At 66.0% G+C, this 230686-nt stretch carries 198 protein-coding genes, 2 tRNA genes and 1 pseudogene (2 of these 201 running past the window's edge); 114 read left to right on the plus strand and 87 right to left on the minus strand.

The window, feature by feature from the left end:
- On the plus strand, positions 1–57 hold the end of the coding sequence (locus tag IAG41_RS08260) for a sensor histidine kinase (protein WP_187728144.1). The gene continues 1260 nt to the left of window position 1, outside the view; 57 of the gene's 1317 nt are visible here — the last part of the coding sequence; its start codon lies beyond the left edge, outside the window; it ends in the stop codon at positions 55–57.
- Here IAG41_RS08260 and IAG41_RS08265 read toward each other — a convergent pair.
- Positions 51–575 (minus strand): hypothetical protein, encoded by a 525-nt coding sequence (locus tag IAG41_RS08265; protein WP_187728145.1) that lies wholly within the window; start codon positions 573–575, stop codon positions 51–53. The genes IAG41_RS08260 and IAG41_RS08265 overlap by 7 nt on opposite strands.
- Positions 576–696: 121 nt before the next feature.
- Here IAG41_RS08265 and IAG41_RS08270 point away from each other — a divergent pair, with 121 nt between their 5' ends.
- From IAG41_RS08270 to aat, 4 genes are all read left to right on the plus strand, one after another.
- Complete coding sequence (locus IAG41_RS08270; protein ID WP_262408545.1) at positions 697–2010, plus strand: Y-family DNA polymerase; 1314 nt, start codon at positions 697–699, stop codon at positions 2008–2010.
- Between the two features lie 122 nt (positions 2011–2132).
- Positions 2133–2516, plus strand: coding sequence for a hypothetical protein (locus IAG41_RS08275; protein WP_187728147.1), 384 nt, complete (start codon positions 2133–2135; stop codon positions 2514–2516).
- A gap of 87 nt (positions 2517–2603) precedes the next feature.
- Positions 2604–3326: a ParA family protein gene (locus IAG41_RS08280; RefSeq protein ID WP_316251117.1), complete on the plus strand. Its 723-nt coding sequence runs from the start codon at positions 2604–2606 to the stop codon at positions 3324–3326.
- A gap of 69 nt (positions 3327–3395) precedes the next feature.
- Positions 3396–4079, plus strand: coding sequence for a leucyl/phenylalanyl-tRNA--protein transferase (gene aat / locus IAG41_RS08285; protein ID WP_222950633.1), 684 nt, complete (start codon positions 3396–3398; stop codon positions 4077–4079).
- A gap of 35 nt (positions 4080–4114) precedes the next feature.
- Here aat and IAG41_RS23455 read toward each other — a convergent pair.
- The 5 genes and pseudogenes from IAG41_RS23455 to IAG41_RS08310 all read right to left on the minus strand — a co-directional run.
- Positions 4115–4549, minus strand: a pseudogene (locus IAG41_RS23455) (DUF2155 domain-containing protein); the annotation flags it as partial.
- Positions 4546–4938, minus strand: coding sequence for an NADH:ubiquinone oxidoreductase subunit NDUFA12 (locus IAG41_RS08295; RefSeq protein WP_187728150.1), 393 nt, complete (start codon positions 4936–4938; stop codon positions 4546–4548). The gene IAG41_RS08295 and the pseudogene IAG41_RS23455, both read right to left, overlap by 4 nt.
- Positions 4939–4999: 61 nt before the next feature.
- A complete protein-coding gene (locus IAG41_RS08300) occupies positions 5000–5494 on the minus strand; it encodes a DUF192 domain-containing protein (RefSeq protein WP_410468076.1) in 495 nt (164 codons plus the stop codon).
- A 10-nt stretch (positions 5495–5504) separates the two neighbouring features.
- Complete coding sequence (locus IAG41_RS08305; protein ID WP_187728152.1) at positions 5505–6089, minus strand: cold-shock protein; 585 nt, start codon at positions 6087–6089, stop codon at positions 5505–5507.
- A 65-nt stretch (positions 6090–6154) separates the two neighbouring features.
- Positions 6155–6697, minus strand: coding sequence for a regulatory protein RecX (locus tag IAG41_RS08310; protein WP_187728153.1), 543 nt, complete (start codon positions 6695–6697; stop codon positions 6155–6157).
- Between the two features lie 121 nt (positions 6698–6818).
- Between IAG41_RS08310 and IAG41_RS08315 the strand changes: the two genes are divergently transcribed.
- Positions 6819–8588: a fatty acyl-AMP ligase gene (locus IAG41_RS08315; protein WP_187728154.1), complete on the plus strand. Its 1770-nt coding sequence runs from the start codon at positions 6819–6821 to the stop codon at positions 8586–8588.
- A gap of 236 nt (positions 8589–8824) precedes the next feature.
- Here the strand turns inward: IAG41_RS08315 and IAG41_RS08320 are convergent, their stop codons facing one another.
- Positions 8825–9376, minus strand: a complete 552-nt coding sequence (locus IAG41_RS08320; RefSeq protein ID WP_222950593.1) for a TetR/AcrR family transcriptional regulator — start codon at positions 9374–9376, stop codon at positions 8825–8827.
- Between the two features lie 154 nt (positions 9377–9530).
- On the opposite strand from IAG41_RS08320, the gene IAG41_RS08325 reads away from it, so the two are divergent.
- The 7 genes from IAG41_RS08325 (at position 9531) to IAG41_RS08355 (ending at position 19821) form a co-directional block, all read left to right on the plus strand.
- Entirely contained in the window at positions 9531–10529 is a 999-nt protein-coding gene (locus tag IAG41_RS08325; RefSeq protein WP_222950594.1) for an NAD-dependent epimerase/dehydratase family protein, read from the plus strand.
- A gap of 80 nt (positions 10530–10609) precedes the next feature.
- Complete coding sequence (locus IAG41_RS08330; RefSeq protein WP_187728157.1) at positions 10610–12967, plus strand: putative bifunctional diguanylate cyclase/phosphodiesterase; 2358 nt, start codon at positions 10610–10612, stop codon at positions 12965–12967.
- A 283-nt stretch (positions 12968–13250) separates the two neighbouring features.
- A complete protein-coding gene (locus IAG41_RS08335) occupies positions 13251–13799 on the plus strand; it encodes an FxDxF family PEP-CTERM protein (RefSeq protein WP_187728158.1) in 549 nt (182 codons plus the stop codon).
- A 122-nt stretch (positions 13800–13921) separates the two neighbouring features.
- Positions 13922–13998, plus strand: a tRNA-Trp gene (locus IAG41_RS08340).
- A 337-nt stretch (positions 13999–14335) separates the two neighbouring features.
- Positions 14336–15718: a glycoside hydrolase family 28 protein gene (locus IAG41_RS08345; protein WP_222950595.1), complete on the plus strand. Its 1383-nt coding sequence runs from the start codon at positions 14336–14338 to the stop codon at positions 15716–15718.
- A complete protein-coding gene (locus IAG41_RS08350) occupies positions 15715–18381 on the plus strand; it encodes a glycosyl hydrolase (RefSeq protein WP_187728159.1) in 2667 nt (888 codons plus the stop codon). The genes IAG41_RS08345 and IAG41_RS08350 overlap by 4 nt, the downstream gene beginning before the upstream one ends.
- A 66-nt stretch (positions 18382–18447) precedes the next feature.
- Positions 18448–19821, plus strand: a complete 1374-nt coding sequence (locus IAG41_RS08355; RefSeq protein WP_222950596.1) for a glycoside hydrolase family 105 protein — start codon at positions 18448–18450, stop codon at positions 19819–19821.
- A gap of 53 nt (positions 19822–19874) precedes the next feature.
- Here IAG41_RS08355 and IAG41_RS08360 read toward each other — a convergent pair whose 3' ends face one another.
- The 4 genes from IAG41_RS08360 to IAG41_RS08375 form a co-directional block, all read right to left on the minus strand.
- Positions 19875–20603 carry an IclR family transcriptional regulator gene (locus tag IAG41_RS08360; RefSeq protein WP_187728160.1) on the minus strand — a complete coding sequence of 243 codons (729 nt, stop codon included), beginning with the start codon at positions 20601–20603 and terminating at the stop codon, positions 19875–19877.
- Positions 20604–20778: 175 nt separating this feature from the next.
- Complete coding sequence (locus IAG41_RS08365; protein ID WP_187728161.1) at positions 20779–23535, minus strand: glycosyl hydrolase 115 family protein; 2757 nt, start codon at positions 23533–23535, stop codon at positions 20779–20781.
- Between the two features lies 1 nt (position 23536).
- Positions 23537–26596 carry a glycoside hydrolase family 2 protein gene (locus tag IAG41_RS08370; RefSeq protein ID WP_187728162.1) on the minus strand — a complete coding sequence of 1020 codons (3060 nt, stop codon included), beginning with the start codon at positions 26594–26596 and terminating at the stop codon, positions 23537–23539.
- Positions 26597–26872: 276 nt separating this feature from the next.
- On the minus strand, positions 26873–27070 hold the full coding sequence (locus tag IAG41_RS08375; RefSeq protein WP_187728640.1) for a hypothetical protein: 198 nt from the start codon (positions 27068–27070) through the stop codon (positions 26873–26875).
- Here IAG41_RS08375 and IAG41_RS08380 point away from each other — a divergent pair.
- The 6 genes from IAG41_RS08380 to IAG41_RS08405 all read left to right on the plus strand — a co-directional run bounded on the left by IAG41_RS08380 (position 26988) and on the right by IAG41_RS08405 (position 38807).
- Positions 26988–29987, plus strand: a complete 3000-nt coding sequence (locus tag IAG41_RS08380) for a TonB-dependent receptor (protein WP_187728163.1) — start codon at positions 26988–26990, stop codon at positions 29985–29987. The two genes, IAG41_RS08375 and IAG41_RS08380, sit on opposite strands and share 83 nt — an antisense overlap.
- 70 nt (positions 29988–30057) lie before the next feature.
- Positions 30058–31602, plus strand: a complete 1545-nt coding sequence (locus tag IAG41_RS08385; protein WP_187728164.1) for an alpha-N-arabinofuranosidase — start codon at positions 30058–30060, stop codon at positions 31600–31602.
- A gap of 169 nt (positions 31603–31771) precedes the next feature.
- Positions 31772–33655, plus strand: coding sequence for a rhamnogalacturonan lyase (locus tag IAG41_RS08390; protein ID WP_187728165.1), 1884 nt, complete (start codon positions 31772–31774; stop codon positions 33653–33655).
- Positions 33656–33659: 4 nt separating this feature from the next.
- Positions 33660–34859: a rhamnogalacturonan acetylesterase gene (locus tag IAG41_RS08395; protein ID WP_316251118.1), complete on the plus strand. Its 1200-nt coding sequence runs from the start codon at positions 33660–33662 to the stop codon at positions 34857–34859.
- A gap of 1 nt (position 34860) precedes the next feature.
- Entirely contained in the window at positions 34861–37866 is a 3006-nt protein-coding gene (locus tag IAG41_RS08400) for a glycoside hydrolase family 35 protein (protein ID WP_187728166.1), read from the plus strand.
- Positions 37863–38807: an alpha/beta hydrolase gene (locus tag IAG41_RS08405; RefSeq protein WP_187728167.1), complete on the plus strand. Its 945-nt coding sequence runs from the start codon at positions 37863–37865 to the stop codon at positions 38805–38807. Before IAG41_RS08400 ends, IAG41_RS08405 begins: the two co-directional genes overlap by 4 nt.
- A gap of 20 nt (positions 38808–38827) precedes the next feature.
- Here IAG41_RS08405 and IAG41_RS08410 read toward each other — a convergent pair whose 3' ends face one another.
- Together IAG41_RS08410 and IAG41_RS08415 are read right to left on the minus strand one after the other, a co-directional pair.
- On the minus strand, positions 38828–41083 hold the full coding sequence (locus tag IAG41_RS08410) for a glycoside hydrolase family 88 protein (RefSeq protein ID WP_222950597.1): 2256 nt from the start codon (positions 41081–41083) through the stop codon (positions 38828–38830).
- The gene (locus IAG41_RS08415) at positions 41080–43482 is read right to left on the minus strand and encodes a glycoside hydrolase family 2 TIM barrel-domain containing protein (protein ID WP_262408549.1); all 2403 of its coding nucleotides are present in this window, start codon (positions 43480–43482) and stop codon (positions 41080–41082) included. Before IAG41_RS08415 ends, IAG41_RS08410 begins: the two co-directional genes overlap by 4 nt.
- Before the next feature lie 365 nt (positions 43483–43847).
- Between IAG41_RS08415 and IAG41_RS08420 the strand changes: the two genes are divergently transcribed.
- The 12 genes from IAG41_RS08420 (at position 43848) to IAG41_RS08475 (ending at position 55707) form a co-directional block, all read left to right on the plus strand.
- Positions 43848–47570, plus strand: a complete 3723-nt coding sequence (locus IAG41_RS08420; RefSeq protein WP_262408550.1) for a TonB-dependent receptor — start codon at positions 43848–43850, stop codon at positions 47568–47570.
- A gap of 135 nt (positions 47571–47705) precedes the next feature.
- The gene (locus tag IAG41_RS08425; RefSeq protein ID WP_187728168.1) at positions 47706–48092 is read left to right on the plus strand and encodes a DUF6491 family protein; all 387 of its coding nucleotides are present in this window, start codon (positions 47706–47708) and stop codon (positions 48090–48092) included.
- Between the two features lie 5 nt (positions 48093–48097).
- Entirely contained in the window at positions 48098–48865 is a 768-nt protein-coding gene (locus IAG41_RS08430; RefSeq protein WP_187728169.1) for a hypothetical protein, read from the plus strand.
- Complete coding sequence (locus tag IAG41_RS08435; RefSeq protein WP_187728170.1) at positions 48865–49803, plus strand: aldo/keto reductase; 939 nt, start codon at positions 48865–48867, stop codon at positions 49801–49803. Before IAG41_RS08430 ends, IAG41_RS08435 begins: the two co-directional genes overlap by 1 nt.
- A 332-nt stretch (positions 49804–50135) precedes the next feature.
- The gene (locus IAG41_RS08440; RefSeq protein WP_187728171.1) at positions 50136–50714 is read left to right on the plus strand and encodes a YqaA family protein; all 579 of its coding nucleotides are present in this window, start codon (positions 50136–50138) and stop codon (positions 50712–50714) included.
- Positions 50715–50862: 148 nt separating this feature from the next.
- Entirely contained in the window at positions 50863–51060 is a 198-nt protein-coding gene (gene secE, locus IAG41_RS08445; RefSeq protein WP_187728172.1) for a preprotein translocase subunit SecE, read from the plus strand.
- An 11-nt stretch (positions 51061–51071) separates the two neighbouring features.
- Positions 51072–51608 carry a transcription termination/antitermination protein NusG gene (gene nusG, locus IAG41_RS08450; protein WP_187728173.1) on the plus strand — a complete coding sequence of 179 codons (537 nt, stop codon included), beginning with the start codon at positions 51072–51074 and terminating at the stop codon, positions 51606–51608.
- Between the two features lie 201 nt (positions 51609–51809).
- Positions 51810–52529, plus strand: coding sequence for a PEPxxWA-CTERM sorting domain-containing protein (locus IAG41_RS08455; RefSeq protein ID WP_187728174.1), 720 nt, complete (start codon positions 51810–51812; stop codon positions 52527–52529).
- A 145-nt stretch (positions 52530–52674) separates the two neighbouring features.
- Positions 52675–53010, plus strand: coding sequence for a hypothetical protein (locus tag IAG41_RS08460; protein WP_187728175.1), 336 nt, complete (start codon positions 52675–52677; stop codon positions 53008–53010).
- Positions 53011–53306: 296 nt separating this feature from the next.
- Complete coding sequence (locus IAG41_RS08465; RefSeq protein WP_187728176.1) at positions 53307–53531, plus strand: hypothetical protein; 225 nt, start codon at positions 53307–53309, stop codon at positions 53529–53531.
- Positions 53532–53625: 94 nt separating this feature from the next.
- Entirely contained in the window at positions 53626–54687 is a 1062-nt protein-coding gene (locus IAG41_RS08470) for a DUF47 family protein (RefSeq protein ID WP_316251119.1), read from the plus strand.
- Between the two features lie 6 nt (positions 54688–54693).
- Positions 54694–55707 (plus strand): inorganic phosphate transporter, encoded by a 1014-nt coding sequence (locus IAG41_RS08475; RefSeq protein ID WP_187728177.1) that lies wholly within the window; start codon positions 54694–54696, stop codon positions 55705–55707.
- Positions 55708–55765: 58 nt separating this feature from the next.
- Here the strand turns inward: IAG41_RS08475 and IAG41_RS08480 are convergent, their stop codons facing one another.
- A complete protein-coding gene (locus IAG41_RS08480) occupies positions 55766–56677 on the minus strand; it encodes a helix-turn-helix domain-containing protein (protein WP_187728178.1) in 912 nt (303 codons plus the stop codon).
- A 188-nt stretch (positions 56678–56865) separates the two neighbouring features.
- Here IAG41_RS08480 and rplK point away from each other — a divergent pair, with 188 nt between their 5' ends.
- From rplK to IAG41_RS08495, 3 genes are all read left to right on the plus strand, one after another.
- A complete protein-coding gene (rplK, locus tag IAG41_RS08485) occupies positions 56866–57297 on the plus strand; it encodes a 50S ribosomal protein L11 (RefSeq protein ID WP_187728179.1) in 432 nt (143 codons plus the stop codon).
- A 4-nt stretch (positions 57298–57301) separates the two neighbouring features.
- Positions 57302–57994 (plus strand): 50S ribosomal protein L1, encoded by a 693-nt coding sequence (gene rplA, locus IAG41_RS08490; RefSeq protein WP_187728180.1) that lies wholly within the window; start codon positions 57302–57304, stop codon positions 57992–57994.
- Positions 57995–58130: 136 nt separating this feature from the next.
- Positions 58131–58370, plus strand: a complete 240-nt coding sequence (locus IAG41_RS08495; protein ID WP_187728181.1) for a hypothetical protein — start codon at positions 58131–58133, stop codon at positions 58368–58370.
- Here IAG41_RS08495 and IAG41_RS23460 read toward each other — a convergent pair.
- A complete protein-coding gene (locus IAG41_RS23460; RefSeq protein WP_187728182.1) occupies positions 58367–59221 on the minus strand; it encodes a LytTR family DNA-binding domain-containing protein in 855 nt (284 codons plus the stop codon). The two genes, IAG41_RS08495 and IAG41_RS23460, sit on opposite strands and share 4 nt — an antisense overlap.
- Positions 59222–59354: 133 nt before the next feature.
- Here IAG41_RS23460 and IAG41_RS08505 point away from each other — a divergent pair, with 133 nt between their 5' ends.
- From IAG41_RS08505 to IAG41_RS08525, 5 genes are all read left to right on the plus strand, one after another.
- The gene (locus tag IAG41_RS08505; protein ID WP_187728183.1) at positions 59355–61286 is read left to right on the plus strand and encodes a TonB-dependent siderophore receptor; all 1932 of its coding nucleotides are present in this window, start codon (positions 59355–59357) and stop codon (positions 61284–61286) included.
- A gap of 127 nt (positions 61287–61413) precedes the next feature.
- On the plus strand, positions 61414–63207 hold the full coding sequence (locus IAG41_RS08510) for a tetratricopeptide repeat protein (protein ID WP_187728184.1): 1794 nt from the start codon (positions 61414–61416) through the stop codon (positions 63205–63207).
- A 504-nt stretch (positions 63208–63711) separates the two neighbouring features.
- Positions 63712–64227, plus strand: a complete 516-nt coding sequence (gene rplJ, locus IAG41_RS08515; RefSeq protein WP_187728185.1) for a 50S ribosomal protein L10 — start codon at positions 63712–63714, stop codon at positions 64225–64227.
- 51 nt (positions 64228–64278) lie between these two features.
- A complete protein-coding gene (rplL, locus tag IAG41_RS08520; protein WP_187728186.1) occupies positions 64279–64656 on the plus strand; it encodes a 50S ribosomal protein L7/L12 in 378 nt (125 codons plus the stop codon).
- 148 nt (positions 64657–64804) lie between these two features.
- On the plus strand, positions 64805–65035 hold the full coding sequence (locus IAG41_RS08525; RefSeq protein ID WP_187728187.1) for a hypothetical protein: 231 nt from the start codon (positions 64805–64807) through the stop codon (positions 65033–65035).
- Positions 65036–65059: 24 nt separating this feature from the next.
- Here the strand turns inward: IAG41_RS08525 and IAG41_RS08530 are convergent, their stop codons facing one another.
- Both IAG41_RS08530 and IAG41_RS08535 read right to left on the minus strand, forming a co-directional pair.
- The gene (locus IAG41_RS08530) at positions 65060–65227 is read right to left on the minus strand and encodes a hypothetical protein (protein WP_187728188.1); all 168 of its coding nucleotides are present in this window, start codon (positions 65225–65227) and stop codon (positions 65060–65062) included.
- 87 nt (positions 65228–65314) lie between these two features.
- Positions 65315–66442 carry a hypothetical protein gene (locus IAG41_RS08535; RefSeq protein WP_187728189.1) on the minus strand — a complete coding sequence of 376 codons (1128 nt, stop codon included), beginning with the start codon at positions 66440–66442 and terminating at the stop codon, positions 65315–65317.
- A 123-nt stretch (positions 66443–66565) separates the two neighbouring features.
- Here IAG41_RS08535 and IAG41_RS08540 point away from each other — a divergent pair, with 123 nt between their 5' ends.
- On the plus strand, positions 66566–68635 hold the full coding sequence (locus tag IAG41_RS08540; protein ID WP_187728190.1) for an acyltransferase family protein: 2070 nt from the start codon (positions 66566–66568) through the stop codon (positions 68633–68635).
- Here IAG41_RS08540 and IAG41_RS08545 read toward each other — a convergent pair.
- Together IAG41_RS08545 and IAG41_RS08550 are read right to left on the minus strand one after the other, a co-directional pair.
- Positions 68580–69986: a M16 family metallopeptidase gene (locus IAG41_RS08545; RefSeq protein WP_187728191.1), complete on the minus strand. Its 1407-nt coding sequence runs from the start codon at positions 69984–69986 to the stop codon at positions 68580–68582. The genes IAG41_RS08540 and IAG41_RS08545 overlap by 56 nt on opposite strands.
- Positions 69986–71404 (minus strand): M16 family metallopeptidase, encoded by a 1419-nt coding sequence (locus IAG41_RS08550; protein WP_187728192.1) that lies wholly within the window; start codon positions 71402–71404, stop codon positions 69986–69988. Before IAG41_RS08550 ends, IAG41_RS08545 begins: the two co-directional genes overlap by 1 nt.
- A gap of 150 nt (positions 71405–71554) precedes the next feature.
- Between IAG41_RS08550 and IAG41_RS08555 the strand changes: the two genes are divergently transcribed.
- Positions 71555–73318: an ATP-binding protein gene (locus IAG41_RS08555; RefSeq protein ID WP_187728193.1), complete on the plus strand. Its 1764-nt coding sequence runs from the start codon at positions 71555–71557 to the stop codon at positions 73316–73318.
- On the opposite strand, the gene IAG41_RS08560 is transcribed toward IAG41_RS08555, so the two are convergent.
- The gene (locus tag IAG41_RS08560) at positions 73301–73939 is read right to left on the minus strand and encodes a response regulator transcription factor (protein WP_187728194.1); all 639 of its coding nucleotides are present in this window, start codon (positions 73937–73939) and stop codon (positions 73301–73303) included. The genes IAG41_RS08555 and IAG41_RS08560 overlap by 18 nt on opposite strands.
- Before the next feature lie 290 nt (positions 73940–74229).
- On the opposite strand from IAG41_RS08560, the gene IAG41_RS08565 reads away from it, so the two are divergent.
- Positions 74230–74928, plus strand: a complete 699-nt coding sequence (locus IAG41_RS08565) for a PEPxxWA-CTERM sorting domain-containing protein (RefSeq protein ID WP_187728195.1) — start codon at positions 74230–74232, stop codon at positions 74926–74928.
- Between the two features lie 101 nt (positions 74929–75029).
- Here the strand turns inward: IAG41_RS08565 and IAG41_RS08570 are convergent, their stop codons facing one another.
- The 3 genes from IAG41_RS08570 to IAG41_RS08580 all read right to left on the minus strand — a co-directional run bounded on the left by IAG41_RS08570 (position 75030) and on the right by IAG41_RS08580 (position 79515).
- Positions 75030–75875, minus strand: coding sequence for a TonB family protein (locus tag IAG41_RS08570; protein WP_187728196.1), 846 nt, complete (start codon positions 75873–75875; stop codon positions 75030–75032).
- Positions 75876–76046: 171 nt separating this feature from the next.
- Entirely contained in the window at positions 76047–77972 is a 1926-nt protein-coding gene (locus IAG41_RS08575) for a CocE/NonD family hydrolase (protein WP_187728197.1), read from the minus strand.
- 115 nt (positions 77973–78087) lie between these two features.
- Positions 78088–79515, minus strand: coding sequence for a hypothetical protein (locus tag IAG41_RS08580; protein ID WP_187728198.1), 1428 nt, complete (start codon positions 79513–79515; stop codon positions 78088–78090).
- Between the two features lie 367 nt (positions 79516–79882).
- On the opposite strand from IAG41_RS08580, the gene rpoB reads away from it, so the two are divergent.
- The 3 genes from rpoB to IAG41_RS08595 all read left to right on the plus strand — a co-directional run bounded on the left by rpoB (position 79883) and on the right by IAG41_RS08595 (position 89331).
- Positions 79883–84046, plus strand: a complete 4164-nt coding sequence (gene rpoB, locus IAG41_RS08585) for a DNA-directed RNA polymerase subunit beta (RefSeq protein WP_187728199.1) — start codon at positions 79883–79885, stop codon at positions 84044–84046.
- Between the two features lie 75 nt (positions 84047–84121).
- A complete protein-coding gene (rpoC, locus tag IAG41_RS08590; protein ID WP_187728200.1) occupies positions 84122–88405 on the plus strand; it encodes a DNA-directed RNA polymerase subunit beta' in 4284 nt (1427 codons plus the stop codon).
- A gap of 107 nt (positions 88406–88512) precedes the next feature.
- Positions 88513–89331, plus strand: a complete 819-nt coding sequence (locus tag IAG41_RS08595; protein WP_187728201.1) for a MipA/OmpV family protein — start codon at positions 88513–88515, stop codon at positions 89329–89331.
- A gap of 17 nt (positions 89332–89348) precedes the next feature.
- Here IAG41_RS08595 and IAG41_RS08600 read toward each other — a convergent pair whose 3' ends face one another.
- Complete coding sequence (locus IAG41_RS08600) at positions 89349–90416, minus strand: phytase (protein ID WP_316251120.1); 1068 nt, start codon at positions 90414–90416, stop codon at positions 89349–89351.
- 57 nt (positions 90417–90473) lie between these two features.
- On the opposite strand from IAG41_RS08600, the gene IAG41_RS08605 reads away from it, so the two are divergent.
- On the plus strand, positions 90474–92804 hold the full coding sequence (locus IAG41_RS08605; RefSeq protein WP_187728203.1) for a TonB-dependent receptor plug domain-containing protein: 2331 nt from the start codon (positions 90474–90476) through the stop codon (positions 92802–92804).
- Between the two features lie 46 nt (positions 92805–92850).
- Here the strand turns inward: IAG41_RS08605 and IAG41_RS08610 are convergent, their stop codons facing one another.
- On the minus strand, positions 92851–93771 hold the full coding sequence (locus tag IAG41_RS08610) for a sulfotransferase domain-containing protein (RefSeq protein WP_187728204.1): 921 nt from the start codon (positions 93769–93771) through the stop codon (positions 92851–92853).
- A gap of 191 nt (positions 93772–93962) precedes the next feature.
- Positions 93963–95522: a tetratricopeptide repeat protein gene (locus tag IAG41_RS08615; protein ID WP_187728205.1), complete on the minus strand. Its 1560-nt coding sequence runs from the start codon at positions 95520–95522 to the stop codon at positions 93963–93965.
- A gap of 123 nt (positions 95523–95645) precedes the next feature.
- On the opposite strand from IAG41_RS08615, the gene IAG41_RS08620 reads away from it, so the two are divergent.
- Both IAG41_RS08620 and IAG41_RS08625 read left to right on the plus strand, forming a co-directional pair.
- Positions 95646–96155 carry a DUF1993 family protein gene (locus IAG41_RS08620; RefSeq protein ID WP_187728206.1) on the plus strand — a complete coding sequence of 170 codons (510 nt, stop codon included), beginning with the start codon at positions 95646–95648 and terminating at the stop codon, positions 96153–96155.
- Positions 96152–97024: a 2-dehydropantoate 2-reductase gene (locus IAG41_RS08625; RefSeq protein WP_187728207.1), complete on the plus strand. Its 873-nt coding sequence runs from the start codon at positions 96152–96154 to the stop codon at positions 97022–97024. The genes IAG41_RS08620 and IAG41_RS08625 overlap by 4 nt, the downstream gene beginning before the upstream one ends.
- A gap of 136 nt (positions 97025–97160) precedes the next feature.
- Here IAG41_RS08625 and IAG41_RS08630 read toward each other — a convergent pair whose 3' ends face one another.
- The 9 genes from IAG41_RS08630 to lepA all read right to left on the minus strand — a co-directional run bounded on the left by IAG41_RS08630 (position 97161) and on the right by lepA (position 107116).
- A complete protein-coding gene (locus tag IAG41_RS08630) occupies positions 97161–97535 on the minus strand; it encodes an ammonium transporter (RefSeq protein WP_187728208.1) in 375 nt (124 codons plus the stop codon).
- A complete protein-coding gene (locus tag IAG41_RS08635; protein WP_187728209.1) occupies positions 97532–97828 on the minus strand; it encodes an autorepressor SdpR family transcription factor in 297 nt (98 codons plus the stop codon). The genes IAG41_RS08630 and IAG41_RS08635 overlap by 4 nt, the downstream gene beginning before the upstream one ends.
- A 112-nt stretch (positions 97829–97940) precedes the next feature.
- Complete coding sequence (locus IAG41_RS08640) at positions 97941–98552, minus strand: ATP-binding cassette domain-containing protein (RefSeq protein ID WP_187728210.1); 612 nt, start codon at positions 98550–98552, stop codon at positions 97941–97943.
- A complete protein-coding gene (gene modB / locus IAG41_RS08645; RefSeq protein WP_187728211.1) occupies positions 98542–99231 on the minus strand; it encodes a molybdate ABC transporter permease subunit in 690 nt (229 codons plus the stop codon). Before modB ends, IAG41_RS08640 begins: the two co-directional genes overlap by 11 nt.
- A gap of 1 nt (position 99232) precedes the next feature.
- Positions 99233–99997, minus strand: coding sequence for a molybdate ABC transporter substrate-binding protein (modA, locus tag IAG41_RS08650; RefSeq protein WP_187728212.1), 765 nt, complete (start codon positions 99995–99997; stop codon positions 99233–99235).
- A gap of 60 nt (positions 99998–100057) precedes the next feature.
- The gene (locus IAG41_RS08655; protein WP_187728213.1) at positions 100058–101116 is read right to left on the minus strand and encodes a glycosyltransferase family 2 protein; all 1059 of its coding nucleotides are present in this window, start codon (positions 101114–101116) and stop codon (positions 100058–100060) included.
- Positions 101113–103623, minus strand: a complete 2511-nt coding sequence (locus IAG41_RS08660; protein WP_187728214.1) for a DegT/DnrJ/EryC1/StrS family aminotransferase — start codon at positions 103621–103623, stop codon at positions 101113–101115. The genes IAG41_RS08655 and IAG41_RS08660 overlap by 4 nt, the downstream gene beginning before the upstream one ends.
- A 192-nt stretch (positions 103624–103815) precedes the next feature.
- Positions 103816–105075, minus strand: coding sequence for an NF038122 family metalloprotease (locus IAG41_RS08665; RefSeq protein ID WP_187728215.1), 1260 nt, complete (start codon positions 105073–105075; stop codon positions 103816–103818).
- A gap of 229 nt (positions 105076–105304) precedes the next feature.
- Positions 105305–107116 (minus strand): translation elongation factor 4, encoded by a 1812-nt coding sequence (lepA, locus tag IAG41_RS08670; RefSeq protein ID WP_187728216.1) that lies wholly within the window; start codon positions 107114–107116, stop codon positions 105305–105307.
- Between the two features lie 175 nt (positions 107117–107291).
- On the opposite strand from lepA, the gene IAG41_RS08675 reads away from it, so the two are divergent.
- Both IAG41_RS08675 and IAG41_RS08680 read left to right on the plus strand, forming a co-directional pair.
- Positions 107292–108044: a CsgG/HfaB family protein gene (locus tag IAG41_RS08675; protein WP_187728217.1), complete on the plus strand. Its 753-nt coding sequence runs from the start codon at positions 107292–107294 to the stop codon at positions 108042–108044.
- Between the two features lie 54 nt (positions 108045–108098).
- Positions 108099–108809, plus strand: a complete 711-nt coding sequence (locus IAG41_RS08680) for a DUF72 domain-containing protein (RefSeq protein WP_187728218.1) — start codon at positions 108099–108101, stop codon at positions 108807–108809.
- 59 nt (positions 108810–108868) lie between these two features.
- Here IAG41_RS08680 and IAG41_RS08685 read toward each other — a convergent pair whose 3' ends face one another.
- The 3 genes from IAG41_RS08685 to pnuC all read right to left on the minus strand — a co-directional run bounded on the left by IAG41_RS08685 (position 108869) and on the right by pnuC (position 112446).
- Positions 108869–111172: a TonB-dependent receptor gene (locus IAG41_RS08685; protein ID WP_187728219.1), complete on the minus strand. Its 2304-nt coding sequence runs from the start codon at positions 111170–111172 to the stop codon at positions 108869–108871.
- Positions 111173–111361: 189 nt separating this feature from the next.
- A complete protein-coding gene (locus IAG41_RS08690) occupies positions 111362–111895 on the minus strand; it encodes an AAA family ATPase (RefSeq protein WP_187728220.1) in 534 nt (177 codons plus the stop codon).
- Complete coding sequence (gene pnuC, locus IAG41_RS08695; RefSeq protein WP_187728221.1) at positions 111892–112446, minus strand: nicotinamide riboside transporter PnuC; 555 nt, start codon at positions 112444–112446, stop codon at positions 111892–111894. The genes IAG41_RS08690 and pnuC overlap by 4 nt, the downstream gene beginning before the upstream one ends.
- 99 nt (positions 112447–112545) lie before the next feature.
- Between pnuC and IAG41_RS08700 the strand changes: the two genes are divergently transcribed.
- From IAG41_RS08700 to IAG41_RS08725, 6 genes are all read left to right on the plus strand, one after another.
- Positions 112546–113844 (plus strand): FAD-dependent oxidoreductase, encoded by a 1299-nt coding sequence (locus IAG41_RS08700; protein ID WP_187728222.1) that lies wholly within the window; start codon positions 112546–112548, stop codon positions 113842–113844.
- Positions 113845–113948: 104 nt separating this feature from the next.
- A tRNA-Pro gene (locus tag IAG41_RS08705) sits at positions 113949–114025 on the plus strand.
- A 929-nt stretch (positions 114026–114954) separates the two neighbouring features.
- Positions 114955–117855, plus strand: a complete 2901-nt coding sequence (locus tag IAG41_RS08710) for a TonB-dependent receptor plug domain-containing protein (protein ID WP_187728223.1) — start codon at positions 114955–114957, stop codon at positions 117853–117855.
- Positions 117856–118058: 203 nt separating this feature from the next.
- A complete protein-coding gene (locus IAG41_RS08715) occupies positions 118059–118511 on the plus strand; it encodes a helix-turn-helix domain-containing protein (protein ID WP_187728224.1) in 453 nt (150 codons plus the stop codon).
- A gap of 106 nt (positions 118512–118617) precedes the next feature.
- Complete coding sequence (locus IAG41_RS08720; protein WP_187728225.1) at positions 118618–119703, plus strand: sensor histidine kinase; 1086 nt, start codon at positions 118618–118620, stop codon at positions 119701–119703.
- Complete coding sequence (locus IAG41_RS08725; RefSeq protein WP_187728226.1) at positions 119700–120497, plus strand: LytR/AlgR family response regulator transcription factor; 798 nt, start codon at positions 119700–119702, stop codon at positions 120495–120497. The genes IAG41_RS08720 and IAG41_RS08725 overlap by 4 nt, the downstream gene beginning before the upstream one ends.
- A 496-nt stretch (positions 120498–120993) precedes the next feature.
- Here the strand turns inward: IAG41_RS08725 and IAG41_RS08730 are convergent, their stop codons facing one another.
- The 4 genes from IAG41_RS08730 to IAG41_RS08745 all read right to left on the minus strand — a co-directional run bounded on the left by IAG41_RS08730 (position 120994) and on the right by IAG41_RS08745 (position 125903).
- Entirely contained in the window at positions 120994–121599 is a 606-nt protein-coding gene (locus tag IAG41_RS08730) for an outer membrane protein (protein WP_187728227.1), read from the minus strand.
- 136 nt (positions 121600–121735) lie between these two features.
- Complete coding sequence (locus tag IAG41_RS08735; RefSeq protein ID WP_187728228.1) at positions 121736–123280, minus strand: DHA2 family efflux MFS transporter permease subunit; 1545 nt, start codon at positions 123278–123280, stop codon at positions 121736–121738.
- Positions 123281–123308: 28 nt separating this feature from the next.
- Positions 123309–124463, minus strand: a complete 1155-nt coding sequence (locus tag IAG41_RS08740; RefSeq protein ID WP_187728229.1) for an HlyD family efflux transporter periplasmic adaptor subunit — start codon at positions 124461–124463, stop codon at positions 123309–123311.
- Positions 124464–124478: 15 nt separating this feature from the next.
- Positions 124479–125903 carry an efflux transporter outer membrane subunit gene (locus IAG41_RS08745; RefSeq protein WP_187728230.1) on the minus strand — a complete coding sequence of 475 codons (1425 nt, stop codon included), beginning with the start codon at positions 125901–125903 and terminating at the stop codon, positions 124479–124481.
- Positions 125904–126057: 154 nt separating this feature from the next.
- Between IAG41_RS08745 and IAG41_RS08750 the strand changes: the two genes are divergently transcribed.
- The 5 genes from IAG41_RS08750 (at position 126058) to IAG41_RS08770 (ending at position 130137) form a co-directional block, all read left to right on the plus strand.
- Positions 126058–126654: a TetR/AcrR family transcriptional regulator gene (locus tag IAG41_RS08750; protein WP_187728231.1), complete on the plus strand. Its 597-nt coding sequence runs from the start codon at positions 126058–126060 to the stop codon at positions 126652–126654.
- Between the two features lie 284 nt (positions 126655–126938).
- Positions 126939–127283, plus strand: coding sequence for a hypothetical protein (locus tag IAG41_RS08755; RefSeq protein ID WP_187728232.1), 345 nt, complete (start codon positions 126939–126941; stop codon positions 127281–127283).
- 126 nt (positions 127284–127409) lie between these two features.
- A complete protein-coding gene (locus tag IAG41_RS08760) occupies positions 127410–127745 on the plus strand; it encodes a hypothetical protein (RefSeq protein WP_187728233.1) in 336 nt (111 codons plus the stop codon).
- A gap of 35 nt (positions 127746–127780) precedes the next feature.
- On the plus strand, positions 127781–128389 hold the full coding sequence (locus IAG41_RS08765) for a TetR/AcrR family transcriptional regulator (RefSeq protein WP_187728234.1): 609 nt from the start codon (positions 127781–127783) through the stop codon (positions 128387–128389).
- Between the two features lie 269 nt (positions 128390–128658).
- Positions 128659–130137 carry a B12-binding domain-containing radical SAM protein gene (locus IAG41_RS08770; protein ID WP_187728235.1) on the plus strand — a complete coding sequence of 493 codons (1479 nt, stop codon included), beginning with the start codon at positions 128659–128661 and terminating at the stop codon, positions 130135–130137.
- A gap of 44 nt (positions 130138–130181) precedes the next feature.
- Here the strand turns inward: IAG41_RS08770 and IAG41_RS08775 are convergent, their stop codons facing one another.
- The 13 genes from IAG41_RS08775 to IAG41_RS08835 form a co-directional block, all read right to left on the minus strand.
- Positions 130182–131579, minus strand: coding sequence for an efflux transporter outer membrane subunit (locus IAG41_RS08775; RefSeq protein WP_262408553.1), 1398 nt, complete (start codon positions 131577–131579; stop codon positions 130182–130184).
- Between the two features lie 4 nt (positions 131580–131583).
- Positions 131584–132696 (minus strand): ABC transporter permease, encoded by a 1113-nt coding sequence (locus IAG41_RS08780; protein ID WP_262408554.1) that lies wholly within the window; start codon positions 132694–132696, stop codon positions 131584–131586.
- Between the two features lie 27 nt (positions 132697–132723).
- Positions 132724–133857, minus strand: coding sequence for an ABC transporter permease (locus tag IAG41_RS08785; RefSeq protein ID WP_187728238.1), 1134 nt, complete (start codon positions 133855–133857; stop codon positions 132724–132726).
- Entirely contained in the window at positions 133854–135578 is a 1725-nt protein-coding gene (locus IAG41_RS08790) for an ATP-binding cassette domain-containing protein (RefSeq protein WP_187728239.1), read from the minus strand. Before IAG41_RS08790 ends, IAG41_RS08785 begins: the two co-directional genes overlap by 4 nt.
- A 5-nt stretch (positions 135579–135583) precedes the next feature.
- Positions 135584–136591: a secretion protein HlyD gene (gene hlyD / locus IAG41_RS08795; protein WP_222950599.1), complete on the minus strand. Its 1008-nt coding sequence runs from the start codon at positions 136589–136591 to the stop codon at positions 135584–135586.
- The gene (locus tag IAG41_RS08800; RefSeq protein WP_187728240.1) at positions 136588–137208 is read right to left on the minus strand and encodes a CerR family C-terminal domain-containing protein; all 621 of its coding nucleotides are present in this window, start codon (positions 137206–137208) and stop codon (positions 136588–136590) included. The genes hlyD and IAG41_RS08800 overlap by 4 nt, the downstream gene beginning before the upstream one ends.
- A gap of 135 nt (positions 137209–137343) precedes the next feature.
- Positions 137344–139854, minus strand: a complete 2511-nt coding sequence (locus IAG41_RS08805) for an ABC transporter permease (protein WP_187728241.1) — start codon at positions 139852–139854, stop codon at positions 137344–137346.
- Between the two features lie 10 nt (positions 139855–139864).
- Positions 139865–142357: an ABC transporter permease gene (locus IAG41_RS08810; protein ID WP_262408555.1), complete on the minus strand. Its 2493-nt coding sequence runs from the start codon at positions 142355–142357 to the stop codon at positions 139865–139867.
- Positions 142358–142384: 27 nt separating this feature from the next.
- Positions 142385–144886: an ABC transporter permease gene (locus IAG41_RS08815; RefSeq protein WP_187728243.1), complete on the minus strand. Its 2502-nt coding sequence runs from the start codon at positions 144884–144886 to the stop codon at positions 142385–142387.
- 9 nt (positions 144887–144895) lie between these two features.
- Positions 144896–147358, minus strand: coding sequence for an FtsX-like permease family protein (locus tag IAG41_RS08820; RefSeq protein ID WP_187728244.1), 2463 nt, complete (start codon positions 147356–147358; stop codon positions 144896–144898).
- Between the two features lie 23 nt (positions 147359–147381).
- The gene (locus tag IAG41_RS08825) at positions 147382–148062 is read right to left on the minus strand and encodes an ABC transporter ATP-binding protein (RefSeq protein ID WP_187728245.1); all 681 of its coding nucleotides are present in this window, start codon (positions 148060–148062) and stop codon (positions 147382–147384) included.
- Between the two features lie 20 nt (positions 148063–148082).
- Positions 148083–149378, minus strand: coding sequence for an efflux RND transporter periplasmic adaptor subunit (locus tag IAG41_RS08830; protein WP_262408556.1), 1296 nt, complete (start codon positions 149376–149378; stop codon positions 148083–148085).
- 73 nt (positions 149379–149451) lie between these two features.
- Positions 149452–149679 carry a hypothetical protein gene (locus IAG41_RS08835; RefSeq protein WP_187728246.1) on the minus strand — a complete coding sequence of 76 codons (228 nt, stop codon included), beginning with the start codon at positions 149677–149679 and terminating at the stop codon, positions 149452–149454.
- Positions 149680–149836: 157 nt separating this feature from the next.
- On the opposite strand from IAG41_RS08835, the gene IAG41_RS08840 reads away from it, so the two are divergent.
- Together IAG41_RS08840 and IAG41_RS08845 are read left to right on the plus strand one after the other, a co-directional pair.
- Complete coding sequence (locus IAG41_RS08840) at positions 149837–151228, plus strand: sigma-54-dependent transcriptional regulator (protein ID WP_187728247.1); 1392 nt, start codon at positions 149837–149839, stop codon at positions 151226–151228.
- Positions 151218–152537 carry a sensor histidine kinase gene (locus IAG41_RS08845; protein WP_187728248.1) on the plus strand — a complete coding sequence of 440 codons (1320 nt, stop codon included), beginning with the start codon at positions 151218–151220 and terminating at the stop codon, positions 152535–152537. Before IAG41_RS08840 ends, IAG41_RS08845 begins: the two co-directional genes overlap by 11 nt.
- On the opposite strand, the gene IAG41_RS08850 is transcribed toward IAG41_RS08845, so the two are convergent.
- The 3 genes from IAG41_RS08850 to IAG41_RS08860 are packed head-to-tail and all read right to left on the minus strand — an operon-like array spanning position 152534 to position 154991.
- A complete protein-coding gene (locus IAG41_RS08850; RefSeq protein ID WP_187728249.1) occupies positions 152534–153409 on the minus strand; it encodes a general secretion pathway protein GspK in 876 nt (291 codons plus the stop codon). The genes IAG41_RS08845 and IAG41_RS08850 overlap by 4 nt on opposite strands.
- Positions 153406–153954 carry a type II secretion system protein GspJ gene (locus tag IAG41_RS08855; protein WP_187728250.1) on the minus strand — a complete coding sequence of 183 codons (549 nt, stop codon included), beginning with the start codon at positions 153952–153954 and terminating at the stop codon, positions 153406–153408. The genes IAG41_RS08850 and IAG41_RS08855 overlap by 4 nt, the downstream gene beginning before the upstream one ends.
- Complete coding sequence (locus IAG41_RS08860) at positions 153951–154991, minus strand: penicillin-binding protein activator (RefSeq protein WP_187728251.1); 1041 nt, start codon at positions 154989–154991, stop codon at positions 153951–153953. Before IAG41_RS08860 ends, IAG41_RS08855 begins: the two co-directional genes overlap by 4 nt.
- Positions 154992–155014: 23 nt before the next feature.
- Between IAG41_RS08860 and IAG41_RS08865 the strand changes: the two genes are divergently transcribed.
- The 4 genes from IAG41_RS08865 to IAG41_RS08880 all read left to right on the plus strand — a co-directional run bounded on the left by IAG41_RS08865 (position 155015) and on the right by IAG41_RS08880 (position 158361).
- Positions 155015–155707 (plus strand): type II secretion system protein N, encoded by a 693-nt coding sequence (locus IAG41_RS08865; RefSeq protein WP_316251121.1) that lies wholly within the window; start codon positions 155015–155017, stop codon positions 155705–155707.
- Complete coding sequence (locus IAG41_RS08870; RefSeq protein ID WP_187728252.1) at positions 155707–156132, plus strand: DUF5990 family protein; 426 nt, start codon at positions 155707–155709, stop codon at positions 156130–156132. Before IAG41_RS08865 ends, IAG41_RS08870 begins: the two co-directional genes overlap by 1 nt.
- 119 nt (positions 156133–156251) lie before the next feature.
- Complete coding sequence (locus IAG41_RS08875) at positions 156252–156962, plus strand: hypothetical protein (RefSeq protein WP_187728253.1); 711 nt, start codon at positions 156252–156254, stop codon at positions 156960–156962.
- Positions 156949–158361, plus strand: coding sequence for a hypothetical protein (locus IAG41_RS08880; RefSeq protein WP_187728254.1), 1413 nt, complete (start codon positions 156949–156951; stop codon positions 158359–158361). The genes IAG41_RS08875 and IAG41_RS08880 overlap by 14 nt, the downstream gene beginning before the upstream one ends.
- 21 nt (positions 158362–158382) lie before the next feature.
- Here IAG41_RS08880 and IAG41_RS08885 read toward each other — a convergent pair whose 3' ends face one another.
- The 4 genes from IAG41_RS08885 to gspL are packed head-to-tail and all read right to left on the minus strand — an operon-like array spanning position 158383 to position 162711.
- Entirely contained in the window at positions 158383–159609 is a 1227-nt protein-coding gene (locus tag IAG41_RS08885; RefSeq protein WP_187728255.1) for a type II secretion system F family protein, read from the minus strand.
- Positions 159609–161090 (minus strand): type II secretion system ATPase GspE, encoded by a 1482-nt coding sequence (gene gspE, locus IAG41_RS08890; protein ID WP_187728256.1) that lies wholly within the window; start codon positions 161088–161090, stop codon positions 159609–159611. Before gspE ends, IAG41_RS08885 begins: the two co-directional genes overlap by 1 nt.
- Positions 161087–161584 carry a type II secretion system protein M gene (locus tag IAG41_RS08895; protein ID WP_187728257.1) on the minus strand — a complete coding sequence of 166 codons (498 nt, stop codon included), beginning with the start codon at positions 161582–161584 and terminating at the stop codon, positions 161087–161089. Before IAG41_RS08895 ends, gspE begins: the two co-directional genes overlap by 4 nt.
- Positions 161581–162711 (minus strand): type II secretion system protein GspL, encoded by a 1131-nt coding sequence (gspL, locus tag IAG41_RS08900; protein ID WP_316251122.1) that lies wholly within the window; start codon positions 162709–162711, stop codon positions 161581–161583. Before gspL ends, IAG41_RS08895 begins: the two co-directional genes overlap by 4 nt.
- A 45-nt stretch (positions 162712–162756) precedes the next feature.
- On the opposite strand from gspL, the gene gspG reads away from it, so the two are divergent.
- From gspG to gspD, 5 genes are read left to right on the plus strand one after another with little or no spacing between them, the layout of a single operon-like run.
- The gene (gene gspG, locus IAG41_RS08905) at positions 162757–163227 is read left to right on the plus strand and encodes a type II secretion system major pseudopilin GspG (RefSeq protein WP_262408557.1); all 471 of its coding nucleotides are present in this window, start codon (positions 162757–162759) and stop codon (positions 163225–163227) included.
- A gap of 5 nt (positions 163228–163232) precedes the next feature.
- On the plus strand, positions 163233–163712 hold the full coding sequence (locus IAG41_RS08910; RefSeq protein WP_187728260.1) for a GspH/FimT family pseudopilin: 480 nt from the start codon (positions 163233–163235) through the stop codon (positions 163710–163712).
- A 2-nt stretch (positions 163713–163714) separates the two neighbouring features.
- Positions 163715–164173 (plus strand): type II secretion system minor pseudopilin GspI, encoded by a 459-nt coding sequence (gene gspI / locus IAG41_RS08915; protein WP_316251123.1) that lies wholly within the window; start codon positions 163715–163717, stop codon positions 164171–164173.
- On the plus strand, positions 164170–164967 hold the full coding sequence (locus tag IAG41_RS08920) for a type II secretion system protein N (protein ID WP_187728261.1): 798 nt from the start codon (positions 164170–164172) through the stop codon (positions 164965–164967). Before gspI ends, IAG41_RS08920 begins: the two co-directional genes overlap by 4 nt.
- 11 nt (positions 164968–164978) lie before the next feature.
- Positions 164979–167048, plus strand: a complete 2070-nt coding sequence (gene gspD, locus IAG41_RS08925) for a type II secretion system secretin GspD (protein WP_187728262.1) — start codon at positions 164979–164981, stop codon at positions 167046–167048.
- 10 nt (positions 167049–167058) lie between these two features.
- On the opposite strand, the gene IAG41_RS08930 is transcribed toward gspD, so the two are convergent.
- Genes IAG41_RS08930 through IAG41_RS08940 form a run of 3 tightly spaced genes read right to left on the minus strand, consistent with a single transcriptional unit; the run spans position 167059 to position 168490 of the window.
- Positions 167059–167478, minus strand: a complete 420-nt coding sequence (locus IAG41_RS08930) for a hypothetical protein (protein WP_187728263.1) — start codon at positions 167476–167478, stop codon at positions 167059–167061.
- The gene (locus tag IAG41_RS08935) at positions 167469–167930 is read right to left on the minus strand and encodes a hypothetical protein (protein ID WP_187728264.1); all 462 of its coding nucleotides are present in this window, start codon (positions 167928–167930) and stop codon (positions 167469–167471) included. Before IAG41_RS08935 ends, IAG41_RS08930 begins: the two co-directional genes overlap by 10 nt.
- Positions 167927–168490: a hypothetical protein gene (locus IAG41_RS08940; RefSeq protein WP_187728265.1), complete on the minus strand. Its 564-nt coding sequence runs from the start codon at positions 168488–168490 to the stop codon at positions 167927–167929. Before IAG41_RS08940 ends, IAG41_RS08935 begins: the two co-directional genes overlap by 4 nt.
- Positions 168491–168650: 160 nt before the next feature.
- Between IAG41_RS08940 and IAG41_RS08945 the strand changes: the two genes are divergently transcribed.
- Positions 168651–171104: a PhoX family protein gene (locus tag IAG41_RS08945; RefSeq protein ID WP_187728266.1), complete on the plus strand. Its 2454-nt coding sequence runs from the start codon at positions 168651–168653 to the stop codon at positions 171102–171104.
- Positions 171105–171191: 87 nt separating this feature from the next.
- Here the strand turns inward: IAG41_RS08945 and IAG41_RS08950 are convergent, their stop codons facing one another.
- The 3 genes from IAG41_RS08950 to IAG41_RS08960 form a co-directional block, all read right to left on the minus strand.
- Positions 171192–171578, minus strand: coding sequence for a hypothetical protein (locus IAG41_RS08950; RefSeq protein WP_187728267.1), 387 nt, complete (start codon positions 171576–171578; stop codon positions 171192–171194).
- Positions 171579–171659: 81 nt separating this feature from the next.
- Positions 171660–172967, minus strand: coding sequence for an amidohydrolase family protein (locus IAG41_RS08955; protein ID WP_187728268.1), 1308 nt, complete (start codon positions 172965–172967; stop codon positions 171660–171662).
- Positions 172967–174373, minus strand: a complete 1407-nt coding sequence (locus tag IAG41_RS08960) for an amidohydrolase (protein WP_187728609.1) — start codon at positions 174371–174373, stop codon at positions 172967–172969. Before IAG41_RS08960 ends, IAG41_RS08955 begins: the two co-directional genes overlap by 1 nt.
- Before the next feature lie 233 nt (positions 174374–174606).
- Here IAG41_RS08960 and IAG41_RS08965 point away from each other — a divergent pair, with 233 nt between their 5' ends.
- The gene (locus IAG41_RS08965; RefSeq protein WP_187728269.1) at positions 174607–177318 is read left to right on the plus strand and encodes a PAS domain S-box protein; all 2712 of its coding nucleotides are present in this window, start codon (positions 174607–174609) and stop codon (positions 177316–177318) included.
- Positions 177315–177929, plus strand: a complete 615-nt coding sequence (locus IAG41_RS08970; RefSeq protein ID WP_187728270.1) for a response regulator transcription factor — start codon at positions 177315–177317, stop codon at positions 177927–177929. Before IAG41_RS08965 ends, IAG41_RS08970 begins: the two co-directional genes overlap by 4 nt.
- Before the next feature lie 17 nt (positions 177930–177946).
- On the opposite strand, the gene IAG41_RS08975 is transcribed toward IAG41_RS08970, so the two are convergent.
- Positions 177947–179254 (minus strand): alginate export family protein, encoded by a 1308-nt coding sequence (locus IAG41_RS08975; RefSeq protein WP_187728271.1) that lies wholly within the window; start codon positions 179252–179254, stop codon positions 177947–177949.
- A gap of 325 nt (positions 179255–179579) precedes the next feature.
- On the opposite strand from IAG41_RS08975, the gene IAG41_RS08980 reads away from it, so the two are divergent.
- The gene (locus IAG41_RS08980) at positions 179580–181457 is read left to right on the plus strand and encodes a methyl-accepting chemotaxis protein (RefSeq protein WP_187728272.1); all 1878 of its coding nucleotides are present in this window, start codon (positions 179580–179582) and stop codon (positions 181455–181457) included.
- Between the two features lie 206 nt (positions 181458–181663).
- Here the strand turns inward: IAG41_RS08980 and IAG41_RS08985 are convergent, their stop codons facing one another.
- Positions 181664–182833, minus strand: a complete 1170-nt coding sequence (locus IAG41_RS08985; RefSeq protein ID WP_187728273.1) for a carbohydrate porin — start codon at positions 182831–182833, stop codon at positions 181664–181666.
- A gap of 212 nt (positions 182834–183045) precedes the next feature.
- Between IAG41_RS08985 and IAG41_RS08990 the strand changes: the two genes are divergently transcribed.
- Positions 183046–184863: a methyl-accepting chemotaxis protein gene (locus IAG41_RS08990; RefSeq protein ID WP_187728274.1), complete on the plus strand. Its 1818-nt coding sequence runs from the start codon at positions 183046–183048 to the stop codon at positions 184861–184863.
- Positions 184864–185318: 455 nt separating this feature from the next.
- Here IAG41_RS08990 and flaF read toward each other — a convergent pair whose 3' ends face one another.
- On the minus strand, positions 185319–185678 hold the full coding sequence (gene flaF, locus IAG41_RS08995; protein ID WP_187728275.1) for a flagellar biosynthesis regulator FlaF: 360 nt from the start codon (positions 185676–185678) through the stop codon (positions 185319–185321).
- A gap of 112 nt (positions 185679–185790) precedes the next feature.
- Here flaF and IAG41_RS09000 point away from each other — a divergent pair, with 112 nt between their 5' ends.
- From IAG41_RS09000 to IAG41_RS09070, 15 genes are all read left to right on the plus strand, one after another.
- Positions 185791–188205, plus strand: a complete 2415-nt coding sequence (locus IAG41_RS09000; protein WP_187728276.1) for an HAD family hydrolase — start codon at positions 185791–185793, stop codon at positions 188203–188205.
- Positions 188202–189017, plus strand: coding sequence for a class I SAM-dependent methyltransferase (locus IAG41_RS09005; protein ID WP_187728277.1), 816 nt, complete (start codon positions 188202–188204; stop codon positions 189015–189017). Before IAG41_RS09000 ends, IAG41_RS09005 begins: the two co-directional genes overlap by 4 nt.
- Positions 189018–189099: 82 nt before the next feature.
- A complete protein-coding gene (gene motA / locus IAG41_RS09010) occupies positions 189100–189984 on the plus strand; it encodes a flagellar motor stator protein MotA (protein ID WP_187728278.1) in 885 nt (294 codons plus the stop codon).
- The gene (locus IAG41_RS09015; RefSeq protein WP_187728279.1) at positions 189959–190288 is read left to right on the plus strand and encodes an STAS domain-containing protein; all 330 of its coding nucleotides are present in this window, start codon (positions 189959–189961) and stop codon (positions 190286–190288) included. Before motA ends, IAG41_RS09015 begins: the two co-directional genes overlap by 26 nt.
- Positions 190285–190650: a response regulator gene (locus tag IAG41_RS09020; RefSeq protein ID WP_187728280.1), complete on the plus strand. Its 366-nt coding sequence runs from the start codon at positions 190285–190287 to the stop codon at positions 190648–190650. Before IAG41_RS09015 ends, IAG41_RS09020 begins: the two co-directional genes overlap by 4 nt.
- Positions 190647–192833: a chemotaxis protein CheA gene (locus IAG41_RS09025; RefSeq protein WP_187728281.1), complete on the plus strand. Its 2187-nt coding sequence runs from the start codon at positions 190647–190649 to the stop codon at positions 192831–192833. Before IAG41_RS09020 ends, IAG41_RS09025 begins: the two co-directional genes overlap by 4 nt.
- A complete protein-coding gene (locus IAG41_RS09030; RefSeq protein ID WP_187728282.1) occupies positions 192830–193327 on the plus strand; it encodes a chemotaxis protein CheW in 498 nt (165 codons plus the stop codon). Before IAG41_RS09025 ends, IAG41_RS09030 begins: the two co-directional genes overlap by 4 nt.
- Positions 193324–194202 (plus strand): CheR family methyltransferase, encoded by an 879-nt coding sequence (locus IAG41_RS09035; RefSeq protein ID WP_410468077.1) that lies wholly within the window; start codon positions 193324–193326, stop codon positions 194200–194202. Before IAG41_RS09030 ends, IAG41_RS09035 begins: the two co-directional genes overlap by 4 nt.
- Complete coding sequence (locus tag IAG41_RS09040) at positions 194202–195242, plus strand: chemotaxis response regulator protein-glutamate methylesterase (RefSeq protein WP_187728283.1); 1041 nt, start codon at positions 194202–194204, stop codon at positions 195240–195242. Before IAG41_RS09035 ends, IAG41_RS09040 begins: the two co-directional genes overlap by 1 nt.
- Positions 195242–195631: a response regulator gene (locus IAG41_RS09045; protein WP_187728284.1), complete on the plus strand. Its 390-nt coding sequence runs from the start codon at positions 195242–195244 to the stop codon at positions 195629–195631. The genes IAG41_RS09040 and IAG41_RS09045 overlap by 1 nt, the downstream gene beginning before the upstream one ends.
- Positions 195631–196155 (plus strand): chemotaxis protein CheD, encoded by a 525-nt coding sequence (locus tag IAG41_RS09050; RefSeq protein ID WP_187728285.1) that lies wholly within the window; start codon positions 195631–195633, stop codon positions 196153–196155. The genes IAG41_RS09045 and IAG41_RS09050 overlap by 1 nt, the downstream gene beginning before the upstream one ends.
- The gene (locus tag IAG41_RS09055) at positions 196155–196490 is read left to right on the plus strand and encodes a hypothetical protein (RefSeq protein WP_187728286.1); all 336 of its coding nucleotides are present in this window, start codon (positions 196155–196157) and stop codon (positions 196488–196490) included. The genes IAG41_RS09050 and IAG41_RS09055 overlap by 1 nt, the downstream gene beginning before the upstream one ends.
- Before the next feature lies 1 nt (position 196491).
- A complete protein-coding gene (locus IAG41_RS09060) occupies positions 196492–197331 on the plus strand; it encodes a flagellar motor protein MotB (protein WP_187728287.1) in 840 nt (279 codons plus the stop codon).
- A gap of 12 nt (positions 197332–197343) precedes the next feature.
- Complete coding sequence (locus tag IAG41_RS09065) at positions 197344–197787, plus strand: hypothetical protein (protein ID WP_187728288.1); 444 nt, start codon at positions 197344–197346, stop codon at positions 197785–197787.
- A 70-nt stretch (positions 197788–197857) separates the two neighbouring features.
- The gene (locus tag IAG41_RS09070; RefSeq protein WP_187728289.1) at positions 197858–198481 is read left to right on the plus strand and encodes a PilZ domain-containing protein; all 624 of its coding nucleotides are present in this window, start codon (positions 197858–197860) and stop codon (positions 198479–198481) included.
- Between the two features lie 314 nt (positions 198482–198795).
- Here the strand turns inward: IAG41_RS09070 and fliP are convergent, their stop codons facing one another.
- Genes fliP through IAG41_RS09085 form a run of 3 tightly spaced genes read right to left on the minus strand, consistent with a single transcriptional unit; the run spans position 198796 to position 200304 of the window.
- Positions 198796–199530, minus strand: a complete 735-nt coding sequence (gene fliP / locus IAG41_RS09075; RefSeq protein ID WP_187728290.1) for a flagellar type III secretion system pore protein FliP — start codon at positions 199528–199530, stop codon at positions 198796–198798.
- Complete coding sequence (locus IAG41_RS09080) at positions 199523–200053, minus strand: flagellar biosynthetic protein FliO (RefSeq protein ID WP_262408558.1); 531 nt, start codon at positions 200051–200053, stop codon at positions 199523–199525. Before IAG41_RS09080 ends, fliP begins: the two co-directional genes overlap by 8 nt.
- 14 nt (positions 200054–200067) lie before the next feature.
- The gene (locus tag IAG41_RS09085) at positions 200068–200304 is read right to left on the minus strand and encodes a FliM/FliN family flagellar motor switch protein (protein WP_187728292.1); all 237 of its coding nucleotides are present in this window, start codon (positions 200302–200304) and stop codon (positions 200068–200070) included.
- A 119-nt stretch (positions 200305–200423) separates the two neighbouring features.
- On the opposite strand from IAG41_RS09085, the gene flgC reads away from it, so the two are divergent.
- Genes flgC through flhB form a run of 5 tightly spaced genes read left to right on the plus strand, consistent with a single transcriptional unit; the run spans position 200424 to position 203256 of the window.
- A complete protein-coding gene (flgC, locus tag IAG41_RS09090) occupies positions 200424–200831 on the plus strand; it encodes a flagellar basal body rod protein FlgC (RefSeq protein WP_187728293.1) in 408 nt (135 codons plus the stop codon).
- A gap of 12 nt (positions 200832–200843) precedes the next feature.
- Positions 200844–201152: a flagellar hook-basal body complex protein FliE gene (locus IAG41_RS09095; RefSeq protein ID WP_187728294.1), complete on the plus strand. Its 309-nt coding sequence runs from the start codon at positions 200844–200846 to the stop codon at positions 201150–201152.
- A gap of 15 nt (positions 201153–201167) precedes the next feature.
- A complete protein-coding gene (locus tag IAG41_RS09100; protein ID WP_187728295.1) occupies positions 201168–201431 on the plus strand; it encodes a flagellar biosynthetic protein FliQ in 264 nt (87 codons plus the stop codon).
- Positions 201428–202186: a flagellar biosynthetic protein FliR gene (gene fliR / locus IAG41_RS09105; protein ID WP_187728296.1), complete on the plus strand. Its 759-nt coding sequence runs from the start codon at positions 201428–201430 to the stop codon at positions 202184–202186. Before IAG41_RS09100 ends, fliR begins: the two co-directional genes overlap by 4 nt.
- Positions 202186–203256 carry a flagellar biosynthesis protein FlhB gene (gene flhB / locus IAG41_RS09110; RefSeq protein WP_187728297.1) on the plus strand — a complete coding sequence of 357 codons (1071 nt, stop codon included), beginning with the start codon at positions 202186–202188 and terminating at the stop codon, positions 203254–203256. The genes fliR and flhB overlap by 1 nt, the downstream gene beginning before the upstream one ends.
- Before the next feature lie 3 nt (positions 203257–203259).
- On the opposite strand, the gene IAG41_RS09115 is transcribed toward flhB, so the two are convergent.
- Both IAG41_RS09115 and IAG41_RS09120 read right to left on the minus strand, forming a co-directional pair.
- The gene (locus IAG41_RS09115; protein WP_187728298.1) at positions 203260–203436 is read right to left on the minus strand and encodes a hypothetical protein; all 177 of its coding nucleotides are present in this window, start codon (positions 203434–203436) and stop codon (positions 203260–203262) included.
- Between the two features lie 124 nt (positions 203437–203560).
- On the minus strand, positions 203561–203977 hold the full coding sequence (locus IAG41_RS09120; RefSeq protein WP_316251124.1) for a flagellar assembly protein FliX: 417 nt from the start codon (positions 203975–203977) through the stop codon (positions 203561–203563).
- Positions 203978–204060: 83 nt separating this feature from the next.
- Between IAG41_RS09120 and IAG41_RS09125 the strand changes: the two genes are divergently transcribed.
- The 3 genes from IAG41_RS09125 to IAG41_RS09135 are packed head-to-tail and all read left to right on the plus strand — an operon-like array spanning position 204061 to position 205888.
- Positions 204061–205164 (plus strand): flagellar basal body P-ring protein FlgI, encoded by a 1104-nt coding sequence (locus IAG41_RS09125; RefSeq protein ID WP_187728299.1) that lies wholly within the window; start codon positions 204061–204063, stop codon positions 205162–205164.
- The gene (locus IAG41_RS09130; RefSeq protein ID WP_187728300.1) at positions 205164–205466 is read left to right on the plus strand and encodes a rod-binding protein; all 303 of its coding nucleotides are present in this window, start codon (positions 205164–205166) and stop codon (positions 205464–205466) included. Before IAG41_RS09125 ends, IAG41_RS09130 begins: the two co-directional genes overlap by 1 nt.
- Positions 205463–205888, plus strand: coding sequence for a flagellar protein FlgN (locus IAG41_RS09135; protein ID WP_187728301.1), 426 nt, complete (start codon positions 205463–205465; stop codon positions 205886–205888). Before IAG41_RS09130 ends, IAG41_RS09135 begins: the two co-directional genes overlap by 4 nt.
- Before the next feature lie 158 nt (positions 205889–206046).
- On the opposite strand, the gene IAG41_RS09140 is transcribed toward IAG41_RS09135, so the two are convergent.
- The 3 genes from IAG41_RS09140 to IAG41_RS09150 all read right to left on the minus strand — a co-directional run bounded on the left by IAG41_RS09140 (position 206047) and on the right by IAG41_RS09150 (position 211516).
- On the minus strand, positions 206047–208101 hold the full coding sequence (locus tag IAG41_RS09140; RefSeq protein WP_187728302.1) for an alkaline phosphatase D family protein: 2055 nt from the start codon (positions 208099–208101) through the stop codon (positions 206047–206049).
- A gap of 256 nt (positions 208102–208357) precedes the next feature.
- A complete protein-coding gene (locus tag IAG41_RS09145) occupies positions 208358–208771 on the minus strand; it encodes a flagellar basal body protein (protein ID WP_187728303.1) in 414 nt (137 codons plus the stop codon).
- Positions 208772–208774: 3 nt separating this feature from the next.
- Entirely contained in the window at positions 208775–211516 is a 2742-nt protein-coding gene (locus tag IAG41_RS09150) for a hypothetical protein (RefSeq protein WP_316251125.1), read from the minus strand.
- Between the two features lie 128 nt (positions 211517–211644).
- Between IAG41_RS09150 and IAG41_RS09155 the strand changes: the two genes are divergently transcribed.
- The 8 genes from IAG41_RS09155 (at position 211645) to IAG41_RS09190 (ending at position 221460) form a co-directional block, all read left to right on the plus strand.
- Complete coding sequence (locus IAG41_RS09155) at positions 211645–212679, plus strand: flagellar motor switch protein FliG (protein ID WP_187728305.1); 1035 nt, start codon at positions 211645–211647, stop codon at positions 212677–212679.
- 13 nt (positions 212680–212692) lie between these two features.
- The gene (locus IAG41_RS09160; protein WP_187728306.1) at positions 212693–213352 is read left to right on the plus strand and encodes a FliH/SctL family protein; all 660 of its coding nucleotides are present in this window, start codon (positions 212693–212695) and stop codon (positions 213350–213352) included.
- Between the two features lie 218 nt (positions 213353–213570).
- Entirely contained in the window at positions 213571–215184 is a 1614-nt protein-coding gene (gene fliF, locus IAG41_RS09165; RefSeq protein ID WP_187728307.1) for a flagellar basal-body MS-ring/collar protein FliF, read from the plus strand.
- Positions 215185–215194: 10 nt separating this feature from the next.
- A complete protein-coding gene (fliN, locus tag IAG41_RS09170; RefSeq protein WP_187728308.1) occupies positions 215195–215545 on the plus strand; it encodes a flagellar motor switch protein FliN in 351 nt (116 codons plus the stop codon).
- Between the two features lie 17 nt (positions 215546–215562).
- On the plus strand, positions 215563–216879 hold the full coding sequence (locus IAG41_RS09175) for a sigma-54 dependent transcriptional regulator (protein WP_316251126.1): 1317 nt from the start codon (positions 215563–215565) through the stop codon (positions 216877–216879).
- 184 nt (positions 216880–217063) lie between these two features.
- Positions 217064–219145 carry a flagellar biosynthesis protein FlhA gene (gene flhA / locus IAG41_RS09180; protein WP_187728310.1) on the plus strand — a complete coding sequence of 694 codons (2082 nt, stop codon included), beginning with the start codon at positions 217064–217066 and terminating at the stop codon, positions 219143–219145.
- 77 nt (positions 219146–219222) lie between these two features.
- On the plus strand, positions 219223–220773 hold the full coding sequence (locus tag IAG41_RS09185; protein ID WP_187728311.1) for a flagellar hook-length control protein FliK: 1551 nt from the start codon (positions 219223–219225) through the stop codon (positions 220771–220773).
- Positions 220774–220785: 12 nt separating this feature from the next.
- Complete coding sequence (locus tag IAG41_RS09190) at positions 220786–221460, plus strand: flagellar hook assembly protein FlgD (protein ID WP_187728312.1); 675 nt, start codon at positions 220786–220788, stop codon at positions 221458–221460.
- Positions 221461–221792: 332 nt separating this feature from the next.
- Here IAG41_RS09190 and IAG41_RS09195 read toward each other — a convergent pair whose 3' ends face one another.
- The 7 genes from IAG41_RS09195 to IAG41_RS09225 all read right to left on the minus strand — a co-directional run bounded on the left by IAG41_RS09195 (position 221793) and on the right by IAG41_RS09225 (position 226594).
- On the minus strand, positions 221793–222083 hold the full coding sequence (locus IAG41_RS09195) for a hypothetical protein (protein ID WP_187728313.1): 291 nt from the start codon (positions 222081–222083) through the stop codon (positions 221793–221795).
- Between the two features lie 157 nt (positions 222084–222240).
- On the minus strand, positions 222241–222642 hold the full coding sequence (locus IAG41_RS09200) for a hypothetical protein (protein ID WP_187728314.1): 402 nt from the start codon (positions 222640–222642) through the stop codon (positions 222241–222243).
- A gap of 133 nt (positions 222643–222775) precedes the next feature.
- On the minus strand, positions 222776–223633 hold the full coding sequence (locus tag IAG41_RS09205; RefSeq protein WP_187728315.1) for a flagellin: 858 nt from the start codon (positions 223631–223633) through the stop codon (positions 222776–222778).
- A gap of 235 nt (positions 223634–223868) precedes the next feature.
- Complete coding sequence (flgH, locus tag IAG41_RS09210; protein ID WP_187728316.1) at positions 223869–224612, minus strand: flagellar basal body L-ring protein FlgH; 744 nt, start codon at positions 224610–224612, stop codon at positions 223869–223871.
- A gap of 11 nt (positions 224613–224623) precedes the next feature.
- Positions 224624–225052: a flagellar basal body P-ring formation chaperone FlgA gene (gene flgA, locus IAG41_RS09215; RefSeq protein ID WP_187728317.1), complete on the minus strand. Its 429-nt coding sequence runs from the start codon at positions 225050–225052 to the stop codon at positions 224624–224626.
- Complete coding sequence (flgG, locus tag IAG41_RS09220) at positions 225052–225834, minus strand: flagellar basal-body rod protein FlgG (protein WP_187728318.1); 783 nt, start codon at positions 225832–225834, stop codon at positions 225052–225054. Before flgG ends, flgA begins: the two co-directional genes overlap by 1 nt.
- 22 nt (positions 225835–225856) lie before the next feature.
- Positions 225857–226594: a flagellar hook-basal body complex protein gene (locus IAG41_RS09225; protein WP_187728319.1), complete on the minus strand. Its 738-nt coding sequence runs from the start codon at positions 226592–226594 to the stop codon at positions 225857–225859.
- 71 nt (positions 226595–226665) lie between these two features.
- On the opposite strand from IAG41_RS09225, the gene IAG41_RS09230 reads away from it, so the two are divergent.
- From IAG41_RS09230 to IAG41_RS09245, 4 genes are read left to right on the plus strand one after another with little or no spacing between them, the layout of a single operon-like run.
- Positions 226666–227244: a flagellar basal body-associated FliL family protein gene (locus IAG41_RS09230; protein WP_316251127.1), complete on the plus strand. Its 579-nt coding sequence runs from the start codon at positions 226666–226668 to the stop codon at positions 227242–227244.
- A complete protein-coding gene (gene fliM / locus IAG41_RS09235; protein ID WP_187728320.1) occupies positions 227241–228266 on the plus strand; it encodes a flagellar motor switch protein FliM in 1026 nt (341 codons plus the stop codon). Before IAG41_RS09230 ends, fliM begins: the two co-directional genes overlap by 4 nt.
- Entirely contained in the window at positions 228263–228643 is a 381-nt protein-coding gene (locus IAG41_RS09240; RefSeq protein WP_222950601.1) for a DUF6468 domain-containing protein, read from the plus strand. The genes fliM and IAG41_RS09240 overlap by 4 nt, the downstream gene beginning before the upstream one ends.
- Positions 228643–229239, plus strand: a complete 597-nt coding sequence (locus IAG41_RS09245; protein ID WP_222950602.1) for a MotE family protein — start codon at positions 228643–228645, stop codon at positions 229237–229239. The genes IAG41_RS09240 and IAG41_RS09245 overlap by 1 nt, the downstream gene beginning before the upstream one ends.
- Before the next feature lie 286 nt (positions 229240–229525).
- On the opposite strand, the gene IAG41_RS09250 is transcribed toward IAG41_RS09245, so the two are convergent.
- A complete protein-coding gene (locus IAG41_RS09250; protein WP_187728321.1) occupies positions 229526–229939 on the minus strand; it encodes a hypothetical protein in 414 nt (137 codons plus the stop codon).
- A gap of 107 nt (positions 229940–230046) precedes the next feature.
- Here IAG41_RS09250 and IAG41_RS09255 point away from each other — a divergent pair, with 107 nt between their 5' ends.
- Positions 230047–230283, plus strand: a complete 237-nt coding sequence (locus tag IAG41_RS09255; RefSeq protein WP_187728322.1) for a hypothetical protein — start codon at positions 230047–230049, stop codon at positions 230281–230283.
- Positions 230283–230686 carry the 5' portion of a hypothetical protein gene (locus IAG41_RS09260; RefSeq protein ID WP_187728323.1) on the plus strand. The gene runs 1381 nt beyond the window's last position, so 404 of the gene's 1785 nt are visible here — the first part of the coding sequence; the start codon lies at positions 230283–230285; its stop codon lies off the right edge, out of view. The genes IAG41_RS09255 and IAG41_RS09260 overlap by 1 nt, the downstream gene beginning before the upstream one ends.

Here is a 230686-nt window from a genome sequence, read left to right on the forward strand (position 1 = left end):
ACGCCCGGCGGCGGCGCCACCTTCTGCTTCACGCTTCCCGCGGTTGCAGCCTACTGAGTGACGTTCCCGGCGCTGGCGGGTGCCGAGTTGTTGCCGATGGGCTCGAGCCCGACCTCGCCAGCCGGCCCGGACCGCGCACACCCCGCCAGCACCCGCGCTCCGATCTTCAGTTCCGCAGTCAGTGGGTCGGTGACCGGGGGCGCCCCCTTTTCGGTGCACTCGGCGCGCGTCAGCGTGATCGTCACCACGTCGCCGTCGGGCGTCTGTGTCGCGAACACGGCACGGTCGGCGTCAACCTTGGGAGAGACCGGATAGAGGTCGGTCACCTTGCCGCCTGCCCCGGCGAAATTGGTGTAGGTGATCCGCCCCGGCGCGATCTCGAGCGCCCAGAAGGGCGACGCGCCGCTGGCGCGCACCGGCTGCGACAGATCGACACTGCCAAGCATCGGCCCCTTGCGCAGCACCGGCGCCGCGATATTCGCGACGTTATCCGCGGATTCATCCGATCCGCACCCGGCGAGCAGCAGCGGCATGGCCAGCAACAGGAAGCGCATCGTCGGTATCTCCAGTGGCATTGCCGATCCCTGCGCATCTCCCGGGTCGCGGTCAAGCCGGCGATTCTTGCTGTCCGGGATCACGATGTTCTGTTAATGTTCCGTCGTCATGCCGGCTGCGACCTGCCCTGCCCCGGGATCCTTGCCCTTAGAGCCTCGCCCGCCGCTGCTCGCCTTCCCGCCCCGGCCGCTGCGCTGGCTGTTCCTCGATCTCAACAGCTATTTCGCCAGCGTCGAGCAGCAGCTCCAGCCCGAATTGCGCGGGCGCCCGGTGATCGTCGCGCCGGTCGATGCCGATACCACGGTCGCGATCGCCGCCAGCGTCGAGGCGAAGCGCTACGGCATTTCCACCGGCACGCCGGTCTGGGAGGCCAAGCGCAAATGCCGCGACATCCTGATCACCCCGGCGCGGCATGAGAAATATGTCGAGTTCCACGACGCGATCGTCGCCGAGATCTGGAAGCACATTCCGGTCACCCAGGTCTGCTCGATCGACGAGGTGGCGTGCCGCCTGCTCGACAATGAGAACAACATGGAGGCGGCGGTGGCGCTCGCGCACCGGATCAAGGCGGGCATCCGCGCCCGGATAGGCGAGTGCCTGACGAGCTCGGTCGGCATCGCGCCCAACCGCCTGCTCGCCAAGCTCGCATCCGACATCCAGAAGCCCGATGGGCTGATCGTCTTCACCGCCGACGAACTGCCGCACCGGCTGTTCGACCTCAAGCTGCGCGACATTGCCGGGATCGGCGCCAAGATGGAGCACCGCCTTGCCCAGGACGGCATCCTCGACATCCGCCAATATTGCGAGCGGCGCCCGCGCGACGCCGGCACCAGCTGGGGCGGCGTCAATGGCGACCGGCTCTGGTACATGCTCCACGGCGTCGACCTGCCCGAAAAGCCGACGCAGAGCCGCACGATCGGCCACAGCCACGTATTGTCGCCCGCCAAGCGCGGGCTCGAGCCGACCCGGCTCACCGCGCGCCGGCTCGCGCTCAAGGCCGCCAGCCGCCTGCGCCGCAAGGGCTATCGCAGCCGGCTATTGGTGCTCCACGGCAAGTTCGAGGACGACAAGTCCAACTGGCGCGCATCGATCAAGCTGCCGAGCACGCAGGACAGCTTCGTCATCCTCGCCGCGCTCGACTCGCTGTTCCCACGGCTGGCTGATGCGGGCCGCGCCCGGACGGGCGGCTTCCGCCTGCGGATGGTGGGCGTCACCCTGGCCGAGATCGAGGCGGTCGAGGGCGAACAGGGTTCGCTGTTCGGCGCGCTCGATCCCGACGACCCGCTCGCACGCGAGACGCGGACATTGGCGCTTTCCCGTGCTATGGACAGGCTGAACGAGAAGTTCGGACGTCATGCCGTCAGCGTCGGGCCAATGGGCGGCGGAAGGATCGATCGAGTCGGTACAAAAATCGCTTTCGGACGCATTCCGGAAATGAGTGAATTTCACGAGTAGGCGCGCGGGGCCGCGATTTGCGCAACATGTGGAACATCTCGCTGCGTCGCACAAATATTATGTGACTTTATATCCAGAATCACTTGACGATTCTTGCGACTCAAGGAAAAGCACCTTTCGCTATGAAGAACCCCTCCCCGATCGCATTTGCCGCAGCTGCGCTTCTGGCGCTGGCTGCTTGTGAAAACAAAGCCGAAGAAGTCGACAGCCGCGCGCCGGACCCGATGGCGGAAGCGCTGAAGAACGCGCCGAAGGTCGAGCTCCCGCCGGCAGTGGCAGCGAGCAAGACGCTGCGCTGCGGCGATAACAGCCTGATTTATGTCGAATTCTTCCAGGGCGACAAGCAGGTCAATGTCCGCACCGAGAAGGACGGCAAGCCGACCATGCTCAAGGCGCCCGCCGCCGGCGAGCCCTATGTCGCCGACGGCGGCTACAAGCTCACGGGCACGCCCAAGAGTGTCGACGTCACACTGCCGGGCAAGGGCTCCAAGACCTGCCACGCCTGACATCGGTCAATCGGACTTAATTCCGGGCCCGGCGGGCATTCCCGCCGGGCCTTTTTCATGCCAGCTTGCCTGGCGGAGGAGAAAAGGGTGCCGACGATCGCGGTCTATAGTCTGAAGGGCGGCGTGGGTAAGACCACGCTGGCGGTCAACTTGGCCTGGATCTCTGCCGTACGTTCGGCGCGTACCACGCTTCTCTGGGATCTCGATCCCCAGGCAGCCGCCACCTTCCTGCTCGGCGGGGACGGCTCTTCCAAGCACAAGGCCCAGGCGATCTTCTCGAAGGATATCGCCGCCGCACGGCTCGTCCAGCCGACCGAAACACCGCGGCTCGATCTGATTGCCGCGGACACCTCGCTGCGCGGCCTCGATCAGCTCTTCCACGATCTCGACAAGAAGAAGCGGCTGGGCAAGCTGCTCGGCGACGTGGCCAAGGCCTATGACCGCATCCTGCTCGATTGCCCGCCGGGCCTGACCGAGACCAGCGAGCAGGTGATGCGCGCCGCCGATCTGATCGTCGTGCCCGTTGTTCCCTCGCCGCTGTCCGAGCGCGCGTTCGAGGAAGTCGCCGCACATCTGAAAGGCAAGGCCGCGCTGATGCCGATCCACTCGATGGTGGATCGCCGGCGCAAGCTCCATGTCGAAGCGATCGAACGCAATCCCGATTGGCCGATCATTCCGTCCGCGAGCGTGATCGAGGCGGTCGCCGCGCGGCGTCAGCCTGTCGGTGCCTTCGCGCCGCGCACCGCGGGCGCCCAGGCCTTCGCCAATTTATGGCAGGCGATCGAACGCCGACTGGCCTCCAAGCGTTAGGATGATGTGACGCACCGACTCTCCCAGCAACACGATCTCGACCCCGATTTGGTCCTGCGTGCCTATGCGATGGGCGTGTTTCCGATGGCCGATCATCGCATCGCATCGAGCGTCTATTGGGTTGAGCCCAAGCTGCGCGGCGTGCTGCCGCTCGAAGAATTCCATCTATCGCGTTCGCTCAGGAAGACGATCCTTTCCAATCGTTTCCGCGTCACTGCCGATACCGCGTTCGAACGGGTCATCCAGCTATGCGCCGAGAGCGCCGGCGATCGGCCCGATACCTGGATCAACGGCCCGATCGAGCGGGTCTTCATCGAGCTCCACCGGCGTGGCTTCGCGCATTCGATCGAATGCTGGGACGGCGACCGCCTGGCCGGCGGCCTCTATGGCCTCGCGCTGGGCCGCGCCTTTTTCGGCGAATCGATGGTCACGCGCGTGCGCGATGCATCAAAGGTCGCCTTCGCCCATCTCGTTGCACGATTGAAGGCGGGCGGATTCACGTTGCTCGATTGCCAGTTCCAGACTGAGCATCTCGCTTCACTGGGGGCGGTCGAGATCCCGCGCGACGATTATGTCGCGTTGCTGGGCGCCGCGCTCGGCGAAACCTCGGCCGGGCTCTCGCTCGGCGCGCCTTCGGTCGATGGCGACTTCTTCGCGCTCGACCGGTTCGATTCGCCCGGCGATCCGGCAGGCACGGTATCGGGTCCACTGTCGCGGAAGGTCATTTCGCAGCTCTTGGGCCAGACATCGTAGACCGGGTGCTGGACGACGTTGAGCGCAGGGCGCTCCTTGTAGAGCCAACCCGAGAAGACCCGGCGATAGCTCTTGTCGGGCTGCTGGACGTCGAGTTGGACGAAGGCGCCGGTGAGCTGGTCCGTCTCCCAGGGCGCGGTGCGCTCGCAGGCGCGCAGACGCACGATCACGTCGTCGACCCGCGCCGCCTGGCCGGGCTTGAGCTTGAACTCGCGCGCGGCGCCGTTGCGCTTGTTGAGGATGCCGAGCGTCGCGACGCGATCCTGCATCGGCGTCGCCGCGGCGTCGATCGTGCTGCCGTCAGGCCCCACCGCCACCACTTCGGGGCCGGAGCGATTGCCCGGTGCATCGCTGGTGACGACGATGTCGCCGCTGCTGCTGTTGTTGCCGGCCTCGGGCTGGCGACCGCCCGAACACGCGCCAAGGCCGAGCAGCAGCACCGCCGCCGCGTGTCCGGCGCGAAGCGTCATGCGTCGGGCGCCCAGGCCTCGTAATCCCCGGTGGCGCGGGCGCGGTGCCCGCCCTGCTCAAGCGCGCCGGGCGGGCGATAGGCAAGCTCACTGCCGGTATGGTTGGGCTCCCAGGGCTTTTCCCAGGCGCGTGGCGCGGGAAGCGCCTGATCGGGTGATTCGTCGATCTGATGGTGCAGCCAGCTGAACCATTCGGGGGCAACTCGGCTCGCATCGTTCGCGCCCTTGTAGATCACCCAGCGGCGCGTGATCCCGTTGGGATCGGTCCCGCCCTGATAATAGATATTGCCGAGCGAATCCTCGCCAACCTTGCTCTTGCCACGCAGGCCCAACCACGTGCCGAAGGTGGCGCCTTCCCACCAGGTGAAGCTTGACTTCAGGATTCCCATGCGCGCCCCTTAGCGTGACCCGGCGGCTGGAGGCAACGCGTGATTGCTTATTACCGCTGCTCTATTGCCCCTGGCCCATCCAGCGCACCTTGTCGCCGGGTGTGATGCCCAGTTCGGCAGCTCTGCCGCCATTGATCTCGAGCACTGCGCTAACCGGCTCGCCCGATTTCACCGGCGTTTCCGAATAGGGCACGACATTCTCGGCGATGCGCGCGATCGTGCCGTCGGGTCGGATGAAGATGATGTCGAGCGCGCTCGGGGTGTTCTTCATCCAGAAGCTCGCCTCGCGCGGGCCACCGCCATCGGCGGGATAGGGCGTGAAGATCATGCCGCCATCGGCCGGGATATTGGTGCGGAACATCAGCCCGCGCTCTTGCTCGGCGGCGGTACGCGCGACCTCCACGTTGAATTGCTTGGGGCCGGCGCTGGTCTGGACCGTCAGCGGAATCTGGGCAGCCGCCTGGGCGCTCATGGCATTGGCGCCTGACTCGCCCTTGCATGCGCCCGACATGAGCAACGCCGTGGCGGCAACCGCCGCAGCGAACCTACGCTTCACTATCATCGACTCAATCGGTCCTTTCGACCGCCACGGCTAGCGGCCCTCGTTCGCCCGCGACGATGCGGGCCCGCAAGGGCTGGCCGGGTTCGACCTCCTCGATCTCGGCGCGCCGCAACGTCTCCATATGGACGAATATATCCGCGGTATCGCTGTCGCGCACCAGGAATCCATAGCCCTTGAGACGATTGAACCATTTGACGCTGACCGGCTCATAGGGACCGGCCTCCTCGATCAGCTTGAGCCGTTCGGCGCGTTCGGCCGGGCGTTTGGGCGGCTCGACGGCCTGGCTGAGATCGATCGACTTGATCTCGCGCGCCTGAAGCCCCCGCTGGCGCTGCACGGCAACGCATTCGACCCTTGCCCCCTCCGGCAGGCTGCGTCTGCCATGTTCCTGGAGCACCGTGAAATGGATAAGAATATCACCGGCTTCGCTGTCGTCAGCGACCAGAAAGCCGAATCCCCGAGTAACGTCGAACCATTTGACGACGCCGCAATAGATTTGCGCATCGCTGCCGTCTTCCGCCTCGAAATGAGGGGCATCCTCCGGAGTCACCGCATAGTCGTTCGACGCAAGCTGTTGGTCAGCACGCATTTGTTATCCCCCAAGTCGGCAACATTAACACAGCATTACCGGAAATGGGAATTGGTTTGTGAAGGTCAGTCCCGGTCCGGGGCAAGCAACGCTTCGACGCTTTCTCCGGGCTCCATCCTGACGATCTGCCGGGCGAGATCGAGGGCGTGGCCCGCCCGAATCATCGCCGCGATCTGCTTCTCGCGGAGCGGCCGATCCGCCACCTCGCGCGAGAACGGGCCGATCCGCCGCCGCCGGGCGAAGGCCACCGCGCTCGCTCCCGCATCGGCCCGGATGACCGGCGCCACCGCTTCGGCATCCTCACTGTCGATGCCGGCATGACGCAGCGCCTGGTTGACGCGGCGGGCGCCCAGCCCGCGCCGGCCCATCGCACCGGCGCGCGCCTCGGCGAAGGCGCGATCGTCGATATAGCCGAGTTCCGCCATGCGTTCGGCCAGCGCCGCGGGATCCGGAGAACTGGCCCCTGCCCAGCCGCGCTCGCGGATCTTGCGCTTCAGATAGTCGGTCAGCTTGCCGCGCGTGGTCGCGTAGCGCTCGACATAGCGCAACGCGAAACGCTCGAGATCGGAAGGCTCTAGCGGGGGTCTGGGGCGCTGGGGGCGGGACATGCGCCATGATTGTGCCACACTGGCAACCGATTTTGAACGACAGTGCGTAGCAGAGCCGATCGTCTATCGATGCGTTGTGGGGGCACAACGGCCTGCTTGCTCACAGGGGCACGAGAAAAGAATGGTTTTGGAAGACACGGGATCGCTTGAGATGAACGCGGAGACGGGAACGCCCGCTCCGACGCCCACCGACGACAAGCTGCCGCGCCGGCTCGCCGATTTCGCGACGCTTGGCGAGGCGCTGGATTATGCCGCCCAAGGCGTCCGTGGACTCAATTTCCACGATGCGCGCGGCAATCTGGTGCGTCCCTACAGCTTTAGGGAGCTGCGCGAGGATGCGCTGGCGCAGGCGCACCGGCTGATCGCCGCGGGCGTCAAGCCCGAGGACCGCATCGCGCTGATCGCCGAGACGGGCACCGAATTCGCGAGCCTGTTCTTCGGCGTGGTCTATGCCGGCGCCTGGCCGGTGCCGCTGCCGCTGCCCACTTCGTTCGGCGGCGCGCAGAGCTATATCGACCAGCTTCGCGTCCAGCTCGACAGCTGCGACCCCAGCATGCTGATCTTCCCGCCAGAGATCGGCGCGATGTGTGCCGAAGCCGCGCGCGTTTCCGGTGTCGAGGGGATCGACTGGTCCGAATTCGGCCAGCGCGAGGCGCCCGAGACGGAATTGCCGCAGGCGAGCACCGACGACATCGCCTATCTGCAATATTCGAGCGGCTCGACCCGTTTCCCGCATGGCGTGGCGATCACGCACAATGCGCTGCTCAACAATCTCGCCGCGCACAGCCATGGCATGAACGTCGGCGACGGCGATCGCTGCGTCTCGTGGCTGCCCTGGTATCACGACATGGGGCTGGTCGGCTGCTTCCTGTCGATCGTCGCCAACCAGGTTTCGACCGACTATCTGAAAACCGAGGATTTCGCGCGGCGGCCGCTCGCCTGGCTCGACCTGATCAGTCGCAATCCCGGTACCACCCTCTCTTATTCGCCGACCTTCGGCTACGACATCTGCGCGCGCCGCATGTCAAGCCAGACCAAGGCTTCGGACCGGTTCGACCTGTCGCGCTGGCGCGTGGCGGGCAATGGCGCCGACATGATCCGTCCCGACGTGATGCAGTCGTTCGTCGACGCGTTCGCCGATGCCGGCTTCAGGGCTTCGGCCTTCCTGCCCAGCTATGGCCTTGCGGAGGCGACGCTGGCCGTCTCGATCATGCCTCCGGGCGAGGGAATCATCGTCGAGCTGGTCGAGGAAACCCAGCTTTCGGGTGGCGTCTCGCGCGCCGACCGGCCCCAGCGCTTTCGCGCCATCGTCAATTGCGGCAAGCCCGCACGAGACATGGTGATCGAGATCCGCGAGGAAGACGGCACGCCGCTCCCCGAAAAGGCGATCGGCAAGGTCTGGTGCAAGGGCCCGTCGGTGATGGTCGGCTATTTCCGCGACGAGGAAGCGACCGATGCCTGCCTGGTCGATGGCTGGCTCGATACCGGCGACATGGGCTATATGTCCGACGGTTATATCTACATCGTCGGCCGCGCCAAGGACATGATCATCATCAACGGCCGCAACCACTGGCCGCAAGATATCGAATGGGCCGTCGAGCAGCTTCCCGGCTTCAAGCAGGGCGATATCGCAGCCTTCGCGATCACCACGCCCGGCGGCGAAGAGACTCCGGCGGTGCTCGTCCAGTGCCGCACCTCCGATGAGAAGGAGCGCCTGCGCTTGCGCGACGAGATCCGCGAGCGCGTCCGTTCGGTCACCGGCATGAACTGCGTCGTCGAGCTCGTGCCGCCGCGCACGCTGCCGCGCACCAGCTCGGGCAAGCTCAGCCGCGCCAAGGCACGCAACCTCTATCTGAACGGTGAGATCAAGCCTTACGCCTTGGCCGCGTAAGGCTTCGGCACGATCAATATTCAGCCGAGGCGGCAGGCCGTCCTCGGCTTGGCCATTTCCCTGTCCGTCACCCCGGCCGAAATGCCGGGGTCCACTCTTCCGCTGCGCGAGCCGCTATAGGCTCCGGTGTCTCGGCTTGCCGCACGGTGGACCCCGGCACTTCGGCCGGGGTGACGGTAAGGCCGGGGTGACGGTAAGGAAGACGGAGCGCTATTCGCACCCGCGATAGATTGGGACTAATCCCCAGGCGCCAGCAACTGCTGAAACAGCGGCGCGAGCAACTCGGCAAGCGTTCCAGGATCGGCCTCCGTCAAAGCGCGGAGGCCGATCATCTGCCGCATCATCTGCACGCCGGCGACCAGCGACAGCATCAAGGCGGCGCGCTGCGGTGCCCGATCCCCGCGCACCGCGGCGCTTGCCGTGGCCTGGTGAATCGCCTCGATCTGCTCGCGTGCGATCCGCGCGGCCACCGGGCTGGACGCCGATCTGAACAGGATTAGGAATCCGTCGAGCGGGTGTTCCTCCGCCCCCGTCAATCCCACCAGCGCCGCCGCGAAATCGCGGCCGATCGTCGGCGATGCAATATTCTCCGGCGAGAGGATCACTGGATCGGCCATGCTGTCGGCCACGACCTCGGCGAACAGATGCTCCTTCGATCCGAAATAGCGATTGACCAGCATCGCTGTCACGCCCGCGCCCTGCGCGATCGAGCGCACCCCTGCCCCGTCATAACCCACCTCCGCAAACGCTCGGCGCGCCGAACGCAGGATTGCGGCACGCGTCGCCACGGCATCGCGCCGACGGGGCTCCCTTGTGCCATCCCCCATCAAATATACACTTGTAGACTTATGCTCATTCCATAAGTATACGGCTGTAGACCCATTCGGGCAACCTAGCCCCGCAACCGTTTCGGAGTTGAATATCGTGACCAGGACAGTGCTGGTGACCGGAGGAACCGGATTCGTCGCCGGCTGGTGTATCGTCGAGCTCCTTCGCCAGGGTTTCACCGTGCGCGCCACGTTGCGCAATGCCACGGCTGAGCCGCGCGTACGGGCCGCCGTTTCGAAGCAAATCGATCCCGACGACCGGTTGACCTTCGCGATAGTCGACCTGACCCGGGATGCGGGCTGGGAAGATGCCATGGCGAGTTGCGACCATGTCCTTCACATCGCCTCTCCGCTCGGCCGCGACGCGCCGAGAACTCGCGATGCGCTCGTCGCTCCGGCGCGTGACGGCAGTCTGCGCGTGTTGCGCGCGGCGATTGCGGCAGGCGTCGATCGCGTGGTGATGACGTCCGCCGCGGCCACCGCCCGACCACCGCGCGAATCCGGACGCATCAGTGACGAATCGATCTGGGCGGACCCCGACGACCCGCTCCTCGATCCCTATCGCCGCTCCAAGATCCTGGCCGAACGCGCTGCGTGGGAGTTCATGGAGACTGCGTCAGGCAGGACGACTCTGACCACGATCCTGCCTGGCGCGGTGTTCGGCCCGATATTGGAGAACGGAGATCCGGCTTCGGTATGGGTCATCGGCAATCTGCTCAAGGGTCGGCCGGCACGCCTGCTCAACATGGGGCTGGCGATCGTCGACGTCCGCGATCTCGCGAAGCTGCATATCGATGCGCTCACCGCGCCTGAGGCTCCCAGAAAGCGCTTCCTCGCGACGGGCGAGTTCCTGTGGATGACCGACATCGCCCGGATACTTCGCGAGGGGCTCGGCGAACGCGCGGCGAAAGTGCCGGACAAGGTGCTTCCCAATTGGGCGGTCCGGGCGCTCGCATTGTTCATGCCGCAGCTCCGCATGTTCGCGGGCGATCTCGGCCAGCGACGGGACGTCGACACCTCCCTGGCGCGGGACTTACTCGGCTTCGCGCCGCGGCCCGCGCGGGAAACGCTGATCGACTGCGCGGAAACTTTGTTAGCCGCGGATGTTGCATGACGACACTGTTACAAATTTTTCCGCTCGTTTTGCATGCAAATCTAACCTCTCGCTAACCAACGCTCGGCTATCTCGGGCGTGTGACCAGCCAGACGACTTCGCAATTTGCCAAGCCGCGCATCGACGCTCGGGCTCTGCTTGGGCTTTACGATCCCGCGGACACCACCGATTGGGGGCCTATTCGCGCGGCTCAGCTGCACGCGGGCAGCCAGCTCGCCATGTTCATGCTTGCCGCCAATGTCGTTGGCGCTGCGCTCATCACGCTGATCCTCGCGCCGCTTGTCCCGCTCTGGCAGCTTGCCAGCTGGGGCGCACTGGTTGCCGCCATCGCGGCATTCGTTGTCTTCCGCCGCCTTTCGAAGCGCCATCGCGGCGCCGTCACCGCGACGCTCCAGGACGTCCGTGCCACGGTGCTCGACGGGATCGCGCTGGGCGCGGTCTGGTCGATTCCGCCGATGGCCTTTGGCCATGCCGCCGATTCGGATGCCGCGCTCGGGCTGTGGATCGTGCTTTCGCTGCTGATGACGGCTTCGGCGGTCGCCATGGCGGCACTGCCACTCGCCACGATCGTTTTCGTCTCGATCGTCGGCGCATCGATCACCGCAACCCTGCTTATCATCGCCTCCCCGACGCTCGCCGCCGCCGCCGCGCTGTTCACCGTACTGCTGGCGATAACAACGTTCGGCCGCGGCAAGGCGCTGGTGGTGATCCGCGCCAACGAGATCGCCCTCGCCGAACGCGACGAGACGGTGAGTCTGCTGCTCCGCGAATTCGAGGACTCGGGCTCGGACTGGCTGTGGGAAATCGATGCGCAGCGCCGCGTTGCGCGCGCCAATCCGCGCTTCGCATTGTCACTCGGCGTGGATCCCAAGGTCATCAACGGGATGCCGTTCCTCCAGGTTCTCGCCGGACCGACCTGGGAAGCGGGCAATTTCGCGACCGGCCTTCGCGACCTCGCCGAGAAGCTCAAGGGCCGCGAGCCGTTCCGTGATCTGCTGCTTCCCGTCTTCGTCGATGGCGAGGAGCATTGGTGGGAGATGTCGGCGAGCCCGCGCTTTGACGAACGCGGCGTGTTCATCGGCTTCCGCGGCGTCGGATCGGACGTCACTGAGCAGCGCCGTTCCACCGACAAGATCAACAAGATGGCGCGGTTCGATACGCTCACCGGCCTGCCCAACCGGCTGCTGATCAACGAGGCGCTGGGCAAGGCGATGGCCGATGCCGAGAAATGGTCGTCGCGCTGCGCGTTCATGATGATCGACCTGGATCGCTTTAAGGCGGTCAACGATACGCTGGGTCATCCGATCGGCGACCGGCTGCTCGGGCGCGTGTCCGAACGCCTCAGGCATCTGATTACCGACAATGAGATGATCGGCCGTCTCGGCGGCGACGAGTTCGCCGTGGTTGTCCGCGACGCCAGCGATACCGCCCGTGTCGAGCAGTTGGCCCAAACGATCATCGACAAGCTCTCCGCCCCATATGAGGTCGATCAGCACACGCTCTACATCGGCGCCTCGGTCGGCCTGGCGGTGGGGCCCCGCGACGGCCGCACCGCCGAGATGCTGATCCGTTCGGCCGACCTTGCGCTCTATCGCTCGAAGGATGCCGGCGGCGGCTCGTTCCATGCCTATGAACCCCAGTTGCACCTCGCCGCCGAAGAACGCCGCGTCCTCGAAATCGCGCTACGAAGCGCGCTCGACAATGGCGAGATGCATCTCAACTATCAGCCGGTGGTCGATGCCCAGACCGGCGGCCTGACCGGCTTCGAGGCGCTGCTGCGCTGGGTCCATCCCGAGCTGGGCAACATCTCGCCCGCCAAGTTCGTGCCGCTGGCCGAGGAAGCGCGGCTGATCGCCCCGATCGGCGAATGGGTGCTGCGCACCGCCTGCGCCGAGGCAGCGAGCTGGGACGTCCCGGTGCGTATCGCGGTGAATGTCAGTCCCGATCAGCTCTACAATCCCGCCTTTGTCGGCATCGTCGCCAATGCACTGGCGCAATCGGGCCTGTCGTCCGACCGGCTCGAGCTCGAAGTCACCGAAAGCGTGTTCATGCGCGAAGGGACCGTGGCGATCCAGGTGCTCGAGAAGATCCTCGATCTCGGCATCCGCCTGAGCCTAGACGATTTCGGCACGGGCTATTCGTCGCTCGGCTATCTCGCGCATACGCGCTTCTCGTCGATCAAGATCGACCGCAGCTTCATCCAGGGCGCATCCAAGGGCCGCAAGGAGCCGATCGCGATCATCCGAGCGGTCGTCGCGCTCGCCGGTAGCCTGGGCATGGCCACGACCGCCGAGGGTGTCGAGACCGAGGAAGAGCATATCATGGTCCAGGAGCTGGGCTGCACCAAGGTCCAGGGTTACTATTTCGGCCGTCCGCTGCCGGTTCAGGAAGCCCGCGCGCTGGCGATGCATCGCCGGGACGGCAGCGTCGCCGCCTGATTCCGCGTCGCAATGTGCGATTGCGAGAAGAATAGCCGCCTTCCCAACCGCTCGACTCGTCGCAAATTTTGCTCACGGTCGGAATTTTGCTGCTTTGGCGCAAATAGTTGAGAACACGCATTTATGCTGTAGCGCAGCATAAACCGACTCGGCAGCGCAACATTTCCTACGCTTTGAGCCGCCTCAAATTCACGACGAATCGAACCTGACGCTACGGAACCTGGGCCTTTGCGAGGCGTCTGGGGAACTGCGCAGAGGGTTAATTTTGTTAAGGGAGGCGTCTATGATCCGGAAGATTATTGCTCTCGCATTGGCGTTCGCCGCCCCGGTGTCGCTGGTACCCGCGACGGCCCAGGCCCAGACCTATTTCACCGCCGCAGAAATGAATATCTCGACCGCTTCCGACGGGTCCATCTCAGCCAGTTTCGGCCAGTCGGGCATCGTCGCCGGCATGTTCGAACACATCTATCAGTTCATCCTGCCGGTCGATGGCCTGGCCAGCGGCTCGATCACCACCAGCGCCGTCTCGCCTGGAAGCGCCGCTGACCTCGATCTCATCTCGGTATTCTTCAACGGCATCCAGCTGATGGGCGTCACCAGTTCACTGAACGAAGTCGTGTTCGCCAATTCGGTGCCGATCACCGCAGGCGTGGTCAACGAGATCGTCATCAAGGGTCTTTCGCGCGGCAATGGCTCCTATGGCGGCCAGGGCGTGTTCGTTTCGCTCGCGGCGGTGCCGGAGCCCGCGGTCTGGGCGATGCTGCTCGGCGGCCTGGGCTTTGCCGGCCTTACCGTTCGCCGCCGTGCCCGCGCGGCGACTGCGCTCGCCTGAACCAACTGACCCCGATCGCGCATTTCGGGAGGCGCCACCCGACGCCTTTTCCCATATTGGGGTCTGTCGTCGCGTACGCTCTTGCTCCCCGTTTCGACGCACGCTACAGCCGCCAACCGCACAGGGGCGTAGCTCAGCTGGTTAGAGCGTCGGTCTCCAAAACCGAAGGCCCTCGGTTCGAATCCGAGCGCCCCTGCCAAAGACTCTTGGAAAGCGGCGCGTGGAAAGCGGCGCGCCATCCCTCAACCTCCGGGTTGGCCTTTCCCATCGTGGCGAGCAAGCTCGGCGAACCGGGAGATCGATGGCGATTACCTCCACGCCGCGACGTTCGGCCATGCCTTTCACCTCCGTTATCACCGCACAAATTGCCGACGTGGGGGTCTGCGTCGGCACCTTCGGATAGGCGAACTCGGCCGCGTTGGCGGCGCGCCGCACACCAAATGATGAACTCACATTCCACATTGTATGTTGCGCATTTCTGAAACGGCATCATGATCGCCGCGGAGCGATCGAAGATTCGCCTGTTCGGAGAGATCATGATCTTGCTGGCTTCTGGAACGCGGGCGCCATTTCTGGATCGACGAACAATCCTTGCCGGAATGGCCGGCCTGCTGGTGGCCCGCCCCGCTTTCTCGGAAGCGCGGTTCGACGCCGCCAGCTTCGGCGCGGTCGGCAACGGGCAGACGCTCTCGACCCGCGCCATCCAGGCCGCGATCGATGCGGCGGCGAAGGCCGGCGGGCGGGTGACGCTGCCGCCCGGCACCTATCTGACCGGCGCGCTGTTCGTGAAAAGCGGCGTGACGCTGCAGGTCGACCGTGGCGTGACGCTTCTCGGCTCGCGCGACCCCGCCGACTATCCGATGCGGGCGACCCGCGTCGCCGGGATCGAGGCGATATGGCCCGCCGCGCTCGTCAACATCTATCGCGAGCACGATGCGCACATCACCGGCGAGGGCGTGATCGACGGCGACGGCAAGGTGTGGTGGGACGCCTATCATGCGCTGCGCGAGAGCTACCAGCCGCGCGGCCTGCGCTGGGCAGCCGATTATGACTGCCGGCGCCCCAGGCTGATCCAGCTCTACGAGGCCAGCAACGCCTCGGTCGGCGGCGGACTGCTGTTGCGCCGCTCCGGCTTCTGGACCGTGCATGTCTGCTATTCGCGCGACATCGTGGTTTCCGACGTCACCATCCGCAACAATGAGGACGGGCGCGGCCCCTCGACCGACGGCATCGATATCGACAGCTCCACGCGGATCCGGGTCGAGCGTGCGGACATCGCCTGTAACGACGACGCATTGTGCCTGAAGGCGGGCCGCGACGCCGACGGGCAGCGCGTCAACCGCACCAGCACCGACGTGCTGATCCGGGACTGCACGATCCGCGACGCGGCGGCCGGCATCACCTTCGGCAGCGAGACGGCGGGCGGGTTCCGCAATATCCGGGTCGAGCGGTTGCGCGTGCTGGCGCCGACCCCATCGGGCATCCTGTTCAAGTCGGCGCATACGCGGGGCGGCGTGATCCGGGACATCGTCATAGACGATATCGACATGCGCGGGATGAAGACGGCGGTCCGCATCGATCTCAACTGGAACCCCAGCTACAGCTATGCCCGCATCCCGCCCGAGATCACCGACCCGCCGGCACTGTGGCGCGTGCTCGCCCAGCCCGTCCCGCCCGAGCGCGGCCTGCCCAAGCTGGAGATTGTCACGATCCGCCGCATCCGCGCGACCGATACGCGCCGCGCGTTCGACGTGGCCGCCTATCCGAAGGCAACTTTGGACCATTTCCGCTTCGACGATATCGCGATCGATGCGGCGGACGGCGGCGCGATCGCCGATGCGCGCGATTGGCGTTTCACGCGAACACGACTGGCGGCGAAGCCGGCCCTGCGCGACTCAAGCGGGATCACCGGCCTGTGAGGCGCGTAGTCATATTCGCCGCGCTGCTCCTGGTGGCGGCACCCGTTACCGGCACCCACGCGCAGGATAGCCGCGACACCGCCGCAAGCCTGTGGCGGGCCTTCCAGACGCCGCCGGACGAGGCCCGGCCGATGATACGCTGGTGGTGGTTCGGCCCTGCGGTGACCGACGCCGAGATCGATCGCGAGATCGCCGCGATGAAGGCCGGCGGCTTCGGCGGCTTCGAGGTGCAGCCCACTTATGCCCTCTCGCTGGACGACGCGCCGGCGGGGCTGCGCAACCTGCCCTATCCGTCGGACGGCTTCCTCGCCCGACTGCGCCACGCCGGCGAGACCGCGCGCAGCGAGAAGATGCGGATCGACGTGACGATCGGCAGCGGCTGGCCGTTCGGCGGCCCGCATATCCCGGTGACGCAGGCGGCGGCCGCGCTGCGCCTGGCGCGCATTCCGGTGCCGGCCCGCGCCGGGAATGTTCCGCTGCCCCGTCTCGGCCCGGGCGAGAGGCCGGTCGCCGTCTTCATCGACGGCGAACGCATTCCGCTCGGGGATGGAGAGCAGATCGCTCTGCCCGCCGCTCCGGGCGCACGCACCGCTTTGCTGTTCGTCGCCGGCCGCACCGGCCAGCAGGTGAAGCGCGCGGCGGTGGGCGCCGAAGGCTTCGTGCTCGATCATATGAGCGAAGCGGCTGTGGAGAATCATCTTCACGCGATCGGCGACCGGCTGCTCTCGGCCTTTGCCGGCGCGCCGCCGCCCTACGCGATGTTCTCGGACAGCCTCGAAGCCTATGGATCGAGCTGGACCGGCGATTTCGCCGAGCAGTTCCGCAGCCGGCGCGGCTATGACCTGGTCGATCGCCTGCCCGCTTTGTTCGCCAACGGGCTGGAGGGCGATGCCATCCGCTACGACTGGGCACGGACGCTCACCGAGCTGGTCGATGCGCGCTATCTCACGCCGATCGACGCCTGGGCCCGCAAGCACGGCACGCGTTTCCGCGCGCAGGTCTATGGCGTGCCGCCGGTCACGCTCTCTAGCAACGCGCTGGTCGCGCTGCCCGAGGGCGAAGGGGCGGACTGGCGCAACTTCACCAGCACGCGCTGGGCGGCATCGGCCGCCCATCTCTACGGCCGTCCGGTGGTGTCGTCCGAGACCTGGACCTGGCTCCACTCGCCCGCCTGGGCGGCAACGCCGCTGGACATGAAGGTCGAGGCGGATCGCCATTTCCTCCAGGGCGTGACCCAGATCATCGGCCATGGCTGGCCCTATTCGCCGCCGGGCGTCCCCGAGCCTGGCTGGGCCTTCTACGCCGCCGGCGCGTTCAACGATCACAATCCCTGGTATCCGGCGATGCCGGCGGTGACCGGCTATCTCCAGCGCGTGAGCGCGGCGCTGCGCATGGGCAGCCCGGACGGGAGCGTCGCCATCTATCTGCCGACCGAGGATGCTTTCGCGGCGATGCGGCCGGACGACAGCTCGGTGAACCACCAGATGACCGGCCTGCTCGGCCCCGAGCTGGTCAAGCAGGCGCTCGATGCCGGCGCCGATTTCGATTTCATCGACGCGCAGGCGATCACGGCACGAGGGCTGCGCCAGAAGGTGCTGATCCTGCCCAGGCTGACGCGGATCGATCCGGCCGCTTATCGTGCCATCGCCGACTGGACCGCGCGGGGCGGCATCCTGATCGCGACCGGGACGCCGCCCTCGCGGGGCGGCGGTCTGCTCGACGGAGCCGCGGCCACGCGCGAAGTAGCCGCGATATCGACACGCCTGTTCGGCAAGACAGGCCGTGCGCGCGTTGTCGAACCCGCGCGGCTCACTGCCGCACTGCGTGCGACCGCCGTGCCGGCGATGATACTGGACCGGCCCGATCCGGCGCTGGGCTTCGTCCACCGGCGGCTGGTGGATGGCGATCTCTATTTCCTCGCCAATACCGGTGCTGCACCGATCGAGACCAGCGCGCGCTTCACGGGGGGCGACCGCCCCGGCCAATGGTGGGACCCGGTCACGGGCGAGCGCAGCGACGCCGGGGCGGGCGCCATCGCGATCCGCCTCGCACCCTATCAGTCGAAACTGCTGGTCTTCACCCGCAGCCTGCCGCGCCCGGCACCCGCGCGTACCGACCAAGCCGAGCGGATCGCCGACCTCACGGGCTGGACGGTGCGCCTGGCCGACGGGCAACCGGCACCAAGCCTGGACGCGGGCCGTTCCTGGACCGACGATCCCGCACTGGTCCATTATTCGGGAGCAGCGACCTATGCGCGCGCGCTGACGCTGGAGCCCGCCGCCTTCACCGACGGCGCAAGGCTGGTACTCGACTTCGGCAAGGGCATGCCGCAACCCGTCCAGACGACCGAGAGCCGCCCGCGCGCCGCGCTGGCGCCGCCGGTTCGTGAGGCTGCGTTGCTGCGCATCAACGGCAAGCCGGCCGGAACGCTCTGGGCCGCGCCGTGGCGGATCGACGTTACCGGCCTGCTGCATCCGGGCGAGAACCGCATCGAGGTGATGGTGATGAACGGGGCGCTCAACCGGCTGGCGGGCCGCCCCCTCCCCGACCGGCGCCTGCTGACGCTGCGCTACGGCGAACGCTTCCAAGACCAGGATCAGGACAAGATCGCTCCGGCGCCCTCCGGCCTGCTCGGCCCGGTCACGCTCGAACGCATCCGATAGAGGGCACCGCCAAGGTTTAACGCATCAACGGAAAGAGCCGGACAGCCGGCGACAATGGAGGGGAAGATGCCGCGTACCGCAATCCGGACCGCCGTCCTGTCTTTGACTTTCGGCCTGCCACTGGCGTTGGCCCCCGCAGCCGAGGCGCAGCTCGCCGCGCCTTCCGGCGGCATGCATCGCGATGCCGTGACCGACGTCGCCGACGCGCCGACGCGGCTCAAGCCTGCCTATGCGGTTCCGTACGGCCGCCCCTCGGAAGCCGCGGTCAAGGCGGTGATGGATCGGATATTGGGCTATATCGATCGCGAGACGCCGACTGCCCTGGTCGACGCCGCGGACAAGGAACAGCGCTTGGATGGCGAGCTGGCACCGGGCAGTCGCTTCCGCTCGGCCTATCGTCTCACCAGCTATGAATGGGGAGTCACCTATTCGGGCGCGCTTCTCGCCGGCGAGGTGACCGGCGACGCGCGCTATACCCGCTACGTCGCGGATCGGCTCGGTACGGTCGTGGACGTGGCGAACCGCTATCGCCGGCAGAAGACGACCGCGGACCAGACGCCGGTCCGCCAGATGCTGGCGCCCGGCAGGCTCGACGATTCGGGTGCGATGGCGGCAGCCTTGATCAAGGCGCAGCGCGCCGGGGTCGTCACGCGAGGCCGCGTGCAGATCGACACCTATCTCGACTGGATCGCCAATCAGCAGTTCCGCCTGTCCGACGGTACGCTCGCCCGGCAGGTGCCGATGCCGAGCACGCTGTGGCTCGACGATCTCTATATGAGCGTGCCGGCGCTGGCGCAGATGGGGGCGCTAACCGGCGAGCGACGCTATTTCGACGATGCCGTCCGCCAGGTGCTGCAATTTTCGAAGCGCATGTTCGTGGCCGAGACGGGCCTCTATCGGCATGGTTGGGTCGACGGCATGGATCCTCATCCGGCCTTTTTCTGGGGACGGGCGAATGGTTGGGCGATCGTGGCGACGATCGAACTGCTGGAAGTGCTGCCGGCGGACCATCCCGGCCGGCCCGCCATCCTCGAGCAATTGCGCGCCCATGCCGCCGGGCTGGCCAGGGTTCAGTCGGGCACGGGCCTCTGGCATCAGCTGCTCGACCGGCCCGACAGCTATCTCGAGACCTCCGCCACCGCGATGTATGCCTATGCGCTCGCCCGGGCGGTCAACCGCGGCTGGCTCGATCGCCGCGTCTACGCCCCGGTCGCCGTGCTCGCCTGGAACGCCGTGACGACCAAGGTCAACGCGGCCGGCGAAGTAGAGGATGTATGTGTCGGCACCGGCATGGCCTTCGACCCTGCCTTTTATTATCATCGCCCGCGCCACGTCAGGGCGGCGCATGGATATGGGCCGGTGTTGCTGGCGGGAGCCGAGATCATCGCGTTGCTGCGCAAGGATACTGCCGGGCCCCGAGACAATCTCCTGTTTCGATAGATGCCTGGGAATTGGGCCGTGGGCGCCGGCGATATCCGAGATCGATCCCGCTGTTACCGGTCCGCTGCCCGATCGTACCCCAGCTCTCTGCTGACGCGCTCTGCGGTATTGGCAACATGATGCGCGACATCAACTATGATCCCCTCGGTCAGATAGTGGGCCGCGCTCGCGATACTTATCGCGACGCAAATATTGCCGTCTGCGTCGCGAACAGGCGCCGCAACCGAGCGCACGCCGTCACCGATTTCGCTCTCATGCAATACTACGCCCCTTGCGATATGCCTTCGCATCGCAGCGAGCCAGCCCTGGACGGCTAGGGGATCGGGGTTCGCCGCTGTGGACTTGGCGTAAAGGCGCGCCAGGCTTTGCTCGTCCTCATCGAACAACAAGGCCTTTCCGATCCCGGTCTCGGCAATTGGCCGCCGGTCTCCCGGTGCCGTCGCAACGCGTAGCCGTTGCCGGCCGGTGGCTCGATCCAGATGGCGCGACGAGTCGCCCTCACGCTTGCCGACAAAGGCGCAGAAACCGGTAGTCTCCGACAACTGCTCGAGAAAAGGACGCACCACGCGGACATAGTCCACCCGCTCCTTCGCGACCGCCCCGAGCTGCAGCAATTTGGGGCCCAAGGCGATCCCCTCAACCGTCACCGTCAGATATCCTCTGGATCGTAGCGCGTGCGCCAGGCGATGCGTGGTCGTCTTGCTCAGGCCAAGCTTGCCCGCGACCGAGGAGAATTTGGCAGGCCCCAGCAGCGTTTCGTCAAGGATGTCGAGCGCGCGCATAAGCGTCTGCGTTCCCTTCGGAATTTGGTCGTCGCCTGGCATTGGGCTCCTTTCGCACCGCCACTCATACACAAGCCGATACGGAAAGAACACGAACCCCAGACGGCGTACTTCGCCTGTGCCGCAGTGTCATCCCGGCCCGTAAGCTCGGGGGAAATGTTCGCCTTGGGAGGCCTCAGCGATCCGGCGGCGCGCCATAATAGTCCGGCGCCCCGTCGAGCCGAACATCGATGCGATCGAGCAGAAAGCCCGGATCGAGCGCGTAGAGTCGTATCTGGTGGGCGCCGCCGGCAAGCCGGGGCAGCGCAATGCTGCGAACCGCATTGTTGGAGAGGACGTTCCGCTTCCACGCTTCGCTGCGCCCGTGCGTCTCGAAATCGAGGATCTGGATCGCGCCATCGTCCACCTGCACGCCCAGCCTGAGCCCGTGCGCGGCAAGCGGATGCGCGGGCAGCGCCACGACACGCAGTTCGGCGTCTGCCTCGTCGCCCGTGCGGAATCGAAGCGAGATCGGCTTTCCGGCATCGCCGGACCAGACCGAAGCCAAACCTAAGCGTGAACGCAGCGCCGCGCCGCGCGAGCCCAGCCCCGGAACGCGTTCCCACGCGGCGCCTTCCCCCAGCGGCGCTTCGGCAGCCGCCAAGGAGATGATCCGGTTCATCTCGACCGGCACGTCGGCGCTCGCAGGCAGGACATTCGCCGTCAGCCGGATCATCCGCCCGCCGCACTCGACCGAACCCGCCCCGACCACGGCATGCCCGTCGAAATCAACGCGCACGCGCTGCTCGAAACCGTTTTCGGCATCGAGCCGGCCCCGGGACGCTTCGAAGGACAAGCCTTTCGCCCCGGCGAGCGACCAGTCCGTGGCCTGGCCGTTGCTGGATATCGTCACGGCATGGCCGGCGGGCCGGCCGGGCGCGAAGACCAGCTCGCTCGAATCCACCGTGCAGCCCGCCTTTGGCTGGAGTGCGGCCCGGGGGTAAACGGGCTCGTCAAACACCGGCAGGCGGCGTGGCGCCATGTCCATGATTCCGCGCCACTTGCCGCCATTCTGGCTGTTGTACGCCGCCGTGTCCGCTACGATCGCCGCGTGCGCCGCACGCGCCTGCTCGGCATAGGCGTTCACATCGGCGCGTCCCTGACGCGCGTAGAGCGCCGCCAGATCGAGCTTCAAGTTGCGCACATTGATATTGGCGGCGCTGCGGACCGGGTAGAGGACGAACTGGAAGAATGCGTCCTTTCGGTCCGCGGGAATCCGCGCGGCAATGGCCTCGGCCCTGCGCTTTAGATCGACATAGCGGTCGATGCGGACCTGCGCCTCCGCGCCGCCGCTGCGGACATAGTCGCCGATGCGGATCGGACGCGTCGGCTCGACTTGGCTAAACCCCATGAATTCGGGCCGCCGCTCGAACGCGAGGTCGTAATAGTCCGCAAGGATACCAGCGATCGCGCCCGCATCGCCGCCGCCGAATTGCTGCGCCACCCAGCCCTCTAGATGCGCGCGCGCATCCTGCTCAGAGGTTCGGCGGTCGAAGGCGATATCGAGGAAATATTGCGTGAGATATTCGCTCGGCTTGATGTCGCCGACATTGACCACCCAGATCTTACGCGCGTGCATCTGCCAGGCGCGATCGAGCTGCTCGCGGATCAGCGCGGGATGCGTCGTCGCCAACCACAGATAGTCGTGCGGCCGCCCCCAATAGGAGATGTGGTAATAGATGCCCGACCCGCCGGCACGGGCCTGTTCGCGCGGGTTAGGGAGCTGGCTGATATAGCCGTAATTGTCGTCAGGCCAGATCAGCGTGACATCTTCCGGCACCTCGAGGCCGGCCGCATAGGTGTCGAGCACTTCCTTATAGAGCGTCAGCACCTGCGGCACTTGCGCAGCGGGGCGCTTCTGCGCGGCGCTCAGCAGGTCGCGCTGCACCGCCATCGCCCGGGTCATCGCGTCGCGCGCCATCGCGGGTGTCGTGGCGCCCTCCATGGCGGAATCGTGCCTGCCGCGCAGCCCGATCGAATAGAGGTTCTCGAATGCCTTCACCTGCTCGGCACGCTCGCGCCAATAGGCGATCATCGAATCGCGATTGGTGAAGAAGTTGAAGGGCCCGCGCGTCTTCTCATCCCATTCGCGGACGTTGTTCCGCATCATCGGCTCGGCATGCGAGGTGCCGACGACGATCGCATAGTCGCGGGCCACCTCGGCATTGCCGGGGATCTGATAGAAGGGCTTGGTCGAATCGTGCATCGCCGGCCAGATCAGATTGGCCTTCAACCGCCACATCAGCTCGAAGACGCGCGCATAGGTCTTGGGCCCGATATCGCCCGTCTCCGGCTCGTAGGTCTTGGCCGCCCAGGGCTGGAGCCCCCAATCCTCGTCGTTGAGGAAGATGCCGCGATACTGGACCGAGGGCGCATCCGAGAGTCGCCGCCCGCCATCGACCGCCAGCCGGCCAACGCGGCGCGGCGCGGCGTCGGCCCACCATTCCCAGGCGGAGACGCCGATCTCGCGGCTCAGGTCGATCGTCCCCCAGATCGCGCCGCGGCGGTCCGATCCGGCGATCAGCAAATAGCGTCTGGACGGATCGCGCTTCGAACGCAGCGCCACGCGGACATAGCGCTCCCACTGGCCTCGCAGGGCGGAAAGCTCGACGCCGGTATCCTGGGCAACCGCGCGCACCAGATCGGAATCGTATCGGCCGACAACAATGCAAAGCTTCGCGCAGTGCGCGAGATCGGGCGATACCACCGGCGCCTGACCGGTCACACGCGTCAGATCGCGCCCGAGAAGCTCCGCCGCCAATGTCGCCGAGCGCTCGCGATCATGGACGATGCCGGCCAGCTGCCGCCCGTCGAACAGGACGATCTGTTGGGCCCGCGCCGGTGCCGCCAGCCCCACGAGGCACAGGAGCAAGGCGGCCAGCCGGGTCAGCATCCTATTTCGCCGGGCCGTTGAAGTCCGCCTCGACGATTCCGAGGCGCCATCCCGGCGGCACCGAGTCCGCGCCGGTATCGCCCGCCTTGCGCGCGGTATCGAGCTCGATCACCTTGCCGAAGGCGTCGCGATCCTCGACCGTGCCGATCTGCTGGATCCGCAACACGCTGCCCCGCGCCGGCGCGAACGCCAGGTTGGCATAGCCCAGCTGCCGCTCGGTCGTCCCCTGCCAGATCGCCTTGCCGTCGAATGTGACGCGGAGCGGGTAGCTTCGCGACCGCCAGCCGACGAGCTTGAGGTCGATCTCGCTCAGCGTCACCGGTTCGTCGAAGCGATATTCGATCCAGGCATTTTCCGGTCTGCCGTCGCTGGTCCAGCGCGAAAGCTCGTTGTCGTCAGTGCTGCGCGCGGCTTCGTCTTGGTTCGAACCCGCCGTGATGGCGACAGGCACCGCCGAGGTACGCGTCGCGCGATAGCTCGGCCCGGCCGGCGTCGGTCCGCGCATGAGCAACCCGGGCTGATGCGCCTCCGGAAAGTCGGTCGAGAGGCCGCCGCGCACGGGCTTGGGCAGCACGGCGGGGATCGTCAGCGTCGCGCCCTTGACCCCCGGGGCGCTCGCCGTCAGCCGCACCGCGCCAGCGCGCGTGCCGGCTCTCAGCAGCACGCGGTTGACGCCGCCTTCCACCGGAAGGTCGCGCGAGAGGACGTAATTGTCCTCGTCGCGCGCGGTGCCGGCAAATTGGGTCGTCTGGTCGGGACCTGCCGGCTTGGTGGGTTCCGCCCCTCCTGCCGGGATTTCCGCGCGCGCTTTGCCCAAGGAATCTCCCTGGGCGATGCCACCGCGCCACTCGGCCGGCCCGTCGAGCGTGAAATGGATCTTGTCATTGGATGTCGGTACGCGCCGCCCCTGTGCATCGACCACTTCGACATCGACCAGAGCGATGTCCGCGCCGTCCATCACGAAGCCACGGGGCGAGAGATGCGGCTTGAGGCGCAAGGCAACCGGCGCGCCGGCCGTTGCGATCGTGAATGCGCTGCGCTTGCCGTCCTTGTGCGTCGCGACGGCCTTCAGCGTGCCGGGCGCCCAATGCACATGCTTCCATCCGAACAGGAAGCCGCTGCTCCGCTCGCCCTTGCCGAGCGACCTGCCGTTGAGGAACAGCTCGACCGCCTCGCCATTGGAGACGACGTTCACGTCCTTCACCGTGCCGGCCGGATAGTTCCAGTGGCCGATGATGTGCGTGGCGGGCGTGACGCTGTCGACCCAGTCGCTCCACATTACTTGGTGCGCGAAATACCCTTCCTTCGGCAGTCGCACGGCGTCCACTTCGCCCGAGCGCCGGTAATTATTGTCGCCCCGATAATGCGTGTTCGAATCGGAGAAGATGATGTTCACGCCGCCCGCGCTCACGCGCCGCCCGGTGCCGGGGCGGACGCGGTAATAGTCCCACCAGCGCTTCACGTCCTCGATCGCGTGGCTGTCCTGGTTGCGGTTATAGTCGGGCGAATCCTTGTGGAAGGGCGGCGTGAGCTCGTCCTGGTAGAGGCGAGCGGCCTCGTCGCGCGAATATTCCATCGCCCATAACGGCTTGCCGGCGCTCTTGTTGATGTAGAGCATCTCGCCGCCATATTCGGCGACCTTGCTGTCGAGCATCTCGCGCGATCCGATCGCGCGGCCGCCATGCGGATCGTAGCGGTCGCGGATCGCCTTGAGCTCGGCCATGTGCGCCTCGCTGATATTCTCGTTCCCGCCCTCGAAGAACAGGATCGAGGGGTTGTTGCGGTTGTAGATGATCGCGTCGCGCATGACTTCCTTGCGCTGCTCCCAGCGGCGGCCGCTGGTGTCGCTCTCGGCGTCGCCCGCCGGCATTGCCTGGATCAGGCCGACCCGGTCCGCCGATTCCACGTCCTGCTTGGAAGGCGCGATGTGCATCCAGCGCACCAGATTGCCGCCGCTCTCCACCATCAGCGCGTTCGAGAAATCGCTGATCCAGGGCGGCACCGAGACGCCGACCGCCGGCCATTCGTTGGAGGTGCGCTGCGCATAGCCGTGCATCTGGATCGCCCGGCCGTTAAGCGTGACCATGCCGTCGGCGAAGCGCGTCTGGCGGAAACCGGTACGGGTATCGACGCTGTCGATCACACGGCCGCCATCGACCAGGCTGGTCGTCACGCGATAGAGATAGCCATAGCCCCAGCTCCAGAAATGGAGCCCGGCCACGCGGTGCTCGGCCGCCAGCGTGCGGGTCTCGCCGGGCGCGATCTCGACGGAGTCGCCGGCGAAGGTCGCGACGAGCTTGTCGGCGCGGTCGCGTATCTCGACGCGGTAGCCGATCCGCCGGGGCGCGGTCCCGCCGTTGCGTATTTCGGTCTCGGCGTGGATCGTGGCGGTGCTGCGGGACCGGTCGAAATCGCCGGCCCAGATATATTGGCCGGTGGTGCCGAGCCCCGAATAGAGCGGAAGCGTCTGGTAGACGGGGCCGGTCAAATGCAGGCGGACATTCTTGGTGATCCCGCCATAGTTCACGTTGAAATTGTCGTTGTTCCACTGGAAGCCGCTGCCGGAGGCGCGCTCCTTGTACTTCCAGTCATTGTCGACGCGCACCGCGACCAGATTCTCCCCCGGCTTCAGCGCGGCGGTGATGTCCGCGCCGAACGCTGTCGAGCCGGTTTCGGAAAGCGCCACCGAACGGCCATTGACCCAGACCTCGGCGGCCTGGCGGGCACCTTCGAACTCCAGGAATGCCCTTCCCCCCGCGACCCGCGCCGGAAGCGTGATCCGCTTGCGATACCAGGTGATGCCGGTCGACAGCTTCTTGATGTCGCGCGAGAAGGCTTCCTTCTCGTTGAACGCGTTCGGCAGCGTGACGGTGCGCCAGGCGTGATCGTCGAAATCGGGCCGTTCCGCTCCCGCCGCCTCGCCGGTTGCGGTGCGCCAGTCCGGATTGAGGTTGAAGGTCGCGCGATCCGATCGCGTCCCGGTGGAGGCATCCTGCGCCAGCGCCGATGGCGGCAGAACCGCAAGCGAGAGGAGCAGCGGCGACAATCGGGCAATGCGCATGAACGGTCCTTTTCCGGAGTGTCATCAGCTGAACAGGATCGAGTCCTCGAGGCGGTTCACGGGGCGTCGAGGCGGCGACCACGCACGCCGTTGATTTTCACCGGGACATCCTCTAACGTTCCATATTATGGTTGCATGGTGCGATACATGGCACATCTGGTCAAGCCAATCTCGCCGCGCGTCTGACAAGCTTGCCTACAAGCCATCAATTGGTCTGGCCAAAAAGCTTTCAGCAGTCCGCGTGAAGCGCGGCCGCGTGCGCCTGATGGACCTTATTCATTTGATAAATATGTAAATTTTGCAGGCGAGGATAATCGCCGCATAGGTACCGATAACAATCAGAATAAGAGCCGGCATCAAGCGGCCAGGGAGATCAACAAGGAGGGGAACAATGCAAGGATTACGCTCGCGCGCCTGCGGCGCACTACGACTCGGAAGCTCCGCCACCGCCCTTGCTGCGGCAATAATCTTCACAGCACCCGCCCAGGCGCAGGACGTGCCAGGCGGTGATACCGCCGCGCCGGAGAGCGCCACCCAGGGAGAAGATATCGTCGTCCAGGGCTTCCGCGCCTCGCTCAACAGCGCACTCGCCCAGAAACGCAATGAAACCGCGGCGGTCGATTCGATCGTGGCCGAGGACATCGGCAAGTTTCCCGACAGCAACCTCGCCGAATCGATGCAGCGCGTGCCCGGCGTCGCACTCTCGCGCGGCGACGGCGGCGAAGGGCGCAACATCTCAGTGCGCGGCCTGGGCTCCGGCTTCACCCGCGTCCGCATCAATGGCATGGAAGGCACGGCGCAGACCGGTTCGTCCGACATCTACGGCGCGGGCAATTCAGGGCGCAGCTTCGACTTCAACGTCTTCCCGAGCGAGATCTTCTCCTCGCTTGCCGTGCGCAAGACCACGTCCGCGGACGTGGAGGAGGGCTCGCTGGGCGCGACCGTCGATTTGAAGGCGCCCAAGCCGCTCGACTATGACAAGGACTTCGTCCTCTCGGCCACAGCGCGCGGCGTCTACAACACGATCAGCAAGCAGGTCGATCCACGCGCCTCGCTGCTCGTCTCGAAGAAGCTCGGCGACAGCTGGGGCATTCTCGCCTCGGTAGCCTATCAGCGTCGCAACATCCGCGAAGTAGGCTATTCGGCGGTCGACATCCTCTCCGCCAACACCAACGGCCTCGACCCGGACGGCACCGGCCCCGCGGTGATCCAGCCCTTCTGCACCCCGATCGGCTATACACCGCTGAGCCCGGCGGTCGGCACCAAGGGGGCGACCGCCACGTTGTGCAGCACCGGCAACCCGCGCACCAGTACCCTGGCGGCCTACAACGCCGTTGCCAATCTGCGCCGCGCCGACCTGCCCAACACACCCGGCAGCGGTGCCTTCCTGCCCCGCCTACCGCGCTATGTGAATTCGGAGCAGGACACGACGCGTATCGGCGGCACGCTGACGATCCAGTTTTCGCCGGACGATGACACCGATATCAGCGTCGACGCGCTCTATTCGCGCTACGATGTCGAGCGTCGCGACAACTACATCGCCGGCATCTCGTTCGGGCGCAGCGCCACCAACAACGGCCAGCCGATGACGTCGGTTCGCGACATCCAGTTCGATGACAAGGGATCGCTTGTCTATGGCGTATTCGACGGCGTCGACGTGCGCTCGGAAGGGCTGGTCGATCACTACATCTCGGACTTCAAGCAGGGCAATCTCAACGTCCGCCACCGCCTGACGGACAGCTTCGAGCTTTCGCTCTTCTTCGGGATCAATCAGTCGGTGTGGTGGGGTCCGAAGCGCTTCCAGACCTTCATGGATGCGATCGACGTCGACAATTTCTCGATCGACTTCCGCGATGGCGGCGCCACCCCGATCATCGGTTTCGGCTTCGACGTCGCCAATCCGGCGAACTACAGCTACGCGCCGGGGCTTGCCGACGGTACCGTGCTCGGCGGCTTCAGCTTCCAGGGCAAGCCCTCCAAGAACCAGACCGACAATCTGACCGCCGAGGTCAACACCGACTGGGATGTCGATCAGGGGATCAAACTCAAGATCGGCGGCCAGTATCGCCGCAGCGACTATAACGCCTATGTTTCGAGCCCCTACACCGCCGACACGATCGTCCGGGCGCTGCCGGCCGGCACCAGCCTTGCCAGCATCACGCGCCAGATCACCGGGCTCGACCAATTGTTCGGCCGCGGCGCGCCCGCGAGCTGGGCGGCGATCGATCCGGACAAATGGGACCAGACCTTCGACTATGACGCCGTGCGCTTCTGCCGCACCGAATGCGGCGCCGGCGCCTCGCGGATCCGCGAGGAGATCAAGAGCGCCTATGTGATGACCACCTTCAACACCGAGGACGCATTGCCGGTGAAGCTGCGCGGCGACGTCGGCGTACGCTATGTCCGCACCGACATGCTGGCGGCAGGCTATATCTCGGTGGCGGCGACGCCGGCGAGCTCGACGCCGACTGGTGTGCGCGGCCAGTATGCCCAGGTGCTGCGCGGCTATGACGACTGGCTGCCCTCGGGCAATGTCGCGATCGAGCCGATCGAGAACCTGATCCTGCGTCTTTCGGCCGCCAAGGTGTTGTCACGCCCCGAGCTGGGCCAGCTCGCACCGACCAGCGGCATCACCGCGACGACGCGTACCGGCAACATCAACAATCCGTTCCTCGATCCCATCCGCGCCAACACCTTCGATGTGGCACTCGAATGGTATTTCAGGCCGGGATCGCTGTTGTCGGTTGCCTATTTCAAGAAGGACATCAAGACCTACATCCAGCGCGTCACCAGCCAGATACCGTTCAACCAGCTGGGTCTTCCCGAGGCACTGCTCGCCAACACCAACACTGCACCGACCGAGATCTTCACGATCGGCCAGCCGGTGAACACGCCGGGTGGACCGCTCGAGGGCGTCGAGGTCAACGCGCAGGTCCAATTCGACTTCCTGCCCGGCTTCCTCAGCCACTTTGGCCTGCTCGCGAACTACACGCACGTCACATCGACCATCCAATATGTGCTGGCGAGCGTGAACGGCGTGCCGACGGTGACCACCACCGCGGACCTGATCGGGCTTTCGAAGAACACCGCAAGCGGCACGTTCTACTACGAGGACAGGAAGTTCAGCATTCGCGGGACGGCCAGCTATCGCGACCGCTATATCCGCGGCATCCCGGCGTCTCCGGGCAGCGACCTGCAGGGCAATTCGCCCAACCTGTTCGTCGATGCCTCGGCCTCGTACGCGTTCACCGACAATATCAAGCTCATCCTGGAGGCCCAGAACCTCACCGACGAGCGCAACAACCTCTACATCGACAGCCAGCGCAAGGACACGCTGTTCCAGACCCGGATCGGACGCACCTTCACGTTCGGCGTCAACTTCCAGTTCTGAGTTGCCTCCTTGGGCGGGCCTTTCCAGGGGCCCGCCCTTTTTTTCACGACCTCAGAGGGTTTATCTCAAGATGCGCACGTTCCTGTCGGCCGCCGCTTTCGTCCTTGCCGCATCTGGTGCTGCCGCCCAGCAGGCACCCATCCCTGTCGCGACGCTCACCATCCGCGGGGATCAGCCCGGCCCAAAGATAGACCGGAATATCTTCGGCCAGTTCGCCGAGCATCTGGGTACCGGAATCTATGGCGGCATCTGGGTCGGGCCCGATTCGAAGATCCCCAATACGCGCGGCTATCGCAACGACGTGATCGCGGCGCTGAAGGCACTGCACGTGCCGGTAGTGCGCTGGCCCGGTGGCTGCTTCGCCGACGAATATCACTGGCGCGAGGGCATCGGCCCGCGCAAGCAGCGTCCGGTCAAGGTCAACACCCACTGGGGCGGCGTCACCGAACCGAACAGCTTCGGCACGCATGAATTTATGGATTTCGCCGAGCTGATCGGTGCCGAGGCCTATGTCTCCGGCAATGTCGGCAACGGCACGCCCCAGGAAATGGCCGAGTGGGTCGAGTATATGACCGCACCCGCGGGCAGCCTGGCCGATCTTCGCGCAAAGAACGGCCGCAAGCAGCCGTGGAAGCTCCCCTATTTCGGTCTCGGCAACGAGCTGTGGGGCTGCGGCGGCAACATGCGCCCCGAATATGCTGCCGACCTCACTCGGCGCTACGGCACCTTCGTCAAGGTCCCCTACGAGACCAAGACGCTCAAGATCGCGAGCGGCGCCAATTCGATCGACTATAACTGGACCGAAGTGATGATGCGCGAGGCGAGCAAGGCCTTCGACGGCATCGGCGTCCATTACTACACGGTGCCCGGCAGCTGGGGAAAAAAGGGCTCGGCGACCGATTTCGACGAGGCCGGCTATGCGCTCACGCTGTCCAAGACGCTCCAGATGGAGGAACTGATCACCAAGCATTCGGCGATCATGGACAAATATGATCCGAAGAAGCGGGTGAACCTTGCGGTCGACGAATGGGGCACCTGGTACGATGTTGAGCCGGGCACCAATCCCGGCTTCCTCTACCAGCAGAACACGATGCGTGACGCAGTGGTCGCCGCGCTCAACATCAACATCTTCACCCGCCACGCCGATCGCGTCCGCATGGCGAACATCGCGCAGATGATCAACGTGCTCCAGGCGATGATCCTGACCGATGGATCGAAGATGGTGCTGACGCCTACCTATCACGTCTTCGAGATGTACGTGCCCTTCCAGGATGCCACCTACCTGCCGGTCGAGCTCAAAACGCCCTGGTACGCCAAAGACCAGTGGAACCTGCCGGCGGTGAGCGTCACCGCAGCGCGCGATACCGCGGGCGTGGTCCATGTCGCGTTGGTCAATGTCGATCCCAACCGCCCCGCGACCGTCACCGCTGCACTGGCCGGATTGTCCGCCACTGGCGTGGAAGGACGCGTGCTCACCGGCGCCATCCAGGCACACAACAGCTTCGACGCACCCGACACGGTGCGGCCGATGCCCTTCACGGGCGCCAGCCTCTCGGGTGGGACCCTCACCGCGACTCTGCCGGCCGCGTCGGTGGTGGTGCTGACGCTAAAATAGCCGCGTTCCGGGCTCGAGCAGGCGGGACTTGGCTGCAAAGCCGGCCCCGCCTCCTCCACATGATCAAGGACATAATTCCGCAATATAAAACATAGTGCCACTAAATGGACCTCTGTTGACTCTCACTTGAAGCGGGGGCAGCCTCGCGAAAACTATAGGGGAGAGAAGGATGCTGGCGGTACTTATCATCGCGGCAAGCAGCCCGGCGATCGCGCAAGCGGCACCGGTGGTTGCGGGCCGGCAGGTCGAGAGGCTCGATCGCGGGCTGGTGGCGGTGCCCGCGGCGGATGGCGGCAACCACGTCTCGTGGCGACTGCTCGCCAGCGACCCCAAGGGCATCCGTTTCACCCTCTATCGCGATGGCAAGCCGATTGCGCGCGTGAACGGGACCGACGCGACCAGCGTTCATGACAAGGACGGCACTTCCGCTTCGCGCTACGAGATCGCGGCGGGCAAGGGCCCGCGCGAGGCGGCGGAGACCTGGGCCTCGGGCTATCTTTCGATCCCGCTCGACAAGCCCGCCGACCGCACCGCGCCCGACGGCGTGACGTATAGCTACTCCGCCAACGACGCCTCGGTCGGCGATCTCGACGGCGACGGCCGCTACGAGCTCATCGTGAAATGGTATCCCAGCATCGCCAAGGACAATGCGTTTTCGGGCTATACCGGCGAGACGCTGATTGACGCCTATACGATGGACGGCAAGCGCCTGTGGCGGATCGATCTGGGCCGCAACATCCGCTCGGGCGCGCACTACACGCAGTTCATGGTCTATGACCTGGACGGCGACGGCCGCGCCGAAATCGCGATGAAGACTGCCGACGGCACCGTGGACGGAGCGGGCAAGGTGATCGGCGATGCCAATGCCGATTGGCGCAGCGATGGGGGCGAGGTCGCGTCGAAGGACCGCACCGGATCCACGACCACGCCCGACGGCCGCCAGGTCTCGCGCCTTCAGGGACGCATTCTCAAGGGCCCCGAATATCTGACCGTGTTCGACGGCCTGACCGGCAAGGCGCTGGCGACCGCGCCCTATGCGCCGCCCCGCGATCCACGCACCGATTCCCCCACCCAGGAGCAGATGACCGAGGTCTGGGGCGATGGCTATGGCAACCGTTCGGAGCGCTATCTGGCGGGCGTCGCCTATCTCGACGGACACCGCCCGAGCCTGGTCTTCGGGCGCGGCTATTATGCGCGCTCGACGATCGCGGCCTGGGACTATCGCGGCGGCAAGCTCAGCATGCGCTGGCTGTTCGACAGCGCGACGCCGGGCAATGAGAAATATGGCGGCAACGGCAACCACCAGCTCTCGGTCGCCGATGTCGATGGCGACGGCCGCGACGAGGTCTTCTACGGATCGATGGTGGTCGACGACAACGGCCGGGGCCTGTGGTCGTCCGGGCTCGGCCATGGCGACACGATGCATCTCGGCGATCTCGATCCGAACCATCCCGGCCTCGAGAAGTTCGGCGCGCACGAAGTGATGCGGATGAGCGGCAATCGCGGCGCGGCGATGCTTGATGCGAAGACCGGGGCGATCCTCTGGTCAACGCCTGCCGACAAGGACACCGGCCGCGGCGTCAGCATGGACATCGACCCCCGCCATCCGGGCGAGGAAGCGTGGGCATCGAACTCGCGCGAGCTCTACGACGTCAAGGGGAACGTCATTCCCGGCGGGCATCCGCGCGCGGCCAATTTCGGCATCTGGTGGGACGGCGACCGTCTTCGCGAGCCGCTCGACGGCAAGAAGATCACCAAATGGGACTGGACGACTTCGAGCGAGAAGGTTTTGCTCGATCCCGAAGGCATGGTCTGGAACAACGGCACCAAGGCGAACCCTTCGCTCTCGGCCGACATCCTCGGCGACTGGCGCGAGGAGCTAATGCTGCCGAGCGCCGACAGCCGCGAGCTGCGCATCTACGAGACGCCTTTCTCGACCACCGAGCGCATCGTCACGCTGATGCATGATCCGGTGTATCGCCTCGGCGTGGCGTGGCAGAACACGGCCTATAACCAGCCGCCGCACACTTCCTATTATCTCGGAGCGAAATGACGCCGTGCTGCTGAGTGCGATGCTGATGGCCGCGAGCGGGCCGGTGCTGCGTTTCGACCTGGAGGCGGGCGCGCGTGGCGACGGTCGCGTCGCGGTGGCGGCGGACAAGCCCTATGAGAAAGGTGGCTTCGGCTATGAGCCGGAGCGGCGCGGCAAGGAGTTCCTGTTCTCGGCGGCGGTGCCCGAAGGCAATTACCGCGTCACGGTGCGGATCGGCGGGCATGTGACGGTCAAGGCCGAATCCCGCCGGCTGATGCTGCGCGACCTCTCCACCAGACCCGGCCAATATGTCACCGCGAGCTTCATCGTGAACGTGCGCACGGCGCAGCTCGCCCCGCCCCCCGCCAATGCCCCGGGGGGAAGCGCAGTGCGGCTCAAGGACCGTGAAAAAGGCAGCTATAGCTGGGACGAGAAGTTGACGCTGGAGTTCCTAGGCGATCCGCATGTCGCCTCGATCGACATCGAGCCGGTGGACGTGCCGACAGTCTATCTGGCTGGCGATTCGACCGTGACCGACCAGCGTTCCGAGCCGGCCGCGAGCTGGGGCCAGATGCTGCCGGCGCTGTTCGGTCCGGGGGTCGCCATCGCCAATCACGCCGAATCGGGCGAGACCCTCAAATCCTTCGTGACCGAGCTCAGGCTCGACAAGGTCCTGTCGCTGATCAAACCGGGCGACTGGCTGTTCATCCAGTTCGGCCATAACGACCAGAAAGCCAATTGGCCGCAGACCTATGCCGATGCCGAGGTCGCCTACCCCGCCTGGCTCCGAACCTATCTCGCCGAGGCACGGCGGCGCGGCGCGCACCCCGTGCTGGTGACCTCGCCCGAGCGCCGTAACTATGACGGCGCGCGCGTCCGCCGGACCTTGGCAACCTATGGGGAGGCGGCCCGGAGAGTGGCGCGGGAGGAGCATGTCCCGCTGATCGATCTCCAGGAACGGACCGTCACGCTCTATGAAGCGCTGGGCGAAGCGCGCGCGGCCACGCTGTTCAACGAAGGCGGCAAGGATCGCACGCACCACAACAATCCCGGCGCTTGGTTCCTCGCCCGTGCGGTGGCGGCCGAGGTCGCGACGCAAATCCCCGAACTGGCCGCCCATCTGAAACCCGAAGCACGCGTCTTCGACCCGGCCCGTCCCCGGCTCGAGGAAGGCCAGATCCTGCCGAGCATCGCCGAAAGCGCGGTCCGCCCCGCAGGGAGCTGATATGAAGACGATCCACGCCATGCTTCTGGGCGCCGCAGCGGCCCTGGCCTCCCCCGCCGCCGCACAGGAGGCGAAACCGACCGCCAATTTCGCCGCACCGGCCAAGACCTTCGGCCGCGTCTCCTATGATGCGCGGTCGCTGATGATCGACGGCAAGCGCATGATCATTTGGTCGAGCGAGATGCACGCGTTCCGCCTGCCCTCGCCCGATCTCTGGCGCGACATACTCCAGAAGATGAAGGCGAGCGGCTTCAACACCGTCGCCTTCTATTTCGACTGGGGCTTCCACAGCCCGAAAAAGGGCGTCTACGATTTTTCGGGGATCCGCGACATCGACCGGCTGCTGACCATGGCGGAGGAGGAAGGCCTCTACGTCATCACGCGTGCCGGCCCCTATGTGAATGCCGAACTGACTCGCGGCGGCTTCCCCGGCTGGCTGGTCAACCAGCGCGCCCGCGCCCGCACCGACGATCCCGAATATCTCGCGGCAGCGGACGAGTGGCTGACCAAGGTCAACGCGATCATCGCGCGCCACCAGATCAACGGCGACGGCAAGGGCCACAAGGGCACCGTCATCCTCCACCAGATCGAGAACGAGCTGGCGCTGACCACGCCGGTCCAGCGCCGCTACATGGACCATCTCTACGCCAAGGCGCGGGCGGACGGCATCAACGTGCCGATCTTCCACAACGATCAGGGCCGCAATGGCTATTGGGTACCCGGGGATTCGAAGGTCGATAAGACCATCCCGGGTCCCAACGACCTCTATGCCTTTGACGGCTATCCTGGTGGCACCTGCACCGTCGAGGGCAAGCCGACGCGCGGATCGGCGGCGCCCGACTGGGGCTATTACGGTCCCGGCGGCGCGAAGGGCGGTGCCTCGGCTTCGCCCAACACGCCGGGCTTCCTCGCCGAATTCGGCGGCGGCTGGTTCGACTATTGGGGGTCGAACGGCGGCTATGAATGCAACGCGATCCAACGCGGCAAACGCTTCCAGCGCGTCTTCTACGGCACGAATCTGGTAAACGGCATCTTCATCCAGAGCTTCTACATGGGCTTCGGCGGCACCAGCTGGGGCTGGCTGCCCGCGCCCGTGGTGTTCACCAGCTATGATTACGGCGCGGCGATTTCGGAGACGCGCGAGATACGCTCCAAGGCCGAGGAGCTGAAGCAGCTCGCCGGGCTGATCGCGAGCGTGCCGCACCTTGCCGGCATGGTGCCCGCCGGTCCGGTGCGGGTCTCGTCCGACAAGGTCCAGGTCTATCACAACAAGAGCCCGGAAACGGACGCACGCTTCCTGCTGGTGACGCACAAGCCTTCGAACGCCCGGACCGACGATCGATTCACGGTCACCGCCGACCTGCCCGACGGCCGCTACACCCTGCCGCTTCAGCTCGACGGCTACGATGCGAAATGGCTGGTCGCGGGCGTGAATCTCGGTGGCCAGCGCCTGGTCTATTCGACTTCCGAGCTTCAGGCCGCGCTCCGCCAGGACGGCCGCGACGTGGTGCTGGTCTATGGCCGCACGGGCGAGGCCGGCGAGACCGTGCTGCGCTATGCGAACGGGCCCAGGGTCACCGTGCTCGAAGGCCGCGCGACTTCCAGCTTCGATGCCGCCAGGGGTGATTTGAAGCTCAGCTACGGGCATCGTGGCCTCAGCCGCATCCGCATCAGCGGCGGCGGGCGACCCGACCTGCTCCTGCTGATCGGCGACGAAGCCGAGGGGACGAAGTTCTGGCGGCAAGGCGAAGCGCTCGTCCGCGGCCCGGCGCTGGTCCGCGGCGCCACCGCCAAGGACGCCACGCTCGCTTTGACCGGCGACACCCGGGAGGCCAGCCCGCTCGAAGTCTGGGCGCCGGCAAACCTGCATACGCTCAGCTGGAACGGCGTGAAGGTCGCGGCAACACGGTCGGCCTCGGGAAGCCTGGTCGCGAATATCGCCCTGCCCGGCCCCGCTGAATTCGCGCTGCCGTCCCTCACCGGCTGGCGCATGGCCGCCGGCACGCCCGAGGCAGAACCGAAGTTCGACGATTCCAATTGGCAGAAGATCGACAACCGCGCCTATGCCAGCATCACCACGCGGCCCGACGGTCAGCCCAATTTGCTGATGGACGCTTATGGCTTCCATGAGGGCGATGTCTGGTATCGCGGCCGCTTCACCGGCGGCGCGCGGGCCGAGCGCCTCCGCATCCACTACGGCGCGGGCGGATCGGGAATAGCGCAAGTGTTCCTCGACGGCGTGCTGATCGGTCAGAACGAGCTGCCGGACGGCCTTCCCCGCCCGATCACGGCCGGCGCCTTCAGCATCGAACTTCCTGAGGAAGCCCGTGCGCCGGGGGAGCACGTCCTGTCGGCGATGGTCCGCAACAACGGACATAACTGGGACCTTGACGCCGACGACTTCCACAAGGAAGCGCGCGGTCTGGTCTCGGCGTCGATCGAGCCGGTCGCCGGCCCCAGCTTCGCGGTCCCGATCGCATGGCGCATCCAGGGTCGCGCGGGTGGCGAGGATCTCGCCGATCCGGTGCGCGGCGTCGCTAACAATGGCGGCCAATATGGCGAGCGCATGGGCTGGCATCTCCCCGGCTTCGACGACCGAAGCTGGAAACCCGCCGATGTGCCCGCGATCGAGACCCGGGCAGGAACGACCTGGTATCGTACCAGTTTCGATCTCGCGGTCCCGAAAGGACAGGACGCCACCATCGGTATCGCGTTGGGCGACACGAGCAAGCCGCGCTCGGCGAGTGCCGCCTATCGCGTGCTGATCTTCGTCAATGGCTGGAACATGGGCCAGTTCATCGCGCATGTCGGCCCGCAGCGTATCTTCCCGGTGCCCGAGGGCATCCTCAACCATCGCGGCCGCAACACGATCGCGCTCGCCGTCACTTCGGACGGCGTGGCGGGCGATGCGCTGGAGGAGGTGAAGCTGGTGACGCTGCGGGATGTGAAGGGCGGCTTGCCGGTGCGCATGGTGCCTGCGCCCGCCACGCCGGGAGAGCTCAAATGAAGGTAGACCGCCGCACCCTGCTCGCCGGTGCCGTCGCCGTCTCGGTCCCGCTGCCGGCATTGGCCGCGCCCCTGGTGACCGAGCGCTTCCCGATCTGGCCGGGTCCGCCTCCGGGCGGCGAGGGGCTGAATGTGCGCGACGAGGTGGTGAAGCGCTCGCCCAACGGTGCGCCGGACGACATCGCCTGGCCGCACGTCGGCACGCCGATGCTCAACGTGATCCCGGCCGCCGCGTCCAACGGTGCCGCGGTGCTGGTCGTCCCCGGTGGCGGCTACGCCCGCGTCGCGCTCGGACGCGAAGGCTCGAGCATCTCGCGCATGTTCACGGCGCGCGGCATCACCGCATTCGAGCTTCTCTATCGCCTGCCGCATGACGGGTGGGCGGCGGGGCCGGACGTGTCGCTCCAGGACGCGCAGCGCGCGATCCGGCTGATCCGCGCGGGGGCGGCCCGCTGGAAGATCGATCCCGCGCGGATCGCGGTGACGGGCTTCTCGGCGGGCGGCCATGTCGCTGCGCGAACAGCGAGCCGCTTCGCGCTGCAGACCTATGCTCCGGTCGACGAAGCCGACAAGCAATCGGCCCGGCCGACCGTCGCCGGCCTGTTCTTCCCCGTCATCACGATGCGGCAGCCCGAGGCGCACGGCCAATCGCGGCGCGAGCTGCTGGGCAAGGAAGCGAGCCCCGAGCGCACACGGCTTTATTCGGCCGAGAACGACCTGCCTGCCGACATGCCGCCGACCTTCGTCGCGCACGCGGCCGACGATCCGGTGGTGCCACCCGCCAACAGCCTCGTCATGTTCGCCGCGCTCCATTCGGCAAAGATCGCGTCCGAGCTGCATATCTTCGAGAAAGGCGGCCACGGCCTCCCGATGGTCGAGGACGGCAAGGAACATCCCTGGCCGGGCTTGTTCGAACGCTTCGCGCGCCGCCACGGCCTCTAGCGCCGGACGACACAGGCCAGTCAACGCGGCGGCATGAAGTCCGCCTTCTCGTTCAGCACATAGGCCTCCCACGCGGCCCGATCGTGGAAATCGAGCCCTTTGCTCCACGCGGCGCCCATATAGTAGACGAAGGGCTTGCCGGGGGTGACGCGCAGCATCACCAGATAATTGTCGGCGTCCTGGCGCACCTCGGCGATCATCGCGGGGTCGACCATCAGGCCGATCCCCATCGCCCCCTTGTCGGAATCCTCGGGCGTCCAGAAGCTGAAACGGCCCTTGGCGCGATCCGCCAGGAAGATGCCCGGCTCCTGCGACGTCGCGCGCTTCGAAATACCGATGGCGACAAGCAGCGGCTCGTGCCGGTCCGAGCCGATCGTTGAGACCATGCGCGTGAAATTGGTGCCGAGCGGAAGCGTGAAGCGCCGTGTCTCCCACACCTTGCGATCGACCGCGACCGGCCAGGCCGCGTAGTCGACCTCGAAATCCGCGACCTCCGGTCCGTCCTTGAGGATCCGGTATTTCGCCCAGTTGCGCGACACCCACAGCTTGTTGTCCGCCCAGATGCCGAGCCCGCCCGCCCCGCGGAACGTATTGACGTTGTAGAAGTCGATCCCCTCGCCATGATAGTCGTGCTGCTTCCCGGTGCGCAGCTGCCGCTCCATGAACGGCCACACGACATTCTTGCCCCAGGCGTCGATCCCCGAGGTCGAGGGCGGCTCCTCGCGCTCAAGCGCCGGGCCGTAGATTCGGTGCGCAGTGCGGTCATTCTCCCAGAGGATGTCGTCGAAGCGATAGGGCGCGAACTTGACGCTCGCGCGCGGCCGTTGCTCTGCCCGAGGCGGCGGGTCGAGCGGCAACGAGATCTTGGGCATCGTCACACCATCTGCACGCGGCGATGATGCGGCGGCGGGCGCGGCCTGGGCGGCGGGATCATAGCCGAGATCGAGCATTGCCTGGCGCTCGGCCATCGAGCGCTGCCACCCGGCAATCTGTTCCGGCGTGCCGTTCTCCGGCCGCGGCCGGAGCGCGATCGCCACGCGCACGGGCCCCAGCGGATCGGCCTTCGGCTCGGCGAGCGGCACCGCGGTGACGGGCTTGCGGAGGTTCATCACCTCGGTCCCTGCGAGGAGCAGGGCGCCCGTCCCGTACAGGGCATGGTCCTCCGGGCGCGACGGCGCGGGCTGGTCGCCGGCGCGCTGCGCATAGCCGAGCAGGCCATCGGGCTGGATCAGCGCGGAGAGCCCGGCCCATGCCCTGGTCACGCGGGGAAGATAGGCCTTGCGGTCGAGCAGGCCGTGGTTGATCCCCCAGGCCATGGCATAGGTGTAGAAGGCCGAGCCGCTGGACTCCGGACCCGGCGGATCGGTCGGGTCGAGCAGGTTGGTCGTCCACAGCCCGTCCTCGCGCTGCAGCCTGGCGATGCTCGCCATCATCGTCTGGAAGACGCCGACATAGCGCTGCCGGGTCGGATAATTGTCGGGCATCGTGTCGAGCAGCCGCGCCAACCCTGCGACGACCCAGCCATTGCCGCGGCCCCAAAAGACGGGCTTGCCGGTCTTCGTCCTGGCCGTGCGGAAGCGCTCGTCGCGGAAGAACAGGCCATGCTCCTTCGACCAGAGCCGGTCGTAGGTGCGCCACCATTGCACGTCCATCGCCTGGAGATAGCTGTGATCGTGGGTCAGCGCGGCCATGCGGGCCAACACCGGCGGCGCCATGAACAACGCGTCGCACCACCACCAGACGAGCTTTTCCGGCGCAGGCTCAACCTGCAGATGGGGCAGGCTGTAATCTAGCCGTGCCCTGAGCGGCGCGATCTCGCCGGGCTCGGCGCTATGCGCGTAGAGCTCCTGATAGACCTCGCCGATCGCGATATTGTCCGCATCGAGCATGTTGCGCGGCGACCAGGCGCCGAGCAGCCCGAAATTATAATGTTCGGCGACGCTGCGCAGATAGACCCGTGCGCCGGTCTCGTCCGACACGCGCGCCAGCCGGCCGAGCCCGATCAGGAATGTCGCCGCGATCCAGTTCGCCGAAAGGCCGCGGAAGCTGCGCTGCGGAATATATAGGGGTGCGTCCTTCAATTGCGTCATCTGCGCCGCAGCGCTGCGGTTGAGCAGTTCGAGGACGCGCGCCGGATCAGGCACGGTGTTCGGATCGAAGCGGAAGGCCGACGCCGAGGGTGTCGCCACTGTCTGGGCGATCGCCGGAACCGGCATCGCCATGCCGGTCGTGACCAGCAGCGCGAGTGCCGCGCGGAGATATCTGGAACGGTTCATGGGTGCACCGCGATCGTTACGTTGGCCGGTTTAAGCCCCGCCGCGGATGCGCGGACGCGGACGCTGCCCGTCCCCGTGCCGCGCAGCATCGCCAGCGCCCGCCCGGCTTGGACCGGGCGCTCGGCTTCGGAGAACAGGGTGTGGTCGGTGGGGCTGCCATTGTCATAGGCAGCGAGCGTGGCCGCGCCCTCGATCGAGATGCGAACGCGATTGGTGGCGCTGGGCACGACGACACCCTTCGCATCGACCACTTCGACACGGACGAAGCCAATCGAATCGAAGTCGCTCCCGATCGTCGGCGTCTCGGCGACCAACCGGATCGCCGCCGGCGCGCCGGCAGTACGCAACGCGTCGGTTGCGACCGTGCGGCCCGCGGCGTCGCGTGCCACCGCGCGGACCGTCCCGGGCTCGAAGTCCACCTCCCAGCGTCGCGCGCTGTCGTCGGCATTGCGTGGCTTGCTGCCCAGCGAACGGCCGTTGAGAAAGAGCTCAACCGTCGCCGCATTGCTGTAGACCTCTACAGTCTCGGGATGTGCGTCGCGGCGCTCGGGACTCCAGTCCATGAGCGCCCCGGGACCCCTGGGCTGCGGCATCGCCACACCGATCATCGTCGGCAGCGCGCTGATGTCGACGCTTTCGGTGATGCGGCGCGCGATCTTGACGACGGGCGTCTCGGCCCACCAGCTCGCCCGTTCCCAGCCGACCGGCTTCACGAAATCGGTGCGGTCGACCAGGCCCGAAGGATTGCTGATGCTCGGCCATCCGGCACGGTCCGCCTCGCCGAGATAATCGACGCCGGTCCACAGGAACATGCCCGCATATGCAGCATTGTCGCGCACCGGCAGCCAGCTGTCGCGGTTCTTGCTGTTCTCGGTACCGATGATCTTGCGGCTGGGCTTGTCGGCATGCGCCTGGGCCAGCTCGCGCTCGCGATAATTTTGGCCGACCACGTCGAGCATGTCGGCAAGGCCGTTCTGATAGTCGCCCGTGGTGTTGGGGCGGAACAGCGCCATCGTCACCGGCCGCGTCGGATCCTCCTCGTGGAAGATCTTCATCAACCGCTCGATGATCGACTTGGCGACGAGGGGATAGGGCGTGTCGTGGATCTCGTTGCCGATCGACCAGATCATCACGCTCGGATGGTTGCGGTCGCGCCGCGCGAAGTCGCGCGCGTCGAGCGAGGACCAGTCGGTGAAGAACAAGTGATAGTCCTGCGGGTTCTTGGCGACCGTCCACATGTCGAACGCCTCGTCCATCACCACCAGCCCCAGCCGGTCGCACAGGTCGAGGAATTCGGGCGAGAAGGGATGGTGCGCGGTGCGGATCGCATTGACGCCGAGCGCCTTGAGCCCGCGCAGCCGCCGCTCGTAAAAGGCGAGCGGCACCGCCATGCCGAACGCGCCGCCGTCGGCGTGAATCGCGACGCCCTTGAGCTTGACGTTGCGGCCGTTGAGCCAGAAGCCGGTTTCGGCCTCGAACCGTGCGTCCCGCAGACCGAAGCGCTCGACCTGCCGGTCGACCACCTCTCCACCATCGGAGAGCAACGTGACCTCGGCGCGGTAGAGGGCAGGATTGTCGAGGTTCCATAGTTGGGGATCGGTCACCCGCATGCGCGCCTGGAGCGGCGTGACGCGGCCGGCGTCGAGCGCCACCGTCGCACTCTCCCCGCGTGCGACGGTCTTTCCGTCCGGCGCGACGATCGCGACTGCGATCCTGCCCGCCTTCGCCTTGTCGGTGAGATTGCGGACCGAGGCGTCAATGCTGATGTCGGCGCCCTCGCGGCTCACCTGCGACGCTCTGACCGCGATGCCCCATTGGTCGAAATGCGTGTCGCCGCTCATCACGAGGCGGACATGGCGATAGATGCCGCCGCCCGCATACCAGCGCGACGCGGGCTGGGCCGAGGTGTCGGCGCGCACCGCGAGAACATTGTCCCCTTCGGCGTCGAGGAACGGCGTCAGCTCATAGCGGAAGCTGGCATAGCCATTGGGCCGGTGGCCGACATGCCGGCCGTTGATCCACACGCCCGAGCGTTCCATCACGCCGTCGAACTCGACGAAGACGCGCTTGCCCTTTGCGTTCTCGGGCAGACGGAAATGCTTGCGATACCAGGCGACGCCGGTCGGCAGCCAGCCGCCCGAGCCGGTGCTCAGCGCCTTCTGGTCGAACGGACCGGCGATCGCCCAGTCGTTCGGCACATCGACCAGCTTCCAGGCGCGGTCGTTGAACCCCGGCGTCGCTGCGTCGGCGCTGTCGCCGATCATCAGCCGCCAGTCCTTGTCGAGCGGCATTCGCTCGGTCGGCTGGGCGGTTGCGGTTCCGGCGCAGAACAGGGAGAATGCCGCAAACGCCATACGACACGCGCCGCACAGCCGGCCAATCCCGCGATTCAGCCGCATCGCACCCTCCCTTTGCCCGGCTTGATGCCGTTCCACATGTCATGATAGCAGTTCATGATATGGAGTAAAGCGGGACCGAAATGCGCAATTTTCTGCTGCCGGCCGCTGCCCGCACACAAGCCAATCTTAAATTTCGACGTAATTTCAAGATCATGATGCCCCGAAACATTGGCTAGGCCGATTTGTCATACCACGGGGTTGCAACCTCTCTTTGTTATGCTACTTTTTACAAAGTGGACTCACATTCCACATAATGAATTGACCGATAGACGTCGGCAATTCGACAGGGACGCCTAGAGGCGGGGGACAGCACAACCATAGGTCCCGCCTCGAATCTGTCCGGGCATATCGAGGAGAGGGGAAAAATGGCTGATCGACTGAAACTGCGCCCGCGTATGCGCGCTACTGCCTCTTGGGCGGTTCTTGGACTCGCGCTGACTTTCGGCGGACAGGCGATGGCGCAGGTCTCGCCCGCGACGACCGAGCCGACAGCGGTTCCCGATGACGGGCAGGAAGCGGTGCAGGACGAGGCGATCGTCGTCGTCGGCGCGCGCGCGAGCCAGCAATCGGCCAATAACCGCAAGAAGAACGCCAAGACGGCGACCGACTCGATCGTCGCCGACGACATCGGCTCCTTCCCCGACCGCAACGTCAACGAAGCGATCTCGCGCATCCCGGGCGTGGCGCTGTCGCGCAACGAATATGGCGAGGGCGAGGGCGTCGCCGTGCGCGGCAACGGCGCCGACCTGACCCGCATCGAGCTGGACGGCATCGGCGTGCAGAGCACGGCCGGTCTCGCCGTAGCGTCCAACCAGGGACGCAACGCCGACCTGCGCGAGCTTCCCGCCGAACTCGTCAAGAGCGTCGATGTGGTCAAGGGCTCGACGGCCGACATGACCGAGGGTTCGCTGGGCGGTACGGTCCAGATCAAGACCCGTACCGGCCTCGACTTCAAGAAACCCTATATCTCGCTTCGTGCAGGTGCCGGGCAGAATTCGCTCGGCAAGGACTGGACGCCGGATTTCAACGGCGTCGCCGCGAGCAAGTTCTTCAATGACCGGCTGGGCGTGATCGTCAGCGGCACATATGCGAAGCTCCAGAACAACGGCCACGGCTTCGAGAACACGACGAGCAACAACCGCGGCTATTCGCGCCTGTACGACTTCGACAATTCGCCCGAGAAGACCTTCTCGTTCAATCCCGCGACGGTCGGCACCGATGCCGCGGACGTCGCCTTCGCCAACAGCCTCGCACCCGACGGCACGCCGCTCACCCCGCGCGAGCTGGTGACGATGGCCGCGGGGGCGAAGAGCAAGGCGGATTGCATGGCGCTCTTCCCGAACAATCCGAACGGCAATGGCGGGACCCCGTCCCAGGCGACGAAAAACTCGCAGATCACCCAGCGCGTTCTCGAGCAGCAGACCTGTCTCAATCAGTGGAACGACTATACGCCGTCGCTGATCCGCAACTTCATGAACGAGCAGACCGAAAAGCGCTACTCGATCGACGCGCGCGTCGACTATCGCCTCACCGACAATCTGACGATCTTCGCCAAGGGCACGATCGCCAATCGCAAGGTGCACGACCAGAACCGCAGCCGCACGCCGGTCACGATGTTCAACCAGAACCTCGCCGGCACCTTCGTCAATTCGGCAACAGGCTATCCGCTTACGCGCTCGGTGTCGCCCAATGCGCCGGCGGGCTATTATCTCTTCGACCCCCAATATGGCTTCAATACCGTCACGACGGGCAGCGGCAGCACTGCGGTCGTCAGCCCCGTGCTCGGCAATGTACTCAACGTTGTGCCGGGCAGCGTGAAGGTCGACGGTGCCCACAACGTCACGCAGATGACGACGACCAACAATTCAGTCGGCATCGATCAGATCGAGAACACGATCGATACCAAGACCAAATATGCCCAGGTCGGCGCCGAATATCGCGGCGACCGGCTCGAGATCGACCTGTGGGGCGGCTATACCAAGGCGAGCACGAGCCGCGCCGACATGCGCACCTCGCGGAACTATAGCTATGGCGACGCGACGCTGACGGTGCAGCCCAACGGCCTGTGGGACGTCGAACTGCCGTCGAACTATGACGAGACCAATCCCGCCAATTTCGTCCAGCTCACCACGCCGCCCTGCGTGTCGGGCGGAACCAACCCCGCCACCTGCACCGGTCAGGCGGCCGTGGCGGCAGGGCCCAACGGGCCGGCGACTCCCGCCTATCTCGTCGCGCAGATGCCGCAGACGACGCCGAACTTCTCGATCCAGTACACACCCTCGCTCGGCGTGGCGTCGGAGAAGACCGCCAAGTTCGACCTGGCCTACAAGACCGAGGGTCTGATCCCGTTCATCAGCCGCGTGAAGGTCGGCGCGATGTACCGGAACAACCAGATCAGCAAATGGGGCAATGGCGGCTACACCGCGGCGACCGCGATCGGCACCTTCGGCCAGCCTGGCTATGTTCCCGCGGTCATCGTCCCTACCGCGATCGTGCGCGGATCGTATCGCGCCTGCCAGCCGACGGCCGGCTCGTCCGCGCCCGGCGGCCTGTCGTGCAACTATGGCTTCGTGCCCAGCACCAATCCGGCCAATGTCCGCTCCGGGGTAGACACGCTGACCCCGCAAGAGCTGCGCGACCTGTTCGAGAAGACGCTGGAACCCGCTACCTCCGCTTATTTCGGCGACCTGCCGAACCGTGGGAACCTGCCGCTGGCATGGCAGGGGATCCGGACGGACAAGCTGTTCAGCGCGCTCGGGGCCGCGCAGTACATGAACCTCGACTGCCTCAAGACCTGCATGGGCAGCGACGGGAAAATGTATGACCAGCCGGTCACCCGCGCGGACGAGACGATCAAGAACATCTACGGTATGATCGATTTCGAGCAGCGCCTGCCCCTGGGTCTGTTGTTCAACGGCAATGCCGGCGTCCGCGGCGTCTTCACCAATACCAAGGCCTCGGGCCTGCAGACGATCGCGGCGATCCGTGTCACGCCGACCTATAATCCGGCGGATCCGAACAATGCCTCGGGCTTTATTACCCAGTCGTTCAGCCGGCCGGTGACCTTCGCGCGCAGCACCACCGACTGGCTGCCGAGCGTCAACCTCAATCTCTGGGGGTTCAACGAGTCGGTCGTCTTCCGCCTCTACGGCGCCAAGACAGTCGCGCGCCCGGGCATCGACAACATCGTGCCCGGCGGCACCTGCACGGTCGACGAGCGCGATATTCTCGATACCGGTTCCGACGACAGTTTCGATTGCTCGGGCCGCGTCGGCAATCCCGGGCTGAAGCCCTTCACCGCCTGGAGCTACAACGCCTCGCTCGAATGGTATCCGAACCCCGACACGATCTTCTCGGTGGCGTATGGCAAGCTCGACGTGCAGATCGGCAAGCCTATCCAGGTGACCGTGCTGGAAAAGCCGTTCGAAGGCAGCACCGAGACCGATCCGATCACGGGCGGGCCCCTGGCGGACGTTGCTTTCCTGGTTCCTACCTATGCCAACGGGCCCGGCTACAAGCGCGACATCTGGGAATTCTCGGTTAAGACGGCCTATACTTTCCTGCCCTGGTTCCTGAAATATACCGGTGTCGACGCCAATCTTTCGGTGCTCAGCTCGGCTGTCACCAGCGGGCAGCAGGATCCGCTGACCGGCGACGTGATGATGCCGCCAGACGAGTCCAAATATTACGCCAACGCCTCGCTCTGGTACGACGACGGCAAGCTCAACATGCGGGTATCCTATCAGTATCGCACGTCGCGCTTCACGTGCATCACGCCCTGCGGCGGCAACACCACCGACATCAACTATCCCGGCGAGCAGTGGACCAATGTCCGCTTGGTTGCTCCCGGCTACAACCCGGGCGTCCCGCGGTTCAATGACTCGAGCACGTTCATCGACGCGAAGATCTCGTACAACATCACCCGCAACTTCCAGGTCTATCTCGAAGGCCGCAACATGACGCGCGAGGCGCAGACGGTCTCGACCGGCGGCTATACGGACTTCGCCGACGGCACGCCGAAGATCATGCGCCTGATCTATGGCGGCCGGCGCGTTATGGGCGGCGTGCGCGTCCAGTTCGGCAATTGAGGCCCAGGCAGGGCGCCGGCTTGACCCGGCGCCCTCCGCAGGTCGAGAAAGGCCGGAGCGCGCACGGAGAGGTCAACGCCCCAAGCCATGCCGCTTTGGCTTTCGCGTATCCGCGCCTGATCGGGAGAGAATCGGATGCTTCGGGTCTGCCTGCTGGTTCCGGCGGTTCTCGCGATCACCTCCTTCGCGTCGCCCGCCAGGCCGGCCCAGACCCAACGGGCCTGCTTCTGGGCGTCCGAGATCACCGGCTTTGACGACGCAGGCGCCGATCGCGTGCTGGTCCATATCGGCACGCGCGCGACCTGGGAGCTCACGCTCTCCCCCGGCTGTCCGGATGCGAACTGGGCAATGCGCATCGGCATCCGATCGCGCGGCGGCGAACGGATCTGTCCAGGCCGCCCCGTCGAGCTGATCGTCCCGGACGCCAGCGGCAGCGGTAGCCGAAGCTGCCTCGTGCGCACTATCCGGAAGCTACCGGCCGACAAGGCAGCGCCGGCGCATGCGCGGGCACTCGAGCGCTGAGCGCGATGGCGCAACTGGCGAGCATTGCACCGGCAATGGCGCCCGAAGCGGCACGCGACATGCTCGACCGTTCGGCGATCGGCGCGCTCGAAATGGCCCGGCCGCCGCTCGACGATCTCGCCTATCGCGACTTTATCCGGGCGCTGCTGCGCGCGCCGGGCTTTAAGCTCGACCTCAACCGGCTAGAGCCGGATGCGGCGCTGGCCATGGTGTCGGACAGGATCCTCGGACCCGGCGTTTTCGCCTGTGAACGGGCAGAGCTCGCCGCGGACATCGCCGCACTCGCCGAATTTGCCGGAGCCCTGGCCGAGACACGGGCATCGGTGGCGATCCGCACCTATTTCGCGCCGGGCGACCTGGTCTGGCACGTCGATCGCGTCCATGAGCGGGCCGCCTTCCGCCTTTTGTGGCCGTTGGGAAGACCCGCCGGCATGCGCGTGACGCCGGCCGACAATATCAACGCGCGCCTCCACCGCGCCTATATGCGCCGCGAGCATCCGCTGCTCTGCCGGCTCGACGCGCAAGTGCTGCGCAGCGGTGCGCCGGTGGAGACGCTATGGGCACATCGCCCGATCCAGCTCGCGGCGATGATGTCAGGGCACTTTCCCTTCCTGGTCGATCCCGAGAGGGAGATCGAGGTCACGCCGGGCGCGGTCAGCATCCACCGGATCGAAACCCCCGCGCAGGTCGGCGCCTATCACCGCTCGTCCTGGGCGAACCGGCGATCCCCGGGCCTGCAGGTAGTCATCACGGCGGTTTCGGATCCGCCCTGATGCGCTATCGGCGCCTTGGGCGGACGGGACTTCAGGTCTCCGAATGCACGATCGGCACGTCGCAATTGGCGGCACCCGGCTCCGATCGCGCCGAAGCGCGCGCAATGGTCGCGATGGCGCTCGACCAGGGAATCAACGCCTTCGAGATCGCCGCGGACGATCGGGAGGTGATCGATCTTCTCGGTGAACTCCTCAGACAGGAAAACGCGACCCATCGCGTCCATGTTTTCGCCCGGGTCGCGTCGCGCGCGCCCTTCGAGCTCCCCTCCCCCCATGTCCCGGTGCAGCAGGCCTATCCCGGCGCCCATATCCGCGCCCAGACCGATTCGCTGCTTGCCGGGCTAGGCGTCGAACGCCTTGCGCTCCAGCAGCTTCATGCCTGGTGTCCCGAATGGCTGGGCGAGGGCGATTGGTTCGAGACGATGACCCGCCTGCGCCGGGAGGGGAAAATCGCCGGCTGCGGCGTATCGCTCTTCGATCATGACGTCGATGCCGCGCTCGAAGTCGTCGCCAGCTGCGCAGTGGATTCGGTCCAGGTAATGTACAACGTCTTCGATCAGGGCGCGGCTTCGGCGCTGCTTCCCCGGTGCATCGAACACGATGTCGGAGTGATCGCCCGCGCTCCGCTCTACTACGGTGCGCTTGCCCGCATGAGGCAACCCTATCCGCGAGGCGATTGGCGCGCCGAATATTTCTACGACGAGCATTGGCGAGAAACATCGCAGCGCGTCGAAATGCTCGCCAGCACGGCCGCATCGTTCAACAGATCGGTTCCGGACCTGGCTTTACGTTTTTGCCTGTCTCACCCTGCGATCGCGACGGCCGCCACGGGAATGCGCACACGAGAGCAACTCAAAGCGAACCTGCAGGCGCTGGGCGATGGGCCACTGAACGCAGAGGCGACCCTGTCGCTCGGCGCACACAAATGGCTATGCTGACCTGGCGCCGGCTGGCGACCGTTCCGCTGGCATTGCGCATCGCTGCGTCCGTTAAGCCACCAAATCTCGACATTCCCCAGATCCGCGCGAGGTGGAGCTGGCCGAAGCGCTTGACGAAAGCTCCCCGGCTAGCGGCGCGGCCACCCTCTACGAAAGGCCGAGGTCACGACTGAAATACGAGCTCGATTCCATGAAGGAGGCAGCGCGCTAGTTAGCCGCAAACTGCGCACACGGGCGGCGATGTCCTCAGACTCTATCCCATAGACAATTTCGGATATCGTACATAAAGGCCTGCCACTTGCCGTTCGAGGCGACCCCGGGGAAATAGCAGCATGTTCCGCGCCTTGTACGACTGGGTCCTGCGCATGGCGCACCATCGCCACGCGCTGCGCGCTTTGGCCGCGGTTTCGTTCGCCGAGAGCAGCTTCTTCCCGATTCCGCCCGATGCGATGGTCGTGCCCATGGTCATCGCGCGACGCGACCAGGCGTACCTCATCGCCACGGTCTGCACGGTCGCCTCGGTCCTCGGCGCGATGCTGGGCTATGCGATCGGCTATTTCCTGCTCGAGAGCGTCGGCCAGTGGCTGATCCAGCTCTACCACATGCAGGACAAGATCGGGCAGTTCCAGACGATGTACGGCGAGTACGGCGCCGCAATCATCCTGCTGAAGGGGCTGACCCCGATCCCGTTCAAGCTGGTCACGATCGCCAGCGGCGTCGCGCACTTCAACTTCCCGCTCTTCGTCATCCTGTGCACGATCACCCGCGGCGCGCGCTTCTTCATCATCGCCGCGCTGCTCAAGCGCTTCGGCGAGCCCGTCCAGGCCTTTATCGAGAAGCGCCTCAACCTGTTCGCCTGGCTGTTCCTGGCGCTGATCGTCGGCGGTTTCCTTGCGGTGGCGTATCTCTGATCGGCGGCTTGCCTTTCGCCTGGCACGACGCTAGATACGGTGCCCAATCCGACAGCGTGGTAGGGAAGCGCCGGTTCCTCTGAGAGGACCGGGCAGCGGACCCATGCCCCGAAGTCGCTATTTGTTTATTGAGCGAAGGATGGCCCAGGTGGCACGAACCAGTCCGATCGAATTCATGCGTCAGGTGCGCCAGGAGACGTCGAAGATCGTGTGGCCCTCGCGCCGCGAGACGATCATGACCGGCGTCATGGTGATGATCATGACGACCCTGCTCGGCATCTTCTTCGTCGCGATCGACACGGGCTTCGACTTCATCGTCAACACCCTCCTCCGTCTCGCCGCGTAAAAGGGACCATTATGTCGCGCTGGTACATCATCCACGCCTATTCGGGCTTCGAGGGCAAGGTTCGCGATCAGATCATGTCCGATGCCACGCGCATGGGCCTGGATCGCTTCGTCGAGTCGGTCGAAGTCCCCACCGAGACCGTGACGGAAGTCCGCCGCGGCAAGAAGATCCAGTCCGAGCGGAAGTTCTTCCCGGGCTATGTCCTCGCCAAGCTCGACATGAACGACGACGTCTATCATCTGGTGAAGAACACGCCGAAGGTGACCGGCTTCCTGGGATCGATGGGCAAGCCCCAGGCGATCACCGAGGCCGAGGCCGCGCGCATCCTCAACACCAAGGAGGAAGCCGCCGCCGCGCCGAAGACCAAGGTCAGCGTCGATTACGACATCGGCGACACGGTCAAGGTCACCTCGGGCAATTTCGCAACCTTCTCGGGCATCGTCGAGGAGCTCGATTTCGACAAGAGCCGCGTCAAGGTCTCAATCTCGATCTTCGGCCGCGCCACGCCGCTGGAGCTGGGCTTCGAGGACGTCGAACGCGTGAAGTGATCTTCGCCGCATTGCGGAATAAAAAAGGCCGGGGCGATGCTCCGGCCTTTTTCGTTTTGGGTGAATTGCAGCCTAATCAACGACAAACGCCCCAAAGATGACATGGGCATTTGATTTCCGTGACTATAGATAGTCCCGAGAAAATCCTGTATAAATACTTTACAAGTACGAGGCCGATCTCCCTGCGAAAGGAATATTCGCATGATAAGACCCGTCCTGGCGTTGATCCTGTCATGCTTCGCAGCAAGCGCGTCCGCCCAGGATGCCCGCGCAATCCATCCGCCCGTGCAGTTCGGCAGCGGCGATTCCCGGATCGTCAACTTCAACGCGATGACGACGGGCGCGAAGGTCGACAATTATTACGCCGGCGGGGCGAACAGCCTGGGCGAGATCGGCCCGGACTATCAATATGTGTTCCTCGACGACGATTGGGTGACCTTCCAGTCGCCAAGCCAGCCGCAACAGGGCAACATGGCCTATTCGCTCAGCGGCATGGGTAGCGTGAACTTCCTGGCGGGGCTGACCACCGGGCTGAACTTCGACTATGCCAGCGACGCCAACACGACCGTGTCGATCTATGCGGACTTCGACGGCACCGGAACCCTGCTCGCCTCCTACCTGCTCATGGCCAACAACCCGTCCGCGGCAAGCAGCCGGTTCGCAGCGGCCGGCCAGTTCGCGACGAGCGACCAGTTCGGTTTCGTCGCGCTCGCCTTTGCCGGCACCGCCCGCTCGCTGGTGATTGCGAGCGCGCCGGGCGCTTTCACCTGGGACAATGTCACCTTCGGCAGCCTGCAACCGGGCGGCGTGCCCGAGCCGGAAGGCTGGGCGCTGCTGATCCTCGGCTTCGGCGCCGCGGGCGCCGTGATGCGGTGCCGCGCGGTCAGCGCTCCTGGCGCGCTGACCGCGCGGCACCGCTGAGGGCCATACGAACGGGCCGGGGCGCAAGCTCCGGCCCTTTTCGTTACGCACCCGGCTTGCGCAGCGCACCGCCCTGCCCCATCCCATGCATTCCGGCGCGTGCGCGGGAAGGCCCGCGCGGCGCCATGCAGGGGCGGAGGACAATATGGGCCAGAAGCTTTGGTATCGGCTGGGCGGGCTGCTCACGATTGCGGGGGGACTTGCGTTCGGATGGTGGGGCATCTGGCTGCCGCTCGAGGCCGCCCGCGCCCATGCGCCCGAGGTGCGCTACCAGATCCCGATCTTCGTCCTGGTGCCGGCGATGCTCGTCTTCGGGCTCTATTTCCTCATCGGCGGCGGCGCCTGGCCCTATCGCAATGTCGAGAAGCAGACGCCGACGGCGATGGGCTGGGCGCTGATGATCGTGGTCGCGATCTGCAGCGGGGCTTCGTTCTGGTGGCTGACGACGACGTTCGATGCGCTGGGGTATCGGAACGGGTGAGGTGGATAGGAAGGCTCTCAAACGACCGGACTGCATTCATTTGCCGCCATCAGAATGAAGCCACTTACCAAAACGCCGTTATTCGACCGCATCCCAATGCGGTGCAGCGAGGCCCAGGTTGGCGGGTCCCTGTTCAAATCAGTTGCACATTGTCATAAAACTGTCATGTCCAGCGATAGACCCGCCGTCATTCGCTATCTCAAGACGCTGAAGGCCGCGACGATATGGATCCAAGCGCTCCGGCCACGCTGTATCGGTCTCGCGCCCTGTGCCCGGACGAACGCGCGTCCAGGGAAATGGAGGAAATCGCTGCCGGTTCGCTCGCAGTCATGGTCCGGCTGGCGCTTGCGGACCCGGACGCCGAATTCTGGCCGTATCGCATTGATGTCGGCGGACACATTGTCGACGGCGATGCGATTGTCGCGCTCGATCAGCAACTTCGCCGCCCGACCGGCACTCCGCGCCGGGATAACCTACTACCCGCACGCAGGCGGGTTGGCGACGCTGACATAAAATCGTAACAGGCGGCTCCGCCTACCTCCGTCCTGGACCAGACAGATTCGCCAGATCGCCGCTTTACCGTACCGGACCGACGGAAGTGCGATCGAGGCCCCGGTGCGAGTCCTGCTGGTCACCTCGCGGGAGAATAAGCGCTGGGTGATCCCTAAGGGCAATCCGACGCCCGGAGTGATGCCGCATGCCGCCGCCGCGATGGAGGCGGAGGAGGAAGCGGGGGTGCGCGGGCTCGTCTGCCCGATGCCTCTCGGCTCGTTTCGGTATCGCAAGAAGCGTCGCAACGGCGCCTCGCTGATGATCGACGTGGACGTGTTCCCGCTGGCGGTGAGCCACGAGCTCCCTGCCTGGAAGGAACAGGCGCAGCGCGAGCGGCGGTGGTTCAACCTCGCCGACGCCGCAACGGCGGTCGACGAGCCCGATCTCAGCGATCTCATCCGTTCGTTCGGACCCTCCGAATTCAAGGCAGCAACGCAGCGTTCCGGCATTCTCAATGCCGTGGCGCAAAAGTCGAAGGTCAGTCATATGTTCGCGTGGTTTCAACGGCTGCTGCCGAAAACCGGCAATTTCTTCGGAATGTTCGAGGCGCATGCCGTCACGGTGGTCGCCGCGGCCGACGCGATGTCGCGGCTGCTGCAAGATGGCAACGCGGACCATATCCGTGAAGTGATCGAGCGCGAGCACGATGCTGACGAGATCATTCGCGAAGTGCTGCGCACGGTGCGGGAAACCTTCCTCACACCGTTCGATCGCGGCGCCATCACCAGCCTGATCGGCTCGATGGACGACGCGATCGACGAGATGCAGGCGGCCGTCCAGGCGATCGACCTGTACGAAGTCACGACGTTCGAGCCGGAAATGAAGGACATGGCCGCCATCATCGTCGATGCCGCGCGGCTCACCGCGGAGGCGATGCCGCTCCTCCGCAACGTCGCACAAAACGGAGCCCGCCTGCACGAACTGACCGAAAGGCTGGTGCGCATGGAGAGCCATGCCGACGACATCCATACCGCGGGTGTGAAGCGCGCATTCAAGGAACACGGCGCCAGCGACACGCTGGACTTCATCGTCGCGCGGGAGATCTACAAGCATCTCGAACGCATCGTCGACGCGTTCGAGGATGTCGCGAACGAGATCGACGGCATCGTCATCGATCACGCCTGAGCCGTGGTGCACGAACTCGCTCTTCCCCTGCTCATAGGCCTGATCGCCGTCGCACTGGCGTTCGACTTCCTGAACGGCCTGCATGACGCGGCAAACTCCATCGCCACCGTGGTCGCAACGCGACTGCTGAAGCCGGTGCACGCAGTCGCCTTTGCTGCGTTGTGCAACTTCGCCGCCTATTTCCTGACGATCGCCTTTCCCAGCCTGCACAAGGTGGCGGAGACGATCGGCCAGGGGCTGATCGAGAAGGATCTGATCACGCCCGCCGTCGTGTTCGGCGCGCTGGTCGGCGCGATGTTCTGGAATGTCGTGACCTGGCTCAAGGGCATTCCCTCGTCGAGCAGCCATGCACTGGTGGGTGGGCTGATCGGTTCGGGCGTCGCGCATGCCGGGCTCACGGGCGTGCAATGGACGGGGCTCAACAAGACGCTGATGGCCATCGTCCTTTCGCCAACGCTCGGCATGATCCTGGCGATGCTGATCATGCTGGCGTCGAGCTGGATGTTCCGCCGCGCCACTGCGAGCGGCGCCGAGAAGACTTTCCGCGCTCTGCACCTCGTTTCGTCGGGCGCCTATTCGCTCAGCCACGGTCTCAACGACGCGCAGAAGACGATGGGGATCATCACCGTGCTGCTCTATTCGACCGGCTATCTCCATGGGAAGTTCGAGGTCCCGCACTGGGTGGCGATCAGCTGCTATATCGCGATCGCGCTAGGCACGCTTACCGGCGGCTGGAAGATCATCGAGACGATGGGCTCTCGGATCACCAAGCTCTCGCAGCACCAGGGCTTCAGCGCGTCGCTCGGTGGATCGATCATCCTCTTCACGGCATCCTGGCTCGGCATTCCCGTCTCGACCACGCACACGATCACCGGCGCGGTGGTCGGTGCGGGCACGGCACGGCGCGCATCGGCGGTGCGCTGGGGCGTGGCCGGCAATGTCGTGACCGCCTGGATCATCACCATCCCCGCTTCGGCGGCGGTCGGCGCGCTCTTCTATGCAGTGACAACGTTATTCTGACTGAAGGCAAAGTAACCGTCCGCTCGACATTCCGCTAGCGGCTAACCAACCAACGCCCTCACCCCTCCCAATCCTTCAACCGCCATCCCCCAAACAGCGCCCGCCCATCCCCCAACGGCGCCTTCCCCGCCTCGGCGTCGCTCCAGCCGGTGACCTGGTCGAGCGCCGGTAGCTCGGGCGCGGGCGGTTCGTGGGGGCTTCGTCTCGGCCCTTCACGCAGGGCGGCGCGGCGCACCTCATAGCCTTCGCGATCCCAGGCCTTTTCCGCCTTCCATTTGCGCGCGGCGCGCGCCGACCAGGCGTCGCTGCTCTCGCCGCGCTTCTTCCTGCGGTCCGGGCGCTCGCCCCATAGGACCGCCTCCTTCTGGTGGAGGTAGAGCAATTGGAGCGCCTGGGCCGGGCTCATCGCGGGGATCGGCGGGGGATCGTTGTGGCGCCAGGCATCGTCGCGGTGGCTGTCGGGCGCGAAGCTCTCGAGCAGCGCCATCTCCAGCCGCTCATAGCCCATCTGGAGCGCGAGGCGCATCTCGCGGGCGAAAGCGGGGCTCGCCTCACGCCGTTGATAGAAGACCGAATGCGAGAAGCCGGCCGCGGCGGCCGAAAGGCGGATGTTGGCAGTGGCGCTGAGCGCGGCGAGGAACGCCTGCTCTCCCGCGCGGGTCAGGCGGCGCGGTGTGGCGTGGCGGAGCTGGAGGCGGCCATTGCCGAGGCGGGTGATCAGGGGCTCGTCTTCCCTGTGCGGCGCAATGCGGGAAGGGTCTTTCAGGCTCGCCTGCAGGTTCGCATGGGCCAAGGCGAGCGCCGCATCCCATTCGGCAGCGAAAGCGGGGTGCCTGGCGCGGCGCCTGAAGAGGGTGGTGCGGTGCATGCCCAGTTCGCGCGCGGCGAGATGGGTATTGCCGGTGCGGCGGAGCGCCTTCAGAAAGGCCTGGTTCTCCAGCGCCTGGCGACGATTGAACGGGCGCGGCATGGGCCACGGGTCTCAAGCCAAATCCTACATTGCAAGGGGTTTGCCTTTGGCGGCGTTTTGGGCTAGTGGCGCGCGCTTCCAACGTCACAGCGATGGAAATTGCGGGAGGCCGTGTTCGCACGGCCGCTTGGACCGCTAAACTTGAACGGGGCACGGCGCCAGCCGCGCTCCACTACAGAGTGAGACAAATGGCAAAGAAGATTACCGGCTATATCAAGCTGCAGGTGCCCGCGGGCGCCGCAAACCCCTCGCCGCCGATCGGCCCTGCGCTGGGTCAGCGCGGCGTGAACATCATGGAATTCTGCAAGGCGTTCAACGCCTCGACCGGCGACCAGGAGAAGGGCACGCCCCTCCCCACCGTGATCACCGTCTATGCGGACCGCTCGTTCTCGTTCGAGACCAAGACGCCGCCGGCGACCTACCTCATCAAGAAGGCGATCAACCTGAAGTCGGGCTCGAAGGAGCCGGGCAAGGTTTCGGCCGGAACCATCAAGCGCTCGCAGCTCTCGCAGATTGCCGAAGCGAAGATGAAGGACCTGAACGCGAACGACATCGAGGCGGCCACAAAGATCATCGAGGGCTCCGCCCGCGCGATGGGCCTCCAGGTTGTGGAGGGCTAAAGACATGGCAAAGCTGACCAAGAAGCAGAAGACCTGGACGATCGACGCTGAGAAGCTGCACGGCGTCGACGAGGCAATCGCGCTGGTGCGCGCCAACGCCACCTCGAAGTTCGACGAGACCGTCGAGGTCGCGCTGAACCTGGGCGTCGATCCGCGTCACGCAGACCAGATGGTCCGCGGCGTGGTGACCTTGCCCAAGGGCACCGGCAAGACCGTCCGCGTCGGCGTGTTCGCCCGCGGCGCCAAGGCCGACGAAGCCACCGCGGCGGGTGCCGACGTGGTGGGTGCCGAGGATTTGATGGAAGCCATCCAGGGCGGCAAGATCGATTTCGACCGCTGCATCGCCACGCCCGACATGATGGGCCTGGTGGGTCGCCTCGGCAAGATCCTGGGTCCCAAGGGCATGATGCCGAACCCGAAGCTGGGCACCGTGACGATGAACGTCGCCGAAGCGGTCAAGGCCGCCAAGGGCGGTCAGGTCGAGTATCGCGTCGAGAAGGCCGGCATCATCCATTCGGGCATCGGCAAGGTGTCGTTCCCGGCGGAAGACCTGCGCGCGAACTTCGACGCGCTGGTCGACGCGGTGGTCAAGGCCAAGCCGGCCGGCGCCAAGGGCAAGTATCTGAAGAAGGTCGCGCTCTCGTCGTCGATGGGCCCGGGCGTGAAGGTCGATACCGCGGAAGTCGCCGCGATCTGATCCTTCAGGATCCAAGCAAGACACGGAAGGGCCGGGGCGAAAGCTCCGGCCTTTTTGTTGCACCTTTACGCAATTCTCACGCGCGCCGCTCCATTCCCTCTCGAACCTTAACGTGGGCACGCGCCATATTGGCGGCATGCCCATCCTCCTCCTGTTCCTGATCGGCGGATCGATCGGCGCGCTGGCCGGCGTCGCGGCGCGGATGCGGACGCATCGGGCGCGGTTCAACAGCGTGTTCGCGGGCATTCTCGGCGCGCTGCTGGGCGGGTTGGTGTTGCCGAGGATAAGCGAAGGCCATCCGCTCCTGCTTGGGGTGATGACGGCGGCGGTGCTGGTCGTTGCCCTGATCGGGGTTCGGCGCAGGCTCGCGGGCTAGCGCGTCAGGGCGTCGATCGCGGCGAGGTAGCGACGGCCGACCGGGACGGTCTGGCCGCAATCGAGATGGATCAGCGCACGGCCCGCGGTGTCGCGGCAGATCTGGCGAACGTTGCGCGCGTTGATGATCGTCTGACGGTGGACGCGGACGAAGCCGAGTGCGGCGAGCCGGTCCGCGAGCGTACCCAATGGCGCGCGGACGAGATGGGCGCGGCCGAGCGCGACGATCTCGCTGTAATTGCCGGCCGAGCGGATCAGCACCACGTCATCGGCGCGGATGCGGAGCAAGGGCGCCTCGGGTAAATCGAGCCAATCGCCCGAGGGAGCCCGCTGCTCGCGAAAGTGCGGCAGCGGAGCGGGTTGGAGCCGGGGCGCCTGGCCGAGCAAATGGCGCTCCCAGGCGAGGAGGACGAGCAGCATCGTGCCGCCCAAGATCGCCGAGCGCGGCAGGAAGCCGGCGAAGGGTGAAGCAGCAGCGATCTGATCGGGGCACATTGGGTGGGCGACCGCTGTGGCGGCGGCAAGCTGCGTCGCCAGCGCATCGGCGACCATCACGGGGACGAAGGCCAATGCGACGAGCAGCAGGCGCTGGCGCTGCGGGCCGAGCATCGCGGCACGCAGCTGGTCGCGGAACGCCCAGCCGAGCGTGATCAGCACGCCCCAGACGAACGCGAACGGGATCCCCGCCTCGTCGCCGGGGATCGGTCGGGTGGCGGAAGGGTCGTCCCCACCCCGCACGCCATAGCCGAGCAGGAAGGCGAGCAACGCCAGCACGCCGGCGCCGGTGCCGGAGATGCGGAGGCCTGAAATCGACTCGAACGGCCGTGATGCCATGTGCGGACGATAGCGCACGCGCGGGCGCGCGCGAACGCCCGTTCGTCACGCGGGCGGGACGTTCGTCCCAATCCCCTCACCGCCCCATGCGCTGCGGCCGCATTCGAGGTCCCGCGGGGCAATGCAGGGGGATGCAAAGGGACCGTGGACGATGCGTAGATCAATCTGTTTCATGTCACTGCTCGCCGCCCCGGCCGCACATGCCCAGCAGGCGCCGGCGCCGCAGGGCAGCGGCGACGTGGTGCGCGCGGCGGACGATGCCTTTGGCCGGCGGATCGGGATCGAGGAGGTCGGTCTCTACAGCGAGGGCGAGGTGCGTGGCTTCGACCTGCAGAGCGCGGGCAACTACCGTATCGAGGACCATTATTTCGTCCGCGCCACCGGGCTTCCGCTGACCCTGCAGGAAGGGACGGCAATCCGCGTGGGCGCCAACGCGCTGCGCACCGATTTCGCGGCGCCATCGGGCGTGGTGCAGTTCGACCTGGCCAAGCCCGATCCGGGCGCGCGGGCGACGGTCGAGACGGGCTGGTGGGGCGGCCAGGGCTGGGTGGTGTTGAGCCGCTTCTCGGCGGGAACGCGGGACGGCAGCCTGGGCGTGGCGGGCGGGCTGCAGTACAATCCTTCGCAGGATTATACCGACGGGACCGGCGGGGACTATATCGCCGCCTCAGTGGTGCCGCGCTGGTCACCGATGCCGGGGCTGAAGCTGACCGGCATGCTCAGCCGCACCTGGTTCACGCGCGGCGGCGACACGGTGTTCGCGACTGCCGACGGGCTGCCGCCGCCCCGGGTGCTGCGCGATATCGAGCGGTCGCAGAAATGGATGCAGCAGCGTACCCTGGCGACGCAGAGCGGGCTGATCGCCGAGATGGATGCGGGGCACGGCTGGCGCTTCGGGGCGTCGGCCTTCATCTCAGACGTCGACGACCAGCGGACCTATTTCAACCTGATCCGCTTCCCCGGCGGCGGCGCGCCCGCGGAGGAAATCTCACAGGCTTTCCGCGGCGAGCGCTTCCGCTCCTTTTCCGCCGAGCTGACTGCGGCGAAGGGCTTCACCACGGGCACGCTCACCCACCGTGTACTGGTGATGGCGCGGCGGCGGGACAGCCTGTCGCGGACCGATCCGGGCGCGGCGCTGCCGGTGGTGCTGTTCCCCGATGTCGACAAGCCGGTACAGATCGCGCAGCCCGCCTTCACCGTCGATCCGCGTCGCAAGCGCGACGATGTCGGGCAATGGGCCGGGGGCGTGGGCTACCGGCTGTCGATCGGCGACAAGGCCGAGCTGCGCGCGGACGTGCAGCGGGCGGAATATACCAAGCAGGTGACCGCGTTGGACGGCAAGGTGACGCGCGAGACGACACGGCCCTGGCTCTACAGTGGATCGCTGACCGGGGCGGTGACGCCGCAGCTCACCGCGTTCGCCAGCTATGCGCGCGGGCTGGAGGAGGCCGGCGTGGCGCCGGGCAACGCGGTCAATCGCGGCGCGGTGCTGTCCGCGACGGTCTCGCGCCAGGCCGAGCTCGGGGTGAAATATGCTATCCCCGGCGGGCCCTCGCTGATCGCCGGGCTTTTCGACATCCGCAAGCCGCTACCCGGGCTCAACGCGGCCGGCGTGTACGAGTTCGTGGGCGAGGTTCGCCACCGCGGCGTCGAGCTGTCGCTGGCAGGGCCGGTCACCGAGCGGCTGAGCGCGGTGCTGGGCGCATCCTATCTCGATGCGAAGATCAGCGGCGAGCTGGTGGATGCGGGCGTGATCGGATCGCACCCGATCGGCCGGCCGGAAGTGATCGCGCTCGCCAACCTCACCTGGCGCGTGCCCGAGATCGACGGCCTCGCGATCGACGGCGGCGTCAACTTCCGCGGCGAGCGCTATGCGAACCGTGCGAACAGCACGACGCTGCCCGGCTATGCGATATTCCAGGCCGGGCTTCGCCAGCGCTTCGAGGTCGAGGGCAAGCCGGTGACGGTGCGTGCGCGGGTGACCAATCTGTTCGACACGTTCGTGTGGAACGCGAACAATGCCGGGATCTACCAGACCAACGGCCCCCGCGCTTTCACGCTGTCCCTGACTGGGGAAATCTGAGCGCGGTCCCGTCCGATCAGGACCCGGCGCGCTCCGCGCGGAGCGCGCCGGCGAGCGGCGCCTTTTCTTGCGGCCAATCCCGCCGCATACTCGCGCCAGGCCCCAGAGGCCGGAGAGGATGCGCCCAATGCGTCGCTTGTTGCTTCCCCTGCTCGCGCTGCTGCCGCTCGAAGCCCAGGCGCAGACCGCTCCGGCGGAACAGGATAGCGGGATCGTCGTGCGTGGGTCGCGCGAGGCGCCGAGCGACTGGCGCGAGGCCGAGACCGACCATGTCATCGTGCTGAGCAACGGCAGCGAGCGCGAGCTGGTGCGCATCGCGCGCAACCTCGAGCGGCTCCATTTCCTGCTGTCCGTCCTGCTCAATCGCATCGACAAGCCCGACGAGACCGTGAAGCTGCGCGTCACGCTGGTGGGCGACAGCGCCGAATTCGACGCGATGGACCTGCGCAACCTGCGATCCAAGCCCGGCCCTTTCGCCGACGCCTTCCCCGTGACCCGCTATTACGACCCGCGCGAGGACGGCGCGATCCTGGCGAGCACGCGGATCGACCAGAAGGCGGTGCTTGAACCCGGGGTGAGCCTTGCGAGCATCGGTTCGGTGCTCGCCGCGACCGTGCCGCCCACCCCCACGGAACAGGGCGGCGGGGGCGTGCCCAGCGCCGCGGCGCTCGGCCAGACGACGAGCTTCGGCGCGAGCGATCCGCTGGCAGTGTCGGTCAATTCGGTCGACGTGCCGCTGCCCGCCGAGGGGCGCATCTATGCCGGCTATGCCCAGCATTTCCTGCTCACCTATTTCCCCGCCGCCTATCCGCGCTGGTATGTCGACGGGTTCGGCGAGCTGTTCTCGACCCTGGTCGCGCGCGAGGACGGCGTGCTCGAATATGGCCGCCCGCCTGAGGGCATCCGCCGTGTACTCGATCATTACCACAGCGTCCGCGTCGCGGACGTGCTGACCGGCAAGGCGCTGACCGACAAGGGCTTCGCCGACCGCTGGACGCCGTTCCATGCCTGGGCGCTGACCCACATGCTGTTCGTCGACGAGGAGCGCCAGGGCCAGCTGCGCGCCTATCTGCGCGCGATCGCCAACGGCGCGCCGCCAGAGCAGGCGGTGCAGGCGTTCGGCGACTTGGACGAACTCCAGCGCGGTTTCGTCCGCTATGGCGAGCGCAAGGTCTGGTATGATCGCCTGACCTATCCGCCGGACCGCGTCGCCGAGCCGATCGTCCACCAGCTGACCAAGGGCCAGGCCGCGTTCCTCAAAGGCCGGCTGGAGCTGGGCTCGCGCGTGGAGCTGCCCGAGCCCGCGCCGCCGGGGACCGACCCCAAGCGCGCCGCCGATATCGAGCGCGCGCGCCGGCGCGCGATCGCGGCGCGCGACACATGGCTCGCCGATCTGCGCAAGGACGCGGCGCGCTATCCGACCAATGTCGAGGCGCAGCTGCTGCTCGCCGAGGCGGAGTGCCGCAGCGACGACAGCGCCCAGTGCCTGACGGCGGCAGACCGTGCATTGGTCCTGGCGCCCGGACATGTCGACGCGCTGACCTGGAGGGGCGTGGCGCTCACCCAGCAGGCGATCGCGGGCCCGGCGGCCGAGCGCAAGGCGCGGCTGAAGGCCGCACGCGCGATCATCGCCCGCGCCAACCGCGCCGATACCGAGAACCCCCTGCCCCTGCTCGCTTATTACCGCAGCTTCGCCGATGCCGGCGAAACCCCGCCCGACGTGGCGGTGGAAGGACTGGAAAAGGTAGTGGAGACCGTCCCGGCAGCGCCCGGCCCGAGACTCCTGCTCGCCGAGGCGCTCGCCCAGCGGGGCAATGCCGATGCCGCGCGCAAGGCGCTGCGCCCGGTAGTCGCGGGCGCTTATGATTCACCCGAGCGGACAAAGGCCGCCGCGATCGTCGCAATGCTGCCGGCCAACTAGCTGCAGCAACATATAGCCGGGATGTAACGACGTAACGCACTTGGAACGCTCGCCTTTCTAAGCTCCGCAGTTTTCTCCCGATTTTCCTTGGAGGCCGGACGATCTCCGTCACCCCGGACCTGTTCCTGGGTCCACCGTTCGTCGAGGCGAGACGGTGGAGCCTCTTGAGCAGCACGGGTGGCACCGTGGGCCCCGGAACAAGTCCGGGGTGACGGTTGAGTAGCAGGTGGCCTGCTACCTTCGCGGATTGACTTTCGCGCATATGCCGCTATTTGCGCGCCTTCGCTCGCCTGGTTCGCCGGGCTTGCGTTCCGTCCGAGACAGCGAGTGACCGGGATCTGCCGGTCTTAATTTCTCGCCAAGACGGGGACAGATTTTTCCGACGTCCTGCCCTTTGTGCAGGCGTTTGGGTCACGCCGGTAATCCCGGTCGCGACGATCATGCCCCTCGGACATTTCGTAACCGAAGTCCCCTTGCGGGGACTTCATGAATGAGGAGACCGGCATGGATCGTTCCCAGAAGGCTGATGCCGTTGCCGAGCTGAATCGCACCTTCAACGAGGTCGGCGTGGTGGTTGTCACCCGCAATCTCGGGATGACCGTCAAGCAGTCGACGGACCTCCGCAACAAGATGCGCGACGCCGGTGCGAGCTATAAGGTCTCGAAGAACAAGCTTGCCAAGATTGCCGCCGAAGGCACCGATTATTCGGTGCTCACGGACCTGCTTACCGGTCCGACGGCGCTCGCCACTTCCGCCGATCCCGTGGCTGCGGCCAAGATCATCGCGGAATTCGCCAAGACGAACGACAAGCTCGAGATCGTCGGCGGAGCAATGGGCACACAGCTGCTCGATGCGAACGGCGTGAAGGCGCTTGCGACACTGCCGTCGCTGGATGAACTGCGTGCGAAGATCGTGGGGCTCATCGTGGCTCCGGCGACCAAGCTCGCAACCATCACCCAGGCACCGGCCGCGCAGATCGCGCGTGTTCTTTCGGCATATGCGGAGAAGGAAGCCGCTTAAGGCTTTCTGCGACCTATTTTACCAAACCTATTGATTTGATTGGAGTATATCATGGCTGACCTGAACAAGCTGGTTGACGCTCTGTCCGAGCTGACCGTCCTCGAAGCCGCCGAGCTGTCGAAGCTTCTCGAAGAGAAGTGGGGCGTCTCGGCCGCCGCTGCTGTTGCGGCCGCTCCGGCTGCCGGCGGTGGCGCCGCTGCCCCGGCTGCTGAAGAGCAGACCGAGTTCGACGTGATCCTCACCGGCGACGGTGGCAAGAAGATCAACGTCATCAAGGAAGTCCGCGCCATCACCGGCCTGGGCCTGACCGAAGCCAAGACGCTGGTCGAGTCGGCTCCGAAGGCCGTCAAGGAAGGCGTGAACAAGGACGAAGCCGCCAAGATCAAGAAGCAGCTCGAGGAAGCCGGCGCGACCGTCGAGGTCAAGTAAGCTTCTTCTGCTTCGCGGCAGAGAACAAAGGGGGCGGTCCGGCAACGGGCCGCCTCTTTTCGTTTTGGAGAGGCCGCGGGCGAATTACTGCAAATGCGCCCCTGTCGATTCAGGGTTCGGCTCCCCATATAGAACTAAAGGATCCGATATGGACAGAATCATAGCGCACGACACTGTGGAGCAGTGGATGACCCATCTTCGGCTCCAGCGTACCCGCGCACGCGACGTGATCTGGCTGATCGAGCATGGCGCGACGCTGCACGACGGACGCGACGGCACGCCGACGCACGATGCTACCGAGCGCTGGCTGCGCGAGCAGCAACAGGTGATAGCGGACGTAGACCGGCTCGTCGGACTCTACGACAGCGCCAATGTGTAGGATTCGCCGCCGCCCAGTCGCCGGCTATTTTTCCAGCGCCCGCTTTTCGCGCCTCGCCTGATCTCTTCTTCGATCACGCATGGTCTTTTGTGCGTGAGAGTTGTGGCGGATGAAATACGCCAGCGCCACCGCGGCAACCGCCAGCAGCGCAATCAATGCATAAGCTATAATAAGACGGGTTTCGATGTGCATTTCCCGAGTGCTGCAGGCTGCAGCGAGGCCTGATACGCTACATAACCCGCCAAACCTAATTTATATCCGCCGGGCGCGCGCTGGAGATCATGCGGCGACCGCCTCGCGGGGAACGTAACGGGTTGCGCCGAGCGGCCCCGTCGGTGACCCGCGATCGAGCCAGATCGGGCCGATCCTGTCGCCCTGCCCCGCCGCGCCGAGCATGAAATCCGCGCCATAGCGCCGGATGCTCAGTCCCGAGCGCCAACGCAGATCGACCAGCGCCATCGCCACGAACATCGGCCGGCCGCGAACCTCGACGACATGGATCCGGTCGCGTGCGAGCAACAGGCGGACCGGCATCCGGACGCCGCTGCCGGGTGCAAGATCAAAGGGCTCGCCCGCGACCTCGCCGGGCGGACCGCGGTGGAAGCCGGCAAGGATATTGTCCTGATCGGGACTCGCGCTCATCATCGCAAGCGAGAGGCGGATGGCTTCGGCGGGATCCGACTGGAGACTGCCGATCAGGAGCTCGAAATCGAGCGTCACGTCGCGTTCGCCAAGCTCGATCCGGACCGGGCGGATTCCGATCTCGAAGGGGTGGGACTGGAGCCGCGATGGCGGTGCAGGAGCCGGGCGCGGCGGCGGCGGTGGCGTCAATGGCGGCGGCGATGCGTGCGGCGGCGGTACCGGAAGGGTCTCCGCGAACACCACCTCCTCCTCCTCGATGGGTTCGGCTCGGCGGCGCAGGAGCAGCCAGGCCGCACCGCCCAACATCGCCGTCGCCGCGGCGCCGATGAGCATCCATAGCCAGCCCGGCATAGCCGGCTGCGCCGCTGGCGGTAAGGGCGCCGGTGCGGCGGCGGGCGTGGGCGTCGCGATCGGCGGGGCAGATGCTGGCGTAGGTGCGGCAGTGGGCGTCGGTACGGGCGCAGGAATCTCGATCGCACGCTCGGGCACGGTGGGGCGCCGCTCGACGCGGGGCCTTTCGATGCGCCGCGAAGGGGCGACCGCCGACGGTGTCGGTATCGCTATCGGCGAGGGGCTGACGGTCGTCGCGGGCGGCGATACCGGCACGGGGGTGCCGCCGGGCAGGCTGTAACGTTCGGGCACGACCCCGGGCAGCGTGAAGACGCCGGGCGTGCGCGATGGAGACGGCGTGGGGGCAGGCGCAGGCGCATCCTGCTGGGCGAACGCCATCGGCGCGGCCAGCGTTACCGCCGTCGCGCAGATCATTCCCCGGATCCAATACCTCCCTGGCTGCACCCCGACAGGCTAAATCCCGAACGTGAACACAGGCTGCACATGCCGCCGTTGCCCGATGAACCGCCCTGTCCTAGAGCCGGACCGGGGGAGACGATGACGGGGCAACAACCCGGGCGGGGGCCTGGCTATATTCCTGCGATCGACGGGCTGCGCGCAGTCGCCGTCGGATCGGTGATGCTGTTTCACCTCTGGCCGCCGGCGCTGCCGGGCGGGTTCACCGGCGTCGATATCTTCTTCGTCATCTCGGGCTTCGTCGTCACCGGATCGCTGATGGGGCGGCAATTCGACAGCCTGGGTGCGTTCGCGGCCTATTTCTATGCACGGCGGCTGATGCGGATCATGCCGGCGCTGCTGGCGATGCTGCTGACGACCCTGCTCGCCGGACAGCTCTTCATCCCCGATGCCTGGCTGAGCGACAGCCTGGCGCAGGTCGGGCGCTTCGCCTTTTTCGGGTTGAGCAACCTGGTGCTGGCGATCGATACCGACAGCTATTTCGGGCCGCAGGCGGTGTACAACCCGTTCACCCACACCTGGTCGCTGGGCGTGGAGGAGCAGTTCTACCTGGCCTTTCCGTTCCTGCTCTACTGGCACCAGCGGCTGCATCAGGGACGCGCCGCGGTGCGGTTCGTCGCGGGGATCTCGCTGGGCTCGCTGGCCTTGTGCGCGGTGCTGAGCTTCGCCGCGCCGAAATTCGCTTTCTATCTGATCTTCACCCGCTTCTGGGAGCTGGGAGCGGGAATGCTGCTGTGCCTGACGATCGCAACGTGGCGGCCCTGCGCGGAACAGCGCGGCAGTTTGCTGGCCGCGGTCGGCGCACTGGCGATCGGCGCTGGGTTCGCGATCCCGGAAGGCGGCCCCTTCCCCTTTCCGCTCGCTTTGCCCTCGGTGCTCGGCACGGCCGCGGTCATCGCGTCGGTCTGTGCCGCGCGGGGGACATGGCTCAGCCGTGTCCTGGGGAACCGGGCGGTCGTCGGGGTCGGGCTGCTCTCCTATTCGCTCTATCTGTGGCACTGGCCGGTGTTCGTACTGTTCCGCTGGACGACCGGGCTCGATACACCGGCGCTCGCGCTGGCGGCGCTGGGAGTGACGGTCATATTGGCATGCCTCTCCTACTGGCTGGTCGAGCGGCCGCTGCGTGGCCTTCGCACGATGTCCGATTGGCCGCGCGTGCGGGTGGTGAATGCCGCGCTGGCGGCAACGCTGATCGCCGCGATCGGCGGACAGGGGCTGATCGCGGCGCATGACCGGCTGACGCTGAGTGTCACGCACGATCGGGCGGCATGGCATGCCGAACCTGGCCGTCCGCTCGATCCGGGACTGAGCCATTGCGCGCTGACCGAGACCGTGGGCCGAGTCGGCGGCGGCATACGGACCGGCTGGACGCCCTCGGGCTGCACCCGCGCGCCTGCCGGGTTCGCGCTGTTCATGCCCGCGGATTCGCACGGGCTGGCCTATACTCCGCTGCTTCGCCAGCTTGCGGCGGAGCTGGGGGTGCCGGTGCGGCGCTATTTCAAGCCGGGCTGCCCCTATCTGAAGCTCGTCGAGACAATGGCCGGGCGGGCCAAGTGCGCGGGTTATTACCGGGCGGTTCTCGACGACATCCGGCGGGCCGCAAGACCGGGGGACATGATATTCCTGCCAGGACTTCGGGGGACGCGGCTGGTCAACCAGTTCGAGCGCGACCACGACCTGGAGGGGCCGCACGACGATAGCGTCGCGCCTGCCGCACTGGCCGAGGCCGGGGCGCTGATCGACCGGTTCGCGGCGATGGGAGCGCGCGTGGTGATCGAGGCGCCCAAACCGATGTTCCGCAGCCCCGCCTTCCGCTGCTCGGACTGGTTCAACCGGAGCAATCCGATCTGCCACGGCGGGCTGACCGAGCCGCGCGCGGAACTGCTCGAACGGCGGACGGCGGTGGTCGCCGCGATGCAGCGCCTCGCCGCGCGACAGCCGGCGCTCAGCGTTTGGGACCCTTTCCCTTTGCTTTGCCCCGGCGACCCGTGCCGCTCCCAGCCCGATGGCCGCCCGCTCTTCTTCGACGGCGACCATCTGAGCGGGCTGGGCAACGACCTGCTCTATCCGGGCCTGCGCGACACGCTTCTGGCGCTCAGGGAACCGTCACCGTCTGGAACGACACGTTCGATAGCTCGGGCAGGGCCTTGAGCTGCGGAACGACGGTCTTGAGATCGCCGACCACGACCAAAGTGCCCTTCGCGATCGGATAGTCGGTCTTGGCCGCGGCCATCATCTGCTCGGGGGTGACCGCGAGCACGGCGGGGACATAGGTGTCGGTCCAGTTCGCCGGCAGGCCGAGAATGTCGCGAGTGGCAAGCGTGCCGACCACCGCGCCCGAAGTCGAGTTCGAGATCGCGAACAGTCCCGCCATATAGGTCCGGATGCCCTTGGACTCCTCGGCGCCGACCGGCTCGGTCTGCATCCGGCGGATTTCCTTGAACACCTCGCCCAGCGCCGGGCCCGTGACGTTGGTCGTCACGTCGGCGTTGAAGGTCCACAGCGCGTCGTCGGGGCTGAAGTCGACGTCCGAATAAGGCGAATAGGTATAGCCCTTATCCTCGCGGATATTGGTGGTGATGCGCGAGCTGAACGCACCGCCGAGCAGCGAATTGGTGACGCGCTGCGGGATGTCGGCGGAGGTGCCGGCGAGCGGCGCATCGAAGCTGAGGCGGAGCGTCGTCTGCGGCGAGCCGGGGCGATCGATCAGGATCACCTTGGGGCCAGGCTGATGCGGACTCGCGAGCTTGACCGGCTCGGGACCGGCCGCCCAGCCGCCGAAGGTCTTGGCGATCGCGGCCTTCACCGCCGCCGCGTCGAACCGCCCGGCGATATAGAGATGCGCGCGCTTCGCGCCGAACTGGCCGTCGTGGAACGCCTTGATGTCGGCGATCGTGTAGCCGGCGAGCTGGGCCTGGCTGGGGATCTGGCGGCCATAGGGGTGGTCCGGGCCATAGATGGTGCGACCCAAAGCGACATCGGCGAGCGTGCTGGGCTGCGCGAGCGCCTGGGTGAGGCGCCGCCCGAGATTGGCCTTCACGCGGGCGAGTTCACCCGCGGGAAGATTGGGGCGAAGCGTCACGTCCCCCACCAGCGACACCGCCGCCGGCGCATATTCCGAAAGGACGTTCACCGAGACCGCGGTGGTCTGCATCCCCGCCGATACGTCGAGATCGCCGCCCATGCCCGCCGCGGCGGTGGCGAGATCGCTTGAGGAACGCCCCGCCGCCCCTTCCTTCATCATCTCGGCATTCATGGCGGCGAGCCAGGTCCTGTCGCCCGCGGCGACTTCACCCGCGCGGACGCGCAGCGAGATCACGACCTTGGGCGCGACGCCATAGGGCACCAAGGTGACCATCATGCCGTTGGGCAGGCTGTAGGTCTCGGTAGCGGGAAGCTTGAACGGCTTGGGCTCCGGGATCGGCGGCGCCGGCGGGAAATTGTCCTGCGCGATGGCGGGCGTGGCGGCGAGGATCGCCGCGAGAAAGAGCGCGCGCTTCATCACTTGCCTCCCTGGGGCTTGGCGGCGCCGGCGGCGGCACCCGGCTCGATCACGTAGATCGAGCGATTGGTGGAGCGCAGATATTCCTGCGCGGTCTTCTGGATCAGCGCGGGCGTCACCTTGGCGAAGCCGTCCTCGATCCGGTTGATCGCATCGGGATCATTGTCGAACAGCGCATAGACCGCGAGCAGATCGACCAGCCCGACGCGGCCGCCGCCGTCGATCTCGCCGTAAAGGCTGGAGCGCAGCTTGGTGCGGGCGCGGGCGAGCTCGGCCTGGGTCACCGGCTTGGTCCGCAGATTCTCGATCACGCTGTCGACCGCCTTGGTGATCTCCGCCTTAGAGTGCGAGGGATCGTGGGTGAAGCTGAAGCTCCACAGCATCGGCCCGCGATAGTTGAACATGTTGCCGAGATCGGCATTGATCCCGCCACCGATCTCGCCGGCAATGCCGGTTTCCTGGACGAGCTTGCGGTAGAGGCGGCTGTCGTCGCCCTGGACGAGCATCTGGTCGATCAGCCCCATCGCATACCATTCGGGCGTGCCGCGTGCGGGCACGTGATAACCTGCGGCAAAACCGGGCTTGGGCGCGAGCGCATCGACGCGGCTCTTGAACTTCTCCGCGGTCTGGCGCGGCTCGGAGATGTCGGGCTGGGCGACTGCCGGCTTCCTGGCGATCGGGCCGAAATATTTCTCGATGGTCGCGCGGGTGGCGGCGTAGTCCAGGTCGCCGGCGACCACGAGGACGGCGTTGCTCGGACGGTAGAATGCCTCCGAGAAGGACTTGGCGTCGGGCACCGTCGCGGCTTCGACCTCGGCCAGGTCGCCGTAGAAATTATGGCTGTTGTACCAGTTGGTGTTCGCCAGCATCGGCAGGTCGATCCACGGCCAGGTGCTGTAGGGCTGGTTGAGGACATTGACCTTGATCTCGTTGCCGACCACGCCCTGCTGGTTCTTGAGCACGACATCGTCGATCACCGGATTGGCCATCCGGTCCGCCTCGAGCCAGAGCATCCGGTCGAGCGCGCTGGAGGGGACGACCTCATAGTAATTGGTGAAATCGAACCGGGTCGAGCCGTTGTTGACCCCGCCCGAATTGGTGATCGTAGTGTCGAACACGCCCTTGGGCGCGTGCTTCGAGCCCTGGAACATCAGATGCTCGAACAAATGCGCGAAGCCGGTGCGCTCCTTCGGCTCGACGCGGAAGCCGATGCCGTAATAGACGCCGACCGTGACCGTAGGCGCGATGCTGTCCTTCGCCAGCACCACCTTCAGTCCGTTGGCGAGCGTGAAATACTGCGTCTCGACATGCAGCTTCTCAGCGGCCGGCTTGGCGGCCTGGGCAAGCGCCGGGGCGGACAGCCCGGGAGCAGACAGGGCAGTAGCGGCGAGCGCGAGCGCCAGGCTCCATTTTCGCATCGGATGGGTCTTCCCTTGGGGTGAGTCGTAGTGGGTTATTCCACCGCTACACCGCGGTGGGAAGAGCCTGTTTCTGCCACCATGGACGAAGGTCGTACGACGCTTGCGTGGGGTCACAACCCAAGTAGACTGGTGCCGGGCCAAGGGAGGATGGGGGCGATCGCCGCGATACCCGAACCGATTGCGCGCGAGCAGGCGCGGATCCTCTATCGCCACGCGCCGGTGGGCGTGGTCTTTTCGGGCGCGACGGCGTGCCTGGTCGCCGCCGTCTACGCGGCCAAGGGCTGGGTGGCGTGGCCGATCGCAGCCCCCTGGATGGCAGTGATGACTGCCTGCGTGCTGTTCCATCTGTGGCTGTGCCACGCCTTCGCGCGCGCCGAGGCGCCGGAACCGCAACGCTGGATCTGGTTGTTCACACTGGCGGCGGGGCTCGAGGGGCTGACCTGGTGCGTCGGCGCCTTCGTGCTCACCGACGGCGCCCATTACGACCGGCTGCTCGTGGTGACCCTGTTGTCGACCGCGATGGCCTCCGGCGCGGCCTATGTTTATTCGACCGACCTCAAGCCGTTCTGGGTGTTCTTCACGCTGGTGATGGCGCCTTATGTCGTGCTGTTCCTGATCCATCCGCACCCGCTGAGCGCGCTGCTCGAGGCAATGGTGTGGATCTATCTGGCCGGCATGCCGACGGTCGCGATGATGAACCACCACCAGTTCCTCGCCACACTGCGACTGCGCTTCACCAACCAGGCGCTGGCCGACGATTTGTTGGTGCAGAAGGACCGCGCCGAGGAGGCCAATATCTCCAAGTCGCGCTTCCTGGCCTCCGCCAGCCACGACCTGCGCCAGCCTATCCACGCGCTGGGCCTGTTTATCGGCGCGCTGGGGCCGCGCAAGATGGACGGCGAGGCGCGGCTGCTGGTCGATCATATCGCGCGATCGGTGCGTGCGCTCGACGACATGTTCGCCGCTTTGCTCGACATTTCCAAGTTCGATGCCGGCGTCGTCCAGCCGCATATCCAACCCGTCGCGATCGGGCCGCTGCTCGCACGGCTGGGCCGCGACTATGCCGTCGAGGCGGTGGCCAAGGGCATCGCGCTGAAGACCGTGCCGACATCGCGCATCGTCCGTACCGATCCGGTGCTGGTCGAGCGGGTGTTGCGCAACCTGATCGCCAACGCCGTGCGCCACACCGAGCGCGGCCGCGTGCTGATCGGCGTGCGCCGCGGCGGCGGGCTGCGGCTGGCGGTTTACGACACCGGGCCGGGCATCGATCCCGCCGAACAGGAGCGGATCTTCGAGGAATATTACCAGATCAACAATCCCGAGCGCGATCGCGCCAAGGGGCTGGGGCTCGGGCTGGCGATCGTGCGGCGGATCACCGCATTGATCGACGCGCCGCTGACGCTCGTGTCTCGGCCCGGCATCGGCAGTTGCTTCGCGCTATCGCTGGTCGCGACCGACGAGGCCCCGCCCCCGTTGGAACCGAGCATCCGCGAGGCGACGCGCGCGAGCGGCCTCGTCTTGGTGATCGACGACGAGCCGAGCATCCAGGAGGCGATGACCATCCTCCTCACCGGCTGGGGCTATCGCGTCGAGGTCGCCGGATCGCTGGCGGAGATGCAGGCACGGCTTCCTGCGCTCACCGAGCAGCCGAGGCTGCTGATCTGCGACTATCGGCTGCGCGACGGCGTGGACGGGATCGGCGTGATCGCGGCCCTGCGTGCGGCGCTCGGCGTGGACGTGCCGGCGATGCTGATCACCGGCGACACCGCACCCGACCGGATCGAGACCGCCCAGGCGAGCGGTTTCCTGTTGCTCCACAAGCCGGTGCCCAGCGGCCGGCTGCGCGCCGCGATCGCCAATCTGATCCGCGCCGCCGAGCGCGAGCTGGCCGGATCAGGCGAGCCCCAATGAACGCGCCATCGCCGCGGCCTGGGTGCGGTTGATCACGCCGAAGCTTTTGAAGATCGCCGTGACATGCGCCTTCACCGTCTTCTCGGAGATCCGCATCGTCCGTGCGATCTGCTTGTTGGAGTGGCCGCGGACGATCATCGCGAGCACTTCGACCTGCCGGTCGGTTAACCCCGCGACGATGGCGGGATTGCGCGAGCGCGGCGCGGTCTCGTCCTCGAGGATCAGCGGCGGCACATAGACCTCGCCCTTGAGCACCAGATCGAGCGCGGCGGTGAGGGTCTCGGGACCCGCCGATTTGGGGATATAGCCCAGCGCCCCGCTCGCCAGCGCGCGGCGCACGTCGCGCGGTTCCTCAGACGAGGACAGGATCACCACCGGCAGATGCGGCGCGGCGCGGGCGAGCGCCTCGATCCCAGCAAAGCCCGCATTCGGTCCGCCATCGCCCGGCAGGAACAGATCGAGCAGCACCACTTCGATCTCGGGCTCTTCGGCGACGATGCGCAGCGCCTCGGCCAGATCGGGAGCGTGATGGACACGGGTGGCGCCGCCGAACCCCTGCATCAGCATCGCCGCAACGCCCTCGCGGACGACACGATGATCGTCGACGATCAGCAGGTGCATGGCGATCGCAGCATCCGCATCAACCCTGGTCCAGCTCGAGTGGGTAGTTTTACGCCCGCGCGGTCGGCGAAGCGATAGGCCTCGGTTCGATCGCCGTCGGTGTCCCGGATAGGCACAACAATGATTTCTGTCGAGGTCTTAAGACCTCAGTCTAATTCAAATCCTTCGCGAGTCCGGTCATGGTGAAGCTGTTGTTCACCGGCATCAATGCGCCTCACGCCGTACTATGGTGACCGGAGATATTTTGCACCGAGCGTGATTTACATCATCTACTCTTAGGGGATCGTGCAATGTCTTTCCGCAAATCAATCGCCGCCAATATCATTATTGGCGCATTTGCCAGCTGTGCAATCGCAAGCACCGCCCAGGCGCAGAACCTGCTCGTCAATGGCGGCTTCGAGGATTCGGACAGCGGCTTCGTCACGCCCACCGGCTGGACCAATATCGGCCCGTCCAACGGCGTGGTGCCCTATTCGGCGATCGGGCCCGGTCTCACGCCCTATGAAGGGGATAATTTCTACACGATCGGTGGACTCGGAACCAACGGCATCAGCGCGATCGGCTGGGGCATCGGCCAGAGCGTCGCGACGACGATCGGCAACACCTATCGGCTGACCTTCGGTTTCTCGGACGAAAATGGTCCGGGACTGGAAACCGTGCTCGGCGTCGGCATTGGCGGCACCGTCACGCAATATACGCTGACCGCGACCAATGCGGGCTTCTTCGCGCGCCAGTTCCAGACCGCAACGATCGACTATATCGCGACCGGCGCGCTGACCAATATCAGCTTCACGCTGCTGGCGACCAACGAACTCGGGATCATCGGCAACAACGATCCGCTGATCGACGGGGTGATCTTCGAGCAGATCGCAGTGGGGAATCCGGGCGGCGTGCCCGAGCCGGCGAGCTGGGCGACGATGATCGGCGGCTTCGGCTTCGCCGGTGCGGCGATGCGCCGTCGTAGCGCTGGCCGGATCGCAATCGCCTGAGAAACCGCGCATCGGCGCCGCCGAACCGGGGGCCGGGGCATCGCGCCCCGGCTCGAAATCCTGGGGCGGCAGCTGCCGAGCGAGCTCCGCGGGGAAGCGTTCTAGCCTCCCGCCAGCCAGTGCACCTTGGTGACGAAGAAGGACCGTACCGGTTTTCCCTCGGCATCGAGGGCGGGCTGCATCTTCGCGCGCCGACTGACCGCGCGACAGGTCACATCGGCGAAATCGTCCGGGCTGGTGCGCGCGAGAACATAGCAGCCGGCGACTGCGCCCTTCGGATCGACATCCAGGCGAAACTGAACCTGGCCATTATGCCCCTGCATCAGCGCGGCCATCGGATAATCACTGCTGGCGAGCCACTCGCCCGGCGCGGTGATCGGACTGGCCGGCCGGAGCAGCGTCTGCTGCACTGCCGGATCATATCCCCAGCTTCGCACCAGATTGGCCGAACAGGCGCGCATCTGCTCCATCGGCTTGGCGAGCGAGCCGAATTCGAGGCGGAACGGTCGCTTGCCCCGGATGGCGAGGGTTACGCCGGTGACAGAGGCTTCCTGGGCCGGCGTGACCTTGGGCGGCACGTCGTTGGGCGACTTGCGGTCCCAGCCGTCGAGGCGCACCGAGCTGAAGAACATCGCCTTAAGCTTGCCTGCGTTGCCGTTCAGCGCACCTTCTGAGAAGGTGCCCAGACCGAAATTGATCTTGGCGGAGCCCTTATAGTCGGACGAGCGGACCTTGTTCCCCAGCACGGAGAGATCGAATTTGTCGCCGGGCTCGTAGCGCGTGAAGCGCAGAATTACCGGGTCATCGTTCTTGCCGAACTGCGCCAGCAAGTGACAGGCGTCGGGATCGTAATTGACCACCCACTTGCCCGAGCGGGTCAGGACCTCCGGCTCGCGGTCCTTTGCCGCGGCCGCGCCTGACATCGTCGCGCACAGTGCGAGTGTCAAAACGGCTTTCCGGAACATTCCCCGCCCCCCATTTGCGCAGAAAGCCCTTTAACCCGTTCGAAACCCTCCAAGCAATCGGGAAGAACATCTCGAGGCAGCCGCGACAAACGCGCGCAGCTGTCGGGAAGATGGCGGGAGCGGTTTACGCCGCCCCCGCCTCTCTTCACGGAACTACTTCGCCTTCGCCGCCGACTGATCGACCGGCACTACCGGCAGCAGCACCGCGCTCGACTGGGCACCGCCATAAACGATCGAGACCGTCGCCTTCTGATAATCTCCCGGCTTCGCGAAGAAGATGTTCTCGACATATTTCTGCGGGTTGCGGTCATAGACCGGGAACAGGCTCGACTGGATCTGGACCATGATCTTGTGGCCCGGCAGGAAGACGTGGTTCACCGTCGGCAGGCGGAACTTATATTCCTGAACCTTGCCCGCGGGGATCGGCGTCGGGTGCTCGAACGAGCTGCGGTAGCGGCCGCGGAAGATGTCCATCGCGATGGGAAGCTGGAAACCGCCCATCTCCTTCTTTGTGGCGTTCTCGTCCGGATAGACGTCGATCACCTTAACCACGAAATCGCCGTCCGTGCCCGTCGTCTTGGCGAAGATGTCCGCCAGCGGCGCGCCCGAGACGCGGACCGGCTCGGTCAGCACGCCGGTGGAGTAAGTGAGCACATCGGGGCGGCCGTCGACGAAGCGCTGGTCGGTGACGAGATAGGTGCTCCAGCGGCCGTCGCTGAAATTGATCGGGCGCGGCAGGTGCGGCACTGGCTTGGCCGGATCCGAGACATAGCTGTCCTGCCCTGCCCCCGGCTTGGCGAAGCCCGCGGCCTCATTGGTGGTCAAATAGAGCGGCGTCAGGTTGTCCGGACCCGCGAGCGGCCATTTGTCGAGGAAGTCCCAGTGGTTCTCGCCGGTGTTGTAGATGCTCGCCTTGGGTGGGGTGTAGGCGGGCGCGCCGTCCTTCAGATAAGCGTTGAAGAAGGGCAACAGGATGTCGCGGCGCGCCTGGAGCGCGGTATCGCCCTCGAACTCGAGCTCGCCTAGCTTCGAGCCGTTATAGTTGAAGCCCGAATGGCGCCACGGCCCCATCAACAGGAAGTTGTTGCTCGCCTGCGGCGTCTTCTGGAGCTCCTCGAAGGCATGGATCGCGCCGTACATGTCCTCGTGATCCCACAGCCCCTGCTCCCACAAAGTCGGCACGTTGGAGGGGTTCTTGGCGAGCAATTTGTCGAGCGCCTGCCCCTGCCAGAAGGCGTCATAGGTGACGTGCTGGCTCAGCCGGTTCCAGAAGGGCAGCTGGTCATAGCCGTACTTCTTCGCCCAATCGCCCGCCGAGCCGACCTTGCGGAACGTGTCATAATCGTCCCAGCCGCCGTCGGGCGGGGTCGGGCCGCTGGCCTTGTAGCCCGTGATACCCGAGATCCAGCCGATATTGGGCAGGCGGAACGCGCCGTGATGGAACCAGTCGTCGCCCATCCAGCCGTCGACCATCGGGCTTTCGGGCGCGGCGACCTTGAGTGCGGGGTGCGGATGGAGCAGCGCCATCACCACGGTGAAACCCTCGTACGACGAGCCGAGCATGCCGACCTTGCCGTTGCTCTCGGGCGTGTTCTTCACCAGCCAGTCGATCGTGTCCCACGCATCGGTGGTGTGATCGACCTGGGTGGGATTGAGCGGGCCGACCGGCGGGCGCGTGACGACATATTCGCCCTCCGACCCGTTCTTGCCGCGGACGTCCTGGAAGACGCGGATATAGCCGGCCTGGACGAAGACCTCGTCGCCCTGGGGCAGCATCGAGATCATCTGCGGGCTGGTCATCCGGCGCGCGCGGGCGGTGGCGTTATAGGGCGTGCGGGTGAGCAGGATCGGCGCATTCTTCGCGCCCTTGGGGATCATCAGCACGGTGAACAGCTTGGTGCCGTCGCGCATCGGGATCATGACTTCGCGGCGGATATAGTCGTTGCGATCCTCGGGGATCTGGAACTTGGACGGAATGTCATTGAAGCCTGGCGTTCGCGCCGGCGCCTGCTGAGCATTGGCAGTGGCGGCGGTGAGGAAAGCAGTTCCTGCGAGCAGCGAAACGAGCGTCTTGTTCATGTGCGACCTGGCTCCAACCGAGGGAGCGCGGTGGATAGAGCCAAATCCGGGGCAAAGGAAAGGGCCTGTCTTTCCGTTACGGAAAGACAGGCCCCAGCGCGACGACCCGAAAAGGTCAGGCGTGCTCGGGTGTACCCAGCAGCTCTGCCTCGAGGTTCTCGACCATATGCGGTCGAGTGGCGCCGATCGCTCCCACGCCTGCTTCCGAAGGCGCCGGGCGACCGATCTTGAACGCGGCCTGGGTGTGGCCCTCGCTGCCGTCGGGCAGCGTGTAGCGGGCCTCGGCGACGACGACCGGATTGAAGGTGCGGCCGAGCTCGCCCTTGGGGATCGCGAGATGGGCGTCGACGCGGGTGCCGTCACCGGCCGCGATCGTGACGGGCGGGACATGGGCGTCGTCGCGATGCTCCGTCAGCCGCTTCTCCATCTCGCCCGCGTCTTCGTCGGCGAGCATGAAGGCCGAGATGCGGACGTCTTTGGCAGCGGTGTCGCCGGAGTTGCCGATGGTCAGCTCGATATCGACCAGCGCTTCTTCCTCGCTGGTACCGGCACGGACGGGGCGCAGACCGAATTCAAGCCACGGGCGATTGGCGACCGGCGCATGGGCATCGGCGACGCCGGCAAGATCTTGCTCCTCGGGGCGGGCGATCTCGATCTCCTCATGCGCCTCGACGGCTTCGGCGACCGGAGTCACTTCCGCCTCGCGGACCGGGGCCGCGACCGGAGCGGCGGCAATCGGCGCTGCGACAACCGGCGCAGCGGCAATCGGCGCAGCGGCAATCGGCGCAGCCGGAGCGGTGGCGACCGGGGGGACATATTTCGGACGACCACGCGGCTCGGGCGCCGAGACGAGCACGGCCTCGTCGAGTGCGGGCTCGACATCGACGGGCGCCACATAGGTCGGCTCGGCATAGCTGGTCACTTCCTCGTCATTGCGACGGCGGCGGCCCATCATGAGCAGCGCGGCGAGGCCGGCAAGGACAAGCAGCACGCCACCGGCGAGCCACGGCCAGGCAATGCCCGTGCTACGCGTGGTTTCGGTGGTCGCCACGACGGGCGCCTCGGCGACGGGAGCCGGAGCCGGCTCGGCTGCGGGCGGAGTCACTGCGGTCTCCTGCGGCGGAGGTGCCGGCGGCGTCACCGGAGCCTGAGCGACGGGCGCAGGAGCGGCGGCCGGAGCCGGTGCGGGCGCTGCAGTGCGGGCCGGCGCGGTGGCGCGGACCGGGGCAGTGGCGCGGGTCGTCTGGCGCGTCGTGGTGCTGGTGGTGCGGCGGGCAGGTGCCGGCGCGGCCTCAGCGGGGGCAGCCGACGCGTTCGAGCCGCGCTGCTGGTCCTCGACCGACGGGACCGACTGGACCACGGGTGCCGAGGGCGTGACCTGGATCACGCGCGCCGGGGTGGCGGGTGCCGGAGCCGGGGCCGGCGTCGTCAGAATCGGCGGTGGCGTGACCGACTGATCCTGCGCAAAGGCGGGGGTTGCGATGATCGCGGCACCGATCAACAGTGCGGCGCGGGGGCGAAGAATGTTGGGTTTCTGCATCATATCGCAGGTTCAATGATTGGAACCCGATAAAGGCCCCGAGGCGTGCGGCAGGACGAGGTTAACGAGCGACGAACGACACTGTTAACCCGTTGTTCAGCCGCAAATCCTTCGCACTTTTCAAAGGCAAAAAGGTTCCATGGGCCGTTGACAGGTTCCTACGCGATACCTAGATGGCATGTTCACACCACAGCTTCGGGAAATGATGCGTCGTCGCGCAGCGCATCGATCGAATTGGAGTTGCGGTTTCATAAGGACGCTAGGAGCTGCCGAATTCCAACCAGGAAGTCGTGCGGCCTTTTTGCGTCCTTTGCTGCGTCCCGCCCCGGAATAGGGGCAGCGAATTACGGCTGACGAGGCACAAAAACACATGGCAACCAAAGCAATCGAGGGCGCGGGTAACGGCACGCTAAAGCGCCGCATCCGCAAGGTGTTCGGCGACATCCACGAAGTGGTCCAGATGCCGAACCTGATCGAGGTTCAGCGCGAATCCTACGAACAGTTCCTGCGCAGCGATCCCTCGATCGGCTACGTTTCCGGCCTGGAGAAGACCCTCCGCTCGGTCTTCCCGATCCGCGACTTCGCCGGCACCGCCGAGCTCGACTTCGTGAACTACGAGCTCGAGCCGCCGAAGTTCGACGTCGACGAGTGCCGCCAGCGCGGCATCACCTATGCGGCGCCGATGCGCGTCACGCTGCGCCTCATCGTGTTCGAGGTCGATCCCGATACGGAAGCCCGGTCGGTGCTCGATATCAAGGAGCAGGACGTCTATATGGGCGACATGCCCCTGATGACGGGCAACGGCACCTTCTTCATCAACGGCACCGAGCGCGTCATCGTCAGCCAGATGCACCGTTCGCCGGGCGTGTTGTTCGATCATGACCGCGGCAAGACCCATGCCAGCGGCAAGTATCTCTTCGCCGCCCGCGTCATCCCGTATCGCGGCTCGTGGCTGGACTTCGAGTTCGACGCCAAGGACATCGTCAACGTCCGTATCGACCGCAAGCGCAAGCTGCCGGTGACGACCTTGCTCTATGCGCTCGGCCTGAACTCCGAGGACATCCTCAACTATTTCTACAACCGCGTGACCTTCGTCCGCGGTCCGAACGGCTGGCAGATCCCGTTCGCGCCCGAGAATTGGCGCGGCGCGAAGCCGATGTTCGACATCGTCGACGCCAAGTCGGGCGAAGTGATGTTCCCCGCCGGCCAGAAGATCAGCCCGCGCGCCGCCAACAAGGCGCAGAAGGACGGCCTCGAGACGCTGCTGATCCCGACCGAAGAGATTTTCGGCCGCTACAGCGCCTATGACCTGATCAACGAAGCCACCGGCGAGATCTATATCGAGGCGGGCGACGAAGTTTCGTCCGAGAATCTCGAGAAGCTCGACAAGGCCGGCATCGAACGGCTCGAGCTGCTCGACATCGATCACATGTCGACCGGTCCGTGGATCCGCAACACGCTCGTCGCCGACAAGGCCGAGGAGCGCGAGCAGGCGCTGTCCGACATCTACCGCGTCATGCGCCCCGGCGAACCGCCGACGCTCGAGACCGCGGAGTCGCTGTTCGGCGGCCTGTTCTTCGACCCCGAGCGCTACGACCTGTCGGCCGTGGGCCGCGTCAAGCTCAACATGCGCCTCGACCTCGACGCCGAGGACACCGTCACGACGCTTCGCACCGAGGACATCCTCGCGGTGGTAAAGACGCTTGTCGACCTGAAGGACGGCAAGGGCGAAGTCGACGACATCGACAATCTCGGCAACCGCCGCGTGCGTTCGGTGGGCGAGCTGCTCGAGAACCAGTACCGCGTCGGCCTGCTCCGCATGGAGCGCGCCGTGAAAGAGCGCATGAGCTCGGTCGACGTGTCGACCGTGATGCCGAACGACCTGATCAACGCGAAGCCGGCCGTTGCCGCGGTTCGCGAGTTCTTCGGTTCGTCGCAGCTGTCGCAGTTCATGGATCAGACCAACCCGCTCTCCGAAGTGACGCACAAGCGTCGCGTCTCGGCGCTCGGGCCGGGCGGTCTCACGCGTGAGCGTGCGGGCTTCGAAGTCCGCGACGTTCATCCGACGCACTATGGCCGCATCTGCCCGATCGAGACGCCGGAAGGCCCGAACATCGGTCTGATCAATTCGCTGGCGAGCTTCAGCCGCGTCAACAAGTATGGCTTCATCGAGACGCCCTATCGTCGCATCATCGACGGCAAGGTGACCAACGACGTCGTCTATCTGTCGGCGATGGAAGAGGCGAAGCACACGATCGCGCAGGCATCCGCCGAGCTCGACGCCGAGAGCCGCTTCACCGAGGAGCTGGTCTCGTCGCGTCAGGCGGGCGAATTCCTGATGGCGCTGCCCGATCAGATCACCCTGATGGACGTCAGCCCCAAGCAGCTCGTCTCGGTCGCCGCGTCGCTCATTCCGTTCCTGGAAAACGACGACGCCAACCGCGCGCTGATGGGATCGAACATGCAGCGTCAGGCCGTGCCGCTGGTGCGCGCCGAGGCTCCGTTCGTCGGCACCGGCATGGAAGAGACCGTCGCCCGTGACTCTGGCGCGGCGATCGCCGCGCGCCGTTCGGGCATCGTCGACCAGGTCGATGCGACCCGTATCGTCATCCGCGCGTCGGGCGAGGTCGAGGCCACCGCAAGCGGCGTCGACATCTACACGCTGATGAAGTTCCAGCGCTCGAACCAGTCGACCTGCATCAACCAGCGTCCGCTGGTGAAGGTGGGCGAAGTGGTCAACGCCGGCGACATTATCGCCGACGGCCCGTCGACCGAGTTCGGCGAGCTGGCGCTGGGCCGCAACGCGCTCGTCGCGTTCATGCCCTGGAACGGCTACAACTATGAGGACTCGATCCTGATCTCCGAGCGGATCGTGAAGGACGACGTGTTCACGTCGATCCATATCGACGAGTTCGAAGTGATGGCGCGCGACACCAAGCTCGGGCCCGAGGACATCACCCGCGACATTCCGAACGTCGGCGAGGAAGCGCTGCGCAACCTCGACGAGGCCGGCATCGTCTATATCGGCGCCGAAGTGGAGCCGGGCGACATCCTGGTCGGCAAGATTACCCCGAAGGGCGAATCGCCGATGACGCCGGAGGAAAAGCTCCTCCGCGCCATCTTCGGCGAGAAGGCTTCGGACGTGCGCGACACCTCGCTGCGCCTGCCCCCGGGCGTTGCCGGCACGATCGTCGACGTTCGTGTCTTCAATCGCCACGGCATCGACAAGGACGAGCGCGCGATGGCGATCGAGCGCGAGGAGATCGAGCGCCTGAAGAAGGACTCGGACGACGAGCGCAACATCCTGAACCGCGCCACCTGGTCGCGGCTTCGCGAGATGCTGCTCGGCCAGGTCGCGACCGGTGCCCCCAAGGGTATCAAGAAGGGTTCGGAAATCGATGCCGACCTTCTCGACAGCGTCGATCGCCACGAGTGGTGGAAGTTCGCCGTTGCCGACGACGCGATGCAGTCGAACCTGGAAGCGGTGAAGGGCCAGTATGACGAGGCCGTGAAGCGCATCACCGAGAAGTTCCACGATCGCCGCGAGAAGCTGGAGCGGGGCGACGAGCTGCCGCCGGGCGTGCTCAAGATGGTGAAGGTCTTCGTCGCAGTGAAGCGCAAGCTGCAGCCGGGCGACAAGATGGCCGGCCGTCACGGCAACAAGGGCGTCATCAGCCGGATCCTGCCGGCCGAGGACATGCCGTTCCTAGAGGACGGTACCCCGGTCGACCTGGTGCTGAACCCGCTGGGCGTGCCTTCGCGCATGAATGTCGGTCAGATCTTCGAGACCCATCTCGGCTGGGCCGCGCGCGGCCTGGGCAAGCAGATCAGCCAGGCGCTGGATGATTGGCGCGAAGCCAATCCCGACGCGACCGGCGGCGATATGCCCGAGGCGGTCAAGGAGCGGCTCAAGGTCGTTTACGGCGATCACTATCTCGCCGAGATCGATGCGCGTTCGGCCGAGCAGATCGTCGAGCTGGCGACCAACCTGAAGCCCGGTGTGCCGATGGCGACCCCGGTGTTCGACGGTGCGCGCGAAGCCGACGTGTCGGAGATGCTGGAACTGGCGGGCCTGCATACGTCGGGTCAGTCGGTGTTGTTCGACGGCCGCACGGGCGACACGTTCGACCGCAAGGTGACCGTGGGCATCATCTACATGCTGAAGCTCCACCATCTCGTGGACGACAAGATCCACGCGCGTTCGATCGGGCCGTACAGCCTCGTCACCCAGCAGCCGCTGGGCGGTAAGGCGCAGTTCGGTGGTCAGCGCTTCGGTGAGATGGAGGTCTGGGCACTGCAGGCGTACGGCGCTGCCTATACGCTGCAGGAAATGCTGACGGTGAAGTCCGACGACGTGGTCGGCCGCACCAAGGTCTATGAGGCGATCGTCAAGGGTGACGACACGTTCGAGGCCGGCATCCCCGAGAGCTTCAACGTGCTCGTCAAGGAAATGCGCTCGCTGGGCCTGAACGTCGAACTCAAGGCCGACGAGCCTGGCTTCGACACCGACGGCGTCCAGATCGCGGCGGAATAACGGGCGCGGGCGCTACCCTTGGGTAGCGCCCTCCCCTTCGCCCGAGAGAATTTTACCCTCCAGAGGGAAAAAGAAATGAACGAACTGACCAACTTCGCGAACCCGGTGGCCAAGCCGGAGACCTTCGACCAGATCCAGATCGGCATCGCATCGCCCGATCGCATCCGGTCGTGGAGCTTCGGCGAGATCAAGAAGCCGGAAACCATCAACTATCGCACGTTCAAGCCCGAGCGTGACGGCCTGTTCTGCGCGCGCATCTTCGGTCCGATCAAGGATTACGAGTGCCTGTGCGGCAAGTACAAGCGCATGAAGTACAAGGGCATCGTCTGCGAAAAGTGCGGCGTGGAAGTGACCGTCTCGAAGGTCCGCCGCGAGCGCATGGGCCATATTGAGCTGGCCGCCCCGGTCGCGCACATCTGGTTCCTCAAGTCGCTGCCGTCGCGCATCGGCCTGCTGCTCGACATGCAGCTCAAGCAGCTCGAGCGCGTGCTCTACTTCGAGAGCTACATCGTCACCGAGCCCGGCCTGACGCCGCTGGAGAAGTTCCAGCTGCTGACTGAGGACGAGCTGCTCGACGCGCAGGATGAATATGGCGAGGACGCGTTCTCGGCCGGCATCGGCGCCGAGGCGGTCAAGATCATGCTCATGGACCTCGACCTGGAAGGCGAGCGCAAGGAGCTCCTCGAGGAGCTCGCGGTCACCAAGTCCGAGCTGAAGCCCAAGAAGATCATCAAGCGGCTCAAGGTCGTCGAGAGCTTCATCGATTCGGGCAACCGCCCGGAGTGGATGATCCTCGACGTCGTTCCGGTCATCCCGCCCGAGCTGCGCCCGCTGGTGCCGCTGGACGGCGGCCGCTTCGCGACCTCGGATCTGAACGATCTGTATCGCCGCGTGATCAACCGCAACAACCGCCTGAAGCGGCTGATGGAGCTGCGCGCGCCGGACATCATCGTCCGCAACGAAAAGCGCATGCTACAGGAAGCCGTCGACGCATTGTTCGATAACGGCCGCCGCGGCCGCACGATCACGGGCGCCAACAAGCGTCCGCTGAAGTCGCTGTCCGACATGCTCAAGGGCAAGCAGGGCCGCTTCCGTCAGAACCTGCTCGGCAAGCGCGTCGACTATTCGGGCCGCTCGGTCATCGTGACCGGGCCGGAACTCAAGCTGCACCAGTGCGGCCTGCCGAAGAAGATGGCGCTCGAGCTGTTCAAGCCGTTCATCTACGCCCGTCTCGACGCCAAGGGTCTCTCGATGACCCTCAAGCAGGCAAAGAAGTGGGTCGAGAAGGAGCGCAAGGAAGTCTGGGACATCCTGGACGAGGTGATCCGCGAGCACCCGGTTCTGCTGAACCGCGCGCCGACGCTTCACCGTCTGGGCATCCAGGCGTTCGAGCCGGTCCTGATCGAGGGCAAGGCGATCCAGCTGCACCCGCTCGTCTGCTCGGCGTTCAACGCCGACTTCGACGGCGACCAGATGGCCGTCCACGTTCCGCTGAGCCTCGAGGCCCAGCTGGAAGCGCGCGTCCTGATGATGTCGACCAACAACATCCTGAGCCCCGCGAACGGCAAGCCGATCATCGTGCCGTCGCAGGACATGGTGCTGGGTCTCTATTATCTGTCGATGATGAAGGAAGGCGAGCCCGGCGAGGGCATGCTGATCTCCGACATGGCGGAAGTGCATCAGGCGCTGGAAATGGGTGCGGTCACGCTGCACACCAAGATCATCAGCCGCGTCCCGCAGACCGACGAAGCCGGCGAGCAGTACCTCAAGCGCTATGAGACGACCCCGGGCCGCATGCTGCTCGGCGAGACTCTGCCGAAGAGCCACAAGGTGCCGTTCGAGACCGTCAACCGCCTTCTCACCAAGAAGGACGTGGGCGACGTGATCGACGAGGTCTATCGCCACACCGGCCAGAAGGAGACCGTGCTGTTCGCCGACGCGATCATGGCGCTCGGCTTCCGGCACGCATTCAAGGCGGGCATCTCGTTCGGCAAGGACGACATGATCATCCCGGACGCCAAGGTGGGCCTGGTCGACGAGACCCGCGCGCTCGTGAAGGATTACGAGCAGCAGTATCAGGACGGCCTGATCACGCAGCAGGAGAAGTACAACAAGGTGATCGACGCCTGGAGCCGTTGCGGCGACCAGGTGGCGAGCGCCATGATGGACGAGATCAAGGCGGTGCGCCGCGACCCGGTGACGGGCCGCGAGAAGGACATCAACTCGATCTACATGATGGCGCACTCGGGTGCCCGCGGTTCGCAGGCACAGATCAAGCAGCTCGCCGGCATGCGCGGCCTGATGGCCAAGCCTTCGGGCGAGATCATCGAGACGCCGATCATCTCGAACTTCAAGGAAGGCCTGACCGTCCTTGAGTATTTCAACTCCACCCACGGCGCCCGCAAGGGTCTCGCGGATACGGCGCTCAAGACGGCGAACTCGGGTTACCTGACCCGCCGTCTGGTCGACGTGTCGCAGGATTGCGTGATCATGGAGCTGGACTGCGGCACCGAGCGGGCGCTGGAAATGCGCGCGATCGTGCAGGGCGGCTCGACCATCGCCTCGCTGGGCGAGCGTATTCTCGGTCGCACGACCGCGGAAGACGTGGTCGATCCCAAGACCAACGAGATCGTCATCCCCTCGGGCACCCTGCTCGACGAGGCGATGATCACGAAGATCGAGGCGATCGGCATCCAGGGCATGAAGATCCGTTCGCCTCTGGTCTGCGAAGCCAAGATCGGCGTCTGCGGCAAGTGCTACGGGCGCGATCTCGCCCGCGGTACGCCGGTGAACATCGGTGAGGCTGTCGGCGTCATCGCCGCGCAGTCGATCGGCGAGCCGGGCACGCAGCTGACGATGCGTACGTTCCACATCGGTGGCGCGGCGCAGCTCAACGAGCAGTCGAACCTCGAGGCGACTTCGGACGGCAAGGTCGAGTTCCGCGATGTCCGCATGATCCTCGATCAGCGCGGCCGCCGCGTCGTGCTCAGCCGTTCGGCCGAGCTCGCGATCGTCGACATGGACGGCCGCGAACTCGCGGTGCACCGCATTCCCTATGGTGCGTATGTCATGTTCGACGACGGCCATATCGTCAGCCAGGGCGACCGGATGGCGGAATGGGATCCGTTCACCATGCCGGTGATCACGGAAAACCCGGGCATCGTGAAGTATGTCGAGGTGATCGACGGCAAGACGATGACCGAGCAGGTCGACGAAGCGACGGGCATCGCCCAGCGCGTCATCACCGAGAATCGCGGCACGGCGGCGAAGAAGGAAGACCTTCGTCCTCGCCTCACCCTGCTGGACGAGGCTTCGGGCGAAACCGGGCGCTACATGCTGGCGCCGGGTGCGGTGCTCTCGGTCGAGGACGGTGCGCAGGTGCAGGCGGGCGACGTGCTCGCCCGTGTCAGCCGCGAGTCTGCCAAGACCCGTGACATCACCGGCGGTCTGCCGCGCGTCGCCGAGCTCTTCGAGGCGCGCAAGCCCAAGGAGAACGCGATCATCGCCAAGGTCTCGGGCCGCGTCGTGTTCGGCAAGGACTACAAGGCCAAGCGCAAGATCGGCATCCAGCCGGACGATGGCGGCGAGGTCGTGGAGTATCTGGTTCCGAAGTCGAAGGTGATCGACGTCCAGGAAGGCGACTACGTCAAGCGTGGCGACAACCTGATCGGCGGCTCGCCCGATCCGCACGACATTCTCGAGGTGCTCGGCATCGAGCCGCTCGCGGAATATCTCGTGTCGGAAATCCAGGAAGTCTATCGACTCCAGGGCGTGAAGATCAACGACAAGCACATCGAGGTGATCGTTCGCCAGATGCTGCAGAAGGTCGAGATCACCGACGGCGGCGACACCACGCTGCTCGCCGGCGAGCAGGTCGATCGCGACGAGATGGACGAGCAGAACAGCAAGCTTACGTCGGGCCAGAACCCGGCGCAGGGCAAACCGATCCTGCTGGGCATCACCAAGGCGTCGCTGCAGACCCGCAGCTTCATCTCGGCGGCGTCGTTCCAGGAGACCACCCGCGTCCTCACCGAGGCGGCGGTCCAGGGCAAGCAGGACACGCTGATCGGCCTCAAGGAGAACGTGATCGTCGGCCGTCTCATCCCCGCCGGTACCGGCGCGGGCATGAACCGTCTGCGGGTTGCGGCCTCTTCGCGTGACGCGGCGCTCCGCGTCGCCCAGCGCAAGATGGACGCTGCCCTGATCGCGCCGAACAGCGCGGCCGAGGAGCATGCGGCCGAGCTGGCACGCAGCACGCGTGACTCGGCCGGCACCGGCGCCGACGCGCTCGCGTCGGTCGTGCCCTCGGGCCACGGCACCGACGCGGATGCGGGCGAGTATCTGAACGAAGCGGAATAATCCGCCCGTTCAGTGCTCAAGGGCGCTGAAGACAGAAAAGCCGCCGTCCGGGATGCCGGACGGCGGCTTTTTCTTGCGTAAGGGCCACCCGCGCCACAAAGCAGGGCATGCTTCGCCCCCTCCTCGCTGCCGCCGCACTCCCCTGCGTGTTCTTCGCCACCAGCGCCGCGGCGCAGACCGGCGATTCTGAGACTAGGGAGGCCAAGGAGCCCCGGCGGATCCGCGTCGCACTGGGCCCGCAGTTCGTCCCGGCTTATCCCGGCGCGGACAATCTGAGCCTCAGCCCGCTGGTGGATGTCGCGGTCGCGCGCGGGAACGAGCCCTTTGATTTCGAGGCGGCCGATGAGAGCTTCGGCTTTCCGGTGCTCAAGACGGGGGGATTCTCCTTCGGCCCCGCGTTCAACTTCCAGACCGGCCGCAAGCGCAACGAATCGCATATCGGCATCGACGAAGTCGGCACGACGATCGAGCTGGGCGGTTTCGCCCAATATTGGATCGCGCCGAAGCTGCGCGTGCATGCCGAGGTGCGGCAGGGCGTGAACGGCCACAAGGCGCTGGTGAGCAATATCGGCCTCGACTATGTAGCGCGCGACGCCGACCGGTGGCTGTTCGCGCTGGGCCCGCGCGTGTCGCTCTCGAACGCTAAATATCAGGACGCGTGGTTCAGCGTCTCGCCACGCGAGGCCGCCGCTACCGGCCTGCCCGCCTTCGAGCCGGACGGCGGCGGCGTCCATGCCGTGGGCGCAAACGCGACCGGCCTGTACCAGCTGACGCCGCGCTGGGGCCTGTACGGCTTCGCCAAATATGACCGGCTGGTCGGCGACGCGGCGCGCTCGCCGATCGCCCAGGGCATCGGCTCGCGCAACCAGGTCTCGGGCGGGCTCGGGCTGTCCTTCACCTTCGGCCGCGATGTGGGGCGGCGCTGACCCCTCGCGCCGGGCCGTCAGCGCTCCAGCGCGGCCCGCACCTTCGCCCAGTCGACCAGCTTGAAGTTCTGGGCGCCGCCTTCGTTGACGTCGTCCTGCATCGCCACCAGCCCCTTGGCGAAAGGCCCGATCGGCCCCGACCAGGCATCGACGCCGTCGGTGCCGCTGACGCCGTCGACACCGCCCGCCGCCGCTACGCGGAATCGGCCGACATAGCGCTCGGCGCCGGCCGCGCCGCTGACGTTCCACACCGCGAACGCGCTGTCGCCCTGGCTCGACACGATCAGGAAGGTTTCGCCGCCATCGCGGATCAGCGTCGTGCCCTCGACATCGGCGGCCAGCCTGCCCTCGCCCAGTCCCGCGACGAGCACGCGTGCGGCGGGATCGGCATTGAGGTCGTAGCGCCAGACGCCCTTCATCTCCTCGCCTATATAGAGCGTACCGGTCGCGTCATCTATGGTGCAGCCCTCGGACTGGGTGCCGACCGCGAAGCGGCGGCGCTCGGTGCCGGTGATCTCCGTGCCCGAAGTGTCGAGCATGTATTCGCGGACCTGGCCGTCCTTGGCGATCAGCACCGCGAGCAGCGTGCCGTTCAGACGGCCCATGCAGAAACCATAGGGCTCGACCACGTCGGACTTGATGAAGCCCGCGGGCTTCACGTCGCCCTCGCCCGCGAATCGGTACAAGGCGACGCCCATCCGGCCGCGATCCGAGGCGCCGGCGACGAAGCCCTGCCCTTCTCCGCGCAGGTCGACATTGTTCAGCAACCCCTCGGACAAGAATTGGAGAGATTCGCCGGTGAGGCCGAACACATAGAGGCCGGCTTTTTTATCGGTGCCGAGCAGAATCCCGTCGTGCCTTTTGCCGGCAAATGACACGCCATCCGGGCCCGTCCAGATCGCCGGATCGTCGGCCGCGTCGGCCAATTTCGTCGCCACCGCAACGGTTTCGCCCGCCACGGGCACCTCGACAGCGGGGTAGGAAATGGCCGGTGCAGGATCCGCCGCATGCATGCTGCAACCGCACAACAGCAACGAAACCGTAACCGAAACGACGCCGAATCTTCCCCGCATTTTCATTTCCATCCTGTTTTGACCTCATCGAGCGAGGGCCCGAATCCCTCGATGCAAGGGGATCATGACATGAATGTTTCGCGCTTTCTCGGCGGAGCGGCATTGGCCGTGCTCGCCGCCAGCCTGATGCCAGGGGTTGCTGCCGCCCAGCAGGAGAGCGGCCAACCCGCCGCCGCGACCCAGGACGGGGAAAATGGCGAGGCCGAACAGCGCGCCAATGACATCATCGTCACCGGCGAAATCTTTTTCCGCAACCGCACGACCGATCCCAATCCGGTGCTCTCGTACGACCTGGAATATTTCCAGAAGTTCGAGCCGGTCTCGGTCGGCGAGATGCTGAAGCGCGTGCCGGGCGTGACCTTCACGTCCGACGTGCTCGAATATGACCAGCCGCAGTTCCGCGGCCTGCCGCCGGGCTATACCCAGGTGCTGATCAACGGCCGCCGCGCGCCGGGCGGCGAGAGCGACCGCAGCTTCTTCGTCGATCGCATCCCGGCCGAGCTGGTCGAACGGATCGAGATCGTCCGCGCGCCCCGCGCCGACCAGCCGAGCGAAGGCGCGGCGGGCACGCTCAACATCATCACCAAGGAAAGCGCGAGCTTCGAAGGCGGCTTTGCCAAGGCGGGCGCGCTGATCAACGGCCGCGATGGCAAGACGCGCCCCTCGGGCGCGGTCGCCTATGCCGGGCATATCAGCGACTCGACCGATTTCTGGGGTGCGCTCAACTATCAGGAGCGCCGCAACCCGAAGAAGAAGGTCTCGTACCGCTTCGACGACGTGGCGGTTACCGACGACAAGCGATTTCCGGACGGGCTGAACAGCAAGTACATTTCCGACCCCGAATTCAACAATTTCGAGGCCCAGAGCGACACGCGCGACGGCAGCGATCTTTCGGGCAGCGCCGAGATCAGCACGCGCTTCGGCGATGGCGGCCATTTCCGCCTGGGCGGCTTCTTCGTCGACACCGATCGCAACGAGGACGAGACCTCGCTGACCTATGAGGGCTCGGACCTGGATTTCGACGGGGTCGAGACGCAGCACGAGGAAATCGACCAGCAGACCTATGCGGTGACCGGCGATGCGCTGATCCCGCTGGGCGATTTCAAGCTCGGCGTGGCGGGCGGTTGGAACGCCTATCGCGACCATACCGACGCGCTGGCTTCCGAGGGTGGCGAAGAGGACCAGAGCGACCTGGAGTTGGTCGAAGTGGAATCTACCCGGGTCAAGGACGATGAGTTCACCGGCACGCTCTTCCTGCGCTACGGCGACGGCGGCGCGTTCAAGGTGAAGGGCGGCATCGACCTGCTCAGCAAGAAGCGCACCGGCTCGAATTCGGTGTTCGACGTCGAGGACGACGAGACCGAAATCAACAACGCCGCGACCTTCAAGATCGACGAGAAGCGCTACGACCCCTATCTGCGCCTGACCTTCGAGCCGACCAGCGAGATCTCGATCGACGCCGGCCTGCGCTACGAAATTACCGATCGCGACGTGACCGGCGTGGACGGCACCGCCTCGTACAACACCAGCCAGCTCAACCCTTCGCTCCACCTGCGCTATGCGCCGACCGCGCGCGACCAGTTCCGCGCGTCGGTGGCGCGCACCGTGCGCCGGCCCGATTACGACCTGATCTCGCCCTATGAGCAAGAAGAGAGCCCGGGCGACGACGACATCAGCTACGGCAACCCGTCGCTCAAGAACGAGCAGTCCTGGGGCGCCGATGTCGGCTATGAGCGGCGGCTTGGCGCCAAGGGCATCGTCGGCGTCAACTTCTTCTACCGCGACATCAAGGACCTGATCGAACTGGTGCGCGTCGGCGACGTCCTGGACGACGAGGACGATCCCACCAGCGACGTGATCGGCGGCCGGTTCACCCCGCGCAACATCGGCGACGGCCAGACCTGGGGCGTGGAGGTCGACTTCTCGACCCCGATCAACATCTTCGGCTTCGGCGAAACCGGCCTGTTCGCCAACTACACCTATCTCGACAGCAAGACGAACGACCCGGCGACCGGCGAGGAGCGGCGCTTCAACAACCAGCCGCACCATATCTACAATGTCGGCTTCATCCAGAACGTCGCGCCGGCGGACCTGAGCTTCGGCGCCACCATCTCGGGCCGGAGCTCGGCGTTCGAATCGAACTTCGACGAGACGGTGAACCTGCGTTACGATCCCGATCTCGAGGCGTTCGTCGAAAAGCGCATCGGCAAGCACATCGTCGTCCGCTTCTCGGCGCAGAACCTGCTCGACCGCGTGAAGAAGGAAGACTTCCGCAAATATGACGGGGATTCGCTGACCGAGATCCTCGCCGCGCGCGCCGCCGGCGATATCGACGAATATGAGATCGAGCGCGAGCATGCGGGCCCGCTGTTCCAGGCGACGCTGCGCGCCGCGTTCTGACGATAAAGCCGCCGCCCGGGATACATCCCCGGGCGGCGGCCCCCCGTTAATCTCCGTTGGCGAGCCAACGCGCGCAATCGGGGCCAAGCTCGGCGAGCGCCATCGTCTCGTAATCGGCGATATCCTCGGGCGTCAGCGTTTCGCGCCAGCGGCCGTTGGTGCCCTTGTTGATGAAGGTCTCGGCGCCGCCGTCCCAGAAGACGCCGCCCAATGGCGCGGCCTTGGCCGCATTGGCCTTCATCCAGTCGAAGCTGCAATGGCGGACGATCCGGGGCCACAGGCTCGGCTCGACCTCGATCTCGAGAAAATCGGCGATGCGGCGGATCTCGCCGGCCATGTCGCGCTTCAGCCCCTCGAAATGGACGAGATGGACGTTGGGCAGGTCGCGGACCTGCCACCAGCTGCGGACATTCTCCCAGAACGGCCAGAAGGGGGCGCCGTCGCCGTCGAGCCATTCGCGGAAATATTCGGCCTTGTCGGGATTGGCCGGGCCGATCGGCGGGCCGACGCGGCCCGGTGTGTCGTTGAGCGCGCCGAACCAGGCGGCATTGGCGTTGGCATGATGGTTGTGCATGCTCCACACCACGTCGCGCCCGTCGCGGCCAATATAGAGATATTTGGCCTTCTCGCTGAAGACGAGCGCGTCGACCGGCAGGTGCGTCTTGATGAAGCGGCGATGCGTCTGCGCCTCGAGTGCGGCGAGCTTTACCGGCGCGGGTGGTAGACGCAGGTCGAGCCAGGGCGACAGCTCGGAGATGGCCACGTCCGGGCTGGCGCCGAACAGGAGCTGGCCGACGATCTGCTGCGTCCAGGTGGTGCCCGACTTGCCATAGGTCGCCACGACGATGTCGTCGTCGCGAAAGGCGAAATCGTTCCACACGGTCGAATCGAAATGATGGTTGTGCATCTCGCGCAGCTTCACCGGCTGTTGGACCCGGTCGAGCTCGGACGCGAACTTGGTGGCCATATCTGTGATTCCCTTCAAGCGCTGGCCCTGATGCAGCGCGAAGGCGGTACAGCTAGCCGAGACGCGCAATTCCCTCACGCGGAGTTCGACCGGGAATCGACCGAGCGACGAACGCGCATGCGACGAAATTCAATCCGGGCCCGTTCGCTTGGCCGCCGGGCTGTCCATCTCCGCGCCTTCGCGGCGGTTCCCTACTCGCCCTGACCCTCGTCCTTGTCCTCATCCTTCTTGGTCAGCAGCGCGCGCGCTTCCTTGAGCTTGGATGCATCAATGAGGTCGATCGCGGCGCGCATGTGATTGTCCTTGGGATCGTCATGCGGCGCGAAAGCGATCGGCTGAAGCAGCGCGCGGGCGCTCAGGCCATCGCCCTGATCCAGCAACCGTTCGGCGAGCAGCACGCGGACCGTTGAATCTTCGGGCGCCAGCACGGCGGCGCGCGACAACCCCTTCACCGCGTTGGCGCTCGGCTGCTGCTTCGCGGCAAGGAAGCTCTGATAATAATAGAGCAAGGGCAGCGCGGCATTGGGGTCCGCCCGGTTGGCCTTGATGAGCGGTGCGCGTGCCGCGGACCAGATCGCGGGATCGGTCGCCTTGGCTTCGGCCGCGCGGCGCACGGCGGCACGGCCCTTGTATAGCAGTGCCAGCATATTGTCGGGATCGAGCGCCAACGCGCGGTCTGCCGCCTTTTCGGCGGAATCGGTACGGCGCGCCAAATATTCGATATGGGCCAGCTGCGCCTGGACGCGGGCATCGTCAGGGAATCGCTCGGCCGCGTGTTCGGCCGCGCGCGCCACGGTTCCCATGTTCTGCGCGCGCCATCCGCTGGTGACCCGCGCGCGCGGCAGCAGGATGGCGACTTCACCCTGCGACAAGGGCCGGATCGCGACCGCTATCGGACGCTTGGGCGGCGGCACTAGAAATGGCGCCGCGAGCTTATTGCGGTGTCGATAAGCGAACATGTCACGATAGAGCTTCTTGAGATCACCGAACGCGATCCTTGCTGCCTCGGTGCTTGTCTTTCCGCGATTCATCTCCTCGAGATATTTCGCGAGCTGCCCTTTCCGCTCCCCGTCCAGCGTCAGATAATGGGTGAGCAGCCAGCCGCGGGCATAGATCATGGAGAGCTGCCAGCTCTGGCGCGTGCTGAGCGGCGGGTCGAGCATCTCGGTCATCGAGAAATAATCGGCTTCGCTGCCGATCGCACCGGCGCGATAATTGGCCGGCAGGCCGATCGTCGTCGAGCCGTTCTCGTTGAAAAGGACGTTGGCGTTAAATTCGGCGAAGCCTTCCGAATACCAGAGTGGATAGGCGATCGGATAAGTCGAGAACATGAAATGGTGGCTGTATTCGTGCAGCAGCACCGATTGCGAATTCATGTCGCCGGGCTTGGTCTTGGCATCGACCTTGGGCGCATAGAGGCTGAAGATGGCGGAACCGCCGGCGCGTGGGCTGTAATAGCCGACCGCATAGCCGGAGCAGTTGCAAGTCGCATTGTACATGTCTTCGCTGAAGGCGAAGATCTGGAGCGGGTTGGATCGCCGCGCGGGATCGTCCTCGACGCCGTAGAGCCTGCGCAGCGCGGCGTCGAAACGCTCCAGCTTGGTGGCGAAGGCCCAGGCGGCCGCCTGATCGTCTTGGATGTAGATGATGAAATGGTCGGTCCGCACCTCCAGCCATGGGTCGTCCGACGCCCGGGCCGAAGCCGCGACCATACCCACAACCATCGCCAAAAGGCCGAGAATGAAGCGCATTTCCGAAATCCCCCGGCGACAGGCTAGCGCGAAATCCATTCGGTCGCCAAGCCGTCGAATAAAGCCGGGCCGATGCCGATATGCCCGTTCCCTTCGGTGCAGCGCTCGCCTATCTGCAGCGCCATGGCCACCGAACTCTATGACCTCACGGTCCCCGTCTATCTCCGCGCTTTCGCGGCGATGTCCGCTTTCCTCGAAAAGGGTCGTGCCTATGCCGACGAGCAGGGCATCGCCCATGACGAGCTGCTGAACACGCGCCTCTACGAGGACATGGCGACACTCGCCGGCCAGGTGCAGCGCGCGAGCGACGGCGCCAAGTTCGCGATCGCGCGGCTGGCCGGGGTCGAAGCGCCTTCGATGCCCGATACCGAAGCGAGCTTCGACGAGCTCCAGGCGCGGATCGCGGCGACGGTCGAGTTCCTCAACTCGGTGCCGCGCGACAAGATCGACGGGCGCGAAGACGCCGATATCGAGGTTAAGACCCCGCGCACCGGCTTCCACTTCAAGGGCCTGGGCTATGTCCTCGGCTTCGCGACGCCGAACATCTATTTCCACGTGACCACCGCGTACGGAATCCTGCGCCACAAGGGCGTGCCGGTGGGCAAGATGGACTATCTCGGCGGCATCCGGTGATCCGCATCGCCGTCATCGGCGCCGGCGCGATCGGCGGCACCCTGGCGGCGTGGCTGGCGCAGGACGAGACGCATCAGGTCACTTTGTGCGCGCGATCACCGCTGGGAGATCTCGAAGTCGAGACCCCCGAGGGTGTGATTTACGCGAAGCCGCGCATCCTGACCGATCCCGCCGAGGCAGCGCCGGTCGATTGGGTATTGGCGACCACCAAGACCTATGACTGCGCCGCGGCGGCGGCCTGGCTGCCCGGACTGATGGGGCCGACGACCCGCCTCGCGGTGATCCAGAACGGCGTCGAGCAGCGCGACCGCTTCCCCAGCGTGCCGGCGCAGCGCACGGTGCCCGTCATCATCGACTTGCCCGCCGAGCGCACCGCGCCGGGCCGGATCATCCAGCGCCGCTCGGGCACGATCCATGTTCCCGAGGGCGAGGCCGGCGAAAGCTTCGTCGCACTGTTCACGGACACGCCGATCGACGCTGCGACGACACCCGATTTCATCACCGCCGCCTGGCGCAAGCTCGCGATCAATTGCTCGGGCATCGTCAGCGCGCTGACCCGGCGCGCCGCCGAGGTCGCCAATGACGAGGGCGTCGCCGAGGTGATGCGCGGCCTGGTGCGCGAATGCATCGCGGTGGGCCGTGCCGAGGGCGCCGACCTGCCCGACGACCTTGTCGACAAGGTGGTGACCTGGACGCGCAAGGCGCATCCGCAATCGGTGAATTCGCTCCACGCGGACCTGCTCGCCGGGCGCCGCATGGAAATCGACGCGCGCAACACCGTGATCGTCCGACTGGGCAACATTCACGGCATCCCCGCCCCCCTCAACGCCGCCTGCGCGGCGCTGCTGGCGGCGTCGGTGGCGGGCTGATCCCGGCCTTGCAAGATGTCGGCTGCAAGGTGGTCAAGTCCTCACAGCATGAGGGCGCCGCCTTGGACGATGTCATCGAGCCTCTCATCGCCGAGGATCGGGCCGTGAGGCTCGCGAGCCCCGAAGGTAGCCGGAATCAGGCAGCTTTCGCCTTGTTCCGCAGCGACAGGCAATAGCCGAGCGTCACCGCTATCCCCGCTAGGACCGCGCCGCTCCCGCCGATTACCGCCACCGGGATCGGCGCGAACGCCCATAGCCCGGCATAGATTAGCCCGCTCAACACCAGTGACCAGGCTGCAACCCGCCTGGCCTGGCGGGCACGGGCGCTCGGGACGAATGTCTTGGGCATCCGGTTGCCGTACCAGGCGATCATGAGCCCGTTCAGGCCGATGACCACCCTCGTGACCGTGTCGCTGTCGACATAGCCGAGCTGGCGCGCGGCGGTCATGCCAAGCGCCACGGCGACGATGCCGCCGCCCCAGGCAAAGCTCCCGATCAGGTCCTTGTTCATCGTGCGGTCTCCTTGTTGGGCTCCGGCGCCTCCGCGCCGAGGCCGAACGAATGGACGAAGCCCAGCAGCGCCTCTTCGAGCACCGAGAGCTTCAGGTGATAGATGACGGATTTGCCGGCCTTCTCGGTGTGCACCAAGTCGGCTTCCCTCAGCACCGCAAAGTGCGCCGACATCGTCGGCTTGGAGACGTCGAACTGGTCGCTGAGCTCGCCCGCGCTCATCGGCCCCTTGCGCAGGAGCTGCAGCACCCGCCGGCGGGTAGGGTCGGAAAGGGCTCTGAACACCTGCGTCATAATAAGACGATTAGCTAATCATCTAAATATGTCAAGCGAGTCATTCGACCTTGGTGGAATGGTGCAGGCGCGTTGCCGTGAACCTAGCCAACTTTTCCGGGTTTCGGCGCGGTCAGATCGCAACGATACGACTCCCCAGCCGCTCGGCTTCCTCGCGATCGTGGGTGACCATCAGGATCGGCAGGCGAACCGTATCGCGCAGCCGTTCGAGCAGCGCCATGATTTCCTCGCGGCGCGCGCGGTCGAGCGACGACAAAGGCTCGTCGAGCAGCAGGAAGGCGGGGTTCGAGAGCAGCGCCCGGCCGATCGCCACGCGGCGCGCCTCCCCGCCCGAAAGCGTGCGTGGCCAGCGATCGAGCAGTTTGACGATGCCGAGCAGTGCGATCGTCTCATCCACGTCCACCGCCCCCTCGCCCGCACGCCAGCCATAGAGCAGATTGGCGCGGACGCGCATGTGCGGGAACAGCCGCGCCTCCTGGAAGACATAGCCTGCGCGGCGGGTCTCGGGCGGCTCGTTGACCGCGATCTCGGCGTCGAACAACGTCTCGCCATTCACGCGGACATGGCCGCGATCGGGTTCGATCAGCCCGGCGACCATGTTGAGCACGCTGGTCTTGCCCGCGCCCGAGGGGCCGAACAGCACGGTCAGGCCGGGACCGGGCTCGATCCGGCAGGCGATCTCGGCATCGCCCAGCCGCTTGGCGACATCGACGTCAAAGAACATGGGTGCCCCTGCCCGCGCGGCGCGCGATCAGTTCGGACGCGATCAACGCTCCGAGCGAGAGCAGGACGGAGATGCCGGCGAGGCGAAGCACCAACCCCTCCCCGCCCGGTGTCTGCAGCGCGGCATAGATGGCGAGCGGCAGCGTTTGGGTCTCGCCGGGCACATTCGAGACGAAGGTGATCGTCGCGCCGAACTCGCCGAGCGCGCGGGCGAAGCCGAGCACGACGCCGGCAATCACGCCGGGCAGACTTAGCGGCAGTGTGATCGTGCGGAAGGTGCGCGCAGGCGAGGCGCCGAGGGTGCGCGAGGCCTGTTCGAGGCGCCGGTCGACCGCCTCGATCGAGAGGCGGATCGCCCGGACCATCAGCGGGAGCGCCATCACCGCGGCCGCGATCGCCGCGCCGGTCCAGCGGAACAGGACGGTGACGCCGAACCAGCTCTGGAGCCAATGGCCGAGCGGACCGGCGGGGGCGAAGGCGAGGAGCAGCAGCCAGCCGGTGACGACCGGCGGAATCACCAGCGGGAGATGCACCAGCGCGTCGACCAGTATCTTGCCGGGGAAGCGCGCGCGGGCAAGCAGCCAGGCTAGCGCGAAGGCAATTGGCAGCACCGCGAGCACCGCCACGCCGCCGACCTTGAGCGACAGGACGACGATCCCCCATTCCTCGGGCGTCAGCATTTCAGAGCGGCGCGAAGCCGAAGCGCGTGAAGATCGCTTTGCCCTCGCGCGACAGCAGGAAGGCACGGAAAGGCTCGGCATCAGGGCTGGTCGAGGTTTTGAGGCGGGCGAGCGGGTAGCGGATCGGCGGATGGCTGTTCGCCGGGAAGGTGCCGGCGATGCGGACCTTCGCCGAGGCATGCGCGTCGGTGAGGTAGACGATGCCGAAGGAAGCCGCGCCGCGCTCGACGAACGACAGCGCGGCGCGGACATTCTCGGCACGGATCACCCTGGGCGCGACCGCAGGCCAGATGCCGAACTTCTCGAGCGCCGCCTTACCGTATTTGCCTGCCGGAACCGACTCCGGATCGGCCATTGCCAGGCGCCCGTCACCCAGCAGCGCGGGCAGGTTGCTGCGCGGGCCGAGCACGACATTGCGCGGATCGGAGCGCGGCGCGACGAGCACGAGGCGATTGCCGAGGAACGGCGCGCGCGTGCCGGGGACGATCAGCCCGCGCCGCTCGACATCGTCCATCCAGGGTTCGTCGGCGGAGACGAAGAGGTCGGCCGGCGCGCCCGCTACGACCTGGCGGGCGAGTGCGGAGGAAGCGGCAAAGCTGAGCACCGGCCGGGCATGCCCCTTGCGCGCCCAGGCGTCGGCCGCGGCATTCATCGATTCCTGGAGGCTGGCGGCGGCAAGCACCAGCGGCGCACGGGGTGCGGCGAATGCGCGGGGGGCCGCCAGCACGGCAGCGATTCCGCAGAGGAGACTTCGCCGATCGACCATCGCTTAACCTGCGGATTACGCCTGCCTCGGCTATGCCGCACAAGCCGCCCTCCGGGCAAGTCAGCTGCGCGCGAGACCCCGCCGGATCGCCCGCATGCCACCGATCAACTGGCTCACCATCAGGTCGGCGGGCTTGCCGTCGCCAAGCGCCACGGCGCTGGGTCGGTCGGCGAGCGCGTGGTGGAGCCGGAGCGTGCCCGAGCGGATGCCGGCGCGGCACATCCGCCACCACAGGCGCGAGATCTCGCGGTCGACCCAGGCGAGCTCGGTGGACGAATAGGTGCCGCCCTTCTCGAAATCGGCGCGGAGTGCGGCGATGCCGGCGAACAGACGTTCGAGCGCGTGGCGATCTGAAACGGGTTCGCAGGCCATGACGTGGCGGACCAGCAGCGCCGCGAAATCGGCCGAAGCCTCGCCCAGCAACGCGTGGTGGCGATCGGTGAGCAGCTTCTCGCCATGCGCGCGCATGATGCCGTTATAGACCTGCGACGCGCCCAGCGCATGGCAGCGATAGAGCGTCAGGACTTCGTCGATCTGGGTGAGGCGGCCGAAGGGGCGCAGCCGGTGATAGAGGTCGAAATCCTCGACATAGCGCAGCTCGGGGCGCTCAAGCGGATCGAGACGATGCGCGGCGTCGGCGCGGAACATCACCGACGACCAGACCAGCGGATTGCGGATCAAGATCAGCCAGTCGATCAGCGCGGGCGGCATCGGGCGCGGCCAGTTGCCGGGCTCGACGGCGCCTTCGATCAGGAAATCGGCGGCAGTGCTGACCAGCACGGCTTCGTCATGCGCATCTAGAAAGGCGACCTGACGCGCAAAGCGTTCGGGCAGCGCGATATCGTCCTGGTCGAGCCCGGCGATGTAGCGCCCCCGTGCCTCGGCAAAGGCACGGTTGCGGGCGATGACCGGACCGTGGTTGGTCTCCGAGACGATCACCCGGACGCGCGGATCGGCGAAATCGCGGAGTACCTGCACCGTCTCATCGCGCGAGCCGTCGTCGACGGCGATCAGCTCCCAATCCGCAAGCGTCTGGGCACGAAGGCTCGCCAGCGTCTCGGGCAGCAGCGCGGCGCCGTTGTATGTCGCCATGATGATCGAGACGGTGGGATCGCTCATGCGGCGCGGCGTACCGCTTCGTCGAGAAGCTGATCGACGATCATCCGGCCGATATCGTTCTGCCACAGCCACAGGCCATTGGCCTTGCCGCTGAAGCTCGCCTCGCCGCCCAGCTTTCCTTCGGGGACGAAGCCCGAGGCGAGGCCGATGCCATAGACGCCGGGAACGGGATTCCCCTCGGCGTCCATCACGCGGCATTGCTGGTCGACCAGACGCGGGCGGCCGGGCGCGTCGGCCGCCAGCACGATGCGGGCGCCGTCGGCATCGAACAGCGGCAGAGCCCGCGGGCGATAACCCAGCGCGCCGATAACGATGTCCGCATTCGCCAGTTCGGCACGAACCGCTTCGTCGTCCTCGCCGCTAATCTGCCGGAGCGCGACGCGCGGATCGGGCGCCCGCCCGCCGATCCCGAGCATGCGCAGCACCAGCTCGCGCGCCTCCAGCCGGAAGCCGGCGAGGCGATAGACGAAGCCGCTCAACGGGCAGATGTCGTCGGGGCCGAAATCGGTGAAGCCATCGGCATGCGCTTCTTCGGCGGAACGGTAGAAAGGCCGCAGCGCGCGGCGGTGATAGAGTGCAAGTGCCCCGGCGCCGAGCGGGAGCGCGGGTGCGGCCTTGAGCATCAGCGCCGCGGCGGCGAGCGCGCTGGTCGACCCGCCGACGATGGCGATTCGGGGCGCGTGCGTATCGGCGACGCGTTTGCGGAGGCGATCGAGACCGCCAAGGCGCAGGAAATCGTCGCCGAGCATCAAGCGCTTGCCGGCGATCTCGCCGAGCGGCGCGCCCGCGACCGTTTCGGCCTCGACATGCTCGCGCGCCTGGTAGCCGCCGGTGGCGATGACGAGGTTTGCGGCGCGCATCAGCCGCTCCTCGCCGGTGAGCAGGTTGCGTACCCGCGCGGCCCAATCGCCGTCGGCGGTGCGGCGTGCCTCCAGGACTTCGCTGCGCGTCGCGACGGTGCCGCCATTTTCGGCAACGATCGCGGCGAGCCGCGCGCCGGTGGCTTCGAGCAGCGGGGTCGCGCGGGTAAGCGGCACACCCAGTGCGCCGATATGCATCGCGACTTCCTGACCCGAATGATGCTGGGTCAGTGCGGCAATATCGCCGTGGACATTGTCCTTGACCGCGGTGAGGAAAGTTTCGGCGGTGCTGTCCGAGGTGATCGCATAGCCGCCGATCTCGCCGCGGCCGAGCACCGCGTCGCGCTCGACGATCGCGAGCCCGGCCTTGGCCAGCGCGACGAGTTGGTCGCCCTTGGTTGCGGCGGTGAGCAAGGCGGTGCCGGCGGGGCCTCCGCCGATGACGAGCGCGGAGTGGACCGTGCGACCGCGCCGTTCGGTGCGCAGCCCGTCAAGGCCGGAATGATTGCACGCGTCGATCAGCGAGTCGCATACACGGCCGACATCGTCCTCGGTCATCGTGTCGGTGATCGGCAGCGACAGGATACGGCCGGCGACGTCGTCGCATACCGGCACCGGCTCGATCAGCGCCTGCGAACGGAACCAGGGCTGCTCGGCGAGATGCGGGCTGAAATAATGACCGGCGCCGATGCCCATCTCCGCCAGCGCGGCGATGATCGCGGCGCGGTGCCCGGCAAAGGGGCGCGGCAGCAGCAGCGACTGGAACTGGAGCGCCGCACGGGCACCGCGCAGCTCCTGAAACTCGAAGCTCTTCTCGCGCGCGAACTGGCCCAGCCTTTCGCGATAGACGCGGTCTAGACCGGCGCGATGCGCGGCGAGAGTCTCGATCTGGTCGAGCTTGGCTGCCGCTACCAGGCCCAGGGCCTCGGGCAATTTGGCGTTGAGGCCGGGCCCTTCGGCCGAACGGCCGCCGGCAAAGCCGAAATTGGACATTTGACGCAGCGATTCGATCAGCTGCGCGTCGCCGCTGTGGATCAGCCCGCCCTCGGCGGTTGCGAACACCTTTGTCGCGTGCATCGAATGGACGATCGCGAAGGGCGCGCCCGCGCCGAAGCTACGGCCCGCGGCATCGCGCGCGCCGAGCGAGGCCGCCGCATCGATCACCACGCCGACGCCGCGCTCGTCCCGATAGCGGCGATAGCGCTCGATATCGATCGCCGCGCCGAAGGTGGCATAGGGCACGACCACCGCGATGCGGCTGCCGTGGCGCTCGAATGCCGCGGCCTCGGCCGCCGCGCTCGATGCCCAATCGTCGGGATCGATGTCGCACAGGAGCGGCGTCAGCCCTGCCCATTGCGCGGCGTGCGCGGTCGCGGCGAAGGTAAAGCTGGGGATGAGCGCCAGCGCGCCGGTGCCCGCGCGCGGACCCGCGGCGTGGCGGATCGCCATCATCAGCCCGATCGTCGCGTTGTTGACCGCCAGGCAATCGCCGACGCCGCCGAACAGCCGTTCGGTGACCGCGGCCTCGAAGCCGCGCACCACGGGCCCGCCGTTCGAATAGATACCGCGCGCCTCGATTTCGCGCAGGCCGCCGCCCAGTTCGCTCAGCTTCGGCGGATGCGGCGCAATCAGCGGCAGCCGATCCATGCAATTCTCCCCAGCGGTGATTCCGGCCCAGGAGCACGGATCAGGATCGCGGGAATGTGACAGCGAGCGCCTTAGAATTGGTAAAAGCCGCGCCTTCGCCTTCGCTTATGCGCGAGACATTTCACACGAGAAGGCAAAGAAAAAGGCCGGCCCGGGCATCCCCGGACCGACCCAATTCTTGATCAGCAGCGATCAGGCGGCGAGCAGCGCGCCCGACTTCTGGTCGCGACGGCGGCGCATGAAGCCACCGACCACACCGAAGCCGAGGAGCATCGTGCCCCAAGCCATCGGCTCGGGAACGCCCGTCACGTTGCGGAAGATCGCATCGGTGTTGATCGTGTACTTCTTGTTGCCGAGAACGTCGAAGTTGATGTTCCAGCCGATCGCATCGAACGCCGCGAGATCGGTGCCCGAGATCACGCCCATCTCGCCGTAGCAGAAGGTGGGGTCCATGATGCCGATCTGGTTGTAGCCATTGCAGCCGCCCGGGCTCGCAGTGTCCTTGAAGTGCGAAGCCTGGCGGCCGTCGCCATTATAGGCACCGGTCGAGAACAGCGAACCGTCATCGAACTGGCTCGCACCGCCGTCGATCGAGAAGTACGAAGCCGTGTTGTACGACCAATCGAGCACCGCACCCGAGCCAGGGACGAGGTTGGTCGGATCGTTGCTGTAGCGGAACAGGTCGAGGATGTTGCCGACCGTATTGATGTCCCAGTTGATCGTGGTGACCGAACCGTTCGGGCCGAGCGGACCATAAGCGTCATAGGTATCGACACCGCTGGTGAAGCCCAGCGCGTGGCCGATCTCGTGGATCGCAACGCCGATGAAGTCCATATAGCCGGCGGAGATGCCGTCGGTCGGATCGAAATCGAAGTTGAACGCGGTGCTGAACGTCACCGCCGCATCGACCGTGGCGGTCGGCAGGACATAGCCGAGCGCCTTCAGATTGGCGCGCGTGCCGGAGACCGTTCCGTTATCCTTGGTGTCGTTGGTGTCGTAGATCTTGACGTTGCTGAGCTTGCCGACGCCCTGCGGTCCGTTGCGGATCATGTCGATCGTGCCGACGGTGCCGAACGGTGAACCGACATTGCCCGAACCGGTCAGAGCCGGAAGAACCAGGCCCGCGTCGAGCGCGCTGTTGCCATTCGCGATCATCGCGTCCTCGACGTCCTGGATCGCCACGCCGAACTTCGGCGAGCTGGTCGAACCGATGATGCCGCTCCCGAGCGCGGCATATTTGACGCCCAGATTGACCGTCACATTGTTGGTGAGGACGCTTTCCCAATAAGCAGCGGCGATCTTGAAGCCCTGCTCGGACGCGCTGCCGGTGACGCCGCCCTGGTCGATCAGATTGATGTGCAACTGGGCCTGCGCCGGAGCCGCGGCGCAGACGAGCGCAATAGCAGCCGCGCCGGACGCAGCAATGCGCTTGAAGGTAAGAGTGTTGATCATGGATTCCCCCTAACTGGCGCAGTTCCCGCCTGCGCAGTGGGGCTAGTTAACGATTTATTACCAAATCCGGTCAAGCGCCTTTCTCGCATCTGCAGAATTATATATTTCCCGATATTGGAAGGCGTAGGACAGGTTTCCGCGAAGAATTCGCTTGACTCCATGAGTCGTGGCACCTGTCCCCGACAGTAGATTCCTAGCTGTCGTGGCACCTGTCCCCGACAGCAGATTCCTAGCTGTCGTCGCCCATGCGGAGCGCCGCGATGAAGGCCTCCTGCGGGATCTGGACGCTGCCATATTCGCGCATGCGCTTCTTGCCCTCTTTCTGCTTGTCGAGGAGCTTGCGCTTGCGGCTGGCGTCGCCGCCATAGCATTTGGCGGTCACGTCCTTGCGCAGCGCAGCGATCGTCTCGCGCGCGACGACCTTGCCGCCGATCGCCGCCTGGATCGGGATCTTGAACAAATGGCGCGGGATCAAGTCCTTCAGCCGCTCGCACATGCCGCGCCCGCGCGCCTCCGCCGTCGAGCGGTGAACGATCATCGACAATGCGTCGACCGGCTCGTTGTTGACGAGGATGCTCATCTTGACGAGGTCGCCCGGACGGTGGCCGATCTGTTCGTAATCGAAGCTCGCATAGCCGCGGCTGATGCTCTTCAGGCGATCGTAAAAGTCGAACACGACTTCGTTGAGCGGCAGCTCATAGGTCAGCTGCGCGCGGCCGCCGACATAGGTCAGGTCCCGCTGGATACCGCGGCGATCCTGACAGAGCTTGAGGATCGAGCCGAGATATTCGTCGGGAACGTAGATCACCGCCTTGATCCACGGCTCCTCGATCTCAGCGATCCGAGTGGGATCTGGCATATCGGCGGGATTGTGGAGCTCGATCGAGCGCGGCTCGGCCTCGCCTGCCGCCTTGGTGAGTAGGAGCTTGTAGACCACCGACGGTGCGGTGGTGATCAGATCGAGATCATATTCGCGGGTCAGCCGCTCCTGGATGATCTCCAGGTGGAGCAGTCCGAGGAAACCGCAGCGGAAGCCGAAACCGAGCGCGGCCGAGGTCTCCATCTCGAAGCTGAACGACGCGTCGTTGAGGCGCAGCTTCGAGATGCTCTCGCGCAGTTTCTCGAAATCGGCGGCGTCGACCGGGAACAGCCCGCAGAACACCACCGGCTGGACTTCCTTGAAGCCCGGCAATGCCTCGGCGGCGGGGCGCTTGGCATCGGTGATGGTGTCGCCGACGCGGGTCTGGGCGACTTCCTTGATCTGGGCGGTGATGAAGCCGATCTCGCCGGGGCCGAGATCGCTCAGCTGCTCGATCTTGGGGCGGAAGCAGCCGACGCGATCGACCAGATGAACCGACCCCTCCTGCATGAACTTGATCTGCTGGCCCTTACGGATCGATCCGTCGATCACCCGCACCAGGATGACGACGCCGAGATACGGATCGTACCAGCTGTCGACGAGCATCGCCTTCAACGGCGCGTTGACGTCGCCGTTCGGCGCCGGGATGCGCTCGACGATCGCGTCGAGCACCTCTTCGATGCCGATGCCGGACTTGGCGCTGGTCAGCACGGCGTTGGACGCATCGATCCCGATGATCTCCTCGATCTCGTGCCGGACCTTTTCGGGTTCGGCCGAGGGGAGATCGATCTTGTTGATGACCGGGATGATCTCGTGATCATGCTCGATCGACTGATAGACGTTCGCCAGCGTCTGCGCCTCGACGCCCTGCGCGGCGTCGACCACCAGCAGCGCGCCCTCGCAGGCGGCCAGGCTGCGCGAGACTTCATAGGCGAAGTCGACGTGGCCCGGCGTGTCCATCAGGTTGAGGATATGGCCCTTCCAGTCGAGGCGCACGGTCTGCGCCTTGATGGTGATGCCGCGCTCCTTCTCGATATCCATATTGTCGAGCACCTGCGCGCTCATCTCGCGCTCGGTGAGGCCGCCGGTGCGCTGGATCAGCCGATCGGCAAGCGTCGACTTGCCGTGATCGATGTGCGCGATGATCGAGAAATTGCGGATGCGGGAAAGTTCGGTCGACATGGTGGCGGGCGCTTAGCAGCTTGGCGGCGAAAGCCAAAGCCGCTCGCGCCCCTGTTCGTCGAGCGCCGGTTTTGCTAGGGTCTGCGCGATCACGGCCGGGGACGACGCGGGACAATATCCTGCGCGAATGGGCGCACGCGGGCCGCTTGACGCTAAAGAGTGGGAGAAGGCTAGAATGCGTAAGTTGATGCTCGGACTGGGCGCGATCGCGGCCCTGTCGATGGTGGCGGCTGCGCCCGCCCAGGCGCAGAAGAAGCAGGACAAATCCTCGGGCCGCAAGGCGCAGGAACGCGGCATGCGCGAGATTCCGCGGTGCGCGAGGAGCCTGGGCACGATCTCGATCGTCGAGCCCGACACCCAGTGGTGGCGGGACTATAATCTGGGCAGCCCCGAAGCGGTGCTCAAGGTGTTCGTCCAGCAATCGGGCTGCTTCAGCCTGGTCAATCGCGGCCGAGCGCTGCAGAGCCGCGCGATGGAGCGCGCCATGGCCGATAGCGGCGAGATGCAGCGCGGCTCGAACATGGGCAAGGGCCAGGTCAAGGCCGCAGACTTCTTCCTCGAGCCGAACATCGTCTCGGGCAACAGCAATTCGGGCGGCGGCAATATCGGCGGAGCGCTCGGCGGGCTGATCGGCGGCCGCTTCGGCGCGATAGCCGGCGGGATCAACATCAAGAAGAAAGAAGCCAATGTCACGCTGAGCATGGTCAACGCCCGCACCACCGAGGAATCGGTGACGGAAGGCTATTCGCGCAAGACCGATATCGGTTTCGGCGCTGGCGGCGGCGCCGGCTGGTGGGGCGGTTTTGCCGCAGCCGGCGGCGGCGGGTACCAGAACACCGAGATCGGCCAGGTGATCGTGCTCGCGTATCTCGACGCCTATATCAAGATGGTCCAGCAACTCGGCGGGCTCCCGCAAGGCGACTATTGATCCCGATCCCCGGGGGCCGGCGGAACCGCCAGCGCTCCCGGGGATTAGCGGCCGGTGACCAGGATACGCACCGGAACCGCCGCCTGGGCTCTACCCAGCCCGGTGCGCGATCGTTTCCCGCCCGCGGCCAGCAATCTCGAACGCTATGCCGGGCGCTTCGATGCGACGGAAATCAACTCGAGCTTCTATCGTCCTCATCGCCCGGCAACCTATGCCCGCTGGGCCGCGAGCGTGCCCGAGGATTTCCGCTTCTCGGTCAAGCTGCCGCGGACGATCACCCACGAAGCCAGGCTGCGGGATTGCAAGACGCTGGTCGAGCGTTTCGCGGCGGAAACTGCCGCGCTCGGCGCCAAGCGCGGCCCGGTGCTGGTGCAGCTGCCGCCGCGCCTGGCCTTTGACACGGGCGTCGTGGGCGCCTTCTTCGCGCTGCTGACCAGGACAATCCACGGGCCGATCGTCTGTGAACCGCGCCACCCGAGCTGGTTCGATCCCGATGCGGAAGCGCTGCTGATCGACCACCGTGTCGCGCGGGTCGCCGCCGATCCGGCGCCGGTTCCTGCCGCTGCATTGCCTGGCGGCTGGCCCGGCCTGGCCTATTTCCGCTTGCACGGCAGCCCCAGGCCCTATTGGTCGAGCTACGACCAGGCGGCGCTCGACCATTGGGCGACGCTGGCGCGGGCAACTGGGGCCGAGACCTGGGTGATTTTCGACAATACCGCCAGCGGCGCGGCCACCGCGAACGCTCTGGAGTTCGGCGCGCGCTGAAAAGAAAGGCCCGGCGGCGATCGCTCGCCGCCGGGCCCGTATTTCCCGGGAAGGGAAGCTTACTTGATCCGGCCGCTGAGCGAGACGCCGATGATCCGCGGCTCGTTGAGCACGGCGGCCATGTAGTTCTCGATCACGCCCTTGAGGTTCTTCTCGTTGGTGATGTTGCGCGCGAACACCGCGAGCTCATAGGCGCCGTCATTGCCCGAATAGCCGATCTTCAGGCCGCCCTCGAAATTGCCGTCTGAGAAGAACTCGTCGGTCTTGTAGAGGACATAGTTGGTGTAGCCCTGAACGTTCCAGTCGGTCGACACGAACACCTTGCCCTTCTCGAACACCGGAATGTCGTAGCGCGCCGAGATATTGAAGTTCCACTTCGGCGCGTTCGGCAGCGGATTACCGTCGATCTGCGCGAACTTGGTCGGCACGCCGAACACCGGGAGCGTGATCGTTGGATCGTTGACCGTGCAGACCGTAACGCCGTTCAGCGTGCAGACCTGCGCGTAGACGCGCTTGTCCTTGATTTCGGTATGCAGATAGCTCGCGCCCGCCGAAATCGCGAGGTTGCGGATCGGACGCCAGTCCATCTCCGCCTCGGCGCCATAAGCCTTGGCCTTGTCGGCGTTGAACAGCACGCCGTTGCCGTTCGAATCATTGCCGTTCAGCTGGATGTCGTCGACCGTGTAGGTGAAGGCCGAGGCATTGAAGCGCAAAGTGCGGCCGATCGTGCTCTTGGAGCCGGCCTCCCAAGACAGGATCGTTTCGGAATTCGCGGTGGTGAAATCCGAGTTGAACACGGCCGAGCGGCCCTGGATGGTCGGTCCGCGGAAGCCCTTGGCGACGCGCGCATAGAGGCTGACGTCCGGGCTCACCTCATAGAGCGCGCTCACATCCCAGCTCGGCTTGGTGTCCGACAGGCGGACATGGCGACGGCCGGGATAGGTGACGGCACCCGCGGCGGTGTCGGCGGTCTTGAGCAGGTCGGTGGTCTTGGTGTCCCGCGTGATGCGGGCGCCGCCGGTGAGGGTCAGCTTCGGAAGGATCTCGTAGCTTGCCTGGCCGAACAGCGCCCAGGAGGTGTTGACGTCGTGCAGGCGCACCCAGTTGTTCGGGTTGCGTGCCGCTGTCGTCAGGAACCAGGCGCGCTGGTAGAATTCGGTGACGTCGCGCTGATCGAAATACATGCCGCCGAACTGCCACTTGAGCGGGCCGTCAGTGTCGCTGGCGAGACGGACTTCCTGGGTCCACTGGTCGAGATCGCGCAAGCGGCCCATCGATTCGCCGAAACCATTGGCCACACCATTGACCGGATAATCCGCGGCAGCGCCGCCATCAGTGTCGCCACGGCTATAGCCATTGCTGGTCTCGTACGCGGTGATCGAGGTCAGCGTGACGCCGCCGAAATCATAGGTCGAGTTCAGCGAGCCGCCGAAGGTGTTGTAATCCTGCGGATTGTCCATCGCCTCGTCGAAGCGGACGGTGTCGCGCGAGACGTTGCTGACGTCGTTCGAGCCCTTCTTGAGCGCCTGGCGCAGGAACAGGGTCGAGGTGCCGTTATACTGGCGCCCATGCACCGAGCCGAGGATCGACCAGTCCGACGTTGGCGTGACCAGGACCTGGAAACGCAGGTCGCGCTCGTCGAAGCCGCCCATGGAGTTCTTGCGTGGGCCGACCGTGCCGTCGGCGCTGGGTCCGGCATAAGCGTTGTCGACATAATCGTCGCGGTGCTGGATCAAGCCCGAGAGACGGACAGCGACATTCTCGCCCAGCGGCCCGCCGATGCCGGCGTCCAGGTTGATGCTGTTGTAGCTGCCATAGCTGAGCTGCGCCTGGCCGGAGAGCTCCTGGCTCGGACGGACGGTGTCGAACTTGACGATGCCGGCGGTGGTGTTGCGGCCGAACAGCGAGCCCTGCGGACCGCGCAGCACCTCGACATGGTCGAGGTCATAGACCGGGTTCGACTTGAGCACGACATGCTCAAGGACGACGTCGTCCTGGATGATCGACACGGGCTGCGAGGCGCCGAGATAGAAGTCGATATTGCCGAGCCCGCGAATGTAGAAGCGCGGGAAGATGCGGCCGGTGGTGGTCTCGGCGTAGAAGCTGGGGACCTTGCCCGACAGTGCGAGCAGCGTGTCGTCGCCACCAGCAGTGAAGGTGCGCGCGTCCTGGCCGCCGATCACGGCGACAGAGACGGGAACGTCCTGCTGGTTCTCAGGGCGCCGCTCCGCGGTGACGACGATCTCGTTCAGGTCGGTGCTGCTGGCGTCGGCATTGGTCTGCGCGTCCTGCGCGAAGGCCGTGGCCGAGAAGAAGACGCCGAGCGCCGCGCCGACGAGATAGCGGCTTTTTGCGAATTTCATGTTCAGATCCCCGATACTGGTTGGTCCACCCTGGACATCGGACGCACGACCGGTCGCCGGGAGAATCACATTGGATTCCCGGTTATCCGGTTCTTTTTGCTGGAGGTTTGCGCCCTCTGCGGGCTCGCGGATAAGGGTGGATTATTTCCGGCTGATGACAATCAGGGGACTAATTTCGCATCTGCAGCATCAGCTGGACGCGACGCGCTGCCGCTCCACCTCGATCGCGGCGACGGCACGGGCGAAACGGGCGTCACCCTCCCCGCTAACCAATGCCCAGGGCACGCCGCGGCGATCGAGCTCGGCCTTGGAAAGCGCGAAGAACTTGGCCCGCAGCTCGGGGGTGCCGAACATGCGCGTGCCATCGGGGACCCAAGGCAGATCGATGTCGAACAGCAGGTAGAAATCGGCCGTGCCGGTCCACTCGTCGAACCACGGATCGCGCGCGCCGAACAGCATGTCAGCCCAGACCGCGGTCATCAGCGGATCGGTATCGAGGATCAACGGATCGGCGCCGGTCGACAGCATCATTCGCCTGCCCGCGTCGTGCGTCTTGGCGATCTCGAGCAGGTCGCGCATCGTGAAGTCGACGCCGCGCGCCTCGGCATATTCGCGGCCATATTCCTCGAGCACCTCGCCGCCGAGATGCTTGGCGAGCTGTATCATCAAAGTCGATTTGCCGACGCTTTCGGGCCCGTGGAGGCAAATGGTGCGCGGAATCATGTTCTGGCTTTTGTCCAATCTACAAGGCCCCAGACCGACAGGGCGAAGAATACACCGTAAAGTCCAGCCGTAAGCCAGAGGTCCTTAACCATGAATAGCGGAATCGCGATCAAGTCTACCAGGATCCATAACACCCAGCTTTCCCATTTGCGGCGCGACTGGAGGATCTGCGCGGCAACGCTGATCATCGCAACGCTGCCATCCCACCAGGGATAGGTCGCATCAGTGAAGCGATGCACCAGAGCGCCCCAGGCGGCGATGGCAACCGCGCAGCCGGCGAGCCAGGCGAAGCGGGCGTTTCGGCTCAAGCTCTCGACCCGCACTTCGCCGGTCTGGGCTCGCGACCGTGCCCAGTTCCACCAGCCATAGAGATTGACCGCGAAATAGAAGAGCTGGAGCAGCGCATCGCTGTAGAGCTTGGCGCCGAAGAAGACCCAGGCGTAGAGCGAGACCATCGCCAGCGCGAACGGATAGTTCCAGATGCTGCGCCGCACCACCAGCGTGACATTGATCAGCCCGAACAGGGTGGCGGCAGCTTCGATCGGGCTCACCTGCACCGGTTAGCAGCCAATTCGCCTCGCCGTCGAGAGGGCCGCTTGCCCTCCCCGCCCCGCACGTTAGGGTCCGTATCTAAAATCCAAGGAGAGCGCATGCGCCATATCGCGGTGATCGGCTCGGGGCCTGCCGGCTATTATACGGCCGAGGCCTGCCAGAAGACCTTCGGCGAGGACGTGCGCGTCGACATCATAGACCGGCTGCCGGTGCCGTTCGGGCTGATCCGCACTGGCGTGGCGCCCGATCACCAGTCGATCAAGGGTGTGTCGCGGCGCTACGAGGCTACGGCGTTGACCGACAATGTCCGCTTCGTCGGCAACGTGACCCTGGGCGAAGACGTCTCGATCGACGAGCTGCGCGTGCTCTATGACGCAGTGGTGCTCGCCACTGGCGCGCCGCACGACCGGCCGCTGGAAATACCGGGCGCGGACTTGCCCGGCGTGGTGGGATCCGCGGCGTTCGTCGGCTGGTACAATGGTCACCCCGACCATGCCGAGCTGGCGCCGGCGCTGCACGGGCCCGGCGCGGTCGTCATCGGCAACGGCAATGTCGCGCTCGACGTGGCGCGCATCCTCGCCAAGACCGAGGAGGAGTTCGCCGGCTCGGACATCGTCAACCATGCGCTGGAGGCGCTGCGCGCCGCCAAGATCGACACGATCACGATCCTCGGCCGGCGCGGGCCGCACCAGATCGCGATGACGCCGAAGGAACTGGGCGAGCTCGGTGAACTGACCCGCGCGGCGCCGATCGTCGAGGCCGCGGACCTGCCGTCGTTCAGCGACGATGCGCTGCTCGATCCCGGCCAGCGCAAATCGGTGACGCATCTGCGCCATTTCGCCGAGGGGCATGCGGACAAGCCGGTCCGCATCGTCTTCGATTTCTTCGCGATGCCGGTGGCGATCGAAGGCGACAACCGCGTCGAGCGGGTGATCGTCGAACGGACCGCTATCGATGCCGAAGGGCGCGCGGCGGGCACGGGCGAGACCTATGTGGTGCCGGCCGGATTGGTGGTGAGCTGCATCGGCTATCGCACCCCGCCGATCCCGGGCGTGCCCTATGACGACCGCGCCGGGCGCTTCGCAAACGAGGACGGACGCGTGCTGCCCGGGCTCTATGCGGTGGGCTGGGCGCGGCGCGGACCGACCGGGACGATCGGCACCAACCGCCCCGACGGCTTCGCGATCGTCGAGAAGATCTCGGCGGATGTGGGCGAAGGCAGCGGCAAGCAGGGCCGCCCGGGGCTCGACGCACTGCTGGCTGCACGCGACGTCGATGTCGTCACCTTCCGCGACTGGCAGAAGATCGAGGCCGCCGAGATCGCCGCTGCGCGTGATGGCAGCCCGCGCGAGAAATTCACCAGCATCGAAGCGATGCTCGCCGCGCGCGCAAGCTGATCAGACATCCCTGGTCAGAGGCGCTTGCACGACTCGAACCACGTGGTTATAGGCGCCCCTCCAGCATCGATCCGGAGCGCTTTCGAGCCCGATCGATACTCCGTCGGGGAGTAGCTCAGCCTGGTAGAGCACTGTCTTCGGGAGGCAGGGGCCGGAGGTTCGAATCCTCTCTTCCCGACCATTCATCCAGCAATCACCGCTGAAAGCCGCGGAAATCCGCCTTTTCTGAATTAGGCGGTAAATGGTTGCGAATCGGAATCGCACAATTTTGCTCTCGGGTGCGCTGCCCGCTGTGCTGGCGGGAGTCCATCCATGGCCATCTATCGTCGCGGCGCCATCTGTCCGGCATCGGCCAGCAGGGCATATGTCCCGCCGCACACAGTTCGCTGAACGTGCGGCTGGCAACGTCACTGCGATCGGCCAGATCAACGATGTCCATGCTGACGAGCGCGGCAGGCGCGCCGTTGAAGTCCGTCGCGGGCCGAGTTGGAAATCAGGCCCTACGAGATTTGGAAACCGAACGAAGGGGCCACCGCCTTTGAGCGGCGCCTTTGCCGCTGCCTGTTCGCCGGCCTGAGCGACGGGAGCCGGATCGACGTGCTGCGGGCGAACGCGGACCGGCTCGCGGGAGCAAGTCATCCCCTATGATGAACGTCGACGACGAGAGAGGCAACGCCCGCTTCGACGACTTCCGACGCCGGCGCGACACGTACAACCGGGGCTGATCGCCGGCTTGTAAAGTTGCGCGGGCGATAGCAGGGGGCTCTCGTAGGGCGACGCCTGTCAATCTTTCGTAAATCTTCGCCGGCCATCTCGGGCGAGTCGGATGATTTTTTGTGGCATCTGAGCAACAAAATAACCAGCCAACCATCCGTCGAAGTAAGATATGCATAGATCAAATATACATTAGATATATTTCCGAGTTCTTATTTCTAAGGTATCGATGTTGCATTTGTGCAACCGGTCTAGGTATTGCGATTGATAATGGGCGTTTCTTATATCGCGCCTATCTTTCCTTGTGGTCTATTTGCATCAGTGGCTACTCTGATGCGGGCTGTTCCCGGTTGGGGCCGGCCAGGCCTTCAGCCTTCCGGACAGGGAGAGTGGACAATGACAAGGAAAAGTCGGATCGATCTGGCCGCAGGCGCGTCGTTCCTGGGCCTGGCGCTGGCCCTGGCGTCGCCCGCCGCCGCGCAGGACCAGCCGGCGGTTCAAGACCAGCCCGTGGCGCAGACCGCCCCCCCGGCAACCGATACCGCCGACCAGGGTGATCAGGGCGGCGAGATCGTCGTCACCGGAACGCTGTTCCGACAGACCTCGACCGCCACGCCATCACCGGTGACTGTGCTCTCCGCGCAGGACATGGCGCGCTCGGGCCAGACGACGATCGCCGACGCGGTTCGTTCGATCAGTTCGGACAATTCGGGCTCGATCCCGACCGCGTTCAGCAACGGCTTCGCGCGCGGTTCGGCGGGCGTGTCGCTGCGCGGGCTTTCGGTCAACTCGACGCTGGTGCTGGTCGATGGACTGCGCACCGCCAACTACGCGCTGGCCGATGACGGTCAGAAGAGCTTCGTCGACCTGAACACCATCCCGCAGAGCCTGGTCGACCGGGTCGAGGTGCTACGCGACGGCGCGTCCTCCACTTATGGCGCGGACGCGATCGGCGGCGTGGTCAACCTGATCATGAAGAAGGAATTCCAGGGCATCGAGGGCAGCGGCGAGATCGGAACGACCGAGAAGGGCGACGGCATCTCGCAGCGCGCCAATCTGACGGTCGGCACCGGCACCCTCGATGAGAAAGGCTGGAACGCCTATCTCAACTTCGAATATCAGCGCGACACCAACATTTCGCTGAGCGACCGCGGCTTCCCCTACAACACGCAGGATCTGCGTTCGATCGGCGGCGTCAACCGCGCGCCGGGCCGGCCGGGCACCAACAACGGCTCGATCTATGCGGTTGTCCGCCCGGGCCATCTCGCCGATCCGGCCGATCCGCTGAGCGGCATCCCCGACGGCGTGGCGCAGGTACTCAATCCGGCGGGCTGCGGCGCGCTCGCGACCACCGTGGTGGCTCCGGGCACCAGCACCGCCACCAGCGGCACCTTCTGCCAGCAGGATCTCAACGTCTATGGTGATCTCCAGCCGTCGCAGATCCGCGCCGGCGTCACCGGCCGCGTGACGGTCAAGATCAACGACACCAGCACAGCCTATGCCAGCGTCAGCTATTTCGCCGACAAGGTCTCGGCCGCGCTGCCGCCGCGCCAGATCCGTTCGACGGTGCCGATCAATACCAACGGCATTACGCTGCCGGTGTTGCTCGCCAACGGCCAGCTCAATCCGAACAACCCGTTCGCGTCCATGGGGCAGGTGGCGCTGATCAACTATGCGTTCGGCGACATTCCGGCGCATGCCGAATCGCTCAACCATGTGCTGCGCGGCGTGATCAGCATCGAGGGCGAGTTCGACGGCGGCTGGAGCTATCAGGTTGCCGGCGTCGCGGCGCACACCTGGCTCGACAGCCGGCGCTTCGGCTTCATCAACATCCCCGCGCTCCAGAACGCGATCGCGACCGGCGCCTACAATTTCGTCAATCCGTCGATGAACAGCGTCGATGTGCGCAACGCATTGTCGCCGACTATCATCAAGCAATCGACTACCGATCTCGACATGGTGCAGGCGGTGGTGACCAAGGAACTGTTCGATCTTCCCGGCGGCCCGCTCAACCTCGGTGTCGGCGGATCGTTGCGCTACGAAGCGGTCAGCGATCCCAATGAGAATGCCAACCAGGACGTTCTGGGGCTCGGCTCGTCCTTTGCCTTCGGCAACCACACTGTAACGGCGGCCTTCTTCGAATTGCAGGCGCCGATCATCAAGCAGTTGGAGGTCGATGTCAGCGGCCGCTACGACCATTATTCGGAGGGCTTCAACCACTTCTCGCCCAAGGTGGGCGTTAAGGTCACGCCGATCCAACAGGTCGTGCTGCGTGGCACCTATTCTAAGGGCTTCCGCGCCCCGCAATTCGCCGAGAACGGGTCGAGCGCCCAACTCGGCTTCACCACGCTCGACATCTCGGCGGTCAACGATGCGGGCTATCAGGCCTTCGTCGCCGCGCATGGCGGAGCGACCAATCCCTATGTCCAGGCCTATAATCTCGGCGCGAACACGATCGGCAATCCCGACGTGCAGCCCGAGACCTCGGAAAGCTACACTTTCGGCGCGGTGATCCAGCCGCTGCCATGGCTCACGCTCACCGCCGATTACTACCACATCAGCAAGGACGACGTGATCATCCAGGCCCAGCCCGGACCGGCGCTCGATGCCTATTTCAACGGCCGGCCGCTGCCCGTCGGCTATGTGCTGACCTTCGACCAGCCCGATCCGGCCTTCCCGAACGCACCGTTGCGCCCGACGATCGTCGGCGCGCCCTATGTCAACGCGGACTCGCTGGTCACCGAAGGCATCGATGCGTCGATCGAGGCGAAATTCCGCCTCGCCCCGGAGATCCGCCTGACCACCGCCGTGAACGTCACCGACATCTTCCACTACAAGTTCACGACCGGCGGCCAGACCTTCGAATATGTCGGCACGCAGAGTCCCTACACGCTGTCCTCGGGCGCGGGCACCCCGAAATGGCGGGGCAACTGGCAGACTAGCCTCGAATGGGGGCCGGCGACGCTCACCGGCACGGTCTATTATGTCAGCGGCTATGACTCGATCGGCTTTGACCAGGATCCGACCGGCGGCTGCCTCTATCCACAGGACCCATCGGCATCGGCCAAGGAGATCGTCGACTGCCACACCGGCTCGTTCACCTATGGCAATGTCCAGGCCGATTATCAGTTCAACGACAAGATCAACGCCTTCCTGACGGTGATCAACGTCACCGGCGAAAAGGCGCCGTTGAACCCGGCCGCCTATGCCGGTCCGCCTGCCAACTACAACCCAACCTATACCCAGGTCGGCATTGTCGGGCGCGTGTTCCGCTTCGGCGTGCGCGCGAAGTTCTAAAAAGTCCCAGGCGGGGGGCGCGAGATTCCCCTACGCGCCCCGTCGCCCGCCATGGCCGGCCGTGAGGCAGTTCATGGCGCAGACCGCGCAGTTCGGCCGCCGCCGGCTGCGCGGTCGTCGTTCAAAGCCCGGACGGCGCGTTTCGCAGCGCGTCCCTCAGGCACCGCGTCCGACGGGTGTATTAAGCCTCCATGACGCAGGTAATGGCCCTGTCAGCCCCGCAACAGCTCGTCCAGAACGAGTTTTCGCGGCTGGTCATCAAGCGCGGCGCGCTCGCCTTTTTGCCCGAGCCGCCGGAAATCCGTTGGAACGGCGTAATGCTGCGGCTTTCACCGCTTGAGACGGAGATCCTGTCGCTCCTGGTGCGACGCGGGCGGGCGAGCTGGGAAGATGTCGACAGCGCGATCACCGCGCTCCATGGAAATCCCCACAACCGCGAAATCTTCATCCATCGCATCCGCAGCAAGTTCGCCGCGATCGGCGCCGTCGATCCGGTCGAGACGGTGCGCGGGTGGGGGCTGAGGCTCCGCGTCGAACGCGACTTGTTCGGCTCGACCACGACCTGGATCGGCGTGCGCGAGGATGCGATCGACGCGCTCACGCCCCAAGCTGCGCGGGCGATCGCGGCGAGCAGCGCGGCGCAGTTCGGCGGCTGATTTCGCGTCACAGCCGAGCGCGCAAATCGCGAACTGCGCGCCGGGCGGCGCGAACTGCATCATGCGCGTGATTTACGCCGCGCGCGGGGTATCCTAGCACCTGCACATGCACCGCGATCTTCCGGAGCTGGCACGCGCGCGTAGCAGGGGCGTTCCGGCTTCAGTCTATCTCGTCGTTCTGTTCTGGGTCGGCCAGTTCTGCATGTTGACGGCGGAACGCGCGCTGATGGACTCTGGCGACGACACGAGCTTCCTTGCGCCGCGCGCGATCGTGGCGACGGTCGGCGTCGCCATCTCGATCGGGATCGGCTTGTTGCTCAAGCGCCAAGCCGGGCATAGCTGGTCGGTCCGGTTGAGCACCGCGCTGCTGCTCGCGCTTGCCGGCGCGGTGCTGCACAGCGGCGTCAATTTCAGCGTCTTTCACGCATTCATGCCCAAGGAGAATTGGAGCCAGGCGACCTTCCCCGCCTATTTCGCCGCGGTGGTGCAATGGTTCTGGGCCTATTGCGCGATTTCGGCGATGCTGCTGAGCGGCGTCTATGGCGCGGAGCTGCGCGAAGGCGAGCGTCACATGGCCGAACTCCGGCATCTCGCCCATACCGCGCAGCTGCGCGCGCTCCAGTACCAGCTCAACCCGCATTTCATGTTCAACACGCTGAACTCGATCGCGTCTTTGATCTCGTCGGGCCGTTCGGACTGCGCCGAGCAGATGGTGGAGAATCTCTCCGATTTCCTGCGCGCCGCGCTGGTGATCGATCCGAGCGACGACATGCCACTGGCGCGGGAGATCGAGCTCCAGTCGCTCTATCTCTCGATCGAGGCTCTGCGCTTCTCGGACCGGCTGCGCGTGACGATCGACGTGCCCGAAGCGCTCCGCAAGGTCCAGCTGCCCAGCCTGATCCTCCAGCCGCTGGTCGAGAATGCGATCAAGCACGGCGTCGCGCGCAGCGACCGCACCACCGAGATCGAGATCATCGCCGCGCGCGAGGATGGCGGCGTGCGGCTCACCGTGCGCAACACCGTAGCCAATGCCGCGCGCGAGGCGGCGGCCGGGCATGGTATCGGGCTCGCCAATGTCGCACGCCGGCTGCTGGTGCGCTATGATCAGGATTGCGGCTTCATGAGCGGCGTCGACGCCGAGGGGCGGTTCGCGGCCAGCTTCGTGATTCCCGCGGGAGCCCGCAACGCGTGACGGTACGGCTGCTCATCTGCGACGACGAACCGCTCGCCACCGATCGCCTGTCGGCACTGCTCGATCGGCGCGAGGATGTCGAGGTGGTCGGCGTCGCGCGCAGCGGTGCCGAGGCGCTCCAAAGGATCGACGAGCTGCACCCGGACGCCGTTCTGCTCGATGTCGAGATGCCCGAGCTCGACGGGTTCGACGTGGTCGAGGCGCTGGCCGCCGAGGCCGATGGCGCGACCCCGCTGATCATCTTCGTCACCGCCTATCCGCAATTCGCAACCAATGCGTTCGACAGCGGCGCGATAGACTTCCTCACCAAGCCGGTGCGTTACAGCCGGCTCGAAAAGTCGATCGATCGGCTCCAGCGCGCGATCGACGACCGCAGCGCGCGGCGCCGGCTCGACGAGCTTTCGCAGCAGCTCGACCAGCTCCGCTCGGACCGGCAGAGCGGGCGCGGCGAAGGCAAAAGGCTGTGGGTCTCGCGCCGTGGCGAGATGGTGAGCATCGCGCTCGACAAGCTCGACCGGATCAGCGCCGAGGGCGAATATGTCCGGCTCTATCAGGGCGATCGCACCTATCTCCATCGCAGCTCAATCATCGCGATCCTGCCGCATCTCGACCAGAGCCGCTTCGTGCGCATCCACCGCTCGCACATCGTGAGCCTCGAAAGCATCGCCGCGATCCGGCGGCGGCCGGCGGGGGGCTATCGCATCGTCACCGCCGTGGGCGACACGCTGCCGGTCGGCCGGACCTATCATGCGGTGGTGCGCTCGGTGCTCGGCGGCCAGGTCGAAGCCGAGTAGCACGCGACATTCCGTCTTCTCGTCCCTCGCAGCGTAGCTACGGTCGAGGGGGACCGGCCACACCTGACGCCAACTGACGGCGGCTAGCCACCCAAAAGCGATCGGCTCTATGCGCTGCCACGGGCCGTAGTGGCAAAAGACGGAGAGACGGTGAGAGGTTACGACCTCCGTCCGCCTCCGCGCGGCAGCAAGCTCAGGAACGTGACCGCGCCGAGGCCGGCAATCACTGCGGCGATCGGAAGGCTGTGGACACCGGCCATGAGGGCCGCAGTGACCATCGGAAACAGGCCCAGCACCCCAATGCAGAGCCGGACAAACATGGGATTATGGCGAGCCGGTTGGGCGCGCTGGACAAGGTGGTGGCCGGTGTGGGACATTGTGCTGAACCTTTTTTGATCATGCGACGCGGCGATGCCGTTTCCAGCAGAACCGGACGCGGGCGTCGGGTCGGGAGACCGTGACGCCCGCAAGGCAGGGGTTGCGTGATTTGACGGACCTAGAAGCGGTAGGTGATGCCGGTCATGACCTGGTGGCGGTCATATTTGCCCTCACCGTCGCTTAGGTCGGCATAGCGATATTCCACCCGCGCGGAGACGTGGTCAGTCACCATGCGCTCGAGACCGCCGCCGACGAGCCAGCCGTTACGGTCCTCCGAGACGTTGCTCGTACCCGTCGCCGATACCACCGTCGTGCCGACGCGATCATTGGTATAGCCGCCGCGCCCATACAGCAGCGTCGTGGGAGTGACGAGGTAGCCGGCGCGGGCGGAGAGATCGAAAGATCGCTTGGAATTGAGCGAGACGCGATCTGCACCGCTGCCGCCGCTCACGGTGTCGCTGGTTCCGAAGTTCAGACCCATTTCGCCGCCGAGCACAAACTTGCCGATCGTCTTGTCATAGCCAGCGTAGCCGCCGACGACGGCGGAGTCCTGCGAAGCGTCGACTGCCACGATGCCGAGGTCGGTTTCGGGGTTGCGCACCTTGTTTTCGACCCACCCAGCCTGCACGCCGACCGACGGGCCGTCGAAGTTCTGCGCGTGCGCCGCGCCAGTAACACACACAGTCGAGAGCAGGACAAGCAACGATATCGAAACAGTCTTCATGTTAATGTACCTCAATATTATGCGTACAGGTTACGATAAATGTCGAAAAACGCGGTTGAACAAAAAAATAATGGCGTAATTTCAGTTATATCGACTTCGATATATTGCGATCTCCCTCGATTGTTTTGGTTCGAAATCAATGAGCACCGCTGGTGTCGATCGGCCCCTTTGGCTTGGGCACGAGCCAGATGATCGCCGCGGAGATGCCGAGGGCGACGGCGATCACGCCGAACATGTTGAGCGTCGCGAGCATCACGCTCTGGCCTTCCACGACGTATGAAAGCATCGTCCTCGCCGACTCGACCGGAACGCCCTGCGTGGTCATCGCGTCGACCGCCCCTTGTCCGTGTACCATCGAGTTCGCGATCTCGGTGTTGTTGACCCGGGTAGCGTCCGACCATCGGCTCTGGATGAGCGACGTCGCGAAGGCACCGGCCAGCGTCCGCATGAAGTTGGAGAGGCCGGCGGCGTTGGCCTGCTCCTCCGGGTTCACGCTGGCCATGGCGAGACCGGTCACGGGCACGAAGAACATGACCATGAACACGCCGGTGACGAGCGTCGGCCAGGCCATCTGCAGGAAGGTGACGTCGCTGTTGAAGGTCCACATGCGCCACAGCATGACTCCACCGAGCCCGAGGATTCCGAGACAGACGATCAGCCGTGGATCGAACTTCTCCACGGCCTTCCCGACGAGCGGGGAGCACACCACCGCGAGGATGCCCATGATGCCGGTCGCATAGCCGGCCCAAGTGGCGGTGTAGCCCATGTTGGACTGCAGCCAGAGCGGCAGAATCACGATGCTGGCGAAGAAAGCGCCGAAGCCGACGGAATAGGTCGTCGCCGCACCGACAAAGCCTCGGTGCCGGAAGATCCTGAGATCGACGATCGGGTTCTTCTCGGTGAGCTCCCAGATCAGGAAGGCGACGAAGCCGATGGCTGCGATCACCGCCAGGACCTGGATCTCGTGCGAGTTGAACCAGTCGTGGTTGCGGCCCTCGTCGAGCATGATCTGGAGCGCGCCGACCCAGACGACGAGCAAAGCGAGACCGACCTTGTCGATTACGGCTTTGCCCTTCGGGTCTGGCTGCCCGCGCATCATCATCATCAGCGCGAGACCGCCGGCGGCCGCTATCGGCACCTTGATGAAGAAGATCCACGCCCAGCCGTAATTGTCGCAGATGATGCCGCCGAGGATCGGGCCCGCGACGGGGCCGATCAGGGTGGTCATCGCCCAGATGACGGTGGCGAGGGTAGCCTTCTCCTTGGGGAATATGCGCAGCAGCAGCATCTGGGAGAGCGGCATGATCGGACCGCCGAAGAGCCCCAGCAGCACGCGCATGCCCAGCAGCATGCCGAGCGAGCCCGACAAGCCGCACAGCAATGAGACGACGGCGAACCCGAGATAGCAGGTGATGAAGGTGCGCTGCGCGCCGAACTTCTTGGCCAGCCAACCGGTGAGCGGCACCGTGATCGCCTCTGCGACTGCATAGGAGGTGATCACCCACGTCCCCTGCGTCGAGGAGACGCCGAGATTGCCGGCGATCGTCGGTATCGACACGTTGGCGATGGTGGTGTCGAGCACCACCAGGAAATTGCCGAGCCCGATCAGGATCGCGGCGATGTACAGCGGCGCTCCCTTCAGCGGGGCGGCGTTGAGCTGTGCTCTGATAGCTGCCGTCATGGCTTGTGCTCCCGGAGGATGAAGGAGGTCAGCCGGAGACCTGGACGTCGACGTTCATCGACAGGCCGACGCGGAGCGGGTGCTGCGCCAGTTCACGCGGATCGAGCTTGATGCGGACCGGCAGGCGCTGGACCACCTTGATCCAATTGCCCGTCGCATTCTGGGCCGGCACGAGTGCGAACGCCGCGCCGGTGCCGCCGGAGAAGCCGGTCACCGTTCCGTGATAGACGACCTTCTCGCCATAGAGATCGGAGGTGAGTTCGACCCGCTGGCCGGGACGCACTTCGGCGAGCTGTACTTCCTTGAAGTTCGCGTCGACATAGGCCGCATCGACCGGAACCAGGATCATCAGCATCGCGCCGGGCTGGACGCGCTGGCCGACTTGGACCTGACGCCGCGACACCACGCCATCGACGGGCGCACGAAGGACGGTGCGCTCGAGATCGACCCGCGCCTGGTCGAGCGCAGCCCGTGCCGCGAGCACTTCGGGATTGTTGTCGACCGAGGTGTCGGCGATCAGCACACGGTTTGCCTCGCGGGTGCCGATCGCGGCATTCCGCGTCGCCGCCGCCTGGGCGCGGGCGGCTTCGGCCGACCGGAGGTTCGCCGCGGCTGTGCTGAACGCGTTGCGCATCGTCGTCAGCTCTTCGCCCGAGACCGCACCCGAATTCGCCAGCCCTTCGCGCCGGGCGAGATCGATCCGCGCCTTCTCGACATCGGAGCGCGCGGCCATGAGCGCCGCTTCGGCCTTCATCTCGTCCGCGTGCCGCGCCGAGACCTGGGCGTTGAGGCCGCTGTCGTTCGCGACGAGCCCGCGTACCCGGCGGATCGTGACGGCGAGATCGGCTTCCGCGCGAGCCACCGCGATCCGGGCGTCGGTATCGTCGAGCTGGACCAGCACGTCGCCGCGGCGAACCTGTTGCGCATCCTGGACGAGGACTTGCTTGACCGGGCCACCGATCAGGGGCGTCACCTGCGCGACGTCGGCACCGACATAGGCGTTGTCGGTCACGACATGGTGCGACCCGACCAGGGTCTCGTAGCCGTAAGAGGCGCCGCCAAGCAGGGCGACGGCGGCGGCGAAGCCGCCGAACAGGCGCATGCGCTTGGACTTGCGCCGTGCGGCTTCGTGTTCGATCTGGATCGGATCGGCTTGGTCAAAATCGTGTTCGATGACGGACATGGGTTGGGTCTCCTTTTATGAATGGAAGCCGCCGCCAAGGGCGCGGATCAGAGTGACGTCGAGAGCGAAGGCACGGGTCTCGAGCTTCGCGACATTGAGGCGTGAATCGAGCACGCCCTCCTCGGCCGAGAGCACGTCGAGATAGGTCGACAGCCCCTGGCGGTAGCGAAGCCGGGCAAGGCGGTTGGCTTCTTCAAAGTCGGCCAGCGCGCGGCGCGAGTCCGTAAGTCGCGCAACGAGCCTTTTCTGGCTCGTCAGCGCGTCTGCGGTCTGGCGCAGCGCCTCGATGACCTGGCGATCGTACAGCGCGATCGCCTCGTCATATTGACCGCGACTTGCGCGGTACTGGCCCTGGAGCGCGCCCCCGTGGAAGAGGGGGAGGCTTACCGCGGGGCCGGCGCTTCCAAAGGTGGAACCCTGCTTGAAGAGGTTGTCGATACCGACGGCCTGGAAGCCGACGAGCGCGCTCAGATTGATGTTCGGATAGAAGTCGGCGCGGGCGACCTTGATGCGCTGCGCAGCGGAGTCGGCGCGCGCGCGGGCGGCCGCGACATCGGGCCGGCGCCCGACCAGGTCGATTGACGCATTGTCGGGAATGCCCTGCATCTCGAGCGCGGCGATCATCGGGCGGCCGATGCTGCGGCCGCGATCCGGCCCCGAGCCGACCAGCGCGGCAAGCGCGTTGTTCGCGAGTTCGATCGCCTCGTCGGTGGCGGCGAGATTGGCCTGGGTCTGTTCGAGACGGCCCCTCGCCTGCCGCAGTGTCGCGTCGGTATCGAGACCCTGGGCGACGCGCTGCGCAACGAGCTGCAGCGTCTGGGCGCGGATGTCGACCGCCGCGGTCAGGCTGTCATGCTGCGTATAGAGAGCGGCCAGCTCGGCGTAAGCCGAGGCGATGCCGGTGGTGAGCGCCAGCCGGGCTTCCCCGGCATCGTAGCGTGCCGCCTGCAGGTCGAGCTTGGCGGCTCGGAGCGCCGCCCGGTTCTTGCCCCACAGGTCAAGGTCGATCGAGATGCCAAGGCCTGCCGAAGCGGTATCGTTCCAGCCGCCGGGCACGAGCTGGGCGGGAACGCCGTTGTTCTTGCTGAGCTTCACTTCCTGGATGCTGCCGCCGGCGTCCACGGTCGGGAGAAGCGCCGCGCCGGCCTGCCGGGTAAAGCCTTCCGCAACGCGGATGCGCGCCGCCGCCACGTCGAGGTCGGGCGAGTTGGCCAGCGCCTCCTCGATCAGCTGCGACAGCTGGGGGTCCTTATAGTGCTGCCACCAACCCTCTCCCGGCCATTCCGACCCGGTTCCGGCGAGCGTCTGTGCAGCAGCCGCTGCCGGCGCCGTCCTCGCGACGGGCATCGGCCCCAGATGGGGGACCGACGCACATGCGCTGGTGCAAAGCGCAAGCAGGAGTGCCGCGCGGCGAGGCCGCGCAGGAAGAAAGCGGATCATTGCGAAAGTCCCTATCTCTTGAACTGGTACCGTACGGTCTAGTCCATCATCCAATCCCTTGTCAACAGAAAAAATGGACCGTATGGTACTGCTTGGATTTTGAAGGAGTTAGCCTGTGGCGCGAACGAGGTCTGACGAGAAACGGCGCGAAATCGTGCGAACCGCGGCGCTCGCGTTTCAGGAGCTGGGGTATGAGCGCACGTCGATGCTGACGATCGCGGAGCGCCTGCGCGGCTCCAAGCAGACGCTCTATAACTACTTCCCGTCCAAGGAAGATCTGCTTCGCGCCGTGCTCGACTTCGATGTGGGCGAGGTCGCGGACCAGGCGATGGAGGTGTTCCTCGCCGAACGAAATCTCCGCAAGGGACTGGCGCGACTCGGCCAGATCTATCTCGAGCGACAGCTCGCCCCGCTGGCGATCGCCAATATCCGCACCGTCTCCACGCAGCCGGCCGAATCGAAGATCGGCGAGGAGTTTTACCGCAATGTTCTATGCGTGGCCTGGAAACGCGTCGCCGACGCGTTCGAGGCGCTGATGGATGAGGGAAAGCTCAGGCCCGCGGATCCCTGGCTCGCGGCGATGCATTTCAAGGGACTGGTGCTGCAGGATCTGCTCGAACGGCAGCTGCTCGGTGCCGCGGCAGCGGTCGAACCAGAGGAAATCGGGACGGCAGCGCAGCATGCTGCCGATGCCTTCCTTATAATCTACGGTCCGCGCGAGTCGGCGTCGGGAGCGAACGACCTTTCCTAACGCTTGCGGAGCGTCATCCCGGCTCGGGCTGTCCTGCGGTGGTAGCGGCGGGCTCCGCACGCTCCAAAATCGCGGACCTGGCTACTCCTATGCATTCGCCGGCGCGGCTATGAGCCGCCGGCTCGCGCGTGCACGCGTTAGGTCCGCATTCGACGTGGTTGGCCAGTTGCGCGGACCCAAGGGCCGCTCACGACGGTACCGTACGTAACGGTCCATTTTATTATTGACCTCCCTTGATTGATGGACTAGACCGTACGGTACTAGACAACAAAGCGAGTCGCAAGATGAGCTCCATCGCATCCAAGGAGGGAGTATCCCTCACCGAACTCCATTGGACGGTCGTCGCGATCGCCCGAATGGACAGCCCTCGCTCGGCGGAGCCGGAGGGACGGCTCAGGCGCTTGCTGCGGCTGACTTTCGGACCGCCGCCGGCGCTGAAGCTGTCCAGTGAAAGGCTCGAGGCCCTGCGCTGCTTCTGCGTCCGAGCGTGGCACCGCGATGTCATCCGCGAGCAGGACATGCGCGCTTTAATCGAGGCCGGCTACGCGAGGACCGACGCAATCGAGATCCTCATGCACATCGCCGGCTGCCGCGGCTTTGCTCCGGTGATCCAGGCGCAAGCCAAATGAATTCAGGACTGGAAGGCCGCCTCCCCCAATCCCCGGCCTCCAGTCCCTCCCGCCCGCGCCCCAACAGAGCGCGGGCGGGGCTTCAAAAGTCGAGACGACCAGCACCTTGATCAAAGGAGTTTTGCCATGAACCACGCATGCTATCCGGCGAAGCGGCAGGCCTCGCCCCTGTTCGCCTCCGTACCGCCGACGACCGTCGACGAGACCGCCTGGGACATCCTCCTGGCGCTGCACGCCGATCAGGCTCGGGAGATCAGCATCGCGCAGCTCTCCTCCATGGCCAGCGTGCGGATGACCGTGCTCGAAACCTGGCTCGCCAGTCTCGAGGCGCGCGACCTTATTACCGGCGCCGCCCACTGTCGGACCGGGGAACTCGTCGCGACGCTGACCGCGCGCGGTCGCGAACTGCTCGACCACTATTTGTCGGCGACCGGCGACCTGCAGGTCGGCGCCCACCATTGATCACCTTGGTCCTGGACCGGAGAGAAGTAAGCCGAATGCGTGTGCGTACCGAAAAAAAGAGAGAAGAGATCATCCAGATGGCGGCGGAGCTGTTCGATGCGCTGGGCTACGAGCGCACGACGATGTCTGCCATAGCTACACGCTTGGGCGGATCGAAGGCGACGCTGTACGGCTATTTCGAGTCGAAGGAGGACCTGCTTCGAGCGGTCCTGGATCGCGACGTCAACGAGGAAGCTGACCGCTTGATGCAGGAGCTTCTGTCCGAGAAGGACTTGCGCAGTGGCCTCATCCGCCTCGGCATCGCCTATCTTTCCGGTCAGCCGTCGCGGACCGCCAGCATCCGGACTGTGGTCAACCAGCCGATCGCACAGGATTTCTATGAAAACGTTCTTCAGCCGGCTTGGCAGCGTCTAGCCGACCGTTTTGCGACCATGATGAAGGAAGGCAGGCTGAAATTCGCCGATCCCTGGATCGCCGCGATGCACTGGAAGGGCCTCAACGAGTGGGACATGCTCGAGAAGTATCTTCTCTGCGCGAGGATTGGCGATGACGCCAATGACATCGTCAGCGCCGCAACCGCCGCGGCGGACGCTTTCCTCGAGGTGTATGCGAGTCCACCCGAAGCTAGCCGTGTGCCTGAATGACACCCATGGAATTGCGGTCATCCACCGTCTTGCGCACCGCGTCGGCATTGGCATTTGAGGCCGGAGACCTTCCTCAAATCGGCGAGGGGCTTTGCCCCTGTATCGGACTGTCGCCGCCCAGATCGCCGGTATGCCGCAGCGTGTAGCCTGCGCTGCGGCTGCCGACGTTTCGCCTGATAAATTTTGCAGCAGGCGGTGAACCGGAGCGCCAGTTCCCAGCACCAACGTCAAGAGCCTCGATCGGCTTCGGGACATTTGGGGAGAAAAGGGTGGATCGGCGCGCTTGGGCCGCGGACTCTGAGAAGAGTGAGGCGGCGCCGGCAGTCGCGAGCCGGCGGCTTAAGGTCGTCCTCTACAACCCGCGCGCCGTTTTCTACCAGATGCCCCTGGCGTTGCTGGCGATCGGGTCGCACCTCGATCCCGACCGCTACGAGGTCGTGACGATCGACGGCCGCCTGGAAGCGGATCCCGTCGGGGCGGTGCTGTCGCATCTAGAGGATGCCGTGTGCTTGGGCGTCACGGTGCTGACCGGGGCGCCGATCCTGGACGCCATGGAGATCTCTCGGGCGGCGAAACGGGCCCACTCCGACATGCCGGTGGTCTGGGGCGGATGGCATCCATCGATGTTCGCGCGCGAGTGCCTTGCTGAGCCTTCGGTCGATGTCACCGTTCAAGCTCAAGGCGAAGAGACCTTCGCCGACATTCTGGAGCGCCTGCTCGAAGGGCGCTCGCTCGAGGGATGCGCCGGTTGCGCCTTCCGGCGGGACGACGGCTCGATCTGCATCAATCCGCCACGCGATCTTAAGGGCGTCAGCACCTTCCGCGAGCCCGACTACGGCCTCATCCCGGTCGAACGGTATTTCGAGCTCAAGGGAAAGCGGCAGCTCGACTACATCTCCTCGCAAGGTTGCAACTTCCGCTGTGCTTTTTGCTCGGATCCCTTCGTGTACGGGCGCAAATGGGTCGGGCTCGATCCCGTCAGCATGGGGGTGCGGCTCAAGGCGCTATGGGATCGCTACCGCTTCGACGACATCAATTTCCAGGACGAGACCTTCTTCACGCGCCGCGACCGGGTGAAGGCGTTCGCCGAGGAGGTGATCGCCTCCGGCATGGAGATCACCTGGGCTGCCACGATGCGGGCGGACCAAGGTGTGCGATTGCCCGACGACGTCTGGCAGTTGTGCAAGCAATCGGGCTTGCGGCGGCTGCTCGTCGGCGTGGAATCGGGCTCCAGCGAGATGCTCAAGCGGATCCGCAAGGACGTCACGATCGATCAGGTGTTCGAAACCGCCGGGAAGATGCTCGCGCACGGCATCGCCGGGCACTTCCCGTTCATCGTCGGATTTCCCGACGAGAGCGACGAGAGCATTCAGGATACATTGGCGTGTGCGCGGCGGCTCCGGTCGATGAGCCCGGACTTCCTCACGCCGATCTTCTATTTCAAGCCCTACCCCGGCAGCGAGATCGTCACCGAGGCCGTCGCTCGTGGCTACAAGCTTCCCGAGACGCTCGAGGAATGGGCGGGCTTCGACTATGTGCAGGGCGAACCGGGGCCGTGGGTGTCGCCCGAAAAATTCCGCCTGATCGAGCGGTTCAAATTCTTTCACGAGCTCGCCTGGAAGCGCGCCGCGCCCGCGGAGCGATGGTTGCAGCGCCTCGCCCGCTACCGGTGCAGCCGCAACGCATATCGCTGGCCGATCGAGATGGCGCTGATGCGCGCCTGGCGCTCCGAACCGAGGCTATCGTAGCGGCCGCCGTCCAACGGTCCGACCCTTTTCCAAAATCGACCCGGTCACCAGCCGCCGCCCAGCGCCTTGAACAGCGCAACCGCGGCTTGGCCCTTGGCGGCGCGTGCCTGATCGGCGCGGTGCTGGGCCGCCAGCAGCGATTCCCGAGCGCGGAGCAGTGTGAGCCGGTCGTCTTCACCGCTGGCGGCGCGGCGATCGGCGAGGGCGAAAGCGGCGCGTTCGCGGTCCAGCGAGGCTGTCGCATCGGCTTCGGAGGTACGGGCGTTGAGGAATCGGTTGATTGCGGACTCGCTGTCCGAAAGCGCGCCGGTGACGGCCTTTTCGTAGCGCGCGGCGGCGCCTTGGGCGCGGGCATCGGCGGCGCGGATCTGTGCGCGGATCGTGCCGCCCGAGAAGATCGGCCAAGAAAAGCTAGGACCGATCTGGAAGCGCGTGCTGTCACCGGCGAAGATATCACCCGGCGTGCGCGCCTGCTGGCCGATACCGCCGATCAGACTGAAGCGCGGGAAGAGATCTGCGGTGGCGACACCCACGTCCGCGGTGGCGGCGGCAAGCTCGCGCTCGGCCTGGCGGATATCGGGCCGGCGCTCGAGCAGTTCGGAGCGGACGCCAACCAGGATCGCGTCGGGGCTGGCGGGAAGCGGGGCAGTTGTGGTGAGACCGGGCACGACTTCCTCGGGCGCGGCGCCGAGCAGCGCGGCGATGCGATACGCCGCTGCCGCTGCCTGGGCGCGGGCATTGGGCACGGTAGAGACACTGGCCCGCGCCGTCGCGTCGGCGCGCTCGGCGTCGAGGGTCGAGGCTTCGCCCGCGTCGAGGCGGAGATGGGTGAGGTGCGCAAGATCGGCATCGGCGGCGGCGGTCGCTTCGGCGGTAGCGGCATCGGCCTGGGCGGCGCGTAAATCGAAATAGCTGCGGGCGAGCTCGGCGATCAGCGTCAGCATCACGTCGCGCTGGCCATATTCGGCCACCTCGACACGCGCGTTAGCCGCCTGGGTCTGGCGGGTGCGGCGGCCCCAGATATCGATCTCCCAGCTCGCGTCGAAGCCGAGATCGAACAGGCGGAACTCGCGATCGACACCGGGGATCTGGCCGATCGGGAGCTGGCCGTTCCTGCTGATCCGGTTCTCGGTGGCGGATCCGCTGGCGGAAAGGGTGGGCAGCCGCCCACCGACCACGGCGTCGCGATTGGCGCGGGCTTCGGCAAGGCGCGCCTGGGCTTCCTTGAGATCAGGGGCGTTGGCGACGGCCTGCTTTACCAGCGCGGATAGCTGGGCGTCGCCAAAACTGTCCCACCAGGCGAGGTCGACCTGGCCGGGCGTGCCGGGCTCGAGCCAGCCCCCGGTCGAAGCGGCGGGCGTCTCGGGCCGCTTGTAATCGGGGCCAACGGTGCAGCCGGCGACCGCGGTGCCGAGCAAAAGGAGGGAAAGCAGGCGGGGCATCATTCTACTCCATGCGCGCGCGGAACAGCCAGGCGGACGCGGAGAGCGTCGCGATGGCGATCAGGCCGAGCGGCCAAAGCTGGTGGAAGACGGCGGCGGCGGGCATCGCCTTCAGGAACAGGCCCTGGACGATAACGAGGAAATAGCGTGCCGGATCGAGATAGGTGACGAGCTGGAGCCAGCCCGGCATGTTGTCGATCGGGCTGGCATAGCCCGAGAGCAGGATCAGCGGCGTCGTCACCAGGAACGCCCCCAGGAACGCTTGTTGCTGGGTCTGCGACAGCGCCGAGACGAACATGCCGATACCGATCAGCGCGAGCATGTACATGGCGAGCGAGAGGAAGAAGAGCAGCAGCGATCCGGTGAACGGCACGCCGAACACCAGGGGCGCGATGACCAGATAAAGGCTGCCGTTGAGCATCCCGATGATGAAAGGCGGGACCATCTTGCCGATCAGTATCTCGTGGATGCGCAAGGGCGAGACCATGAGCTGGTCGAACGTGCCCAACTCGCGTTCTCGCGCCACCGATTGCGAGGTGATCGCCAGCCCCGCGACCGAGGTGATGATCGCGACCAGCGACGGCAGCGTGAACCAGATGTAATCGAGCGAGGGGTTGTACCAGTTGGTGACTACGCTCCCCTGCCCCGCGCTTCCCTGTCTGGTGCTGACGCGCGGCGCGAGATCCGCACCCACGCCGCCGACGATCTGGGTGAGGTAACCCGCGACGATCTGCGCCGCGTTCGAGCGGCGACCGTCGAGGATCAGGCCGATCGTCGCGGGCCGATGCGCAGCGACGTCGCGGTCGAAATCCTCGTCGATCACCATCGCGGCGATCACCTTCTGGTTGTCGATCGCGTCCTTGAGCTCGTTCGGGCTGCGGAGAGGTACGATCTCGCGGAAATTGGGGCTGCCCGCGATCCGGCTGATCACCTCGGCGGAATGCGCGCCGGAGCTCCGATCGAGCACGCCGATATCGACATTCTTGACGTCGAGCGTGGTCGCGAAAGTAAAGATGAAGAGCTGCATCAAGGGCGGCACGAACAGCACGACGCGCGACTTGGGATCGCGCAGCACCGCCCACATCTCCTTGACGATCATGGCCCCCAACCGGCGCAAGCCGGCCCCTCCAAAAAGCCTGCGCATCTAGTCGAGGCTCCTTCGGGTGACGCGGAACGACAAGAAGAAGAACACCGCGCCGAACAGCAGCATGATGCCGAGATTGGGCAGGATCAGCGCCCATTGGTCGCCTGCGAGGAACACCGATTCCAAGCACGGGATCAGGTAGCGCGCGGGGACGAGATAGGTGAGCGCCTGGATCGGCCAGGGCATCGATCCGATCTCGTAGATGAAGCCCGAGAGCAGAAAGGTGGGCAGGAATGCCGAGAGCAAGGCCACCTGGCTCGCGACGAACTGGTTCTTGGTCGCCGAGGAGATGAACAGGCCGAGCCCAAGCGCGGGCATCAGAAAGCACGATCCGATCAGAAACAATGCGAACACCGATCCGCGGAACGGTACGCCGAAGACGAACACGCCGATCAAGGTGCAGAGCGTCATCGAGGCGAGCGCGAGCAGGTAATAAGGGATGACCTTGCTCGCGATGAACTCGGCCATGCTGATCGGCGTGGCCATCATCGCCTCCATCGTCCCCCGCTCCCATTCGCGCGCGATGACGAGCGCGGTGAGCAGGGTCCCGATCATCGTCATCACGTTGGCGATTGACCCGGGGACGAGGAAATAGCGGCTCTTGAGCTCGGGATTGTACCAGAAGCGCGCGGAGATGTTGATCGGCGCGTCGGCGGCGCTGGGGTTGCGCTCCAGCCCTTCGGCTGCCGCCCATTGCGCGCGGACGCCCTCGCCATAGGAGGCGGCGAAATTGGCGGTGTTGGGCTGCGATCCGTCAGTGATGATCTGGATCGGCGGCACCCTGCCCTGGTTGAAGCGCCGGCCGAAATCGGGCGGAATGACAATGATCGCGCGGACCTCACCATCGACCATCTTCTCGCGCACCGGCTGGATCGACCGCGCCATGGTCACCTCGAAATATTTCGACGTCTGATAGGCCTGGGCGAGGCGGAGCGCCGGGACGCTGCTGTCCTGGAGCACCACCGCGATCCGCGTCCGGGTACTGTCGAGCGACACCGCATATCCGAACAGGAACAACAGGATCATCGGCAGCACGAAGGCGATCAGGAAGGTGGAAGGGTCACGCAGGATCTGCGCGCTTTCCTTGGTGACGAGCGCGGCGACGCGGCGCGGCGAGGAGCGGATGCCGGTCATGCCGCCTCCCTCGCCTCGCGCCGGCGGTCGAATTCCTCGATCAGCGCGATGAAGGCGTCCTCCATCGTCGGATCGTCCGCGTTGGAGAGTTCGCCGGCCTTGGCCTTCAGCTCATCGGGCGTGCCGGTGGCGATCTGCTCGGCGCGGTAGATCAAAGTGACCTGGTCGCAATATTCGGCTTCGTCCATGAAATGGGTGGTGACGAGCACGGTCACACCCTTCTCGACCAGCCCGTTGATATGGATCCAGAATTCTCGACGGGTGACCGGATCGACGCCCGAGGTCGGCTCGTCGAGGAACAGTACCGGCGGCTCGTGCATCACCGCGCAGGCGAGCGCGAGGCGTTGCTTGAAGCCGAGCGGCAGGCTGCCGGCATTGGTATCGAACCGGCCCTCCAGCTCGAAGATCGATCCCATCGCCTCGATCGCGCGCCTCGTCTGATTGCGGTCGAGATCATAGGCGCCGGCGAAGAAATCGAGATTCTGGCGGACGCTGAGATCGCCATAGAGCGAGAATTTCTGCGCCATATAGCCGAGCGAGGCGCGGGCATCGGCGCGCGCGTGCCGCAGATCGTTGCCCGCAACCGCGCCGGTGCCGCTGGTGGGCGTGAGCAGCCCGCAGAGCATCTTGAACGTGGTCGACTTGCCAGCGCCGTTGGGGCCGAGCAGTCCGAAGATCTGCCCGCGGGGAATCGCGAAGTTCATATCCTTGGCCGCGACGAAATCCCCGAAGCGCTTGGTCAGGCCCTTGGCCTCGATCGCGCAGCCATCGCCCTTGTCGATGGTGCGGTAGCGCTCGGCGAGCTTGCTGGTGCCGCTCGGGCCGCCGCCCAGTCGCTCGATGAAGCCATCCTCGAAACGCGCGGGCGTGGGCTCGACCTTGGCGCCCTCGGCCTCGAGCGATTGCGGCGTGGGCGGCGACGCCCCGTCCTTCATTAGCAAACGGACCGAGCGGCCCTGGATCGTACCGTCGATCACCTCGTCGCGGTCGAGCGCGTGGGTCAGGAACTCGCGCCGGCGCTCCTTGAAGCCGGTGACGCGGAAAACGCGGTCCGCGACACCGCCCGTCAAGTTGGCGGGCGCGCCATCGAACAGCAACTTGCCTTCGTTGAGCAGATAGACGGTGTCGCACTTCTCCGCCTCGTCGAGATAGGCGGTCGACCAGAGCACGCCGATGCCCTGGTCGGTGAGGTCGCCGACCATCGCCCAGAGTTCGCGGCGCGAGATCGGATCGACGCCGACGCCGGGCTCGTCGAGCAACAGCACCTTGGGCGTGCGGACCAGCGCACAGGCGAGGCCGAGTTTCTGCTTCATGCCGCCCGAGAGTTTGCCCGCCAGGCGATCCTGGAAGCGTGCGAGATCGGTGAAGTCGAGCAGCCGCTTGAAGCTCTCGGCGTGTTCGCTCTTGGGGAGCCCGCGGACCTCGGCATAGAGATTGAGATTCTCGATGACGGTGAGGTCCTCGTACAGGCCGAAGCGCTGGGGCATGTAACCGAGATCGTCGAGGCGCTCGCCGGGCGCGCTGCCGAGCACCTCCACCGTGCCCTCGCTCGGCGCCATCAGCCCGGCGAGGATGCGGATCAGCGTGGTCTTGCCGGCGCCGTCGGGCCCCACCAGACCGGTCACCTGCCCGCTGGGGATCTGCATCGAGATACCGTCGAGCGCGGTCGCTTCGCCGAAGCGCTTCACCAGATTTTCGGTACGGGCGACCGGCCCGGCCATGACGATCAATTCTCGTGGCGCGGGCGGGCACCGGGGACCTTGACCGTCACCGGTTGGCCCTGGCGGAGCGCGTCGTCGGGATCTTCGACGATGACGCGGACCTGATAGACGAGGTCGGTGCGCAGATTCTCGGTCTCGACCGACTTGGGCGTGAACTCGGCCTTGGGCGCGATATAGCCGATCGTGCCGTGATAGATCTTCTGATTGCCGTCGACGGTTACCGCCACCTTCATCCCGGGACTAATCCGGCTGAGATCGGTCTCGGCGACATAGGCACGCACGCGCATCGGGCGATCGATCGAGATGGTGAGCACCGTCTGACCGGGCTGGACGATCGCGCCGGGCTCGAGGGCGCGGGTGACGACCGTGCCATCGCTTGCGGCGACCAGACGCGTATCGCCGAGATCGGTGCCTGCGCTGTCGCGCGTCGCCTGGGCGGCGCGGACGTCGGCCTGCGCGGCGGCGATATCCTCGGTGCGGCTGCCGGCGTTGAGCAGCGACAGGCCTTGCTGCGCCTCGAGCAATTGCGCGCGGGCCCGGTCGCGGTCGGAGACGGTCTGCTCCCATATGTCACGGCTGATCGCGCCGGGGCCGACCAAAGGCTGGCGGCGGGCATAGTCGCGCTGGGCATTCTCATAGACCGCCTGGGCGGCGGCAACGCGGGCGCGCGCCTGGCCGATATCCTGGATGCGGTTGCCGTTCTTCAGCTTGTTCAACTGCGCCTGAGCCTGGCCCAGCCGGGCGTCGGCCTCCGCCATGCGGCTCTGGATCGTCGCGGTGTCGAGCACGGCGAGCGGCTGGCCGCTTTTGACCTTCGCCCCCTCGTCCACCGCGATATCGCCGATCCGGCCGCCGACGCGGAAGCTCATGTCCACCTCGCGGATATCGACATTGCCGTAGAGCGACAGCTGGCCCGCATCTGCCCGGGCGAACAGCCCAAAGCCCTTGGTCGCGAACGCGGCGATCGCCAGCCCGACGACCACGACGAGGATAATGATAATGCGGCGATTCATCGCGGCGTCTCCGAAAGGATGCAGAGGGCATTGGCGCGCATGCGCGTCAGCAATAGGGTGGCGTTGGCTTCGTCGATATGGTCGGTGCCGAGCGCCCGGCAGACCGCGGCATGGCCGGCGCGCAGCACCATCGCCTGGCCGAAGATCAGGATGCCGGTGGCGACCACTTCGCGCGGGTTCAGATCGGGCCGCGCGCGCGAGATCAGCTTGATGAACGCATCGAGCACCATCTGCATCGCGCCGTCGAACAGCCGCGTGAACGCTTCGGTCGGGAATTGCTGCTCGCGGATGATGAAGCGGGACCAGGCCTCGGTTTCCGGGCGCAGCATCATCTGGGCCATGCTGGCAAGCAGGCCCAGCATGGCCTCGATCGCGCCCTCGCGGGAGGATTTGCCCGCCTCCAGCGCGGCGGCTACGGCGGGCGCCTGCATCGCGCGGATCTGCGCGGCGATGTGATCGGCGGCGGCGAGGTACAGCCCCTCCTTGCCGCCGAAATGATAGGTGATCGAAGACATCGCGGTGCCCGATGCGCGCGCGATCTCACGCGTGCTCGCGCCCTCGAAACCCTGCCGGCCGAACTGGTCTATCGCCACGTCTAGAAGGGTCTGGGATACCATCGCGACTCGTTTAGTTCGTTCGAACGAACAATACGTATCCCAATAGCTGTTCGGTTGCAACGCGCAAAGAAAAACGGGCGAACGGGGGGCAATCCGTTCGCCCGCACGTCGGGGGCCGAGGCTGACCCGCCGACGCTATTCGTAACGCAGCGCGTTGATCGGATTGGTGCGTGCGACGCGGAAGGCGTGCGCCCCGATCGTCGCGACCGCGATCAGCAGCGCGACCAGCGCGGCACCGATAAACGGCGTGGGCCCGAGCGTGATCCGGAGATCGAACTGGTTGAGCCAGTCGCGCATCACCCACCACGCCACCGGCCAGGCGATCAGATTGGCGATCAGCACCGGGCGGCTGAATTGCCACACCAGCAGCCGGACGATGTCGAAGGTGCGCGCGCCCAGCACCTTACGGATGCCGATCTCCTTGGTCCGGCGCTCGGCAGTGAAGGCGGCCAGGCCGAACAAGCCGAGACAGCCGATCACCACCGCCAGGATCGCGAACATCCCGAAGAGCTGCGCGCGCTTCTCGTCCTGATTGTAGAGATCGTGGACCACCTCGGTCACGAAGCGCGAGAAATAGGGGATGTCGGGCACCAGCCGCTTCCAGATCGCCTGGACCTTGGCATCGAGCGCCTTGAGATCGCCGTTCGAGCGGATGAGCAGTTGGAAGTAGTTGGTGGTCTGGTAGAAATAGACGATCGGCTGGAGCGGCTGGCGCACGCTGCGGTAGCGTACGTCGCTCACCACGCCGACCACCGTCGCGGGCACCCAGTTGCCCGCTTCGGGCACGGTGAAGCCGATCTGGACATGCTTGCCGATCGCCTCCTGCGGCGTCTGGTAGCCAAGCCGCTTCGCGCCGGATTCGGAGAGGATGATGTTGGTTCCGCGGGCAACCAGCCGCTTCTCCGCCTCGATATCGACTGGCGAGGGCGTGGTCGCATCGTCCATCGCGATCGACTCGCTGAAATTGCGACCGGCGAGCAGCTTCATGCCGAGCGCGTCGATCACGCCGGGGTCCATTCCGTAAACGCCGATCTGGAGCGGGTTGGTCTGCCCCTGCTGGCGTATGCTGGTCATCGAGTTGTTGCCGGGATTGACTGCGATCGAGGTTCTGCCGGCGGCGGTCACGCCCGGAATGCGCCGCACCTCCTCCTCGAAGGTCCTCGCCACCGGCTCCACCGCGGGCGCGTTGAGCCCATAGACTTGCAACAGGCCGTCGCGCTTGTACCCCGCGTCCATCGTGCGGGCGTAGATCGTCTGCGAATAGACGACGGCGGTGCAGATGATCAGCCCGATCGACACTGCGAACTGGACGATCACGAGCAGGTTGCGGAAGCGGCCGCTGCCCTCGGCCTCTGCCGCCGACTTGTTGGCCTTGAGCACGCGCGCCGGCTGGAAGCGCGAAAGATAGATCGCCGGATAGGCGCCGCCCGCAACGCCGACGAGCAAAGCGAGCAGGATGACCGGCAGCAATATCCCGTCGCTGCCCAGATAATGGATCTCCATCTGGGCCTCGAGAAAGGCGTTGAGCGGCCGGATCGCGAGCTCCGCGAACGCGAGCGCGATGACCGTGGCGATCGCCGCCACAAGGATCGATTCACCGATGAACTGCGAGATCAGCTGCCGCCGCGTCGCGCCAAGCACCTTGCGGAGCGCGACCTCGCGGGCACGTTGCGAAGCACGGGCGGTGGCGAGATTGGTGAAGTTGATGCACGCCATGGCGAGGATCATCAGCGCGACCACCGCGAAGGTGAGGATCGTCTGCTTGTCCGCGCCGGGCATCATCGTCGCGTCCTGCGCCTCGCCGAGATGGACGTCGCGAATATTGGTCAGGCGCCAGTCCTGGGAATCGCCGGGATTGGTCTTTGGACCGCCATCGGCGGGATCGTCGGGGATGTTGCGCTTTTCCCAGGCGGGGAACTGCGCCATCAGCGCCTTGGGATCGGTGCCCGGCTTGAGCTTGATATAGACGAAGCCGCCCTGGTTGTTCCACGACGTCAGCATCGTCGGCACCTTGCGGAAATAGGTCTGCGGATCGAAGCGCGCGACGGCGGTGAAACGTAGATGCGTGTTCTTGGGCAGGTCCTTGAACACCCCGGTGACGCGATAGTCCTGTTTGAGATCCTGCGAGGTGACGGTGAGCGTCTTGCCGATCGGATCGGCGTTACCGAAATATTTCTTCGCTTCAGTCTCGTTCAGCACGATCGAGCTGGTGTCGTCGAGCGCATGGGCCGCATCGCCCTTCACGAAGGGAATCTGGATGATGTCGAAGATGTTGCCGTCGACGAACACGCCGCGGTCGGGAGTCGTCGGCTGGCCGTCCTTGGTGATGACCATGCCCTGCCCCGTAAGGTAGACGCGCTTCTCGACCTGCGGAAAGTCCTTCTGCAGCGCCGTGCCCGAGACAAAGCTGGTCATCTGGAGCTTGTATTCCTCGCCGCCGCGCTCGGTGGGCTTGTAGAAGTCCTCGAACTGGTAGGCGTTTTCCGCGCCCTTCACCCAGCCGTCATAGCTGAATTCGTAGCGCACATAGGTGAGTATCAGCAGGCACGCAGCGATACCGAGCGACAGCCCGAAGATGTTGATGAAGGCATAGATCTTGTTCTTGGTGAGGGCCCTCAGGCCGACGGTCACATAGTTGCGCCACATGGCTTTGGTCCTACTCGTAGCGGAGAGCGTAGATGGGATTGGTGCGGGCAACGCGGATCGACTGGCCGGCAACGGTGGCGACGGCGATGAGCATCGCGAACAGCCCGGCGACCGCGAAGGGGATCGGCGTCAGAGCAATCCGCGTGTCGAAGCCGTTGAGCCAGTCGCGCATCACCCACCAAGCCACCGGCCATGCGATGAGGTTGGCGATCAGCACCGGGCGGCTGAACTGCCATACCAGCAGCCTGACGATGTCAGGGGTGCGCGCGCCCAGCACCTTGCGGATGCCGATCTCCTTGGTCCGCCGCTCGGTGGTAAAGGCGGCAAGTCCGTATAGGCCGAGGCAGCCGATCGCGACCGTCAGGATCGAGAAGGCGGCGAACAGCGCGCCGCGCGCGATCTCCTGGCGATATTGCTGGCGCACCAGATCGTCGGCGAACTCCGCATTGTACGGCACGAGCGGGATCGTCTGCCGCCAGACCCGCTCGACCCGCTGGCGGATTTCCGACGGTGTGACGCCGGCAAAGCGCACCGCGACCTGCGCGAAGCCCACCTTCTGCATGACATAAACGGTGGGCTGGATCGGCTCGCGCAACGAGCGGAAGCGCGCATCCGATACGACGCCGACGATGGCGCAGGGGATGAGGCCGACTTCGGGCACGGTGAGCGTCCCGCGCATCGGCTTGCCAATCGCCTCCTGCGGCGTGCGGAAGCCCAGGCGCTTCGCGGCGGACTCGCTGATCACCACGTTGATCCCGCGCGCGGCAAGCGCGCGCTCGGCGTCGAGATTGACCGGGAACGGCGTGGTGGCGTCATCCTTGCCCTGCGAGTCCGAGAAGAAGCGCCCGGCAAGCAGCCGCATCCCCATCGCCTCGAAAAAGCCGGTCTCGATGCCATAGGCGCCCAGCGAGACCGAGCTGGTCGCACCCGGCAGGAAGAAGTCGGCGGCCGAATTGCCGTTGGGCGATACGGCGATCTGCGTGCGCGCCGCAGCCTGGACTCCCGGGATGCGGCGGATGCGTTCGACCAACTGCTGCGACTGCGCCTGGGTGGCACCGCGGAAATCGAGGTTGGTGACCTGGAGCAGGCCCTCGCGCTGATACCCGGCGTCAAGCGTCTGCGCGAAGCGGGTCTGTCCATAGATCACTGCGGTGCAGACGATCAGCCCGATTGAAATCGCGAACTGCGCCACGACCAGAAAGCTGCGCAGCCGGCCCGAGCCCGCGGTATCGGCAGCCGAATTGTTCGCCTTGAGGATCTTCGCGGGCTGGAAGCGCGAGAGGTAGAAGGCCGGGTAGAGCCCGCCCGCCGCGCCGACAAGCACCACCAGGATCAGCGCCGGGAGCCACACATTGTCCGCGCCCCAGTAATGCATCGTGATCGCGGTCTCGAGGAAGCGGTTAAACGCAGGCAGCAGCAGTTCGACCAGCGCGAGGCCGGCGAGCATCGCCATCAACGCGAGCAGGATCGATTCGGTGAGGAACTGCGTAATCAGCTGCCCGCGCGTCGCGCCGAGAACCTTGCGCAACGCCACCTCGCGCGCCCGCTGCGACGCGCGGGCGGTCGCGAGATTGGTGAAGTTAATCGACGCCATGCCGAGGACGAGCAATGCGATCACCGCGAACGTCGTGACGGTGCCAGTGTCGTTGCCCGGCGTTAGCCCGAACATCTGCGCCTTGCCGAGATGGACGTCGCGGATATTGACCAGCGCGAAATCCATGTCGTCGCCGGGGTTGGTCCGCTCGCCATTAGTCACTTCATCGGGGATGTTGCGTTTCTCCCAGGCGGCGAGCTGCGCATTGATCGCGGCGGCATCGGTGCCCTTGCGCAGCTTGACGAAATTCCATCCCTGCTGGCTGCCGAAGCGGGTCACTTGCTGCATCCGATCGGCGAACTGCGTCTCCAGATCGAACCGCGCGATCATCTCGGCCGAAATGCTGCTGTTTTTGGGGATGTCCTTGAATATGGCGGTTACGCGGTAATCGACGTCGCCGGTGTTATCGACGATCGTCATCGTCTTGCCGATCGGATCCGCATCGCCGAAGCGGCGCTTCGCCTCGCTCTCGCTGAGCGCGACCGAATGCGAGTCGGGCAGCGCGGTCTGCGCGCTGCCGCGCACAAAGGGCAGATCGAAGACTTCGAAGAGGTTGCTGTCGACCATGCGCAGCTTCTGCACCTGCGAAGGCTCGCCGCCCTGGATCACGATCGGCGCGAAGGAGCGCATCCAGACGACCTTCTCAACCTGCGGGAAATCCTTCTTGAACGCCCGCCCCGCGGCGATCGCGCTCAGTTGCAGGTCTTTCTGCTCGCCGCCGCGGCCGCTCGCCGTGAAATAGGTCTGGAGCTGGTAGACCTGGGGGGCGTCCTTGAGCCAGCCGTCATAGTTCCGCTCGTAGCGGACATAGAGCAAGATCAGCAGGCACGCGGCGAGGCCGATCGTCAGACCGAAGATGTTGATAAAGGCATAGGTCTTGTTCTTCGCCAGCGCCCGAAAACCGACCATCAAGTAATTCCGCCACATATCTGGGTCCTACTCGTAGCGGAGGGCGTGGATGGGATTGGTGCGGGCAACGCGAAAGGCGTGCGCGCCGATCGTCGCGACCGCGATCAACAGCGCGATTAGTGCGGCCCCGATGAAGGGCGTCGGCCCAAGACCGATCCGGACATCGAACTGGTTGAGCCAGCCGCGCATCACCCACCAGGCGACCGGCCAGGCGATCAGATTGGCGATCAGCACCGGGCGGCTGAACTGCCATACCAGCAGCCGGATGATGTCCCACGTGTGTGCGCCCAGCACCTTGCGGATGCCGATCTCCTTGGTGCGCTGCTCTGCAGTGAAAGCGGCAAGACCGAAGAGTCCGAGGCACCCGATCACGACCGCGAGGATGGCGAACATGCCGAACAACTGGGCCCGCGTCTCATCGGCATCGTAAAGATCGTGGACGACCTCGGTCACGAATTGCGAGGCATAGGGAATGTCCGGCACCATCCGCTTCCACACCGCCGCGATACGGGCATCGGCATCGGTCGGCTTGCCGTTGAAGCGCACGAGCATCTGGTTGAAGCCCGCCGTCTCGTAGAAATAGAGGATCGGCTGCACCGGATCGCGCGCGGTGCGATAGCGCACGTCGCTGACCACGCCGACGATAGTCGACGTCACCATGCCCAGCGTCGGGCTACTCACCATCTGGCTCTGTACCCGCTGGCCGATCGCCGCGGCCGGGCCGGAGAAGCCCATGCGCCTGACAGCAGATTCAGAGAGGATGACGTTGTTGCCGCGCGCCACCAGGCGGCGCTCGATCTCCGGATTGGATAGCGAAGGGACGGTCGAATCGTCTGTCGCGATCGATTCTGAGAAATTGCGCCCCGCGATGAGCCGCATCCCGAGCGTGTCGATCGCATGGGTATCGATACCATAAATGCCCAACTCGACGGGCTCCTGGCTGCCGATCCGAAAAACGTCGGTGCTCGAATTGTTGCCCGTGGCGACGCCCAACCCGACGCGTGCGGCGTCGGCGATCCCGGGCTGCTTGCGGATCTCCTCGGTCAGCGACTTGCCTACCGATTCGACCTGCGGACGGAAGATCCCGTTCAGCTGGATCAGGCCTTCCTTCTTGTAGCCCGCATCTACCGAACGCGCGTAGATCGTCTGCGAATAGACGATCGCGGTGCAGATGATCAGCCCGATCGAGACGGCGAATTGGGTGACCACCAGCAGGTTGCGCAGCCGGCCGCTGCCCTCCGCATTGGCGGCGGACTTGTTCGCCTTCAGGATGCGCGCGGGCTGGAAGCGCGAGAGATAGAAAGCGGGATAGACGCCGCCCGCGAGTCCGACGAGCAGCGCCAGCCCGATCACCGGCAGCAGGATACCGTGCGCGCCGAGATAGTTGAACTGCATCTGGGCATCGAGGAATGCATTGAGCCAGGGCAATGTCAGCTCGGCGAGCGCCAGCGCGAGGAGCGTGGCCAGACCCGAAACCAGCATCGATTCCCCGATGAACTGGATAATGAGCTGCCGCCGCGTGGCGCCCAGCACCTTGCGCAACGCCACTTCGCGCGCCCGCTGCGATGCGCGCGCGGTCGCCAGGTTGGTGAAGTTCATGCACGCCATCGCCAGGATCAGCAGCGCCACCACGGCGAAAGTAAGCACCGTTGCCGGATCGGTCGTCGTCGCGGGCCCCCTCGACTGGTCGAGATGGATGTCCCGGACATTGGCGAAGAGGAAGTCCTCGGAATCGCCGGGATTGGTCTTGGGTCCGGGACCCAGGTCATCGGGGATGTTGCGCTTTTCCCATGCCGGCATCTGCGCTTGGATCTGGCGGATATCGGCGCCGGGCTTGAGCCGCACGAAGATCTGGCCGTTCTGCCAGCGCCATGAGGTCACTACCGGAGGCGCGTTCCGGAAATAGTCCACCGGATCGATCCGCGCGACGATCGTCATCCGGAACGTGCTGTTCTTCGGAATATCCTTGAATACGCCGGTCACGCGATAGTCCGCGGTCATGTCGCCGCTGATCACGGTGAGCGTCCTGCCGATCGGGTCTTCGGTGCCGTAGCGCTTCCGTGCCTCGCTCTCGCTGATCACCAGCGAATGCGGATCATCGAGCGAATGCGCCGGATCGCCGCGAACGAACGGGACCTGGATCACATCGAACAGAGGCCCGTCGGTGAGAACCGTGTTGTCGGTGGTCGTCGGTTGGCCGCTCTGGACGTAGATCGCGCCCTGACCCGTCGCATAGACGACCCGGTCGAACTGCGGGAAATCCTTCCTGACCGCGGTCGCCGCGGCATAGGCGGTAGTCTGCGACTTGACTTCGAGCCCGCCCGACGGCGTGGCGTGAAAATCCGTCTGCAGCTGAAAGGCCCGGTCGGCGTCGGGCAACCACGCATTGTAGCTGAACTCGTAGCGGACATAGGTGAGGATCAGCAGGCATGCCGCAATCCCGAGCGACAGGCCGAAGATGTTGATGAAGGCATAGACCTTGTTCTTGGTCAGGGCCCTGAGGCCGATGATCACGTAGTTGCGCCACATGACCTTTTCCTACTCGTAGCGAAGGGCGTGGATGGGATTGGTGCGGGCGACGCGGATCGACTGGCCCGCCACCGTCGCAAGCGCGATGGCGAGCGCGAGCAGCCCCGCCAGCGCGAAGGGTGTCGGCGTCAGCGCTATCCGTGCGTCGAAGGTGTTGAGCCACTCGCGCATCGCCCACCACGCCAGCGGCCAGGCGACGAGATTGGCGAGCACCACGGGCTTGGAGAATTGCCAGGCGAGCAGCCGGACGATGTCGCGCACCTTGGCGCCCAGCACCTTCCGGATGCCGATCTCTTTGGTGCGCCGCTCGGTGGTGAACGAGGCGAGGCTGTAGAGGCCGAGGCAGGAAATCAGGACTGCCAGCGCCGAGAAGCCGGCGAACAGCGCGCCGCGTGCGCGATCGGCGGCGTAGAGCTCGCGAGTGAGGTCATCGACGAAGCGTGCCTCGAAAGGAATCTCGGGCTCGAACTTGCGCCAGACCTTGTTCAGCCCCGCCATCACCTCGCCTGGACGCGCGGCGGCGAAGCGGACGAGCACCAGGTCCGTGAACTCGGGATCATAGGAATAGACGGCCGGTTCGATCGCTTCGCGGGCGCTACCGAAGCGAGTATCCTGGACAACCCCCACGATCGTAGAGGGGATCATCACGCCGCCGCCGCCCGAGAGGCGCATCTGCCGCCCAATCGCCGCCTGGGGACCACGAAAGCCGAGCTTGGCCACGGCGGCGCGATTGATCACGATGTTGAGGCCGCGTGCGGCAAGCGCCTGATCGTCGCCGCGCAGCATCCGGTCGGTAGCGAAGCGATCGCCCAGGCGGCGACCGGCGACGAGGCCGACGTCCACCGTTTGGATATATTCGGCGTCGACGGCGAAAAAGCCCATCGTCAGCAGGTCGGCGGCACCGGGCGCCTGAACGAGGCGAACAGGCCGGTCCGCCGAGGCGAGCGCCACTTCGGTCCGCGCGACCCCGGTGACGCCCGGAATCGCGAGCATGGCGACCCGCGCAGCCTCATATTCGCTCCCCTTGGCGAAGCGCCAGGCGTTGGCGACCTGGATCAGTCCGTCGCGACGATAGCCGGGATCGACCGATTCGACATAGCGCGTCTGCGACCAGATCACCCAGGTGGAAGCGACGAGCCCGATCGCGATGGCGAACTGAACCATGACCAGCCCGGTGCGGAACCTTCCGCTGCCTGGGGTCTCGATCGAGGATTTGTTGGCGCGAAGCACTTCGGCCGGATGGAAGCGGCTGATATAGAAGGCCGGGTAGAGCCCACCGAGCAGGCCCGTCGCAAGGAACAGCGCCGATACCGGCACCAGCATCCCGGCCGGCCCGAGATAGGCGATGCGAATGTCGGCGCCGAGAGCGGCGCTGATCCACGGCGTGGCAAGCTCGACGATGGTCAACGCGAGCAGCATCGCCACGCCCGCCATCACGACGCTTTCGCCGAGAAACTGCGTGATCAGCTGGCCGCGCGACGCGCCCAGCACCTTGCGCACAGCGACTTCGCGGGCACGCTGGGTTGCTCGTGCCGTGGATAGGTTGACGAAGTTCATCACCGCCATGGCCAGCGTGAGCAAAGCGACGACGGCGAAGGTGGCGAGCCCGCGTGGATCGCCGCCGGGCGTCAGCGCGGCTTCCTGGGTCGTGCCGAGATGGACATGGATCAGCGGCACCAGGCTGAGATCGATGGCGTCCGACATGGTCGCCGGCTTGCCGTCGATCACATCATCGGGGATCGAGCGCTTCTCCCATGCCGGGAGCCCGGCATTGATGGCTGCGGCATCGGCGGCGCGACGCAGCTTGACGTAATGCTGCTGGCTGAAATTGCCCCAATTGCGCTGTTCCGCAGGGATCGCGTTGATATCGCGGCGGAAGAGCAGGCTGAGGCGCAGGCTGGTGTTGCGCGGCAGATCGCGCAGCACACCGGTGACACGATAGTCGCGCTTGCCCGGACCGGCCCCGAGGCTCAGCGGTTTGCCCAGCGCGTAGGCGGTACCGAAGTGCCGGACCGCCTCACTCTCGGTAAGCACGATCGAATTGGTGTCGGGGAGCGCGGTCGCCGCCGTGCCCTGCGCGAAGGGAAGATCGAAGACATGGAAGAAATTCGCGTCGACTGTGGCGGAATCGATGAACCGCGGCTGGCCGTCGCGTTCGGTCACGGTCTTGCCGGACGCAAGCGAAGTCACTGCTTCGACCTGGGGAAAGTCGCCCGGCAGCTTCTCGTACAGGATAAAGGGGCTCGCTTGGGTATGGCGTGCAGGCTGCCCGGGCAGATTGAACTGCGACTGGACCTGGTAGATCCGGCCGCTGTCGGGCAGCCAGCTGTCATAGCTGCTTTCGTAACGGACATAGTTGAGGATTAGCAGGCAGCCGGCGAGCCCGAGCGCGAGCCCGCCGATGTTGATCGCGGCATAGGCGCGGTTCCGCGCCAGCAGCCGGAGCGCGATCAAGATGTAGTTCCGCCACATGCCCCGATCCCCTCTCCTTTCCGTCAGGCCGCGCGGCGGCGCTCCTGGAGGATGCGGCCGTCGAGCATGCTGACGATGCGGCCGGCGAAATCGGCGTGCGCGGGCGAGTGGGTGACCATCACGATCGTCGAACCTTCGCCGTTCAGCGTCTGGAGCATCCGCATCACTTCCTCGCCGTGATGCGTGTCGAGATTGCCGGTCGGCTCGTCCGCCAGGATCAGCTTGGGGCTGGCGACGAGCGCACGGGCGACGGCGACGCGCTGCTGCTGGCCGCCCGAGAGCTGGCTGGGGCGGTGCTTGGCGCGGTGGGCGATGCCGACCTTGTCCATCACTTCGTCCACCCGGCGCTTGCGCTCCGAGGCGGGGACGTTGTGATAGAGCAAGGCGAGCTCGACATTGTCGCGGACGCTCAATTCGTCGACCAGATTGAAGCTCTGGAAGATGAAGCCGATATTCTCCTTGCGGACGTCCGCCAGCTTGCTCTCGGAGAGCCCGGCGACCTCCTGGCCGTTGAACACGTAGGAGCCGCTCGACGGGCTATCGAGCATCCCGATCATGTTGAGCAGGGTCGATTTGCCGCAGCCCGAAGGCCCCATGATCGCGACGAATTCGCCTTCCGCGATATGGAGGTCGATCGAATCCAGCGCGGTCGTCTGGACGGTGTCGGCACGGTAGACCTTCGAAAGCTCGCGCATCGTCAGCATAGAAATCCCTTTCCTTGCAATTACTTGGTCAGATCTAGCCGATCCTTGTCGGCATATCCGGTATAGGGTGAGGTGAGCACCTTCTCGCCGGCCTCGAGCCCTTCGAGGACCTCGACGAATTCGGAGTTGCGGCGGCCCAGGCGAACCGTGCGCTTGACCGCGGTCCCGCCGTCAGGGGTCACCACGAAGATCCAGTTCCCGCCCGTCTCGTTGTAGAAGGCGCCGTTGGGGATCAGCAGCGCCGGCGCCGGATCGCCCAGCGTCAGGCGCGCCTGCATCGTCTGGCCGCGCTGGATCTGGGTCGGTTCGGTGCCGATGAACTGGAGATCGACCTGGAACTGGCCGTTCTGGACCTGCGGATAAATTTTGGTGACCTTGGCCGCGAAGGTCTTGCCGGCCCAGTCGAGCCGGGCCTGCTGGCCGATCTGGACGCGGCCGAGATAGAATTCGTCCACCCCGGCGATCAGCTTGTTGCGGCCGGGGCTGTCTATCTGACCCACGCGCTCGCCGCGCTGGAGCGACTGGCCGACCTGGACCGAGAAGCCCGAAAGCTGCCCCGCGACCGGCGCCCGGAGCTGGAGCGCGTCCAGATTGGCGCGGGCGATGGCGAGGCCGGACTGCATCGATTGCGCCGCGGCCGCCTGCTGCGAGAGCTGGCTTCCCTGGAGCCGCTCGTCGGTCGTCTGGCTGCGCTTCAGCGCGTCGAGGTTGCGGCGGGCCAGCTTATAGTCGGCGCTGGTGTCGTCGAACTGCTTCGAGGGAACAAAGCCACGCGCGGCGAGTGGCTTCTCGCGGTCGTACTGGCGCTTCGCCTTGTCGAGCGCGGTCTCGGCCGCGAGCACCGCGCGCTCGTTCGAGAGGCGGGTCTGGGCGAGCGCGAGCTCCTGGCTGCGCATATTGTTGATCTGCTGCTCGACTTCGGTCTGGCGGGCAAGCGTCGAAAGCTGGAGCTCAGCGTTGGAGAGCAGCGCGATCGGTTGACCCTTGGCGAGGGTGGCGCCGTCCTCGACCAGCATCTTCTCGACCCGACCGCCCTCGACAGCGTCGATATAAACGGTGAGCAGCGGCGTGACGCGGGCACGCAGGGGAATGAAATCATCGAAGGTGCCGCGCGTGACGCTAGAAATCGTGACGTGATCCGCGCCGACCGTCTGGCTGGAGCCACTGGGCGCGAACCACCAGAACAGGCTGGCGGCAAGCATCACGACAACCCCGGCGATCGCGGCCTTGACCCGAAGCGAGAGCTTCCGCGTCTCGACGATCTGGTCCATCCCGCTGCCGGTCACCGGCTTGTCACCGGCGCTGCTGCTTTTCATCCGAACGACACCCATGCTCATGGCTTAGCAACCCCCGTGCCAAGCGGTACGGGATGATAGGCTGGGTGCCGGATCACAGCACCCCTCCCGTGCAACTGTTCGAATTCGGACACTTCTGTCCGGAATCGAACGCGAGACGAAACGAGGCGAAGCCGATCTGGACGAGCGCGTGGCCGCTGGTGCGGCCGAAGGCGAGATCGAAAGCGACTGGTTTGGAAACGCTTACTCCCAGCGCTGCACACCCTATCGCGATCAGCAGCAGCGCTTTTCGCGCCAAGTTGTCGGACGGTGGCCGAATCACTGGTGTTCTCCCTCGCTTCGCATTGCGAGGAATGAAGAGCATGAGCCGTGCCAACCGCGGAAAACCGTCGCTCGTCGAATTCCTTCAGGCTGGAGTCAGCCTTGGCACGCAAATTGATTGTCCGGAATCGCACAGGCGCTGTACGGGAGTGGACGGCATGGGGACCGGGCCGGAATTCGATTTCTGCGTCATCATTGACGACGACGACGACATCCTCATGGCGTCGCGGCTGTTGCTGCGCCGCATGTTCACGGAAGTGGCGACGGCGCGGAGCCCCGACGAGGCGCTGCCGCTGATTCGCGCGAAGACGCCCGACGTGGTGCTGCTCGACGCCAATTTCGCACGCGGCGCGACCAATGCAGCCGAGGGGCTGGCCTGGCTCGAGCAATTGCTCGCGATCGATCCCGAGATGGTAGTGGTGATGATCACCGCGCATGGCGGGGTGCAGGTCGCGGTGGCGGCGATGAAGCGCGGCGCGACCGACTTCGTCTCCAAACCATGGTCGAACGATAAATTGCTTGCGACGGTGCGCACCGCCGCGTCGCTGCGCCGTTCCCGACGCGCGGTCGGAGGCGGCAAGCAGGCCCCGGCGGTCCCCATTACTCCGACCGGATCGCAGCTGCTCGGAGATTCCCCTGCGATGGCGCGCGTCCATTCGCTGATTTCCCGCGCCGCGCCCACCGACGCGAATGTGCTGGTGCTCGGCGAGAACGGCACCGGCAAGGAGCTGGTCGCGCGCGAGTTGCACCGCCAGTCGCTGCGCGCCGACAAGGTGATGCTCACCGTCGATCTGGGCGCGGTGGCCGAGGATCTGATCGATTCCGAGCTGTTCGGCCATGTGAAGGGTGCCTTCACCGATGCGCGCACCGATCGCGTCGGCCGCATCCAGGCGGCGGACGGCGGCACCCTGTTCCTCGACGAGATCGGCAATTTGCCGCTCCGCCTCCAGCCCAAATTGCTGACGGTGCTCGAACAGCGCCAGGTGACGCCGGTGGGCGCCAACAAGCCGATCCCGGTCGACATCCGCGTGATCGCCGCGACCAATCTGCCCCCCGAAAAGCTGCGCGACGAGGGGCATTTCCGCCAGGATCTGCTGTTCCGGCTCAACACGGTCGAGATCGACCTGCCACCGCTCCGCGACCGGCGCGAGGACGTGCCCGAGTTGATCGACCATTATCTCGTCCACTACGCCAAGCGCTATGGCCGCACAGTGCCCGAACTGAGCCCGGCGGCGCGGATGGCGCTGCTCCACCATGACTGGCCCGGCAATGTCCGTGCGCTGCGCCACGCGCTGGAACGCGCCGTGATCCTGGCCCGCGACGTGCCGCTGGAGCCCGCGGATTTCGCGCTGATCTCCGCGAGCCCGCGCATCGCCCCGCAGGCGGTGGTGGCGCCCAGGGCGGCCGAGGACCTTAACCTCGAGCGCGTCGAGCGCCGGCTGGTCGAGGAAGCGCTGAAGAAGCACGGCTACAACATCTCGCTCGCCGCCGGGGAACTGGGGCTGTCGCGCGCCGCGCTCTATCGTCGAATGGAGAAGCATGGGCTTTGACCGGCGCTTCACGATCGGCCTGATCGGCTGGATCGCGGCGCTGGCATTGGCGCTCCTCACCTGTGTCGCCGCGTTCGCGACGCCGGGGCTGGTCGCTGCGCGCATCGTCGCGGTGCTGTTCGTCGTGGCCGTGTTCGCAGGACTTTGGCGTCACGTCACGCGGACCAACCGCACCGTGGCGCGCTTCCTGGAGGCGCTCAAGTTCAGCGACACGGCAATCCTGTTCGACACCGGCGGCGGTGCGGGCTTCGGCGAGCTGGCCGGATCGCTCAACGAGGCGATGGGGCGGTTCCGCGCGGCGCAGAACCGGACGGAGGGCGAACTGCGCTATCTCGACGCCCTGGTCGACGATACGCCGGTCGCCGTGCTGACGATCGACGCTGACGGCCATGTCGCGCTCGCCAACAAGGCGGCGCGGCGGCTGTTCAAGAACAACCAGGGCACGCACGCCGAGGACTTCGCCATCTACGGCGCCACTTTCGCGCGACGCCTGTCCCAGGAAGGCGCCAGCGAAGAGCTATTGATTCTCAATATCGATGGTAGGACGCAACGCGTGCTGGTGCGTTCGGCCACGCTCGAGCGGCTCGGCCAGCGCACCCGGGCGATCAGCCTCCAGCCGATCCAGAGCACGCTAGACACCGTCGAGATGGCCGCACAGACCGACCTGGTCCGCGTGCTCACGCATGAAATCCTCAATTCGCTGACGCCCGTCACGTCGCTCGCCGCCACCGCCGCCGACCTGCTCGCCGATCCCGCGCTCTCGGCGGATCCGCGGGTGGGCGATGCGCGGATGGCAGTGCTGACTCTGGCGCGCCGCGCGCAGGGGCTGAGCAACTTCATCGAGGCCTATCGCGCGATCGCGCAGCCGCCCGAAGTGAAGCGCCAGGTCTTTGCCGCCGCGCCGTGGGCCGGCGAGCTGGCGCGCATCTTTTCGGCCGAGATGCCCCAGGTTCCGCTCGAACTGTTGGTCTCGGACGCCGTGGCGCTCAATGCGGATCCCGATCTGCTCGCGCAGGTGCTGATCAACCTGCTGCGCAACGCGGCCCAGGCGATGGCCGCGATCGAGGCGCCGCAGCTCGCCCTGCGGCTGTTCACCGAAGGCTCGGCGACCGTGATCGAGGTCGAGGACAATGGTCCCGGCGTGCCGCATTCGCTGCGCCAGGACGTATTCCTCCCCTTCTTCACGACGCGCGCGACCGGCACCGGAGTAGGCCTCAACCTCGCGCGCCAGATCATCGTCGCGCATGGCGGCGCGATCGACATCCTCGACGCGCCGGGCGGCGGCGCGCTGTTCCGGATATTGCTTTAGGTCTTCGTCGGGAACGCCGGCGCGCCGGGCGGGACCGCGGCGTTGCGCCAGCGCTCGACCGGGACGACTTCGATCCGCCCGTCGGGCAGGCGCTTGCGCTGGATCAGCGTGGCGGTCTGTTGGCTGGTGCCCCCGATCGTCGCGCGGGTGCGCACCCAGAAGCTGTCCGAACGGAACGACGCCCCCCAGGGCATGGTGACGTTCTGGTCAGACAGGTCCTTGAGCGTCAGATAGCCTTGGCGCTTCCGCACCGCCGCCAGCCGCGAGGCGACCAGCGGATCGTGGAACAGGATGCGCAGCATCTCCTCGTCCGCCGCGTTGAGATTGAGCGCAGTGGTGCCAGGCAGCGCGGTGACGAGCCGCTCGAGCTGCGCGACCGACTTGGGATCGATGCCCGCCAGTCGGAGTGGCCGGATATCGGTAACGGGGCCGCGCAGCCGGACATATTCGATGGTCGCGACGATCTGCTCCGGCGTCAGCCCCGCTTCGTGCCCAATCGTCTGGAACAGCACGGTCGACGCCGCCTCACCGGTACGCAGCGAATTGAGGTTGAAGCGGCCCTCCGCATCGGCGATCGCCAGGTCGAAAGTGCCGCCCTCGATCGGCGCGCCGGCCTCCGAAAGCTTCGCCCAGGGCTCGCCGACATGGTCGACGTCGGGCGCCACTTCGGCGTCGCGGCGCAGCGCCACCAGCGCGGAGAGTTCGCCGCCGCGAACCACCGCGAGCGCGCGTGCCGCCTCGCGCATCCGCAAGCCCCGGTCGAGCGCCAGCTCTTCGCGACTGATTAGCAATAGCACGATCCCGCTCGCGATCGCGACGAACATTAAAACATTGACCAGGATCATCCCGGCCTCGTCGTCGCGACGCTTCATTGCTGCGGCTCTTCGGGCTTGGCGGGGAGCGTCACGACACGACGGAGCAGCACCGGAGCGCCGCTCGGCCCCGCTACCTGCAGGTCGACCGAAACCGCGCGCGGCCAGCGGTCGGCCGACTTGTCGTCGATCGGCCAGCGATCGACCCAGGCGCCGTCCCAGAAGCGCCAGCGCGCCTCTGCAACACCCGGGAGCAGCATTTGCGGCGCCGGCCCGGCCCCGCGCACCAGCACACCGGCGGCGACCGCATATTTGACCGGAACCGAAATGCCGCCGAACCCTGGCGCGGTGCGCGTGAACGAGATGCTGTTGCCGCCGCCTTCGATGCGGCCGTTGGAGACCTGGTCGAGATCGCTGGTCAGCACGAACATCATCCGCTGCAGCGCCGCGAGGCGATCGAGCCGTCCTTCGGTGCGCTGGTTGACGTTGATGATGCCGTCAACCAGCGCCAGCCCCGCCACCGCGATCAGCGCGAACAGGCCGAGCGAAATCATCAGTTCGATCAGGGTGAAGCCGCTTTGCCCGGCTTCGGGCCGATTTTTCACGATCCCGAGCTCACCGCCACCGGTTCATAGCCCTGCTTACGGGCGACGAGGATGGCGAAGTCACGCGCGACCGATCCGTCGGTGCGGAAGCGCACGGGGCCGGTGACACCGTGGAAGCCCTTGCTGTCCATCAGTCCTTGCGGGTTGAGCGTGTTGGTGCCGCGCAATGCATTGGCGATGCCCGCCGCATCATAGGCCAAAGCGGCAATCGTCCCGGGATTGCCGCCATTATGCGCCGCGAACGCGCTGGCGAAGGTCCCGAAGCTTTGCGGATCGGGGCTGGCGATCCAGGCGCCGTCGAGCGCCTCCAGCGCCACCGGACGGTGGTCGAGGCCCTGGAGCGTGCCGAGGAACTGGATGCCGGTGTCGCGCAGGTTGCGCGCCGCCGCCAGCACCGCCTCGCCACTGCCGGGCAGCAGCACCGCGTCGGGCGCGTCGCCCGCCTCGGGCAGCTTCTGGCCGGTCTTCACTTCGAGCACGCGCAGCGTGAGGCCGAGTTCGGTCTCCATCTGCCCCGCCGCCAGCACCGAGGCGGCGCTCCACGGCGAACCGTCGTCGATCACCGCGACCGACCTGATCCCGCGGCTGCGGGCGTAGCGCAGGATCGCGCTGGTCACCTGGCCGGCGGTGATCCCAAAGATCCAGGTTCCCGGCTGGCGGAGCACCGAATCGTTGCTGAAGGCGATGATCGGCACGCGGCGCGCGACGGTGCTGGAGACTGCGGGCACTTCCTCGGCCGAAAGCGGCCCGAGGATCATCGCGGGATGCTGCTTGAGCGCCTTGGCAGCCGCAGCTGCCGCACCCGCTGCGGTCCCGCCGGTGTCGAAAGTCTGTACGAAAGCGCTGTTTTCCGCGAGCAACGCCGCCTGCTGCATGCTAAGCCCCAGCCGCGCTCGCGGGCCCGTGAGCGGCACCAGCAGGGCGACGGGACGCTTGTCCTTCTTCTCTGCCGAAAGAGCGAACGAGGGAAGCACGACCGATGCCGCTGTTGCGACCAGGCCTGATTGCAAGAACCTCAGCATTACGCGCCGGTTCATTGCCGACTCCGGAAATTGGTGGTGTGGCACGGCGGCGTATTATCCTCTTCGCCGTGCTGGGCATAGCCTCCTATGCCCTTGCGATGCTCGTCACCATGCCGGCGAGCGTGATCGTCCAGAACCAGCCCTGGCGCACCGGCGTGGCGGGCACGGTGTGGAACGGCGAAGTGGGCGTCGCCGGCGGCAGCAAGCTCGAATGGCACATGGCACCGCTTCGCTCGCTAGTCAGCCTAGGTTTCGCTGCGGACTGGAAGGCGACCGGGCCGAACACCGATCTGGGCGGCCAGATGCTGATGCACCTGGGCGGGCGCACCGTGCTCGACAAGGTGAGCGGATCGGCCGACGCCAGCCTGCTCCAGGCGATCCAGCCCAATTTGCCTTTCACCTGCGACCTGACGATGCAGATCCAGATGGAGCGGATCGCGATCGGCGGCGGCACGCAGCTGCTCGACGGCAACCTCACCACCGATCCCGGCAGCTGCCGCCCCAAGGGTGCAGGCGCGGCATCCGCCCTGCCCGCCTTGATCCTGACCGCCGAGCATGTCGGCAACCGGACGATGATCCGGCTCGCACCGATGACGCAGCGGCGTAGGGTCCTGCTCGACGCGACGCTCAGCGAGGACGGAGCGATCGATATGGGGCTGACGCCCGACGGCGCCGTGACGTTGCCGTTCGTCGGTCTGCCGGGAGGCGCGCGGATTCAGGGCAGCATGTAATGGCCAAGGCGGACCAGGCGGAAATCCGCATGCGGATCGTGATCGAGCAGCCGGTTGTCGGCGTCCTCCACAGCCTCCAGTCCAAGGAGGACGGCCCGCTCGATCCGAAACGCTCGAAATCCGGCGAGCCGCTGGCATTCGACTTTCCGATCCGCATCGCGCCGGGCCCCAAATTCTTCGGCGATCAGGTGCGGCGCGAAGGCCCCCAGCGGCGCTTCGTCTATATCCGCATCGGCCAGTCCGCCGGCGATAGCGCCTCACCCTGGTCGCGCCGGATGAAGATCGACATCCACGATATCGACCAGGCATTGCTCGATCGCGCTGTGGCTGGCGAGGGTATGCTGGAGACCGTGGTCAACGGCACGGGCAAGGACGGCACGCCCGCCTGCGCGACCATACCGGTTAAAAGGCGCAGGATCGGATAGCATTTGGCCCGTCTCTGACGAGCCGCCGTAGCTCAAGGCAGCAAAGCGCCAGGTCGCGAACAAGCCGCGTAACTATGCCATAATCTTCAAAATCTGCTATGCTCCTCCGGGCTTAGGAGGTGGCGACGAGCGATCCGACGCAAATCGAGGCCGCGCGCGAAAGCGCTCGCATCTGGCGCTGGCAGCAGCGTCTTCTGCCCTTTGTTCTGGGCGGCGTGGCCCTGCTCGCGCTCTTCTTCTTTATCTCGACCTTCATCCAGCTTGGCCGCCTCAATGAAGCGGTGGCCTTCACGCCGGACACCCAGCTGGAGACTACGCTCAAGCAGATCGATGCGCGGGCAGCAAAACTGCCGGCGCTAGAGGCAACCGAATTGCTGCGTTGGAAGACGATGGTCGTGCTCGAGGCCGATGTCGTCCGTCACCGTTATGCCCAGGTCAATTCGACGCTGCTGATGCGCGCCTGGACGCGTCACATCGGTTTCGTCACGGGCATGATCCTGACCTTCATGGGCGCATTGTTCATCCTCACCAAGTTGAGCGAAGCGCAGACCCAGTTGGGCGGTGAAGCGGCGGGCGCGAAAGCGACGCTGGCGACATCGTCCCCCGGCATCGTGCTCGCCGTGCTGGGGACCGCGCTGATGCTGGTCACGCTGACGGCGAACTTCAAATACGGGACCTCCGACGCTCCGGTCTATTTGCCAGCCCTCGCACCGTCGGCAATGCCTGCCCCCGCTGCGATGCAGGAGGAGGGCGAAACCCCAGAAGACCCCGGAGCGACCCCGCCGCCCCCGATCAAACCCAAGCCGGACACGAACGATGCGCCGCATTAAATTCGCTGCATGTGCGCTGGTCGCCCTCGGCACGGTCGTACATGCCGCGCCAACCGACCCGTCCTATGCCAGGGGCAAGAGCGAGTGGCTCGCGCAGCGTTATCCCGCTGCCAGCCAGATATTGTTCGACTTCCGTGGCCGCACGGCGACTCGCACGGCGCAGATCGACTATATGATCGGCACGGGCGGCTGCCGTACGCCAGGGCGGCGCGCCTGGGGTCTGAGCTTCCTCGACTGGGCATTGAATCGCTACTCGCTGGCGCCCGCGAGCCGCGCCCTGTTGCTGCGCGAGCATGATCTGTGCCGCGGTACCGGCGCGATGCCCGCACTGGCAAACAAGATCGCGTCTGCCGCGCTGCAGACGACGGCGGGGTCATGGGCGCAGGGAAAAATGTACTATCTGGAGAAAGCCGGAGAGCCGGTCGCGACCTATTCCGCGAAACCGCTCGGCACCGTCGATCCCGAAGCCCTGGCGCGGCGACTGGTGCCGGTCGGTAATCCGGCCGCGATCCGAGCGGCATTGACGCCCGTAATGCCGTCGGGCGCCAAGCTGTACGTCGTTTCGCGCTTCGCGTTCGTGACCACCTCCGGCCAGACAAATGCCCAGCTGGACGGGATCGCCAAGCGGCTGGATACCTATCTCGCCTTTCTCGACCGGAGTTACGGCATCCATCTTCCGCGGAACTATCTGACCCTCTATCTCGTCCCCGATCAGCGCGACCTTCGCGACGCCGCCCGCAACCTGCACGGACTCGACGTCAGCCCGGCAACGATCGGCTATACGTTTCAGGACGACCAGTCAGCGGTGGCGCTGATCCCCGGCGATTCGATCGGAACGCTGTTCCACGAACTTTTCCATCTCGTCGTGCGGTCGACCTTCGGCGACATTCCGCAATGGCTCGATGAGGGCGTCGCGGGCCTGTATGAAGTATCGGAGATCAAGGGCGCGCAAGTACGCGGGGTGCGCAATTGGCGGGGTCCCATCCTGCTTCGGTTCTGGGAGCAGCGGCCGCTTCTCCGGGACGTGCTGACCGCCAACTGGTATGTGAGCGACACGCCGAGCGAGCGCTTCGAATATGACGGTCCCCCGCCTTCGACCCAGGCGATCACGGTACAATTCGCGGTGTCGCGCTATTTCGCGCTCTATCTGCAGGACAAGGGCAAGCTCGCAAGGGTATTCGCGCGCGTCCAGGCGCTTCAGCCGCAAGAGGGTGTCAGCCCCGCGGAGGCAACGCTGGGAGCGGTTGCCGCCGAGATGGGGCCGATCGATCAGCTCCAGGCCGATTTCGACCAATGGTTCCTGTCCACGGAAGGGCATTGCCCGCCGCCGCCCTCCTCCGGCGCGGTCCAGATCAGCAAATATGTGCCTGGCGAACCGCCGCCATCGGATTGCCGCTAAATCGGTCTCTCCACAGCCCGCCTACATCCCGACGAGATTGTTGAGGTTGATGATCGGCAGCAGGATCGCGAGCACCATCATCAGCACCAGCCCGCCCATCACCAGCAGCACCAGCGGCTCGACCAGCGCGACCAGGGTCGAGACCAGCGCGTCCAATTCGCGCTCGAGCTCGCCCGAGGCACGGCCAAGCGCGGGGGCGAGCCTGCCACTCGATTCGCCCGAGGCGACAATCGCGACGAGCATCGAAGGGAACACACCCGCCTCCTGCATCGCCGCGCGAAGCGAAATGCCCTCGCGGACGCGCGTCGCGACGCCGAACGCCTTTTGCCGCACCCAATGGTTGGGAGTCACCGCCGCAGCGGCATTGAGCGCATCGACCAGCGGCACGGCGCTGCCTACCAGTGTGGCAAGACTGCCGGCGAAGCGCGCGGCGTTGAGCTGGCGACTGAAGCGGCGGAACGGGCGGCGCTCCGAGAAGAAACGATGCACGCGCAGCTTGTTCTCGGGCACGCGCGACCAGCGGCCGAACGCGAAGATTCCGATCGCGATCGCGAGGATCAGGTAGAGCCCGAAACTCTGGAGGAAGCCGCTGATCGCAATCAAGGCTCGCGTCAACAGCGGCAAGTCCGCACCGCGTGACACGAACACCTTCACGATATCCGGCACGACATAGACCAACAGCATCACCATCATGCCGAACGACACCAAAGCCAGCAGTGCCGGATAGAGCAAGGCGAGCTGGAGCTTCTGGCCGTTGGCCTGCCGGTTCTCGACGAACTCGGCGAGGTGGTTGAGCACGTCGGGGAGCTTGCCCGATGCCTCGCCGGCGGAAACCGAGGCGCGGTAGAATTCGGGAAACGCCTTGGGATGCGCCCCCAGCGCCGTGGCGAAGCTGCGCCCGTCGAGGATCGCGCCGCGCACGTCGAGCAGCAGCGAGCTGGTCGCAGGCTGCTCGGACTGGGTGGCAACCAGGCGCAGCGATTCCTCGATCGCGATGTCGGAACCCACAAGCGTGGCGATCTGGCGGGTGATGGTTGCCAGCGCGCGGGGGCTGATCGATCCCCTGCCGAAGCGCGGCAGCTTGATCGAACCGAACGACCGGCCGCGCTCAGAGGCCACCTCCACCGAGAGCGGCAGCAGCGCCTGCTCGCGCAGCAGAGCGCGCGCGGCTGAGGGGCTGGACGCCTCGATGATCCCCTTCTTCGACGCGCCGCTGCGATCGGCGGCGCGATAGGCATAAGCGGGCATCAGGCTTCGTCGCGCACGACGCGCGCGACCTCCTCCACCGTGGTGACGCCCGCCCGGACCTTGTCGATGCCGTCGTCGAGCAGGCTGGGATTGGCCTTGCGCGCCTGCTTCTCGAGCTCGGCTTCGGAAGCGCCGTCATGGATCAGCTTCTGGAAAATGTCGTCCACCGCGACGACTTCGTAGATACCGGCGCGGCCGCGATAGCCCTCATCATGGCATTCGGCGCAGCCCACAGCGCGCCACAGCTTTGTGCCCAGCTCGATCGCGCCGCCGAGCAGCAGCGAATCCGCCTCGGTCGCGACATCCTCGCGCCGGCAGCTCGGGCAGAGCCTCCGCACCAGCCGCTGCGCCGCCAGCCCAACCACCATCGGAGCGAGCAGATAGCGCTCGACCCCCATGTCGATCATCCGCGTCACCGATCCGACGGCGCTGTTGGTATGCAGCGTCGAGAGCACGAAATGCCCCGTCATCGACGAGCGGACCGCGACCTGCGCGGTCTCCTGGTCGCGGATCTCGCCGACCATGATCACGTCCGGGTCCTGACGCAGGATCGCGCGCAGCCCGCGCGCGAAGGTCAGCTCGGTACGCGGATTGACCTGGGTCTGGCCGATGCCGGCAAGCTCATATTCGATGGGATCTTCCACCGTCATGATGTTGCGCTTGCGATCGTTGAGCCGGTTGAGCGCGGCGTAGAGCGTGGTCGTCTTGCCCGAACCGGTCGGCCCGGTGACCAGCACCATCCCGTGCGGGCGCTCGAGCAGGCGCGTGAACACGCCCCGGTCGCGCTCGCTCATGCCCAACACTTCCATGTCGAGCCGCAGCGAGCCCTTCTCCAGGAGGCGCATCACCACCCGCTCGCCATGCTGGGTCGGGATCGTCGAGACGCGCGCGTCGACATCGTGGCCGCCGATCCGCAAAGTCACGCGGCCGTCCTGCGGAATGCGGCGCTCAGCGATGTCGAGCTTCGCCATCACCTTGATACGGCTGACGAGCAGCGGCGCGAGCGCGCGCGGCGGCTCGATCATGTCGCGCAGCACACCATCGACGCGGAACCGCACGACCAAGCGCTTCTCCTGCGTCTCGATATGGACGTCCGATGCGCCTTCTTTCACCGCTTCGAGCAGCAGCGCGTTGATCAGGCGGATGACCGGCGCGTCGTCACGGGTGTCGAGCAGGTCGTCGATCGAGGCGGCGCTGTCCGCCAGCGCGGCCAGGTCCATGTCACCGAGGTCGATATCGGCGGCAGCACCCGCGCCGCTATAGGCCACGCCGAGCGCGGCATCGAAGACATCGTCGGCGACGCTGACGAAGCGCGCGCCGGGGGCGATGCGCTGAACCTCGAGCAGCCCGTCGAGCGCGGCGCCAGCGCGGTGGACGCATTCCACGCCGTCCGGTCCCTGCCGCAGCAGCACGCCGTTCCGCCGCGCGAAGCTGTAGGGAAGCGTCGCCGGCACGTCGTCGAGGATCAGCGTATCGGTCATTGCGCGAAATCCACCGATGCGGAGATGCGGCCGGCGGTCGGGCGGCGCTGGATCGAGAGACGGCGGACGCGCAGGTCGCTGGTCGCGCTGAGGTCGGCAAGCCAGGCCATCAGCGATTCATAGGTACCATCGGCGACTGTCGCGCGGACGCCGCCGGGAATCGCCTCGGGCGCGGCGACGAGGCCGAAGCTGGTCGCGGAGCTGCTCACCACCTCTGCCGGCGGCCCCTGGCGGCGCGGCGTCGTCGGAGCGCCCAGCGTGCCCGCGGCGCGGATACGCGCGGTGAGCGTCTCATAGGTGCGGATGTCCGACAGCGCCTGGGCGCGCGCCGACTGGAGCGGCTTGATCACGCCGAAGACCAGCACGACGCCCGCCAGCAGCGCGGCCAGCACGCCGAGCATCAGCCGTTCGCGGCTGCTGCGGCCGCTCCACCAGTCGTTGAAGCGGGTCAGCGCCGCGTCGAGCGCGGGCAGATGGGTACGGATCACGCTCATGCCGCACTCGCCGTAATCCGGATCGAGCCGTCGGGCGAGCGGGTTGCGGTGGCCCGCACCTGCGCGCCGCGCAACGCCGCGTCGATCCGCGCGGCAAGGCTGGGATCGGTATTGTCCACGTCCATCGTCAGCGTGTTGCCCTCGAACGCCATTTGCCGGACGCTGAGCGATCCGCCGAGCGGCTGGAGCGCGCCCGAGATGCGGGTCAGCAGCGGCAGGAAGGCGTCGGGCGCCTTCGATCCCCCCTTGGGCAGCAGATCGGGGATCGTCGCCTTCAAGTCGCCGCTCAGATCGGCGCCCGGCGCCGCCAGCGTGGCAGCGGCCAGCGTCTCGGCGCCGCGGCGATCGGCAATCGAACGGAGCATCATCGTGTCCGCAAAGGCGATCGCGGTATGCGCCACCGCGCCGATTGCAACGATCCAGCCGAGCCGGCGCCAGAAGGTCGAATTCCCAGCGCGACGAACCGCATAGCGGCCCTGGCGCAAGTTGAGCGGCGAACGCGCAATATTCTCAAGCGTTGCGGCCGGGTCATAACCAGGACCGTGGACCGTCCAGCCGTTAGGAAGCTCGCCCTCGGGCGGCGTGTCGCCCGCAATGGTGACATCCAGATCTGATTTATCCGGTGCCTGCTCCCACGCAGCGCGAAGCAGCGGTAAGGGGCCAGCGAATCCGCCTTCGTCGGTGCGAACGACTACACGGCTGCCCCGAATCTCAGCCGACCAATTATCCTCGTCGGCAATGGGCAGCGCGAGCGCATCAGGCACCATCGCCGCCTGGCCCAGCCCGCCGGCATCGGCCAGGTCGACCCAGCGCTCCATCACGTCATGCCGGACCACGCCGACCAGGTAGCGCTTGGGAGCAATTTCCTCGCCGAGCGCGAGATGGAGCGATTCGACCGGCTCGGCGATCAAATCCTCGATCGCGAAGGGCAATGCCTCCAACCTTTTGGCGCGGCTGGACAGCGGCAGGTCGACCGCAAGCAGGCGCACCTGCTCGGTGGGAACGAGAATAGTTGCGAGGCCGTCGGGCTCGGCTATGATCAGCCGGTCGCCCGCCAGCGTCCACACGCCCGCGGCGCGCGGCTCCTGCCCCTCTGACGCATTGATGGTGTTGGATGAGGGTGTCACATAAGCTTCATGGGCAGAACGCATGGGGTTGGGATGCGCATAGTTTTGAAACAGTTTAGTGACATCGCACCGCTTGGCGGCACAAGCAAGCACCGGGCCGTGCCCGATGGCGAGGCCGGCCTGACCCTGATCGAGATGATGATCGTGCTGGTGATCATCGCCGTCGTGGCGGGTCTGATCACCGTGAACGTGATCGGCCGGCCCGACGAAGCCAAGGCGACCACCACCAAGGGCAACATCTCCAGCATCTCGGGCGCGCTCAAGATGTACCGGCTCGACAATGGCGATTACCCGACCACCGAGCAGGGCCTGAAGGCGCTGATCGAGAAATCGACCACCCCGCCCGTCCCCTCCAGCTTCCCGCAGGGCGGCTATCTCTCCGCGCCACCGCTCGACGCCTGGGGCCGTCCGTACGAATATAAATCGGAAGGCGGTGGCTTCACGATCAAATCACTCGGCAAGGACGGCAAACCCGGCGGCGAAGGCGTCGACGCCGATATCGACGGCAAGGGTTGATCGAAATGCGGGGGATCGGCAGCTCCGTACGCCGCCCTTCCGAGGCCGGACTGACGCTGATCGAGATGCTGATCGTGCTCGCGATCATCGGCGTCGCCGCGGGCGCGACAACTTTGGGGATCGGCGCTGCGACGCGCGCGCCTTCGGTCGAGACCGAGGCCCGGCGACTGGCGACGCGACTCCAGGCCGCGGCGGACGATGCGATGCTCGGCGACCGGACGATCGCCTTCACCGTGGAGAAGCACGGCTATGGCTTTGCGACGATCGGCGCGGACGGAAGCATCGTGGCGCGCACCGACGATGCGCTCGGGTTCCACCGCCTGCCCACCGGCATCACGATGACGCTGAGCGCGCGGCCCCCGGTGGTGCTGGGGGTGGACGGTTCGGGCAAGCCGATGTCCGCGACGATCGAGAGCGGATCACAGCGCTGGATGGTCACCTATGACGGCATGACCGCCGCCGCGATTCGGGCGCCGGCGAAGTGAAGGTGCGTTTGATTCTTGCCGCGCTCCTGCGAAAGCAGGAGCCCAGGGCTACAAGCGCCCCCCCCGCGACTCTGGACCCCTGCTTCCGCAGGGGCGCCCTCGTCCAGTCGGACGAGAGCGGCTTCTCCTTGATCGAGGCGATGGTCGCGCTCGTGGTGTTGGCCATCGCCACGGTCGGGCTGATGCGCACGGTCGAATCGCATATCGATTCGACCCGCGGGCTCGAACGACGCGCGGCCGCGATGTGGGTGGCGGAGAATCGTCTCGCCGAGCTCGAGATCGGACCGCAGTCGAGCGCAGGCGAGCTGGTCGAGATGATGGGTCAGCGCTGGCGCGTCGCGGTGGAACGGCGCCGCACCGACGATCCCGAGATCGAGCGCGTGCGGATCAACGTGTTCGCCGCCAACGAGACGACACCGCTTGCATCGCTCGATGGGTTCGTGGACGGACGCAAGGGATGACCGGCCTCAACCTCACGCCGCGCCAGGCGCGCACCGCGCTCGATCTGCTGACCGGCGCCGTCGTCGTATCGGTCGCGGTGGCGCTCGCCGGTCTCACCTGGCGAATCGCCGGCCATGCCGGAACCGGCGCGATCACCGTCCCTTCGGGTCGCAGCGGCCCCATTGTGCCACCCGATATCGCCGCCGCCATCGCGCTCGCCCCGTTCGGCAAGGCGGCGCTGGCCGACGCGAACCAGCCGACGGGGCTGCCGCTGGAGCTGAAGGGTGTCGTCGCCGCCGTCCCCATGGAGCTTTCGACCGCTTTCATCGCGGTCGGCGGCCAGCCCGCCCAGCCGTTCCGCGTAGGCGAAGCGGTGAGCGGGGCGACGATTCAGTCGATCCTCCGCGACCGCGTGATCCTGTTGAACGGCGGACGCAGCGAATTCCTCGCCTTCCCCGATCCGACGCTCTCGCCCGAGCAGCGCCAGGCAGCAGCCGCACAGGCGCCTGCCGCACCTGCACCGCAGGCGGTCACCGGTGCCGTGACGCCCCCGCCCCCCGGTCCGCCTCCGGGCAACACCGCCGCGGCGCTCCAGCGGTTCGACGCGACGCCGACCAGCGGCGGCTATCGCATCGGCGACAACGGCCCGCCGGGCATGGTCCCGGGCGATGTGATCCAGTCGGTCAACGGCACCTCGCTCAACGACCCGCAAGCCGCCAACGCCGCCTTCGCCGCCGCGCAGGCAAGCGGCACGGCCCAGATCCAGATCCTCCGCGACGGAAAGCGGCTCACGCTTACCGTGCCGCTCCGATAGAAGAGAAAACAGTGAAGATTCGCTCCGCCCTCGCCTGTCTCGCGCTCGCCTCGACCGCGCTCGACCCGTTGATCGCGCTTGCGCAGACCGCTGTGGCGCAGGATGCGGGCGATGTCGTCATCAACATGCGCGGCGTCGAGATCGCCGATGTGGCCGACCAGATCTCGCGGATCACCGGCCGCACGCTGATCCTCGATCCCGCGGTCAAGGGCGTGGTGACGGTAACTTCGGCGACACCTTTGACTCCTGCGGGCGTATGGGAGCTGTTCCAGTCGGTGCTGCGCGCCAACGGCTTCTCCGCGGTGCGCTCGGGCCGGGCATGGCGGATCGTGCCCGCGGCCAATGCCGTGCGCGACGGCGGCGTGCCGAGCCGCGGCGCCGCAGGCCAGGAGCTGGTGACCCGCATGGTTCGGCTGGCGAACGTGCCCTCGGCCGATGTCGCCCGCGTCGTGCGGCCCCTCGTTGCGACCTTCGGCAGCGTCGAGCCGATGACGAGCCCCAATGCGATCGTCGTCACCGATTATGCCGACAATGTCCGCCGGATCGAGGCGATAGCCCGCCAGCTCGACGGCGGCAGCGGCGCCACCTTCGCGACGATCGTGCTCAAGAACGGCAACGCCGCCGATGTCGCCCAGGCGCTCCAGAACGTGCTCGGCGAGGGCGGCCAGAACGGCACCGGCGCGCGCGTCGCGGCGGACGGACGCAGCAACACGGTGATAATCCGCGGCACCCCCGCGGCGGTAGCAGAGGCGCGCAAGATCGCGACTTCGCTCGACCAGCCCGGCGGCGCCACGCCGATCACGCGCATGTTCCGCCTCAACTATGCCGATGCCGAGACCGTCACCGAGGTGCTGCGCGGCGTGCTGGGCCAGGGCGAGAGCGCCGACAATCCGATCGCGCGCAGCCTGTCCGAAAGCAGCGGCAACCCCTTCGCGCGGCTGAGCGCGCAGTCTCAGGGCATCTCGTCGCTGACCGGCGGCGGCAGCTCTACGACGGGGGGGAGCATCGGCAACACCGGCAACAGCGCCAACCCGACCCAGCCGCAAATGACCAACTCCCCGGCGCCGACGCCACAAGGCTTCGTCACCCCCGATCTCACCGTCCAGCCCGCGCCCGAGCTCAACGCAGTGGTGGTGCGCGGCACGCCGGCCGCCATCGCCTCGATCGAGACGCTGATCACCGATCTCGACGTGCGCCGCCCGCAGGTGCTGATCGAAGCCGCGATCGCCGAAATCACCGGCGACGATGCCGAAGCGCTCGGCGTCCAGCTCGGCACCAGCGGCGCAGTGCTCGGCCAGGGGGGCGCGGGAACTTCGTTCGACCAGGCGGGAACCTCGCTCGGCACGATCCTGAAGGCGCTCGGCGTACCCGCCGGCTCGCTGTTGAGCACTGGCTTCACCGGCAACATCAAGATCGGCGACGATTTCTCCATCCTCGTCCAGGCGCTCGGCACCTCGACCCGCGCCAACCTGCTCTCCACGCCGCAGATCACGGTGCTCGACAATGTGGCGGGCGAGTTCGTCTCGGGCCAGAACGTACCCTTCATCACGGGCTCGGTGCTGACCAATTCGACGACGGTGAACCCCTATACGACGATCGAGCGCAAGGATGTGGGCATCACGCTGCGCGTCCTGCCGCGCATCAACGCCGGCGACACGATCCGGCTTCAGGTCAACCAGGAAGCCTCTTCGATCGCCGCCGCGCAGACCGCCGCCGCGTCGGACCTGGTCACCAATCGCCGCGCGATCAACACGACCGTGCTGGCCGACAATGGCCAGACTATCGTGCTCGGCGGGCTGATCAGCGACGATTATCAGGACGGACGCCAGCAGGTGCCGATCCTGGGCGACATCCCCATCATCGGCGAACTCTTCAAGAGCCGCCGCGAGCAGCACCAGAAGCGCACGCTGTTCATCTTCCTCAAGCCGACGATCCTGCGCGACGGCGCCGATGCCGCCGCCGCTGCCAGGGATCGCTATGCCCGGCTGCGCGCCGACGAGATCGAGAATACCAAGCGCAAGAGCCTGTTGCTGGCTCCCCCGACGCCGCGGCTGACGGTGGAGATCGACGGGATCTACTAGCGTATCGGCTCTAGCCCGCGGGAAGCGGTACACGCACCCGCTGGGTGCCGCGCGCAAAGAAGGCGGCGTCGATCGCCAGCGAGACGAGTTGCCAGCCATCGACGCTTTCGCCGATGCGCAGCGCGCGCGTGGTGCCGTCGCTGGTGCGGACCAGCGCCACCGCATCGCCGCCCAGCCGCCCGACGATACCGGCAAGCTGCGGCGCGTCGGCAGGCGCCTCCCCGGCCTCCACGACTGCGTTGCCGAACAGCGGGCGCTCGTAGATGGCGGCGAGTGGCGGCGGTGCGGCTTCGGCGGCGACCGGCACTGGCCTGGGCGTCTGCTTCTTCACCGGAACTGCGTGCCACGCGGGCAACAGCGCGACGGGGAAACCAATCGCGAGAGCTCCCGCGGCAACCAGTGCGAGGCGGTCGGGCCGGATCACTGCCATGCCGCCACCGCCTCTCCGGTCAGCCTTACCCCGCCCGGAATCGGCACGAGCTGCCAGCTGCGCAGGCGGATCAGCGGTCGACCGCGCTCGAGCGCGTCGGCGAGCGCGACCACGGCCTTTTCCGCACCAGAGACGCGGATGCGCAGCATGGCGAGGCCGGAGGGGACTTCGACCGCACTGCTTTCCTCGACCAGCACGCCGCCTGCCTTGGCGAGTGCCTGGACTCGATTCATGATCGACGCGCGGGCGGCCGCGGCGTCCTGCACTGGCATCGCGAGCCCTGGCGCCACGACTGCGACATTCCCCGGCGGCGCTTTGGCGGCGGCGGCCAGCGCATCACGTTCGGCGCGCGCGACCGACAACTTGCCGAGCGCCGTGCCGGCGAACGGGGCGATCAACAGGGCGAGCACGAGCCCCAGCGCGGCGCCATAAGCGAGCGGCGGAAATCTCATGGCCGTTCTGCCCGAAACGACGCGACCATGCCCGTTTCGCCCTGGCGCTGCCCAGTGTTGCGGAACGTCCCGATCCCCGGAAGCGTACGCAGCGCCGGCCGGAGCTGATCGGGATCGGGCGTCGAGACTTCGAGTTCGACTGCGCCGTCGCGGGTCCGTTCGGCACGAAGCACGTTCGCATTGGCGGGGAGCGCCCGGGCGATCGCCTCCAGCGTGACGCCCAGCATTGGGCCGGTGGCCGCGGCGCGCATCTCGGTCCGCGCCCCTTCCGCGGTCCGCTCCGCCGCTGCGCGCGGTGCGAGCCGGGCGTTCAGCCCGGCGGCTTCGGATCGCGCCCGCGCGGCCAGAATCTCGGCGCCCAGCAGCGTGACCAGCGGCCCGGCGGCGATCAGCAACGCGACGATCGCGGCGGTGCGCCGTCCGATCGGCGACGGCGTCGTCGGGGTAACCCGTGATGCCGACCCGCGGCCGCGCCAGCCCCGTGCTGCGGCGCGCAACCCTTCGGCAAGGCTGCGGCCCCGACGTTCGTTCTCAACCCGATCGGGCTTTCCCGCGTCCATGCCTGCCGCTTAACCGCTGCCGCGGCGCAGGGCAAAGCGTCACATATCGGTCCCTGAAGAGTCACGGTCCCGCCACGCCTATCGCATGATGGCGTAAACCAGCCCTCCCAAGGGAAGACGGACCGGGTCGTGCTGACTCGGATATTTCCAGGGGGAAATCATGACCGACCTGATCGAGACGCGCTTCGGCTATACCGATGGCGACGTCGACACCAACACCAGCACCGGCCCCACGCTCAACGCGCTCGCCGACGAGCGTTTCTCGCGCCGCCAGATGCTGCGCGGATCGAGCGCGATCGTTGCCGCAACGATGGGTGGCTCCGTGCTCGCAGCTTGCGACAGCAACGCCGATTTCAACAATGACGCCGCGCCGACCGTGAGCGCCGGCGCCGCCGCGACGACCAATTCGGGCCGCCTCGTGACCCTCACCGGCACCGCCACCGACGACGGCTCGATCGGCGCAGTCACCTGGACGCAGACCAGCGGCACCGCGGTGACGCTCAACGGCACGGGCAACACGGTGACCTTCATGGCGCCTGCCGTTGCGGCCGCGACCACGCTTACCTTTCAGTTCGCGGCGGCCGACAATACCGGTCACTCCGCGACGGCGACCACTACCGTCACCGTCAACCCGTCGGCGATGGGCTTCACCGCGGTCGCCAAGAACAAGCTCGACGTCGTTACCGTCCCTGCCGGCTACACCGTGCAGATCGGCGCGCGCCTCGGCGATCCGATCGCGACCGGCGTCGCCGCCTACAAGAATGACGGCACCGACACCAATTTCGCGCAGCGCATCGGCGACCATGGCGATGCCATGCGCTGGTTCGGCCTGAGCGCCATCGGCGCCCGGGACGAGACCAGCTCGGCCCGCGGCCTGATCGTGCAGAACCACGAGAATATCAATCAGCCCTATCTCCACGTCGCCGGCGCCACCCAGCCGGGCGGCATCCGCCCCGAGGGCGAGGCGCTCAAGGAGATCGAGTGCCACGGCGTGAGCGTGATCGAATATGCCGAAGGTGCGAACCGCGCCTGGGCCTATGTTCCCGCGAGCACCTTCAACCGCCGCATCACCCCGAGCACGCCGATGGTGTTCAACGGGCCGGTCAAGGGTTCGGACTTCCTCAAGACGCCGTTCTCGCCCGCCGGCACCGACGGCCGCGGCACGGTCAACAATTGCGCCAACGGCGCCACGCCTTGGGGCACCAACCTCACCTGTGAAGAGAATTGGGCCGGCTATTTCCGCCGCAGCGGCGACAATGCCGCCCGTACCGCGAAGGAGGTGACCGCGCTTGCCCGCTACGGCGTGACCAGCGCTACTGGCAGCTTTGGCTGGTCGACGGTGGTTCCGGCCGATGCGACCAACACGCTGTTCCGCCGCTGGGACGCGCGCGCGACCGGCGCGACCGCGCTCGACGATTTCCGCAACGAGCCGAACCAGTTTGGCTGGGTGGTCGAGATCGATCCGTACAGCCCCACCGCGGCGCCGCGCAAGCGCACCGCGCTGGGCCGCATGGGTCATGAGGGCTGCTGGCCGGGTGCGTTCGTCGAAGGCAAGAAACCTGCCTTCTACATGGGCGACGACGCGGTGAACGAGTATCTCTACAAGTTCGTCTCGGCGACGCCCTGGGTCGCTGCGGACGCGACCTCGGCCAACCGCCTCGCGATCGGCGACAAGTATCTCGACGCCGGCACCCTCTACGTCGCCAAGTTCAACTCAGACGGCAGCGGCCAGTGGCTGCCGATGGTTTATGGCACGGCGCCGCTCGACGCCTCGAACGCCGCCTATCCCTTCGCCAGCCAGGTCGACATCCTGGTCAACACCCGCCTGGCGGCGGACGCGCTGGGCGCGACCAAGATGGATCGTCCGGAATGGACCGCGGTCAACCCGGTCAACGGCGAAGTCTATCTGACGCTCACCAACAATTCGACGCGCACGCCGACCAACACCGACGCGGCCAATCCGCGCGCCTATATCGATCCGCCCAGCACGTCGGTTAGCAATCGCAACGGCCATATCGTCCGCCTCAAGGAGACGGGCAATACGACCGAGGCGACTGCCTTCACCTGGGACATCTATGTGTTCGGCTCGGGCTCGGATCTGGACGCGACCAACATCAACCTTTCGGGTCTGACCACCGACAACGATCTGTCGAGCCCGGACGGCATGGCGTTCGCCCGCACCACCCATGCTGGTGGCCTGGTCAAGCCGCTGATGTGGCTCCAGACCGACGACAGCGCGTTCACCGACGTGACCAACTGCATGATGCTTGCGGCGATGCCGGGCGCCGTCGGCGACGGCGGCGCGCGCACGGTCACCAACACTGTCACCGGCGGCGCTTCGTTCACGCAGGCGACCCGTGTCGGTGCGGCGCCGGGCGCGAACCTCAAGCGCTTCCTGGTCGGTCCGCTCGAGAGCGAGATCACCGGCGTGGACTCGACGCCCGACGGCCGCACCTTATTCGTCGGCATCCAGCATCCGGGCGAGCTCGGCAACGCCGCGGCACCCACCAGCCACTGGCCGGACAGCCAGGCGGGTGCCGCGGGTGCGACCGTCCGCCCGCGTTCGGCGATCGTCATCATCACCAAGAACGACGGCGGTGTCGTCGGCCTCTGATTTCTTTCGGTGAACTAAGGGGGAGGTTCCTTTCGGAACCTCCCTTTTTTGTGCCCTAAGTTCCGCAACCCGCCGAAGCGCGGGGCATCAGCGATCGGTGCGGCTGACGATGTTGGCTGTGCCGTCGGGCGTGATCTGAATCATGTGGCTGCCGCCGTTTCCGGTGCAGTTCGCGCGCCACAACGGCTTGCCGTCGCGATCGGGCAGCCGCACCGACGATTCCACGCCGTCGCAGGGAATCCCGGCATCAAGCAGCGCGCGGATGAAGACGACGTTACGCGTGCGGTCGTTCATCGCCAGCACCGTCGCGGTGACGTTGGCCGGTTCCGCCACGTTGTCGGTCGCGTTCGTCTCGACCGCCTCGTCTCCATTGGCCTCGGCCGTGACAGTCACATTCGCCTCTTTCTCGGCGACGGGCTGGCACGCGCCGAGCAGTGCTGCCGCAGCGAGCATCGGCAGGATAATAGGCTTCATATCCGTCTCTCCCATCGCCGGCACGAATCCGCGCCCTGACTTCCAGCAATGCCGTGGCGGGAGCGAAGTTCCCGCCCGACCTCAGCGCTGATAGGCCTTGGGCAGATCGCCTTCCTTCGGATTCCAATAGCGCTCGCGCAGGCGCGTCTGACGGCTCGCCAGTGGCTGCTCGACGCCGTCGATGAACACCGAAGTCGCCACGCTGCCGATCTCGAGCGGATCGCCGTCCCAGATCACAACGTCGCCATGTCGGCCGGGCCTGAGCGAGCCGAAATCTGCGCCCATCCCCATCGCCTCGGCCGGCCTCGAGCTGATCGCTGCAAAGGCCGATCCCCAATCGAGCCCGGTCGCCCCCGGCACGCGCGTTAGCGCCACAAGGTTGCCCGCGAACTGCTTCTCCCAGCGTGCCTGGCGCGCCTCGTCCTGGCCGATCGTGCCGATCCCGACGAGCACGCCCGCCGCCTTCATCCGGCCGATATTCGACTGGGTGGCGGCAAGCTGCTCGAAAGAGTCCGGCAGGTCGTTGAGTGCGGTCGCGATCACCGGCACTCCTGCCGCCGCGATCTCCTTCGCCACGGTCCAGCCCTCGGTCGCGCCGACCAACACCAGCCGCAGCGCCGGCATCTCGCGCTTGAGCGCAAGCAGCACCAGGATATCCGAACCGCGCTCGACATGGACGAGCAGCGGCACCCTACCCTGCACCACGCCGGACAGTGCGTCGGCATCGGCACGGGTCAGCAGCGCATCCTTGCCGCGATCGGCGAAGCTTGCGGGGCTGCGAACATAGTCGCGCACCTCGAACAATGCGTTCTTTAGCATGGCATAGGCCGCCGGGCGGCTACCGCCGGCCTGCTGGCCGCCATTCTCGCCATATTCCATGAACTGGAAGGCGCGCGGCTTGGAGACCGGATCCATGTCGGTGCCGAGATCGATCACCGCGCCCTGCCCTGCGAAGATCGAACCCTTGCTCGTCTCGGGCGCGACCACGGCACGGGTGATCCCCTCGGCGCGGTTGATCGCGATCGTGCTGGTGCGCGCATTGACCGCGGGCGCGACATCGAGCGCAGCGTTGAACGGCGAGCTGCCGGCCGAAGCGTCGTTGGTGGTCGACACCCCGTCGACCTCGATGATCCCCATCCGCGTGAAGCCGGCGAAGATGCCGGGCGATACCCAGCGGCCGCCGGCATCGACGACGCGCATGCCGGCGGGCACGGCGACGCCGGCCCCCGCGGCGACGACCCGGCCGCCACGCACGACGACGGTGCCGCCATCGACCGGTGCCGAGCCATCGCCGATCACGAGCTTGGCGTTGGTGATCGCGACATCCTGGGCCGCGGCGGGGGTAGCAAGCGCGGCCAGGCAGGCGGCGCCAAGGAGCAGCGTCTTCATCACTTCACGTCCCCCTCGCCCGGCTGGCCGAGCTCGAAATCGGATACCGGGCGGCGCTTGGGATCGGCGGCGTCGTACATCAGCGCGCCATCCACCCACACCATCTGCGGACGGGTGTAGACGCTGAACGGATTGCCGTTCCACAGCACGACATCGGCCATCTTGCCGGGCTTGAGGCTTCCGGTCTTGTCGGCGATGCCCAATGCCTTGGCAGGGTTGATCGCCAGCCATTTCCACGCCGTCTCCTCGGAGATCGGGAAACCCGCCTTGATGCCCGAAGCGCGCGCCTTGGCGACTTCCTGGTTCAGCCGCTGCGTGCCGTTGTCGTCATCCGAATGGATCATCGCGCACGCACCTTCCTTCTCCAAGATGGCGAGGTTCTCGGGGATCGCGTCATAGGCTTCCATCTTGAAGCCGTACCAATCGGCCCAGACCGCGGCGCAGGTGTTGTTGGCCTTGAGCAGATCGGCGATCTTGTAGGCCTCCACCGCGTGGTGGAACGCCGAGACGTGGTAGCCGAACTCCTTGGCCATATCCATGACCACGGCCATCTCGTCGGCGCGGTAGCAATGGTTCTGGACTAGGATCTCGCCTTCGAGGACGCCGCGCAGCGTATCCATCTGCAGGTCGCGCGCGGGCGGCTCGCCACCCTTTTCCTCATATTTGTCCCAGCGGCGCTTATACTCGACCGCGCGCGCCCAGGTCTGGCGATCGACCGCGATGTTGCCCATCCGGGTGGAGGGCGCACGGCCCTTGGAGCCATAGACGCGCTTGGGGTTCTCGCCGCAGGCCATCTTGAGGCCATAGGGGGCGCCGGGAAACTTCATCCCCTGCATCGTGCGGGCATAGACGTTCTTCACTACGACCGAGCGGCCGCCGAACAGATTGGCCGAGCCCGGCAGGATCTGGAGCGTGGTCACGCCGCCATTGGCGAGCGCGCGCGAAAAGGCCGGGTCCTGCGGCCAGACGCTGTGCTCCGCCCAGACTTCGGCGGTGACAGGCGAGGTCATCTCGTTGCCGTCGGAATTCGCATCGACGCCCGGCACGGGATAGTCGCCCATATGGCTATGGATATCGATCACGCCGGGCGTGACGTACTTGCCCGTGCCGTCGATCACCTTGGTGCCGGCGTCGGCAGTCAGCTCCTGTCCCACGGCGACGATCTTGCCGTCGCGGAACAGCACCGATCCCTTGTCGACCCTGCCGCCTTCGCCGTCGAGCACGGTGACATTGGTCACCAGCGTCGGGACGCCGGGATAGACGCGATAGGTCGAGGGATAGGGATCGTGCGAATAGCCCTTGCCCTTGCCGGGAGCGGCGCTCGCAGGCTCCGATGAAGCGGTCCGCGCCTTGCCTCCGCCATCGGCGGCACAGGCCGCCAGCCACGCACAAGCTCCTACGACCAAGATCGACCGGATCAACCGCGACTCCTTCCCTGATTCTCTTTTGGTGGGCAGCGGTGTCGCGGGAACCGGGCCTTTTGGCAAGCGGGACCGACCCGTGATCGAAACGCCTCCGTAATAAAAGTCATTGGGAGATGATCCCGGTTTGGAGCTATGGCTTTCCACGCAAAATTAGGTGATGCTATCGCCGCTTATGGGCCTCGGCTTTCACCTGTGCAGGGGCAGGTAGTTTGCGCGTGTACAATGAACTTCGTGCGGCGGGTGAAAGCCCAGCGTACAGTGCAAAGACGGTCCCCGCGGCGTTCGCCGTGCTGGCGCTTTCGTGCAGTCTGTCGGCACTTGCGGGCTGGTTGTTCGACCTGCCGGACGTGCGCAGCTTCGGCTTCGACGATTATCCCGTCTGGCCGCTCACCGCGACCGGCTATGCGTTCCTTTCGCTCGGCTATCTCGCAACGATCTTCGGCTGGCGTTCCATGGCCGCGATTTGTCTGGCGGTGCCGCTAGTCCTCGCCGCGCTGGCGATCTTTCAATCGGTGACCGGCATCGATATCGGCATGGACCGCGTGCTGTTCGGCGCACAGCTCACCGACTATCCGTTCGTTCACCCGGGCCGCCCCGGGGCCAATGCAGTTGTCAACTTCCTGCTGCTCACTACCGCCGCGTACAGCGCAAGGGGACGCACGCCCGTGCCCTCGGAGATCGCCAGTCTGATCGCAGTGGTCGTGCTCGGACTTTCAGCCGCCGCCGCAGCGATGATCCTGCTCTCCAACGAGGACATCACCAGCCCGCAGATCCTGCACATCTCGCTACCTGCCGCAGTCTCGGCGATGTCGCTGGCGACGTCTTTCCTGTTTCTGCAGAAGAGCCAGAGCTGGACTCGGCTGGTTGAGGTCAGCCGCAAGAACCCACGGCTGGTGCGGATGCTGATTGCGTGCGGCGTCGTGCTCCCGATCATCCCGGCGCTGATGGAATTGCTTGTCGTCCGCCATGCGATGCTGTCGCCAACGGCGAGCGGGCTGCTGATCGTCTCGTTCAACCTCATGGTCGTTTCGTTCATTGCCTATTGGGCGGTGACACGCGTCGCGCGCGAGCAGGAGGCGATGGCCGAGCTAAGTCACGCTCTCGACTACACCACCGTGGTGCTGACCGATCTGGAGGGGCGAATCCTCCACTGGTCGCTCGGGTGCCAGCAGCTCTATGGCTGGACCCCCGCGGAGGCGCAGGGACAGCGCAAATACATGCTGCTGCGCTCGCGCTGCTATGATTCGAGCGGCGACCAACCCAGGCAAACCGCGGGCGATGCGCAAGAACTGATCGAAATCCGCAAGGACGGGGTAGAGATCTGCGTCCTCGAACGGGTCAATCGCGTCACGAGCCCGCATCGCGAGCCGCTGCTCGTCCACAGCATCACCGACGTATCGCAGCGTGTTGCGGCTTTGCGCGCGCTCCGGACCAGCGAGGAGCGACTCGCGCTCGCGGCGGGTGCGCACGAACTCGGGGTTTTCGAGTGGGATGTCGTCACCGGCCGCATCGAATGGTCGCCCGGCACTGAGCAGCGCCTGGGCCTGGTCCCGGGCTCGCTGGGGGATTTCGAGAGCTGGCGCTCGCAGGTCGAGCCGTCCGACGTCGACGATGTCGTGGATACCATCGCCCGCACAGTGGCAAACCGCGCGGAGAAATTCAGCTTCCGCTATCGCTTCCTCCACTCCAACGGAGGCGTGCGCGCCGTGGAAGGGTCTTCGCGGGCCTTTTACGACGAACAGGGCAATCTGATGCGTACCGTCGGCGTGATCCTGGACATCACTGAGCGCGAGGAACGCGAGGCGGCGCTGCGGCGTCGGGAAGCCCAGTTGCGCACCGTGCTGGAAACCGTGCCCGATGCGATGGTAGTGATCAACGACGGCGGCACGATCCTGCAGTTCAGCACGGCCGCGGAAGTCCTGTGGGGATATCGTGCCGCCGAGGTCATCGGCCAGAACTTCACGATGCTCTCGCCGGCGGATAGCCGCGCGGCGAGCGAAGCCATACTTCACCGGTTCCTCGAAAGGCGCGGAGGCATCGCCAGCGAGGTGCTGACGGGTACCGGTGAGACCGCTGACGGGCGGCGTTTCCCACTGGAGGGGCGCGCCGGCGTGGCCCAGAGCGACGGACAGACACTGCTTACGGTGTTCATCCGCGACCTGACCGATCGCATAGCCACGGAGGAGCGGCTCAGCGAGCTGAGTTCCGAAATCGCCCATGTCTCGCGGCAGAGCGCGATGAGCGAGCTCGCCGCTGATCTCGCGCACGAACTCAACCAGCCGCTCAGCGCGACGTCCAATTTCCTGGCCGCCGCGCGCATGCTGCTCGAACGGGGAGAACCCGTGGAGAAAGTGTCCGAGCTGCTACGCACGGCGATCGAGCAGACGCAGCGCGCGGGCGAGATCATCCGCCGCTTGCGCGCCTTCATGGCACGCGGCGAGGTGGAGATGCGCGTTGAATCGGTCGAACGGACCGTGCGCGACGCGGTGGAATTGATCCTGGTGGGCACCGGGCAGTTCAACACGCGGGTCAATTATCAGCTCGATCCTAAAGCGCGCTTCATCCTGGCCGATCGGATCCAGGTCCAGCAAGTTCTGGTGAACCTATTGCGCAATGCGATGGAAGCACTGCGCGGATCGGGTCGCACCGAAAGGCAAATTACTATCAGTTCGTGCAAGTATCCCGGCCAGATGGTGGAGATCGCCGTCACGGACTCCGGACCCGGCCTGCCAGAACATGTATTGGAAACATTGTTTTCACGCTTCACGACCACAAAAGGAAGCGGTGGCGGAATGGGTATTGGACTTTCAATCAGTAAGCGTATCATCGAAGCGCACGGGGGTACGCTGAGCGCTGAAAATCAGACCGGGGGTGGAGCATCCTTCCGCTTCACTCTGCCCGCCGTCGAAGAGGGTGGAGTTGAATGACAAGAGCCATTTACATCGTCGATGATGACGACGCCGTCCGCGCTTCGCTGCACAGCCTCCTCTCCGTCAGAAGCGATCTGGCGGTACGTGGATATCGCTCGGGAGACGCCTTTCTGGAGCAGGTCAAGGAGCTCGATCCGGGCGTCCTGCTGCTCGATTTCCATATGCCGGGATCGACTGGGCTGGACGTGCTCAACGCATTGAGCTCCAGCCCGCATTTCGTGCCGATCGTGCTTACCGGCCAGGGTAATGTCGGGCTGGCGGTGCAGGCGATGAAGGCGGGGGCGCTGGATTTCGTCGAGAAGCCTTATGAGGCGGAGACGCTGATGCAGCTCGTCGACACCGCCTTTTCGCGGCTGGAGGAGGATAGTCAGGCCGCGGCGCGGATCGGCGCGGCCGAGGCGAAGATCGCCAAGCTCTCGCCGCGCGAGACCGATGTGCTGAAGGGGCTGATCGAGGGCCGCTCGAACAAGATCATCGCCTATGAGCTGGATATCAGCCCGCGCACGGTGGAGATCTATCGCGCCAATTTGATGGAAAAGCTGGAAGTGCGCAGCCTTTCCGAAGCGCTGCGCATCGCCTTTGCTGCCGGACTCTTCCCGAAGGCCTGAGCCCGGCAGCTAGCCGATCAGAAGCTGACCGACAGGTCCATATAGCCGTACCGGGTATCGCCCGTCGTCGGCGCATTCGGCGCATCACGCAGGAAACGCCCCTTGGCGAGATAGGCACCGCCCGCCTCCAGACGCAGCCGATCGGGGATCAGCCAACGCCGCGCGCGCGCCTCGATCTGTGTGCCCGCATGGCGACCCAACGCCCCGGTCTTGTCGCGAACACCGGTCGACGCGAAAGCGTCGGTCGCATCCGCAAGCCAGAGGCCGCGCACCGCCGCCATCAGGTCGAAGCGCTTCGACGGCTTGGCCTCGATCCGCGCACCCGGCGAGATCAGGTTCGCGCGGCCGATCGGGCCATAGAGCGCCACCGGGCCGAAATCGGCGCGGCGCGCGCCGAACAGCGTATCGAACCGGCCGTAGGACGACTTGGCGCCATCGGCCGACGCATAGTCGAACATGGCGGAGATGCGCGGCATCCATCCCTTGGCGGCGGTCCAGCCGGCCTCGGCATGGCCGAAGCCCGCCTGCACCTTGAGGTCCTTGAGGTCGTTCGCTGCGGTAGTCGCGCGCGCGGTGCCGCGTTGGAGCGCGCCTTCAGCCTCGAAATCGAACTTGCCCTTGGCGGGCGCGCGGCGGATGCGCGTGCCGAAGGTCGAGAGATGGCGATCGCGCGTGAGGCGGCCGGGACGGTCCTCCTCGACCAGGCGATAGCCGTACAGCTCGACGCTCACATTCTTGAACGCCTCGGCGACGGTGCCGCTAGTACCGAAAAAGGTCATGTTGCCGGCGGCGCGGTCGAACTTGAACCCGTTGTGATGGATGGCGCCGGCATCGTCGGGCAGCGCCGTGAACGGCTCGGTCCAGAAGACCAGAAACCGATCCTTGCCCCTGGTTCGCCATTCGCCCATCACGCCCAGATAGGAAAGCACCGTGTTTGGGAAATCGGTGCGCCCGACGAGGCGGCTCGAGCCGATGTCGAGCGAGAAGCGGCCGGCCGTGGCGGTCAGCGTATCGCCCTTTTGCGCGACATCGCGGAAGCGATAGGCCGCATAAGCCTGGACGGGCTCGAGCGCGTCGATCTCGGTGGTCTTGACCGAGGACTTGTCGCTCTCCGCATAGCCGCGCGCATCGACGATCTCGCCGCCGAGCGTGAAATCAGCCACGTCAAGACGCGCGGCGACGGTGGTGCGAAACGAGACGAACACATCGTCAGGGCTGGTGGCCGGACGGAACTGGCCATCGATCGCCTCGATGCGCGCGCGGGCGCTGGCGTCGATGGTGAACTTTACGTCCGACTTGCCCTTCCCGTCTTCGGGACGCGCCACGGCCGGAATCGTCACCAATAGAAGGGGTAAGGCAGCGGCGCTAAGAAGAAAACGGGTGGCTATGTTGATCGTCACGGCGAGCTCCGGCGGGGTAAATATCCCACTCCTTATAGAAACAAACCCGCGACCGACCGGATCGCGCCGCTTAAGTAATTGGCTCCGATGCCGGGTTTTTGAAAAAGCTATTGGCTGAAAAGGCTGGCTTTTTCGGCGCCGCCGGCGGTCAGCGCTTCGGTTACCATCCTATAATGTACGAGTTCCGCTCCGCCGGAGCCTGTTATAATCCGCGGCGTGCTCGCGTGCGCCCGATCAAATGGACTCGCACATGCTCGCATTCATCAACAACTGGCGATTGGCAAAGAAAATGCTGGTCGCTTTCGCCTTTCTCGGCGCGCTGATCGCGGCGCTGGGGATAAACGGCTACGTCTCGAATACCAGGCTCAGCGCCATCGCTTCGCAGCATGTCGATCAGAGCGTCGCCGGCATGTCCGGCCTCGCCGATCTGCTGAGCGACGTGAAAGAACTGCGGATCATCGTCTACAGCTATTACAGCGCCCATGATCCGAAGGACATTGCGTCGCTAGAGGAGCGCGCGGTCAAGGCGAACAAGGCGTTCCTCGACGATCTCGCAGCCTACAAGCCCATCGCCGGCGAGGAGTTCGCTCCAGAGGTCGGGAAGCTGAGCGAGCAGGTACAGTCCCTGATCTCGATCAACGAAAAGACGTTCGAACTCAAGAGGGCGGGTGACGCCGATGGCACGCTCGCGCTCATCAAGGGCGATGGCAAGAAGGTATCGCGTACGGCGATCGACCAGATCGAAGAGCTGCTGCAGAAGTCACGCGATCGCGCGCATGCCGCCGATGCGGCCGCCGACGCCTATGCCGGCCAGACCATCCTGCTGTCGATCCTGCTCGTGGGTTCCTCGATCGCCGGATTGCTGTTCGTGTGGTTCGTCATCAACAGCACCGTCGCCAAGCCAATGGCCAACCTGACCGGCGTCACCACCGCGCTGGCGGAAGGCGGCAAGGCCGAGGTCCCCTATCGCGACCGCAAGGACGAGCTCGGCAAGATCGCAATCGCCGTCGAGCAGTTCCGCGTCGCTGCGATCGCGCGCGCCGAAACCGACGCCCGCTCGGCCGCCGAGCAGAAGGTCGTGACCTCCAGCCTGCGCGACAGCCTGTTATCGCTGACCCAGGGCGACCTCACCGCGCAGATCAAGACCGACTTCCCAACCGCCTATGCCGAGCTCAAGACCAACTTCAACGAAGCGATCGAGAGCCTGCGCAGCCTGATCGGCTCGGTGATGGAATCGACCGCGACGATCCGGGTCGGTTCGGGCGAGATCGCCCAGGCGTCCGAGGACCTCGCCCGCCGCACCGAAGGTAATGCCGCCAGTCTGGAAGAGACTTCGGCTGCGGTGACGCAGATGGACGGCCGCCTCAAGGCGACCGCGGCGTCGGCCTCGCGGACCGTGGAGCGCGCTGATGGCGCGATCGCTACCGTCGCGGGCGGTCGCAGCATTGCCGACGAGGCGGTACAGGCGATGACGCGCGTCGCGGACAGCGCCAAGGGCATCGACAGCGTCATCGAGGGCCTCGACAAGATCGCCTTCCAGACGCGCGTTCTCGCGATGAACGCCGCGGTCGAGGCCGGCCGTGCGGGCGAAGCGGGCCGCGGCTTCGCGGTCGTCGCCGATCTCGTCTCCGCCCTCGCGATGCGGGCGGAAGAGGAAGCCGGCCGCGCCCGCGACCAGCTGACCGCCACACAGACCGACATCGTCGCTGCCGTACAGATGGTCGAGAAGGTCGACAGCGCGCTCGCCAATATCTCGAGCGATGTCGGCGAGGTGCACAGCCTGCTCGGCCAGATGGCGGCCGACAACCAGGCCCAGTCGACCGCGATCACCCAGATCAGCGCCGCGATCGGCACGATGGACCAGTCGACCCAGCAGAATGCCGCGATGGTGGAGGAAACCTCCGCCGCCGCGCGCAACCTCAGTGCCGAAGTGACCTCGCTCGCCGATCAGGCGGCAAGGTTCACGATCGGCAACGAGCGTCCCCGCGCCAGTGTCCGCGCCGTGGCGCCCGCCGCCAAGGCGGTGGTCACCAAGCCGAAGGGCTATGTCTCGCCGGTCAAGGCGCTGCCGGTACCGGCGATCGCCAACGGCAACGGCGCCGCGCACGACGACTGGACCTCGTTCTAGGCACGGATCCGCGTTCGAAATGGCGGGCGTCGCGGCGAGGCCGGGGCGCCCGCTTTTCATTGTAGCTGCAACTTGCGCTGGGATATTCCGCTGCGCACCGTCCCAGCGATCGGCTCGCGTGCCCTGCGCCGCGCATCTCCGGGACAAAGAAAGGGCGCCGTGGCTTGTGGCCACGGCGCCCTTTCTTTGTTGGCGTCGGCTGAGGCTCAGTCGTCGCCGAACGCCGCGATCAGCCGCAGCCCAGTCACCAGCGTATCGCGGCCATGGCCATCCGAATAGGCGCGGCGGATATACTGGATGTCGGGCTGGATGCTCAGGAACGACGCAAGCTTGTCCTGATAGGTCAGCTCGATGCCGGTCTCGCCGTCGGCCGCCGAAAAACCCTCATCGAGCAGATTGCCGCTGAATCCATGCGACAACAGGCCATGCTCGACGCCGAACGACACCTGGCTGTCGGGCCGGCCGGGCACCAAGCCGGTGACTAGTACACCGGCCTGGAAGCCACCGCGGAACGGCGTGGTCTTGCCTTCCGACAGGCCGATGCGTGCGAAGAGATGCGTCCCCGCCTCTTCATCGCCCGCGACCTGCTGGTCGATCAGTACATAGGCACCCTGGGCGATGCGCTGCACGGGATCGCCGGCGGCGGTGAGCGCATGGACATCGTCCTGACGCTGGCTGTAGCGCCACGCGCCGAGCGCGAGCTTGCCGCCCCACGTCGTCCCCGCCTCGCCAATCAGCAGCACGCCGTCGCGAAAGCGGAAATCGATCCCCGTGGGATCACCGAGCACGCCGGACTTGGCGTCCACCACCGCGGCGCGGACGTAGCCGTGCGCACCCACATCGACGCTCAGCCGCGCGGTGAGCGCGGTGGAGGGGAAGATCGACGGGCCATTGGGGCCCGTCGCCGCCAGCTCCGATCCGATGCCAAAGGGCGGCGCGATGAGCAGCCCGGCCGAATCATTCTGATAGAAATCCGCGTTGAGATCGGTGAGGCCGAGGCGGATCGACGCGCGGCTGGCGGCGAACGCCTGCTGGACCCAGGCTTCGTAGAGCTTGGCGCGCGCGGAGCCGACCTCGATGTTGTTGATGCCTTGGAGCGTCCCCGCCGCATCGTTGGGCTTGCCGCCGAAGTTGGCGAGCAGGTGTCCGCCTGCACTGAGGCCCTTCACGCCGATCAGCTTCTGCAGGTCGGCTTCGGCGGTCATCTCGACGTCATGCAGGACGAACGAGCGCGACTCCTCGCCCTGCGCCACGATGACGGTGTCGGCTACATAGCGACCGCCGACCGCAACGGAGCGTTCCGAGGCTTCCTGCGCGCATGCGGGAGCGGCGGTCAAGGCGCTCACGGCGATCAAAGAAAAACGTATCGATTGCATTGCCGATGTTCCGTGGCCTGTTGGCGATCCCCGTGGATATTATAGGATGTCCGTAACATTTCCCGGCTCGGACAACGCCGTTTCTGCACGGCCACGAACATAAGGTAGATTCGATCCTATAATTCACTGTCACCGGCCGCATGCCGCGGCGGGTGGAACAGTCACTCAGGGAATCGAATCGGATGCGACCTTCCTTCCAAGTCGAAAGCGGCATGTCTCTCGAACGCGCCTCAAAGATCGCCGGCGCAATCCTGCTCGGGCTCATGTTGCTCTGCGGCGTAACGGGCATCGGCGCCGCCTGGCAGCAGGGGCTCGGCCTGGAACGCCAGAGCGCGGCATCCACGCTCCTCGCCAACCACCAGGTCGCCGACATGATGCATGACGCCATCCGCGCCGACGTGCTCGCGGCGTTCAAGGCGCAGGATCCGAACAGCGGCATCAAGATGGACGATGTCGAAAAGGACTTCGCTGAACATCTTGACACGCTGCGCGAGCATATCGCTGCCGATGGTGCTTATAAGGGCTCGGAAGACGTCTCGGCTGTCACGTCGAAGCTGCTCGAACCGATGGCCGCCTATGCGGACGCGGGACGCAAGATCCTGGCCAAGGTCAAAGCCGATCCCGCGGCTGCCGACAGGGACATGCCCGCCTTTTTCGACCAGTTCCACACCCTCGAAAAGTCGATGGCCGATGCGTCGGACGCGATCGAGGCCCATGCGAAGGAGACTTCGAGCGCGGCCACTGCGATCGGCCGCTACGCCATTCTGCTGCTCGTCCTCACGCTGGCCGCGGGCATGGGCGCCTGCGTCGCGCTGATCATGGCGGTCCGCAGTCGCGTCGTGCTTCCGCTCGTCTCGCTCGCGGGAACGATGCGCAAGTTGGGCGCCGGCGATCTGACGGCCGAAGTGACCGGCACCGATCGCGGCGACGAGCTTGGCGACATGGCCAAGGCGATGGTCGCGTTCCGCGATCAGCTCCACGCTGCCGAACAGGCGAAGCAGGCTCAGGCCCAGCTCATCGTCGCAAGCCTGGGTTCGGGCCTCACCGCGCTTGCCGACGGCGACCTCACCGCCCAGGTGACCGCCGATCTCCAGCCGCCCTTCGCCCAGCTCAAGACCAACTTCAACGAAGCGATGACCAGCCTTCGCAGCCTGATCGGTTCGGTGACCGAGAGCGCCGCGAGCATCCGTACCGGCTCGGGCGAGATCGCCCAGGCTTCGGAGGATCTCGCCCGCCGCACCGAAGGTAATGCCGCCAGTCTGGAAGAGACTTCGGCCGCCGTCACGCAGATGGACGGCCGCCTCAAGGCCACTGCCGCCGCCGCGTCGCGGACGGTGGAGCGCGCCGATGGCGCAATCGCCACCGTCTCGGGGGGCCGCGACATCGCCGACGAGGCGGTCCAGGCGATGACGCGCGTCGCCGAGAGCGCCAAGGGCATCGACAGCGTCATCGAAGGTCTCGACAAGATCGCCTTCCAGACACGCGTTCTCGCGATGAACGCCGCGGTCGAGGCAGGCCGCGCCGGCGAGGCCGGTCGTGGCTTCGCGGTGGTCGCCGATCTCGTCTCCGCGCTCGCGATGCGCGCCGAGGAGGAAGCGGGACGCGCCCGCGACCAGCTGACCGCCACCCAGACCGATATCGCCGCTGCCGTACAGATGGTCGAGAAGGTCGACAGCGCATTGGTCAACATCTCGAGCGATGTCGGCGAAGTCCATCAGCTGCTCGGTCAGATGGCGGCCGACAATCAGGCCCAGTCGACCGCGATCACCCAGATCAGCGCCGCGATCGGCACGATGGACCAGTCCACCCAGCAGAATGCCGCGATGGTCGAGCAGACCTCCGCCGCTGCGCGCAACCTGACCTCGGAAGTCTCGGCGCTCGCCGACCAGGCCGCCCGGTTCCGCACCGGCGCGCAGGCCAAGCCCGTCGCGCGTCCGGCCAAGGCGTCCGGCTATGTCTCGCCGGTCAAGGCCCTGCCCGTCGCCGCGATGGCGAACGGCAGTGGCTCGGGCGACTGGGCATCGTTCTGACAGCTACCGCGTTCGGCTCGCACTGAAAGGGCGCCGCGAGACAATCGCGGCGCCCTTTTTTGCGGCTCCCGCTGGTAAGCGTAACCGGAATGCGGTGACGCTCGTGGTGGAAAGCCGAAGTTGCGCCGGGGTTGTGAACGAGCCACCATAGCGGGCATGACCGAATATCAATGCTGGTTCTGTGGACAGAATATCGTGCGAGCCGATGCAAGCGCGGTCATGATAACCGTCCAAAGCTTGTGGCGGCGGAATGGCGGCACGCAATCATTCTATGCGCACCCCAATTGCGCCACGGATCGACTGCAAGGGGCAACCATGGACCTGGAGCCGAGCATTTTCGGTGAAGAGGACTGAACTCCGCTAGCGCCTTCTAGCGCCTGCGTTGACGGCTCAAACGAGAAAGGGCGCCGCGATCGTCTCGCGGCGCCCTTTCTCTTGGGTCGGTATGTATCGATTTAGGCGGCGAGGCGTTCGGCGCGCAGGCCGTCCATGATCGTGCGGTTGAGCGAGATCAACTCGGCGATCGATTCACGGCTGGCGATCACGTCGCTAGTGAAGCGATCGACCCACAGGCCGAGCGAGATGATCTGCGCGCGCAGCGGCACGGGCAGTCCGTTGCCGGTGGCGCCGCAATCGGTGACGAAGGCCGACCACATCTGCCGGTTGCGGTATAGCGCGGGCATCAGCATCGCGCCCTTCAGCCCGGCGTCCTGGGCGGCGATCATCTCGCCGGTGATTTCGCTCATCAGCCGGAACTCGGCCGAGCGCGGGGTCTCGGCCCGGCTGCGGGCCGCTTGATAGGCGGAGAGAGTCATTCTGGCTCCTTTGCTTGTCCTCCATTCTAGAACGATTTCGCCGCGAGCGGCTGCGACCATCCTATAAGATTCATGCGCCCACCGATGCGGCGCACGTTCCAGGGAAACTGCATTGGCCGACACGATCCTTCCGCACGCTTTGCCGTCCGCGCTCGATGGCCGCGGTCCGCTGAAGCTGCTCTCGCTCGATTGCTTCGACACCTTGCTGTGGCGCGACACGCACGCGCCGCGCGACCTGTTCGGCGCGCTCCCCAATGTCACCGTGCCGCAGCGCCAATGGGCCGAGCTGCGCGCGCGGAGCGCCTCGGCGGTCCGCCGCCTGCAGAACGAAGTGCACATCGCCGAGATCTATGCCGAGCTGTTGCCCAACGGCACCGCGGAAGAGCGTGCCGCCGCCGTGCAGAACGAGCTCGACGCCGAGGCGAGCCACTGTTTCGCCTTCGCCCCCGCCGTCGAACTGATGCGCGAAGCGCATCGCCGCGGCATGGGCGTCATCATCGTCAGTGACACCTATCTCGACGCCGACCAGCTGCGCGGGTTGATCGCCGCTTCCGCGGGCGAGGAAGTCGCGGGGATGATCCATCGCATCTTCTGCTCGTCCTTCTACGGCCGCTCGAAGGGCGAAGGCCTGTACGAGCTCGTGCTCAAGGAATTGAACGTCGCCCCGCGCGACATTCTCCATATCGGCGACAACAAGAAGGCCGATGTCGAGGGCGTCGCCCCGTTCGGCGTCAACACGCTGCACCTGAAGCAGTTCGACGACATGGCCGAGCAGCGCCTGCGCCTCGAGGCCGCGGTCAGCGCGATGCTCGATCCGACGCCGGCGGAGATCGCGACCACGCATCAGCCGCATCGCGCATCGCTTTCCGCGATCGAACCGAGGATCACCGATCCCGCCGAACGCTTCGGCTTTTCGACGCTGGGCCCGGTGCTCGGCGGCTTCGAGCGCTGGCTCGCCGCCGAAGCGCGGGCGCTTCAGGCAGAGCGCGGCGGCAACGTCCATTATCTGTTCCTGATGCGCGATGGCCATCTGCCAATGCTGGTGCACCAGGCCACCGGCGCGCACGTCTCGGCTCATGCGATCGAGATCAGCCGCTTCACCGCCACTGCCGCGTCGCTGACGAGCGAAGCGGCGATCGAACGCTATCTCCAGCTTGAGATCATGGGCGACCTGAAGGCACTGGCCAACCAGCTGCTCCTGCCCAAGACCGAAGTCGCGACGATCCTCCGCGAGCTGCCCGCCACGGGTCGCCCTGCCGCCTTCCTGCGCGCGATCCGCAACCCGGCCCGGATGCGGCGGATCATAAAGAACGCCGAGGGCTTTGCCGAGCGGATGATCGCGCATATCCGCGCCAGCGTGAACCCGGCCAAGGGCGACACGCTGATGCTCGTCGATCTGGGCTATAACGGTTCGGTCCAGAACGATATCGACCGGCAGCTGTCCGAGGCGCTGAACGTCCATGTCGCGGGCCGCTACCTGCTGCTGCGCGAACAGTCGCTCACCGGCTTCGACAAAAGCGGCTTTCTCGGTCCCGAACATTACGACGCCTACACGCTGGAATCGCTGTGCAGCAACGTCGCGGTGCTCGAGCAGCTCTGCACCGCGGCGCAGGGCTCGGTGGTCGATTATAGCCGTGAAGGCGAGCCGATCCGCCGCGGCAACAGCATCAAGTCGCGCCAGAGCGCGATCCGCGACCGCGTCCAGCAGGGCTGCATCCGCTTCGTCCGCGAGGAGCGCAGCGTCTTCGTCCGCCACGCCGTGCCCGATGAAGCGACGATGTGGCGCCGCGGTGCCGCAGCGGTGCTCGGCCGCCTCATGTTCATTCCGATGCCACAGGAACTGGCTGTGCTTGCCGAGTTCGAGCACGACGTGAACCTGGGCGTCGACGATACCGTCGCATTGTTCGATGCCGACATCGCCAAGCGCGGTTTGCGCCAGCGCGGCCTGTTCTACATGAAGGGCTCCGAGCGGATGTATCTCCCGGCGGAGCTGCACGGCGAGGGCCTGTCGCTCAAGCTGGCGCTGCTTGCGAGCAAGCGTTTCGGGCTGGCGCTCAAATATGCCGATTTCATCGATCAGTCGATTTCGCTGCCGGTGATCATCGCCGACGGGCGCAACGTTTCGACCGGCAATGTCACCGCGACGCCGACGCATGACGGCTATTATCTCGCTCCGATCCCGATCGGCGATTGCCGCTTCTCGATCGGCATCCAGTTCGGTCGCCTCTATGAATGGCTACAGGTCGACAGCGCCGTGTTCATGCCGGTCAAGCGCTTCCTCAGCGACAAGCAGCGGCCGGGCCTGGACGAGGTCGAAGCACGGCCCTCGCTCGAAGGCATGGAGCAGACCGCTCCCCATCTCTTCCGCTGCGCGGACGAAGGCGCGTTCATGATGGTCCCTCCGCCGCAACGCCAACATGACGAGCCGATGATGCTGGCGGTGGTCTTCCGCCCGATCGCACCGCGCGAGACCGTCCAGGCGCCTGCCGCCGCCCGCTTTACCGAAACCATGGGAGCCAATTCGTGACCAACCTCCTCATCCATTCGATGACCGAATTCTCGGACATCATCCTCGGCAGCCTGCATGCTGCCGGCGTCCACCACATCGCCGAGGTCGGCGCTGAATTCGGTGGCACCTCGCAGCAGCTTGCCGCCTATGCCCAGGCGACCGGCGGCAGCCTGACCAGCATCGATCCCGCGCCGAAGCGCGAGTTCATCGACTGGGTCAACGCCACGCCCGCCGTGCGCCACATCCCGGCGCCCAGCCTGGAGGCGATGCCCGGCCTGTGCGACATCGACGCCTGGGTCATCGACGGCGATCATAATTACTACACCGTGTTCAACGAGCTGCGCATCGCCGACGAGCTTTCGAAGCGCGACGGCAAGCCGCTGCTCGCGTTCCTCCACGATGTGAGCTGGCCGTGCGGCCGCCGCGACTTCTATTACGCGCCCGATCGCATTCCGCCGGAATGGCGCCACCCGCACAGCTTCGACGCCGGCGTCACGCTGGGCAACAAGGGCACCCTGCCCGGCCGCGGCTTCCGCGGCGCCGGCCAGTTCGCGGTCGCGCTCCACGAAGGCGGCCCGCGCAACGGCGTGCTGACTGCGGTCGAGGATTTCATCGACGGTGCCCGCAGCGAGGAGCGCCCGCTCGCCTTTGCCAATGTACCCGCGGTATTCGGCCTCGGCATATTGTTCGACGCCTCCGCTCCCTGGGCGGGCAAGGTCGCCAATATCGTGCAGCCTTACCACAACAACGAACTGGTCGCGTCGCTCGAGCTCAATCGCCTGCGCAACTATCTCGCGGTGATCGAATGGCAGGATCGCGAGGCCGCTTAACCAAAATGCGGCCGCCACGCGCCGGACACACCGAAACCTTCCTATAATTCTGGAAACACCAGAGAAAGACTGCGGTATCGCCATGCTGAACGGCGTCGGTTTCCTCATCGTCATCGTCTGCGTCTTCGGCAGCTTCATCATCTCGGGCGGCAAGTTCGAGATCATCTTGCACGCCCTGCCGCACGAATTGATGGCCATTGTCGGCGCCTCGGTCGGGGCGTTCATCGTCGCGAACTCGCTTCCGACGGTGAAGAAGGCGCTCGCCGGGGTGATGCGCTCGTTCAAGGGCGGGCGTTGGAAGGCGAGCGACTATCGGGACTTGCTGACCATGCTCTATGGCGTGCTCAGCACCTTCAAGAAGAGCGGCGCGACCGCGCTCGAGCCGCATCTCGACGATCCCGATAAGAGCGAGCTCTTCAAGCCCTATCCGCGACTGCTGCAGGACCAAAAGCTCATCGAGTTCATCTGCGATTACCTGCGCATGATGACGGTCAATTTCGAGGATCCGCATCAGCTCGAAACCGCGATGGAAGCGGATATCGAGCGGCATCATCACGAGGAAGCCGGTCCGCAGCATGCACTGCAGATCATGGCTGACGGCCTTCCCGCCATCGGCATCGTCGCCGCCGTTCTCGGCGTGATCAAGACGATGGGCTCGATCGACCAGCCGACCGAGATCCTGGGTGCGATGATCGGCGGCGCGCTGGTCGGCACCTTCCTGGGCGTGCTGCTCAGCTACTGCCTAGTCGGCCCGCTCGCCGCCAAGCTCAACGAGACGATCGAGGCGGACATCAAGCCCTTCTCGATCGTGAAGACCGCGATCGTCGCCTATGCGCAGAACGTACCGGTCCAGGTCGCGATCGAGATCGCGCGCCGCATGACGCCGTCGGCCTATGCGCCGAATTTCCAGCAACTCGAAAATGCACTCGACGAGGCGAAGAATGGACTCAACCCTGCCACTGCCTGACGCCGAGTTCGGCCTCGATGATCGTTCGCTGCGCCTTCCCGCGCACGGCACCACCGTCACCGCCGAGGATCTGCGCGTGCGCCTCGTGCTCGCCGCCGATCTCGACGATGCGATCGAAGTCGATGCGTCGGACGTCGAGAGCGTCGGCCAGGCTGTGCTCCAGCTCCTCGTCGCGGCGAATGCCGAGGCGACGAGCGCGGGCCAGGCCTTCCGCATAGTCAATCCCAGCCCTGCCTTCACCGATCGCGTGAACCGCTGCCACCTCGCAGCCGCGATCGGCCTCGAATCCGGAGACGTCCTTTGACCAAGCTCATCCTCACCGTCGATGACTCGGCGAGCATGCGAATGCTCCTGAAGACGTCGCTGACCGCGCAGGGCTACCGCATCGAGAGCGCGAACGACGGCCAGCACGGCCTCGAGCGCATGCACGAGGTCAAGCCCGACCTGCTCATCACCGACATCAACATGCCCAAGATGGACGGCTTCGAGCTGATCGAGGCGGTGCGCGCCGAAGGCGCGTTCAAGGGCACGCCGATCCTGGTGCTGTCGACCGAATTCTCGGACGAGAAGAAGGCCCGCGCACGCGAGGCCGGTGCTACCGGCTGGATCACCAAGCCCTTCGAAGCGACCAAGCTGGGGGCGGCGATCCGCCGCGTCTGCCCGTGAGCGATGAATTCGACGATATCCAGGCAATCTTCTTCGAGGAATGCACCGAAGGCTTGACGACCGCCGAAGAGGGTCTCTCGGCGATGCAGGCGGGTGACGTCTCGGCCGAGACGATCGCCGGCGTGTTCCGCGCGGTCCATTCGATCAAGGGCGGCGCCGGCGCGTTCGGCCATGCCGATCTGACCGCCTTCGCGCATCGTTTCGAAAACGTCCTCGACGAGGTCCGCGGCGGCAAGATCGCTCCGTCTGCCGGCGTCATCAAGGTGATGCTGAGCTCGTTCGACGTGCTGGCCGACCATGTCGAGGCAGCCAAGGGCCTCGCCCCGCGCCCGGCCGACCAGGCCGCACTCGATGCACTCGAGGCCGTGCTCGCCAACAAGGGCGCGCCCGACTCGGACGGTTCCAACAGCTCTGCCCCTGCCGCTTCCCCGACGAGGGCGGAGACCCCGGCCCCAGTGCCAGTTGCCGAGGAAGAGGATGAGTTCGGCTTCAAGCCCGTGCTCGTCTCGCTCGACGATTTCGATGCGCCGGCCGAGCCGGCCGAAGCCGCCGGCTGGACGATCCGCTTCAAGCCGTCGCGCGCCGCGCTCGCCAATGCTGGCGAGCCGCTGCTGATCATCCGCGAGCTCGAGGGGCTCGGCGCGACGATCGAGTCCGTCGACGTCTCGACCGTTCCGCCGCTGCGCGATCTCGATCCCGAGAACGCCTATCTCACCTGGGTGCTGAGCATGCCGGGCGAAGTGTCCGAAGGCGATATCGCCGACTGTTTCGATTTCGTCGCCCCGGATTCGCTGATTGAGATCACGCGCGCCGCGGCGCCGGTCAGTGCGCCTGAAGCCGAATTCATCCCCGTGATGGCGACGATCGAGGAAGAGATTCTGTTCGAGCCGGTCACCGTCCACCTCGACGATCTCGCCGCGAACATGGAGAAGGTGGTCGCCGCGATCGCCGCCGCCTCGCCTACCGTCGCCGAAGCCGCAGCCGCGACGCCCAAGCCGGCCGGCGAAGCCGCGCAGACCATCCGCGTCGATCTCGGCAAGCTCGATCTGCTGCTCAACCTGGTCGGCGAGCTGGTGATCCGCAACTCGATCCTCGCCGATCGCTTGTCGCCGGCGGATCGCACCCGCGTCGAACTGCCTGAGCTGGCCCGCCTCACGCGCCAGATCCAGGACAATGTGATGTCGCTGCGCGCGCAGCCGATCCGCCAGGCATTCAGCCGCGTGCCGCGTATGCTGCGCGATCTCTCGGTCGAGACCGGCAAGACGATCAACCTCGAGACCTATGGCGAGACGACCGAAGTCGACAAGGGTGTGATCGAGAAGATCGGCGACCCCCTCACCCATATGATACGCAACGCCGCGGACCATGGCCTGGAAAGCGCCGAGGAACGGATCGCCGCGGGCAAGGACCCCGCCGGCACGATCAAGCTCTCCGCCGAGCAGAAAGGCGCACGCATCTTCGTGCGGGTCCAGGACGACGGCCGCGGCATCAACCGCGAACGCGTCAAGGCCAAGGCGATCGAGAAGGGCATCATCGCCGCCGACGCTCAAATCACCAACGAAGAGATCGACCAGCTCATCTGCGCGCCCGGCTTCTCGACCGCGGATACGATTTCGAACATCTCCGGCCGCGGCGTCGGCATGGACGTGGTGCGCTCGAACGTCGAAGCGCTGGGCGGACGGCTCGAAATCACCTCCGTCCCCGGCCATGGCACCACTTTCACCATGGTTCTGCCGCTGACGCTCGCCATCCTCGACGGCATGATCGTGCGGCTCGCCGGCCAGCGTTTCGTGCTGCCGCTCAGCCATGTGCTCGAGACGGTCCAGCCCGAGCCCGGCCAGGTCAAGCGCACCTCGCCCGATACCGAGGTGATCGACATGCGTGGCCAATATGTGCCGGTGAAGCGCGCGACCGAGATCTTCGGCCTCAACGACGATCGCGCCATCGAGGACTCGCTGGTGGTCATCGTCGAAAGCGAGACCGCGGGCAATGTCGGCCTGGTGGTCGATACGATCGACGACCGCCGCGAGGTCGTGATCAAGAGCCTCGACCAGAACCTGCACCCGATCCGCGGGCTGGGCGGTGCCACCATCCTGGGCGACGGCTCGATCGCGCTGATCCTCGATATCGAGGCGCTCGTCGCCTCGCCTTCCCGCTACACCCCCAAAGGACTCGCAGCATGAGCACCGCCACGACCGATACGGCTTCGGACCGCAAGATCGTCACTTTCTCGCTGGGCAAGCAGACGTTCGGCATCGACATGCGCGCGCTCATCGAGATCCGCGAATGGGACGAGCCGACTCCGCTCCCGAATGTCCCGAGCTTCGTCAAGGGCGTGACCAACCTTCGCGGCAACGTTATCCCGGTCGTCGGCCTCGCCGAGCGCCTGGGCTGGGAGCCGAGCGTGCTGCATTCGCGCTCGTGCATCCTGGTCGTCAACATCGCCGGCAAGCAGGCGGGCTTCCTGGTCGATGAAGTCAACGATATCGTCGGCATCGGCGAGACCGAGATCCAGCCCGCACCCGAAGTCGAGACGATCGAGACGAGCGTGATCGCCGGCCTGGTCCGCATCGCCACGCGGACCAAGGACGGCACCCGCGACGAAAAGGGCGTGATGGTGCTGCTGCTCGACCTCGACGCGCTGAGCCTCACCAAGCATCTGGACATCGCGGCGTGAGCCCCGCCGGGGGCGCCGCGGCGCTCGCCGGCGGCGCGACGGTCATGACGGCGCACAATGCGGAGCTCACGCCCCGCGATTTCGCCGCCATCGCCCAGATCATGCACGAGGATGCGCGGATCGCGCTGAGCGAGGCGAAGACCACGCTCGTCCAGTCGCGCCTGGCGCGCCGGCTGCGCGAGCATGGCCTGGTCCGCTTCAGCGACTATGTCGCGCTGGTGCATAGCGACGCCGAGGAACGCCATGCGATGGTGGTAGCGCTCACCACCAACCACACGCATTTCTTCCGCGAGCCGCATCACTTCGATCATTTCCGCGCAACCGTGCTGCCGGTGCTCCAGCGCAAGCAGAGCCCGGTTCGCATCTGGTCGGCGGGCTGCTCGTCTGGCGAGGAGGTCTATACGATTGCGATGTGCCTGCTGGGTCCCGACCGGACCTCGGCGATCTGGCTGCGGCATGCGGACGTCCGCCTGCTCGCGACAGACATCGCGCCGCATGTAGTCGAATCGGTCAAGCGCGGCTTCTATGCCGATAGTGCGGTCGAGGGCGTTCCCCAGCCCTATCGCAGCACCTGGATGCGCCCCGCGCCGGGCGGGATGGTGATGGCGGACGAAGTGCGTGAGCTGGTGACGGCAAAGGTGCTCAACCTGTTCGAGCCCTGGCCGCTCAAGGCTGCGTACGACGTGATCTTCTGCCGCAATGTGATGATCTATTTCGGTGATCCCGCGAAGGAGGAGCTGGAGCAGCGCTTCGTCGATCAGCTCGCCCCCGGTGCGCATCTCTATATCGGTCATTCGGAGCGTCTGATCGGCCCGGCGGCACAGCGCATGCGCTCGTGCGGCCACACCATCTATCAAAAGCCGGAGACGCACTGATGAAACCGGTACGCACGCTCATCGTCGACGACAGCGCTTCGATGCGCGCGACGCTCAAGCGCATGCTCTCGGCCGATCCTGAGATCGAAGTCGTCGGCATGGCACCCGAGCCCTTCGCCGCGCGCGACATGATCAAGACGCTCAACCCCGACGTGCTGACGCTCGACGTCGAGATGCCGGGGATGGATGGCTTGTCCTTCCTCGAGCGCATCATGCGCCTGCGTCCGATGCCCGTCGTGATGTGCTCGACGCTCACCGCGCGTGGCGCCGAAGTGACGATCGAGGCGCTGCGCCTGGGCGCGGTCGACTATGTCACCAAGCCCAGCGGCACGCCCGAGGATATCGAGCGCGATGCGGCCCTGCTGTGCGAGAAGGTCAAGACCGCCGCACGCTCGATCGCTCGCGCCGGGCCGCAGCGGCTGCCGGTCCAGCCCAGCGTCGCCGGCGGCGGCACGGGCAAGCTGATCGCGATAGGATCGTCGACCGGCGGCGTCGAGGCCTTGTTCTCGCTGCTGCCCTCGCTTCCGGCGGACTGCCCGCCGGTGCTGATCGTCCAGCACATGCCGGCCAGCTTCACACGCAGCTTCGCGGCGCGGCTCGACGGGGAATGCCGCGTCAATGTCGTCGAAGCGACGGACGGCGCGCAGGTGATGCCGGGAACCGTCTATATTGCTCCTGGGGGCGAGACGCACATGGAGCTTTCCGGCGGCGTCAACGGGCGCATCAAGCTGCGCGCGGGCGACCCGGTGGGCGGGCATCGGCCTTCGGTCGATGTGCTGTTCCGCTCGGTGGCGCCGCTCGGGTCCGCGGCGGTCGGGGCGATCCTGACCGGTATGGGCGCGGACGGCGCGCAGGGGCTGCTGGCGATGCGCCAGGCGGGCGCACGCACGCTTGGGCAGAGCCGCGACACCTGCGTCGTCTGGGGCATGCCGCGCGCAGCCTGCGAGCTGGGCGCGGTGGAAAAGGAAGTTGGTCTGTCGGCCATGCCAGAGGCGATCCTCAAGGCATGCCGCGAAACGAGTAAGGTTGGGAGCGTCTGATGCCTGCTGCTGCAGCGATCAAGGTGATGGTCGTCGACGACCAGACCAGTATGCGCGCGATGATCCGCCGCGCATTGCAGGATCTGGGGTTCAAGGACGTACGCGACAAACCGAGCGCGACCGAGGCATTGGCCGCGGTCAAGAGCGACCGCGTCCACCTGATCATCTCCGACTATAACATGCCCGAGATGGACGGCCTCCAGTTCCTGGAAGCCGTGCGGACCGACGCCGTCATCGGCAAGACCGTCTTCATCATGCTCACCGGCTCCGCCGACAAGGAAATCGTACAGAAGGCGGCGGCTTTGGGCGTCAACAACTATGTCGTGAAACCCTTCGCGCCCGCAGCGCTGAAGGAGAAGATCGAGCGCGTGTTCGGCGAGCTCAGCTGATGCGGCGCGTCTCCATCGTACAGGGTGAAAATGCGGTGGTGGCCGAACCCGATGTCGTCGTCTCGACGCTGCTCGGCAGTTGCGTGGCGGCGTGCCTCTACGATCCCGTCGCCAGGGTGGGCGGCATGAACCACTTCCTGCTCGGCGAGCCGAACGCGGACCACCGCGTCTCGGCCAGCGACATGTCGCGCTACGGCGTCCACGCGATGGAGCTGCTGATCAACGGCATGATGGCCAGGGGCGCGGTGCGCAGCCGGCTCCAGGCGCATCTCTATGGCGGCGCCAACATCATCTCCGGCCTCGGCGCGATCGGTTCGTCCAACGCGGCGTTCGCCCGGCGCTTCATGGAGGATGAAGGCATCGCCATCGGGCATTGCGACCTGGGTGGCACCTCGGCGCGCAAGGTCGAGTTCCTCCCGCACGAAGGCCGCAGCCGCTGCACCAAGGTCACCGAGCGCGTGCCCGAGCGCGCCGCCGTCCCCGTTCACCTACCCGTCAACGACGGCGAGCTGGAGCTGTTCTGATGTCGTGTCTGCCGATCTCCTCGCATGATCACGACGCACGGCCCGTGCCTAGCTACGACCCATTCTCGGGCGTGCTCCACGCCGTGATGGCTGGCGAGCTCCGCGAGATGCGCGACAAGCTGGAGGCGCTGGCGGAAGTGCTGGTCGGCGACGAGCATTTCGCTGCCTCCTATCTCGAGCAGCTCCAGACGTTCGACTATCTGATCCAGCATGCCGACGAGTGCGTGAACCTGCTTGAGCGCATCGCCGGCGGGGAGGATTCGCTGTCCGCGATCAGCCATGTCCGCCTGGGTGCCGTGCAGGATCGCCTGCGCACCGCGCTGAGAGGATATTGATATGGCCTCCGTTCGGAACGCGCGCCCGATCGTCATCAGGAAGGTCAAGAAGGTCGTCCGCGGCCACCATGGCGGCGCCTGGAAGGTCGCCTATGCCGATTTCGTGACCGCGATGATGGCATTCTTCATGCTGCTCTGGTTGATCTCGAACCCGGACAAGCAGCGGCTGAAGGGTCTGGCGCAATATTTCTCGCCGACGATCGCCGACAGCGCGCCGGCGACGCCGATCTCGAACACCTCCCCCGGCGCGGGTGGATCGACCCGTCGCTCGGAAACCGATCCCAGCACGCCCAGCTCGCCCCCGGCGATGCCGGTCGCGACCGCCGGCGCTTCGCGCGGCGGCACCGCGGACGTGCCAGCGACGATGCGCGTCACCGCCGCCGAGCTCAAGGTCGCGCTCGATGCGATGCCGCAGAACAAGAAGAACGTCGATATCCAGGCCGAACGCGCCGGCGTGCGCATCACGCTGATGGATACCGATCAGCAATCGATGTTCCGCACCGGTACCGCCGAGCTCAATCCCTATGCCCGCGCGATGCTGGCCCGCGTCGCCGGCAAGATCGGCACTTCGGGTGCGCAGATCGCGATCGAGGGCCATACCGACGGCACCGGCGGCCAGAGCGACGCCAACTGGCTGCTCTCCGGCCAGCGCGCGCTTGCCGCGCGATCCGTGCTGATCGCCTCGGGCGTCACGCCCGACCGCTTCTCCGAAGTGATTGCGATGGGCGCGACCAAGCCGGTCTATGCCGATCAGCCGGACCGGCCCGAGAACCGCCGCATATCCATCATCCTGAAGGGCGAGGCCTCGGCCCTGCCCAGCGATTCCAGCTTCAAGTTCTGAGGAGCAGATTCGATGAAGAAGATTCTGTTCCTGCTGATCGTCCTCCTCGCCGGGCTTGGCCTGGGCGGCGGTGCGGCGTTGGCGACAATGCTCGCGCTGGGACCGCGGCACGAGACCGAAGCCAGGGAGGCCGCCGACGACGTGAAGGTCAGCTTCGTGCCGACCGGCAAGGTCCTGGCGCCGCTCGTCTTCGCCGACGGGCGCCTGGCCGGCTATGTCCAGTTCGACGTCGAGCTGGAAGTGGCGCAGGACAAGTCCGCATTCGTCACCGAGCGCCTGCCGCTGCTCCTCCACGCGATCAACATGCGCACCTATCGCACACCGATGGCAGCCGCGCCCGACGGGATGCTTCCCGATATCGAAGTGTTCCGCAAGGTCGTGCTGCAGGCGGCGCAGGAAGCGTTCGGCGCGCCGATCATCCGCAAGGTGGCAGTCACCGCCGCGTCGCCGGCATGAGGTTCCGTCGTAGAATTACGGATGGGCGGGGTTACGCGACCGACATCCCTGCATTGGCAAGGAGGCCAGTATGGTAGCAGTCAAAACCGATCCAGCCAGCGAAGAGGCCGTCTGGGCCAAGCGCGCTCCGCGTACGGTCACGACTCTGCTCGTCGGCAAGCTGGTCAGCGACGGTACCAACGAACAACTCTGCCGCGTGCGCAACCTTTCCGCCACCGGCATGCTGATCGAGACCCAGCGTCTGCTCGGCTATGGCAATTGGGTCGCCGTCGAGCTGCGTTGCGGCCAGCGCCTCCAGGGCACGGTCGCATGGAGCAGCACCGGCCGCGCCGGCGTCCAGTTCACCGCGCCGATCGAAGTCGATCAGGTGCTCGCAGTGGCACGTAGCGCCAGCGCGGCGCGAGTCGTGGCGCCGCGCGCGCCGCGCTTCGCAGCCAACCTCGCCGCGCGCCTCATCAACGAAGGCCACCCGATCGACGTCACGGTCGAGAATATCTCGCAGAGCGGTGCCCGGGTTCAGCTCGGCGAGCAGCGCGAGCTCGATCACTCTGTCACGCTGACGATCCCCGGCCTGCAGCCGCGCCGCTGCACCGTGCGCTGGAGCAAGGGCCAGACCGTGGGCCTCGCGTTCATGGACATGGTTCCCTACGACGAGCTGGCGGCCGTGCTTGGCCACGGTGTCGCCCAGGGCTGAAGTTCAGCCCCTATCGGGGCTCCACCTTTCCCTTATCGTCACCCCGGCCTTGTGCCGGGGTCTACCAACCGTGCGAGCCTTGAGCGGTTCGCGGGCGGATAAGCGGACCCCGGCACTACGGCCGGGGTGACGATGAAGAAAAGAATCCACGCGTTGGGCTGGCTGCGCCCGTCAATCCGGTTGACACGGTTGACACCTGCTATGTGGAAAATTCTTCCTTCCCGAAAAACGGGATTTTCGGGATATCGACGCTGAGAAAGAGCCGATCCTCGATCGGCTCTCAAATCCTACATTGCAAGCGTAGCCCCGGCCCGTCAGCCGGTCACGAAGCTCTTGACCAGCGAGCCCGCCACCAGTGCCCAGCCATCGACCAGCACGAAGAAGATGATCTTCATCGGCAACGAGATCGTCGGCGGCGGCAGCATCATCATGCCCATCGCCATCAGCACGGCGGCGACTGCCAGGTCGATCACCAGGAACGGCAGCAGCAGCAGGAAGCCGATCTCGAACGCGCGGCGCAGCTCGGAGATCATGAAGGCCGGCGCGAGTGTACCCAGCGGCGTTTCGGCGCGCGTCGGGATCTGCTTGCCCGCCAGATCGGCGAAGAGCTTCAGGTCGCTGTCGCGCACCTGCCCCAGCATGAATTGGCGGAACGGTTCGGAGGTCCGCTCGAACGCCTGGGTCTCGGTGATCTTGCCCGCGGTATAGGGATCGACCCCGTCCTTCCACGCCTTCTCGAAGGTCGGCGCCATGACGAAGAACGACAGGAACAGCGCCAGGCTGATGATCACCGGGTTGGGCGGCACGCCGGGCGCGCCGATGCCGGTGCGCAGCAGCGACAGCGCCACCACGATCCGCGTGAAGCTGGTGACGGTCATCAGCAGGCCGGGGGCCAGGCTTAGCACGGTCAGCATCAGCACGAGCTGGATGGCGCGGGCGGACATCGCCCCGTCGCCGCCGAGGGTGATCGTCGTCCCGTGCGCCGCTTGCGCGTGCGCCGCGATCGGCGCGAGGATCAGGGCGGCCGAAGCCACCAGCAATTTACGCATCGAGCGCCTCGCGCACGGCCGCACGGTTCCAGCGCGCGGTGTCGCGCGGACGGCGGGTGCGCTTGGAAGGCTGCGCGACGGCAGGCCGGCGGGTGCGCAGGCGCTGCAGCTCGACGAGCTTGCCGATATTGGATTTGTCGACGAGCTTCGCGACGCTGGCCTTGTCGACAAGCTTGCTGAAGCTCGAGCTGACGCTCGTCTTGAGCGCGGCGAGATCGGCCTCGATTGTCGGCAGCGGCGCCGCGGGGGCGGCAGGCGCCTCCGGCTGCACCGGTGCGACGATACCGGTCTCGATCGTCGCATGGCCCTCGGGGCCGATCAGGATCAGATGCTCGCAGCCGTCGCGGCGGATCAAAGCGACCGAGCGCTTGCCATCCACCATCAGCCGCTCGACCAGTTCGACGCGCTTGCGCCCGGTGCCCGAAATGCGCCCCGGCAACTTCACGTCATAGCGGCGCACGATCCACAGCGCGCTTCCCAGCATACCGAGGACGAGGCCCAGCGCACCAATGGTGCGCAACATCGACAGAATATCCATCAGTGGCGCGACTTCTTCACGAGTTCGGAGATTTCGAGCGACATCCGCTCGCCGTCGACGAGAATGCGGCCCTTCGCCACCAGTTCGCCATTCACATAGACAAGGCTGGGATCGTCCTGACCGCAATCGAGCGGGATCATTGCGCCACGGCTCATCTGCAGGATCTGCCGGATGGGCACTTCGGCCGATCCCAGCACGATCGACAGGTCGATCATAATTCCTTCGAGTACGGACATGCGTCTCCCTTTCAGGATGACTTATAGGAACCTTTTTTCCGCCCTCGGCGCCCGATGCGGCAAATTTTGCCTACAATGATGGGGACGGCCGCTCAGGCCCCACTCGGAAAGGCATTCGAATGGATTTGAAGGAATCGCTCGGCGTCTCCGCCTCGGGCCTGCGTGCCCAGTCGCTGCGCATGCGGGTGATCGCCGAGAACCTGGCCAACCAGGATTCGGTGGCGAACACGCCCGGCGGCACGCCCTATCGGCGCCGCGTCGCCAGCTTCTCGGCGGCGCTCGACCGCGCCACCGGCGCGACGGGGGTCAAGGTCAACTCGATCGAGACCGACAAGTCGGACTTCACCCGTGTCTACCAGCCCGGCCACCCGGCCGCGGACAAGGACGGCTACGTGATGAAGCCCAACGTCAACGGCCTCGTCGAGAGCGCCGACATGAAGGCGGCGCAGCGCAGCTACGAAGCCAATCTCAACGCCATCGAGGCCGCCAAGAGCCTGACGATGCGCACCATCGATCTGCTGAAATAAGGGGATACAGCAATGTCTATCGGAGCACTTGATGCGACCTCGGCTTATGGCAAGGTCGCAGGGCTGGGCAGCGCCCTGTCCAAGCCGACCAGCAAGACCGAAGGTTCGGGCTTCGGCGAGATGGTCGAAGGCCTTGTCACCGGCACCGCCGACCAGATGCGCACCGCCGAACACGCCTCGGCACAGCAGGTCGCCGGCAAGGGTGACCTTATCGACGTGGTCACCGCGATCGGCGCCGCCGAGACCGCGCTCGACACGATGGTCGCCGTGCGTGACCGCGTGGTCAGCGCCTATACCGACATCATGCGCATGCAGATCTGAGCGGACCGCGCACCCATGACTCCGTCCCAGGTCGTCGATCTTGCCCAGGCGGCGTTGCTGCTGGTGCTCACCGTGGTGGGTCCCCTGCTGCTGACGTCGCTGATCGTGGGCACCGCCATCGGCCTGCTCCAGGCGCTGACGCAGATCCAGGAAGCCACCCTCACCTTCGTGCCCAAGCTGCTCGCGATGGGGCTGGTGCTCCTGGTGATGCTGCCGACCATGGGCGCTGCGCTGAGCGGGTTCATGGGTAAGATCAGCGACCTGATCATACACGGATGACCGTCCCCCCCGACCTGACGATTCAGGTCTCCGCCTTCTTCATCATCTTCGCCCGGGTCGGCAGCGTGCTGATGCTGCTGCCGGTGTTCGGCGAGGACGCGATCCCCGGCCGCATCCGGCTGATGATCGCCTTCGCCATGTCGGCGGCGCTCTATGGCCTGATCGGCGCGCCCGCGCGCGCGGCGGTCGAGGCCGGAGCGGTGCTGCCCGCGGTGCTGATCGCCGAACTGATGACCGGGCTGGCCATGGGCATGATCGTCAAGATCCTGTTCTTCTCGATCTCGATGGCGGGATCGATCGTCAGCACCCAGGTGGGGCTTTCCTCCGCGGTGATCTTCGATCCCGCGCAGAGCGGCAGCGCGCCGATGCTCTCCAAGTTCGTCGGGCTCGCCGCGGCTTTGATGTGCATGGGCATGCAGGTCCATCATCTGTGGATCGGCGCGATCGTCCATAGCTATCAGACCTTCCCGATCGGCGGGCTTCCGCCGATGCACGATTTCGCGCAGCTCGCGGTCGAAGCGGTCAGCCGCTCGATGATGCTCGGCATCAGCCTTGCCGCGCCGATCCTCGTCTATGGCATCGTCTTCAACGTCGCGCTCGGTCTCGCCGCGCGCGTCGCGCCGGCGATCCAGGTCTTCTTCATCGCCCAGCCGCTCAACCTGCTGCTCGGCCTCGCGCTCGCCGCCACCACTATCGGCACCATGCTCACGGTCTTCACCCAGGCGATGGGTGACGCGATGCAGGGAGGCTGGTGATGGCGGGCGGCGGCGATCAGGAAGACAAGACACTCGACCCAACCGACAAGAAGCTCGAGGACGCGCGCGCCAAGGGCGATGTGCCGATGGCACCCGAGATGCGCCACGCCGCGATGTTCGTCGCGATGCTCGTGGTGATGGGGGGCCTGGGCGCCTATACCGTGAGCCGGATGGGCTCGTTGTTCGTCCGCTTATGGGGCAGCGCCGACGATTTCCGGATGACGCCCGACGGGGCGCAGGCCTTCACCACCGGGCTGCTCGCCGCGATCGGCAGCGCGCTGCTGCCCATCCTCGCCGCCTTGTTCGGCTTCGCCATCCTGGGCGGCGTGCTCCAGGGCCGGCCGATGATCGCGTGGAACCGTGTCGCGCCCAAATGGTCGAAGCTCAACCCGGTCAGCGGCGCGGGCAAATTGTTCGGCAAGCGCGCCTTCGTCGAATATCTGAAGACCCTCGCCAAGCTCGGCCTCGTTGTCGGCATCGCCGCCGCGGTCGCCTGGCCGCACGCCGCCACGATAGACCGATTGGTCGGCGCCGACCTGACCTCGATGGGCAGCGCGGCGCACGACATCGTCCGCGCGATGCTCCAGCCGATCGCGATGCTGGTCGGCGCGCTCGCCTTGTTCGACTTTGTCTGGCAGCGCCGCGCCTTCATGAAGCGGATGCGGATGAGCCTTCAGGAAGTGAAGGACGAATACAAGCAGAGCGAGGGCGACCCCAAGATCAAGGGCAAGATCCGCCAGCTGCAGATGCAGCGCGCCAAGAGCCGGATGATGCAGAACGTCCCCAGGGCCAGCGTCGTCATCACCAACCCGACCCATTATGCCGTCGCACTGCAATATGATCACGGCGCCATGGCGGCACCGGTGGTGGTGGCGAAGGGCGTCGATGCGGTCGCGCTCAAGATCCGCGAGATTGCGGCCGCGAACAATGTGCCTTTGGTCGAGAACCGCCCTCTCGCGCGTGCGCTCTATGCCAGCGCCGAGCTCGACCACCCGATCCCCGTCGAGCATTATGCCGCGGTGGCGGAAGTGATCAGCTACGTGCTGAAGATTGCCAAGGGCCTGCGCTGAGGCTCAGCTTTCGGAAGGCTTGTCCGCTTTCGCGGCTTCGTGTTCCGCGGCCTTGCGCTCATATTCCTCGGCCATCTGCAAATGGGCCTTAGCGACGCCCTCGTCCAGCGCGGCGGCCGCGATAGCGCGCTCCTGTTGCGCCCGTTGCCGGAAATACTCTCCATCGTCGATGCGCGGCATCTTGAGCTCCGTCGCCCCCGGCCCTGCAAGCGCATGTTTACCATTCGAGGGTCGCGCGCACCTTGATCCAGGTGAGGCTTTAGAAAAGATCCAAAATGGTTTGTCCGTGCGGGAGCGCGGACAATCAGGCCTGGATGTCGTGCTTCGCCAGTTCGACGCGCACGCGCAGGTCGATATCGGAGAGCAGGCTCGCAAGCACGGGATCGTCGGGCGTCTCGAAGCTCTGGGACCATTCGGCGATCTGCTGGAGCCGGACCGGGCTGACCACGCCGGCCACCAGCTCCTTGTGCAGCCGATCGAGCGCGTCGATGCCTTTGCCGGCGTCCTGCGCCAGCTTGCGGCGTCGTTCGATGGCCGGATTGGCGGCAGAAAGCGTCACCAGCATCTCGACCGAAGGTGCAGGCACCGCGCCGGGTCCGCTCATATGCGGCATCGGCTGCACGTGCGGCTCTTCGCCGATCCGCGGAAAGCCCGGCGCGACCTTGGGCAGCGCGGCCAGAAGGCTGCGCACCAGCATCGGCGAAAGGCTGTCGATACGCACGAAATAGATCCTCTCGGGACCGTTATGGCCCTGACTATCCTATAAGAAGATTACTGGAAATTTTCCACTTGTCCCGAGGGTTTATGCAGCGTCTGACCGCCCTGGTCCTGGTCTTCCTCCTGAGCCTGGCCACAGCTCCGCATGCCGGTGCCCAGACGCGGATCAAGGACATTGTCGACGTCGAGAATGTCCGCGAGAACCAGCTCGTCGGCTACGGCCTGGTCGTCGGCCTCGCCGGCACGGGTGACCGTATCCGCAACGCGCCGTTCACCGAGGAATCGATGCAATCGATGCTCGAGCGGATGGGCGTCAACATCCGCGGCACGCAGATGCGCACCCAGAATGTCGCCGCCGTCTCGATCACCGCGACGATGCCGCCCTTCGCCCGTTCGGGCTCGCGGGTCGACGTCCAGGTCGCCGCATTGGGCGACGCTACCAGCCTCCAGGGCGGCACGTTGATCGCCTCGTCGCTGCGCGCGCTCGACGGCGAGATCTATGCGGTCGCGCAGGGCAATGTCGCTGTCTCCGGCTTCCGCGGCCAGGGCCAGGCTGCCAGCGTGAGCCGTGGCGTGACCACCTCGGCGCGGATTGCGGGTGGCGCTATCATCGAGCGCGAAGTGCCCTATGCGCTGCGTTCGGCGACGAGCCTCAAGCTGGCGCTCAAGAACCCCGATTTCGCGACCGCCGACCGGATCGCGAGCGCCATCAACAAGAACTTCCCGGGCACTGCGCAGGTGCTCGATCCGGCGACCGTCGAAGTCGCGCCTGCCGGCGCGTTCAAGGGCGGCGCAATCGATCTGGTCACCCAGGTCGGCGAACTCGAGATCAAGGTCGACCAGCCGGCCCGTGTCGTCATCAACGAAGCCTCGGGCACGGTGGTGATGAACAGCGAGGTGCGGATCACCCCGGTCGCGATCGCCCAAGGCGGCCTGACCATCAGCGTCACCGAGACTCCGCAGGTCTCGCAGCCGGCGCCGCTCTCGCAGGGCCAGACCACGGTCGTCCCGCGCAGCCAGGTTCAGGTCGACGACGGCAATGGCGGCCACCTGGCGATGGTCAATGGCGCGACGCTGCAATCGCTGGTCAGCGGGCTCAACACGCTCGGCGTGTCCCCGCGCGACCTGATCACCATCCTGCAGGCCGTGACGAGTGCGGGCGCGCTCCAGGCCGAAATCGAGGTACAGTGATGCAAGATATCCCTCCCCTCTCCTCTCCCACCGCGGCATCGACCGCTCGGCCACTGCCCAAGGTCGATCCGAAGAATGCGGAGACCGCGCAGAGCTTCGAGGCCGTATTTCTGGGCCAGCTCACCCAGATGATGATGTCGACCGTCGAGCAGGACGGCGACTTCCATGGCGGTGCGGGCGAAGAGATGTTCCGCGGCATCCTCTCGGAAAAGCTCGGCACCGAAATGGCCAAGCGCGGCGGCATCGGCCTCGCGCCTGCCGTCCTCGATCAGATCATCAAGCTTCAGCAGGGACAACAATGACCGCGCAACTCATCGACGCCATGGTATCGCTCGCCACGCTGATGGAAGAGGAGAGCGAGAAGCTCACGCGCAGCCCCTATCTGCCCGAGCTGGGCGAGATCGCCGGTGCCAAGCTGCGCCTCGCCGGCAGGCTCGAGGCCGAAGTCGCGCGGATGAAGCGCGAGAATCCCGACGACTGGCTCGATGGGGTGGACCAGGAGACGCGCGACCAGCTGGCCGATGCCAGCCGCAACCTGCGCGACGCATCAGCGGTCAACGCCGAGATCCTGTCGCGCCAGATCGAACTCTCGGCCGACATGATGGCCGCGATCGCCGCCGAGGCTCAGCGCCTGACCGGCAACCGCAGCATTTCCTACGGCGCATGCGGCGGCATCGCCGGCACGGACATATCCGCGCCGATCTCGATCAACACGCGGCTCTGAGGGGTAGGCTCGCCGATCCGCAAAGGGGTAAGGTTCGCTGAGCCGATCAGCGGACATTTCCCCTTCGGTCACCCAGACTTGTTCAGCTTAGTGATACCAGGCGGCAATTGCTGTTTTGACCATAGTTGGCCGTTTGCCACCATTGCCCTGACAAGCCTTCAAACGGACAGCTTGGCGTCCCCCTCGAGGACGCGCTGCTCCAGCTTCGGCGACGTGCCCGTCTGCCACATGCTGGCCCGGTGCGAGACGCGGTAACGCAGCGGGCCCCCGTCGGACGTCGTGGCGCGCGTGATCGGGCGGACGATACAGACGAATTCGGTGTCGATCGCATCCGGCCCGGCGCTGACGACGGCATAGCCGTGCCCAGCCATATCGACGAACTCCAGATGCGGCGCCACGTCCGGATTGGTGATCGCGCGCGCCTTCGCGATATCGCCGCTCGCCGCATATTCGAGCGCGCTGCGTACTCCGCGCTTGATCGTCAGATTGATCGTGTGTTCGGGCGCGGCACCCGCCGTCTTGCGGACGAACAGTGGCAGCAGGGGGGACTCCTTCCAATATTCCGTGGCCTCGCCGAGGCCGGGCGCGGAGATCGAACCGGTGATGAAGCTGATTCCGACCGGCGCGAACCCGGCGGGCGGCAAGGCGGGCGCGGCATAGCCTGCCCAGAAGCTGTGGCGGTCGCCCGAGATGGTCACGAAACCCGACACCTTGTGATCGCGGACAAGGTCATAGATCTCGGCGCGCTCGCTGAACGCTCCGCTAAAATCGCTGCCGCCGAAGGTCCCGAAGCCCTTGCCCGGCCAGATCGCCTTCACCAGGCCGGCGGGCAGGTTCTGCGGGTCGGTCCGCATGTCGAGCGTGCCGTTGGTCGCGCCCCAGATCTTCCAGGTCGCAGTCGATCGGGTCAGCCGCTCTTTGAGCCACGCTTTCTGCTCGCGCCCGAGCACGGTGTAGGCGGGCTCGTCCTTGCGGTAATTGGGGATGGTTTTGTCGCCGATCGCGATGGTCGCGGGGGGCTTGCCGCCGGCATAGGCCTTCCCGCCGTCGACGATCTCCAGCCACTCTTGCGGCACGACCGGAAACTCGCCCGAGTCGAGCGCCGCTGCCTCAGGCCGATCCGTCGGGTCCGCCATCTTGTAGCTATGAAAGTCGGTCAGGATGAGTTCGACGTGCCGGCCGTAACGCAGCGCGCGGTAGGCGGTCATGCTGCCGACCGCGACGCGGTTGTTGGTCTCGGCGCCGAAACCATCATCGTCGAACGCCTCGATCGGCGCGCTCGCCACCGCGGGCGGCCCGAACTGCTCGAGCCCAGGGCCCGATGATTTGCGGACACGAGAGGGAATATATTCCCACCACGCCTGGTTGGCGGCGACGCGCAGCGGCTGCGCGGGTTCGACCTTGCCGCCATATTTGATGAAGCTCTGCCAGCCCTGCCACGAGAATTCGTGATTGTCGCCGATGCACACGAACGGGAAATGTGCCCGTGCGTCCTGGATGTCGGGATCGTCGATATGCGCGCGATAGACGTGGCGATAGCCGGCGAGGTTAGTCGGCACGTAGAAATTGCCGACCTTGCGCGCTTCGGGGATGTGGCCGAGATCGTAGACCGTGCGCGAATAGCGGTGCGGCACTTCTTCCGGATATTCGACCACCTCGTAGATGAAGTCGCCCAAGTGAAGCACGAAGCCGAGCTTGCGGTCGGGGGTCGCGCGCTCATCTTCCCAGATCATCCGGCGATAAGCGTTCTGCGCGCCTTCGTTGACGCTGTTGCACGACACGAAAGCGAAGCGAACCGGGCGCCGATCGGTGGCGCGCGGCGCGGTGATCGTGCGCCCGACCCGACTGCCGGCGCCGCTGTCGTCGGTAAAGCGATACCAGTAGGCCGTCGCCGGCGAGAGCCCGCCGACGAGGGCGCGGCAGGTCCAGTCGGCCGCCGCAAGCACCGGCGCACGCGCCGTGGCGACGACGCGGCGGAAGTCCGCATCGCGCGCTACTTCCACCGTCAGCGCGTGCCGCTCACCCGTATCGAACGGCCGCCGAGTCCACAGCACGACGCTATGCTCGTCCGGATCGCCTGACGCGACGCCCTGGGGATAGCGCGCGCGATCCTCACGCCAGCCGATGCGTGACGGCGCAGCCGCAGATCGCGTCGCCCAGACGCCGACGATTCCGAGTGACGCGGCGCTCGCCAGAAACCGCCGTCGATCCATCTCAAGCTCCAAGCCTGCCTGGCGTGATGGTTTCGTAACACAGTTCCCAAGTCAAGTTGGTCGGAATATAGCTGACGACGACCGCTTTTGGCGCTGGCGACGACCTCGATAAATGACCGAGATTGGGCGCAAAGCTGCCAGCGTCAAACAAGCCGAGCCGGCGCCGCAAGTTCGGTCGCCCGCGCCCGCCGTTCCGTGAAACCCAGGATCAGTCCGTGATGAACGGGTGAGCCACTCCGTTGGCCCGGTTCTCGTCCTAGTTCCCGCCCTTGCCCAGCGCGGTCTTCATCATCGAGATCTGCTTGCGATAGAGGCTGGTCATCGCGGTGAAATCGGCCTGGATCTGGCCCATCTTGAGCAGCTGGTCTTCGAGCGTGACATTGTTGCCGTCGGGCTTGGTCTCGCTGATATCCTTGTCGAACACCACGCCGGCGCCAATCGGCTGGATCGCGCCGAGGCCCTTCATCGCATCGGTCAGCTGGACCTGCGGCTTCGCAACCGCGATCCCGCCGCTGCGCACCAGGCCGGCAAAGCTCGGCTCCGAGACTTCGCGCGCCTTGTAGCCCGGCGTTTCGCTGTTCGCGATGTTCTGCGCGATCACGTTCTGGCGATCGGACAGGTTGCGCATCCGAGTCTGGATGCCGGCCATGAGAGGGGGAACGTCGCGCATGTGTCAGAGTCCAATAATGCCGGTGGGGGCAGACATGAGGCGGTTCAGCGCCGCGGTGTAATTGGCAAGCTGCGCCTGCTCGATCGCGGTCGATTGGGTGCCGGTCGCGGTATTCTTGACGCCGTCGACCATCGTCGCCTTGGAATCGTCCCAATAGAGCGAGCGATATGCCGTCTGGCTCATCGATATCGCATCCTTGATCTTGCCGAACGCGACCTTGGCATCGTCCAGCGTCGAGATGTCGAGCGCCTCGCTGAGCCCCAGGCCATAGGTACCGCCAGGGCGGACCTTGGGCGCCGCGGCGGAGACCGGGAGTTGGTTGGCGATGCGCTGTGGATCGATCCCCAGCTTGGTTAGCGCGTCGGTGCCGGCGGGGCCGGCGATCAGCTCCAGATTGTGACCCGCCTTCATCACGATCGACAGCGTCTGCTGGCCGTTGATGGTGGGCGTGGTCACTGTCGCCTTCGACGCGCCGAGCGCGCTCTGCAGGCGCTTGGCGATCGTCTGCATCGTATCGTCGGCCGCGATCGTGAACTTGCGGACCGCGCCGTCATCTGCCTGGAACGAGAAGCTGTCGTCCGCCCGCAGCATGGTCTGGGTGGTCAGCTTGTCCGACGGCTGGGGATTGATCGTGCCGCGCCCGAAGCCCAGCGCCGAAACCGCGCTGGCGCCGCCGACATCGGCGGAGATCCGCACCGGCTCGGTACGCAGCAGTGTCTGGCCGAACTGGCTGGTATTCTGGATCGCGCCCGTCGTGGTGTCGATCCGCGAGACGAAGCCGTCGGTCGGCCCCTTGCGCGTCGCGCCCAGATCGCCGGTGGTGCGACCGCCGGCATAAAGGTCGTTGCCCATGAACGCGATGCTGTCGACCTGATCGTCAGCGGACGAGCCGAGATAGGTGGTGCTGGCGCCGCCCAAATTGGCATCGATCCGCGTGACGAAGCCGTCGCGGCCGCCGCTGGTGGCATTGACCTGCGCACCGTTCAGCGCACCACTCGCCGCACCGCCCACCGCGATCGTGCCGTCGGCGGCAACGGCGATGGCGCGCGCATCGGCCGTGCCCAGATCGATGCTGCCCAGCTCGGTGGAGAGCGAACTCCCCTGGAGCTTGCGTACCTGCGCCACGCCGTTCTGTGAGACGAGCGCCAGCACATTGCCGTCGCCGTCCACGGCCAGGCCGTTGATCGCATCGCTACCGGTGCTGGAAATGGTGCGACGCTCGCCGAGCTTGCCGGTAGCGTCGATCCGCGCGACGAAGGCGTCGCCGGGATCGCTGGCGACCCCGCTTGCAACCTTGCCGGCGACATACACCGATCCGTCCGCACCTACCGCGACCGACTTGGCGATGTCCGATCCGGTCGAGCGCACCACGGTCGAGAATTTCTCGTCGCCGTTCGCGGCGTATTTGGCGACGACCATGTCGCCGTCGGTGGTCGCGCCGTTGAAGGTGCCGTTGACGGTGCCCGCCACGACGACGCTGCCGTCCGGCGCCAGGCTCACCGCCGCGCCGGTCGACGATCCGCTGGCGCCCAGGCTGCGCTGCCACACGACATTGCCGTCGCCGTCCAGCTTGGTCAGGAAGAGATTGTCGTCGCCATCGGAGCGGTTGGCGCCGAGATCGCCCTTGGTCGTGCCGACGACATAGGAGTTGCCCTGCGCATCGGTCACCACGGCGGCGGCGTCGGTGTTCGCATAGACGTTACTGGTGGTGGTCTTGGTAGTGGTCTTGGTGCCGTCGAACTCGACCTTCACCGAGGTGGTCGTCGTGGTTCTGCCGGCCAGCACCGCCTTGTCGGTCGCCTGGCGATCGAGCGCGGAGATCGTGCCCATCGCCGTGCGGGTGTTGCCCCCCGCGGGATCGTCGAAGCGGAAGACCTGGGTCGCGGTCGGCGCGTCCAGCGCGGTCTGGCCGGTGGCGACCACCAGCGCGTCCTTGGCACCCGGCTGATTCAGCGCGACCTGCTCGAGCCCGTCGGGGGAATCGAGCTTGATCGCCCATTTGTCGCCGTCCTTCTCGGCGACGAAGCGCACCGACCATTTCGAGACGACATTGCCCTTGTTGTCGAGACGCGGATTGCCGTCCGCATCGAGCGCGGGCGTGGTGGTGATCGCGGCGTTGAGCTGGTTCACGACCGAATCGATCGTCGGCGGCTGAGGCCCCAGTGACAGGTCGACCGTCAGATTCTCGGACGATCCCGGACGGGTCAGGCCGACCGAGAACTTCTCCTGCCCGGTCAGTCCGGGGAGCGGATCGGCGCGGTTCGTGACCAGACCGTCGCCCTGCACCTCATAGAGATTGGCCGACACGATCGGCGCGCTCTTCACGGTGGTGCTGGGCTGGCCGAAGGAAATGCCGAGCAAGTCCGATGGCGCACCGGTCAGATAGGTCTGGAGATCGGCCAGGCCCTTGGCGAAGGTCTTCTGAAGCGCCGCGCGCTGCGCAGCCGATGCCGTGGTCGAAGTCGAGGCTTCGGCGAGCGCGCGGAGCCGGTCGAGCGCCTTATAGGCGGTGAACGAGGTCTGGACGTCGTCGGTCAGCGTGTCGGACGTCAGCCCCGCCTGATCGATGATCGTCTTCATCGCGGTGATCTGCGAGACCTGGGTCGAGAGCGGCGGCGGCGTCGTGCCGTCCTTCCAGGGCGGAGTCGTGGGATCGAGCGTGAACTGCGCCTTGGCGGCGCGGACGGCCTTGCTCTCAAAGGCGACCGGGGCGAACGACGAAAACGAGTCCGTGCCAGTCAGCACGCTCAACCCTATCAGACTTCCAGATAAATTAACCACCGTGCGATCCCCAGCACCCATCCATGATCCTATAATAGAGGAGATTGCGCCCTCGCACGTGCGAGCGGGCGTATTTTTCCGCAGGGGAACCCATGAGCTTGATGGCGACGATTGCCGAACCGCCCGAACTGAAGCGCTTCACCGGTGCGCAGCGCGCGGCGGCCCTGATGCTGGCCCTGGGGAAGGATCACGGCGCGCCGATCTGGGAACAGCTCTCGACCGACGAGATCAAGGAGCTTTCCTCGACGATCGCCGGGCTGGGCCGCATTCCCTCGGCGGTGGTCGAGCATCTGCTGGTCCAGTTCACCAGCGAAGTCGCCAGCATGGCCAGCCTGCACGGCAGCTACGAGACGACCGAGCGCCTGCTGTTCGGCATTCTGCCGAACGACAAGGTCAAGGAGATCATGGAAGACATCCGCGGCCCCTCCGGTCGCACGATGTGGGACAAGCTCTCCAACGTCAGCGAGACCGTGCTCGCCGGCGCGCTCAAGCATGAATATCCCCAGACCGTCGCGGTCATCCTCTCCAAGCTGCGACCGGATCATGCGGCGCGCGTGGTTTCGGAGCTGCCGCGCGACTTCTCCGTCGACGTCGTCATGCGCATGCTGCGGATGGAGACCGTGCAAAAGGAAGTCATCAACCAGGTCGAGCAGACGCTCAAGACCGAGTTCATGACCAACCTCTCGCGCTCGCAGAAGCGCGACCCGCACGAGGCGATGGCCGAGATGTTCAACTCGCTCGACCGCTCGACCGAGGAAGCGATGCTCACCGCGCTGGACACGCGCGCGCCGGAAAGCGCCGAGCGCATCCGCGCGCTCATGTTCACCTTCGAGGATCTGGCGAACCTGCTGCCGCCGGCGATTGCCACGATCGTCCGCAACTCCGACAAGCGCGAAATGGCGCTGGCGCTGAAGGGCGCGCCGGATCAGCTCAAGCAGCTGTTCTTCAACGCGATGACCGAGCGTGCCGCCAGGCTGATGCGCGAAGACATGGCGGCGATGGGTCCCGTCCGCGCGCGCGATTGCGAAGAAGCCCAGTCCGCGCTCGTCCGGCTTGCCAAGGACCTTGCCGATCGCGGCGAAATCCTGCTCGTCGATCCGAAGAGCGACGATGCGATGATCATCTAAGGGAGCGGTTCAGATGAGCCTTCACGCCCACGCCTCCGTCCAGCGTTTCGCCTTCGACCGGATCTTCGCGCTGCACGCGTCCGATCCGAAGATAAATACCGGCGATCTCGAGCTGGAGATCGCTGCGCTCCGCGCTGAGATCGCCTTGCTCAAGTCCGACCAGGGCTCCGCGATTTCGGTCGCCCGCGCCCAGGGCTTCGAAGCCGGGCTCGCTCAGGCGCGCGCCGAACGCGAAGTCGCACTGCTGAGCGCGGTCGACGCGCTCCACGCCGGCATCGAGGTGATCGATGCGCATTTCACCGAAGTCTCCGATCGCGTGGCCGGCGAGGCGACCGAGATCGCGCTGGCGGCCGCCGACATGCTCGCTGGCCGCGCGCTCGAAGCGGCACCGACCGCAACGATCGATGCGGCGATCGGCCGGGTGCTCGGCCAGGTCGCGCGCGGCACCGAGCTGCAGGTGCGCGTCCATCCTGATCTCGTCTCCGATATCGAGGAGAAGATCGTGCTTCGCCAGTCGCAGGATCGCCGCAAGCTCAGCCTGAGCGTCGTCGCCGACGATACGCTGGCACTGGGCGATGCCGTGATCGGCTGGGAAGAAGGCGGGCTGACCCTCAGCGCCGCCGCGCGCCGCGAGGCGATCGCCGCCGAGCTGGAATCGCTGCTGCCGAAATAAGCGGGCCACCGCTTACCACTCGTCATCCCGGCGCAGGCCGGGATCCAGGGTTACGCGGTGCATCCCTCGCGGCTCTGGATCCCGGCCTGCGCCGGGATGACGATTCAGGGGAAAGCGCCGCTAGGCAAAAAATTCCCACCCGGCAGAAACTGCCGTCCCCACCCCTCCTATAAGTGAAGCAAGGGGCACGTACCCCGGGTCCATTCGACGGGGCGGTTTTGGAAGCGATCAAGAATCTGGTGGGCCAACTGGGCCCCAAGCGGCTGATGCTGATGGGAGGCGTCGCGCTGGCGCTGCTCGCGGCGCTCGCCTTCGTCGCCACGCGCGGCTCGAAGTCCGATATGGGCTTCCTCTACACCGACCTCGATCCCTCGGCCGCCGCGACGATCACCGAGAAGCTCAAGGCGCAGAATATCGACTATACGCTCTCCGCCGACGGCACGTCGATCATGGCGCCGCAGGAGAAGCTGGCCGAGCTGCGCATGAGCCTGGCCGGCGAGAAATTGGGCGGCAAGATCGGCTATGAGGTGCTCGACGAAGAGCAGCCCTTCGGCGTCTCCGCCAGCCGCGCCAAGATGAACGAGACGCGCGCGATCGAAGGCGAGCTCTCCAAGTCGATCCAGACCATCCAGGACGTCAGCGCCGCGCGCGTCCATATCGTAATGCCCGAGCGCGCGATGTTCGCCAACGAGAGCCGCAAGGCGACCGCCGCGGTCACCGTCAAGACCAAGGGCCATATCGGCTCCGAGACGATCTCGGCGATCCGCTACCTCGTCTCCTCCTCGGTCCCAGAGCTTTCCCCCGATGCCGTCTCGGTCGTCGACCAGACCGGCGCTTTGCTGGCGCGTGCCGGCGATCCGGGTTCGGCCGGCGCAGGCGATGCCGACGAACGCCAGGCCGCGGTCGAGGGCAAATTGCGCCAGGAAGTCGAATCTTTGCTCGAGCCGATTGTCGGCCAGGGCAAGGTCCGCGCCGAGGTCTCGGCCCAGATCGACCGCGACCAGACCCGCGAGGAATCGAACATATTCGATCCCGACAGGCAGGTCGTCTCGCACGAGGTCAGCGTCGAGACCGGTGATCAGAACCGCGAGAACGATGCCGGCCCGGGCACCGTCTCGGTCGCCAACCAGCTACCCGAGGCACAGGCCCAGCCGGCCACGCCCGGCGCCTCGCGCCAGTCGGCGAGCAACCAGACTTCCGAGGACAAGACCTACGACAACAGCTCGACCAAGACCGTCACGCTGCGCGCGCCGGGCAAGGTCACGCGGCTGAGCGTCGCGGTGATGGTCGATGGCGGCCCGAAGGGACTTCCCCCCGCGCAGATCCAGCGCCTCCAGCGCCTGGTCGAGAATGCGGTCGGCGCCGACGTCCAGCGCGGTGACAGCGTCGTGGTCGAGAGCATGGCATTCAACACCGCCGATCCTCTCGCCGACAAGCAAAGCGGGATCTTCTCATTGCTCTCGATGGACCGGATCTGGGGTCTGCTCCAATTGGTCGTCATCGGCGTGATCGGGCTGTTCGCGCTCCGCATGATCAAGCCCAAGTTCGGATGGGGTGCTTCCCATCCGGTCGAGGAAGCCGAAGCGACACAGATCACCAACGGCCAATCGCCCGAAATGCTCGCGCTCGCCGAGCGCGCCGCGGACGGCGACGCCGACGCGATGCACCAGCTCGAATCGCTGAATCCCGAGCAGCAGCTCCTCGACCAGGAGATCGCTCTCGCCCAGGTCGACGGTCGCATCAAACTCTCCGCACTGAAGCGGATCGGGGACGCCATTTCGGCGAGCCCGCCCGAGGCCGCCTCGGTGATCCGCCAGTGGATGAACACATAGGAACGCCCCCATGGATACTGAACCGCACAACATCATCCCGTCCGAAAAAGCCGAAGAGCAGCCTTCTCCGGTGTTCGAGGATTTCGATACGCTGGCAGGCGCGGAGCATGGCACGGGCACCGAAGGGATCGAGGCCGTCCACGACGTTCCGGTCAAGGTCCAGGCCGTGCTCGGCCGCGCGCGGATGCCGGTGGGCGACCTGCTGCACCTGTCCTCGGGCACCGTGGTCGAGCTCGATCGCCGCGTCGGCGAGCCGGTCGACATCTTCGTCAATGATCGCCTGATCGCGCGCGGCGAAGTGGTGCTGATCGATAACGCGCTGGGCGTCACGCTCACCGAGATCGTGCGGGCCGACCGCTGATGCCCGGGCGCATTCGCATGTTATTGGTCGGCATACCGGGAAGCGAGTTTCGCCACGCGGCCGAGCTGGCGCGAAGCGCCGGCGCCGAGGTGACGATGGCGGACACCCCGGCCGACGCGCTCGAATGCCTGCGCGAGGGCGAGCATGATCTCGTGATGATCGATGTGCTCACCGATGTCGTCGGTTTCATGAAGAGCCTCCGCGCCGAGCGCTTCACCATCCCCGTGCTCGCGTGCGGCATCGATGCTTCGGCCGAACGCGCCGTTGCCGCGATCCGCGCCGGCGCGCGCGACTATGTTCCCCTGCCCCCGCAGCGCGAGCTGATCGCCGCCGCGATCGCCTCGGTCGTCGAGCGCAAGGCGCCGGGCCGTATCGGCGAGCATAGCGCGCTCGCCCGCGCGCTGGCGCTGGCCGTCGCCGTCGCGCCCAGCAGCGCGCCCGTGCTCGTCACCGGCGAGAAGGGCAGCGGCAAGGAATCGATGGCGCGCGCCGTCCACGAAGCGTCCGGCCGCGCCGATCCGATGATCGTCGTCGAATGCGCCGGGGTCGGCGCCGACGTGCTCGAATCCGAACTGTTCGGACATGAAGCCGGGGCGTTCCCGGGCGCGATCGCGCGTCGTATCGGCCGGCTCGAAAAGGCAGGCCATGGCACGCTGCTGCTCCGCGAAGTCGCGGCGCTCTCGCCCACGCTCCAGGCCCGTCTGCTCGACGTTCTCCAGAAGCAGCGCTTCACCCGTGTCGGCGGCACCGAACCGATCGCCTTCCACGCCCGGATGCTGGCCTCGACCAGCTTCGATCTGGAGGCCTGTGTCACCTCGGGCAGCTTCCGCGCGGACTTGCTGGTCCGGCTGGGCCTGGTCCGTATCGAAGTCCCAACGCTGCGCGCGCGGGGCGACGACGTGATCGAGCTTGCCCAGCATTTCGCCACGCGGCTGGCCGAAACCGATGCTATCGCGCCCAAGCCCTTCACCGAGGAAGCGCTGTCGCTGCTGCGCCGCTATGGCTGGCCCGGCAATATCCGCGAGCTCGAGGAATCGGTGCATCGCGCCGTCCTCCTCGCGCGCGGCCCGCGCATCGAAGCCGGCGACATCATCCATGCCGACGGCACGCCGCTGATCGAGCTGGAGGCCAACGAACCCGATCGCTTCCATATCGAAAGCCTGATCGGCCGCACGGTGGAAGAGGTCGAGCGCGAGCTGATCCTCCAGACGCTCGAGCGCTGCCAGGGCAACCGAACCTCGGCCTCGCATATCCTGGGCATCTCGGTCCGGACGATGCGCAACAAGCTGCGCACCTTCATCGAGGCGGGGATCACCGTCTCGCCGGCCCTTTGAGAAGCACGGGATTTCTATTCCCCCTCTGCCTTGATGGGAGAGGGAGGGGCCCAAGCCGAATGGCTTGGGAGGGTGAGGGTGACCTCTCCACAAGCGCCACCGTGCGTGGAGAACTCACCCCCACCCAAACCCTCCCCCATCAAGGGGGAGGGCTTCAGCAGCCTTCGATCGAAACGGTCCCCTGATGCCCCCAGCCATCGTCAATCTGCTCAATCGTTTCGGTCTGAGCCGCGATCTCGCGCTCGGCTTCGGCGTCATCGCGATCATCGCGATGCTCATCCTGCCGATGCCCGCCTGGATGCTCGACCTGGGCCTGGCGCTCTCGATCACCATCTCGGTGATGATCCTGATGACGGCATTGTTCATCGAGAAGCCGCTGGAGCTGAGCGCCTTCCCGACGATCCTGCTGATCTCGACAATGCTGCGGCTGGGCCTCAACCTCGCCTCGACGCGCCTGATCCTGAGCCATGGCCATGAGGGTCCGGACGCCGCCGGCGGCGTGATCGGGGCGTTCGGCGAATTCCTGATGGGCGGCGAGACCGTCATCGGCCTCACCATCTTCCTGATCCTGGTCGTCATCAATTTCGTCGTGATCACCAAGGGCGCGGGCCGCATCGCCGAAGTCGCGGCGCGCTTCAGCCTGGATTCGATGCCCGGCAAGCAGATGGCGATCGACGCCGATCTCTCCGCCGGCATGATCAACGAGGAACAGGCCAAGGAACGCCGCGCCGAAGTTGAAGCCGAAAGCGGCTTCTACGGCGCGATGGACGGCGCGTCGAAGTTCGTGAAGGGCGACGCCATCGCCGCTTTGCTGATCACCGCGATCAACATCGTCGTTGGCCTGACCATCGGCGTGATCTCGCACGGCGTGCCGCTCGCCGAGGCCTTCCGCACCTATACCGTGCTCACCGCCGGCGACGGCCTGGTCAGCCAGGTCCCCGCGCTGATCGTGTCGACCGCGGCGGGCCTGCTCGTCTCCAAGGGCGGCGTGAAGGGCAAGACCGGCACCGCGCTGGGCGATCAGCTCGGCCGCTATCCCAAGGCGTTCGGCATGGTCTCGTTCCTGATGGGTGCACTGGCGCTCATCCCGGGCCTGCCCTTCGTCCCCTTCGCCGCCTTCTCCGCGCTTTCGGGCTATGCCGCCTGGCGGATGAGCAAGCGCGCCGCCGCCAAGGCCGCGCTCGAAAAGGCGATCGCCATCCAGGAAGAGGTCAAGGCTGCGATCGTCGAGCAGCCGATCTCGCAGACGCTCGCGATCGACGCGGTGCGCATCGAGATCGGCTATGCGCTGCTGCCGATCATCAACGACGACACCCGCGAGCCGCGGCTCGACGATCAGGTGCGTGCGCTCCGCCGCCAGATGGCGACCGATTATGGCTTCGTGCTCCCCTCGGTCCGGATCATCGACAATATGGGCCTCAAGCCCAGCGAATATGTCATCTCGATCAAGGAGACCGAGGCGGCACGCGGCGAGATCAAGCTCGAGAAATTGCTGCTGATCAATCCGGGCGGCGCGCCGGTCGGCCTGCCCGGCGAAGCCACCAAGGAGCCCGTGTTCGGCCTGCCCGCTTTGTGGATCGATCGCGAGCTGCGCGACGAGGCGGGCTTCCGCGGCCTGACCGTCGTCGAATGCGGCACAATCATCACCACGCATCTGACCGAGCTGGTGAAGGACAATATCGCCGATCTGCTCTCGTATACCGAGACGCAGAAGCTGCTCACCGAAGTCCACAAGGAGTCCGAGAAACTGGTCGCGGACATCATCCCGTCCAAGGTCTCGATCTCGAGCGTCCAGCGCATCCTGCAGAACCTGCTCTCGGAAGGCATCTCGATCCGCGACATCCCGACGATCCTCGAAGGCATTGCCGAAGCCGCGCCGCTGACTGCGAACCTCACCCAGATGACCGAGCATGTCCGCGGCCGCCTGGCGCGACAGATCAGCGCGCAGCAGACCCGCGGCGAAGCGATCCCCGTGGTCACCCTCTCGTCCGATTGGGACCAGGAATTCTCCGACAGCATCATGGGCCATGGCGACGAGCGCCAGCTCGCGATGGCACCCTCCTCGCTTCAGAAGTTCATCGCCTCGGTGCGCGAAACCTATGACCGACTCGCGGTGGACGGCGAGATCCCGTGCCTGCTCACCAGCCCGTCGATCCGCCCGTTCGTCCGCTCGATCATCGAGCGGGTGCGGCCGGCCACCGTCGTGCTCTCGCAGAATGAGATCCACGCCCGCGCCCGCATCCGCGCGCTCGGAACGATCGGCTGAAGCCGCGCCGGTATCGGGCGGAAAATCATCCTATAATGATGAAAGCGGCCATGTGAGGCCGGGCGAGAGGCCCTTGGATGAACGTCACGACTATCGGATTTCCCTTCGGTGCGGCGTCTGGCGTGCCGGCACTCGGCACTCCGGGCCAGGACTTCGCGCTCGCGCTCGGCGCGGCGGGCCTGAACGCGCCCATGATGCCGGGAGTGGCCGCGAACGACAAAATCGCGCGCCCCGCCAACGATGCAGCGCCCCTTTCGCTCAGCAAAAGCCAGATCGTCCGAACCCAGCCCGGTGCTCCGATCACTCTGGCGCAGCTGCTGACGACCGGATCGACGGTGCCGGCGACGGTCACTGCCGTGCAGCCCGGCCAGATCGCTACAGGCGTCGGAGCGCAAGTTCCCGCAGATGCGACGCCACAATCCGTGACGGGTTCCCCCGCAGAGCTGCCCGCCGATGCCGCGGCGCAGATTCCGGTAAAGGATGTGGCGGCGATCCCCTCAGCGGATGCCGTGCCAGCGCCCGTCACCGACAAGACGAACCCGGTCGTTACGCCGGCGACGGAGACGATTGTCTCGTCCGATCCAAAGAGCGCTTCGCCCGATCCTGCCGTAATGGCGCAGACGGACGTGAACGAACCGGTCGCCTGCCCCACCGCAGTCAGCGAGCAACCGACATTGCTCGACCTTCCGACCGCCACGCGTCCGAAGACGGACGAAATCGCCCCTACGGCGATCGTCGCGACACCGGTGAAGACACGCAAGCCGCTCGCCATCGACGGCGATGCGGCCGCGCTTCCCGTCGATCCACTGACCGCGCAGCCCGCCACGACCTCCACGCCGGTCGTCGTTGCCGGTTCCACACCACCGCCGGCACCCATGGTTGCGACTCCTGAGCGCAAGCCCGACGCCGCGCGGGGGGGCAAGACAGCACCCGTCGCCCTGGGCCAGCCCAATGTGGCGGCCGCGAGCGACGTCATGACGCCGGCCGCAAATCCCAAGGAGCCGGTCGCATCGTCGAGCACGGCATCGCTCCCCGACGCGGCGCTACCGACAGGCGCCGCCCCGAAGATCGAGGCGCAGTCCAATTCGGCACCGCTGCCTCAGCAGAGCTTCGCCTCGCACGTCACCCAGAATACGGCACAGGCTCCGGTCCACGCCAACGCTCCCTCGCCTGCCGCCGCAGCTTCCGATCCGATGATCCCCGCGCGCGCCGGCCAGCTCGGCCACGCGCTCGGCGTCGAGATCGCGCGCAAGGTGGGCGCGGGCGAGGATACGCTGCGCGTCCGCCTCAATCCGGTCGAGCTTGGCCGCGTCGAAGTGACGCTCGCGTTCGATGATCGCGGCAATATGCGCGCGACGATGCGCGCGGAGAGCCAGCACGCGCTCGATCTGCTGCGCCAGGATGCCCCCGATCTCGGCCGCGCGCTCGATTCCGCCGGTATCCGCGCCGACGCCCAGAGCTTTCGCTTCGAAAGCCGCAGCGACGGCAATGGCGGATCGGCGGGTGGCCAGACCGGCCAGCACCAGTCGCGCGGCAACAGCCAGCACGCCTTCAACGACGAACCCGAAACCCCTGCCCCGGCCTATCGTGCGATCCGCAACGACGGCCAGGTCGATCTCCTCGCTTAAGGAGCTGCCCCGATGACCACCGTTCCTTCCGCCACCAGCGGCGCCCCGACCTCGACCGCCGATCAGGCGGCCGCCGCCTCGTCGACCGGGCTCAATGCCGATTTCAACATGTTCCTGAAGCTGCTGACCACGCAGATGCAGAACCAGGATCCGCTCGATCCGATGGACAGCTCGCAATATACCCAGCAGCTCGTTCAATATTCGCAGGTCGAGCAGTCGATCAAGCAGAACTCCACCCTCAATTCGATCCTGGCGAGCCTGGGCAACCAGAGCCTCACCCAGGCCTCGTCGATGATCGGCAAGACGGTCGAGGTCAATTCGGATACGTCGGGGCTGAACGCGACGACCCCGGCCCAGTGGAACTGGTATGCCAGCGCCGAAGTCGGCGATCTCACCGCGACGATCACCGACGCGTCGGGCAAGGTCGTCGAAACCCGCAAGCTCGACGTCGGCGAGCGGACGGGCAACTTCAGCTGGGACGGCAAGATCACGGGAAGCGACAAGACTGCTCCCGAAGGCGTCTACACGCTCAAGCTCGAGGGCCAGGACGTAAATGGCAACAAGATCACCGTCTCGCCCTGGGCGACGGGATTGGTCAACAATGTTCAGATGGTCAATGGCGCGGTTCAGCTGTCGATCAACGGCGCCGAATATGCCTCCGACAGCATTTCTCGTATAGAGAAATAAGTATTTCGGTACTACTACGCACAAAATCTGCCTAAGTGAAAATCCCTATCTGATTTATCGAGACATATACTTCACGATTGCAGGAAATATTCTATAAGAATAGCATGAGACGGGCGGGCGTTTAGATCCCCTCGCGATCCGTCCGTCTCTCCTCCTTTCGCCAGACTCCATAGGCATTGAAACGCAAACGCAGGCCAGGTCCCTACAGACCGGCCTGCCTTTGTGCGTTTTCAGATGCTGTAAAGCCGGCGACGATCGCCAAGACATCGAGGGCCACGCGGGTATCCGCGCGGCCCAAAGGGGTTCAGGGAAAAATGTCGAGTGGCGGGCGCTTAGCCGTTCGCAGCCGGGAGCAGCGGGGCGCCGCGCTCCTGGACGGGCAGGAGATGGACCACCTGCGCCGGAACCGGCTCGTCGCGCACGTCGAACGCCTCGAGCGCGCAACCGGGGATGGCGGTGGGTGCGGTCAGCATCGTGATACAGTCGATGATCGAGGGATCTTCGCGCGGGCCGATCGTGTCGAGCACATCCGCAATCGTCATGCCCGGTGCGGCAAGTGCGCGGTCCGCCGCAGCGCTCCACAACGCCTTCGCGTCTTCGACCGTGAGCGTCAACGTTACCATGAATGTCGAATCAGCTTTGGCAAGTTTGTGCCGCAAGTCACGAAAATCCATAGTTGCGTCCCCTGGTTGATGCCCTGGTCGATTGCCCGATTCGAGAAATGCCTCAGGACGTTCCCTTAGCGTATTCAGTATATGCACCTATCTTGTGACACCGCGATCAATGGACTCGGGCCTCTGCCCGGCGCCCGAGTTCGCGGGCATGTGCCGCGACCAGGCACAACTCCGCGTAGAGCCGGTCCCAGAAAGGCGCCGGAATTTCCATCGCCCCGGCGCTGCTCTGCGTCAGCGCCAGCGTCGCGCAGGGCTCCAGGCCCAGGCGAAAGCGCGTGCCGAACATGCCGTCGACATGCTCGTCGGGCAGTTCGTGCGGCACCGAGAGGCGCGCGGACATGATGTAGCCGGAAAGAACGTCGACGCCGTAGCCGTCGAGCAGGACACGCGGCCGGCCAGCCATGTCGGGCCGCTCGAGCACGACCAGCGCCCCCGAAGGATGCTCCTCGACGCTCACCCTCAAGCGGCCGCCGAATGCATCAGTGATTTCACGAATACGGGGAAACAAGCGACATCCTCCTGCCTATCTATCATTATAGAATGCGAAACCATTCGGGCCCGGACGCGCGCAAAAAAAGGGCCGGGATGGTTTCCCATCCCGGCCCCCGTCAAGCCGCGCCCCCAGGGAAGGGCCTTGGCTCTTAACGGAACAGCGAAGTGATCGTCTGCGGCGCCTGGTTGGCGATCGACAGAGCCTGAACACCGAGCTGCTGCTTGACCTGCAGAGCCTGCAGACGCGCCGATTCCTTGGCGAGGTCGGCGTCGACAAGGTTGCCGATGCCCGCCTCGATGGTGTCGGACAGCTTGCTGGTGAAGGTCGACTGCGCGTCGATCTTGCGCGAAGCCGCGCCCAGCGTGCTGAGGCTGGTCTTGAGGTTCGTCTGGGTGGTGGTGAGCGTGTCGATCATCGCGGTGGCATTCGCCAGCGTGTCGATCGCGCCCGAAGCGCCGACGGTGATGACCGAGCCACCAAGGTCGAGACCCTGGTTGGCAACGCTCAGCGAGTCCGGATCCCAGGTCGTCGCGGTCGACGTGTCCGAATCCTGCAGCGACTGCAGCGCGGTAACCGTGCCGCCCGAAGCCTTGAGCAGGTTCGTGCCGTTGAAGTCGGCCGAGTTGACGATCGTGGTGATCTGGTCACGCAGAGCAACGAAGTCGCTGTTATAGGCAGCGCGGGTCGTCGTATCGATACCGGCGTCGGCAGACTTGTAGGCCAGGGCCTTCATCTGGTTGACGACGTCCGAGATCTGCTCGGCACCAGCCACTGCAACGTCGGTCACGCTCTTGGCGCGGCTCAGCGACGAGGAAACGGCCTTGAGGCCGCCCATGTCGCCACGCAGGCCCTGAGCGATCGTGTACTGAGCCGAGTCATCCTTGGTCGAGGACACCGACAGGCCGGTGTTGATGCGGCTCTGAACCGTGGCCAGATCCTTGCCGGTCTGGTTCAGGCTCTGGAGGGCGGCCATTGCGCCGACGTTGGTGTTGACGGAGAAACCCATGATAATTTCCTTCTCGGATGAAGAGCCGCTTCTGCGACCCGAGCCGGTGACGCCGGCTCACGACACGGCGCTTACGATGCGCCCTGCACCTTCATTCTGGGAAAAATTATAGGATGACCCAAATTATCGAGCGAATTTTGATGGTTACGAGAAGGTTAACATGAAAAAGGAGCCTACCGCCCCCGCTCCGGCTCGCGCTGGAACAACGGGCGGAAGGCCCCCGAAGTCGCTGAAATCAGAACGGAAAAAGCGCGTCGTAGATCTGCTGGCCCCAGCGCGCCTGCTGCGCTTCGGTGAGCTGGCCCTTGCCGCCATAGATCACGCGCGCCTCGGCGATCTGCGAGTGCTGAATCGAATTGTCGCGGGCGATGTCCTCGGGACGGATCATGCCGGTGACGATCAGCTCGCGCATCTCGAAATTGACGCGCACTTCCTGGCGGCCGCGGATCATCAGATTGCCGTTGGGCAGCACCTGGGTGACGATCGCGGCCATCGTCATGTTGATCGTCTCGGAACGATTGGTGGTGCCGCCGCCATTATATTTCGAGCCCGAATTGGTGTCGAACACCTTGGAGGCGTCACTGCCCAGCAACTTGGACACCGGCGCGATGCCGAGCAGCTGCCCGACGCCGCCGGTCTCCGATCCGCCCCGAGTGCGCGACGTGGCGTTGCCGATATCGGCCTTGTCGGCGATGTTGATCCGGATCGTCAGGATGTCGCCCGTCTTATTCGCGCGCTGGTCGCGGAAGAACGCACCGGCGCCGGTGCGAAACAGCGACGCGGTCGGCGCCGGCTGCTGCGGTCGCTGGGCATGACCGCCGCGGTCCGCCGGCATCGAGAGCGAAGGCTCGATCTCGGGCGTATCGACCGGATCGATCGCCGAGAGCTTGGGCGCCTTGCCCACCTGCTTCAGCCGCCCGACGGCGCCACAGCCCGAAAGCGTGGCGCAGATCGCCACGGCGGTAATCAGTTTACGCATGTGCATTCCCCTCAAGGTGCCGAGATCCGGACGGTGCCGGAGCCTTCGACCACGCCGTCCAGCGTGCGATTGGTGGCATTGACGACGACGCGTACCGCCTCACCGACCGCCGCGCCGCCGAGCGCGCGGCCCGATGCGGTGATGGCGAGCGTTCCCGAGACGATACGGATCGTCACCGGCTCGCCGCGATGGACGAGCTGCGGGCGCATGACGTCGCTCTGCCGTACGACCGCGCCCGTCTGGAGATTGCGGGTCGCTTCCATCCCGGTCGCATGCTCGATCGTCAGCGCGCCGCGCGCTGCCGCAGGCGCGCGCGCCTCGGTGGTGAAGTCGCTCGCCTCGATCCGCTCGCCGCGCGCAACCGGCTGCTGGAGGACGGCGACCTGCACGTCCTCCACCGGGCCTGAAGCGAGCAGCGAAAGGGCCAGCAGCACGGGCATCAGCGCAGCTGGCTGGTCGTCGCCAGCATCTCGTCCGCGGTCTTCACGACGCGGCTGTTCATCTCATAGGCGCGCTGCGCCGAGATCAGCGCCGTGATTTCCGCCACCGGATTGACGTTCGACGCCTCGACGAACTTCTGGTTGAGCGTGCCGAAGCCCGGCTCGCCCGGTGCGCCGACGGTCGGCTGGCCTGATCCCGCGGTCTCGAGGAACAGGTTGCCGCCCTTCGCTTCCAGGCCGGCCTCGTTCATGAAGTTGGCGAGCTCGAGCTGGCCGAGCACCTGCGGCTGCGCGTTACCCGCGATATTCGCCTCGACCTGGCCGGTCTTCGAAATGGTGATGTCGATCGTGCCCTGCGGAACGGTGATGCCCGGCTGCACGATATAGCCGTCCTGCGTCACCAGCTCGCCCTGATCGGAAGGCTGGAACGATCCGTCGCGGGTATAGGCGGTGGTGCCGTCGGGCATGGTGATCTGGAAATAGCCCTTGCCCTGGATCGCGACATCATAGGGATTGTCGGTCTGGGTCATCGCGCCCTGTTCGTTGATGCGATAGATGCCACCGGTCTTGACGCCCGCGCCGATCTGGATGCCCGAGGGCGAGCGGTTGTCGGGGCTCGTCGCCGCGCCGGGGCGCTGCACCTGCTCGTAGAGCAGGTCCTGGAATTCGGCGCGCTGGCGCTTGTACGCCGTGGTGTTCATGTTGGCGATGTTGTTCGAGATGACATCGACATTGGTCTGCTGGGCGAGCATGCCGCTGCTGGCGATGGTGAGAGAACGCATGGGGCTAGTCCTTTCGTGAAAATCAGCTGACGCGGCCGAGCTTGTCGATCGCGTTCTTGCGCATGTCGGACATGCTGTCGGAGATATGCTGGCTGGTCTGGTAGGCGCGCAGGATCTCGATCATGTCCGTGGTCTCGGTGATCGCGTTGACGTTCGATCCCTCGACCCCGCCGCTCTTGAGGCTGGTCTCGGCCGCCGTGAGCTCGCGGCCGCTGGTGCCGTTGAACATCCCGTCGCCGCGCGGGTCCATATTGGCTTCGTCGAACACGGTGACCGTCAGGCGGCCGATCGGGCCGTTCGCACCGCTCACGGTGCCGTCGGAACCGATGCTCAGCTTGCCCGCATCCTCGGGCGAGACGGTGATCGGCTTGCCGCCCTCGCCCAGCAGGCGCTGGCCGCCCGAGGTGGCGAGCTCGCCGGTCTCGAGCACCTTCACGAACCCTGCGCGTGTATAGGCGGTGCCCCCGCCCGGCGCCTCGACCGCGAGATAGCCCGGGCCGTCGATCATCACGTCGAGCGGATTGCCGGTCACCTGGAACGCTCCGGCGGTGACGTCGTGCACCGCGCCATAATCGAGCACGAACGACGTCTGCTTGGCCGGCTTCACCGTGGAATCGGTCTTCTCGACATATTCGCGGAACACGGGCTGCTCGCGCTTGAAGCCTACCGTATTCATGTTGGCGAGGTTGTTCGCCGTCACGTCGAGCCGGCGCCGCAGCGCCTGTTCCTGACTCAGGAGCACATAAGAGGAGATGTCCACCGGACCGTCCTTCGATTTTTTTCACTAGGCAGAAATTGCCGGGTGATGCTCCTATAATAGGAAGAAATCGCATGAGCGGGTCTCACCGCACGCGAATTCGAAAGGTCCAGGGCATGTCGGCGGAAATCGTCGAAGAGAAAGTGGCGGCGCCGGCAGTGGCAAAGCCCAAATCGAACAAGAAGCTGATGGTCATCGGCGCAGCGACGGCGGCAGTGCTGTTGCTCGGCGGTGGCGGCGGTACCGCGTTCTTCCTGTTCTCGGGCTCGAAGGCCCATGCGGAGGGATCCGACAAGGACGGCAAGGCCAATCTCCCCCCCGGTGCACATGGTGAGTCCGGCGAACGCGAGGGCAATTTCGTCGAAGTGCCCACGATGGTGGTGAACCTGCGTTCGCCCGACGGCGCGATGCGGTTCCTCAAGCTGCACTTCCTGCTGGTGCCCGGGCCTAATAGCGACGCCGCGGCCCTCAAGGACAAGCTGCCGCTGATCCTCGACTCCTATCAGCCCTTCCTGCGCGAGCTTCGGCCCGAGGATCTGGCGGGCTCCGCCGCGGTCTTCCGCGTCAAGGAAGAGATGCTGATCCGCGCCAATAACGTCGCCGGCGCGGGCTCGGTCAGCGACATCCTGATCGAGGATCTGGTGCAGCAATGATCGATCTCGACGATTTCGACCTGCCCGAACCTCCCGCCCCCCCGATGGGCGTCGGCGAGGATGTGCGCTTTGACCAGTCCGACATCGACGCGCTGTTCGGCGATCTGGGCGCGCCCACGGCCAAGAAGAAGGGCCTGCGCGCGGTCATCGAATCCAAGGTCATCAGCCATGAGCGGCTGCCGATGCTCGAAGTGGTGTGCGACCGCGTCGTGCGCGCCTTCGCCACGTCGATGCGCAACCTCACTTCGGATGCGATCGACGTCAGCCTCGAGGAAGTGACCTCGACGCGTTTCGGCGAGTTCATGAACCGTGTCGCATTGCCTGCGATGATCGGCGTGTTCCAGGTCAAGGAATGGGAGAGCTACGGCCTCGTGGCGGTCGAATCCGGCCTGATCTATGCGGTGGTCGACGCGCTGCTCGGCGGCCGCGGCGGCAACGCGCCGCTGCTGATCGACGGCCGCGCCTTCACCACGATAGAGACCGGCCTGGTCTCGCGCATGCTGACGCTGGCACTCCAGGATTTCGCCGACGCGTTCGAGCCGATCGAGCCGATCACGATCGATCTGGAGCGCATCGAGACCAATCCGCGCTTCGCCGCGATCGCCGGCACGTCGAACATCTGCGCGATCGCCACGTTCCGGGTCGACATGGACGGCCGCGGCGGCGATTTCACCCTGGTCTTCCCCTACGCCATGCTCGAGCCGGTGCGCCACAAGCTGCTCCAGCGCTTCATGGGCGAGAAGAACGGCCGCGACAGTATCTGGGAGGCCCATATGGCCGCCGAGATCCGCAAGACCAACGTCACGGTCAATGTCGTGCTGGGCGAGAAGGCGATGCCGTTGGCCGCGCTCGAAGCGCTCGAAGTCGGCCAGACGATCGCGCTCCACAAGAGCCCCGACGATTCCCTCGATATCGCTTGCGGCGGCGTCAAGCTCGCCGAGGCGCAGATCGGCCAGCGCCGCGGCAAGATCGCCGTGCGCCTGGTCACCGATGTTTCCCCCAAGCAAAAGGGCAAGTCATGAGCCTCGCTATCCTCGCCAATGTGCTGACGATGATCCTCTGCATGGCCGTGCTGGTGCAGAGCGTGCGGATGATGCGGAGCCTCCGCACCGTCAAGGACGGGGCGCTCACCGAAGTGGTCGGCGCGCTGGAGAAGGCGACCGGCCAGGCGCGCGCCGTGCTTTCGGACATGAAGTCCACGCTCGGCACCGAATGTGCCCAGCATGCCCGGCTCGTCGGCCAGGCACGCGACCTGCGCGACGAGCTTTCGGACATGATCGGCATCGCCGATTCCGCCTGTGAGCGGATCGTCAACTCGGTCGGCATCGCCAATGCCCATCGCGGCGTCGAGCCGATCGACGTGGAGGCCGAAGCCGAGATCAAGGCTGAGGCAGCCTGATGGCCCGCCCCTCGCTCCTCCTGCTGACCGCGGCCGCGTCGGCGCTGGCGGTCGTCGCCAATGCCGCGACGCTCGCCGTGCCCGATCAGGATTCGGCGGCCAAGACCCGCCTCGGCAATTCGATCGAGCAGGACATCAACGCCCGCGACTCCGCCGCGGCGAAGCGCAAGCGCGGCCTCGACCTGCGCGAACAGGCCGCCAAGGCCGCCGAAGCCCGGCTCCAGGCCGATCTCGAAGCGCGCCAGAAGCAGGCAGCGGCAACCGCACCCGCCGGTGGCGGCATGTCCGGCAACGATCCGATGCTGCCGGCGGAGGCGCAATATGACGAGCTCGCCCGCATCTACCAGGCGATGAAGCCCGCCAAGGCGGCTTTGGTCTTCGAGCAGCTCGACATGGAAGTGCAGATGAAGGTCGCGCAGCGCATGCGCGCCAATTCGACCGCGTCGATCCTGGCATCGATGACCCCCCGGGGCGCCGCGGCGCTCAGCATGGCACTGGCGCGCAAGAGCGCGGCACGCCCGCGTCCGGTTGCAGTGGCTCCGGCACCGGCGACGCCGGCCGCCGTGGCGAAGCCCGCGACAATGGCGCGCCGCTAATCCTTTTCCGTCACCCCGGCCTTGTGCCGGGGTTCACTTCGCCGCGCGCAAGCCGCTCAAGGCTCAATCGCCTCGCCCAGACCTCGGTGGACCCCGGCACAAGGCCGGGGTGACGGATGGGGAGGCGGCGTGCGCCCAAAATTTCGCTGGAAATGTGGGATTTCGCTTGAGACATGCACCGTGTCTTTGAAATCCTGAATATCGAAACGGTCGCGCGCGCTCTCATATGTGCGCGCGCGAAGAACCCCTGACCTTTGTGACTTTAGGGTAACCGGCTACCGCTGGATCAGCGCTGCGAAGCGCGCACCTCGACGATCAGCACGCGGGTGATTCCCGGTTGTGCGGCCTTGATCGCCGCGGTCAGATCATGATCGAGCTGTTCGGCATCTACCGCGCGCAGGCCCGATGCATTGAGCCGCGCGAATTCGAGCCCCGCCGCCACCGATGCCGCGCGCAGCACCGGCAGGTCCTTGATCACCTGCGCCGCCACCTGGCTGTTGCCGGCCTCCAGGACCAGCTTGAAATAGAGCGATCCGGCCATGCGATCGGCATCGATGATCGGCACGGTGATCTCGTCCATCGGCACGAGGTTGAGACCCTCGCCGCCGCCACCGCCGCCTCCGGACGCCTGGGCAAGACCACCCGGCAACGGCGTCGCCACCGCGGCGAGACCCAAAGCCGCCAGCTTGCTCCTGCGCACTGAAATTCTCCTCGTAGCGGGCGGCCCGCGGACGCGCCCAACATTCTATAATAGAGGGAAATCATCGAGCAGGTGCAGACTTGAGCCACGATCAACGCCCCGGAAAGATGCGCGTCGTCCAGGACGCCGCGACCGCGAACCGCAATCGCAGAAGCGATGTGACGGCCGCGGCCAGCGTCGCGGCGCGAACCGATACGGGCGTCGCGAATGGCGCAGCCGGCTCGAGCCGGGCCGGAAGCGACGCCGCTGCCGCCAGGAAAGGTTTGTCGATGCTTCAGGCGGGCCTCTTCCTGCTCGCTTGCGTGATCGGCGGCGTCACCGTCGCCGTTCTGCGGCCGTTCTGATGCGCACCAGTCTGATCGCGCTCCTCGCCGGGGCAACCGTAGCGACGCCGCATGAGGCGGCGCCGAATGTCGCCGTGGCCGCCGTCCAGGTGCCCGCCCCACCTCCCGCGCGGATTTCCAAGCTGCCTCCCTTCGCCGCCCAGCTCGCACAGGGTGCGCAGCTCACCGACGGATCGGCATGGCAAGGCCCGACCGGCCCACAGGCCTGGACGCTGCTAGCCGCAGCCAGGCCCGATGCCCGCCAGGCGACGCGCTGGAGCTATGCGCTCGGACTGATCGGCGAAGGCCGCGGCGCGGATGCGCTGGGCGTGCTCGAGACGATGCGCGCGGACGACAATGATCTCGCGCTGGTCACCCAGTTCCAGCTCGCCATGGGCGCCGCGTTGACCTTGATCGGCCGCGA

The sequence above is a fragment of the Sphingomonas sp. JC676 genome, from assembly GCF_014489075.1.
In the GTDB taxonomy this organism is placed as follows: Bacteria; Pseudomonadota; Alphaproteobacteria; order Sphingomonadales; family Sphingomonadaceae; genus Sphingomonas.

Coding starts and splice junctions, on each gene's coding strand:
- IAG41_RS08710 (WP_187728223.1), top strand. CDS start 114,955: ATGACAAGGAAAAGTCGGATCGATCTGGCCGCAGGCGCGTCGTTCCTG.
- IAG41_RS08880 (WP_187728254.1), top strand. CDS start 156,949: ATGCGCCGCATTAAATTCGCTGCATGTGCGCTGGTCGCCCTCGGCACG.
- IAG41_RS08930 (WP_187728263.1), bottom strand. CDS start 167,478: ATGGCAGTGATCCGGCCCGACCGCCTCGCACTGGTTGCCGCGGGAGCT.
- IAG41_RS08715 (WP_187728224.1), top strand. CDS start 118,059: ATGGCCCTGTCAGCCCCGCAACAGCTCGTCCAGAACGAGTTTTCGCGG.
- IAG41_RS08525 (WP_187728187.1), top strand. CDS start 64,805: ATGGACAGAATCATAGCGCACGACACTGTGGAGCAGTGGATGACCCAT.
- IAG41_RS09045 (WP_187728284.1), top strand. CDS start 195,242: ATGCCTGCTGCTGCAGCGATCAAGGTGATGGTCGTCGACGACCAGACC.
- IAG41_RS09145 (WP_187728303.1), bottom strand. CDS start 208,771: ATGCGCGACGTTCCCCCTCTCATGGCCGGCATCCAGACTCGGATGCGC.
- IAG41_RS09055 (WP_187728286.1), top strand. CDS start 196,155: ATGTCGTGTCTGCCGATCTCCTCGCATGATCACGACGCACGGCCCGTG.
- IAG41_RS08980 (WP_187728272.1), top strand. CDS start 179,580: ATGCTCGCATTCATCAACAACTGGCGATTGGCAAAGAAAATGCTGGTC.
- IAG41_RS08455 (WP_187728174.1), top strand. CDS start 51,810: ATGATAAGACCCGTCCTGGCGTTGATCCTGTCATGCTTCGCAGCAAGC.
- IAG41_RS08385 (WP_187728164.1), top strand. CDS start 30,058: ATGCGCACGTTCCTGTCGGCCGCCGCTTTCGTCCTTGCCGCATCTGGT.
- nusG (WP_187728173.1), top strand. CDS start 51,072: ATGTCGCGCTGGTACATCATCCACGCCTATTCGGGCTTCGAGGGCAAG.
- IAG41_RS08405 (WP_187728167.1), top strand. CDS start 37,863: ATGAAGGTAGACCGCCGCACCCTGCTCGCCGGTGCCGTCGCCGTCTCG.
- IAG41_RS09175 (WP_316251126.1), top strand. CDS start 215,563: ATGTTATTGGTCGGCATACCGGGAAGCGAGTTTCGCCACGCGGCCGAG.
- IAG41_RS08615 (WP_187728205.1), bottom strand. CDS start 95,522: ATGCGCTTCATTCTCGGCCTTTTGGCGATGGTTGTGGGTATGGTCGCG.
- motA (WP_187728278.1), top strand. CDS start 189,100: ATGCTGAACGGCGTCGGTTTCCTCATCGTCATCGTCTGCGTCTTCGGC.
- IAG41_RS09155 (WP_187728305.1), top strand. CDS start 211,645: ATGAGCTTGATGGCGACGATTGCCGAACCGCCCGAACTGAAGCGCTTC.
- IAG41_RS08655 (WP_187728213.1), bottom strand. CDS start 101,116: ATGAGCGATCCCACCGTCTCGATCATCATGGCGACATACAACGGCGCC.
- IAG41_RS08555 (WP_187728193.1), top strand. CDS start 71,555: ATGGGGGCGATCGCCGCGATACCCGAACCGATTGCGCGCGAGCAGGCG.
- IAG41_RS08940 (WP_187728265.1), bottom strand. CDS start 168,490: ATGGACGCGGGAAAGCCCGATCGGGTTGAGAACGAACGTCGGGGCCGC.
- IAG41_RS09085 (WP_187728292.1), bottom strand. CDS start 200,304: ATGTCCGTACTCGAAGGAATTATGATCGACCTGTCGATCGTGCTGGGA.
- IAG41_RS09040 (WP_187728283.1), top strand. CDS start 194,202: ATGAAACCGGTACGCACGCTCATCGTCGACGACAGCGCTTCGATGCGC.
- IAG41_RS08660 (WP_187728214.1), bottom strand. CDS start 103,623: ATGGATCGGCTGCCGCTGATTGCGCCGCATCCGCCGAAGCTGAGCGAA.
- IAG41_RS08690 (WP_187728220.1), bottom strand. CDS start 111,895: ATGATTCCGCGCACCATTTGCCTCCACGGGCCCGAAAGCGTCGGCAAA.
- IAG41_RS08740 (WP_187728229.1), bottom strand. CDS start 124,463: ATGTCCGTCATCGAACACGATTTTGACCAAGCCGATCCGATCCAGATC.
- IAG41_RS09255 (WP_187728322.1), top strand. CDS start 230,047: ATGCGCGTCGTCCAGGACGCCGCGACCGCGAACCGCAATCGCAGAAGC.
- IAG41_RS08315 (WP_187728154.1), top strand. CDS start 6,819: ATGGTTTTGGAAGACACGGGATCGCTTGAGATGAACGCGGAGACGGGA.
- modB (WP_187728211.1), bottom strand. CDS start 99,231: ATGCTGACGCCCGAGGAATGGGGGATCGTCGTCCTGTCGCTCAAGGTC.
- IAG41_RS08635 (WP_187728209.1), bottom strand. CDS start 97,828: ATGACGCAGGTGTTCAGAGCCCTTTCCGACCCTACCCGCCGGCGGGTG.
- rplL (WP_187728186.1), top strand. CDS start 64,279: ATGGCTGACCTGAACAAGCTGGTTGACGCTCTGTCCGAGCTGACCGTC.
- IAG41_RS09100 (WP_187728295.1), top strand. CDS start 201,168: ATGACTCCGTCCCAGGTCGTCGATCTTGCCCAGGCGGCGTTGCTGCTG.
- fliR (WP_187728296.1), top strand. CDS start 201,428: ATGACCGTCCCCCCCGACCTGACGATTCAGGTCTCCGCCTTCTTCATC.
- IAG41_RS08310 (WP_187728153.1), bottom strand. CDS start 6,697: ATGTCCCGCCCCCAGCGCCCCAGACCCCCGCTAGAGCCTTCCGATCTC.
- IAG41_RS08335 (WP_187728158.1), top strand. CDS start 13,251: ATGATCCGGAAGATTATTGCTCTCGCATTGGCGTTCGCCGCCCCGGTG.
- IAG41_RS08560 (WP_187728194.1), bottom strand. CDS start 73,939: ATGCACCTGCTGATCGTCGACGATCATCGTGTCGTCCGCGAGGGCGTT.
- modA (WP_187728212.1), bottom strand. CDS start 99,997: ATGGTCGATCGGCGAAGTCTCCTCTGCGGAATCGCTGCCGTGCTGGCG.
- IAG41_RS09205 (WP_187728315.1), bottom strand. CDS start 223,633: ATGGGTTTCTCCGTCAACACCAACGTCGGCGCAATGGCCGCCCTCCAG.
- IAG41_RS08755 (WP_187728232.1), top strand. CDS start 126,939: ATGAGCTCCATCGCATCCAAGGAGGGAGTATCCCTCACCGAACTCCAT.
- IAG41_RS09135 (WP_187728301.1), top strand. CDS start 205,463: ATGACCGCGCAACTCATCGACGCCATGGTATCGCTCGCCACGCTGATG.
- IAG41_RS08410 (WP_222950597.1), bottom strand. CDS start 41,083: ATGAACCGTTCCAGATATCTCCGCGCGGCACTCGCGCTGCTGGTCACG.
- IAG41_RS08985 (WP_187728273.1), bottom strand. CDS start 182,833: ATGCAATCGATACGTTTTTCTTTGATCGCCGTGAGCGCCTTGACCGCC.
- lepA (WP_187728216.1), bottom strand. CDS start 107,116: ATGTCGACCGAACTTTCCCGCATCCGCAATTTCTCGATCATCGCGCAC.
- IAG41_RS08955 (WP_187728268.1), bottom strand. CDS start 172,967: ATGAAGACGCTGCTCCTTGGCGCCGCCTGCCTGGCCGCGCTTGCTACC.
- IAG41_RS08760 (WP_187728233.1), top strand. CDS start 127,410: ATGAACCACGCATGCTATCCGGCGAAGCGGCAGGCCTCGCCCCTGTTC.
- IAG41_RS08480 (WP_187728178.1), bottom strand. CDS start 56,677: ATGCCGCGCCCGTTCAATCGTCGCCAGGCGCTGGAGAACCAGGCCTTT.
- IAG41_RS09115 (WP_187728298.1), bottom strand. CDS start 203,436: ATGCCGCGCATCGACGATGGAGAGTATTTCCGGCAACGGGCGCAACAG.
- IAG41_RS08545 (WP_187728191.1), bottom strand. CDS start 69,986: ATGAAGCGCGCGCTCTTTCTCGCGGCGATCCTCGCCGCCACGCCCGCC.
- IAG41_RS08920 (WP_187728261.1), top strand. CDS start 164,170: ATGACCGGCCTCAACCTCACGCCGCGCCAGGCGCGCACCGCGCTCGAT.
- IAG41_RS09160 (WP_187728306.1), top strand. CDS start 212,693: ATGAGCCTTCACGCCCACGCCTCCGTCCAGCGTTTCGCCTTCGACCGG.
- IAG41_RS08810 (WP_262408555.1), bottom strand. CDS start 142,357: ATGGTCGGTTTTCGGGCGCTGGCGAAGAACAAGACCTATGCCTTTATC.
- IAG41_RS08665 (WP_187728215.1), bottom strand. CDS start 105,075: ATGATCAACACTCTTACCTTCAAGCGCATTGCTGCGTCCGGCGCGGCT.
- IAG41_RS08885 (WP_187728255.1), bottom strand. CDS start 159,609: ATGCCCGCTTATGCCTATCGCGCCGCCGATCGCAGCGGCGCGTCGAAG.
- IAG41_RS08790 (WP_187728239.1), bottom strand. CDS start 135,578: ATGGCCGGGCCGGTCGCCCGTACCGAAAATCTGGTGAAGCGCTTCGGC.
- IAG41_RS08540 (WP_187728190.1), top strand. CDS start 66,566: ATGACGGGGCAACAACCCGGGCGGGGGCCTGGCTATATTCCTGCGATC.
- rpoC (WP_187728200.1), top strand. CDS start 84,122: ATGAACGAACTGACCAACTTCGCGAACCCGGTGGCCAAGCCGGAGACC.
- IAG41_RS08505 (WP_187728183.1), top strand. CDS start 59,355: ATGCGTAGATCAATCTGTTTCATGTCACTGCTCGCCGCCCCGGCCGCA.
- IAG41_RS08620 (WP_187728206.1), top strand. CDS start 95,646: ATGGCCACCGAACTCTATGACCTCACGGTCCCCGTCTATCTCCGCGCT.
- IAG41_RS08435 (WP_187728170.1), top strand. CDS start 48,865: ATGCGCTATCGGCGCCTTGGGCGGACGGGACTTCAGGTCTCCGAATGC.
- IAG41_RS08565 (WP_187728195.1), top strand. CDS start 74,230: ATGTCTTTCCGCAAATCAATCGCCGCCAATATCATTATTGGCGCATTT.
- IAG41_RS08745 (WP_187728230.1), bottom strand. CDS start 125,903: ATGATCCGCTTTCTTCCTGCGCGGCCTCGCCGCGCGGCACTCCTGCTT.
- IAG41_RS08840 (WP_187728247.1), top strand. CDS start 149,837: ATGGGGACCGGGCCGGAATTCGATTTCTGCGTCATCATTGACGACGAC.
- flaF (WP_187728275.1), bottom strand. CDS start 185,678: ATGACTCTCTCCGCCTATCAAGCGGCCCGCAGCCGGGCCGAGACCCCG.
- IAG41_RS08530 (WP_187728188.1), bottom strand. CDS start 65,227: ATGCACATCGAAACCCGTCTTATTATAGCTTATGCATTGATTGCGCTG.
- IAG41_RS08910 (WP_187728260.1), top strand. CDS start 163,233: ATGCGGGGGATCGGCAGCTCCGTACGCCGCCCTTCCGAGGCCGGACTG.
- IAG41_RS08345 (WP_222950595.1), top strand. CDS start 14,336: ATGATCTTGCTGGCTTCTGGAACGCGGGCGCCATTTCTGGATCGACGA.
- IAG41_RS08950 (WP_187728267.1), bottom strand. CDS start 171,578: ATGAAGCCTATTATCCTGCCGATGCTCGCTGCGGCAGCACTGCTCGGC.
- IAG41_RS09190 (WP_187728312.1), top strand. CDS start 220,786: ATGACCACCGTTCCTTCCGCCACCAGCGGCGCCCCGACCTCGACCGCC.
- IAG41_RS08355 (WP_222950596.1), top strand. CDS start 18,448: ATGCCGCGTACCGCAATCCGGACCGCCGTCCTGTCTTTGACTTTCGGC.
- IAG41_RS08415 (WP_262408549.1), bottom strand. CDS start 43,482: ATGCGGCTGAATCGCGGGATTGGCCGGCTGTGCGGCGCGTGTCGTATG.
- IAG41_RS09070 (WP_187728289.1), top strand. CDS start 197,858: ATGGTAGCAGTCAAAACCGATCCAGCCAGCGAAGAGGCCGTCTGGGCC.
- IAG41_RS09185 (WP_187728311.1), top strand. CDS start 219,223: ATGAACGTCACGACTATCGGATTTCCCTTCGGTGCGGCGTCTGGCGTG.
- flgC (WP_187728293.1), top strand. CDS start 200,424: ATGGATTTGAAGGAATCGCTCGGCGTCTCCGCCTCGGGCCTGCGTGCC.
- IAG41_RS08850 (WP_187728249.1), bottom strand. CDS start 153,409: ATGAAGCGTCGCGACGACGAGGCCGGGATGATCCTGGTCAATGTTTTA.
- IAG41_RS09230 (WP_316251127.1), top strand. CDS start 226,666: ATGAGCGGGTCTCACCGCACGCGAATTCGAAAGGTCCAGGGCATGTCG.
- IAG41_RS08360 (WP_187728160.1), bottom strand. CDS start 20,603: ATGCGCGCGCTCGACATCCTTGACGAAACGCTGCTGGGGCCTGCCAAA.
- IAG41_RS08860 (WP_187728251.1), bottom strand. CDS start 154,991: ATGAACCGGCGCGTAATGCTGAGGTTCTTGCAATCAGGCCTGGTCGCA.
- rplA (WP_187728180.1), top strand. CDS start 57,302: ATGGCAAAGCTGACCAAGAAGCAGAAGACCTGGACGATCGACGCTGAG.
- IAG41_RS08945 (WP_187728266.1), top strand. CDS start 168,651: ATGACCGACCTGATCGAGACGCGCTTCGGCTATACCGATGGCGACGTC.
- IAG41_RS08775 (WP_262408553.1), bottom strand. CDS start 131,579: ATGCCCCGCCTGCTTTCCCTCCTTTTGCTCGGCACCGCGGTCGCCGGC.
- IAG41_RS09130 (WP_187728300.1), top strand. CDS start 205,164: ATGCAAGATATCCCTCCCCTCTCCTCTCCCACCGCGGCATCGACCGCT.
- fliP (WP_187728290.1), bottom strand. CDS start 199,530: ATGCGTAAATTGCTGGTGGCTTCGGCCGCCCTGATCCTCGCGCCGATC.
- IAG41_RS08805 (WP_187728241.1), bottom strand. CDS start 139,854: ATGTGGCGCAACTATGTGACCGTCGGCCTGAGGGCCCTCACCAAGAAC.
- IAG41_RS08535 (WP_187728189.1), bottom strand. CDS start 66,442: ATGATCTGCGCGACGGCGGTAACGCTGGCCGCGCCGATGGCGTTCGCC.
- IAG41_RS08600 (WP_316251120.1), bottom strand. CDS start 90,416: ATGGAAATGAAAATGCGGGGAAGATTCGGCGTCGTTTCGGTTACGGTT.
- flgA (WP_187728317.1), bottom strand. CDS start 225,052: ATGCCCGTGCTGCTGGCCCTTTCGCTGCTCGCTTCAGGCCCGGTGGAG.
- IAG41_RS08575 (WP_187728197.1), bottom strand. CDS start 77,972: ATGAACAAGACGCTCGTTTCGCTGCTCGCAGGAACTGCTTTCCTCACC.
- IAG41_RS08495 (WP_187728181.1), top strand. CDS start 58,131: ATGCCCATCCTCCTCCTGTTCCTGATCGGCGGATCGATCGGCGCGCTG.
- IAG41_RS08825 (WP_187728245.1), bottom strand. CDS start 148,062: ATGCTGACGATGCGCGAGCTTTCGAAGGTCTACCGTGCCGACACCGTC.
- IAG41_RS08990 (WP_187728274.1), top strand. CDS start 183,046: ATGTCTCTCGAACGCGCCTCAAAGATCGCCGGCGCAATCCTGCTCGGG.
- IAG41_RS09095 (WP_187728294.1), top strand. CDS start 200,844: ATGTCTATCGGAGCACTTGATGCGACCTCGGCTTATGGCAAGGTCGCA.
- IAG41_RS08595 (WP_187728201.1), top strand. CDS start 88,513: ATGCTTCGCCCCCTCCTCGCTGCCGCCGCACTCCCCTGCGTGTTCTTC.
- IAG41_RS08700 (WP_187728222.1), top strand. CDS start 112,546: ATGCGCCATATCGCGGTGATCGGCTCGGGGCCTGCCGGCTATTATACG.
- IAG41_RS08735 (WP_187728228.1), bottom strand. CDS start 123,280: ATGACGGCAGCTATCAGAGCACAGCTCAACGCCGCCCCGCTGAAGGGA.
- IAG41_RS08610 (WP_187728204.1), bottom strand. CDS start 93,771: ATGGCCACCAAGTTCGCGTCCGAGCTCGACCGGGTCCAACAGCCGGTG.
- aat (WP_222950633.1), top strand. CDS start 3,396: ATGGGCGTGTTTCCGATGGCCGATCATCGCATCGCATCGAGCGTCTAT.
- IAG41_RS08425 (WP_187728168.1), top strand. CDS start 47,706: ATGCTTCGGGTCTGCCTGCTGGTTCCGGCGGTTCTCGCGATCACCTCC.
- IAG41_RS08630 (WP_187728208.1), bottom strand. CDS start 97,535: ATGAACAAGGACCTGATCGGGAGCTTTGCCTGGGGCGGCGGCATCGTC.
- IAG41_RS08720 (WP_187728225.1), top strand. CDS start 118,618: ATGCACCGCGATCTTCCGGAGCTGGCACGCGCGCGTAGCAGGGGCGTT.
- IAG41_RS09240 (WP_222950601.1), top strand. CDS start 228,263: ATGAGCCTCGCTATCCTCGCCAATGTGCTGACGATGATCCTCTGCATG.
- IAG41_RS08390 (WP_187728165.1), top strand. CDS start 31,772: ATGCTGGCGGTACTTATCATCGCGGCAAGCAGCCCGGCGATCGCGCAA.
- IAG41_RS08465 (WP_187728176.1), top strand. CDS start 53,307: ATGGAGGAAATCGCTGCCGGTTCGCTCGCAGTCATGGTCCGGCTGGCG.
- IAG41_RS08430 (WP_187728169.1), top strand. CDS start 48,098: ATGGCGCAACTGGCGAGCATTGCACCGGCAATGGCGCCCGAAGCGGCA.
- IAG41_RS08765 (WP_187728234.1), top strand. CDS start 127,781: ATGCGTGTGCGTACCGAAAAAAAGAGAGAAGAGATCATCCAGATGGCG.
- IAG41_RS08970 (WP_187728270.1), top strand. CDS start 177,315: ATGACAAGAGCCATTTACATCGTCGATGATGACGACGCCGTCCGCGCT.
- IAG41_RS09050 (WP_187728285.1), top strand. CDS start 195,631: ATGCGGCGCGTCTCCATCGTACAGGGTGAAAATGCGGTGGTGGCCGAA.
- IAG41_RS08800 (WP_187728240.1), bottom strand. CDS start 137,208: ATGGTATCCCAGACCCTTCTAGACGTGGCGATAGACCAGTTCGGCCGG.
- rplK (WP_187728179.1), top strand. CDS start 56,866: ATGGCAAAGAAGATTACCGGCTATATCAAGCTGCAGGTGCCCGCGGGC.
- IAG41_RS08510 (WP_187728184.1), top strand. CDS start 61,414: ATGCGTCGCTTGTTGCTTCCCCTGCTCGCGCTGCTGCCGCTCGAAGCC.
- IAG41_RS08275 (WP_187728147.1), top strand. CDS start 2,133: ATGAAGAACCCCTCCCCGATCGCATTTGCCGCAGCTGCGCTTCTGGCG.
- IAG41_RS08830 (WP_262408556.1), bottom strand. CDS start 149,378: ATGAAAAGCAGCAGCGCCGGTGACAAGCCGGTGACCGGCAGCGGGATG.
- IAG41_RS08640 (WP_187728210.1), bottom strand. CDS start 98,552: ATGTTCTTTGACGTCGATGTCGCCAAGCGGCTGGGCGATGCCGAGATC.
- IAG41_RS08845 (WP_187728248.1), top strand. CDS start 151,218: ATGGGCTTTGACCGGCGCTTCACGATCGGCCTGATCGGCTGGATCGCG.
- fliM (WP_187728320.1), top strand. CDS start 227,241: ATGATCGATCTCGACGATTTCGACCTGCCCGAACCTCCCGCCCCCCCG.
- IAG41_RS08815 (WP_187728243.1), bottom strand. CDS start 144,886: ATGTGGCGCAACTACGTGATCATCGGCCTCAGGGCCCTGACCAAGAAC.
- IAG41_RS08675 (WP_187728217.1), top strand. CDS start 107,292: ATGCGTAAGTTGATGCTCGGACTGGGCGCGATCGCGGCCCTGTCGATG.
- IAG41_RS08895 (WP_187728257.1), bottom strand. CDS start 161,584: ATGAGCGTGATCCGTACCCATCTGCCCGCGCTCGACGCGGCGCTGACC.
- IAG41_RS09030 (WP_187728282.1), top strand. CDS start 192,830: ATGAGCACCGCCACGACCGATACGGCTTCGGACCGCAAGATCGTCACT.
- IAG41_RS08365 (WP_187728161.1), bottom strand. CDS start 23,535: ATGCTGACCCGGCTGGCCGCCTTGCTCCTGTGCCTCGTGGGGCTGGCG.
- IAG41_RS08380 (WP_187728163.1), top strand. CDS start 26,988: ATGCAAGGATTACGCTCGCGCGCCTGCGGCGCACTACGACTCGGAAGC.
- IAG41_RS09065 (WP_187728288.1), top strand. CDS start 197,344: ATGAAGAAGATTCTGTTCCTGCTGATCGTCCTCCTCGCCGGGCTTGGC.
- flgH (WP_187728316.1), bottom strand. CDS start 224,612: ATGCGTAAACTGATTACCGCCGTGGCGATCTGCGCCACGCTTTCGGGC.
- IAG41_RS08440 (WP_187728171.1), top strand. CDS start 50,136: ATGTTCCGCGCCTTGTACGACTGGGTCCTGCGCATGGCGCACCATCGC.
- IAG41_RS08460 (WP_187728175.1), top strand. CDS start 52,675: ATGGGCCAGAAGCTTTGGTATCGGCTGGGCGGGCTGCTCACGATTGCG.
- IAG41_RS09195 (WP_187728313.1), bottom strand. CDS start 222,083: ATGGTAACGTTGACGCTCACGGTCGAAGACGCGAAGGCGTTGTGGAGC.
- IAG41_RS08730 (WP_187728227.1), bottom strand. CDS start 121,599: ATGAAGACTGTTTCGATATCGTTGCTTGTCCTGCTCTCGACTGTGTGT.
- IAG41_RS09245 (WP_222950602.1), top strand. CDS start 228,643: ATGGCCCGCCCCTCGCTCCTCCTGCTGACCGCGGCCGCGTCGGCGCTG.
- IAG41_RS09060 (WP_187728287.1), top strand. CDS start 196,492: ATGGCCTCCGTTCGGAACGCGCGCCCGATCGTCATCAGGAAGGTCAAG.
- IAG41_RS08685 (WP_187728219.1), bottom strand. CDS start 111,172: ATGAAATTCGCAAAAAGCCGCTATCTCGTCGGCGCGGCGCTCGGCGTC.
- IAG41_RS09080 (WP_262408558.1), bottom strand. CDS start 200,053: ATGTTGCGCACCATTGGTGCGCTGGGCCTCGTCCTCGGTATGCTGGGA.
- gspE (WP_187728256.1), bottom strand. CDS start 161,090: ATGACCGATACGCTGATCCTCGACGACGTGCCGGCGACGCTTCCCTAC.
- fliN (WP_187728308.1), top strand. CDS start 215,195: ATGGATACTGAACCGCACAACATCATCCCGTCCGAAAAAGCCGAAGAG.
- IAG41_RS08870 (WP_187728252.1), top strand. CDS start 155,707: ATGGCCAAGGCGGACCAGGCGGAAATCCGCATGCGGATCGTGATCGAG.
- IAG41_RS09015 (WP_187728279.1), top strand. CDS start 189,959: ATGGACTCAACCCTGCCACTGCCTGACGCCGAGTTCGGCCTCGATGAT.
- IAG41_RS08580 (WP_187728198.1), bottom strand. CDS start 79,515: ATGATGCAGAAACCCAACATTCTTCGCCCCCGCGCCGCACTGTTGATC.
- IAG41_RS08305 (WP_187728152.1), bottom strand. CDS start 6,089: ATGCGTGCTGACCAACAGCTTGCGTCGAACGACTATGCGGTGACTCCG.
- IAG41_RS08400 (WP_187728166.1), top strand. CDS start 34,861: ATGAAGACGATCCACGCCATGCTTCTGGGCGCCGCAGCGGCCCTGGCC.
- IAG41_RS08550 (WP_187728192.1), bottom strand. CDS start 71,404: ATGCGAAAATGGAGCCTGGCGCTCGCGCTCGCCGCTACTGCCCTGTCT.
- IAG41_RS08785 (WP_187728238.1), bottom strand. CDS start 133,857: ATGACCGGCATCCGCTCCTCGCCGCGCCGCGTCGCCGCGCTCGTCACC.
- IAG41_RS09140 (WP_187728302.1), bottom strand. CDS start 208,101: ATGGATCGACGGCGGTTTCTGGCGAGCGCCGCGTCACTCGGAATCGTC.
- IAG41_RS08370 (WP_187728162.1), bottom strand. CDS start 26,596: ATGCGCATTGCCCGATTGTCGCCGCTGCTCCTCTCGCTTGCGGTTCTG.
- IAG41_RS08820 (WP_187728244.1), bottom strand. CDS start 147,358: ATGTGGCGGAACTACATCTTGATCGCGCTCCGGCTGCTGGCGCGGAAC.
- IAG41_RS08605 (WP_187728203.1), top strand. CDS start 90,474: ATGAATGTTTCGCGCTTTCTCGGCGGAGCGGCATTGGCCGTGCTCGCC.
- IAG41_RS09125 (WP_187728299.1), top strand. CDS start 204,061: ATGCAGCGTCTGACCGCCCTGGTCCTGGTCTTCCTCCTGAGCCTGGCC.
- flhA (WP_187728310.1), top strand. CDS start 217,064: ATGCCCCCAGCCATCGTCAATCTGCTCAATCGTTTCGGTCTGAGCCGC.
- IAG41_RS08420 (WP_262408550.1), top strand. CDS start 43,848: ATGGCTGATCGACTGAAACTGCGCCCGCGTATGCGCGCTACTGCCTCT.
- flgG (WP_187728318.1), bottom strand. CDS start 225,834: ATGCGTTCTCTCACCATCGCCAGCAGCGGCATGCTCGCCCAGCAGACC.
- IAG41_RS08265 (WP_187728145.1), bottom strand. CDS start 575: ATGCCACTGGAGATACCGACGATGCGCTTCCTGTTGCTGGCCATGCCG.
- IAG41_RS08295 (WP_187728150.1), bottom strand. CDS start 4,938: ATGGGAATCCTGAAGTCAAGCTTCACCTGGTGGGAAGGCGCCACCTTC.
- rpoB (WP_187728199.1), top strand. CDS start 79,883: ATGGCAACCAAAGCAATCGAGGGCGCGGGTAACGGCACGCTAAAGCGC.
- rplJ (WP_187728185.1), top strand. CDS start 63,712: ATGGATCGTTCCCAGAAGGCTGATGCCGTTGCCGAGCTGAATCGCACC.
- hlyD (WP_222950599.1), bottom strand. CDS start 136,591: ATGAATCGCCGCATTATCATTATCCTCGTCGTGGTCGTCGGGCTGGCG.
- IAG41_RS08935 (WP_187728264.1), bottom strand. CDS start 167,930: ATGAGATTTCCGCCGCTCGCTTATGGCGCCGCGCTGGGGCTCGTGCTC.
- flhB (WP_187728297.1), top strand. CDS start 202,186: ATGGCGGGCGGCGGCGATCAGGAAGACAAGACACTCGACCCAACCGAC.